Raw genomic sequence first — 226,681 nt, 5'->3', positions numbered from 1 at the left:
CGACAGGTCATCGACATCGAAAAAGCTGATGCCTTTCAGCGATGCGACTTGCGGCACGCGCCCCAGGAGCGTGCCCGTTTCGTCCTGATAGAGGCGGTAGCTATCCGCACCGGTCTTGCGGAGCGCGTCGAAAATCGAACCCTTCGGATAGCCGAAGCCGTCCAGGGTCTCCCATTCGGCCAATTCAGCGCGAGTCGGCGAATGGTCCAGCCCAGTCGATGACGCACCATGCAGGAAAAACCGATTCGGCCAAGTCGGGCCCGGCATCGACGAGTGCCAGCCATCGCAGAGTACGAACTCCGTCGCCAATCGATAGAGCGACGGCGCCTGTTTCTCGATGTCGACGCCGAGCATGATCTTGCCGACGTCGGCCGGCCGCGGCGGGGAGCCTTCTGTCTGCGTCGTCGCGTAGTTTGCGACAAAGCCGGAGTTGTTGATCGCGGGGTACGCCTGGCCCCTTTGAAATCGCGCGCCGGCGCCGCATAGTTGTTCGACGACATCGGTAAATTCATGCCCGGGATCGGTGGGCATCTGGTCGGGCGCACCTCCGCCGAACGCGTACGTAGTGTTCGCGTACGGGTTGGAATGATTGGACGTCGCCGCGACGATGCCGGGTATGCCCGACAACGCAAACATGTGGTCGAAAGATCGGTTTTCGAGCATCAGCACGAATACGTGCTTGATACGCTCCGGGAGCGGCGGCGAGGTTTCGGCCGTTGCTTCGTCGGTCATGTTCCCCCCTTATCGTCCGATGGCAACCGGCCTGATTCTAGCTACCTTTTCGCGCAAGCCAAAGCCAATCGCGGGTCGCTACGCCGAACGGACAAGGCCTACGCAAAGTCGGTCGTCGCGCGACTCGGCGCCGCCGAACAAATGCTACGATCGACGGCATGCATATTTGATCCAGGCGAACGATGGCGACGTTGTACGAAACGTTGGGTGTGCGCGAAGACGCCACTGATGACGAAATCAAACGCGCATATAGAAGGGCGGCGATGAAAGCGCATCCCGACCGCAATGTCGGGCGCGAAGCGTCGGCACACGGTCGATTTCAGGAAATCAAGGAAGCTTACGCAATCCTGTCGGACCCGGTGCAGCGCCGCGTCTACGACGCGGTCTATGCCGAGGAGGTGAGCCGTCTCGCTCGCCGCCGCGAAGAAGAAGAGCGTTTGAAGGCCAAGCGTGAGGCGGCGCGCCAGGCCGAGTACGCGCGGTTCGTCACCCTCGCGATGCGCTTCGCCGAACGCGGCTACAGCCGCGACGTCCTGTTCGGCGTGCTATTGGGGCGCGATTGCGAGGTCGAGCTCGCCGGACGCATCGCTGATAGCGTCGCCGCACTGCATGCCTCGCGCCAACCGGCCCAACCCCGGGATGTGAACGGGGACGATCGAGCGCCCCGAGACGAGGAAGCTGTGGCGCAGGCGGCGGCACCCGAGAATCCGGACCCGCAATCGGACCCGCAAGCTAAACCGGAAGCGAAACCGCAAGCGAAACCGGACACGTCCTCGCCGCGGGACCGGGAGCCAACGCCGAGTGAGGACGCCGATACACGGGGTGAACGCGCGCATGCCAACTTATTCAGTACGCTATGGCATGGCGTTTTCGGGCTGCGTCAGTAAGAAGCACGATTGGCGATCGCTCAACGGGAAGACAGCGATTCGGCAATCGGGTTGCGCTCGCGCCACCGCCTACGGCTCGTTGCGCAGGTACCCCTCCTTCGAAGGATCGCGCATGCGTAGCGCGACGATGCCCGCGAATGCGCACATCGCTGTCACGTACCAGTAGAACATCGACTCGCTACCCGCCTGCTTCAGCCACAGTGCAACGTACTCGGCCGAACCGCCGAATATCGCGTTGGCAACCGCATACGAGAGGCCGACTCCGATTGCGCGAACCTCGGGTGGGAACATTTCCGCTTTGATCAGGCCGCTAATCGACGTATAGAAGCTGACGATCGCGAGCGCGATCACGACCAGGACAAATGCCGCATAAGGGTTCGTTACGCCCTCGAGCGCATGAAGTAAAGGCACCGTACCGATAACCGCGAAAGAAGCAAAGAACAGCATCGATCGGCGCCGGCCGATGCGATCGGACAGCGCACCGAAAAGCGGCTGCATCAGCATATAGACAAAGAGCGCGCCGGTCATCACCGTACTCGCGGTCTTTGCATGCATGCCCGCTGTATTCACGAGGTACTTCTGCATGTAGGTCGTGAACGTATAGAACACGAGCGATCCGCCTGCCGTGAAACCCACGACAGTAAGAAACGCACCGCGATGCTGCCACAATCCGCGGATCGTGCCGGCCTCCCGGCGCGAGCGGGTTTCCGTGGTGGCGGTTTCGTCGAGGGACTTGCGCAAATAGAGCGCGACAAGCGCTGCAACGGCCCCCATGACGAACGGAATTCGCCACCCCCAGGCCTTCAAGTCCTCGGTGCTCAGGGTTTGCTGCAAATAACGAGCGCGAGCACGGCGCAAAGTTGCCCCCCGATGAGCGTCACATATTGGAACGAAGCAAAGAAACCGCGCCGCCCTTGCATCGCGACTTCGCTCATGTAAGTCGCGCTAGTCCCGTACTCGCCGCCGACGGACAGCCCCTGGAACAGCCTTGCGACCAGCAGCAGCGCGGGCGCGAGCACACCAATTTGAGCGTAGGTGGGCAGGACGGCGATCACGAGCGAGCCGCCGCACATCATGAACACGGACACCATCATCGCCGTGCGTCGGCCGTGCCTGTCCGCCAGCCGCCCGAAGAACCAGCCCCCGATCGGACGCATGAGGAAGCCGGCCGCGAACACCCCGGCAGTGTTGAGCAGCTGCGTCGTAGTATTGCCGCCCGGGAAAAAAGCGGGGGCAAAATACAACGCGCAGAACGAATAGATGTAGAAGTCGAACCACTCGACCAAGTTGCCCGATGATGCCGCCACAATGGCAAAGATGCGTCGCCGCGTATCGTGTTCGGCGATGAGAAGCTGAGTCGACTGGTCCGTCATAGGTCTAGCTTTGCCTTTTTTTGAAAAATGGAGAATTCCGCGCCCTGCTCCCACGCCGCGAAGAAAGAGTGCCCCTCGCGAGTTTGATGTCGCGATAATGTAATTATCTTGAAAGACTTATGCAATGTCGGGGCAATCCCTCATTGCGCGGCAGGGTGCTTCGGCTGCATCGCAACTGCGAGCCGGACCGGCTAGAGCTAGATTCGGTGCGTCGAATGGGCACCGGGCGAGATATTGGAAGGGGCTGCGAGCAATAGCCGGCTCGAGGCATGCTCGATGCCCGTCGGCAGCGCCCGCAAATTTTGGATGCTTACCCTTCGAAGTCCAGATTGCCGAGCAGAATGGCGGGCTCCGCTTGCGAGCGTGACGCGAAATCGATGTCACGTGCGGCCTCCCATGCCGACAGCTTGCGCGGCAAGGCTTCGAGGTAATGCGCGAAGCGTGCGCGGCCATGGGGACCGACAAGCGTTTTGATCTCGTCCGGGTCCCACGTGAACCGGATGTTGAGCGGATGTTCATAGCCGCGTATGTGCTCGTGCGGCGCACTGCGCAACACGATGGCGGTGGGATGTTCAGCATCGCCACACGGAACCACCTCCGCGTGTGCTCTTCCTTCGAAGATCTGAGCCAGCGTCTGTGCGATACGCGGCGCGAATTCGATATCGAATCGGCGGGCCAGGTCGGCATCCATCAAATGTCTCCAGACGAACGGCAATCGTAGCACGCGGGTCCATCGCGTCGCAGGAGCGGTCAAGCGAGGCGACCGGGACAAGGGCACGGCGCCTTTGCGGCACACAGGATGCTGGAAGCCAGTCACCGATTGGCATCCGTCTGCCCATGATGACGCGCTCGATACCCGCCCAACGTATCGGAGGTCCACGCATGAACACGCCTTCCTCGCCACGACGCTTCGCAACGTGGCTGACTGTCCTGTTTGCCGGGATATCCGGTCTCTACCTCGTTGTCGGCGGCATCTGGCTGCTCGCGGTCGGCGGATCGCCTTACTACCTGATCGCCGGCATCGTCATGCTCGTGGTCGCGGCTCTCGTGTACCTTCGTCACGAATTGGCGTTGGGTCTCTATGCGCTGCTGCTCATCGGTACGCTGATCTGGGGGATCGCGGAAATCGGATTCGACTTCTGGGCGCTCGTGCCACGCATCGACGTTCTCGTGATTTTCGGCATCTGGTTATTGCTGCCGTTCGTCTATCGCTTTTCCACGACTCCGTCGGCGCGCCCTGGCGCGATTGCATTGGCGATCTGCCTTGTGTTGACTGGCGCCGCGCTCGCGTACGCATCGTTCAACGATCCGCAGGTGATAAACGGCACGCTCGCGGCGAATGCGCCAGCCACGGGCGGCGGACAAGCTCCGGCGCATCCCGACGACTGGCGGGCCTACGGCCGCACACAGGCCGGCACCCGCTATTCCCCGCTCGCGCAAATCAATCAGCAAAACGTGAAAGACTTGCAACCCGCGTGGACATTCGAAACCGGCGACAAAAAAGGGCCTCACGATCCCGTCGAAATCACTGACGAAGTCACACCGCTCAAGGTCGGCGACATGCTTTATCTCTGCTCGCCCCACCAGATACTTTTTGCGCTCGACGCTGCAACGGGTAAAGAAAAATGGAAGTTCGATCCCGGTCTCAAGCCCGACCCGAGCTTTCAGCACGTGACGTGCCGCGGCGTGTCCTATCACGAAACGACCGCCGCCACGCCAGCCGCGAATGGCACGGGACAACCGGCGTCGGCTCCGTGCGCGCGCCGCGTCATCCTGCCCGTCAACGATGGTCATCTGTTCGAGCTCGACGCCGAAACCGGTCAGCGTTGCGCCGGCTTCGCCGATAACGGCGACCTCGATCTTCAGCATCTGCAACCCGTCACGACACCGGGGCAGTTCGAGCCGACGTCTCCCCCCATCGTGACAAACAAGATCATCGTCGTCGCCGGCTCGGTGACGGACAACTATTCGACGCGTGAGCCGTCGGGCGTCATACGCGGCTTCGACGTCGACACCGGCAAGCTCGTCTGGGCGTTCGATCCTGGCTCGGATACGCCGAACGCGATTCCCGACGATCAGCACACCTTCGTGCACAATTCGCCGAACGCATGGGCCCCGGCCGCTTACGATCCGAAACTCGATCTCGTCTATCTGCCGATGGGCGTCACGACGCCCGACATCTGGGGAGGCGATCGCACGCCCGAAGACGAGCGCTATGCGAGCGGGCTGCTGGCCCTCAATGCATCGACGGGCAAGCTCGCCTGGTTCTACCAGACGGTCCATCACGACCTGTGGGACATGGATCTGCCTGCTCAGCCGACGCTCGCCGACATCACCGATAGCAACGGCAAAGTGATTCCGGTCGTCTATGCGCCCGCTAAGACGGGCAATATCTTCGTCCTCGATCGTCGCACCGGCGCGCTCGTCGTCCCCGCTCCGGAACGGCCGGTTCCGCAGGGCGCGGCGAAAGGTGATCATCTCTCGCCGACGCAGCCCTACTCCGAACTGACGTTTCGTCCCACCAAGAAGCTGACGGGAGCCGACATGTGGGGCGCGACCATGTACGATCAGCTCGCGTGTCGCGTCATTTTTCACCGCTTGCGGTATCAGGGCACGTTCACGCCACCGTCGGAACAGGGCACGCTCGTCTTCCCCGGCAATCTCGGCATGTTCGAATGGGGCGGACTCGCCGTCGATACGGATCGGCAGATCGCGATTGCCAATCCCATCGCGCTGCCGTTCGTTTCGCGCTTGATACCGCGCGGCCCTGGCAACCCGATCGAGCCTCCCGCAGCCGGGAAAAGCGGTACCGGCACCGAGGTCGGCATTCAGCCGCAGTACGGCACGCCGTTTGGCGTGACGCTCAATCCTTTCATGTCCCCGATCAATCTGCCGTGTAAAGAACCGGCATGGGGTTACGTGGCGGCGATCGACCTTAAGACGAACAAAATCGTCTGGAAAAAGAGGATCGGAACGGTACGCGACACCGCGCCCGTGCCGCTGCCGTTCAAGATGGGGATGCCGATGCTCGGCGGCCCGGTCACGACCGCCGGGCATGTCTTCTTCATCGGCGCCACGGCGGACAACTACATCCGTGCCTACAGCACCGATACGGGAGAGGAACTCTGGCGCGCGCGGCTTCCCGCGGGAGGCCAGGCCACGCCGATGACCTACGAGGTCAACGGCCGCCAGTTCGTCGTCATCGCGGCAGGCGGCCATGGCTCGTTCGGTACGAAGCTCGGCGATTACGTGGTCGCCTATGCGCTGCCCGCTCACCAATAAATAGCGGGCACAGCTGATGCCCGCGACGTATTTTGCAGAGGATTCGGGATCTGCGCCAGCGTTTGCGCGACCAGGCACGCGCGATGTTTCAGTACTGATACAAGCGCAACGCTCTCGTTTTCGTCGGCTTTGGGGCAGGACTTGGCTGATATGGCAGCGCCGGTCGCCGCCGAGCCGGCGAGGGAAACCGTAATGACACGCAATCGCCCGGAATCATCTGAGCTGACGGTGGCCGACAAGCATATCGAACGATGCCTCGAATTGATACGCGCCCAGGAAGGCCGTGTACAGCGTGCGAAGAACTACGGCATGGATGACGGCACATCGGAACGACTATTGACTCTCCTTCGGGAGACCGCCGACGTGATGGCGTTTCATCGCGCGGTGATCGATTGGGAAGCCGCCGATGGTACGCGCTGGATGGGGCGGCCTGAACACGAGGCGTTCGATGGTGGAATGTTGCAGCCGCATCCGCCCCTATCGATGCGATCGTCCGCTGAACCGGTCATCGTTTTACTCGTCGATGACGATCCGAACGTGCTGGGCGCGCTCGAAGCGATCGTCGCCGAGGGCGGATACGAGGTTCTCACCGCGGAGAATGGCAAGGATGCCCTCGAAAAAGCGCGGGGCCAGCCTCCTGACGTCGTCGTTTCGGACGTCATGATGCCGGTCATGGATGGTCCTGCGCTCGTCGACGCGATGGCAGCCGATGGCCGACTGTCCGATATCCCCGTCGTGCTGAATTCCGCGCGGGCGCCTCCACCGCCGGTGCACGTCGATGCCTTCCTGAAAAAGCCGTACGCACCCGGGCAGTTGCTCGACCTGATACGGCATCTCGTCGAGGAACATCATCGCCGCGTCGCCGGAGCGATGGGCAGGCGATGAGAAGACGAACGGCATACCGGACATTCGCTTACAAATGTCACTTTTTCGAGGGGGCTTCGGCCAACGATGGCGGTTATATTCAACCTCAGAGAACCAACTCGAAGAGGAGGACGCCATCATGAGTGCCTTGATGAGCGCGCGTAAACCGACGTCGATGCGGACCTGGTCGATCGTTGTAGTCGCCACTATCTTGCTGACCGTCGCGTGCGGCACTGGAGCTGCGGCGTTCGCCGGGCTGCTGCCTTCGTCTAAAGGCGTCGCCGTGGCTGTCACCGCCATACCGTTGATCGACGTTCAATTCGAGACCGCCGCGAGGGCGGACCATCATCGCGCTGTCAATCTCGAAGGTCGCGCGCTGCTTCACGCGTGATGTCACCGGTATCGGCGTTCGCGCACGTCAGGTGTCGCGCCGTGAAGTCAAAGCACCGGCTCGGCCCGTCTCGCTCGATACCTCGCGCCCGGATGCGGCTCCGATAACCGCGCGCTGCCTCCGTGCAACTTCTCCCGCAATGTGCCCGGCGCATAGTCAGTCTTGTAGACGCCGCGCCGCTGTAGTTCCGGCACGACGAGCTCGACAAAGTCGCGGAACGTCTCGTGCGTCAGCGCATAAGCCAGGTTGAAGCCATCCACGTCGGTTTCCTCGACCCAAGACTGCAGCTCGTCCGCCACCTGTACCGGATCGCCGACCGTGAGCGGCCCCAGCCCGCCTATGCCGCCCCACTTCGCGATCTCTCGCACGGTCCACACACGTGTCGGGTCCGCGCTCGACAATGCTTCGACGGCCGACTGCACCGCGTTGCTCTCGATGTACCGGAGCGGTTCGTCGAGGTCGTACTTCGAGAGGTCGATGCCGGTCCAGCCGGACATCAGCGCGAGCGCACCCTCGTCGCTCGCATAGCGCCGATAGTCGGCATGCTTCGCGTGGGCCTCGGCCTCGGTTGCGCCGGTGACCACGGTGTGCAGGTTGAAGATCAACACGTCGTGCGGGTCACGGCCGAAGCGCTTCACGCGCGCGCGGATGTCCGCGACGAACGCCTTCAGGATGACGCGCGACGGCGCCGCGATAAAGATGCATTCCGCGTGCTGCGCGGCGAAATCCTTGCCGCGCTTCGATGCACCCGCCTGGTAGAGCACCGGCGTGCGCTGCGGCGACGGCTCGCTGAGATGAATGCCGGGCACGTCAAAATGGCGGCCGTGATGGCCGATCGGATGCACTTTCGACGGCTCGGTGAACACGCGCCGCGCCGCATCGCGCACAACCGCGTCGTCTTCCCACGATGCTTCCCACAGCTTGTAGCAGACCTCGAGGTATTCGTCGGCGAGCGCATATCGTTCGTCGTGGTTCGCCTGCGCGGGCAGCCCGACGTTACGCGCGGCACTGTCGAGATACGACGTGACGATGTTCCACCCGATCCGGCCGTTGGTCAGGTGATCGAGCGTCGACATCCGGCGCGCGAACGGATAGGGATGCTCGTACGATAGCGAGCACGTCACGCCGAAGCCGAGATGCTCGGTGACGTGCGCCATTGCCGAGACGAGCAGGATGGGATCGTTGACGGGCACCTGTGCGGCCTGGCGGATCGCTGCTTCACCGCTGCCCTGATACACGTCATAGATGCCGAGTACATCGGCAATGAAGAGCCCATCGAACTTGCCGCGCTCGAGCAGCTTGGCGAGATCGGTCCAATAGCCGAGTTCGCGGTAGCGCCATGAGCTATCGCGCGGATGGGCCCACAAGCCGGGCGACTGGTGCCCGACGCAGTTCATGTCGAACGCGTTGAGGCGGATCTGTCTCGTCATGACGCGCGCCTCAATTCCAGGGATGGCGCGCGGGTTTCACGCCGTTCAAGTAGTAGTTGCCGACGAGGTGGTATTTCCAGCGCACGGGATCGTGCAGTGTATGCGTGCGTGCGTTGCGCCAGTGGCGGTCGAGATTGTGCTCGGAAAGCGTCGCCTGCGTGCCAGCAAGCTCGAACAGTTTCTCGCCCGCGAGCAGCGCGATTTCGGTGGTCAGCACTTTCGCCTCACCGACCGCGACCGACGCGCGCGCGACGTCGTCCTCACTCGTCTCGGGCTTGGCCGCAATCTCGTCGAGCACGCGTGCGGCGCGCTCGAGCAGCGCATCCGCCGCGTGCAATTGGATATGCAGGCGACCGATCTCTCGCACGGTGAGCGGATCGTCGGCGGCGCGCTCGACATTGCTGTCTATCCACGGACGCGTGCGCTCACGGACGAAACGCAGTGTGTCCGCGAGCGCCGCGTGCGCGATGCCCGCATCGATCGCCGCCTGGATGATCTGCGAGATCGGGCCGTTCAGCGTCGGTAGATCCGATACGCGATGGGCGGGAAATACGTGCGACCCAGGCACGCGCACATTCTCGAGCACGACGGTGCCGCTTGCGGTCGTGCGCTGACCGAAGCCCGACCAGTCGTCGATCACCGAGAGCCCCGGCGTGCCCTTCGGGATATAAGCAAGCCAGCCCTTGCTGGCTTCGTCGAGGCCGAGCACCGGGACGTAGTGCGCGAACAGCGCTCCCGTCGAATAGAACTTGGTCCCTTCGACCCGATAGCCGTCGCCATCGCGCGTCACGCGTGTCTTCAGGTCGAGGACATGCTTCGTGCCTTTCTCGGAGAAGCCGTTGCCGAAGCGCTTACCCGCGAGCACCTCGGCGAAAAAAAATCGCTTCTGGTCGGGTGTCCCCGTCAGCGCGATTACATCGACGAGGCCAAAGTGATTCTGCGGCAGCTGTCCGAGCGATGGATCCGCCGCGGCAACGATCTTTACGACCTCGGTCAACGTGACGAACGACACGCCCGCGCCGCCATATGCTTTCGGCACGGTGATCGCCCAGAGGCCCGACTGCGAGAACCACTCGACCTCGTCGCGCGGCAACCGCCGCTCGCGATCGCGCCGCCCGGCCTCTTCGGCGAGGCGCTTCGCAAGGTCGTGCGCGACGGCGATCGCCTCTTCGTCGCTTGCAATGATATGCGCGGCATTCGCCGCCGTCGCATCGTCATGTTGGGAAACGAGTTCGTCGATTACTGCCATGCAAGACTCCACCTGGTAATTGTTTGCACAAACTATCAGCGGCGCTTGGCGAGGCCAAACGAGGCTTTCGAAGATCCTTATTCGTTCGGACAACAAATCGATTTCAGCGCCGCGCTAATTTGCTAATTGCGTCGCACGCAATATCGATAGCGAAAATCCATTGTTTCGCCCGGCATGCATTGTTGAGTAAAGTCGAAGCGGAATGACCCTTCTTTCACAACCGCAGCATCTTTACGTTCATCCCATCATGGTCCACCGAATGCTCGCCTCGGTCCCGCGCATGCGCGGACACATTTTTTCGCCACTCGTCGCAGTCGCAGCGCTGGCAATCGCACTAGCCGGTTTTGCTACGGCCGGTCACGCGCAAGGTCCTGACGACGCGCACGGCAACGACAGCAACATCCCCTCGCTCAAAGGCAAGCGAATCGGCATTACCGCCGCCGGCACGGACCATTACTGGGACCTCAAGGCATATCAAGGCGCGATCGATGAAGTGAAGCGACTCGGGGGCACACCGATCGCGCTAGATGCGGGTCGCAACGACAATCGCCAGATCGCGCAGATCCAGACGCTGATCGCACAGAAGCCGGATGCGATCGTCGAGCAGCTCGGCACGGCATCGGTGCTAGAACCGTGGTTGCAGAAAATCCGCCAGGCAGGCATCCCGCTCTTCACGATCGATACCGCGTCACCGTCGAGCCTCAATGACACGACATCCGACAACTTCTTCATTGGCGAGCAGCTCGCGCTGAAGCTCGTCAACGATATCCACGGCGAAGGCAACATCCTGGTCTTCAACGGCTTTTACGGCGTGCCTGTCTGCGCGATCCGTTACGATCAGTTGAAGGCCGTGCTCAAGTACTATCCGAAGGTCCACATCATCGAGCCTGAGTTGCGCGACGTGATCCCGAATACGGTCCAAAGCGCCTATGCACAGGTGAGTCAGCTCCTGGCCAAGTATCCGAAGGGACAGGTCGCCGCGATTTGGGCGGCGTGGGACGTGCCGCAGGTCGGCGCCACGCAGGCCGTGGACGCCGCGCATCGCAGCGAGATCAAGACCTATGCCGTGGACGGGAGCCCCGACGTCGTGACACTTGTCAAAGACCCGAACTCAAGCGCGGCCGCCGTCGTCGCGCAGCAACCCGCGCTGATCGGCAAGACCGCCGTCGACAACGTCGCGCGCTATCTCGCCGGCAAGCGCGACCTGCCGCCGTACACCTACGTCCCGTCGATTCTCGTCACGAAGGATAACGCGGCGTCGCTGCAGCAAACGCTCGGACAAATCGCGTCGCAATGAGTGCCGTTGCCAAACCGGCAGCGCTCGCGCTCTCCGGCATCGTCAAGCATTTCGATGGCGTGCCGGCACTGCGCGGAGCGTCGCTCGAAATCGCACCCGGCACGGTCCATGGTCTCATCGGCCAAAACGGCGCGGGCAAGTCGACGATGATCAAGATCCTCGCGGGCATTCACGCCGCCGATGCCGGCACGGTCAAGGTACATGGCATGCCTCAGCCCGGTGGCATTGCCCCGGCCGAGATAGCGTTCATTCATCAAGAGCGCCTGCTGTCACCGACATCCACGGTGGCCGAAGCTCTCGCCCTCGGCAATGAACCGGCGCTCGGACCGCGTGTCGCCGGTTCTCTGCGGCTGATCGACGCGCGCCGCCTGAAGCAGCAGGCACGCGATGCGCTGATCGAGCACTTCGGGATCGAGCTTGCGCCGAACCGGTTGATCGGCGAACTCAGCGTGGCCGAACAACAGATCGTGCAGATCACGCGTGCACTGGTGCGCGCGCCACGCATCCTCGTGTTCGACGAGCCGACGGCCGCGCTCGTCGCACGCGAAGTGGATCGGCTGCTCGCCACGATCGACTCGCTACGCGCTCGAGGCCTGACGGTCGTCTATGTGTCGCACTACCTGAACGAGATCGCGCAGATTTGCGACAAAGTGAGCGTGCTGCGCGATGGTCTCGATGTTGCACACCTCGATGCGCGCGCGACACCGATCGAGGCACTCGTCGAGGCGATGATCGGCGCGCCCGTCGTCATGCAGGCACGCGGATCGACGCGCACGCCCGGCGACATCGCGCTCAGCGTGCGCGATCTCACCGCGCCGGGCCGTTTCGAAAACGTCTCATTCGACGCGCGGCGCGGCGAAGTAGTCGGCATCACCGGCTTGCTCGGCTCCGGCGGCAAGGCCGTGCTGCGCGCGCTATTCGGGCTGGAGCGCGGCGCCGCGGGCTCGATCGGCGTCGCCGGCCGCCCGGTGCGATTGCGCCGGCCGCTCGATGCCGTGCGCAACGGCGTTGCATTCGTGCCGGAGGACCGGCGCACGCATGGCGTTGCGACGGCGCTCTCGGTGCGCGAGAACACGTCGCTTGCAAGCCTGCGGCGCGTGAGCCGCTTCGGTGTGATGGCGCGGCGGCGCGAGACAGGTCTCGTGCAGCGGCTCATAGCGGCGCTTAGGATCCGCACGCCGAGCGCCGAAACGCCGGTGCGGCATCTATCGGGCGGCAATCAGCAGAAGGTCGCGCTTGCGAAGTGGCTGAGCCGTTCGTCGTCGATCTACCTGCTCGATGAGCCGACCGTTGGCGTCGACGTCGGCGCCAAAGGAGAAATCTACAGGCTGCTCGACGAGTTGGTGCAAAACGGCGCCTGCGTGCTCCTGTTTTCGAGCGATCTCATCGAATTGCTCGGCGTCACGGATCGCGTGCTGGTGATGAAGCGCGGGCGCATCGTACGCGAGCTGGTGTCGCGCGAGACGAACACGCAAACCGTGCTCGCGTGGGCGACCGGTGCCCGTGAGGCTGTCGAGGAACGCGAAAGGGAGGTGGCGTAATGCTTCGCAGCGGTGCCGCCCTCGCGTTCGCCATGGTGTTGGCCGTCTTCGCGCTGACTTCGCCACTCTTCCTGACGATTGCCAACCTCGCGAACGTACTGCAGCAGTCGATCGTGATCGGCCTGCTCGGCTTCGGCCTGACTATCGTGCTGATTGCGGGCGGCCCTGATCCGATTCGCGGCGGGCTCGATCTCTCGGTTGCCGCGAACCTCGGCTTCTGCGCAGCCGTCTATGCCGTGACACAGCGCAACGGGTGCGGCACGGCCCTGTCGGTCGCATTTACGCTCGCAGCGGGCGCAGCCGTCGGCGCGCTCAACGCGGTCGCGGTCATCGCGCTGCGCATCGTACCGCTGCTCGCGACGCTGACGACGATGAACATCGCCGCCGGCTTCGAACTCGTGCTGACGCAAAACACGTCGGTATCGGCGAGCGGCACGCTGACGAACTGGCTACTCGACGATGGCTCTTTCGGCGTCCCGCATCTCGCATATGCGCTGCTGCTGGCCGCGGCTCTCTTTACCGTGCTCGCACACTACACGCCGTTCGGCCTGCGGCTCGCGGCGGTGGGTGCGCACCGCGATGCCGCGCACGCGGCCGGCTTGCGCACGAGGCGCTACCTGGCCGCGAGCTATCTGCTGAGCGGCATCGCAGCCGCGCTCGCCGCGCTCGCGTCGACGGCGCTGCTGAGCGGCAGTGCGCCCGGCGCCGGCGACAATCTGCTCGCGGTAGTCGCGGCGGCACTGCTCGGCATCGTATTCTCGCGGCGGCTCGTGCCGACGATCCCGGGCACGCTGTGCGCGGTGCTGTTCGTAGGTGCGATCGTCAATGGCTTTCAGCTCGACAACGTGTCGAGCTATTACGTCAACGGCGTCGAGGGCGCGTTGATCCTGTTCGTGGTCGCGACGACCGCGATCGTGCGACGCAGGCGTGCCGGGAGCAACGTCTATGACTGACTCTGACAAACCCCACTTCGTCCGACGCCTCATGGCGCGTCTCTCGAAGTTGCGGCGCTTCGGCCTCGTCGCCGCGCTGCTCGCCGTCATCGCATTCTTCGCGGCATTTGCGCCGGGTTTCGCTCGGCCCGGCAACATCGAGGACGTCCTGCTCAACGATTTCGCACTGCTTACGATCGCTGCACTCGGCATGACGCTGGCCGTGTCGCTTGGCGCGGTTGATCTGTCGCTGGGTACATCTATCGATGTCGCGAGCCTCGTGTTCGTGCTGCTCTGCGCACATCGCGCGAATCTGGCCCTCGCGGCGCTCGGCGGCCTCGCTGCGGCATTCGTCACGGGCGCGCTGAACGCGGTGCTGGTGGCGCGAATCGGCATCGCGCCGTTTCTCGCGACCCTCGGCACGCTGTTCATCGGGCAGACCGTGCAGCAGCTCGCGACCGACGGCGGCCAGCCGGTCTATCTGCTCAACGTGGCAGTGCCGCCGCTTTTCGGCGCGCTCGCTCACGGAGAAATCGCGCATATTCCCGTGCCGTTGTGGATCGTTGCGGGGCTCGCGCTCGCCTCGCACGTTGTCCTCTCGCATTCGGTTTTTGGCCGCCAGATTGTGGCGCTCGGTTCTCAACCGGGCGTCGCTCGCTACTCGGGCCTGCCCGTGCCGGCGATTATCAGCGTAACGTTCGTCGCCAGTGCGCTGCTCTATGGCGTGGTGGGGCTGCTGCTCTCGTCGACGGTGAAAGCCTACGTGCCGCAGGCCGGCAACGGCTATCTCATGAATGCGATTGGCGCGACTTTCATCGGCACGACACTGTCGGCGTCGGGCCGGCCGAATGTCGCGGGCACGCTGCTCGGCGTGCTGCTCTTGAGCCTGGTCGCGAACGGGCTGCTTCTGATCGGCTGGAACTTCTACTGGCAGCAGGTTGCGACGGGCGTCGTGATTTTTCTCGTGCTCGGAATCAGTTTCGCGCGGCGCGAGGCGCGACATGCGTAAGACTCGCCGCGGCAGCACACCCGGTAACCGCTAGCCGCTCGGCGACTGTTGACGCTCGTCAACGGCGTTGGATCGAGCACCGTAAAGTGCCTTCGCTATTTCCGCGACAAGTTGCTTCTGTTGATACGGCTTTCTTAGTCGTGGAATATCCATGCTCATCCCCTGCGGCAGATCGGCGTATCCGGTGGCGATGAGGATCGGGAGGCCGGGTCTCAGCTCTCGCGCGGCGCGCGCCAACTGCGCACCCGTCATTTTGGGCATCGCATAGTCGGTGATCATAAGATCCACGTTGCGCCCTTGCTCGAGCACACTGAGCGCATCCGCACCCGAATTGACTTCAATGACTTCATGCCCCATGTCCTCGAGAAGATATGCGGTGCTCGTCGAGATCAGGGCATCGTCGTCGACGAGCAGAATCGTCGCTCGCGCGGTAGCGGCCGGTTCAATTCCGGGTGATTCCGCTTCCGCAGTCGCCGGCACTGACAGCGCTTGCGAAGTCACGGGCAGCCATAACTCGGCCTGCGTGCCGCGGCCAGCCGCGCTACTGAGCCGCAGCGCGCCGTTCAATTGGAGAGCCAACCCATGAATCATGGAGAGTCCAAGGCCCGTTCCTTTGCCGACCTCCTTCGTCGTAAAAAAAGGCTCCGTCGCGCGCGACAGCGTCTTCGGATCCATTCCGTGTCCTGTATCGCTAACGGTGAGGCGCACATAGTCGCCGCCTTCGAGGTCGGCGCATTTTGACGAGTGAACGGCGTCGACGGCTATCGAGACCGCTCCGCCATCGGGCATGGCGTCGCGCGCATTGACCACGAGATTGAGAACCGCGAGCTCGATCTGGTTGCCATCCGCGAGCGTGAGCGGCACATCTTCAGGCAATGCGAACTTCAGTTCGACGCTCGCCCCCACGGAGCGCTCCAGCAGATCCATCATTCCGCGAACGAGATAGGACAAGTGAGTCGGCTCGATTCTGAGGTCTTGCTGTCGCGTGAACGCAAGTAGACGCTGAGTCAACGACGCGCCGCGCTGGGCACCCCGAAGCGCGCCATCGATCAGTCGCACGATCCTTTCGTTGGAGGCTTGCTTGCGCAACAGCTCGAGGTTGCCCATGACGGCCATGAGCAGGTTGTTGAAGTCATGTGCTACACCGCCCGTCAACTGCCCGATCATTTCCATTTTTTGGACCTGGCGCAGCGCCTCTTCCGTGCGCTCGCGTTGCCGCATCTCCTCGAGCACCGCTTCATGTGCGCGTTCGAGCTGAGCGGTACGCTCGGCCACCTTTGCCTCGAGCGTCTCGTTGAGGCGCCGCAGTCGCGCCTGGCTTTCCTGCAACTCCTCCATGCGGGAACGGGCTTCATATTGCCGGTAACGGCCGCGTCGCGCGTTTTGTATCACGCTGACGAACGTCATCGGATGAAAAGGGCGTTCCAAAAAGATGACGTTACCGAGCGCTTCGCATAGGCGTCGTGCGTCGGCGATTCGATCTGAAAGGCCGCCGCGCTGCGTGAGCACGATGAACGGAAAATCCGACCAGGGCGGCTGCCTCGCCACCCAGGCCGACACCGCGCCCAAGTCCGCATCGCGCAGCGCTTCCTCGGTCATGACAGCGCAGCCGATCTCGTCGCCCAGCAGCTTTGAAACGTGCGTGAGATCGCCGCAGATGATCGACTCGGTCCCCCACTGCCGCAACAGCGCAGCCGCGATCACGGCGTCTCGCCCCTGTGGCGCCAGGATCAAAGCTCTTCCATCAATTTCAGTCGGCGTTGTCATTGCCGGTGACGACAGACTTGAGCAGCGGTCCGGTCGTTCCGACAAAAGTCGGCACGCCTTGCAGTACCCCCTGGAAGCCGTCGAGGGGCGCCCCCACCGTCAGCCCCGCCTGGCCGATGCGGAACTCACGGATCGTTTCTTCATGGCGCCCCATGCGCTTCTTGATGACCGACACGGCACGCCGGACTCGGCCGAGCGCCTCGAAGTAACGGAGAAGAATGACCGTGTCCGCAAGGTAGGTGACTTCCACGGGAGCCCGCATGTCGCCGACCAAGCCGTGCTGAGCGACTGTCAAAAAAGTCGTCGCGCCTTGTCGATTCAAATATTGCAGCAACTCGTGGATGTGAAGCACGAGCGCGTTCTCCTCCGGCATGGCCGCCTGATAACCATTGAGACTGTCAATCACCACCGTTTTCACTTGCGCGTCGTCCACGACGGCGCGGACCCGCTGGGCAAACTCGCCGGGAGACAACTCGGCCGCATCGATTTGTTCGAGGTAAAGTTTGCCCGCCTCGGACGCGGCCTCGAATCCGAACCCCATTTTTTGGGTGCGATCGAGCAACAAGCCGAGTTCTTCGTCGAAGACGAACAACGCCGCTTTCTCGCCACGCTTGAGTGCCGCGGATGCGAACTGCAGCGCAAAGGTGGATTTGCCAGCCCCGGCCGGCCCGAGGATCAACGTGCTTGAGCCCTGCTCGACGCCGCCGCCGAGTAGCGCATCGAGCTCTGGGACGCCACTGCTGACATCGGCGCGCGCAACCCGCCTGCGGTGCTCCGCGGCGACGAGACGCGGAAATACCGAAACGCCACCCGCTCGGATCGCGAAATCGTGGTATCCGCCGCGAAAAGCCCGACCGCGATATTTCGAAACCTTGAGCCGACGCCGCTGTGCCCCGTAGTCGGGTGAAAGCTCTTCCAATTTGATCACTCCATGAGCGATGCTATGAACCGTTTTATCGGCTGCTTCCGAGCTCAGGTCGTCAATCAGGAGGACCGTTGCACCGTATCGGGAAAAGTAGTGCTTCAACGCCAGGACTTGCCGACGGTAGCGAAGGGAGTTCTGGGCAAGCAGGCGAATCTCCGACAGGCTGTCGAGGACAACCCGCTTCGGCCGGGCACGTTCGAAGGCGCCGAGAATGAGCTTGGTGGTCTCCCCCAGTTCGAGGTCGGACGAATACAGCAGAGTCTGGTGTTGATCGGCATCGAGCAGGCTCTCTGGAGGGACGACTTCGAACACCACGATGTTCTCGCCGAGAAGCCACCCGTGCGAGGCGGCACCATTGCGCAACTCTTTTTCCGTTTCGGACAACGTGATGTAAAGGCCTGGCTCGCCCGCCTGCGCACCGGTGATCAGGAAACGAAGCGCGATCGTCGTTTTCCCCGTCCCGGGAGTGCCCTCCAGCAGAAACAGGTTTCCTTCGGTGAGCCCTCCCATCAACACATCGTCGAGCCCGGGCACACCGGTTCGCGCAGTCCGCGTGCTTGCCGCGTCAGTGCTCATCGATCACTCCCAGCAGTCTTAAGGGTCCTGGGGGAAAGACAATGTTTTGGCATGGTGGCAAACACGTCCGCTAACGAGGTCTGCAGGGTAAAGCGTCCGTGATCGAGCAATTTTTGGACCCGCGGGGTTCGCGCGTCGCCGCCCATGAGAAGCGGTTCGGACGCGTGCAACGAGGCTAGCAGGCGAGAACAACCCATTCCCAAATGACAAAGGGCGCCGAAGCGCCCTTTCACGATAGCGGCAGGCTTTTCATCGCCCTTTTGCCGACTAGAACTTATGGAGGACTCCGACACGGAACATCAACTGTCGGTTGGTCGACGATGCGTCGGCGATGGAGAAATCGAAGATATCGGCTCGCTTGGCGTCCCCTGCCGCCTGCTGTAATGCGCCCATCGCATACAACGTGGTGCGCTTCGACAGCGAATAGCTGCCCATGAGCGAGAACTGATGGTACTTGGGCTTGCTGCCGTTGTAATCCACCTTGCCGTCGGTATAAGCGTATGCGGCGGCGACCGTCGCGCTCGGCGTGAGGCTATACGAGCCCCACACCTCGTAGTTGCTGAACCTGACGTCGCTGGTCGTACCGTTCGCATTCTCGAACTTCGTGTTGGTATAGTCGACGCCCGCCGTTGCCGCGCCGAAGGCGTAGTCTGCGCCGATCCCGATGATGCGCTCATTATGCGGGTTGCCAACGTAGCTGAACGGCCCGCTCGCGCCGATTGCGGCGCCGGTCGTGTTCCCGATGAAATCGCCGTCAGTGAAGAGGCTCGCCGGGTTTTTCGCATAGAAATAGGCCGCCCCCGCGTTGAATCCACCGTGCGCATAAGCGGCGCCCAGGCTCCACATGCCCGTGGTGCCCGCGCCCGGCGCGGTCGAATTCGTGAACGAGTACATCCCGCCGAACGTGAAGCCCGCGATCGACGGGCTCGCGTACTTGATGGCGTTGTCGACGCGGAACGAGTTGTCGGTGTTATCGATGTCGCCGCCGCGCACGAACGGCCCGCCGAATTGGCCGACGGCCGTGACCGGCTGAACATAGTCGACGACGGAGTCATACTGCCGCCCGAGGGTCACCGTGCCGAGCCCCTGCTTGGAAAGCCCGACGTACGCCTGCCGTCCGAACTCCCTGCCGCCCTGACGCATCTGGCCATTCTCCAGGCTGAACCCCGCTTCGAGCTTGAAGATTGCGCTCAGGCCATTGCCAAGATCCTCGCTTCCCTTGAGACCCCAGCGGCTGCCGTACATGCCGTCGTAGGTTCCGTCGCGCATCCGCCAAAGCGAGTGGCCGCCGCTGTTGTTGACGTAATCGATACCCTCGTCGATTACTCCGTACAGCGCCACAGACGACTGTGCGGCGGCGATGCCGGGCAGCATCATCCCAAAACCCGCGCACACGCCCATTAGGACTACTAATTTATTTCCACGATATGATTTCATCCAAATCTCCAAACTCACAATCAGTCTTTTCGTTGAACTTCCCGCAGCACTACAAAAATCGGTCTTGCCTCGATCGAGGCGGACATCGTCGCTGTCGAACGGCCAAGCGAAGGAAGCACGTCGCTCAATGCCGTTGTCATGCCTATGCAAAAAGGCGGACGTCGTGCGCGTCCCATTCGACGAGCGCTTGCGTGCCGATCGACAACCCGCTGTCGTGACGATGGGCGGCCGGCATACGAATCGAAATCTCCTGTTGCCAGGGCGTCGCCACGGCGTAATGCATCGCATCGCCGAGATAGGTGATGTCGCGCACCGTCACCGGTAGCCCTTCCCTACCGTGCACGCTTTGCAACGCGCGAATGCGCATCTGCTCCGGGCGAATCATGAGCGCGCCGTCGTGCCCCGCCGCGAGCACCGGTGAAAGATGGCCGGTCGTCACCACATGACCGTTCGGGAATACGCCCTTCGTGCCGCCTTCGCTGTCCGCAGTCACGCGGACCGGCAAGAAATTCGAATTGCCAATGAAGCTCGCGACGAAGCGCGATGCGGGGTTGGCATAGAGCTCTTCCCCGGTGCCGACCTGTTCGATTCGCCCTTTGTTGAATACGGCGATGCGATCCGATAGGCGCAGCGCTTCTTCCTGGTCGTGCGTCACATACAGAATCGTCACGCCCGTCTCATGATGGATACGGCGCAGTTCGAGCTGAATTTCCTCGCGCAGCTTTTTGTCGAGTGCGGAAAGCGGTTCGTCCATCAAAAGCACGGGCGGGTCGTAGGCCAATGCCCGCGCAATCGCGACGCGTTGCTGCTGACCGCCCGACAACTGCGCCGGCATGCGATCGCGGCAGTCCGACAGATGCACGAGCTTCAGCATCTGCTCGACCTTCGCCTTGACTTCGCCGTCGGGACGCCGACGCACGCGCAACGGAAACGCGACGTTCTCTCCGACGCTCAGGTGCGGGAACAGTGTATAGCGCTGAAATACCATGCCGATGTTGCGCTTGTTCGGGGTGACCGACAGCAACGGCTTGCCGTCGAGCAATACGCGCCCTTCGCTCGGCTCCTGAAAGCCCGCAACGATGTAGAGCGTCGAACTCTTGCCCGAGCCGGACGGCCCGAGGAAAGTCATGAATTCCCCCCTGCGCACGTCCAGCGAGACTTGGTCGATGGCTACGACGTCGTCGTACGTTTTGCGCAGGCGCTGAATTTGAAGGAATGCGGCAGTCATGGCTCATCCACCTCTTTATCGGGCACGGCGCAGTACCGCGCCCGCCAACATCAATACCGTCGTCAAGCCGACGAGCAGAGAAGACGCCGCCGCGATGACCGGCGTCAGGTCCTGCCGCAGCGTGGTCCAGATTCGCACGGGCAACGTCTGCAACGTCGGGCTCGCCATGAAGATTGAAATCACCACCTCGTCCCATGACGCGAGAAACGAGAAGATGGCAGCGGCGAACAGCCCGAGCTTGATGGCGGGCAGGGTCACGCGCAGCTTCACCTGAAGCGGCGAAGCCCCACAGATTAGCGCCGCGTCCTCGAGCGCCGTGTCGAAGCTCACGAGCGAGTTGCTGATGGAAATGATTGAGAACGGCAACGCGATGATGAGATGACCGATCACGAAGCCCGTCATCGTGCCGTTCAAGCCGATGCGCAGCGTAAAGGCGTACAACGCAACAGCCAGCACGACGACGGGCAGTACCATCGGCGTAAGAAAGAACGCCTGCACCGCGCCGCGCCCGCGGAACTTGCCGCGCACGAGTGCGAGCGATGCGAGGAAACCGATCACGACCGACAACGCCGTGACGATCACGGCGAGCTTCGCGCTCGTCAACAGCGAGTCTATCCATCCGGTGTCGGTGAAAAGCTGCCGATACCATTCCAACGTCCAGCCGGGCGGCGGAAAGATCAGCCATTGCGAATCGCCGAAGGACAACGCGACGATAAATACGATCGGCATCAGCAAGAACACGGCGACGGCCGCACCGACGGCCATCAGCACCCAGCGCAGCGCGCCCAGGCGGTCGAAATCGAGTAGCATTCAGCCTCCCGCGAACGATAGTGAGCGTGGGGGTCGTTTCACCTCAGCCTCCCGTCGGGGCGCGCGCACCACCGGTGAAGCGCAGTTGCAGCGCATACAGCCCAAGCGTCACAGCGAGCAGCACGAGCGCGGCTGCGCCCGCGAGCCCCCAGTTCAACAGTTCCTGCACGAGCTGCGCGATCAGCTCGGCGAGCATCATGTACGAGGGCCCGCCGAGCAGCGCCGGCGTGACGAAGTAGCCGAGCGCCATGACGAACACCATCAACGCGCCCGACGCGACGCCCGGAAGCGCGAGCGGCACCAGCACACGCCAGAACGCTTGCCAGCGGCTCGCGCCGCAGATCGCCGCCGCCCGCAGCGTCGACGGGTCGATGCTACGCAGCGTCGCATGCAGCGGCATCACTAGAAACGGCAGCATGATGTATGTCATGCCGATCGTGACACCGACGAGATTGTTGACGAGCGCGAGCGGCTCGCTGATCAGGCCGAGTGCCATCAACAGCCGGTTAATAGGCCCGGTCGCTTGCAGCAGCACCATCCACGCAAACGTGCGTGCCAGCAAATTGGTCCACATGGACAGCAGCAAGATCGCGAAAAGGACGGAGCTCACCCTTCGCGGCGCGATCGCGAGCAACCAGGCAGTCGGGAAACCGATCGCGACCGTCACCACTGTCACGACGGTCGCCACGAGAAAGGTATTGCCGAACACGCGCAGATACGTCGTCGAACCCAGCAGCTGCGCGTAGTTCTGAAGCCCGGGCGTCGGTTCGAGCACGCTGCGCAACAGCAGGGAAAGCACCGGCAGCAAGAAGAAGATCGCGAGCAGCAGCAGCGCCGGCGCGAGCAGACGCAGGCTGCGCCAATCGCGTCGCCGCCCCGCGGTCGGCGCCGCCGGATGCGCAACGGAACTCAGAACGTCAGGCATGGTGACTCCCCATCCGAACATTGCGGCGCCTGTCTGAGACGCCGGCAACATCTCACTTCGATTGCCATGCGTACCAGCGCTTCGCAATCTCGTCGCGGTGCTCCGCCCAGTACTTCATGTCGAGATTGATCTGCGAGGTCTTGTACTGGTCGGGCAACGTCTTGGCGACCGCGGCGGGCATCAGCTCAGGCGCCTTCACATTGACTGGCGCGTAGCCCGTATCCTCGGCGAACTTCGCCTGTGCTTGCGCGCTCGTCGCGGCGGCCAGGTACTTCATGGCCTCGTCGCGATGCTTCGCACCCTTCGGAATCACGAGCATGTCCGCGGCCGTCAGATTTTGATTCCAGGAGATGCCGACCGGAACGCCAGTTTGCTCGAGCGCATGCAAACGCCCATTCCAGAACATGCCGATCGGTGCCTCGCCCGATGCGAGCAGCTGCTGCGATTGGGCGCCGCCGCTCCACCAGACGATGTCGCTCTTGATCGTGTCGAGCTTTTTGAACGCACGGTCGAGATCGAGCGGATAGAGCTTGTTCGGCGGCACGCCGTCGGCGAGCAGCGCGAGCTCGAGCACGCCGGGCGCGGACCACTTGTATAGCGTGCGCTTTCCAGGGAAGCGCTTTGTATCGAACAGGTCCGCCCACGTCGACGGTTGCGCGCCCGTGAACTTCGACTTGTTGTAGCCGAGCACGAACGAGTAATAGAAGCTTCCCACCGCACCCGGCGACGTAAAGCGGGGATCGAGGTCATCCTTCTTGACGACCGAGAAGTCGATCGGCTCGATCAGCCCGGCCTTCTGCGCGGCAAAAGCGAAGTCCCCTTCCACGTCGACGACATCCCATGTCACGTTGCCGCTATCGACCATCGCCTTCAGCTTGCCGTAATCGGTCGGGCCATCCATCAGCACGTGAATGCCTGTTGCCTTCGTGAATGGCTGCGCCCAATCCTTGTCCTGCGACGATTGCGTGGTGCCGCCCCAGCTCGTGAAGACGATCGGCTCGGCCGCGCGAACGCTTGCCGTTGCGAAGGCCGCCGCGCACGTTGCAATCAGCACTGCCGTGCGAAAGACGCTCTTGCTGTTCATGTCCGTTTCCTATCCTCAGTAGTAGTCGATGGTCGAGCGACGATCCCGGCGAATCGCCGAACATTCATTGCAGCGGCGAGAATTGCGCCGGCTTCATGATCTTGCTTTCCATTTCCTCCATCAGCGCCTGAATCTTCGGCGCGAAGGCCCGCCATGCGGGGTCTTCGGCAAGCGCCGCGCGCCGACGTTCGCGTTCATCCAAACTCGGATAGGCCCAGATGTGGACGATCTGATTGAGCGGGCCGATCTCGGAATGGAAATAGCCGATCAATTGCCCGAGATACCGCTTCTGCAGCTCAATGCCTTCTTCCTCCACCAGCTTCAGATAGGTCGGCACCGCGCCCGTCTTGATGCGATATGTACGGATTTCGTAGAACATCAGCGTGCTCCCCTCTCAACGCATCACGAACGGATCGGCGATCGGCTGGTCCGACGTGCGAATCCAGACCGACTTCGTGCGTGTGTACTCGAGCACGGCTTCGAACCCGCCCTCGCGGCCCAGACCGCTCAGGCCGTACCCACCGAACGGCACGATCGGCGACACCGCGCGATACGTATTGACCCAGACGATGCCCGCTCGCAATGCACGGGTCAGCCGATGCGCACGTGTCAGATCCCGCGTGAACACGCCCGACGCAAGCCCGTAGCGTGTGTCGTTCGCGAGCGCGATCGCCTCCGCCTCGGTATCGAACGTCACGACGCTCAGCACGGGACCGAACAGCTCTTCGATCACGCTGGGCACCTGCGCATGCGGACAATCGACGATGGTCGGCAAAAAATAATGGCCCGCCGTGAAAGCCTCGGGACGCGATCCCCCTACGACGACGCGGCCCCCCGCTTCGACGCTCGCGTGCAGTACGCGTTGAATGTGTTCGAGTTGGCGGAGAGTCGCGAGTGGCCCCATTTCCGTTGCGGCATCTTGCGGATCGCCGATGCGGATGGCGCGAGCCCGCGCAATCAAGCGCTCGAGGAGCGCGTCGTGGATGCCGCGCTGCACGATGAGGCGCGAGCCGGCCACGCAGCTCTGGCCCGTCGCGGCAAAGATGCCTGCAACCACGGCGTTGCACGCGCTATCGAGATCGGCATCGTCGAAGACGAGAACGGGCGACTTGCCGCCCAGCTCGAGCGACGTCGCCGCCAGGTTGTCGGCTGAGTTGCGCACCACGTGGCGCGCGGTTTCGGGTCCTCCCGTGAACGCGATGCGCGAGACGAGCGGATGGCTCGTGAGCGTGCGTCCGCAGTCGTTGCCGAAGCCTGTCACGATATTGACGACGCCCTTCGGAAAGCCGGCTTCATGAACGAGGCGGGCGAATTCGAGCAGTGGCGCGGGGCCGTCTTCGGAAGCCTTCAGCACGACGGTGCAACCCGCGGCAACCGCGGGGCCGAGCTTCACGGCCGAGAGAAACAGCTGCGAATTCCAAGGGACGATCGCAGCGACGACGCCGACCGGCTCGCGCCGCAACGTGACTTCCATATCGGGTTTGTCGACGGGCAGCCATGCCCCCTGGATCTTGTCGGCCACGCCCGCGTAATAGCGGTAATACTCGGCGACATAGCCGATCTGGCTGCGCGTCTCGCGGATGATCTTGCCCGTGTCGCGTGTTTCGAGCTCGGCGAGCCGCGGCGCATCCCGTTCGATCAATTCGGCGAGCCGGTACAAAAGCTTGCCCCTTGCGCTCGCGGTTAGATTGGCCCACGCGGAATCGTTCAATGCGCGGTGTGCCGCGCGCACTGCACGGTCGACATCCTGCGCGCTCGCCTTCGGCATCTGTGCCCAAACGCCGCCGGACGACGGATCGATGCTATCGAAATGCTCGTCAGCATCTTCGAACATACCATCGATGTACTGCTGAAACCGTTGAGACATTTCCAGCCGCTCCCTTCATGAAATTGGCCGAAGGCAAGACGTCAGCGTGCCCCAAATGCCGGCATCACTTCGGAGATGAACAGCTCGACCGATTTGCGCTTGCGCTCGAAGCTCATATGGCTGTCGAGCCAGAAGCTATATTGGTCGTAGCCCAGTTCCTCGTAGCACTTCAGCCGCGCGATGACTTCCTTCGGCTCGCCGATGACAAGGTTCTTGCGGATCGCGTCAGGCGAATACTGCGGGAACATGTCGACGTCCGCATCGGTGAGCGGCTCCATGAAGCCTTGCGCGATCGGGCGTTCGTTCTTGAACCATTTGCTGAAGTACCGGTAAAAGCGCGCGAGGTCTTCCACGGCCGCATCGACTTCGGCCGCATTGGCGCCGACGAACGTGTGCATCAGCATCATCACTTGCGGGCGCGGCACATCGGGATTCGCGGCACATGCCGCATTGAAGCGCTCCATGAGGCTCGCGACTTCGGCATCGCCCGCGGCCAACGATGTGACCTGTACGTTGCAGCCGTTCGCCACGGCGAACGCATGCGAGTTCGGATCGCGCGCGGCGAGCCACATCGGCGGATGCGGCTGCTGGATCGGGCGCGGGACCGGTGTCGCCGCGGGCCACGACCAGAATTCGCCTTGATGTGCGTAATCACCCTCGAACAGCTTGCGCAAAGCCGGCACGAGCTCGCGCATGCGCGCACCCGCGCTCATCGCATCGAGTCCCGGCAAGAGGCGCTCGTACTCGAACGAATAGGCGCCGCGCGCGATGCCGAGATCGAGCCTGCCGTTGCTCGCGACGTCGACCATGCCAGCTTCGCCGGCAAGCGCAATCGGATGCCAGAACGGCGCGATGACAGTACCCGTGCCCAGACGAATGCGCTCGGTTTTCGCGGCGAGATACGACAAATTGACGAACGGATTCGGCGCGATCGTGAATTCCATCGCATGATGCTCGCCGATCCACGCCGTCTCGAACCCTCCGCGCTCCGCGATCTGCACGAGCTCGGTCATCTGATCGAACAGTTCGCGATGCGACGTCTTCGTGTCGTACCGCTCCATGTGTAGAAACAACGAGAACTTCATGATCTTGAATCTCCAGTGGGCACCTGCGGAGCATCGTTTCGCAGCGCGCCTCGATCGATGAACGCGTTCAGTGCGCCGGCGCGAGGGGTTGGACCATGCCGGCCTCGGTATCGCCGACATAGATGCCGAACGCATCTTCGCTACGCTCTCGCACATACCGTTCGAGCATCGAGCGCACTGCGGCGTCGTGCAATGCATCCCAAGGAATCTGATGCAACGGGACGATGCGAAGCGCACCGCCCGACTGCGGTCCGATATCGTTCTTCACGCGACCGCGGTAATAGATGTTCACGCCGGGCGTCGGCCCCTTGCCCGATTCGAATACGGCGAAAAGAAAGTCCAGATGCACCTGGAGGCCGAGCTTCGCCAACGCGCCATGCAGGCTCGCAGCATCGCTTTCCGGTTCGAGCTTGGCGCCGGTCGGCAGTTGCAAGCCCTCGGGCGTATCGAGCATGACGAGCCCATGGCGATGCTCGAGAATCGCGCCGACTCGCGCGCGCGGTCCCGCCGCGGCCAGCGCGTCGAGCGACAGGCTGAAGTTCACGTAAGCACCGCGGCAGTAGCCGAGCGGTGACGAGGGCGTATGGATGAAGTCGAGGACGCGACCGATCAAAATGATGTGGTCGCCCGCATCGACGACTTCGTGCGTTGCGCAATCGAAGCTGGCCGCCGCCCCATCCATGACCGGCGCGCCGGTGGTGCGCGCATGCCAGGCCACTTGCGAGAACTTGTCGGCCGCCTTGGAGGCGAATACGCCCGACACGGCCTTCTGGTCCTCGGCCAGCACGCTCACAGCAAAATGACGCGTCTGCGAGAACACGGGAAAGCTCGACGCGGTCTTCGCAATGCAGACGAGAATCAGCGGCGGGTCGAGCGAAACCGACGTGAACGAGTTGGCCGTAAAGCCGCGCGGGGACCCGTCTGGCTGGATCGTCGTCACGACGGTGACGCCCGTCACGAACGCGCCGAGCGCACGGCGAAATTCAGCGATATCGATGGCCGGTTCATTGGTTGGCTCACTCATTGCGTCCTCCCGACTTCGATCCGCTGCTTGCCCACCGCTTCCTGTCGAGCGCCCCGCTCCGAGCAGAAAAGCGAGCAGCCGTTCGTTCACTTGCGCCGGATCGGTCACGCTCATCATATGGCGCTCGTTAGCGATGATTTCCGCGCGGCCGTACGGCGCGGCCGCCGCCATGGCGCGCGACATGGCCGGATTCGAATTCGCGTCGCATTCGCCCGTAAGAAAAAGCGCGGGCATGGTCAAACTCGCCAGCCGGCCGACATGCGCGTCGTCCGATCGCGCAAAGAGGCGATACGTGCGCGCATATCCGTCAGGATCGACGTTCGAGAGCAGCGCACGCACCGCTTGCGCCGCCTTCGTCAGATGCGCCGGAACCGGATCGCCGAACCACCTTGCGAGCGTGGCATCGATACCCGCTTCGTCGGGCGTATGGCCAAGCATGGCCGCGCGGCCCATGACCGCTTCGCGCTGACTGGGCGTGCGGTCGTACACCGCGTTCAACGCCGCGACGCTGAGCGTGCGGTTTGGATGTGTCAGTGCAAATTCGAGTGCGACGAGCGCGCCCATCGAATGACCAACGACATGCGCGCGCTCGATCAGCAATGCGTCGAGCAGACGCTCGAGTTGTTCGGCGTATTCGCCAAGCGTAGGCTCGGGCGCGGGCAAAGCGCTGCCGCCATGTCCGAGCATGTCGTAGGCGATGACGCGGTAGTGCGTCGTCAATGCATCGATCTGCGGAGACCAGACGCTTTGGTTCATGCCTACGCCATGGATCAGCACGACTGACTCGCACGCGCCACTCGCACGCGGCGGAAAAACGCTGTAGCTCGTGCCCGCGACGACGCCGCACATCACGGCAGGGTCGAGCGTGCGGTCAGCCTTCATTGGCCTCGAGCTCCTTCAGGTCCTGATAGCGGTCGCCGATGCGGTGGTGCGGCCGTCCGCCGATCGATGCGCCCAATGCGATCACGACCTCGTCTGGAGCGGGTGCATCGCCGATCGAGAACTGCACAGTCAGGTAATGCGAACGCATCCCTTCGTCGTGCTTGTGCATCAGCGGAATGGAAATCGGGCAGTTCGGGCCGCCGCGCAGATTCGTGAAGCTCAGGTAGCTCTTCGCGCCGACGGCCTGGCGAAACTTGTTGCCGAAGCGCAGCGTGTGGATCAGCGCCGACGCATGCTCGACCTCACCCGAAGTGCCGACGATCGCTGCCTTGCCGTACCCCTCGACAGCCTCGCCGCCGCCGGCGAGACGGAGCACTTCGGCGGTCAGAATCTCGCCGAGCTGTGGCGCGAGCGCATGGATTTCAGGCTTCAGGTCTTCGACGAAACCGCGCCCCGCCCACGGATTGCGGATCACCGCGGCGGCGCCAAACAACTTCAATGGCTGCGCCGCCTCCTTGCCGCCTTCGATGAACGTTGTCTCGGCGTAGGTGACCAGCTTGCGCATCTGCAATTTCATACCCGTTCTCCTTGCGAAGGGCTCGCGCCCGTTGGTGTCGCTCGAGGAGATTATGGTATGCCATCAATTTGGCCACACCAAGCTTTTCAATATTATGGAATACCATGATATGACAGACGAAACGTCAACACGTCATGGGGACAGGACATCGGAGCTCAGCCAGCCCCGCAAACAAAGGCCGTCGGGTTGAACTGCACCGCAAAGTTTGACGCCGAGCCACCCTTTGTGCGGACGGCTTGCGAGACTTGTTTCAGGCGCGGCGGCTCGCCGGCTCTTGCTGTTGCCGTTCCTGCTCCGCGAGCGAATCCAACGCGAGCTCGGACGCGCGCCGGATATGCGCCGCCGACGCCGCAGATGCCGCCTCTCCGTCGTGCCGCTCGATTGCGTCGAGCAGTGCGTTCATCTCCCGGTTCGACTCCGCGCCGCGGCCGGGCATCGCGATCGTCATCGCGCGGAGCCGGTTGATCCGCGCGTTCAGCGACTTGACGACGGTGAGCGAGACCTGTTTGCCCGCCCCTTCGAACATCGCGTCGTAGAAGTGCTCGGTGTATTCGAGTACGCGCGAGAGGTCTTCCTTCTCGAACGCGTCCTCGATCGTCTTGCGGATCTTGCGCAACCGCTTGACGAGCTGGGGTGTTGCCAGCTCGGCGCACGCACGCGCCGCGTTGGCCTCGAGCAAGCCGCGCAATTCATAGATTTCGCCGATCAACGCAGGATCGAGCCGCGCGACGATCGGCCCGTGCCCCGCCGCGACTTCTACGAGTCCCTCCGTCTCCAGATGCCTCAGCACTTCGCGCACGACGGTGCGGCTCACGCCGAGCTCATCGCACAGCGTTCTCTCGACAAGCCGGTCGCCTGGACGGAAATACCCTTGGACGATCGCGCCCCGCAGCTTGTCCAGCGTGAGCTCGCGAAGCGTCTTGGCGGTGCGCTCGATTTTGAGGTCTGACATAGGGAGCAAAAATAAAAGGGACGAAAGCCCACGCGTCGCATCGGCCGACCGAAGCCCACGCGTTGGAATGCCATATTATCGTCCATCTTCGATTGCCTCTCTTGTCGAGCTACCCGCGGGCCGCTCCCGCGTCGTTCAGTTCCTCCCAAACCGTGCGCCAGCGCAATCAGCAACAGAACCAGAAGAACCAGCGCCACGGTCTTCCGCAAGGGGACTGTCGTTCATTTCCTGTCGAAGATCTCGGCCTCGCTCGATTCGAGGTCATGCTCGATCTTCTCGAGAACCTGCGGCGCACGCTTGTTCAGCATCGCGAGCCAGCCCATGCCGAACGCCATGTAGGCAGCGAACAGATACGGCAGGATGTTGTACGGCCAAGCCGGCACCGGATACACACTGCCGAAGAAGCCGCCGATCATCGCAACCGCGCCGAGGATGCCCACCACGCGATTGGCGAGCTTGAGCTGTCCTTGCTTTTTCAAATAGATCGGCGCGGAAACCGAGATCAGGAAGTAAGCCACGATGAAGCCGAAGGTCGCGAAGGTGCTCGTATAGCCGAACGTGTTCAACGCACCGGTGCCGAGCAACGCGAGATTCACGGCCAGCGAGAGGAGCGCGGCAAAGGCCACCGCATAGTGCGGCGTCTGATGCTTCGTATGGACCATGCCCATCGAGCGATGAACGAATTGATAGCGGCCCATCGAAAACAGCAGACGACTCGCGGCGTTGATCGAGGCCAGCACGCAGGCGAACGCGCTCACCGATGCAATCAGATAGAACAGCGGGGCCAGCGCCGGCGCGCCGAGCCCGTTCAGCAGCGTCTGCAGCGGGGCGGTGTCGTTGCCAAGCTTGTTCACGTCTCCGCCATACGCGACGACCATCGAGTAGGCAACGAACATAAAGAAGCCGCCGGCCACCACCATGCTCCAGATGATCGCGCGAGGAATCGCCTTCAACGGGTCCTTCGTTTCCTTGCCGAGGGACGCGGCGCTCTCGAATCCGACGAATGAGAAGATGCCGAGCACCATCGCCTCCGCCATGCCTTTGGGCGTCGTGCCTTGCAGCGATAACTGCGCATGATCGACGACGCGTTCGGGATGCTGGTAGAACACCACAAACAGCACGCCGCCGACGATCGCGATCGAGGCGGCTTCGATCGCTAGACTCAAGCGCGACGACAGCTTGATGTCGCGCGACGAGAGGAACCAGGCCAACGCCGCGCTGACCAGATAGATGAGCCAGATCGGTACGGCGATGCCGAACGGCGCGAACGCATTTTGGACGAAGATGGCCTCGCCGGCGAGCACGCCCATCGCAGTGCCGGTGTACGCCGCAATGAGCCCCCATCCGGCGATGCCGCCCGCAATCGGTCCGAGCGCACGCGAGATGAATATGAAGAACGACCCGGCCGCCGCGAAGCGGCTCGCCAGCACAGCGATGTTGAGACTCACGAACATAAGCCCGAGCGTCGACAGCCCGTAGACAAGCCAACTGCCCGCGCCGGCGAGCGCCGCGACCGCCACGACGTTGATCGACGGCGTCAGGGTGGGAGAGATATTGGCCAGTGACTGGCCGATGGTCTCCATGAAGCCCAGGCTCGACGATCGAAGATTGACGGACTGCGAAGGAACCGCCGTAGATTGCTGCGATACGCTCATGCTGACTCTCCATAGATCAAAGTGCCTGACGCGTCGCGCCAGGTCTCGGGGTGCTCAAACGTTCGCCAGTCCCGGAATCCACGAGGTGCCGGCGAGCGGCACGCGCGCCATCGCGGCGGCCTCCACCGTCAACGCCACGAGATCTTCCGGTTCGAGGTGATGCACGTTCTGCTTGCCGCAGGCGCGTGCGATCGTCGTCAATTCCATGTTCAGCGTCTTCAAGTAATTGCGTACCCGGCGCGCGCCTTCTTCCGGCTGAAGTCGCTGCTCGAGCACGGCGTCCTGCGTCGTCACGCCGACCGGGCACTTGCCCGTGTGGCAGTGGTGGCAAAAGCCGGGCGCCGTATTGAGCGCTGAATAGTCCGCGGCGGCTGGGTGCAGCGCGCCGTCCTTGAAGTAGCTGTCGCTGTTGCAGCCGAGCGCCATCAGCACGCCCTGCCCGATCGCCACGGCATCGGCGCCGAGCGCGAGCGCCTTCGCCACGTCCGCCCCCGTGCGGATGCCGCCGGATACGATCAACTGCACCTGCCCCTTCATGTTCAGATCCTCGAGCGCGTCGACGGCCTGCCGCACCGCGGCCAGCGTCGGGATGCCGACGTTCTCGATGAAGCACGTTTGCGTCGCCGCGGTGCCTCCTTGCATCCCATCGATCACCACGACGTCCGCCCCCGCATGCACCGCGAGCTTTACGTCGTTGAACGTGCGCGTCGCGCCGACCTTCACGTAGATCGGCTTTTCCCAATCGGTGATTTCGCGCAATTCCTGAATCTTGATGGCGAGGTCGTCGGGACCCGTCCAGTCCGGATGACGGCTCGCCGAACGCTGATCCACGCCCGCGGGCAGCGTGCGCATCGCGGCGACCCGCGGGTTCACCTTCTGCCCGAGCAGCATCCCCCCGCCGCCCGGCTTCGCGCCTTGGCCGATCACGACTTCGATCGCATCGGCACGACGCACGTCGTCCGGATTGAAGCCATAGCGCGAAGGTAGACACTGGTAGACGAGCGTTTTCGACGAGCGGCGCTCTTCTTGCGTCATGCCACCGTCACCGGTCGTCGTCGAGGTGCCGGCCGCCGTCGCCGCGCGGCCCAGCGCTTCCTTCACATTCGCCGAGAGTGCGCCGAAGCTCATGCCGGCGATCGTGATCGGAATATCGAGCGCGACGGGTTTGCTTGCAAAACGTGTACCAAGCAGTGTCTGGGTCGTGCATTTCTCGCGATAGCCTTCGAGCGGGTAACGCGAGAGGGACGCGCCCAGGAACAGCAGATCGTCGAAGTGGGGCACACGCCGCTTCGCGCCGAGGCCGCGGATTTCATAAAGGCCGCGTTGCGCGGCCGCGTGGATGTAGTCGATCGTCTTGCGGTCGTAGCCTTGCGACTCTTCCTGCTGCAAGCGGGCGAAGTGAACGGGTTTTTCCATGAGGACTTTCTCGATGATTTAGTATTCCTGGTCGGCTTCAGCGTTCCAGTGATAGAGCGTGCGGGCCGAAGCGATGCGCCTGAATGCGCGCGGATCGTGCTGGAGGCGGGCCGCATCGAGCAGCGCGGCGACGGCCGTCAGATCCGCATCGGTCATCGGCTCGAACCGGGCGTCCGCCCCGAGCGATTTCACTTCCCCTTTCACGTAGAGCACCGCTTCGTAAAGCGAGTCGCCGAGCGCGTCGCCCGCGTCTCCGCAGATCACCATGCGTCCCGCTTGCGCCATGAAGGCCGAAAAGCTGCCAACCGATCCGCCGATAACGATGTCGCCCCCCTTCAGCGAAATCCCGCAACGCAGACCCGCATCGCCATCGATGACGAGCAATCCGCCATGCGCCGAAGCACCCGCGCCGTTCGACGCAAAGCCCTTCACGTGCACCTTGCCGCTCATCATGTTTTCGGCGACCCCGGTGCCCGCACTACCCTCGATGACGATCGTCGCGTGCTTGTTCATGCCGCCCGCGTAGTAGCCGGCATGACCCTCGATCGTGATGCTCACGTCGGCATCGACGCCGACCGCGATGTTGTGCGCGCCGTTGGGCGAGCTCACTTTGATGCGCCGGCCGGCCAGCGCGGCCGCATCGCCGTGCAGGTACTGGTTCAATTCCCTGACCGGCGAGCGCTCAAGGTCGAATGTCACGCTTTCCATACGTACATCTCCTCGGGGGCGGGTTCGAAGACCTTCGCGTTCTTGATGTCGGGCAAATGAGCAAGCGAACGGAACTCCGACGCGATCGCTACATACTCGTCGCTCTCCGCGACCACGGCGGGCTTGCATGCGAACGGGTCACGGATCAGCGCCAGTTCCGTCGTCGTGCCCATCAGGAAGGTGTAGAAACCGTCGAGCTCCTCGAAGCCTTTTTGCAGTGCGTCCGGCAACGCGTCGCCTTCGCGCAGGCGCCATTCGAGAAAGCGGCACGCTGCTTCCGTGTCGTTGTCGGTATCGAAGTGGATGCCCTCCGGTTCAAGCTTGCGCCGGACACCATGCGCGTTCGAGAGCGATCCGTTGTGCACGAGGCAAAAGTCCTCACCCGCCGTGAACGGATGCGCGCGATCCGGCGTGACTGCCGATTCGGTCGCCATCCGCGTGTGCCCGACCAGATGCGAGCCCTTCATGTCCGCGAAGCCATAGCGTTGCGCGACTTGCGCGGGCGAGCCGATGTCCTTGTAGAGGTCGATCGAGCGGCCCGTCGAGAGCAGATACAACTGCGGATAGTGCTCGCGCAGCCAGCGCTTGACGTTATCGACATTGCCTTGCAGCGTCAGTACGGCATGGTTGCCTTTCGCTTCGATGCGCGCCGTGACGTCCATCGCGGCGTTCAGCGCGTCGACCAGCGGCTGCCAGGCAAAGCGCTCACCCTCTTCCGTGAAGCCCGAGTAGAGGCTCAGCTTGCGCTGGTGCGCATCGACAGCCTTGCCGAAAACGGCCAGCCCCGCCGAATCCGGGCCGCGCTCCGTCATGCCGATCAGCATCGGCACCATCAGTTCGCCGAGCCGTTCACGTAGTGCCGGCGTCTTGACCAGCAAACCTACGATTCCACACATAGTGCGTCTCCTTAGAAAAATTCGAGGTAGCTCTTCAGCTCCCAATCCGATACGTGGCGCATGTACTCGAGCCACTCCATGCGCTTCAGCTTGAGGAATTCGCCGGCGACGGGGCCGAGCGCGTCACAGATCACGGGGTCGGCTTCGAGCGCGTCGAGCGCCTGCTCGAGGTTCTGCGGCAGCACGCCGATCGCGTGCTCGCGCAATTGCCGCGGCGTCCAGTCGTAGAGGTTCTCGTTGGCGGGCGCGCCCGGCGACAGCTCACGCTCGATGCCGTCGAGCCCGGCCGCGATCACGGCGGCAGTCGCCAGATACGGATTGCACGAGCCGTCCGGCAGGCGCAGCTCGATGCGCTCGCCCGGCATGCGCACCATCGTCGAGCGATTGTTGTCGCCGTAGCTGATGTAGGCGGGCGCCCACGTCGCACCCGTCAGCGAGCGGCCCACCACGAGCCGCTTGTACGAATTGACAGTCGGATTGCAGAGCGCGGCCAGCGCCGGCGCGTGGGCGAGCAGGCCGGCCGTGAACTGATAGCCGAGCGTCGAGAGGCCCATGCCGAGCGGATCGCTTTTGTCCGCGAACAGATTGCGCTCGCCGTCGCCGATCGACATATGCATGTGCATGCCGTTGCCCGGGCGGTTCGCGAACGGCTTCGCCATGAACGAGCAGATCATGCCGAGCTCGTTCGCGATCTCGGACGCGGCCATCTTGAAGAACACGTAGTGATCGCACGACGTCAGGCAATCCGTGTACGTGTAGTTGATCTCGAACTGGCCGTTGGCGTCTTCGTGGTCGATCTGATAGACGTCGATGCCGACCGCGCGCATCGATTCGGTGAGCTTTTCCAGGAACTCGCGGGTACGCGAGAGGCCTTTATAGTCGTAGCACGGCTTCGCGAGGGTATCGCTCGGATCGCATGGCTCCAGCACGCCCGAGGCGGAGCGGCGCAGCAGCGAAAACTCCGGCTCGAGCCCTGTGTAGAGGGTCCAGCCGCGCTCGGTCATGCGCGCGATCTGCTTTTTCAACGTCACCCGCGAATCGAACGCCCATGGCTTGCCGTCGACATGGCCATCGCACGCGATACGAGCGATACCGGGCTGCCAGGGCACAGGCGTGAGCGTCGACAAATCGCCGACGGCCATGAAGTCGGGACCGTTCGGCTCGATCCCGACTCCCCAGATCGCAAAGCCGGCGAAACCCGCTCCCGCGGTCAGTACGCTCTTCAGATGCGCTACCGGTACGGACTTCGCCTTCGCCACACCGTGAATATCGACGAACTGCGCCAGCACGTATTTCACGCCCTGCTGCGCGAGCCAAGCCTGCGCGCTTTCAGCCGTGTCGAAGCGCGGCACGCTCCCGAGCTCGTTCGCCCCGGCCGGCAGCTTGCTCGCATCGTTCAGGTTCATTGTCACTCCTTGCCATATTTATTAATATGCAACGAAGTTTCCTGTCAGGAAACCCGCCGCGCGCAATCGTGCTCGCTCCCGAGGCGCGTAAACCCGGGCTATCTGTCAACCTTGCTACCCTTTACCGAGGCTACCCATGCAAACCGCGGACGACAGCAAATCACCGCTCGAACGTTATCTCGGCAGCACCATCCGCGAACTGCGCCAGTCCCACGGACTGACCATCGCACAGGTCGCCGAACAGGCCGGCATCAGCCGCGGGATGCTCTCGAAGATCGAGAACGCGCAAACCTCGGCCGGCCTCGACGTACTCCATCGCATCGCCATGGCCCTCGGCGTATCGATGTCGGCGCTCTTTCGCAACTTCGACGTTCCGCAAGGCGGCGCGCAACTGGTCAAGAAAGGCGGCGGCATGGAGGTGGTCCGCAAGGGCACACAACGCGGCCACACCTACCACCTACTCGCCTACGACCAAGGCCCGCGCAAGCTCTTCGAACCGTTTCTCATCACGATGGACGACGAGTCGGAGCGCTTTCCCGTCTTCGAGCACCCAGGAACGGAGTTCATCCACATGCTCAAGGGCGTAATCGAGTACCGCCACGGGCAGCAGACCTACATCCTGCATCCCGGGGACACGCTCACGTTCCGCGGCGACATTCCGCATGGCCCCGAACGCTTGATCAAGACGCCGATCCAGTTCCTGTCGATCTTTGTCTATTCGCAGCCCGCCACCGAATGAGCTGCGCGCCCCAGTCAACTATCCAGCCCTGATGCAACGTCCATGCCACGTTTATCAATAAGAATCAAAAGTTCCTGACAATAAACACCGGCGGCGCTCCACGGCCCTTCTCGTCTTCCTGCCCAACTTGTTGCTGCTTGCCCGCGGTGCGACCGAATCGTGAATGCGGTGCAAACGCGCACTGAAACAGCAACGCGGGTTACGACGGTGTATCAGCCCAACTTATGAAGCCGACGACGCGCACAGCGCGCGCCCGGTCATCCGACGCAATACCGGCCGCAGGTGCGGCTAGCGCAATGCGTCGGCGGGGAGCTGCGGCAACGCACGCGCCAGCGCCGGCCGAATCGAGCGATCGATGACCGTTCGCGTCAACGTGACGATTTCGCTCGCGAAATCGTCCCACTCGCCCTGCCGGTGCAGCAGGAAGAAGTCGCGCTGCCCGAGCCGCCCCGATGGCAGCGGCAGAACGGCGATCTCCTCCAGATAGTGCCGCGCCTGCCACAGACACAACGGCGTGGAGATCGCAAAACCGAGCCGAGCCGCCACCAGGCTCAGCAGCGGATCCGTCGCGTCGAATTCGTAGCGGCGCGGGCTGTCGATGCCGAGATGCCGCGCGAATCGCTCGACTTGCTGGCCGATCACCGAGCGCGCCGTGTAGCGGATCAGCGGCAGTTCCTTGTTGAGCGTGCGCCAGTCGACCTGCGGACGGCCAGCGACATGGCTTCGCGCGACGACGGCAACGAACGCTTCGGAAAAGAGCGGCACTTCGACAATGCGCGCGTCGTTCAGCGTCGTCTGCGTGCAGACGGCTAGATCGACCTCGCGGTCGTGCAACTGCTTCGACAGCCCCGGTGTGAGCCCCGACCACAACGCGATCTGCCGCGCCGAATTCGATACCGCGCGAATCAGTTCCGGCCCGACCGTCGCCGCGAACGAATCGACGCAACCAAGCCGCACCGGCAGCGTGCCCGCGTGCGACGCGTCCCCGATCCGCGTGCTAACCATCTGCGCATGCTCGAGCAGCGAACCTGCGAGCTCGAGCAACGCGCGCCCCGCGGTGTTCGGCCGCGGCGGGCGGCTCTCCCGATCGAACAGCGTCATGCCCCGATCGCGCTCGAGCGCCGATACGGCTTGACTGATCGCGCTCTGGCTCACGCCCAGCTGCTTCGCCGCGCCCGTCATCGAGCCCGTTTCGCACACGGCGACGAAGGCCTGCAGCGCGCGCAGATCGATCGGCGTTTGAGAACGTCTCATCGTGACTCCTGTGTCCGCGGCATTCGTCGAATGGCGCGCGACGATGCCGAATGCTGCGTGGTCAAAATCCGCCCGTACTCACAATGAGCAATTTCGGGGGCACGCCATAAGTTTGCCTAATTCAAAATTGCCGCGCATTTCCGCGGCGAGGGCGGCGGGCAGAGGGAGGTATCGAGAGCGTGCAGGGGAAACGCTCAATGCGCGGAAACGGAACCGGGCGAGATGTCGCTCAGCGATGAGGCCGAGGTCGGCGCGCAAGTCGCCGAGCGTTTTCCCGCCTATGAGACGGCGACACTCACGTCGTCGTGGACGGGCGTCTTCGACGCGCGAGGCGGTGAGGAACGATCGTTTTCAGCTTTTCTATTGCGTATTGTTCGATCGTCAGATCGTTATATCTTCGTATCGCGCCCCCACCGCCGCTGCACCGAGATACGCATCGAGCAGCACGTCGGCCTGACGCAGCTCCTCCGGCGTGCCGTGCGCGACGACTCGGCCGCTTTCGAGCACGTACGCTGCCTTCGCATGGCGCAGCGCGACCGCGGCGTTCTGCTCGGCCAGCAGAAAGCTCACACCTTCTTCCCGGTTGAGCTTGCCGACGATCTCGAAGATCTCCTCGGCCACTTGTGGCGCCAGTCCCATCGACGGTTCGTCGAGCAGCACGAGCGACGGCCTGGACATCAACGCGCGCCCGATCGCGATCATCTGCTGTTCGCCGCCGGAGGTGTACCCGGCCGCCTTCCGCCGACAAAGCTTGAGCCGCGGGAAGACCGTATAGATGCGTTCGAGCGCTTCAGCGATCCCCCGCGCGGACGGCCGGCGCACGAACGCGCCGATGCGCAGATTATCCTCGACGCTCAGGTGCGCGAAGCAGCGCCGCCCCTCCAGAACCTGCACGAGCCCTTCCTCGGCAAGCCGCCACGGATCGGCGTCGGTCATATCTATGCCGCGGTAGCGGATGATTCCGCGCACGAGCGCGCCGCGCTCGACGTGCAGCAGGCTCGAGATCGCCTTCAACGTCGTGGTTTTGCCCGCGCCGTTCCCCCCGAGCAGCGCGACGATGCCACCATCAGGCACCGTCAGCGACACACCGCCCAGCGCGCTAGCCTGCTGGTTGTAGACCACTGCGATATCGTCAACCTGCAAGATCGGCGCGTGTCCCATGCTCAGCTCTCCTTGCTGCAGTCGCGCGGCGTAATGCCTTTTTCCTTCGCGTAGCCGAGTGCCGACTTCTCGATGATCGGCCGCAGCAGCGCACGGTCGGCCTGCACCCAGCCACTGATGACCTTCCAGTGCGCACCGTCCCACTGCTGGAACCGCACGGCACCGCCGCCTTCGTGATCCGCGCACGACAGCTTCAGTTGCTGAACCAGCCCATATGCGCCGAGCTGCTTCAGCCGCGCATCGTCGAGATTCAGGTGCTCGAAACCCCATCGCACCTGCTCGCCCGTGAGCGGCTTATCGCCAAAGTGCGCCTGGGCGACGCGTAGCGCCTCGACGTTCAGAATGCCGTTGACCACGCCGAGGTTGTAGTAGACCGTGCCGAAGCGCGCGGGATCTTTCAGGTTACCGTTACCGGTCTTGATCACATACTGGTCAATCGACTGCAGCACGGGAAAGTCGGTACCGGACGGATGGGTCGTAATCGAAATGAAGCCCTTTGCCGCGTCGCCTGCCGGCCGCACGTCCTCCTCGGAATTGCTCCAGATGTTGCCGATGATGTGATCGGCCGGGTAGCCCACCTTCTGCGCGGACTTCAGTGCGACCGGGTTCATCACGCCCCAGCCGCGCAGAATGACCCAGTCAGGGTGGACTCTGCGGATCGTCAGCCACTGCGAGCCTTGCTCGTTGCCCGGGTGCGGGACCTCGAGCTGTGTGAGCTCGAAACCGTACTTCTTCGCAAGGATGTCGAGCACTGGGATCGTCTCGCGACCATAGGGCGAACCGTGGTACAGCACGACAATCTTCTTGCCCTTGAGCGCCGCGGGGCCACCCGACTGTTGCGCGATATAGTTGACGATCGCGGATACCTCGCTGTAGGGATTCAGCTGCAGCGGGAACACGTATGGGAACACGGCGCCGTCCGTCGAATCCGTCCGCCCGTGGTTGATGGTGATGAGCGGAATTCTGTCGGCAGTCGAGCGATCGATCGTCGCGTACGCGATGCCGACGGACAGCGGATTGGTCGCCGCGGCCGGCGCGCCGTTCAGCCCATGCTTGAGCCGCTCGTAGCACTCGACTCCCTTTTCCACGACATATTCTGTTTCGCATTCGCTCCAAGTGAGCTTGACGCCATTCACACCGCCGTCTCTCGAATTGACCAGTTGCAGGTAGTCGATGAAGCCCCCGAAAAAGCCGCTTCCACCCGCAGCGTATGGGCCGACCCGGTAACTCTGCAGCGGGAAATACTGCTCGCCCGCAGCCTGCGCGGCGCCGACGCTACCCGCGATCAGCGAGAGGGCCGCGCCCCCTGCCGCGACCAGCCGCGCAATAGCTTGCAGTCGGCGGCGATACAGTGCTGTAGATTTCATGTATTTAGAACTCCTAATTGATTGTCTTAGAAAAACTGATGCAGCACGTTGGGAGATCAGGCATCTGCTTGCCGGCCGCGCAATCGCCGGTGCGCATATCCCGCGAGTCGAGCCAGCCCTTCTGGTTCCCTGATCAGAAATACGATGACGAGTACACCGTAGATGATCTTCTGCAGGTTCTGGAGTTGGCCGGCCTCGATACCGACATGCGCGAACCATCCTGCGGCATTGGACAGCAGGATCGGCAGCAATACGATGAATGCGGCGCCGAAGAAATTGCCGCGAATGCTGCCCATTCCGCCAATGATCACGATGAACAGCACCTGGAACGACAGGTTGAGGTCGAAGCCGTGGGGCTCGACGGTCCCGAGATAGGCAAACGCCCACAGCGCGCCCGCGATGCCGAGCACGCCCGAACTGAACGCGAAGGCGAGCAGCTTGTCCTGGCCGACCCGAAATCCCATCACGCGGGCGGCCGTCTCCATGTCGCGGATCGCCATCCAGCGTCGCCCGAGCTCGCTGCGTACGAGCCTCGCGGCCACCGCGAACGTTGCGGCCACGACAGCGAGCACCAGCAGATAGTGAGTGCCCGGCGTGTCGATCCGGTGCCCCAAGACCGTCACGGCCGGCGCGCTCAGCACGCCCGATGCATCGTCGTTCGAAAACCAGCTCACGCGTGTGAAGAGCCATTCGATGAAAAACTGCGCGGCGAGCGTCGACACAATCAGGTAAAAGCCCCTGATTCGCAGGCTCGGCACCCCGAACACCGTGCCTACCGCGGCGGCAGCGAGCGCACTGAAAGCGAGATCGATCGCGAACGGCAGCGCCGGTACGCGCACCGCGAAGTTGTATGCCGTATACGCGCCGACAGACATGAACGCGGCGGAGCCGAGCGATAGCTGCCCCGCGTAGCCGGTCGCGAGATTGAGCCCGAGCGCGGCGAGCGACAGGATCAGGAATGGCACGAGGATCGCGCTTAGCCAGTAGTCGCTGCCAACGCGAGCAAGCGCAATGAGCACGGCGACCGCCAGGATCACAAGCGCGCGGCGCGGCCAAGACCTGCGCGCGAACTCGGGGCGCGTGGACAGTGGTTCAATCTGAATCGACGACATCGGCTCCTCACACACGTTCGACCGGGGTTTCGCCGAACAGGCCCGCCGGCCGGATCAGCAGGAAAAGCATCGCGAGCACGTACGGAAACCAATTCTCGATTCCCCCACCGATCGCCGTGCCGACGTAAACTTCGGCGAGTTTTTCGCTCGCCCCCACCAGCAGGCCCGCCAGGATGGCGCCGCCGATCGACGAGAAGCCGCCGATGATGAGCACCGGCAGCGCCTTCAATACGACGAGGGACAGCGAGAATTGGACGCCGAGCCGCGCGCCCCACAGCAGTCCGGCAACGAGGCTCGTGAAGCCGGCGAGCGCCCACACCGCTGCCCAGATGCGCGGCAGCCGGATACCGACAGCGAGCGCTGCTACGGGATCATCAGCGACCGCCCGCAGCGACAGCCCGAAGCGCGTGAAACGCGTCAACAGCGAGAGTCCAGCGACGAGCACCGCCGCGGTGCCGGCGGCGAAAAGGTCGAACTGGCTGACCATCACGCCGCCGATGGCGAGCGGCCGGTCATCGATACCGAGATCGAGACCATGAACCTGCGCGCCCCACAGCAGTTGGGCCCCGCCTTCGATAATCAGGCTCAGCCCGAGCGTCGCCATGAACAGCACGATCGGTGGCCGGTTGACGAGCGGCTTCAGGACCCATTGGCCGATTGCGAGCGCGATCGATGACAATGCAATGAGCGTGAGAGCGAATGCAAGCCACGGTGCCACGTGCCGCTCGATAAGGCTCACGAACGTGAGCGCGCCGAACAGCACGAGCGCGCCCTGAGAAAAATTGAATACGCCCGACGCCTTGTAAATCAGCACGAAGCCGATTGCGACAAGCGAGTACATGACGCCGGCAAGCAGTCCGCCCACGAGCACTTCGGTGAAGAACGTCATGATGCGGTCCCTCAATGTCGCGTGCCGAGGTAAGCGGCCAGCACGTCTGGGTTCGCGCGCACCTGCGCCGGCGCCCCATCGGCGATCTTGCGTCCGTAGTCGAGCACGATGACGTGATCGGACAGGCTCATCACGACGCCGATGTCGTGCTCGATCAGCACCACGGTTAAGCCGAAACGCGCATTGGCGTCGCGGATGTAACCAGCCATTGCGCGCTTTTCTTCCGCGTTCATGCCGGCCATTGGCTCGTCGAGCAGCAGCAGCCGGGGTGCGCCGGCCAGCGCGCGTGCGAGCTCGACGCGCTTGCGGATGCCATACGGCAGCGTGCCGACCTCGGTCTCGCGATAGCGCTGCAGATCGAGCGCATCGAGCACCGCTTCCGCATATCCGCGTTGCTCGGCATCATCGCGGCGGGCGGCGGGCATGCCGAGCGTCTGCGCGAGCCATCCGCCCCGCCTGTGAAGGCTGCGCCCGGTCAACACGTTGTCGAAGACGCTCATCCGCGCGAACAGCGCGATGTTCTGGAACGTGCGGCCGATTCCCGCGCGCGCGGCGACGTACGGGGTGATACGCGGGTACTCGCGGCCGTCGAAATGCAGCGTCCCGCGTTGCGGCCGATAAATGCCGCTGATCACGTTCAGCAATGAGCTCTTGCCCGCGCCGTTCGGACCGATCAGCGCACTGATGCGGCCCGCGACGACGTCAAAGCTGATGTCGGTCACGGCCGGTACGCCGTTGAACGACAGCGAGATACGATCGAGCGACAGCAACGGCCGCGCGTTCGTCGGGGTTGAAAGCTTCATCGGAGATCCGTTAGGTGAAGGAATGGCTGGAATGGCGAAACGCGCCGCGGCAGCGTGATGCCGCCGACGGCCGCGGGGTTCCGCCTTAAGCCGCGGCCTTCTCGCGCTGCCGTGCTTCCAACTCGCGCACGAGCGGCAGCACCTTGTTGCCGAAATACTCGACTTCCTCGACGAAGTGCAGGAAGCCCGCGAGGACGAGATCCACGCCGATGGACTTCAACTCGACGATCCTTTCCGCGATCTGCTCGGGCGTGCCGATAAGATTCGTACGGAAGCCGTCGTTGTACTGGACCAAGTCCTCGAACGTCGATTTCGCCCAGTTGCCCTCCCCTTCCGGCGATGCCTTGCCCGCCTGCTTGACCGCATCGCCGAATGCGTTGACCGCTTCGACGTGTGCGTTTTCGATGATGTCATCGAGCACAGCCTTCGCTTCTTCTTCGGTATCGCGCGCGATGATGAACGCGTTCACGCCGATCCGCACCTGATGATTGTTTTTCGCCGCCTTAGCCTTGATGTCGTCGATCTGCGCCTTCAGGTTCTCCGGCGTGTTGCCGTTCGTGAAGTACCAGTCCGAGACACTCGCCGCGTTGTCGCGTGCCGCGCGGGAGCTTCCTCCCTGAAAGATCTCGGGATGCGGCTTCTGTACCGGCTTCGGGCTCAGCGTGTAGTTTGTGAAGCGATAGAAGTCGCCCCTGAATGTGAAGTTGTCCTGCGTCCAGATGCCTTTGAGCGCCTGAATGAACTCCTTCGAGCGGCGATAGCGCTCGTCATGCTCGAGCCAAGGCTCCCCGATCGCGGTGAACTCGTCCTTGAACCAGCCGCTGACGACATTGATCGCGATGCGCCCATTAGAAATATGGTCGATCGTGGCCAGCTGCTTCGCCACGACGGCCGGGTTCCACGGGCCTGGAAGAATGGCCGCGAGCACCTTCAATTTCGTCGTGGCATGCAGCAGCGCCTGGCTGAAAGAAACCGACTCGTGCTGGTATTCAGCGCCGTAGCCCGCCGTGAACCGGATCTGGCTCAATGCATACTCGAATCCCGCACGCTCCGCCGTTTGCGCGAGCTTCTGGTTGTACTCGAGGCTCCAATCCGTGCGCTGCTCGATCGTGCTGACGACGAGGCCGCCACTCACGTTCGGCACCCAGTAGGCGAATTTGACCGCATCGCCCGACGATGTGTTGTTGCTCATGGAAATGTCCCGCTGATCTAGAGTCAAGAGAAACGCACTTACGCGGCGAGTGACGTCGCCTCGCGGGATGTATCCGCGGATCGAGCCGCGAGCGCAATCGGCAATGCTCGCGTCACCGCAAGGTCGATGCGTTCGAGCAATGCATCGCTTCCGATGTCGTAGCCGCTGAAGTCCTGCTCGGATGCATAGACGCCGATAGGCAGGGTGCGCGCCTGGAAGAAGCTGAAAAGCGGACGCAGTTGATGATCGATGACAAGCGCATGCCGGTCGCTGCCGCCCGTCGCCGCCAGCAGGACGGGCACGTCGATCAGCGCTTCATGATGGACGAAATCGAAGAGATGCTTGAAAAGACCCGTGTACGAGGCGCGGAAAACAGGACTCGCCACGACGAGCAGATCCGCGGATTCAATCAGGCGTATTTTCGCTTCGATGTCCGCCGGGAGCTGTGTGCGGTACACCGCCCCTGCAAGCTGAGGAGCAATCTCGCCAAGCTCGATCAGATGAGTCTCGATCGGTAGCGCCTTGCCGAGTGTACGCAACAGTGCCTTCGTCAGCACCAAGGTGCGCGAGGGGCGTTGCAGCCCGCCCGAAATGGCAACGACGTTCAATTTACTGCTCATAATTGGGGCTCCTAAATTGTGAATTAGTTGATTTCGAGGAAACGAGCAATGTCAGGAATAGAAGGACGGCGTGGGGAACCGCTCGTTGAGCGCCCAGTCGCCGAGCTCGCGCACCTTGTAGTCGAGCGGGTCATGAAGCGTATGGACGCGCACGTTGCGCCAGTACCGATCGAACCTCAGCCGGGCTGTGGTCGCACGCGGGCCCGTGACTTCGAACATCCGATTCGCAACGTCGAGCCCCGCCCGCGCCGCCGACACCTTCGCGGCCGCCACGGCGATAGCAACCTTGCCGCGTTCGCTTTCCGTCAGCGCGGTGCCGCGTTGCCATGCTTCGTCAAAGAGATCGGCAGCCCGATCGGCCAGTAGCCGCGCACCTTCGAGCGCAAGCCAGAAATCGCCATAATGCGCAAGCACGTATGGATCCTCGCGAACACTGAGTGCCGGCGATGCGACCCAAGCTCGCCCGCTCTTCAGCGTGAATTCGTGAGCCTCATGCAAGGCACCCACGCCCAGCCCCAGATAGATATTCGCGAGAATCAGTTGGGCGAGCAGCGGCCGCAGACAGGCAAACGGTGTCGATAACGGCCCTGGGTCGAGCAGCAGTTCGCCTCGCTCGATTTCGACATTATCAAAAACGACCGTTCCGCTGTCTGTTTGACGCTGGCCCATGTTGTCCCAGTCGTCGATGACCGAGATGCCTTTTCTCGCAGTCGGCACGACGGCAATCAGCAGGCGTCCGTTCGAATCGAATGCCGACGCGAGCAATCTGTCCGAATCGGCCGCCCCCGAGCAAAACGTCTTACGTCCTGTAAAGACATAGCCGCCGCCCGAGGCCGGCTCGCCGGGGGTTGCCGTCGTGCCCCTGTCGAGTGGATTGAGCGCATTACCCCAGAACCAGCGGTGCTCGACGGTTTGCTCGAGCCACGGGCGCCACTGCGCAGGTTGTCCGAACAGGCGCGCGGTGGCGAGCAACAGGTGATGAAAGGCGAACAGATGTGCGATCGAGCTGTCGACGCGCGCGAAGCGGCGAACGACGTCGAGTGTCGAGCGCCAGTTGGCGTTGAACCCTCCGAGGTCGGAGGAAACCGTGAGGCTCAGGAGCCCGCTGCTGCGTAGAAGATTTCGCTCATTGATGGCCGTCCCCCCAGCCTCATCACGAGCCGCCGCCGTTTCAGCGAGCGAGTTCGAAACGGCCTCCACGACATCGCTCCACGGTGGCGTCATTGTGTTCGTGGAATCGATAGAAAGAAGTGTCATTGACGCATGCGGAAAATGGTTGATGGGCTGCTCCCGGCGGAACCTACTACGACTTGCCGTTGCCGATCTGCCAGACGTATGGCGGCTCCGTGCGATTGATTTCCCACGCGCCGATGATGCGCTCCTTGTAGATGATCGGATTGTGCGATGCCACTGTCCGGGCGTTTCGCCAATGCCGGTCGAGCAGCCTGGACTCGCTTGTCCCGGAGGCGCCGAGCGCATTGAACAGTTCGGTTGTCGCTTGAAGGACGAGTGACGCTACGGCAATCTGACCTCTCGCGGAGTCGAGCTCCGCCGCGATATTCGCATCGCGCTCCTCCCGCTCGTCGCCACCGAAACGCGCTTCGTAGGCCCGCTGTGAGGCCTGCGCCGCTCTGACCGCCGTCGCGTCAGCGGCAAAAACCTTCGCCGCGACCTGTCCGACGACCTGTTGAACCTGCACGTCCTGGCTAATCGACGACGCGTTTCCGTGGCTGTAGACGCGTCGGCGCTCGCGCACTTCACGCGAAATGTCGCGTAACGCTGCGCGCCCCGCTCCCGCGATAGTCGCAAGCAGGACCAGTTGATAGAACGCCGTCTGATATTTGAAGCGCGTCGAAAAGTCGATGATGTTCTCTTCGTCGACTTGCGCGGCTTCGAATACCGTCGTTCCACTGCCTGTCGTACGTTGCCCGAATCCGTCCCAGTCGTCGGTCGTCCTCACGCCCGGCTGATGCGTGCTCACGGCGGCAATCACGTCGGTCCCATCCGGGTCGCGGCGCGCATAGACGTCGATCCAGTCCGCAAAGATGCTGCCCGTCGTGTAATACTTCGTTCCATTGACGACCCAGCCGTTTCCGTTGCGCGAAACACGGGTGATAACATCGCCGATTGCCACATCACCCACCTCCGTCCACGCATTGCCGAACGTCTCACCAGCAACGAAACGCCGGAACCATGTGTCGCGGTTCGCGCTTACCGGCGCATTGAGACGATCCTCGACGAAAGCGAAATGACCGCGCAGTGCCTGCGGCAATGCCGTGTCCGCTTCGCCGAGCTCGATAAGCAATTGCACGAGTTGCGGTAGCGACAAGCCCGCACCACCATACTCGACGGGGACTCGTACCGCGCCGAAGCCGGCCTGCTTGAGCCAGGCGATCTGCTCATGGGGAAGCGTGCGTTCCCGTTCGCGCTCTATTGCGCCTTCGGCAATACGGTCGAAGATCGGGCGAAAACGCGAAGCGACCTGCTCGTAATCGGCACCTCGCGAGAGAATGGGCGCATCGTTGGAGTGGGAAAAAGTCATGGAATGCATCGGCGTGAGTTCAAAGTGAGAGCCCGTCAAAACGACTCTTCGCACAAACTATCAGCGATCCGCGGCGCGACCAAACGAGGCTTTGGAAGAAGGTTATTCCTTCGGACAACGAATCGATTTCAGCGTGAAAATGATTTAGTAATCGCGGGGCACGCTGTATCGGATCGATTCAAACCCGCCCTTCGATATCGCATGTTCGGGTAGCGAGGAGCGACTCGTCATCAACGCGCAGAACTGCCAGAATCGCGGCGTCTCGCGTCTCGTGATGCTGAGCTTCGCTTCTGCTAAGCATCGATTCTGCTTATATTCTCGCGCCCCGGATTTCCTCGCCTCACACTTCGCCCATGCCTTGATCGAAAAGGGAATGGACCGTGAATACTTATGACGTTGTTGTGATTGGCGCCGGTGTCGTTGGCAGCTCGGTGGCTTTCCAACTGTCCAAATTGGGCGCGAAGAATGTCCTGGTCCTGGATCGCGGAACCATCGGTGCGGGAACGACCTCGCAATCGTCGGGCATTCTGCGGACCCACTACTCGGTCAAGGAGAACGTCGAGCTAGCCCGCAAATCGTGGGAGGTGTTCAACGATTTCGCGGCGTACCTCGGTGACGACGAAGCCTCATGCGGCCTCGTAAAGTGCGGCTATATGATCGTGGCGAGCGAGGGGGACAAGCTCGAACCGCTGCGCGCGTCGCTCGCCCAGCAGAAGGATCAAGGCATTCCGCTCGAGTTGCTCGATGCCAAGCAGGCAAACGAACTGCTGCCGATTGCACGGTTCGACGATGCGGCGCTCATCGGCTATGAACCGGAAGCCGGCTTCGCCGATGCGTATCTCGTGGCCACGAGCTTCGCACGCGCCGCGCGCCGCGGCGGCGTGACGGTTCGGGAAAACGTCACGGTCAACAAGATCCTGTTCGATAACAAGAAGGTTGTCGGCGTATCGACCAACATCGGCGATTTCGCCACTTCGACGGTCATCAGCACGCAGAACATTTGGACGCCCGAGCTGGCAGGCTGGACGGGGCGCGATCTCCCGCTCATGCCCGAGCGCCACGCCGTGCTCGCGCTCGAATGCGAAGCCGCCAAGTACACCTATTCGATGCCCGTCTTCAAGGACCTTGCATCGACCGGCATGCTCTATTACCGCAGTTACGGCGGCAACCAAATGCTCGTCAGCGAAGGCGTCGTCGGTGAGCGGCTCAACACGGCCGAAACCGAGCAAGGCGATATTCCGATGGATTACGTCGTCGACGTAGGCGCGCAAGTGGCGGAACGCTTCCCCGAATACGAGGCGGCCGGTATCGCGTCGTCCTGGACAGGCGTGTATGACGTCACGCCCGACTGGAATCCCGTGCTCGGCACGCTTCCCGGCATCGAAGGCCTCGTCGTGGGCTATGGATTTTCCGGTCACGGTTTCAAGCTCTCGCCAACGGTTGGCCGGGTTCTCGCGCAAGAAGCGCTCGGCCTGCCCACTGACGTTTCGCTGAAGCCGTACTCGATCGAACGCTTTACGACGGGCGAATTGTTGACGGGTAAGTACGGCCTGGGCGCCGTGTCTTGAGAGGCGAACGATGTCTGCGATCGAGATCCGTCCGCTCTACGCAGTGCCTGCCGAACCATGGCGAAACGGCGGCGGAATCACGAGAACCCTCGCGGCAAAAGATGGCGAGTGGCGAATCAGTCTCGCCGAGGTCGAGCGCGATGGCCCTTACTCCCGCTTCGACGGCATCACGCGCGTTTCTTTCGTCGTGCGCGGCAGCGGCGTGACGCTGCGTCATGAAGCGTCGGCCGTCGTGCTGAAGCCGTTCGAGGCCGCCGAGTATGACGGCGGAACGACATGGCATGCAAGCCTCGCGAATGGACCGGTCACAGTATTGAACGTCATGAGTGCGTCTGGCCGGTATCGCGCGAAAGTTCTTGCGATCGGCGAGGCGACGATCGTTCCGCCCGGTTGTGCCGCCGTCGTAATTGCGCTCGACAGCGCGTGCAGCTATAGCGATGAGCCGACCTCGACGGCCGGCACCGTCGAGCCGGGGCACGCGATGGTCGTGAATCTAGTCGATGGGCCTCTGCGCCTTACGCCTGCCGTGTGCGCGTCAGTGCCAGCTCATGAGATCAGGCCGCCTGTGCTCGTCGTCATCGAGCGGGCCGTCATTCGCTGAACGATTGAAATAGTGGGGATTGCAAAAATGAAGGTGATTACGGCAGTCAAGCGCGTTGTCGATTACAACGTCAAGGTTCGCATCAAGTCAGATCAAAGCGGCGTCGATATCGGCAACGTAAAAATGTCGATGAACCCTTTCGATGAGATCGCCACCGAAGCGGCGACCCGCCTCAAGGAAGCGGGCAAGGCGACGGAGGTCGTCGCCGTCTCGTGCGGCATCGCGCAAAGCCAGGAAACGCTGCGCACGGCGCTGGCGATCGGCGCCGACCGGGGCATCCTGGTCGAGACCGATGTGGAGCTGCAGCCGCTCTCCGTGGCGAAACTGCTCAAGGCGGTCATCGATCGCGAGCGTCCTCAGCTCGTCATTCTCGGCAAGCAGGCAATCGATGACGACGCGGGACAAACGGGCCAACTGCTCGCCGCCCTGCTCGACTGGCCGCAAGCCACGTTCGCCAGCAACGTCGAAATCGGCGACGGCACGGCAACGGTCACGCGCGAAGTGGACGGCGGACTCGAGGTCGTCTCTCTGCGTCTTCCCGCCATCGTCACGACCGATCTTCGCTTGAACGAGCCGCGCTACGTCACGCTGCCGAACATCATGAAGGCGAAGAAGAAGCCGATCGAAACGATCAAGCCCGCGGATCTCGGCGTCGATCCGGCACCACGTCTGAAGACGCTCAAGGTCGTCGAGCCGCCGGTTCGCAAGACGGGTGCCATCGTTGCGAACGTAGCCGCGCTCGTCGAGAAATTGAAAACCGAAGCAAAGGTGATCTGAATGCCTACCCTCGTCATTGCGGAACACGATAACGTCCAACTGAAGATCTCGACGCTGCATGCGATTTCGGCCGCTCGAACGCTGACGAACGGCATTCATGTGCTGGTTGCGGGCAGCGGCGCGCGCACCGTAGCCGAGGCGGCGACAAAGACCGAGGGCGTGGACAAGGTCATCCTCGTCGATGCTCCGCATCTTGCCGACGGCCTCGCCGAAAACCTCGCCGCACAGGTGATCGCCCTTGCGAAGGACTACACGCATATCTTCTTTCCCGCCACGGCCTCGGGCAAGAACACGGCACCGCGTGTTGCCGCGAAGCTCGACGCGTCGCAGATTTCGGACGTCATCGCGATCGACTCGGCCGATACGTTGCAGCGCCCGATCTACGCCGGCAACGTCATTGCGACCGTGCAGTCGCCGGACCCCATCAAGGTCGCGACGATTCGCACCACCGCTTTTGAAGCAGCGGCCAAGGAAGGCGGCAATGCTGAACTCGAGGAAGTCGCCGCCGTGGCCGACACGGGCTTGTCGACGTTCGTGCGCCGCGAGATTGCCGCGAACGACCGACCGGATCTGACGGCGGCGCGCGTCGTCGTTTCGGGCGGCCGTGGCCTTGGCAGTGCGGAGAGCTTCGCTCTGCTCGATCCGCTCGCGGAGAAGCTCGGCGCGGCGATCGGGGCCTCGCGCGCCGCCGTGGACTCGGGCTATGCGCCCAACGATCTGCAGGTCGGCCAAACCGGCAAGATCGTGGCGCCCGAACTCTACGTGGCGGTGGGCATCTCAGGCGCCATCCAGCATCTGGCGGGCATGAAGGACTCGAAGGTCATCGTCGCGATCAACAAGGATGCGGAAGCGCCCATCTTCGGCGTCGCCGATTATGGTCTCGTGGCCGACCTCTTCGAAGTCGTACCCGAACTGACGAAATCGCTCTGATCGGGCAGGCGCAATCGCATCACCGCGGCAGTGCGCGCACTGCCTGCAACGCCGCGGATACCATACGTTCGACCACGGGCTGGGCACGCTGAGCAAGGTCCGGCCGGTAATCGAACGGCGCGGTTTCGTCCATGTAGATCGACTGACACATTCGAGCTGCACCGCATTCACACCGGGCTCGGGCAGCCCACTCTCCATTCGCCTCACGACTTCGCACCCCATTTTTCGCGACCATGCAGAGCCGCGGCTATATGTTGGCGCACGCTCACTGTCTCTTACCATCTCGGTAAGAGCCCGTTATCCTGATGACTTTGCGCCCGCTCCGGGGGAGATGCTGCCTCTTCGCGCTGCGCGGATCGAACGCCCCTTGAACAGAGCAAGCCCGGTGTCGCAAAGACGGCGGTGACCAAGAAGGTGTCATGTCAGAGTTTCGCGAGGAATCAATTTCAGAGCCCGGCACCAGCCGGGAGCAGATGGATCGGGCCCCCCAGGAGCCCGTGCGAACCGGGCCACTCTCCGAGGCCAAGCTTCTCGGGCGGCGAACGCCACCCGCCGCCGCGACGACACACCGGCCCGCCGCGCAAGCTCTCGGCGGCTATCAATCGCTCGCCGGGCTGCTTAGCGGTTACGCGTTGCTCATCGTCGGCAACGGGCTTTTCCAGACACTCATTCCGTTGCGGATGCTGCATGCTGACGTACCAACGTTCGTCGTCGGGCTGGTGCAGTCGTGCTACTACGGAGGATTCGTGGTCGGTGCGGTATGCAACCGCCGGCTCATCGACAGGATCGGCCAGCACCGGACGTTCGTTGCTTTTTCAGCGGCCGTGGCCATCCTTGCCCTCGCGTTCAACGTCTTCGAGTCGCCCTTGGCATGGGCCCTGATCCGGTCGCTGACCGGTTTTGCGTTCATGGGACTGTATACGTCGATCGAGAGCTGGCTCAGCGGAACATCCCGGAACGAGAACCGGGGACAAATCTTTGGCTTATACGCGGGCCTCAACTATCTGGCTGTCGGAACAGGGCAATTCCTGCTGCACCTCGGCGACGGTCCCGACGGCCGCCTGTTCTCGCTCGTTGCCGCCCTGTTCGCCGCCGCGGTCATGCCCGTTTCGCTGTTCGAAGGGTGGCCAGTCCGCGTGGCCGACGAAAGCCTCGATCGCTTGCCCGCCCATAGCTGGCGCAATAGTCTTCGCTCGATGGCGCACGCGACGCCGCTTGCGATACCGGGCTGCATACTGGCCGGCTTTCTTTACAGCACGTTCTATTCGATGACGCCCGTGTTCCTCGCGCGCACGGGGTTCTCGACTTCCGAGCTATCGACGTTCATGGGCGTGGCGCTAATCGGTGCACTCATTCCGCAGTGGCCGATGGGACGGCTGTCCGACCGCATCGACAGGCGGCGGCTCGTCTATACGACGGCGCAGATATCCGCGGGTCTTAGCCTCGTGCTCGTTGTTCTTCATGTGCCCGCGATCGTCTGGGTTGCCATGCTCGCGTTTGTCGCGGTGACGTTCACGCAATATGGTTTGATCGTCTCGCACGTCAACGACCGCACCGAACCACACCTGCGCGTGGCGGTCTCCGCCACGCTTCTGTTGCTGTTTTCGGTCGGCGGCCTGATCGGCCCCGCTATCGCTTCCCTGCTGATGACTGTCATCGGCCCGAGCGGGCTCTTTGTCTTCAACGCCCTCTCGAGCCTGTTGATGATGCTGAGCGCGAAGCGGGCCCTGCGGGCGATCCGCTAGGTGAGTTACTCACGAGGGTAGCGCCTGCCGATGGGACCTCTGCTCGATCTGCACATCGGTACCGCGGAGTGGGCTAGGCGCGCTTGCGCCATGATTGCCGATGGTCGGGACGCGCCAGCCCAAGGTGCTCGCGCAGCGTCGCACCTTCGTATTCGCTGCGGAAAATGCCGCGTTTCCGCAAGATCGGCACGACGCCGTCCACGAAATCGCGCAGGCCGCTCGGCAGAGCGTCCGGCATCAGATTGAAGCCGTCGGCCGCGCCGCCATTGAACCATCGCTCGATGTCGTCGGCGATCTGCTCGGTCGAACCGACGAGCACACGATGGCCGGTTCCGCCCGCAAGCGAGCGAATCAATTCGCGCACTGTATAGCCATGGCGGCGCCCCTGGGCGATGGTCGCGTGAAAAAACGTATGGTTCCCATTGCCGCCCGCGGGCAGTGCGAGATCGTCGGGCAACGGCTGGTCGAGCTTCAGCCGCTCCACGTCGATACCGAGTGTGCCGGCCAGGCGGTTGAGGCTGTAGCGCCATGGAATCTGGTCAATCAATTCATCACGGCGGCGCATAGCTTCGGCTTCAGTCGAGCCAATAATCGTCGTCAGACCGGCCAGCACTTTCACGCCCTTCCGACCGTATGCAGCAGCGCGTGCATTGAGATCTCGCCGGTACGCCGCTGATTCCTCGAAGGACTGCGAAGCCGAAAACACGGCTTCCGCATGCCGTGCGGCCAGATCGCGTCCATCCGGTGAGCCGCCCGCCTGCACCACGACAGGATGCCCTTGGGGCGAGCGCGGCAGATTGAGCGGTCCTTGAACATCGAAGTACCGCCCCCGATATGCAACCGGGTGCACTTTGGACACGTCGATGAAACGGCCCCCCGCCTTGTCACCCACGAACGCATCATCCTCCCAGCTGTCCCAAAGCGCCTTCACGAGCTCAGTGAATTCGGCGGCACGCTCGTAACGCTCCGCATGATCGGGTACGGCATCGCGGCCGAAGTTGCGCGCGGACGCCAAGTCCGCCGTCGTTACGACGTTCCATCCCGCTCGCCCATTGCTCACGTGATCGAGCGTCGCGAATCGCCGTGCGATGTTGTATGGCTCGTTGTAGCTGGTCGATGCTGTCCCGATCACGCCAATGCGCGTTGTCGCGGCCGCAACGCTGGCGAGCAGCACTGTCGGCTCGAGCGCGGTGATCGGGCGGAAATCGATCTGGTCGACAATCGCCGCGTTGTCCGCAAGAAAGACCGCATCGAATTTGCCCTCCTCGGCGATCTGCGCGACGCGCACGTAGTGATTCACGTCAACGAATGCGCGCGGGTCCGCATCGTCGAGCCGCCACGCCGAAGGGACAAAGCCCGAGTGAAGGATGTTGACATTGAGATGCAGGCGACGCGGCACTGCCTCTGTCGTAACACGGCTCATCGTCTAGCAAACCCCGGTTGAACGTAACGCGGATATTGTCGAATGCCAGTCCACCCGCCGCCACGAAGAAATCGGCACATCGATATGTCGTTGCGCGCTATGCATCGTGTGATGCCTCGCCGCGCGTAACGTACTTCTTTAAAAAACCCGGCCTTCCGTCAGATGCGTCGTCACGCCGTTCAGCTCGTACTCGCCGATCACGCGCGCTTTATGCGTCAGCGGATTGTGGCTAAAGATCGTACGCAGGTTGCGCCAGTGACGGTCGAAGTTGTGCGCGCGCGAGGTTGCCGATGCACCGCCTGCTTCGAACATGCGCTCGGCCGCATACAGCGCGAGTTTGCTGACGACCAGCTGCGTGCGTGCCGTCGCGAGCGCGCCTTCGAGCACGAGCGCTTCCGCACCCGGATCGCCGTTGCGGATCGCCTGCGAAGAGCGCTCCAGCACGCGGGCGTTGTCGCGCACGAGTGCGTCGATTGTATGGCTGTGAGCCGTCAGCTCGCCGATGACCTGCTGGATGAACGCGTCTTCGCGCGCGGACGGCGCAGGGCTGTGCAGCACGGGGCGGCCATGCCGCAGTACGTAGGTTTTGGCATCCGTCACCACATTGCGCACGATCCCCGCGCCCACCGCCACGAGGTGCAACTGTCGCAGCGCGCTGCAGTGGCGACCAACCAGTGACGTCTGCACGCGAGGCGTCACCTCTTCCTCGCGAACGAGCAGGTTGTCGAATTCAAGGCTGCCGCTTGCCGTCATCCTCTGGCCCATTCCGTCCCAGTCGTCAAGCACGCGAAAGCCTTCACGTTTGACGGGGACGATGGCGATCACGGCGTTGCCGTTCTCATCGTGCAGGTTCAGGCGTGCGAAGTCGGAAAACGCCGTGCCCGTTGCATAGTATTTGCGGCCGCTCAGCCGAAAATGCTGGCCGTCGCGACGCAGTTGCGTCGTGATTTCACCGGGGCGCGACGTCCCGAGTTCTGTCGATGCGCCGCCGAAAATTGCGCCGTCCGCGATCCTCTTGATCTGCGCCTCGTTGAACGGTGTGCGCGGCGAAAGAAGCAACGTCTCAGTCTGGTCGAAATGAATGCGCAAAGCGTGCGCAAGGTTGCTCTCGTGCGCGGCGAGCATGGCAATCACATGGAACTCGTCTTCGAGCGAGCCGCCGAGGCCTCCCCATTCCACAGGAAGGCGCAAACGCCCGAGGCCCGATTGGCGGAAAAGCGCGAAGGCATCGAACGGCAGTTCGCGCCGTGCCTCGCGCGCCGCGGCGCCTTCGCCGATGGTTGTTGCGAGCGCCGGCAGTCCGGCGAGCGCTGCCCGGAGCGGCGCATGCACGGCGGAATTCGAGAGGTCTTGAGCGAGCATTCGTTGTTCCTCGTTTTGTGACATGCAGGCCGGCACGCGCACCGGACAGCAAAGGTTCGACGGCAGACAAGCCTTCGAGTATAGGGACGCGCCTTCGCTCAAGTAACAACGGATTTTGGCTTACGTTATTCGCGTGGAAGAATTGGCGCGAGCACGTTCAATACGTGCAGCAGTCAGCGAGCCCGATAACACTAAGACGGCTATCGATTGATGGATTCGTTCTTTGACCACAGCAAACACGCTTCACGATAATCGGCATCACATCAAAATGATGAGGAACGTCTTCATGCACAGCCCCACCGCTTTCACTCGCCTCGCCACGATTGCAGTCAGTGCGATCCTTTTTTTGTCCTCGAACGCAACAAATGCCGCCGACGACCCGGGAGCGACAACGCATCAAACGCTGCGCATTGGCTTCGTTCCCGGCCCGTATGCCGACGAATTTCGTCAGGGTATCGAGCCGCAACTTCTACGCAAGGGCTATAAAGTGCAGTACGTTGAATTCAGCACCGGCCTGGAAGCGAATCACGCCGTCTATAGTGGCGAAATCACCGCTGACGTGATGCAGCACAGCGTGTACCTCAAGTCGTACAACGATCGCAACGGCACCGATCTCGTCCCTGTCGTGCAGGTGCCGACACCGCCGATGGGCCTTTACTCGACGAAGCATCGTTCGCTCGCCGAGGTAAAGCGCGGCGCGACGATCGCTGTGCCGAACGATCCCGTCAACATGGAGCGTGCGCTAAAGATCCTGCAGAACATCGGCTGGATTCGCATCCGGCCGAATCCCAATCCTGTCGATGTGACCGAGCACGATGTCATCGCGAATCCGGCCGGCATCCGCATCGTGCCGCTCGAATCCGCGCAGGCGCCGCGCGCGCTCGAGGACGTCGACTATGCGGCGATCCAGGGCAACTTCGCGATTGCGAGCGGTCATCGCCTCGTCGACGCACTTGCGCTGGAGCAGATGACATCGCCGTATGTGAATCAGGTCGTCGTCAAGGCGGCCAACCGCAATTCGCGCGCGACGGCCGATATCGTGGCCGCTTACCAGTCGGATGAATTCCGCCATGCGATTCTCGACAATCACGCTTTTGACGGCTTTCGCCTGCCCGACTATTTTCATCGGTAAGCGATGCCGCCGGCATTCGGAACACGTTGAGCCCAACGACGGAGCGCTTTCGTTCGCAAGCAGCAGTTTGCGTCAGTCTCCGTACCTGCGCTCGCGCGTGTCGTCCGCCGCCGGGCCGACAAACCGTTTATAGGCGCCGATCCAGTCGCTCGCGATTGCGCTCTGCGCATCGGCCAGCGGCAGACGCCCTTTGCATACCAGACTTTTGAGCTTGTTTTCGAGGCGGTCCTTCGCGTACGAGCCCCATCCTCCGACGACGTGATGCGGTTGGGGCCAAAGGTTGCGCGGATCCGTCGGCGAGCCGCCGAGTTCGAGGCTCACGAGATGATCTTCCTCGTAGTCACGCAGCCGTCGGTCGCTATAGCCGTATGCCGCGATCTGCTCTCGCTTAAGGCGCTGCGTGTAACCTTCCTCTGGCCGAATGGTGCGCGTATAGCCCTTCACGCAGATCGTAGAATGTATCGTCGCCTGTGTCACATCGGGATTCAGTGCGCCCGGCGTCAATCGCGGCTGAGGTACCGCCTGCGCCAGGGGGAACAACACGGCGTAAGCCCCCTCGGCATCATCCACACCGCCAGCGTTACGGGTGGCGTGTGCGTTCGCACACAGCAAGCTCGCGGTTGCGAGAACAGCAATCGAGATCGTCTTCATTTTGGTTAATGCGTTTCCTGCTCAGTTCGAACGCCATCCATATGGCATTCGGACGACGGGCATACATGTCCAGTTGCTCCATGTCGTCGGTGCGGATGCTACCGTAAAGCCTTGCAAGCGGCTATGCGCTTGGATACGGCAGCTCAGATCACCTTGCCCGGATTGAGAATGCCCTTGGGATCGAGCGCCGCCTTGATCGCGCGCATGGTCGCAAGCTCTTCGGGCGAACGCGAGAACGGCAAGTAGGCGCGCTTGAGCAATCCGATGCCATGCTCGGCCGAAACCGATCCGCCATACGGCGCGAGCATCTCGTAGACAAAGGCGTAGACGTCGTCGTGCGCGACGCCCGGTATGGAATGCCCGTCCACGGTGACATGCAGATTCGAGTCGCCAATATGCCCGAAGAAGTAGCTGCGGTTCGAAGGCCAGCGCTTATCCAGTGCCGCGCGGCACACATCGACGAACTCGCCGATGACACCGATGGGTACGCTCACGTCGAAGTTCACCGGGTCCATGCGCGCGGGAAACTCGGCGGTGCATTCGCGCACGGCCCAGAGTGCGCGTGCATCGGCGACCGACTGCGCCAGCACTGCGTCGCGCACGAGACCGGCATCGAGCGCCTCTGCCAGCACGGCAAAAAACGCTTCACCCTCGTCTGACGCATCGAGTCCGGCGTGCTCGATCAGGGCATAGAGCGGATGCGCCGCCGCGAACGGCGAGCGCGCGTGCGCCGTCAGCGCGACGCCGAAATCGAAGAAGTCCGGCCACATGATCTCGAACGCGCCGATGTCGTTGCCGAAGCGCGCCGACAAGGACCGCAACAACTTCACCACCGCATCGTAACCATCGACCGCGACGAGCGCCGTATGGCGCCGCCCGCGCGGCGGATTGAGACGCAGCACGGCCCGCGTGATGATGCCGAGCGTCCCTTCAGAGCCGATGAAAAGGTGCTTCAGGTCGCAACCGGTGTTGTTCTTCGTCATCTTGGTCATCGAGCTCAGCACCGCGCCGCTCGCGAGCACCACTTCGAGACCGAGCACCTGATCGCGCGCCGTCCCCGACTGGATGACGCGATTGCCGCCGGCATTCGTCGCGAGATTGCCGCCGATCTGACACGAGCCGCGCGCGCCGAGATCGAGCCCAAGCTCGAAACCCGCCGCGCTCGCGGCGTCCTGAGCGGCCTGTAGCGTCGTACCCGCGCGCACGGTCATCGTGGCCGAGGCCGGATCGATTTCGTCGATGCCCGCGAAGCGCGAAAGCGACAGCGCAATATCATCGGCACGAGCGATCGCGCCGCCCGCGAGCCCGGTCATGCCGCCTTGCGGCACCACGGGTTGGCCTGCTTCGTTGCAGATGGCAAGCGCGCGCGCAACGGCGTCAGTCGAGCGAGGCAGCAGGAGCGCGGCGGGACGCATGGGCGCATGGCCGGTCCAGTCGGTCATCGCCTGCTCCGGTATCGCGTGACCGGTGCGCACGCCGTCATTGCCCAGTGCGCCGCGCAGCGCGGCGATGACGCGCTCGAGCGACTTCGACGGTGCGCCGCTCATGCTCCCGTGCCCTGTTCTGCCGCGCGCTTCTTGCGGTAGCCCATGGAGTCGTTGATGCGCCCGAGAATATAGTCGCCTGCGGCGACCGGCGCATAGCGCGACTCGGAGGCAGGCGTGCGGAGATCGACCGGATCGACGATGGCGTCGTAAGTCGGGTCATAGAACGTCGCGATCGAATACCGTTCGCGGCCCGATGCGTTGATGACGCGATGCAACGTCGATCTGAAGCGATCGTTCGTCCAACGCGCGAGCAAGTCGCCTACGTTTACAACGAAGCTACCCGGCATGGGCGGCGCATCGATCCATGTATCGCTGGCTATTTCGCGCACCTGCAGGCCGCCCACGTCGTCCTGCCACAAGAGCGTAATACAGCCGTAGTCCGTGTGCGGCGCGACGCCGAACTGGTCGGCATCGGACTGGGGAGGTTGCGGCGGATAGTAGACCATCTGCGTGCGCTGCATCCGCTTGCCATAACGTGCCGCGAAAAACTGTTCGTCGATGCCGAGGCTCGCCGCCACGGCGCGCAGCAGATGCGCGCCGCATGCGCCGATCGCTTCGTAATAGCCGTAGAGCACCGGGCGCAACGCGGGCATGAAGTCCGGCCAATTGTTCGGTCCACGCAGCGCCTGGCCCGCCAGCACGTCGGGATCGTCTTCCGGCAATTCCAGGCCGATGCTGAAGAATTCCTTGTAATCGGGCTTCTTCGCCTGATACATGGTCGCATCGCCGAGCGAGTTGAAGCCGCGATGACGTTGATTTACCGCTGCGCGCCGCTTCGTTTCCACCGGAAACGCGAAGAACGTGCGCGCCGCCTCGGCCGCCGCGTCGATGACGGTTTGCGGCACGCCGTGGTTCACAATGTAGAAAAAGCCGATCGTGGTGCACGCCTGATGGATTTCACGCCCCGCGCGGGCAAGCGCGGCGGCATCGCCCTCGATCACGCCGGCGAAGTCGATCACGGGAATTCGGGCAGCGGGCATCGGCGGTTCCTCGCGGGTGGCGCGTGCTGGACGCACGCTTCTTACGTTGTATATACCGCCAAAACAGCACATGCAAGCTGCAATGCAAGGCGTTTTCGTCGGCCTTTTCGTTGATCGGCGGATGAGCCCGCATCAGTGAAACCGAGCATCGTTTTTTTGTTCCCGTACGCAAATTTTCGCGGTATATACTGAGCCAACGCTCGACCACCGCGCCCTCTCGCGCGCCACCTCGGAGACGTCTCATGAAGATGCTTGCAGGCTGGAAACGATATGTACTGATGGTCGCGCTGTGTGCCGCGAGTGCCTGCGCCTACGCTGAGGATCAGCTCACGAAGGTAAAGAAGGCAGGCGAACTCGTCGTCGGCACGGAAATGCAGTTCGCGCCGTTCGACTTTTTGGAGAACGGCCAGCAAGCGGGCTTCAACAAGGATCTGTTCGCGGAGATCGGCAAGGAACTCGGTGTAAAGGTGCGCTTCATCGACCTGCCCTGGCCGAGCGTTCTGCCCGGCCTTGAAGCGGGAAAGTTCGACATGGTTGGCGGCCCGCTTACCGTGACGAAGGCGCGCATGGAGCGCTATGCGTACACACTGCCCATCGCCGATGCCACCGATGCCTTCCTCAAGCGCGCCAACGATTCGACCATCAAGCAATCGTCTGATGTCTCGGGCAAGGTGGTGGGCGGCGGCAAGGGTTCGGCGCAGCTCGATCAGCTGAAGGCCTACGTCGCCACCCTGCCGAAGCCGCCGGAAGTGCGTGAGTACATCGACAACAATCAGGCATATGCGGATCTCGCGGCCGGCCGTATCGTGGCTGTGGCGAACTCGATGACCAACATCGCCTACGTGGCCAAGCAGCGGCCCGAAACGTTCGCAGTGGTGCAGCCGCCCTTCGGTGCGAAGGTGTATTTCGCCTACTGCCTGCGCAAGGATGCGGACAGCAAGCCGCTCCTCGATGCTTTCAACGCCGCCCTCGTGAAGCTGAACAAGGACGGCCGTCTCGCCACGCTGCAGAAGAAGTGGTTCGGCGTAGCGATGGACGTACCTTCCACGATGCCGGTCCCGAACTACTGAAGCACGTTCCCGGATTTTTTCAGGGAAGCCGATGCCATGTTCAGCCTGAGTGTGTTCGTTCAAGGCATGCCACTCTTGTTGCACGCGGCGCTCGCCACGGTTGGCATTTCGCTCGCGGGCCTGCTGATCGGTTTCTTCGTCGCCGTTGCGGTGTGTAGCGCGCGGCTATCTTCCAGCAAGACATGGCAGATGGCGGGCGGCGCTTACGTGTTCTTCTTTCGTGGCGTGCCGATGCTCGTGCAACTGCTGCTCGTGTATTACCTGCTTCCGTTCGTGGGCATCAATGTGCCGCCGCTCGTCGCAGCTATCAGCACGGTGGCGCTCTGCTCGGCTTCCTATGTTGCTGAAATCCTGCGCGGCGGTTTCCTGAGTATTCCGCCGGGACAGCTCGAAGCCGCTCAGATGCTGGGGCTTTCGCCGTTCGACATGTTGCGCCGTATTCAGGTGCCGCAGGCGTTCCGGCTCACGCTCCCCTCGCTCGTCAACGAGATGGTGCTGCTCATCAAGGCGTCGTCGCTGATTTCCGTCGTAGGCGTGGCCGAAATCACGCGCACCGCGCAGAACATCGCAGCGAGCAGCTATCGTCCGCTCGAAGCGTATGCGGCGGCGGGCCTCATCTACTTCGTGATCTGCGGCGCGCTTTCCTTCGCCGCGCACGCCGCCGAATTACGCTTGCAGCACGCCTGAGACGGTCGCCATGCAGCAATTCGATCCCACCATCCTCACGCACAATCTGCCCGCCATCGGCGCGGGATTCGCGACGACGCTCGGCACATGGGTCGCCGGTGTCGCGCTCGGCATCGTCATCGGTTTCTTGATCGCGCTGGCGCACCTCTTTTGCGGACGATGGGTTCGCGGTGCGCTGCGCCTCTATATCGAGCTCTTTCGCGGCACGCCGTTTCTCGTGCAGCTCTTTCTGCTCTATTACGGCGGGCCCTCGTTCGGCCTTACGCTCGAGCCGCTCACCGCGGGCGTTCTCGGCCTCGGGCTTTATGGCAGCGCGTATTTCGCCGAGGCCTTCCGCTCGGGCTTCGGGGCGGTGCCGCGTGGCCATCTGGAAGCGGCGTCGTGTCTCGGCCTCACGCGCTGGCAGACCGTCCGGCGCATCCAGATTCCGCAGATGCTGGTGCTGATCGTGCCCGCGTTGATCAACCTCATCATCGTGCTCAGCAAGGAAACGGCGGTGCTCTCCATCGTCACAGTGCCGGAGCTGACGTTCGTGCTGACGGGCATCGGCTCGGCGACGTTCGCGTTCGTCGAGACCTTGCTTGCGCTGTGCGTCTGCTATCTCGTGCTCGTCGAGCTCGCATCGCGCGCCGGGATGTGGGTCGAAGCACGCGTGACCCGCTATCTTGCCTGAACGTATCGGACTCGCCTGCCATGATCGATTCCCCGCTTTCTCCGTCCGAAGTCAACGAGGGGCCGATCTTCGTGAATGCGTCCGTCGCGCCGCTCGTGGAAGTGCGCGGCTTGCATAAGCGATTCAACGAAACGGAAGTACTGCGCGGCATTGATCTCGACATCGGCAAGTCGGAAGTGGTCTGCGTGATCGGCCCTTCGGGCTCGGGCAAGAGCACGCTGCTGCGCTGTCTCGCCGGACTCGAAACCTATGATGAAGGCGAAGTGCGCATAGAAGGCGAACTGCTCGGGTACCGCGAGCGACAGGGGCGGCGCGTACGCGCATCGAGCGCCGAGATCAATCGCGTTCGGCGCAATGTCGGCATGGTGTTTCAGCAGTTCAACCTGTGGCCTCACATGAGCGCTCTGGACAATGTGATGGAGGCGCTGCTGCGCGTGCGGCGTTTTTCGAGCCACGAGGCGCGTGCGCGGGCCGGCGTGATGCTGGAGACGGTCGGCCTGTCGCAAAAGGGCGATGCTTATCCGGCGAAGCTGTCCGGCGGCCAACAGCAGCGCGTGGCGATCGCGCGCGCGCTCGCCATGGAGCCGCACATTATGCTCTTCGATGAACCGACTTCGGCGCTCGATCCCGAGCTCGTCGGTGAAGTTTTACAGGTGATGAAGCAGCTCGCGCGCGATGGCATGACAATGGCCGTCGTCACGCACGAAATGGGTTTTGCGGCGCAGGTGGCGGACAAGGTCGTATTCATCGATCAAGGGCGCATCGCGGTGCAAGGCAAGCCGCGCGAAGTCTTCCATGATGCGAAGCATCCGCGCCTGCGCCAGTTTCTGCAGAACTACTTCGATCGCAATGCGTTCTGGTCGCGGGGCGCGCAAGACGAGCCCGCTTGATGATGTCTGCCACGCTACCCCGAAGAGCGAGGAGACCAGGCATGCCGGCACCGACGTCGGCGAAGCCCACCCCCACTGCGGACAACGCGGGCGAGTCGGACATGCCGATTGCGCGCTACGCGCAGGTCAAAAGCTTCATTCGCGGAAAGATCGAATCGGGTGCCTGGCAGCCCGGCGACCGCATTCCCTCCGAGCTGAACCTCGTGGAATCGCTCGGCGTCTCGCGCATGACGATCAACCGCGCGCTGCGCGAGCTGACCGGGGAAGGATGGATCACGCGGCATTCGGGCGTGGGCACTTTCGTTGCCGAAGCAAAGCCGCAGTCGACGCTGCTGATGATCGCGCATATCGGCGAGGAAATTCGCGCGCGGGGGCATGAATACGACTACCAGACCGTGCTCGCGCAACGCGAGAGCGCACCGCTCGCCGTCTCCAACGCACTCGGCTTGCCGCCCAGCTCATCCGTGTTTCATCTGATCGGCGTTCATCGCGAGAATGGCGTGCCGGTGCGGCTCGAGGATCGCTATGTGAACCCAGCCGCCGTGCCGGATTTTCTGGAGCAAGACTTCAATGCGGTGCAGCCATCGGAGTACCTCGCCGCGACCCTGCCCGCGCACGAGATCGAGCACGTCGTCGATGCGTGCCTGCCGACGCGCGCCGAAGCGACGCTGCTCGAAATCGGCCCCGATGAGCCGTGCCTCGCGCTCGTGAGACGTACGTGGATGAACGGCGCGGCAGTGACGTTCGCGCGTTTCGTGCATCCGGGTTCGAGATATCGGCTCGGGTGCCGGTTTCGGCCGGGAGATGCGCGGTTTCAGGGATGATGACGCGTCTCTACGCGCCGATCATCGGAGGCAGGGCACAAGTATGGTCCTCGACCGCTCTCACTCCCGGAATACCTTCGGCCGCAACACGCATCGCTTCCACTTGGTCGTGAGACCAGACATAGTAGCCCCACAGGTGCACGACACCATTTTGGACCGTGACGTTATGCCCCGGGAGGGCCCATTGACGGCCGGCAGTCTCGCCCATCAGCATGGCCCGAATCTCGCGATCACTCGCGGCTTGCTCCGGGCTGGGCTCCAGCGGTGAGATTGCCAGCGCCTGAACGAGATTGGCGCGACTGACGATGCCGACGACCTTATCTTCACGCATTACCGGCACTCGCCGGATGCGGTGCGTTTCCAGCAGATTCGCGACTTGATCGAGCGGCGTCGTCTCGTCGACCGTGATCACATGCTCGGTCATGACATCCCGCACCAGACGCGCATGCGCCTTGACGTAGTCCGCGGCGTCACGGCCGCTCAACAGTATTTCGGACCACCAGGGGCGACGGGGCATTTCAGTGTCGATTTCGACCCGATGCAGTAAATCGCCATCGCTGATCATGCCGGCCAGATGTCCCTCAGAATCGATGACCGGCGCGCCGCTGATGCCGTGTTCCAGGAGTAGAGCCGCTGCATCACGCACGGTCATGTCTGGCTTGACCGACACGATATAGGGAGTCATGACATCGATCGCTTGCATGGCCGTCTCCTTTCACCTTGAGCGCGTTGCATGGACTATGTCTGTCACGCTACGCTGCATTGCCTCGACTGCATTGACCGAGGTCAATCGTTATTCATCCAGACAATTTCATATGCTCGATATTGAACAATGTCAGGCACGACTGTCTCCCTCTGCTCGAGTCCATCGCTTCGCAGCAGCATATGCGCTTCCGACACGTTCGAGCGAGCCCGATATACCTGCCAGTTGCACGAGTTCCCTTCGCACCCACGGGTGAACGCAGGCAATGCCCAGAACGACGAACGATCCTGGCAGCGTCAATAGAACGATGAACAGCGCTCTCTTGAACATGGTGTCACCTCATTGGGGAAAGGCTTTCCATGCCTGAATGATTGCAAGCGTCCGCATGGCAGCGGTTGATGCCCATCAACAAAGAATCTCGCCAGAGAATCTTCATGGAGCGATCCGCACGCGCGTAGGCTGTACGGCGCGTCCGAAATGGCGCATCTCGAAGAGCGCTCACTTGATTGGCGTCAAACTGCAAACAGATGCCGCTCCTACACTGCAATCAAGCGCAGCGCTCCGGTTGCGCCGTTCTCAACGTCTGCACAGGTAGGATCGATCATGTACCAACGCATCCTCGCGCCGATCGATGGCAGCGAAACCGCGCAGCGTGCCCTCGGCTTCGCACTCTCGCTCGCACGCGAAATCGGGGCCGAACTGATACCGCTGTTCGTCATCGACGTGCCGATCGCGGCTTATGAAGCCCCGGGCTTCGATCCATCGATCGTGCGCGACGCGCTTCAACAACAAGGCGAACAACTGAAAGCCGAGTCGCAAGCGCTGATGCAGCGCGAGAAGGTCAGGGGTATCGCGCGCGTCGTCGAAGTCGATGCGCCGGGGGGCAACGTCGCCGAGCGCATTCTCGAAGAGGCGCGCACGACCGGCTGCGACCTTATCGTCATGGGCACGCATGGGCGTCGCGGCGTCAAGCGATTCCTGCTCGGCAGCGTTGCCGAACGGCTCGTGCGGATGTCGTGCTGCCCCGTGTTGCTGATTCCCGGTGGTGTTGAGGTGGCCACGCCGAAGCACGAAGTGATAGCCGCTTAAGCAGTAGCGCGTGGTTCGATTTCAGTTAGTCGAGGCGAAGATGAGCGGAAAATTCAAAGACGCGGTAAGCGCGGTGTCCGGCCAAATGCGCGCAATGCGCCAAACACAGCCGGATTTGATGACCGCGTTTAGCCAATTGTCAGCAGCCGGTACCAGGGACGGCGCTCTGGATAGAAAAGTGCGAGAACTGGTGGCGCTCGGAATCGCCGTTGCGTGTCGCTGCGACGATTGCATCGGCTTTCACACCCGCGCGCTGGCAAAGCTAGGCGCTACCAGAGCCGAAATCGAAGACGTACTCGGCACCGCGGTATACATGGGAGGTGGGCCGTCGATGATGTATGCGACGCATGCCCTCGAAGCGTTCGAGGAATTTTCAGCCTGAAGGGCGACAAGCAACTCGCAGTCTCGTCAGACCACGAGTTTGCCACTTGTTCATAAACCGACCTCGCACGGCATCACACCATACGACTCCCGATACATGTGAATCACGTCAGCGGGATGGCAAAGCGCCGTCCCGGGCCTCAGCACCGCGGCGCAACCCGCGGCTATCGCGTAGCGCAACGCCTCTTCCGCATTCGCGTCATGGTCGAGCGCCCAAACCATTGCGGCAAGGAAGCTGTCGCCCGCGCCGACGGCGCTGACGACGTTCACGGGTATGGCTGGCAGGCTGACAATTCGATCCTCCGTGGCGAGGATGGCGCCACGCCCGCCAAGCGTAAGCGCCACGTTGCGCGCGCGGCCGCGCCCCACGAGATGCCGCGCCGCGTCGCGCCACTCCGAGGCGTCCGCGAGCGGCGCACCGGTAAGCTCGCGCAGCTCATCGAGGCTCGGCTTGACCATAAACACCCCGACCTCGAGTGCCGCCGCGAGCGCATCGCCCGACGCATCCAGGACCATTCGGACACAGTTGGTTTGCGCCCACCGCGCAATTCGTGCATAGAAGTCGTGCGGCATGCCCTGAGCCAGGCTACCGCTTGCGACGACGTACCGGGGCTGCGGGTCGAGCACGTCGAGGTAACGGAGGCAGCGTCGCCATTCCGCCTCCGTCACGGTCGGGCCCGGCATGATGAACCGAAACTCGCGGCGACTCGACGTCTCGAGCACCGTGACGTTCTCTCTTGTATCGTTGCCGATAAAAATGCACTTGTAGGGCACGCGCTCAGCGTCGAGCAGCGCATCCAGGGCCAAGCCGGTGTGTCCACCTGCAAGATGAATGGCCAGGCACTCGCTCCCAAGGCGTCGCAAGACGCGCGCAACGTTGATCCCGCCTCCGCCTGCATCCTTTCGGGGCTCACCGCACCGCAGCTTCACCGTGTCGACGAGACGCTCGACTGAAAACGAAAGGTCGATGCTGGGATTGGGCGTGATAGTGACGATCTCGGCCATGAATGGCCTCCTCTCGGTGCGCTCATCCGCGCTTCGTTGCTGACGTTGCCAGGCATCGGCGGATGGCGATGCCCCGTGCGCGAGCAATCGCCCGCGAAAAGATCGCGACGGTTTCTCGCATATAGCAGTTAGTCTCCTTCGCGGCAGCGCTTTGGGCCTTGACGTCGATCAACTGGTTACAGGCGATCGTATCCGTTGATCCAGCTCAACATGACGCACGTGGCGCGTACGACCATGCAAGCGTGGAAATGGTCGCATCGAGGAGGCCCGCCATGGAGATTACGTTTAGAGATTTCATGACCGTCCTGCACGGGATGGGATTCGGCGCGCTATTCATGCTCGCTTTCTCGGGAGCCCTTGCCGAGCTCTATCGAATGTCGACGCCCGGCGTCCCCGTCGCGGCAACAGCGAGAGAACACAAGCTGCTCGTCGCCTATCTGTCCGCAATGGTGATCCTCGCGTGGGCCACCGTGCTGTCGGGTGCGTACATCGTCTACCCGTGGTACCGCGCCGCGCCGCCCAACGGCCTCTTTCATTTGTCCGACTATCCGCGGCAGCTTTTGACGGCGAGCCCCAAAACATCAGGGTGGCACAGCATCGGCATGGAATGGAAAGAGCATGTTGCCTGGCTCGCGCCGATAGCGATGACGATGGTGGCGTACGTATTCGCGAAGTACGGACCCACGCTGACACGGCAGCGTCAGATTCGCAGCGCCGTCCTTGCCTTTACGGTCGTCGCGTTCGCCGCTACTGCGGTCGCCGGTGCATTCGGCGCCTTCTTGAACAAGTATGCCCCGGTTCGCGGCGGCGTAGAGATCCACCTCATGCGAGGAGAGTAGAAATGAGCTCTCAGATCAGGTCATCGTCGCAGGGTAGCGCTGCGCAGCAGGAACAGGAAACCAGCGTATCTACGAGCGAAGTGACCGGCAAGCCGCACGCGACGCCGGCCAAGAAACCCGATACGCTCCCGAGTGGCCCGGCAGCGGCCGCGATCCTCGCGGCCGGTATCGGCTGCTTCGCGGTGGGCATGTTTGCGCTTGCAGGCGATGCTCTCCCTGCAGTCGCACGACTGTTGACCTTTTGCACCCCCACAGGGCCGCTCTCCGGTGTCACCACAAGCGCAATCGTCGTGTGGCTACTGTCTTGGTTCGCCCTCGCACGCAAATGGCATGCGAAAACGGTCGCGCTCGGAGGCGTAACGACGATCGCCTTCATTCTGCTGACGCTCAGCGTCTTGCTGACATTCCCGCCCTTCATGGATCTACTCCAGGGCAAATAAGCAGCACAGCGCATGGTTCCGGGCGCGCGGCGGCGACCCTTTCTTTGCAATCGATGACGGGAGATCAAAATGACGCAGATGCAATCCTTGGCCTATCAGACTCTAGCCGGCCTTGCTCCCAAACCGGTGCGCGGCGACGTGCCCCAGGTCATCAAGCTGCCTCGACCGGATTTGCTGGCGGGCGTACCGTTGATGGCGGCCCTTTCACTTCGCGCGAGCACGCGGGAATTCGCGGCGACGCCGATCCCCATCGACACGCTCGGAGCATTGCTTTGGGCGGCCGACGGCGTCAACCGTTCGATTTCGGGCGGGCGTACCGCACCTTCGCCGTACGGCTTTCAGGAAGTCGACATCTATGCCGCGCTGCCCAACGGCGTCTACCGCTACGATCCACCAACGAATCGGCTGATACTCAAGCACGCTATCGACGCGCGCAACATGGCCGGGTATCAGGACTTCGTCGGCACCGCCCCCCTCGATCTCGTCTACGTCGTTCGTACATCGAAGCTGCTGACTGTCCCTGCTTCGCAGCGTGACACGTTCTCCGCGGTGACGGCGGGGGCAATTTCGCAAAACGTATCGCTCTTTTGCGCATCGGCAGGGCTCGCGACGGTAGTGCGCGGTTGGATCAATCATCACCTGCTCGGCGATGCACTGAGCCTCAACGAAGACGAACTGCCGATTCTTGCTCAGACGGTCGGATTCCGGATTGCGGATTGAGAGCGAAAACATGACCCCGAACGGTCGTAAAGTCATCATCATCGGGGCTGGCATCGCCGGCTTGTGCGCGGGCGTGCTCGCCCGAAAATGCGGCTACGAAGTCGATATCGTCGAGCAACACGAGCGGCCGGGCGGACTTGCAACGAGCTGGCGGCGCGGCGATTACACGTTTGAAGGATGCCTGCATTGGCTGCTCGGCTCCAATTCGGACGATCCCATGTACGAGCAATGGCATGAGGTTTTCGATATCGATCGCGTCGGGTTCTTCTACCCGGAAAAGTGGATGACGATCGTGAACGAACGCGGAGATCATCTCGACATTTATTCGGATGTCGACCAGATGGAAGGAGAACTCCTCCGGCAATCGCCACAGGACGAACTCGAAATCCGCCGGCTCGCCGCCGCCGCGCGGGGCTTGCGTCACTGTCCGTTGCCGCAGCCCGGGAACTCCTGGATTCGCGATTGTGCGACTCGCCTCCGCTTGCTTCCCTATTTCCCGCTTTTGCGGAAGTGGGGCCGCGTGAGTGCCGGTGAATACGGCACACGCTACCACTCCCCGCTCTTGCGCGCCTTCTTCGGCGACGGTGAAATGTCACACCTGTCGGCCCTCGCGCTGGTTTTTTCGATGGCCTGGGTCAGCAATCGCAACGCAGGCTATCCGATCGGCGGATCAAAAGCCGTGATCGGACGCATTGCCGACCGCTTTGTTTCGATGGGCGGGCGACTGCAGCTGGGTGAGAAAGTGTGCAAGATCCTTGTCGAACACAATGCCGCGGTCGGCATCCAGTTGGAGGACGGCGAGCGCATGCTGGCCGACTGGGTGATCTCTGCGGCGGATGGGCACGCTACGATTTTCGATCTTCTCGACGGAAAATACGTCGACGAGGCGACGAGGCACCTCTATCGCACACTCGAGCCGTTTCCGTCATGGATCCAAGTCTCGCTCGGCGTCGCGCTCGACCTCTCCCAATACTGCGGGTACATCACCCGGGTGCTCGATCATCCGTTGACGGTCGATCCCGGCACCCGTCTACGCCAGGTTTCGTTCCGCGTTTTCCACTTCGATCCTCATTTCTCACCTCCCGGAAAAACGGCTCTCACCTGCACGCTGCCGACGCGCAACGTCGAATTCTGGGCCGCGCTTCAGGCGCAAGATCCAGCAAGGTATAAAGCGGAGAAAAACCGCATCGCGGACGCAGTGATCGCGATCATCGAAAGGAGCACCGAACCGCTTCGCCATGCAGTTGAAGTCGTCGATGTTTCGACGCCCGCCACCGTGATTCGCCACACGGGCAACTGGAAAGGAAGTATGGAGGGATGGCTGCCGACGCCCGAGACCGGTTTTCGGCCATTGGCATCGACACTGGCGGGATTGCACGGGTTCGTCATGGCGGGCCAATGGGTGATGCCGGGCGGCGGGCTGCCCTCCGGCTTGATCACGGCACGGCAGGCGGTTCGGCATCTATGCCGGCATGACGGCGTGAGATTCGCCGTTCAGGAGCCCACTGCGCTCCCCATGCAAACGGCATGAAGGCATGACGCACCGAACTGAACTGTTTTGTTTTGCTTTGCTTTACTAGCTAGCCGGCACTGCTGACCTCAACTACCTTTCCCGCGACCGGCTCCTCCATCAACTGGAGCAGCGCTTCGTGGTCGAGCACCTCCTTCTCGAGCAATCTCTTCGCGATCCGCTCGAGCGGCGCACGCCTCTCGTGGAATTTTGCCGCCAAGCCGACGGTAACAAAGGCAGTCGCGAGTCGAGGCTACATCCGACGACGACGGAGACATTGACGCGCATCAACCGAGATTGACAGCGTCGAAGCATGCGCAAACGGTCACGGCTTGACCCGGGAAATGACCGTCGACACTTCGGGTCGATCCGGATGGTTACCGTACAAACGAATCGGCGCCGCTGGTCGGGCGCCCTCGGACTTCACTCCGGGCCTACTATCGCCGCGAGGGGCAATGAAACCGATAACCTAAAGCCGTGGCCAGGCGAGGTCCGGATCGATAGCTCGCCGTTGAGCCCTGCCGCGCGTTCACGCATGCCCAGCAGGCCGAACGAATTGGACGACGGGCGCTCATCGCCCGGACAGCCATGACCATTGTCCGAGATGGTCACGACACAGTTCCCTCCCTTGCACTCGATTTCGAGTGTCACCTCGGTCGCGCCGGCATGCCGAACGACGTTCATCATCGATTCCTGAACGATCCGGAATATCGCAGTCGCGCTCCTGCGGTTGAACTCGATATCGTCGGCTGCGATACGTCGGATGACGCGCACGCGATGCCGTGCCGAGAACTCGTCTGTGAACCATTCGATTGCCGGAAGCAGACCCAGCTCGTCGAGAATGGCAGGGCGCAAATCGGCTGCGATGCGCCTGACGGATACGATAAGCCGATCGAGCAAATCGTGGATATTGCCAAGGTCGGCTCCGCTCATCGCGGTCCTCGCGCCTTCGGCACGGTTTTCAATCTTGCCGACCTCGATCTTGAGCGCGGCCAGTTGTTGGCCGAGGTCGTCATGCAGCTCGCGAGCGACGCGTGCCTTTTCTTCTTCCCGTACATGCTGAATGTTCGCGGAAAGGCGCTGCAGTTCCCCGCGCGACTCCTTGAGCGCCACGGCCTCACGATGACGCTCGATCGCATAGCGAATCGCGCGGCTCAACTCGGAAGGGCGAATATCCCGCTTCTGCAGATAGTCTTGCGCGCCGTGGTGGATCGCTTGCAGGCCCACCGACGAGTCATCGAGACCGGTGAGCACGAGCACCGGCAACTCCGGTGCCTGCCGATGAAACGCTTTGAATGTGTCGAGGCCCTGCGCATCGGGTAAGCCCAAGTCGAGGAGCACGACGTCGAATGGCACCGCCCGGACCCGCGCAAGCGCCTCCGACAACGATTGAGCGTGAACGAGCCGGTGCTGAAAATCCGGCACGTCCGCGAGCACCTCGCCGATCACCAGCGCATCGGTCGGATTGTCCTCGACCAGCAGGGTCCGAAGCTGCTGCACGGTGTCCATGATTACACGCGAGGCAACGTCACGACGCCAAACCAGAAGTCGTTGATACTGCGCACGACCTCGACGAAACTGCTGAAGTCAACGGGCTTCGTGATGTAGCAGTTGGCGTGCAGAACATATGATTTCGCCACATCCTCCTCCGATTTGGACGTACTCAGCACGACCACGGGAATGCTCCTGAGCTCGGGATCCTCCTTCAGTTCCTCGAGTACTTCGCGCCCGCTCTTTCTTGGCAGATTGAGATCGAGCATGACGAGGCCCGGCCGTGGCGCATCGCGATGCTTGCCTTCCCGCCGCAGGTATTCCATCGCTGCCACACCATCTTCAACGACGTGCAACGGATTGCGCACCTTATAGTACTCGAGGGCCTCACGTGTCATCATGACGTCCGTGGGACTGTCCTCGACCAGGAGGATAGGGATCAGACTGTCCGTGACTTCGGAAGGCATGGGTTTCTCCCGCAGGTTGTATCGAGCTCAAATGTTCCGGCCCGCCTTGGCACTCAGCGTAAAAAAGAACGTGGTACCACTGCCAGGCGCTGACTCGACCCAGATGCGGCCACCATGCTGCTCGACGATTCGCTTGCACAACGCTAGTCCTAATCCCGTGCCCGGATATTGGGCCCGCGAATGCAGGCGCTGGAAAATGAGAAATATCCGCTCGAAGTATTGAGGATCGATTCCGATCCCGTTGTCTCTCACCGTGATCACCCAATCGTCGCCTTGACGCTGCGCGCCGATGTCGATTTGCACTGGGCGGTCCTCATATCGAAATTTGAGCGCATTTCCCACCAGATTCTGAAAGAGCAGCGTGAGCTGTGTGGGGATGGCCATTACGGTAGGAAGCTCCCCCCGATTGATTGTGGCGCCCGACTCCTGGAGAACGACGCTCAAGCTCTTGAGCGCCTGATCCAGGGCCTCCCCGCAGTCAGTCAACTGGTGCGCGGTGTCGGTTCGGCCTACGCGCGAATAGGCGAGCAGGTCGTCGATGAGCTTCTGCATGCGCGCCGCGCCATCCACCGCGTGCGCAATGAATTCGTCGGCACGCGCATCAAGTTGCCCTTGATATCGGCGTTGCAGAAGTTGCAAAGGCCCCGCGACGGCGCGCAGCGGTTCCTGGAGATCGTGCGAGGCCACGTACGCAAACTGTTCGAGGTCGTGATTGGAGCGGGCCAGCTCCTCGGTCCGTCTCAGCAGTTCATGCTCCGCGCTCTTTCGCTGCGTGATGTCCACGATGGCAGCAAGGACGAACACCTCCTCCGAAGTCCGCACGGGATTGAGCCCGATTTCGACCGGAAATTCCGAACCATCCTTGCGACGTCCGTAAAGATCGCGGCCCGAGCCCATCGGCCGAGGCTGCAACTCGTCGAAATACGCTTCGCGATAGCTGTGATGCCCGCCGCGCAAGCGCTCCGGTACCAGTGTTTCGATAGACTTCCCGAAGAGCTCCTCGCGGGAATAGGCGAACAGCTTTTCCGTCTGCGAATTGACCAGCACGATCCGCCCCTCGCGGTCCACCATCACCATTGCGTTGGGTGCCGCTTCCACCACCTGTTGGAAGAGTTGCTGGGGCAGGCCGCCCAGCGGCTTGCGGGGCTCCAATTCAGTCTCCGGCGATTTGTATTCGGCTCGACCGTCGTAACGCACAGTCCGCAATTCTCAGCTGAGCACGATTGACGCTGTCACGCGATTTTATAACCGCGCTAAACGCAGCGGTGTGCTGACTCGTACAGAACCCGCCATCCACGTAGGAAGGCGACGGCTTAAGTATGACGAACAGCCCTAGACGCGTCCGCTGATGCCCCCGCCCGCTTTCAGCAGACACGACGCGCCCCAAACGTTGATTGACGCCGGTCAATCCGATCGAGATGGCCGCCCCTAAACTGAATCGTGCGACATGCCAATGCCGATTGGGCGAAGCGAAGCGGCGACAGTTACTCCGAATGACGCGCATCCGCTGGCCGACCAGGCCTCGAGTCAATACGCGCGCTGAATCGGCGGGATCGCAGCTCGTGCGTGCAGGAGGGCAACATCATGCGAATTACCATCCATCTCGGGATGTTCGATCGTATCGACCCGACGAGCTATGCCATCATCTGGCTCGATGACGATTCACTCAGGTGGTCGCGAGAATCCCACATGGGTTTGCAACTGCCTGGATGGGGAAACCTGCGGCTTAACGCCGAAAGCACCGTGCTCTGTGGAGTACACGATGGCTGGCCGCGGTGCGTGTTGCAAGGTCTTCGGTTGCGCCGGCACGGTGGACCCTTCGAGGGTGAAACAGGATGCGCCCTTTGGTACGAGCGTAACGGATTGGCCGCCAAGACGGGTTCCTGGCACGTGCAATGTATCGACGACACCTCGACTCGGGCCGAATCGAGCGTTTTCGCTGACGAGGACGGCATCTGACGAACGGCGTTCGTCAACTCGCGGCGCGTGTCAACTCGCGGCGAACGGCCGACGGCTGATCACCCTCAATGGGCGGCAGCCCAGTCGCTTCGCCTTCCGGTTGGCGTTACATGCTTTCCTCGTCGTTGTCAGCCCGCACGACCAGGACAGGACGAGTCGCAAAGGTCAGAAATCGCGCTGCGACACTGCCATGCATCAACCGATTGACGCCGCGCCGGCCGTGCGTCCCCATGACGACGAGATCAGCCGCGCAACGCGATGCACAGCGCTCCAGACAACTCGCTATGTCATCGCCTGTCCCGTTGGTCTCGACGAGTTCTTCCTCGCTTGCGATTCCGGCCGATCGAAGGACGTCGCGCGCTTCCGCAAGGATAATGTGCCCCGCCTTGTTGCCCTTCAAGGTCTGCGCATAAGCCTCGCCGGATGCAAGAAGCGACTTCAGGTCGACGACGTGGACCGCGAGCACCGACGCTTGCGCAAGCGCGGCGATTCGCGTCGCTTCCAGCGTGGCCCGTTTCGATGACGCGCTGCCGTCCACGGCAAGCATGATTCTTCGATAAGCCATGATGTTCCTCGCCACGAAGGGTACCGGACGGTTCGCCACCAATTCGCAACGGCGCCGCCTCAAATGTCAGCATCGCGCAATGCTTCGCGCTTCGCATTGACGCCGATCATGTCGAGGCCGATTCGCTCGCCGGCGGGACAGCGTCGATCGATCCGCATGGCCGATTGGCGGTGGCCGACATCGAGCCGCTTGACGTGTGTCAAAGCAACACACTTTTGCTTCAAATACTGTGAAGTTGAAGCACCTCGAACGAGGATGCCATGGAGCTGATTCACCGGTTCCAATTCTCGGAGTCATCCATGCAAGCGATCATGCCCCGCAATGCCACTCAGGTCATTCTCAACGAACACGGGCAACTATCGGCCGTCATCGGCGGGATGCTGCGCTTCGTCGAGCGAGTCGAGGGCGGAGAACAGGTCCCAGGCATCATGGTGCTACGCGCGATGCTTTACTACATTCGCGAGTACCCCGAGCAAGTCCATCATCCGAAGGAGGACTGCTATCTTTTTCCACCGCTGTCCGGTCGCTCGTCCGAACTCGATGCCGTCATCGGGAAGCTCCGATCTCAACATGCCGAGGACGAGAGGCTCGTGCGCGCGCTCGAGGACGCGTTGACGCGCTACGAGCTCAAAGGCGAGCCGGCATTCGCCGAATTGCGCGATCTCGTTCGAGCGTTCGCCGAATTCTACTTCGAGCATATGCGTCTCGAGGAAGAAGTCGTTCTACCAGCCGCGCGCCGGCTACTGACGAACGCGGAGTGGGAAAGGATCGACACCGGCTTCGGCACGAATCGCGACCCGTTCGAAGGAACCGAGCTCGAGGACGACCTCGAGCGGCTGTTCGAGATGATCGTCAAAATCCTTCCCTGATGCGATGTCTCGGTGCATATCGCCCGCGCCTTCTTCCTCTTTCGCGCGGAATCAATGGCGTCAGGCGATGCAACGAGACTGTGGAACCTATGCGATGACCCGCATGCGCCTTACCTCTGACAGATAGATCAAAGTGAGCGACACCCAGACGATTCCGTAAAGGAACATGAAGCAAGTCGACCGCACGCGAAACACATCGAGCAACGCGCCGAAGAAGATCGGCAACAGGAATCCGCCAAGGCCTCCAGCAAGTCCCACGACGCCGGTCACGACCCCCATGTTCTCCGGAAACTCATCCGCGACGTACTTGAATGTCGATGCCATACCGAACGCGAACACGATGCCCAGCATGAACGATATGGCGACGAATCCGCCGACCGGCATGGCAATGCGCAGTGTGGCCGCACCGTCGATCGTATGAATGACAAGGTCGGTGGCCGGATAGGAGAGCACGAACAGACACACCCAAGCGATCCAGAGCCCCCACCATGTCACCGCATGCGCACCGAACCGATCGGCCAGCGCACCGCCGAGCGCGCGCAGCACCGAGCCGGGCAATGAGAATCCGGCTGCAAACGCCGACGCGGCGACAAGTGTCATGCCGTATTCGCTTTTCAGGTACTGAGGGATCCACAACGACAGCGCGGTGAACCCGCCGAAAGTGATCGAGTAATACTGGCACAGGCGCCACACGCGCGGGTCGCGAATCACGCGGAACGAATCGAGCCACGATCCCTTGGCCTTGCCGGCGCCCGGATCGGGCGCCGAGGCCAGCCAAAAGATCACGGCCGTAGCGACGAGCGCGACAGCATACGCTTTCGGCACGAAGCGCCAGCCATACGCCGCCTGCAGCGACGGCGTAACGAAGAGGTTGATCGCCGCGCCGACAGTGCCCGCGCCGAACACGCCCATTGCAAAGCCGCGGCGCTCTGGCGGAAAGAACCGTGCGACGTAGGGCGTGCCGACCGCGAATGATGCGCCGACGCAGCCGAGGAAGAGGCCGATCAGCAGGAATTGCCAGAACTGCGTTGCATAGCTCACCGCGAACACCGGCACTGCGCAGACCAACAGCAGCGTCGTCATCACGATTCGGCCGCCGAAGCGATCCGTCCAGGCGCCAAGCGGGAGCCGCATCAAAGCGCCCGTAAGCACAGGGGTCGATGTCAACAGACCGAATTCCGTGCCGTTCAGATGCAGGTCCTCGCGAAGCTGCACGCCGAGAACACCGAACATCATCCAGACTATGAAGCACATCATGAAGGCAAGCGTGCTCGCGAACAGCACACTCCATGCGCGCGTCGTCACAGCATGTCCATTTACGCCCACCACCGCATCGCTCTGAAAAGCCATCCCCGTTCTCCCAATCATTGCACCAGTGGGTTGGTCGCGCCGCCCAACTCGACGCCGTCAAGGCGCGCGCCGCCGGCGAGGACAGACAGGTATTGCCGCATCGCGTTGCGCCTTACTTGCTCCGACAGGAAGGCGGCAATTGCGCTGGCAATTTCGGCAAACGAGATCGTGTCACCTTCCACCCGGCGATCCACGCGCACGATATGAAAACCGAATCGCGTGTTGACGAGACGGCGCAGCACGCCAACGTCCCGCGTGTCAAACACGGCCGACTCGAACTCGGGCACGGCGTCACCGCGCATCAATTGCCCCAGGCTGCCCCCCACGCCGGCGGATGGGCAATTCGACATCTCCCGCGCCACGGCCTCGAACGTCGTCGGCGAGGCAAGCACAGCCGCGAGGGCGGCTTCGGCACGTCGCCGCAACGGGGCAAGCGGCACGCCGTTCGTCACGGCGAACAGGATGTGACTCGCATAGACGATCTCGTTTCGGCGAAATCGCGCCGCATGACGCTCGTAGTAGCGCTCACACTCCTCGGGGTCTGCGTCCGGCACATGCGTCAATTCGAGTGCGAGCAGAGCATCGATCGTATCGTCGCCGATGGGCGCATCTTCGCCGATGATCCCCAGTGCGACGGCGCGCTGCCTGAGCAGCTCGCGCACGGCCAGTGCCCGTCGGGCCGCGTCGAGCGGATCGGGCGCATGAGCGTGATAAGCGCTTTCAGCCGCGATCGTATCGGCGTCGAATTCGACACCGTTGATGCGCATGCATCCCGCAGCCAGCCTCGATTGGGTTCCAAGCTCGTCGGTCATCGTCATCCTCTCAACGCTTACGCACTATCTGGTACGGGCGAATGACGTAGGCAAGCGACGCTATGCCGCTCCAGATGTGCACCATCCGCGTAAAAGGCGACACGAGAAAAATCGTGAAGCCGAGCAGGATATGCAGCCGGTACGTCAGCGGCACGCCCGCGAGCAAGCTCGCGACATCCGGTCGAAACGTGACGATGCCCTTCACGTAGTCTGTCAGCTGCTCAAACAGGGCGCCGTCCATATGGCGCGTCGACAGGACGACCGTTCCGAGCCCGAGCGCGAGCTGGGCCCACAGCATCAGCACAATCGCGATGTCGGAATTCCGGCTGTTGCGCCTGATGCGCGGATCGCCGAGCCGCCGCACGATCAGAATCGTCAGGCCGACGATCGCCACGGCGCCCGCCGCGCCACCCGCGACCATCGCGACCAACTGGTGCCCCGACGACGAAAGGAACGGCGACACGAGCCAGTTCGGCGCGAGAAACCCCGCGAAATGTCCGAGCACAACGACGAGCACGCCCCAATGGAACAGATTGCTGCCGACCCGCAGCGCACGACGCCGCAACAGCTGCGACGAATCGCTCTTCCATGTGTACTGCTCTCGATCGAAGCGGATCAGGCTGCCAATGATCAGGACGGCGAGACAAACGTACGGATAGATGCCGAAAAGAAACTGATGCAAGTAGTCGTTCATGACTTTCCCTCTATGGGCTGACCGTGCCTACGGCTGCCGGCCGGGCCGTTTGTCGTAGAACCGTATCGTTTCTTCGGCGGGCGCCGTTGCGCCCACGAAGCGCACCGGTTCATCTCCATAGGCGGCGTCAAGCGCGCGATAGTCGGCCGCGCTGGGTCGCTCGGCCTCAGCGTCGTCGTCCGGAAATGTCGGCGCCTCGATAGCCTCGGCACCCATCAGCGGCAATAGCGCGCCGACGAGGAAGCTGTAATGACTGCCACGCCTGGCGAGCTGCTCCGCGATCGCGCGAAGAATCTCGCCTGTCTCGCCGAGCAACGCACGCGCGTCGGGCCCAGGTAGCCGGGACAAGTACTCCAGGAACACCGGCAGGTAATCGGGCAACTCGCCGGGCTTCAGAAAGAGGCCGTGCTGTTCATACATCCGCAGCAGGTCCACCATCGTCTGGCCGCGGTCGCGCGATTCGCCATGGATGTGCTCGAACAGGTGCAGCGACGTGGACCGGCCGCGATCGAACAGTGCGACGTAATTCTCCTGAAGGGTCAGCAGGTCCCGCTCGCGCAAATACTCGAAGAAGCGCTCGAGCCCGGCCTGCTTAGTCTGCAGGGAACGCGCCACATCGCGCATTTGAACTTCGATTGAATCGAGCGCATCGAGCAGCGCTTCGTCCGGGTAATCGAGCAGCGCGGAAAATGCCGCATAGGTCGCGTCGGGTGCCGTACTCATCTCAGGACTCCTGCCGAATCGTAATCGTCTTCGCGCCTTTCCTCGGGCTGAACAGGCTGGCCTCGGAGCGCCCGTCCGAGCAGCCATTGCCGAACGAGAAGCCGCACGACGAGCGCAGCTCGAACGCGTCCTCCGCGTACTCGCGATGAGTCGTCGGAATCACGAACCGGTCTTCGTAGTTGGCGATTGCCAGATAGCGGTACATCTGCTCGGCCTGCCCTCGCGACAAGCCCACCTGCTCGAGTACACCGGGCGCATCGACGCCGTCGACATGTCGAGCGCGCATGAAGGCACGCATAGCGAGCAGCCGCTCAAGCGCGAGTTTCACCGGTGCCTCATCGCCCGCGGTCAGCAGGTTCGCCAAGTAGCGCAGCGGGATTCGCAACGATTCGACATCGGGCAGATAGCCGTTCATTCCGAGCGTGCCACTCGTCGCCGCCGCGTTGATCGGCGACAGTGGCGGCACGTACCAGACCATCGGCAGCGTCCTGTATTCCGGATGCAGCGGAAATGCGATCCGCCACTCGATCGCCATCTTGTACGCGGGAGAACGTCGGGCCGCGTCGAGCCAAGCGGCCGGCACGCCATCGCGTTCCGCCTGACGGACCACTTCAGGGTCGTTCGGATCGAGGAACAGCGAGAGCTGGGCATCGTACAGATCGGTTTCCTGCTCGACACTGGCCGTCTCGGCAATCCGGTCGGCGTCGTATAGCAGCACGCCCAGGTAGCGAATCCGCCCAACGCAGGTCTCCGAACAGACGGTCGGCTGGCCAGCCTCGATGCGCGGATAACAGAAAATGCACTTCTCGGCCTTGCCGCTTTGCCAGTTGTAATAGATCTTCTTGTAGGGACAGCCCGATACGCACATCCGCCAACCGCGACATTTGTCCTGGTCGATCAGCACGATGCCGTCTTCCTCGCGCTTGTAGATCGAGCCGGATGGACACGCGGCGACGCACGCCGGATTCAGGCAGTGCTCGCATAGCCGCGGCAAATACATCATGAAGGTGTTCTCGAACTGCCCGTAGATTTCCTTCTGCACCGCTTCGAAGTTGTAGTCCTTGGCGCGCTTTTCAAACTCGCCGCCGAGGATCTCCTCCCAGTTCGGCCCCCATTCGATCTTCTCGAGCCGCTCGCCACTCACGAGCGAACGTGGCCGCGCCACTGGCATCGCGCGCGCGTCGCCTGCCTGCTGCAGATGTGCGTAGTCGAACGTAAACGGTTCGTAGTAGTCGTCGATCTCCGGCAAATGGGGATTCGCGAAGATCTTCGCGAGCACTCGCCATTTGCCACCGACTCGCGGCTCGATCGTGCCGTTGGCGCGGCGCGTCCAGCCACCGTGCCAGCGATCCTGGTTCTCCCACTCCTTGGGATAGCCGATGCCCGGCTTCGTCTCGACGTTGTTGAACCACGCGTACTCCATGCCTTCGCGGCTCGTCCAGACGTTCTTGCAAGTCACGGAGCATGTATGACAGCCAATGCACTTGTCGAGATTCAGCACCATCGCGATCTGCGCGCGCACCTTCATGACTTCTCTCCTTGATCGGCTTCCCCATCGAGCCAATCGACCCGGTTCATCTTGCGGACGATCAGGAACTCATCGCGATTCGAGCCGACCGTTCCGTAGTAGTTGAAGCCGTACGAGAGCTGTGCATAGCCGCCGATCATATGCGTCGGCTTGAGCGCGACGCGCGTCACCGAGTTGTGGATGCCGCCACGCGTGCCGGTGATTTCCGAGCCGGGCGTGTTCACGATCTTCTCCTGGGCGTGATACATCATCGCCATGCCGGATGGCACCCGCTGACTGACGACAGCCCGCGCGCACAGCGCGCCGTTCGAGTTGTAGCATTCGATCCAGTCGTTATCGACGGCGCCGATCGCCTTCGCATCGTCTTCGGAAATCCAGACGATCGGTCCGCCGCGCGATAGCGTCAGCATCAGCAAGTTATCGGTGTACGTACTGTGAATCCCCCACTTCTGATGCGGTGTGAGGAAGTTCAAGACCCGCTCCGGATTGCCGTTCGACCGCGTGCCGAGCATCTGAGCGTAGCTGCCGGTGTCGACGGGCGGCTTGTAGACACAAAGCGACTCACCAAATGCGCGCATCCACGGATGGTCCTGATAGAGTTGCTGGCGCCCGCTCAGTGTGCGCCACGGCACCAGTTCGTGGACATTGACGTATCCCGCGTTATACGAGACCTGCTCGGACTCGATCCCGCTCCAGGTCGGCGATGAGATGATCTTGCGAGGCTGCGCTTGAAGGTCGCGAAAGCGGATCTTCTCGTCGGCGCGCGCCTCGGCTAGATGGGTGTGGTCGATGCCGGTGATGTCCGACAACGCGCGCCACGCCTTCACCGCAACTTCGCCGTTGGTTTCGGGCGCAAGCGACAGGATTACCTCGGCCGCGTCGAGCGCCGTATCGATGCGCGGACGGCCTTGCGTTGCCCCCTCCTCCGCCACCCGATAGTTGAGCTCGGCGAGAAGCTCGACTTCTTCCTTCGTGTCCCAGCCGATCCCCTTTCCGCCGTTGCCAAGCCGATCCATCAGCGGACCGAGCGATGTGAAACGCCGGTACGCGTTCGGGTAGTCACGCTCGACAACCGTCACTGACGGCATCGTTCGGCCCGGAATCGCTTCACACTCACCGCGCTTCCAATCCCGTACATCGAATGGCTGCGCGAGCTCGCCCGGTGTGTCGTGCGCGATCGGCGCCAGCACGACGTCGCGCTCGACGCCGAGATGCCCCTCGCTCAATTCGGAAAAGCGTTTAGCGATCCCCTTGAAGATCTCCCAGTCGCTTTTCGACTGCCACGCCGGATCGACCGCGGCCGATAGCGGGTGAACGAACGGATGCATGTCGGACGTGTTCATGTCGTCCTTCTCGTACCATGTCGCCGTCGGCAGCACGATGTCCGAGTACATGCACGTCGTTGACATGCGGAAGTCCAGCGTGACGAGCAGGTCGAGCTTGCCGCGCGGCGCGTCATCGCGCCAAATCACCTCTTCCGGACGCGACGCGCCCGTCTTGCCGAGATCATCGCCCTGCACGCCATGCGTCGTGCCGAGCAGGTGTTTGAGGAAGTATTCGTGGCCCTTGCCGGACGAGCCGAGCAGGTTCGAGCGCCAGACGAACAGGTTGCGCGGAAAGTTGTCCGGCGCATCAGGGTCCTCGCAAGCCATCTTCAACTCGCCGGACACGAGCCGCTTCGCGACCTCGGGCGCCGCGTGTGTCGGATCAGTCAGGCTCGCACCGATTCTCAGGGGATTCCCACCCAGTTGTGGCGCGGACGGCAGCCACCCCATGCGCTCAGCGCGGATGTTGTAGTCGATAGGCCGGCCGTGGTAGCGCGTCTTGTCGGCAAGCGGCGACAGCAAAGAGCCAGGATTCATCGGGTCGTAGCGCCACTGATCGGTGTGCGCATAGAAGAACGACGTCGCGTTCATCTGCCGTGGCGGCCGGTTCCAGTCCAGCGCGAACGCGAGCGCGGTCCAACCCGTTTGCGGACGCAGCTTCTCCTGGCCCACATAGTGTGACCAGCCGCCGCCCGGCTTACCCACGCAGCCGCACATGATCAGCATGTTGATGATCGCGCGGTAGGCCATGTCCATATGGAACCAGTGGTTGATGCCCGCGCCGATGATCACCATCGATTTGCCGCGTGTCTTTTCGGCGTTCTCCGCGAACTGCCGTGCCACCGCGATGACGTCGGCGCGCTTCACGCCGGTGATCGCTTCCTGCCACGCCGGCGTGTAGGGCTGATCGTCGTCGTAGCTCGCCGCAATGTCCCGACCGCCAAGGCCTTGGTCGAGCCCATAGTTGGCGACGAACAGGTCGTACACGGTCGCGACGAGCATCTCACCGTCACGTGTGGCGACGCGACGAACCCCTACCTTACGCGACAGCTCCGATCGATGCGATGTGTGATTGAAGTGTGCGTGCGGCTGATTGCCGAAGTACGGAAACAGCACGTCGACCACCGCTTCGTGAGCGTCCTTGCAGGAGAGCCGAGGCGCGAGCGCGGCGCCGCCTGAGGTCCTGGACCGGAGATTCCACTTGCCGTTGTCCGCGTCGTTTTGCTGTCCCCAACGAAACCCGACCGAGCCGAGCGGCACCACGTAGTCGCCCGTCGCATCGTCGATCATCACCGTCTTCCAGTCGGGATGCGCCGTTTCGCCGAGCGCGTCGTCGAAATCCGAGGCGCGCACGAGGCGGTCAGGGACGTAGCCGTCACCGTGCGGCAGGAGCCGCACGATGCACGGCATGTCCGTGTAACGCTTGCAATAGTCGATGAAATAGTCGCTCTTTCCGGCCAAATGGAATTCCTTCAGGATCACATGGCCCATTGCGAGCGCGAGCGCCGCGTCCGTTCCCTGTTTCGGATGCAGCCATAGATCGCCGAACTTCGCGCCTTCGGCATAATCGGGGAATACCGAAACGACCTTCGTGCCGCGATATCGCGCCTCGACGAGGAAGTGCGCGTCTGGCGTGCGCGTCTGCGGGACATTGGAGCCCCACATGATGATGAACGTCGAGTTATACCAGTCGGCGGATTCCGGTACGTCCGTCTGTTCGCCCCACGTCTGTGGAGACGCGGGTGGCAGATCGCAATACCAATCGTAAAAGCTTAGGCACACACCGCCGATCAACGAAAGATAGCGCGAGCCCGCCGCATACGACACCATCGACATCGCAGGAATCGGCGAAAAGCCCACGACTCGGTCCGGGCCATAGTGCGCGACCGTGTACACGTTGGCCGCCGCGACGATCTCGTTCACCTCGTCCCAGGTCGAACGTACGAAGCCGCCCAGGCCGCGCCGGCTCTGGTATTCGCGGCGCGCATCGGCATCCTCGACGATCGAGCGCCACGCGTCGACGGGCGCGAGCGTCCGGCGGTGCTCGCGCCACTGCCGTACCAGTGCGCTGCGCACGAGCGGATACTTGAGGCGATTCGCGCTGTACAGATACCAGGAATAAGATGCGCCCCGCGAGCAGCCACGCGGCTCGTGGTTCGGCATATCCGGACGCGTGCGTGGATAATCGGTCTGCTGTGTCTCCCAGGTAACGATGCCGCCCTTCACATAGACCTTCCACGAGCATGAGCCGGTGCAGTTCACGCCATGCGTTGAACGGACGACCTTGTCATGCTGCCAGCGCTTGCGATAGCCGTCCTCCCATTTCCGGTCCTCGTCGGTTACGGCACCGTGACCGTCCGAGAACTGCGGTCTCGATGTCGTGAAATAGCGCAGGCGGTCCAGGAAATGGCTCATGCACGATCTCCGTCAGATTTCATCACCCCTCTCCGCTACAAAGGATCGAGTGCGCCATTTTCCGTTCGATCCAGACCAATCCCTCGCGCAAGCCATCCAGCACCGCTTCCCGCTCCGTCTCGAAGACCCGGTGATGCTTGAATTGGTGCGCGAATTTCCGCGTTTCATCGTTGTGCTCAACCTCGATCGCGCATGTGAAACCACCGGGTACCTGATCGACCCTGGCGGAAACCGCCCAATCGCTGTCGCTGACCTTTCCCGACATCGTCATGATGAATGCCTCGTTGGTGCCCGTAGTCTTGTGGTGTCAAGCGAATTCCCCTGAGCCGCGAGAAGTGCTCGGCAGTTCACGCACCGCCGAGCCCGAAGACATGGCGCTCTCCGCTCAGTTGATCTGCAGGCGCTTTTGGGGTGCATCCTTCTTCTTTGTCAGCGTCAGGGACAACACGCCGTCCTGATACTGAGCAGACGATGCGCCTTCATCGATGTCCGTGCCAAGCGAGAATGAGCGGCTGATGAGACCGGAATAGCGTTCGCGGCGGATCACTTGCTCACCATCTCTCGACTCTTTTTGACGATCCGCTTTCGCGCTGATCGAAACGACGTTGCCGTCGATCTTGACGTCGATGTCCTTCTTGTCGACGCCCGGCAGTTCGGCTTTCACCGTATAGGCACCGTCGCTCTCGGCAACATCGATCTTGATATCGGAAAGCGGCAGGTCACCATCGAACGTCAAATTCCGCATCGGGCGGAAGAAGCCCTGGAACAGATCGGAGAACGGTTCCATCGAAAATGGGTCATAACGTGTCAAATTGCTCATTGCATTCACTCCTCGAGCTGATATGAGTTGAGTGGTTCGCTCATGCTCCCAACAAGACGACGCTCACGCATCGGACTATTCCGTCGCTCCAGTTGCAACCCCGGTTCAGACTCGCGGTCGGTCGGCACGAGACGGAGTAAGACCACTCTAGACAGCGCCGAGACGGCCCGGTTGATGCGCATCAACTCATCGCCGAATCGATATACGCCGGGCGTCTCGGATGCGCGTTACTTCCGTCGCTGAGCGTCGCCCCGTCGCCAAGGCGAGGTCGGACGTGACGACAACGGCGGCTGCGTGCCTGTGCGCGCCCCGCTTGACGCGCGTCAACGCGAAATGCAGCCGCAGCCGTAGACTGAAGCGAATGCAAATGGCGCACTCAGGTACTTGCGATGAACGGCTTGCACAAAGGATGGATGATCGGAATGGCCGGCCTACTGGCTGGCTTGCACTGTTGGACGGCATTGGCAAAGCCGGAGCCCACCGACCTGATCGATGAGCAGCACTGCATGTTCTGCCATACGATCGACGCGCCGTTTCTCGCACCGTCGTTCCGACAGATTGCCGATCGCTATCGTGATCAACCGAACGCGAGCGTGATGCTCGAGAACAAGCTACGCAAGGGCGGGAGGGCTCATTGGGGCGACACCCAGATGCCATTACCCGCGGAACGTGGCGGCCCGATCTCTCGGCAGGACGCGCACAAGCTCGTGCAATGGGTACTGAGCCAGTAAGAGCGCCAGAGCGCAGGACCGCCTCGCTCCGGCCGGATTCGACGAGCTAGCAAGCGACAGCGCATCACGGTGATGCTGATGCAGATGTTATGAATTGCATTGGAGATGCTTCCGCACGCCTGGCGCGTGAAATCGGACTGACTGCGGATCGGGATGCTACAGGGTACACAGGGTACCCGTTGCGAGCTCCAAAATGTCGGACGTGATCTCGTCCTGCCGCGCGCGACGGTAGCTTCCAGAAAGCTCATCGATCTTCGTGGCGATATTCGATCGAGCTGCCGTCATCGCCTTCACACGAGCTTCGTTTTCCGCGGCAAACGAAAGCATCGCCGCTTCGCATAGCTCGACGAATACATACCACTGGGCAAGCCCTGTCAACAAACGCATCGCTGGCAGAGTGTGAAGCGGTGGCAGCGCGCGAGGCGCCGTTTTGAAGCGTCCATAATCGAACGGCAGGAGTCTGTGCTCGACGATCTCGAGACGCGACGCGAAACCCGGCGCTGCATGAACCAGCGATACGTACTTCACCTCACTACTGGACCCCGCCTCGAGGCACTCATATAGCGCGTCGGTGATGTGCCTGGCGAGACGCGGCACGTCGTCCGCTCGTGAGGCCATGGCCGTGGACCACGCAACGGGCAAGCCGTACTGCTCGCCGAGCATTGCGCCGCGCGTGCCCGCAATCAGGAATTCGCACGGTGGTACGGGGGCGATTGCGCAACGGGCGGCGCGCTCGACGATCAGCTCGTTGAATGCGCCGACGAATCCTTGCTCAGCACTAAGTACGATGACGATGTGCCGCCCCCCTGCGGACACGGGCACATCGCGCTCGCCGCTGCGCTCATGGCCACCGATCGCCAGCGCATCGCCGATCGCGGCGCCGACGGTCGCCGCGGCCTCTCGTATTCCGGCCAGTTGGGCCTGCGCCTCGTTCGCGCGAGCGGCGGCAACACCGCGCATTGCAGTGACGACCGCCTCCAACTGGCGCGCGGTTGCAACGCGAGCGGCGATCTCTGTGGGTTTCTCGCTCATTTTCCGGCCACACTCGGCGGCAAATCGGTTGACGGCGCGATTTGCTCGAACGTCCGCGGATCGACGACGGAATCCGTGGTGTCGACGCTCGCGACCTGCTTGACGAGTTCAGTCACCGAGTCGGCCAGCCGGGCAAGCGGCGCGGCGTCGGCGCTCTCCATGGAGAGCGCCGCGCCGTCAGGCAGCAACGCGACTTGCGCGGTGAGCCACGCGCGCAACTGCTCCCGTACGCGTTGGGCGACTTCGGCTGAAACTTCATCGAACGCGCCATGGATCAGAGCTGCAAGCAATACGACTTGGTCCATCGTTCGCAGCCCCTGAAACCGCGGCTGCGTGATCAATGCTCGAATACGTTCGCCTCTCGCGATTCTCGCCTTTACGCGCGCATCGGTCAGACCGCCGAAGCGAGTAAACATCTCCAGTTCGAGAAACTGCGCGTACTCGAGCCGCAAGCGCCCCGACACCTCATGGAGTGCGCGAGGCTGAGCCTTGCCGCCCACACGGCTCACGCTGAGACCGACGTCGACCGCCGGGCGCTGATTCGCCGCGAACAAGGCAGCGTCGAGAACGATCTGGCCATCGGCTATCGATATCAAGTTGGTCGGAATATATCCGGATAAATTGCCCGCATCGGTCTCGGCGATCGGAAGCGCGGTAAGCGAGCCGCCGCCTAGCTTCGCCGATAGCTTCGCGGCGCGTTCGAGCAGACGTGCGTGAACATGAAAAATGTCGCCGGGGTACGCCTCTCGACCCGGTGGCTCGCGCGTGAGCAACGCGAGCTCTCGGTGCGTCGCTGCATGCTTGGTTAGATCGTCGATCACGATGAGGGCATGCTGTCCTCGGTCGCGGAAATATTCCGCGATCGTCATGCCGGCGAATGGTGCGATCCATTGCATGCCCGGTGCTGAAGCGGCCGATGCCACGACGAAGACGCATCGCTCGGGCGCTCCGTGCTCGCGCACCGCCTCGATCACGCGCTCGACGGCAGTTGCACGTTGTCCCACCGCGACGTAGACGCAAACGACGTCCGAGGTCTTTTGATTGATGATCGTATCCACGGCGAGCGAGGTCTTTCCAGTCGCGCGATCGCCGATGATGAGTTCGCGCTGTCCGCGCCCGATCGCAAAAAGCGCGTCGACCACCAATACGCCGGTTTCAAGCGATTCGGCGACCAGATCTCGGTCAACGATCGCCGGTGCCGGACGCTCGATCGGCGATATTTCCACCGGACTTACCGCTTCGGCGCGATCGAGCGGACGGCCCAATGCGTCGACGACGCGCCCGAGCAACTGCGGCCCGACCGGAACCTGAAGCGTTTTACCGGTCCTCGTCACGAGCGAACCCGCGTCGATTGCACCATCCTCATCGAGCAGTACAACGCTGATCGTCTTTTCATCGAGCGTATGCGCGAAGCCGACCGCGCCGCTCCGAAAGCGCAGCACTTCGTCGAGCATCGCATCGGGCAAGCCCGAGACGTACGCAATGCCATCGGCGAAACGTTCGACGCGGCCAACCGTCTGCACTGCCGGCGCCAACGCTATGCGCGCGAGCCTTTCCCGCTGGCGAGACAGCCAGACGGCATCGTCCATTTCAGGCGTCTGCTCCATCGTCGTTCGTCAGTGTTGCCTCGATCTGCTCGATGTCATGGCGAAAACTGTTTCGTACATGCAAACAAGAACCATCCAGTTCCACGCCAGCAATCAAGGAAGGGTCGATATGAACGTCAAGCGTCACCGGCCGGGCCAGGCATGCCGCGAGCGTGGCACGGCACGCCTGCTCCTCGCGCTCGCTTAGCGCGCGCGCCACGGTGAGTCTTAGCGCCGCGGCGCCGGCACCCAGTTCCGCGCGTGCTTCGTCGGGCAGGTGCCCGATACCATCGATCAATCCGTCGATGAAACCATCGACGCGCGCACTTTCCGGCAGCCGATCAAGCAGCTTTTCCGCGATATCGACTGCCAGCCGCGTCGCGCGTATGCCAACGCTGCGTGCGCGCGTCGCGCGGCTCGCCTCGATCTCTGCTGTCGCCGTTTGGCGCAGCGCGTCGACTTCTTCCCGAGCACTCGCCAATAGCGCGGCCCGTTCCGCTTCAACATCAACCTGAACCCGCCGCAACGCCTCGTTCCGGCCACTAGCCAGCCGCTCAGCCTCTTGCATTGCGGCCTTACGCTCGGCTTCGGCGGCAACGCGTATAGCCTGCGCATCCTGGAGGAGCTTGCGCGCAGCATCCTGACGCTTGGTGACGATCTCAGCAATCGGCCGGAACAAAAACCGCGCGAGCAGCCAGACGAGCAGGAGCGCATTGAACGTTTGCAGCGCGAGCGTGGACCAGTCGATGCGCATCGCCCACTCACTTCACGAACGGGTTGGCAAAAAGCAGCAGCAAGGCGACGACCAGGCAGTAGATGGCCATTGTTTCGATCATCGCGAGGCCGACAAACAACGTACGTGACAGCGTGCCGGCCGAGTCCGGCTGGCGGGCAATTGCATCCATTGCCGCGGCAACCGCGCGACCTTCCGCGAGCGCCGGTCCGATCGCACCGAATGAGACGGCGAGCGCGGCCGCCGCGATGCTGATGATCTCGATCAGATTACTCATGTCGTTTTCCGCGTGTCGTCGTGAGGATTGACCTGAATGGTGTCGGTGGTATCGCGGGTCTCGTCGATGGCGGCACCGATGAAGACCATCGCAAGCACGGTAAAGATGTAGGCCTGCACCGCCCCGGTCAACAATTCGAGCGCCATGAGCGGAATCGGCACGATAAGACCGGCAAGCGACAGCACGATGCCGATCACGAATACGCCGCTCATCACGTTGCCGAACAGACGCACGACAAGCGAGAATGTGCGCGTGATCTGCTCGATGACGTTCAACGGGATCATGATCCAGGAGGGCTTCGCAAACGTCCCGAGGTAACCGCCTATGCCACGTGTCCTGATGCCGTGGTACACGGTGGCACCTAGAACCACGAGCGCAAGCGCCGCGTCGGTCTCCAAGCGCGCCGTTGGTGGTTCGACGCCGGGCAGAAGGGAGGACCAGTTCGCAACGAGAATGAAAACGAATAGCGTTCCGATGAGCGCGCGGTATGGCGCCGGATTAGTCTGCATCGTGTCCCGAATCTGCTCGTCGATCGTGCCGACGAAGAGCTCGAGCACACATTGCAACTTTGACGGCTCTTCGATGCTAAGTCGTCGGCGAACCCGCCAGGCGACGCACACGAGCAACGCCATGATCGTCCATGTCACGACGACCGGGACCGAGATGGGTAACGCCCAAATGTGCCAGAGCGGCGTCGTTTCGAGCGGTGAGCGGCTCATGTTCGCGGATCCGAAAAACGCAGCGTCGCGCGTAGCACCGCCCGGCGCGCAAGCAAGATACCGGTCAGGCCCGCGAGGAGCGGAAACGCGCCAAATCGCGCGAGCGCGAAGAGCGCAGCCGAGGTCGCAGCAACGCGCGCAACTTGAAGCGCAAGCGCCCATCGCATGCAGCCTCGGCCAAACAGCGAGCCGTTAAAGCGCAGCAATAAGAAGTGGCCGCCACCTACGAGCAGCCCGGCGAATAGCGAGGATGCGGCATGTAGCCAGCCGACGCCCGAGATGCTAGTCATGATCGTTCTGCTGTTGGCGATGCATCCATTTCCAGGCAAACCAGAATCCGAGTGCCGCGCCTATCATCAAAAGCGGCGCGGAAAAGAGAATGCGGTTGCCCGATACGTGATCGAGCCAACGCCCGAGCGCGAGCCCTGCAAGCGTCGGCACAACGATCGTCCAGCCCAGGATTCCGATCTGCGCAAGACGGCTACCGATCGAGGGCTCGGGATCTCGCTCTCCCCGTTCGTGACGCTTGGATGCTCGACGCGCGGCCGCTTCGAGATCGTCGATGGCGCGCTTCGCTCGTGAGCGCTGATCGTCGGTCATGGCGGCAGCTCCGAACGTTCCTGAGGACCTTGGCTCTGGCCTGCCTTGGCCGGCCTCAAATACCGCATGAGTTGCCGTATCGCGTGCGCATGTAATCGGGTTTGCTCGACTCGCGCACGGCGCTCCGCATCGGCTTGCGCCGCGCGGGCGCGCCGCACATCCGCTTCGAGTCGTTCGAGCGATTCACCCTCAATGGCCTGGCGACACGCAATCGTGATATGGCTGCCGCGCGACACACGCAATACGCCTCCGTCCACGGCGCAAAAATGGATCGATCCGTCCGAAGTGCGCCAACGCACGACGCAGGCACCAAGCAGCGTGACAAAATCCGCATGGCCGGGTCGAATCCCGAACGACCCGCTATCATCCTCGGCACGCAGAGAGACAATATCGAGGTCCTTGACGACGACGCAAGAAGGCGTCGTCAGTGTCAGATGGAGGTCGGAGCGCATCATTCGCCTCCTTATGCGCCGGCGGCTCGACGGGCCGCTGCATGCGCGTCTCGCGTCGCTTCTTCTTTCGCCCGCGCTTCGCTCAGCGCGCCCACCATGTAAAGCGAGCTTTCCTGCCAATCGTCGCACTCGCCGTTCAGGATCGCCTTGCATCCTGCGATCGTTTCGTCAATCGAGACGGAACAGCCGGCTTGCCCCGTGAACGCCTCCGTGACGGCGAAAGGCTGCGTGAGGAAACGCTGCAGGCGGCGCGCGCGTTCGACCGTGCGCCGATCGTCGGCACCGAGTTCCTCGATCCCGAGCAATGCGATGACGTCCTGCAGTTCCCGGTAGTGCGCCACAGCGCGCCGCACCTCGTTTGCCACCGCCACATGTTCGGCGCCGACGACCAGGGGATCAAGCAGGATCGACGACGAAGCGATAGGGTCGATTGCAGGATAGATGCCCTCGGCGGCCATCGCGCGCGACAAAACGATCATACTGTCGACGTGCGCAGCGATCGTCGTAACAGCCGGATCCGTGAAATCGTCCGCGGGGACATAGACAGCTTCGATTGCCGTCACGGCGACATCGCCGACGGAGACGATCCGCTCCTGCAAGGCCGCTACCTCGCTCGCGAGTGTCGGCTGATAACCGACGCGAGAAGGAAGCCGTCCGAGCAGCCCCGAGACCTCGGCACCGGCCTGCACGAATCGAAATACGTTGTCCATCAAGAGAAGCACATTCTGCTCGCGTTCGTCGCGGAAGTACTCGGCGATCGTCAACGCAGTCAAAGGCACGCGCCATCGGGCGCCGGGCGGCTCGTTCATTTGCCCATAGACGAGCACCGCGCGGCCGAGCACCCCGGAGCTGCGCATGTCGAGCAGCATTTCATGCCCTTCGCGCGAACGTTCGCCCACGCCGGCAAACACCGAAATACCCTGATAACGTTCGACCATGGCATGGATGAGTTCCATCACGAGGACCGTCTTGCCCACGCCGGCGCCTCCGAACATCGCCGCCTTGCTGCCCTGAGCCAGCGGGGCGAGCAGATCGATGACCTTGATGCCCGTCGAAAAAATGGTGCTGGCCCGTCCCCGTGCGGCGATAGGCGGTGCCGGACGATGAATCGGCCTCTTGTCGACATCATCGCTCAGCGACGGACCGCCGTCGCGCGTCGTGCCCGTCACGTCGATCAAACGCCCGAGGACCGGCTCGCCCACGGGTACCCGGATCGGTCCGCCGAGTGCACGAGCCTGCGCGCCTCGGCACAAGCCAGCCGTGGAACGGATGGCAAGCGCACGAGCTGCAGTGTCGCTCAAGTGAGCCTGCACTTCGGCGAGCACGGGCGTGTCGCTGTCAGGACCAATGATCAGTGCGTCGTCGATCGCAGGAAGCGGATGGCCGGCGAAGTCAATATCGATCACTGCGCCCCGCACAGCGATGACGCGGCCCCCACCCGCATTCGAGCGCACCGCACTAACGGCCGTCGTACCAACTTGCAACACGAATGGTTCCCCCTGATCGGAAACGATTGCTTCGCGCGAAATCCGGACGCGGATTCATGCCTCGCCTAGCGAGATCTTCGCAAGTGAACCAGGCGGCGGCTTGATCGACGTCAAGCGCTCGAGCTTTCATCGGATGTCTGTCTCCCGCTTTGAAAAAATGCCATCCTCCTTGTCCGCTCGAAGCGACCAAAGTCAACGAAGGGCATCGCGATTGACGCAAATCAGACGACTTGTCTCACTGGCTAGGTAAATTGACTCCGAGCGCCCCGCTCACATATGGCTGCCTGGCAGAAAGAAACGATCGGTTCGCTCACGCTGGGGAACCTACTGTCATCGAAGCCCATTTCCAGCTAAGGAGCCCGATGGACACTCGACTGAAGCCCGCACTGGCTCGCGGCGGCGACACAACGAGGGAACCCAAGCCCGGACGCGTGTCGGATAGCCCGTTTCGTGAACTCGATCATGCGAAGCAGGCGTTCATTGCACGCGTCACTGCCGGGTTTTCGCCGGCGGCACTCACCCTTGCTTTTGCCGATTGGTTCATCCATATGATTGCCGCCCCCGGCAAGCGACTGGAGCTTGCCTCGCTGGCCGCGAGCAACGCCGCGCGACTGATCGTAGAGGCGACGGAAGCACCGGCGTGCGAACCTCCGCCTTCGCATGCGCCGACGCTACAAAGCGATGACCGCTTCTTTGCCCCTGCATGGCAAATTGAGCCCTTTCGCTTCTGGAAACAGGCGTTCTTGCTGACTGAGCAATGGTGGAGCGCAGCAACCCATGAGGTTCCCGGCACGACCCGCCATCATGAAGATGTCGTTTCCTTCGTCGCGAGACAATGGCTCGACATCCTCGCGCCAGCAAACTTCATATTGTCCAACCCCGAAGTGTTGCTCCATACGCTCGCCACGTGCGGCGCCAATCTGGTGCAAGGCGCTTGCAACGCGATCGAGGATGCCGAGCGTATCGCGGCACGAAACCCACCGGTAGGCGCCGAAACATTCAGGGCCGGCCTCGACGTCGCGACCACGCCTGGCAGCGTGGTCTTTCGCAACCATCTGATCGAGCTGATCCAGTATCAGCCGACGACGGCTACGGTGGCGGCCGAGCCGATCCTGATCGTGCCGGCCTGGATCATGAAGTACTACATCCTCGACCTATCGCCGCACAACTCGCTGATCCGCTATCTCGTCGATGCCGGACATACGGTTTTCTGCATTTCCTGGCGCAATGTCGAAGAGAAAGACCGCAATCTCGGGCTCGACGACTACCGCGAAAGTGGCGTCATGGCAGCACTCGATAGCGTCTCGAGCATCATGCCGGATCGGAAGATCCACGCAACCGGCTACTGTCTCGGCGGAACGATCTTGGCCATCGCAGCGGCCGCGATGGCAAACGACCATGACGATCGGCTCGCGTCGGTGACGCTCTTGGCAGCACAAACCGATTTCACGGAACCAGGCGAGCTTCAACTGTTCATCGATGACAGCCAGGTCTATTTTCTCGAAAGCATGATGTGGGACCGTGGCTATCTTGGCGCCAATCAGATGGCGAGCTCGTTTCGACTTCTGCAATCGAGCGACTTGATTTGGTCGCGCGTTGTCCATGACTACCTGCTGGGCACACGCTCGCCGATGACCGACCTGATGGCGTGGAACACCGATACGACGCGTATGCCATACCGGATGCATTCCGAGTACCTGCGCAAGCTCTTTCTCGACAATGATCTTGCGAGCGCTCGCTATGAAGTCGACGGCCGGCCGATTGCACTAAGCAACCTTCGAATGCCGCTCTTCGTCGTGGGGACGGAGCGTGACCACATCGCGCCGTGGCGCTCGGTCTACAAGATCCATTACCTGTCCGATACCGATGTGACGTTCGTGCTCGCAAGCGGCGGACATAACGCCGGCATCGTCAGCGAACCCGGGCACGCGCACCGCGAGTTCCGCATGAAGCGCACGCCCGCCACCGATATGAATGTCGGGCCGCAGGAATGGGTCGCCGCGGCCGAGCGTTTCGACGGCTCCTGGTGGCCCGCATGGCACGAATGGCTCGCCGCGCATTCGTCCGACGTACACGTCGCGCCGCCGCCCACGGGCTCGCCCGGCTTGCCCCCGCTTGGCGACGCGCCGGGCACCTACATCTTTCAAAAATGAAGCGACAGCCGTGGACGATCATCTCATCCATAACCGGCCGTTCGACGATCTGACGATCGGCGAATCGGCGACGCTCACGCGCACCGCCGCGCGCGATGACATTGCCCTCTTTACGACTATATCGGGCGATCTCGATCCGGCACATCTCGACGCTGCTCACGCCGCCGATAATTCTTCGGGCCACGTCGTCGTGTATGGGACTTGGACGGTGGCGCTCGTGTCCGCGGTCCTCGCCTCAAAGCTGCCGGGCCCCGGCACCCTCTATTTGGACCAGGCGTTCGAATTCCAGCATCCGATCGCGCCAGGCGATACGATCACCGCCACCGTAACCGTCAAGGAGAAGCTTCCGCAAACGCATGCCGTGCTGCTCGACATACGATGCGCGAATCAAAGGGACGATGTCGTGATGACCGGAACAGCAACGGTGATCGCGCCGACACGTCCGATAGTCTGGCCACGCGTCCCTCACTCCGAAGCGGTGACTCGCCGTCATGGCCGCTATGAAGCATTCATTCGCGAGGCGCGCATTCAACCGGCTCTGCGTACAGCGATCGTTCATCCATGCTCGCCCGAGGCGATCCAAGCGGCGGTCGAAGCACGCGACGAAAATTTGCTCGCCCCTGTCTTGGTCGGCCCCGAGGCGAAGATCCGCGCAGCGGCGGAGGCGGCTCACGTCAGTCTCGACGGAATCCCGATCGAACCCGCGGAGCATAGTCATGCAGCCGCCGCGCGGGCAGTGGAGCTCGGCGCCTCAGGTCGGGTCGAGGCGCTGATGAAAGGGAGTCTGCACACGGACGAGCTGCTCCACGCCGTGCTCGCACCGGCATCGGGATTGCGCACCGGGCGGCGCGTGAGCCACGTCTATGCCATGGATATCCCGGGATATCCGAAGCCTCTCGTCATTACCGATGCCGCAATCAACATCGCGCCGACCCTCGACGATAAGCGCGACATCTGCCAGAACGCCATCGACTTGCTGAAGTTGATGGGCATCCCCGAACCGCGCGTCGCCGTCTTGGCCGCCGTCGAAACAGTGAGTGCGAAAATGCCCGCGACGCTCGATGCGGCCGCGCTCACGGTGATGGCGGCACGCGGGCAAATCACCGGCGGGCTCGTCGACGGTCCGCTCGCCTTCGACAATGCAATCAGCGTCGCCGCGGCCCAGATCAAAGGGATCGTCTCGCCCGTTGCCGGACGGGCCGACATTCTGCTCGTGCCGGACCTGGAAGCCGGCAATATGCTTTGCAAGCAGTTGATGTACTTCGCCGGCGCCGACGCGGCAGGGCTCGTATTGGGCGCACGCTTGCCGATCATTCTGACGAGCCGCGCCGACTCATTGCGAGTGCGCCTCGCTTCCGCCGCACTCGCAAAGCTCCTCGCCGAACGCACACGCCAAGCCGCAGCGCCGTCTCAGCGGCCAGCCGTAGCTGGCTGAATCATCTGTTCATTCGATATCGAGATCGTCTATGACGGCGCGCACGCCAGGTGCCGACCAAGCGGCACCGCGGACGGCCGAGCGCTCGGCATATGAGCCTACTTTTCCAGTCAGCGTAACCGAGCCGTCGCGCACATTGATCTGGATGTGCTTCGCTTCACGCTCTGCATGACGTTGCAATGCCCGGCCGATTTTCTCCGCGATGTTGTTGACCGACTCCCCACTGCTCACATCGATGAGGTTCGACACGCCGGTCACCCCGCGCATATGACTGACCGTGCGCGTCGCGAGGTGGGACAGATGAGCATTCGGCACGGCACCGCTCAGCGTAACCCACCCCTTTTCGACCTGTACCTTCACAGCCTCTTCCGAAAGGCCGACCGTCCAGTGCAGCATCGAACGCACCGCATTGGCCGTGTCTTCGTCGCTCCGTACGTCGGCACGCGGCAGTCTCACTTCCATCTCGACGACGACAGCCTTGACGCCCGCCACGCGTTGGGCCGCCTTCTCCGCGGCGAGCTTTTCAGCGTAGTTCGTCGGGTGGCCCGACAAGGTCACGACGCGACCGCTCACCTCGACGCCGATATCGGCCGAGTTGACCGCAGGATCGTATTCAAGCTCTTCTTCGATTTCCTGCTTCAATTGCTTGTCCGTCTTCATTGCATTCTCCTGGCTCATCGAGACATCGTCACCCTGACGAGTCCGTGGTTCATACTGCCGCCGCCATGAGGACCCTCATCTGACCTGCGTCAAGCGCAAGCGCACTCGCCTCGGCTTACGCTCGGCCATTTACCGCACGAGCCAAAAAGCGGCTTGATCCGGTGGCGTCGGTGCGGATCGCTCACGTACTCGCACTCGAATAGTCGGAGCAATCGTGGGGTCACGCTCATACACAGACGATTCGCCATTGGCACCATAGCGCCAATAGGCGACAATCAAACAGAAGCTTCGGCCCACGGTGGCGACCGTCGGTCATGAATTTGTCGGTTTCTTATCGCACCGGGAAAGCGCATCAGAGATTTTTCCATCCCAAACAGCACGATCGGCGTCTTGCGGGTGTTTCGATTGCGGTCACCCTTCGCGTCCGTGCACGAGGATGGGGGAAGGAATCCTCCATGACAAGAGTACTTTTGGCTGACGACCACACGCTTGTTCGCGAGGGGCTCCGGTATATCCTTCAGAGCACGAGCGCCTTCGAGGTCGCGGGGGAAGCGCACGACGGGCCCAGTACGATCGCACTCGTGCGCGGCACGCCTGCCGACGTACTCGTCATGGACCTGACAATGCCGGGCGCGCGCACAGGAATCGAGCTCGTTACGCAGATCAAGGAGGAAATCCCGGCGCTGCGAATTCTGGTCCTCACGATGCATGCGGAGCGGCAATATGCAGTGCGTGCCTTCAAGGCTGGTGCATCGGGCTATTTGACGAAGGAGAGCGCGACCAACGAGCTGGTCGCCGCCGTAACGAAAGTCGCCTCGGGGGGCGCCTACGTGAGCGTTTCGATGGCGGAGCGCTTCGCTCAGAGTCTGAACGAGCCGGTCGACGCGCTACCTCATCAGCGGCTCTCGGACCGAGAGTTCGAAGTCTTCCGGTGCCTCGCCGCGGGGCAGTCGATCGGCGAAATCGCCAGTCGCCTCGGCGTAAGCACAAAGACAGTCAGCACTTACAAAACTCGTATTCTCGAGAAGATGGGGATGCATAACGAAGCGACGCTCGTTCGCTATGCGGTTGAGCACAATCTCTTCGACGACGACGAAACGCTTTGACGTTCAGAGGCGCGCTCCCCGACATTCCTGCGCGCCATCCCTTCACAAATGCAACGGCGACTGGATCGCTCCAGACCACTCTCGATGCTGACCGTATCGGATGATACTGGACAGCTGCGACCACTCCCTGCTGAGCGCCTCGATTACATCATCGAGGGATAGGACACCGACGATATCCTCGTTGTCATTCGTGACGGCCAATCTTCGTACGCCGTGGCTGGACATCATCTGCATCGCGTCGCCAACGTCCGCGTCCTCACGAACGGTCACGACGTGCTCCGACATGATATCGGTAACGAGCATCTCTCTGGGCGAAGCGCCGGATGCCGTGGCCTTGATCACGATGTCTCTATCGGTCACGATGCCGACGATGCGATTACTCACGCCGTCTTCGGTCACAACCAGCGCACCGACATGCTGATCGCCCATCTGGGACGCAGCCTGCTGCAGCGTGCACGATGCCGCGACGTGAACCGTACCGCGGGTAAAAATCTCATTCACATTCACTTCTGTCTCCTGTTCCATTTCGTTGAGTACGGTCCACCGCATCCGCGAAAGAGGCTCATCCCCAGTAGAAATTGATGTCGGCGCCACCATGGGCCGGCACCGTAACCCAATGCGTCATGTTGACCGTATCCGATGTCGCGGTAACGCGGTATCGTCCCGGCGGCAGGCTAACGAACAACAAAGGCCCTTCGGATTTCATTGCGGCCACTTGCTGTCCCGATGGAGAGAAGATGACCACATCGACGTCGGCGAGGTAGACGCCGCTCTTTTGCGCGAATACCAGGTGCAAATTGAATTTTGGCGCCATCGCACGCATCGCCGAGACCTCCTCCTCGCCCACGCCACCGCTCACATAGGTGATGCCATGTTCGGTGACGGGCCGAATCGTCGCCATCTCTTGCGCGAGTGCAACGGCGCTGGCTATCGTGAGACCGGCTACCAATGCAACAGGCAGTCGAGCCAATCGCGATTTTTGAGTACGAACTTTCAACATCATGGTTCCTCGGGTTGAATACTGAAACGTCGTTGCGGCTGGAGCGCTGATACGTCGCCCTCTTTCTTATTGGATTCCGCAGTCTCTAGATTATGGAAAGCCGCAGGGACGTGGTTGATGCCGGTCAAGCGATGCTCTCGGGCGGGGGCGTTCGCCCGGCATCACGGCCTGCCGCGTAGCTCATCGCATGTGCATTCCGCCATTGATCGCGAGGTCCGCACCGGTAATAAACGCTGCATCGTCCGAGCAGAGAAACGCGACGAGCGCTGCCACTTCGTCTGGGCGACCGAGGCGACCGACAGGAATTTGCGGCAGTATTCTTTTATCCATGACTTCCGCCGGCACCGAAGCGATCATCGCCGTATCGAGGTATCCCGGCGAGACAGTATTCACCGTCACGCCATGCCTGGCGACTTCGAGCGCGAGCGCCTTCGTGAAGCCATGGACGCCGGCTTTGGCCGCCGAGTAATTCGTCTGCCCGAATGCCCCTCGCGATCCGTTCACCGAACCGATGTTGACGATTCGGCCGAACCCGCGCTCGATCATTCCACCAATAAACGGCTTGGTCATGTTGAACAGCGCATCGAGATCGGTGCGAAGCACGGCGTCCCAATCGGTCTTGGTCATCTTCGCGAAGGTGGCATCGCGCGTAATGCCTGCGTTATTGATGAGGATATCGACCGTGCCATGGTGATCGAGCACGCGCTTGGCGCAATGCGCGCAGGAGTCGTATTCCGACACGTCCGCCTCATAGGCGTGGTACTGACGGCCAGCATCGCGCTCGCGCATCAACCATGTCGTCACATGGTCGTTGCGCGGCGTGTGCGTGATCGCGACCGTCATTCCCATCGCGTGAAGACGGCGGCAGATCGCCGCGCCGAGTCCTCCCATGCCTCCTGTCACGAAGGCAACGCGTTTGCCTGACATTTTGTGCTCCAGTTCGAAGAATTGCGCGGCTTGTATTCGTCACTTTCCAGGCAAGCGCCGCGTGTGCCATGCAGCCACGTGACGTAGTCGACTCTAGGTGGCTGCATTCGCCGGCGCTTGACATCAATCAACCGCGCGGAAACTAACGCGAAGCACCGCAAAACGCTCATGCATCGCTTGATCGCAATCAACCCTTGCGCTGCATGCGCTCGTAGACTGCAAAGCAGGGCCGAATTCCGCGTCCCTTTCTCCGGGAGCTATCGCAATGAGTTACAAGAGCATCCTCGTGCATCTAGACTTGAGTGAATCCGCGCGGCCGCGCCTCGAGTTCGCGCTGCATCTTGCCAAGCGGTTCGACGCACACCTGACTGGCCTCCTGACAGTCTTCAGACCGGAGCCCGGATCGTTTTACGTTATGGCAGGCACGGCCGATTACTTCGCCGAGGTCGAAGCGATGCGCACCGAACGCCAAGCGGCGCTCGAACGGTTCTTCAAAGCGGCAATCGCACGCGAGAAAGTTGTCGGCGAATGGAAGTTTTCGGAGGGATACGCCAATCGTCTCGTTCCGGCAGCAGCTCGGCTCGCGGATCTGACAATCGTCGGCCAGCGCAATCCGGAAGACGCCGAATCGTTTGTCGCCGAACAGTTCATCGAAAATCTCCTGCTCTCCGCAGGCCGCCCCGTATTGGTCCTACCGTATTCGGTCGAATCCGCGAGCGTCGGCGAGAATGTCCTGCTCGCATGGGACGGAAGTCGCGAAGCGACGCGCGCGCTGCAAGACGCTCTTCCCTTCCTGACTCGCGCGAAGCAAGTCGTGGTACTGACGGTCAATGCGCTGAAGGCCGAGGCACCGACAAGCCGAATTCCCGGATCGGATATCGCCAACGTCATTGCGCGGCACGGCGTCAACGTGGTCACAGAGCAGATGGAGGGCGTGAGAGACGTCCCGATAGGCGAACTGCTGCTTTCGCGTGCCGCTGACTTTGGCACGGATCTCATCGTAATGGGTGGCTATGGCCACTCGCGCTGGCGCGAAGTCGTGTTGGGGGGCGCAACGCGCGCCATTCTAAAAGCGATGACCGTACCTGTGCTGATGTCGCACTGATCGGCTCAGACGGACAACGAGCCGTGCTGTCGTTCTAGTCCCGCCAAGCATCGACGACAGGAAACGCCACACCTGGCAACGTGCCAACCCGAAAAGGAATCACCATGACTTACAAGACATTGCTCGTGCATATCGACGACAGCCGAAAAAGCCATGAGCGCGTAAGCTTCGCACTCGACCTTGCTCTCAAGTACGACGCCTGTTTGATCGGCCTGTACGTGATTTGCCAGGATCTGTTTCGTCCGCTGCTGAAACGCGACGACAGTCTCATTCCAGCGGCACTCGAAGCGCAGCACGCTGAGCGAGCGAATCGCGCGCATGATCGTTTCATCACCGCGGCCGAGCAGGCGGGATGCTCGTTCTAATGGCGTGCACCGCCGGGGCCGGCGCTCGACGAGGCAGTCCTCCATGCGCGCCACGCCGACCTCGTCATACTCGGGCAAGAAGATCCGGAAGATCAGGATTCGTATGTTGCTCGCGACTTCGTCGAAGACGTGGTGATGAACGTGGGACGGCCGGTGATCGTTTTGCCGTACGCAGGGCACGTTGCGACGTTTGGCGAGAACGTCGTCGTGGCATGGGACGGCAGCCGCGAAGCCGCTCGGGCGCTCGCCGATTCGATGCCGATCCTGAAACGCGCGCGCTTCGTGACCATTTGCACCGTCGAGAAACACCCGGACCGGGAAGCGCCCGCGGGCTTCGATGTTGCCGGCTATCTGGAGCGGCATGGGGTGCGCGCCGCGTTCAAATCGATACCCCGCATTTCCGGAGTAGGCACAGGGGAAACGCTTCTCAATCAGATCAGCGATACGCACGCCGATCTGCTTGTCATGGGGGCATATGGCCACGCGCGTGCACGCGAAAGAGTCCTGGGCGGCGTCACGCATGCCCTGCTCCGAACGATGACAGTACCCGTATTGATGTCGCATTGACCACCGTTCGCGCGAAACTGAATTCGTCGGTTTCGCGCAACCACCACGGCTGGTTTCTTTCTGCGCCCGCTTAAAGACGGGCGGTGGCTTCGTTGCGCGCCTACTTGGCGACGGGCGGTCGTTTTTTGCCATGCCGGCCCGCAGAAACACAAGAGGGATGCGGCATGCAGTCGCACTGCACGCCGCTTATCAACCCGCCAAGCGATCGCTTGCCCGCGACGATCTGTCTCTTGCCAACAGCGCTTCAGCGACTAGTTGCCGATGAAGCTTGTATGACCATTTACCCCTACGTAGGAGATCTCCTACACGCCTTCCGCTGTTCCTACCGCAGCTTCGTACAGCGCCGATATCGATTCATTGCAAACTGGGGAATACTTCAGTGGTGGTCGGGTGAATGGTTCGCCTCGCGAACGGTCCGACTACAGCTCGACCTGGGGGCTGCGATGTACAACGAGATGCAGTACGCGCGAGACGGTTGTGGTGGCGCCGCCGCATTGGACAACGCGCGCCCGCTTGGCGAGCCTGGCTTGCAGAAGTCGCCGAGCTGCTCGGCGTGCACCTTGCGCTCCATTTGCATGCCTGTCGAGCTTTCCCTGCGCGAGCTCTATCAGTTGGATTCGCTGATCCAGGCGAAGCGGAAAGTCAAGACCGGCGAGGCACTCTATCGCGCCGACGACAAGTTTCAGAGCATCTATGCAGTGCGCACCGGCTCATTCAAGACCGTGATCAGAATGGCAGACGGGCGCGAACAGGTCACCGGGTTTCAGTTGCTCGGGGAAACGCTCGGATTCGATGGTGTCTGCACTGGTCAACACAGCTGCGACGCAATCGCGTTGGAAGATAGCTACGTCTGCATTATTCCCTTCTGCTTACTGGAGGAAATGTGCCGCACCAAAGAATCGATGCAGCGCCACGTGCATAGAATGATGAGCAGCGAGATCGTCCGCGAATCGCAGATCATGATGCTCCTTGGGACAATGAGCGCCGAGCAGCGCGTCGCGGCTTTTTTGTTGAACTTATCGCAGCGCTTGAAAATGCGAGGTTATTCGAGCGCTGAATTCAACTTACGAATGACGCGTGAAGAGATGGGTAGCTATCTGGGGATGAAGCTCGAGACCGTCAGCCGCATGCTCTCGAAATTCAGAAGGGACGGCATCGTGCACGCCTGCGAGAAGCAAATCCGCATCCTCGATTTCGAACGGCTCTCACGCATTTGAATCGCACACCGCGGCGCCGGCCGGCTCATGCCGGTGCCGCGCCGCGACGCGTCATCCATCGAACCTTCACGAGACTTCGATGATCACTTTCAATGCGCGAGTCTCGGCGGCATGGCCAAACGTATCATAGGCCGCTGCGATCTCGCTGAGCGGGAACCGATGTGTGATCAATCGCTTCGGATCGAGCTTGCCAGAGCGGACCGTTTTCAGCAGCATCGGAGTGCTGGCGGTGTCGACGAGGCGAGTCGTAATGGCGATATTGCGATCCCACAACTTCTCCAGGTGCAGATCGGCCTTCACGCCGTGCACGCCTATATTGGCGATGACGCCACCGGGTGCAACGAGCGATTCGCATAACTCGAACGTCGCCGGAATGCCGACGGCCTCGATCGCACAATCCACACCGACGGAATCGGTGAGCCTCATCACTTCGGCGACCGCGTCCGTACGGCCGCCGTCGATGCATGCTGTCGCACCGAAGCGATGTGCCACCTCTAGCCTGTTCGGGTCCTGATCGATCATGATGATCTGCCCCGGCGAATAAAACTGCGCGGTGAGCAGCGATGCAAGCCCGATCGGCCCGGCGCCGACGATCGCGACCGTGCAGCCCGGCTGTACCTTGCCGTTCAGTACACCGCATTCGAACCCGGTGGGCAGGATGTCGGACAACATGACGAGCGCTTCTTCGTCCAGCCCTTGCGGAATTCGGTAGAGGCTCGTCTCGGCGTGCGGAATCCGCACATATTCTGCCTGTGTGCCGTCGATGCGATTGCCCAGAATCCACCCGCCCGTCGCGCAATGCGAATACATGCCGCAGCGGCAGTAATCGCATCGTCCGCAGGCGGAAATGCATGAGATCAAGACGTGATCGCCTTCGGATAGCGACGATATTGCGCTCCCAACGCGTTGCACGATGCCTACCCCTTCGTGACCGAGAATGCGGCCCGGCTCACAACTGGGCACATCGCCCTTCAGAATGTGCAAGTCGGTTCCGCAAATCGTGGTGCGCGTCACCCTGACGATGGCGTCGGTCGGTTCGGCAAGCTCCGGTATCGGCCGTTCATCGAGCGACTTACGGCCCGGGCCGTGGTAAACGAGTGCTTTCATGGTGATTCTCCTGAAGGGAAAATGAGCTTCTCGTTCACTTTAGACGTGCGCTGCGCATGTCGATTGACACGTATCAACCGTGCACCGTTGCGCGCATCCATTTAGACTCCGGCCGGAAGGCGCTCCCCACGACGAAGCACCGATGCCGTTTCTCGAGCGATGACGGATTCTTCGTCGGTGGCCAATACGAGCACCGTCACAGGGTTCCCCTCATTGCTGATGATGCGTGCGTTATCCTCGTTGAGCCGCGCATTGAGATCGACGCCGAGCCACCGGAGGTGCTCGCATATCGATGCCCGAACATCGGGTTGGTGTTCACCTATCCCCGCCGTAAATACCAATCCATCGAGCCCGCCAAGGGTTGCGGTCAACCGGGCGATCTCTCCGGCAATACGGAGCGAGAACAGATCGATTGCTTCGCGAGCGTGCGGGAGACCGCAGGCGTTCAATTCGCGCATGTCAGCACTTATACCGGATAGGCCGAGTAAGCCGGATTGACGATATAAGGTGTCCTCGATTTCGCGGGGGCTAAGTCCTCTGCGCTCGAAAAGATGCAGTACGACGCCCGGATCGAGCGCGCCGCAACGGGTCCCCATCGGAACGCCATCGAGTGTCGAGAAGCCCATGCTCGTGTCTCGACTCACGCATGCATCGAGTGCGCACAGGCTGGCTCCTCCGCCCAAATGCGCAACGACGACCTTCCCCGCCGCCAGCTTCGGGAACTCTCGGGCAAGCCGCGTCGCTATGTACTGATAGGAAAGCCCGTGAAAGCCATATCGTTTGATTCCTTCGTCGAAGTAGTGCCGGGGAATCGCGAAGCGACGGACGATGTCGGCCTGCGTGCGATGAAACGCGGTATCGAACGATGCGACTTGCAGCAAGTGCGGGCGCAACTCGCGTATCGCGCGGATCAGCCGCACGCTCTCCGGTTGATGCAGAGGGGCCAGCGGAGTAAGGGCCTCGATGGCGGCGAGCGTCTCACCGTCTATCGCGACGGGGCCTGAGAAACGATCACCGCCGTGCACGACGCGATGCCCGACCGACGCGAAATCATTGAACGCGAAATGCGTGGAGAGCCAATCGAGGGTCTCGTCGATCGCATCATGAAGATCCTCCGTGAGCGCGGCGCTCAACTCGATCGTCGCCGACTGCCCAGCGTTCGAGATCTCGAGCGCCAGCGGTACGCGGCCGAAGTCGATGCTGCCCGCACCGAAACGCACGGGCCCGCCATCGGTCACTCGAAACAAGCCGAGCTTGATCGTCGAAGAGCCGGGATTAAACGTCAACAACAGAGGGGCGCTCACGAATGCTTCTCCTACTAACGCAGCTTCGTCAACGAAGTCGCACTCCGACTTGTCGATAATGCCACCCTAGGCTATTCGTACGCGCCAGCGGTTGATACCCATCAATGGTGAATGAAATGTGCGGCTCGGTTGCGGCAATTTCTCCCCGCGTTGTGCAGCAAGATCGCCGACGTGCGTCCGCCATCGGTTGCGGCGAGCCCGCTAGGCGGCCTCGCCGATGAGCGGCCTGGTATGCCGCCGCAAAAACGGCACCAGCCGTTGAGCTCTATTTGGCCGCACCGACAATGAGATTCGCCCGCATGTCGTCGTGATAATGGCCGGGCTCGTTGCAAAACAAGACATACCGGCCTTCGGCCAGCGTGAACCGCGCGGTGACGGTTTGGCGTGGGCGAAGGTCCTCCACGCCCTGCAGCCCGTTCACCTTGTCCTCTTTGACCTGCTGAGTCTTCCCATCGTACGGCAGTGCGCTATCGGGCCCCGACCATGGCGCGAAGAGAAACTCGTGCTCCATATTGCGGGATTCGTTCTTGATCGTGAATTCGACGGGCCCTGACGGAACCTTCCACGGACTCAACGTCAACGACATGCGTCCATTGCTGCCATCTGAGAGCCTGACAACGACCTTGGCAGGCTCGCTCGCCACCGCAAGCGATGAGGCGAGCAGAAACCCTGTCAGGGCGAGTAGATGAAACGACCACTTCGGTAACATAATTGCGCCTCCCTTAATGGAACTATCGACGGCGGTGATGCTGCAGCGCGACCCGCCCTCCAGTCCAGTCTAGTTAGTGGTGCGCGTACAGCGCGTGCGTTGATGGAACCCACGGCTTGACCGCGGCGTGTTGCCCGGTCTCCGCTACGCCTCCATAGCCGGAAGTGGCTTTCGCGGGATTGCTCATCGAATCATGGGTCTCGTCCGACGGCTCGGCACTGTTAGGTTGGACCTGAGATTCGAATGGCATGCCCGCCGTGGGATTCGCCGGCGGTTTTGCGCACGCAGGTATGGAAGCAGCAGCGGCAATGAGTGCGCTGCCGATAACGAACATCGATTTCATCACAACCCTCCACTGGGACGTGCTCGCCCTCGGCTCGCCGTCCCAGGTGCTTTGCGCGTGGGGCCCGCTTTCCGAGGGCTTAGGTCAACCGTAGGCGCCGTACCTTAAGGTTTCCTTATGCGCCGCCTGACCGACGCGCGGAATGTGGTCGATCCACGCCTTGAAGACTGAGAGAACGCTGAAGTTGTTCATCGGCGTGCCGATGACGATCACATCGGCCGCTCGACTTCTTGAATAAGCGCTTCGGAAGGCTTCAGCGCGCCCTTCGGGGGGGCCGCCAACGTAGCCGGAGTTGACAGTGCCATCGCGTAGTCGGGCGTAGCGTGCGGCATAGGGGCAGTTGCCAAAGTCTCGCCGGCTGATGCTTGCGCCGGGCGCGACCTCGAGGAGCTTTTTGACGACCGCTGCCGAAAGCTGGCGGCTGTGCGATCCGGATCGTAGACTGAAATCAATATGGAGAATGTTCGTGCGATCGATCCCAATTGTTCTATCCGGCGGCCGTCACTTGCAGACCGCGCTGCACCGCCGGTCGCGCGAGGCCGCGTTCGAGCCACGCCTTCACGCGAAGAAAGCGGTCGAAGCCCACCAGCTCGCGCGCTTCGTAAAAGCCGATCAGGTTGCGCACCCAACCAAGCAACGAAATATCCGCGACGCTGTAGTCGGCGCCCATCACCCAGTCGCGACCCGCGAGGCGGTCATTGAGGACATCGAGCAGCCGCGCTGACTCCGTTGCATAGCGGTTCAGCGGGCGCTTGTCTTCGTAGGCTTTGCCGCCGAATTTGTTGAAGAAACCGACCTGGCCGAACATCGGCCCGACGCCGCCCATCTGCCACATCAACCACTGGAGTGTTTCGTAGCGCGTGTTGGGCTCGGTCGAGAGGAATTGCCCGGTCTTGTCAGCGAGATAAACCAGAATCGCTCCCGATTCGAACAACGCCAGCGGCCGGCCGCTCGGCCCGTCGGGATCGTATATCGCCGGGATCTTGCCATTGGGGTTGAGCGCGACGAAGGCCGGATCGCGGTGCTCGTTTGCCATGATGTCGATACGGTGCGGCTCATAGGCGAGGCCTGTCTCTTCCAGCATGATGCCGACCTTCACGCCGTTGGGCGTCGGCAAAGAAAAGAGCTGGAGCCGATCGGGGTATCGCGCCGGCCAGCGCGTGAAAATTGGATGATTGACTATCACTTGGTTCTTCCTGGATTTGCCGGTTCAAACGCCCGAGGCAGCGAACGCATTGGATACACGCTCTGCGATCTGCCTGACCCGCTCGTAGATATCTGCGGCGACTGACTCGATTGCGGGAAAAGCGATGCGGCTCATGGCGCGACTCGTTCATCAGTTCGTTGGGAGCCTCCACTTTAGGGTTACCTGATACTGATTTCGAGACTACTTTTGCTCAACAAAATGCCTGAAAGGATCAAACGGCAAAGCGGTCCATTGCCCGCGAATGTGGGATCGCCCAGCCAAGAATATGGCTGGACGAGACGATTGAGCAGCATATTGAGCCGTCGAAGCATTCACGAGCGGATGCGCCTTCCCTACACTAAGCCCGAGCCGTAACGGATGACTTGCTGCGGAAACGCACGAGATGATCCGTCACATTCTTCCACTCGATGAGGAGTCTGGAATGCGCACCATCAACACGAACGTCGCGATCATAGGCGCGGGTACTGCGGGGCTGGCCGCCTATCGCGCGGCTCGCGCAGAGGGCGCCACCGCCGTAATCATCGAAGGCGGCCAGTACGGCACGACGTGTGCACGCGTAGGCTGCATGCCGTCGAAGCTTCTGATCGCGGCGGCCGAGGCCGCGCACGCAGCAAACCATGCGGCACCTTTCGGCATCAGCGTGGGTAGCGTGCAAGTCGATGGCGAAGCGGTGATGGCGCGTGTCCGACGCGAACGCGACCGTTTTGTCGGCTTCGTGATCGATGGCCTGGAAGCGCTACCGCCAGAGGACCGACTGTTGGGACACGCGCGTTTCGTCGATGACGGCCTGCTGCAGGTGGGTGACAACACCCGGGTGCATGCCGCGAGTGTAGTGATTGCAACTGGCTCGAAGCCCATCGTACCGGAGGTGCTGAACGGGCTTGGCGATCGTGTGGTGGTGAACGATGACGTGTTCGAATGGACGACCCTACCACGCAGTGTCGCAGTGATGGGCCCTGGCGTGATCGGCCTCGAGCTCGGGCAGGCGCTCGCGCGGCTCGGTGTACGCGTAAGCGTATACGGCGGGCGCGGCAGCATCGGACCATTGACCGACCCGAAGCTCGTGGACGCCGCCCGCACGATCTTCGGCGAAGCATTCCATTTCGAACCGCGCGGCACGATGCTGAGTGCAACGCGCGTCGACGACGGCGTGAGGCTGCGCTATCGCCGCGCAGATGGAACGACTACTGAGGATACGTACGAATACGTGCTCGCGGCGACCGGCAGGCACCCCGATGTCGGGAATCTCGGACTCGAGAACACAACGATCGAACTCGGTGAGCACGGCGTACCTCGGTTCGATCCGCATTCGCTGCAAGTAGACCGACACCCGGTGTTTATCGCGGGTGATTCGAACGGCATCCTGCCGCTGCTACACGAAGCGGCCGACGAAGGCCGCGCGGCCGGCCGCAACGCGGCGCAATATCCCGACGTGGCAAAAATCGAAAGGCGGGCGCCGCTCGCGATCGTGTTCTCCGATCCTCAGATTGCGCTCGTGGGCGCACGCCATCGCGAGTTGCCCGCGGACAGTTTCGTGACCGGCGAAGTGAGCTTCGAGGACCAGGGCCGCAGTCGTGTGATGCTCAAAAACCAGGGGCGTGCGCACATCTACGTGGATCGCGCAACGCGCCGATTAGTGGGCGCGGAGATGCTGGGCCCCTCGGCGGAGCATATCGGCCACCTGCTCGCATGGAGCTTGCAGATGCGGCTGACCGTCGATGCAATGCTGGCCATGCCGTTCTATCACCCCGTGGTTGAAGAGGGGCTGCGGACGGCGCTCCGGGATGCCGCAGCAAAACTCGCGGCGCCGCGGTAAGGCCCCGCGCCATGGCCTTTGGCATGCATTTCCGCCCGCAGCTATAGGCCGGAGATAACGCCTGCGATCGCCGAAGCTACACGCTGCCTGCCTTTTGGTCGCTGCCCGGCATCAAGCGACGTCACATGTTCGGATAGTTCGGACCGCCGCCGCCCTCCGGCGTGACCCAGACGATGTTCTGCGTCGGGTCCTTGATATCGCAAGTCTTGCAGTGCACGCAGTTCTGCGCGTTGATCTGCAGGCGGTCGCCGCCGTCATCTTTCTTCACGAATTCGTACACTCCGGCCGGACAGAAGCGCGCTTCCGGGCCCGCGTAGGTTCGCAGGTTCACGTCGACGGGCACCCTCACGTCCTGGAGCGTCAGGTGGGCCGGCTGATTTTCCTCATGATTCGTATTGGAGAGGAATACGGAAGAAAGACGATCGAACGTGAGCTTGCCATCGGGCTTCGGATACTCGATCGGCTTGCTGTTCGACGCGGGCTCGAGCATCTCGTGATCACGATGCTGATGGTGCAGCGTCCAGGGTACCTTGCCGCCAAGCAGCTTCTGTTCGATGCCGACCATCAGCGTGCCGAGATACAGGCCCTTGCTCATCCATTGCTTAAAATTGCGTGCCTTATAGAGTTCATCGTGCAGCCAGGACTGCTCGAACGCTTCGGGATACGCCGTGAGTTCATCATGCTGTCGGCCGCCTTGCGCGGCTTCAAATGCGGCAACGGCGGCCAGCATGCCGGTCTTGATGGCCGCATGCGACCCCTTGATGCGCGAAGCATTGAGGAAACCGGCGTCGTCGCCGACGAGTGCGCCACCCGGAAACACGAGCTTCGGCAGCGACATGAGACCGCCCGCCGTAATCGCACGCGCCCCATACGAAATGCGCTTGCCGCCTTCGAGCACCTTGCGGATCTCCGGATGCGTCTTGTAGCGCTGGAACTCCTCGAACGGCGAGAGGTACGGGTTCGAATAGCCGAGGCCGACGACGAAGCCCACGACCACCTGGTTGTTGTCCGCGTGATAAAGAAACGAGCCGCCGTACGTCTGGGTATCGAGCGGCCAGCCTGCCGTATGGATCACGAGCCCGGGCTGGTGCTTCGCCGGATCGATCTCCCACAGTTCCTTGATGCCGATGCCGTAGACCTGCGGATCGGCATCTCCGTCAAGCTTGAATTTGTCGTTCAGTTGCCGGCCGAGGTGTCCGCGCGCGCCTTCGCAAAAGAGCGTGTACTTCGCGTGCAGCTCCATGCCGAGCTGGAAGTTCTCGGTCGGCTCGCCGTCTTTGCCGATGCCCATATTGCCGGTGGCGACGCCTTTTACCGAGCCGTCTTCGTTGTAGAGCACCTCGGCGGCCGCAAAGCCCGGGAAGATCTCCACGCCGAGCGCCTCGGCCTGCTGCCCCAGCCAGCGCGTGACGTTGCCGAGGCTGATCACGTAGTTGCCGTGATTCTTGAAGTTGTCGGGCAGCGCCCAGTTCGGCGTCTTGAAGGCGCCTTTCTCGGAGAGGAAGAGGAAACGGTCTTCCGTTACGGGCACGGTCAGCGGCGCGCCTTTGTCCTTCCAGTCGGGAATGAGCTCGGTAATGGCGCGCGGGTCCATGACCGCGCCCGACAAAATATGCGCACCGATTTCGGACCCCTTTTCGAGCACGCATACGCCGAGCTCGGCGCCTTTTTCCTGCGCGAGCTGCTTGAGCCGGATCGCGGCCGACAGGCCCGCGGGGCCGCCGCCGACGATCACGACGTCATACTCCATCGACTCGCGCGGGCCGTACCCTTGTTGATTTACTTCCGCCATCCCCACTCACTCCTTAGTCTCTTGACGTCGTCGCCATGCTCGTTGGACCGTCGCCCGTCGAGGGCGCCGTCAAGAGCGGATTTGCCATTTGGCATTTCCTTAAGTCGACGACGAGGAGAAGTATATAAAAATGAATGACGTATAACAATATGAACGCCGCTGTTCAGCGTCTAAAGAGAGACCCGTCTTGCGTCCAGCACCAACCGACCGTTTGCTGCGTCGACGCAGCCACTATTGCTGAACTAGATCGTAAGCAGCCAGTGCAGCTATCTCCGTTACGCCGCCATCCACGGGCAAGCACGTGCCGGTAATGAATCGCGATTCATCGCTGGCGAGAAACAGCGCGGCGGCCGCAACGTCCCACGCATCTCCTTCCAATGGAAGCGGTGCGATCTTGCGCCGGCGCTCGCGCGCTTTTTCGTTGAGCATGCTTTCCACCATGGGCGTGAAGATGTGCCCCGGCGCGATGGCATTCGCGCGAACGAAATTGCGGCCGTACATCACCGCAAGCTCGCGCGTAAAAGCGACCATACCGGCCTTCGACGAGCCATACGCGGCGGAGCCATGACTGCGGATGCCGGCAACGGAGCTAATGTTGACGATGGCTCCGCCTCCGCGCGCCACGATCTTAGGCACTGCGCTGCGGCTCATCAGGAACGCGCTTTTCAAATTCACATCGATCACGCGATCCCACGACGCTTCGTCGATATCGTCCAACAGCCCCGGCGCACCCGATATCCCGACGTTGTTCACGAGAATGTCGAGGCCGCCATATCGCTCAATGGTTTCATCGACGATGCGCGTACATACGGCGCCATCGGTGATGTCGCCAGTCGAAATGAAGGCTTGGCCACCTGCCTCCGTAATCAACGTCAGCGTCTCGGCGGCCCGTGCGTGTTGCTGATCGACGAGGCAGACTGACGCGCCCTCCGCCGCAAAGAGGCAGGCAATTGCCTTGCCCGTGCCGAACCCGTGGCCGAGCGACCCGGCCCCGGTCACGATCGCGACCTTGCCGCTTAGGCGTCCATGAAAGACTTTTGGAGAAGGCATGCTGTAGTCGATTGGCGTAAATCGATCGTCACGCGGAACCCTGACGCAGGCAAGCGTTCGCTCTCGCGCGCCAACACCGCGGCCAGTGACGCTTTCCGACGGACCAGCTTAGCCCTCGCTCGCACAAATTGCAACAGGTGGTTGCATTATCGCCGACAGCGCATTCCGTCGCGACATGGGGAAAACCACGCCTCATCGCTCGTTGCGTAACTTGAATGCCGTGCATATAGTTGATCGTCAACCTGAGCTGACCGGCGACGACCATGCCCGAACTGATCCGCGATTCCGCTGAAGCTCAACGCGTACCCCTATTAAAAAAGGAGCAGTCCATGGAGCAAACCGAAACCCTCGCAGGGCAAAGCGAGACGCCGACGCAGGCATCAAGTCCCGCCCCGCTGCCGGTTCCCCATGTGTACCGCGGCCGCACGGTGATCGGAAACGCGGTCAGGCATGTGTCGCGCGATCTGGGTCAGGGTTTTTGCACGCCTAAAGTCGAGCTGGACGATCTGGTCTGGCCGCGCGCCGAGGCCGGTCCGGCATTCGACGTCCCCATTGCGCAGATCATCGACTTCCTCGTCGAGCTCGGCCCACGTCTTCATCTCGACGTCAATCCGCTCATGCAGGCCGCGCTCGAATCGATGATTCAGGTAAGCCCGCTGGGGCGCCGGATTCTAGAGAACTGCTACCGGGATATTCCCAATCTTTTCGCTCGTGGGGTCATCGAAGACGAGCTGCGTGTGAGTCTCGGCGATGCGAGCCTCGTCGACGGCTGGGTTGCGCGAACGCTGCGCGGCCGGCCGAGCCGTCTGCGGGCATTTCCACCGCGTCTGGTGCATATCCTGGCGGGCAACTCGCCGATGGTCGCCGCCATGAGCGTCATGCGAGCCGCGCTGACGAAGGGCGTGCATTTGCTCAAGCTGCCGTCCAACGATCTCTTCACGGCCACTGCCATCTTGCGCACGATGGCGGAGATCGACCCGCACCATCCGGTCACGCAATCCTTTTCGGCTGCTTATTGGAGAGGCGGCGACGAGAACATCGAGTCCATCCTGTATCGCCCGCAGTACTTCGACAAGATCGTCGTGTGGGGCGGCGAAAGCGCGGTGCGCCATGCAATGCGGTACGCGGGCCCCGGCCTGGAGCTGGTCGCGTTCGATCCCAAGGTCTCCATCTCGCTGATCGGCCGTGAAGCCTTCAGCTCGGAGGAAGTTCTGCGCGAAGTTGCGCGCGCCGGCGCCGCCGATGTGCTTTCGTTCAACCAGGATGCGTGCAACGCAAGCCGGTATCAGTTCATCGAAGGGAACGAAGACGACGCCGACCGCTATTGCGAGCGACTTGCGCTCGCCCTCGGCGAAGACTACCGCTATGGCGACGGGCAGGGCCCGCTCGTGCCGAGCGACATCCGCGAAGCCGTGGACGTGCTGCGCGAGATGGAGCCGCTCTACCGCGTGTTCGGCGGCTACGACGGCAAGGGGCTCGTCATTCGCTCGGATGAAATGGTCGACTTTCATCCCATTTGCAAGACCGTGAACGTCGTTCCGGTAGCCAGCCTCCGAGACGGGGCCCGCTACGCGACCGTCGCCACACAGACGGTCGGCATCTATCCGCCTCACCGCGTGATCGAGGTGCGCGATGCGCTCGCATGTGCGGGCGTGCAGCGCATCGTGGCATTGGGCGAATCGATTTCGGATGGAGTCGGCGGCTATCCGCATGATGGCATGTTCCCGATCCATCGATTCATGAAATGGGTCTCGGAGGAATCGGGCCCGAACCAGGACGAGACGCGATGACGCAAGCCCTTTCTGCCCTATTGCAACTCACCGAGGTTTCGGATCCCTTCCGCAACGCCCCTGAGAACCTCGCTGCCGCGCAACTGCAGGCCGTGCGCGAGCGGTTCACGCAACGCCGGCAACAGATTCGCATTCTCGACAAACGGGCCAACGAAGCGGGCGTCACCGAATTGAGGACGCTGAGCGACGCGGTGCCGTTGCTATTCGCCGACGCAGTCTTCAAGAGCTATCCCGATTCGTTCATCGAGCAAGGCAAATGGCGCCATCTCACGGCATGGCTTCAAACCCTCGCGACGCACAAGATCGACGGACTCGACTACGAGAAGATCGCCGATCTCGACGATTGGATCAACGAATTGCGCCGCAACGGCCACTACGTGATGAGCTCGAGCGGCACGTCGGGCAAGCAGTCATTCATCTACCAGAGCGAAGCGGATCGTGAGCTTGGATGGCGTCTGCTTGCGCAGGGCATTCGCTGGGCGGCAACCGGCATGCGCGACCCGTCACGCCGCTACCCGGTGTTCCTCTTGACTCCCTCTTCCGGCTCCTACACCGGCACCGAGCGCATGGCGAAGTTCGGCGAGTCGATCGCGCAGCCCGGCGACATTCACTACATGTCGGACGTACCGCAAAGCGCTGCCCACACTACGCGCATGGCACGCATGCGACGGGCGATCTCGGACGGCACCGCGCTGCCCAGTGAAATCGAAGCGTTCCAAAAGGAGAACCGTGAACGCAGTGAACGCGTGCAAGCGGATTTCCGGCGCTTCATCGATCAGCTACTCGAGCGGCGTCGTGAACCTATGTTCATCATGGGCATGATGGGCATGCTTTACCAAATCGTCGCCACGGCACGCGAACGGGGCATTCCGGACGGTGATTTTCACCCCGATACGATCATCAGCATCGGCGGCGGCAAGAAGGGGGCGAACTTACCCGAGGATTTCCAGCAACAGTGCGAACGCTTCTTCAACTTCAATACGACGAACTTCAACGACGGCTACGGCATGGGCGAAGTGTCGGGATTTTGCCCATGGTTTCACGAAGCGAAGGCATGGGCGGTGCCGCCGTGGCTCGTTCCGCTCGTGCTCGACTCGACCGGCGAACGACTGCTGAATCCGCCTGACGGGAAAGGCATCGTCGAAGGTCGGCTAGCGATGATCGATCTGATTGCCGACGGCCGCTGGGCTGGCGTGATCAGTGGGGACAAGGTCATCGTGGAGTTCGGTCACGGCATAGACGGTGTGCGCACGCCCATCATCCGCGACGTGGTGCGCTACAAGGACCTGCCGGGCGGCGACGACAAGCTGTCATGCGCCGGAACGATCGACGCCTATGTCCGCGGAGAAATCGCAGACATGACCGAAGCCCGCAGCGCTAACTAAATCAATCGTCCTCCATATTGGAAGAGCCATGACAACGATCAACGAGCAATCGACAAACCCAGCCGTGTGGTTCATTACCGGCGTCTCTTCCGGCTTCGGCCGTTCCCTGGCGCAAGCGGTCCTCGCCCGCGGCGACCAGGTCGTCGGCACGCTGCGCAAGGACGCGCAGATCGCGGAGTTCGAAGATCTCGCGTCCGGTCGCGCCCACGGCGTGCTGCTGGACGTAACCGACGCCGCATCGGTGCCTCGGGCCGTCGAGCAGGCTTTGAGCCGAGCCGGCACGATCGATGTGCTCGTCAACAATGCCGGTTACGGTCTATTCGGCGCCCTTGAAGAGGTCTCCGACGCGGAAGCACGTCAGCTATTCGATACGAATGTGTTCGGCACAGTCAACGTCATTCGCGCCGTGCTGCCGCATTTTCGTGAGCGAAAGCGCGGCCATATCGTGAACTTTTCGTCGGTGGCGGGCATGATCGGCATCACCGGCTGCAGCTTCTATTGCGCGTCGAAGCACGCCGTCGAAGGGCTTTCGGAATCGCTCGCACGAGAACTGAAACCGTTCGGTATCCATGTGACCATCGTCGAGCCGGGTGGCTTCCGCACGAATTTCGCGGGGGGCTCGATGAAGTGGAGCCAGGTCGAATCACCCGACTACGCAGAGACCGTGGGCAACATGCGCCGGTTCATGAGCAGCTACCACGGCACGCAGACAGGCGATCCCGCGAAAGCCGCCGACGCCATTGTGCGTGCGGTGTCCGCCGACACACCGCCGCTTCGTCTGCCGCTCGGGCCGGACGCCGTCGACGTCGTCCGCAAGAAGCTAGCGGCCGTGCACGAGAACCTCGAAGCGTGGCTCGACGTATCGAGCTCCACCGACTTCGATCACTAACACTCACGCTAACGCAACTCGTTGCTCTGGAGACGACATGTCTGCTCTGGACCCGTTCTACGCAATGCTTCGCCGTGACGGCGATCCTTTCCGTCATCACCCGGGGAATCTTCGTGAGCTTCAACTCGCGGCAATGAAAGAGCGCTTCGCCGAGCGCCGCGAGCACATCAGGCTCTTGCGTCGCAGAGCGGACGATGTCGGCGTGCACGACGTCAACCGTGACGCGGACATGGTGCCTCTGCTGTTCGCGCATCAGATCTACAAGAGTTACCCTGAGTCATTGATCGACAATGGTCGCTGGCAGCACCTGGCGGCATGGCTGCAAACGCTCTCCAGCAAACCGGTCGGTGAGGTCGACCTGAACGGCGTGCACAACGTCGACGCATGGATGGACCGTTTGCGCGAAGCGGGACACTACGTGTTCAGCTCGAGCGGCACGTCCGGAAAATGCAGCTTCATCAGCCAGACGCGAAGCGATCTCGAGAACGTCACCGAGTCCTGCGTGAAGCTCGGCGTCTACGGCAACGCATTGATCCAACGAGACTTCGGCAAGCGCCCGGTATTTCTGATGATGCCGCCGGCCGGCGCCCATCGCCATATCGAGCCCATACTGAATGCGGCGAAACGGCTCGGTGCTGAAAGCACCCTGATGTTCGACGAACCGGCGCTTGCTTCCGCAACGATTTCGATGGGCCGCATGCGCCGCGCAATCGCAGATGGGTCCGCCAAGCCGAGCGAAGTCGCGGCATTCCAGGAGCACGCGGTGGCGCGCCAGCGCCACACCGGCGCAATGATCGACCGGTTTCTCGACAAGCTCGCCGCGCGGCGCGATGTTCCCGTCCTCGTGCAGGGCAATTGGTCGCTGCACTGGACGCTCGTTGACCGCGCGCGCCAACGCGGCATAGCCGACGGTATCTGCCACCCCGATACGGTCATCACGACCGGTGGTGGGTTGAAGGGCACCTCGGCGCCCGCTGATTATCGGGAGCAGATCATCCGCTTCTATGGAATTCGTGAGGAAAACATCCAGAACAGCTATGGCATGTCCGAGATGATCGGGGCAGGCCCATGGTCGGACACTGCGCAAGGCTATGCGATCTGCCCTTGGATCGTGCCGTTCGTCCTCGACAAGACCGGAGAGCAACTGCTGAATCCTTCGGACGGCAAGGGCGTCGTCGAGGGACGCTTCGCGTTCTTCGATCTGTTGGCCGAAGGGTACTGGGGCGGATTCATCACCGGCGACAAAGTCACGATCGATTTTTCACCGGCGGGAGACACCGACGGGCTGCAAGGGCCGCTGGTTCGACAGGTCGGCCGTTATGCCGACCTCGAAGAGGGCGAAGACAAGCTCTCATGTGCCGGTACGATGGAGTCGTATGTCCGCGGAATGATCAACGTCTGAAGCGCACCTCGCGTGCCGCTGCTGCAAGTGGCGCGGGCACGAGTGCGCCGTTGCTGGCGCCCGCTTGTCGCTCGTGAGTATACTGGTGCCCTAATTCCGTTATTCAACGCTCACCGATGTCCAAACCAATGGCAGTTCAGGCTCCCGCCGGAGCCTCGAGGCTCGCTGCGGCGGGCAAACCACGAACGGCCGGCCGACCGGCGCACGACGACGCGGTCGAACTGCGAGAGCACGTGCTCGACGCAGCCAAAGCCGTTTTCATGAGGGAAGGCTTCGGCGCCGCGCGCGTTGAGGAAATCGCATCGCTGGCTGGCGTCAGCAAGACGACCGTTTATCGGCAGTTCGGCACGAAAGAAGAACTCTTTCGCTCCATTGTCTGGCGGGGGATGGCCGATCTGCGCGGCAAGATCGCTCTCGAACTCGAACCCGCCGGCGATTTTTCGGCAAACTTGGCATCCCTTATCGATGCGCTGGTCGAACACATGGCGATACCGGACAGCGTACATACATCCCGGCTGGTCATCGGCGAAGCCGTTCGCTTTCCGGACATCGCCAAGCAGTTCCTGCAGTTCGTGAACACGATGCTCGAGCCGCTAACGAGCGTGCTGGAGGCTGCAGCCGCCAGGGGAATGATCGACATCGACAACCCGGCGAACGCGGCGAGCGATCTGCTGACGCTCGTGACCGGTGCCCCCGAAGTGCACCTGGCGATACAGAGCACCCGTGCCGAGCGCAAACGTCGGGCCGAGCGGATTCACCGGCTTTTGTTGAACGCGTGGAAGTATCGTGCCACGCAGCAGTCCAAGGCTCGGGCCAAGCCGGCGCCATAACGTCCACTGCCGCTCCGCTCGCCTCGTCGACCGACTAGCCTTCAACCTCGCCCATTACCTGAAATTGTCCCGATGCCTGGGCGATGCACTTGGCGTTCGCCCAGATCCGGCAGTCCGAAAAGATCACACGTTTTCCCGAACGGAGGACGTCGACATGGGCCTCTATCCAGTCACCCGGCTCCGCGTTCCCCATAAAGTTGACCGTCAAGCCCGTCGTCAACACCTTGACCGCCGGCTGGCGTGAATACTTGCTCGCCCAAGTAATGGCCGTGTCCGCCAGCATGCAAATCGCTCCGCCGTGCATCATCTGGCCGAGGTTACGATGCGCTTCCCGCACGTGCATGCCGACGACGTACCCGCGCTCGGTCTTCCGAAAGTACGTAGGGCCGAACATCCGGTGATACGGCCCAAACGCCGGCATCAAGCTAAAGCCGTGCGGAATCGCCCTTTCGTCGTCCTGCTCGACACCAGCCGCCGCCAGTGCATGTGTCTGCTCCAATGCAATTCTCCTTTTCGGCGCCACAAGTCACACAGCGCCAAAACTCCTTTTTCGTCGATAGAACATAGCGTATCATTATTCGCACAAGAGTCAACTATATGAACCGATAGAAATGGATGCCAGCCCGCTTTTTGCCCCCCTCACGGTTCGAGGCGTCACGCTCGCCAACCGTATCGTCATGTCGCCCATGACCCGCGGCTTCTCGCCCAACGGACTGCCCGGCGATGACGTGGCCGCTTACTACAAGCGGCGGGCGCAGGGCGAGACCGGGCTCATCATCACGGAAGGTGTCGGCATCGATCATCCGGCTGCGCTTGGAGAAGCCGGTCTCGGCGAGAATTCGATTCCGGTGTTGGCCTGCGAGGCGTCGGTTGCGGCCTGGCGACGCGTGACAGACGCGGTACATGCGAGCGGCGGCGTCATCTTTCCGCAGTTGTGGCATATGGGGCCGATGAAAGAGGCGAATACGGGCCCCGTTCCCGAGGCGCAACCGCTGCGTCCCTCCGGCGTATGGGGGCCGGCCGGACGCGCGACATCGCTGGACGCAGGCTATATGGAGCGTGTCATGCCGCCAACGCGCCCGATGACCGACGCCGAAATCGCCGACGTCATTGCCGCTTATGGGCGAAGCGCGCGCTATGCGCGGGCCGCCGGATTCGACGGCATCGCTATTCATGGAGGCCACGGCTATCTGATCGATGCCTTCTTGTGGGCCGAAACCAATCAGCGTGCGGACGAGTGGGGTAAAGACCTCAGGGCGCGCAGCCGCTTCGCCGCCGAAGTCGTCCGTGAAATCCGGGCGAGCATCGGCGACACCATGCCGGTCACCTTCCGCTTTTCGCAGTGGAAACAGCAGGACTTCCGCGCGCGTCTCGCCAACGATCCGCACGAGCTCGAGCAGATCCTCACACCGCTCGCGGACGCGGGTGTCGATATCTTCGAGGCGAGCACGCGTTATTTCAATCGCGCGGAATTCCCGGGCTCGGAGATGAACCTCGCCGGCTGGGTAAAAAAGGTCACGGGTAAGTTTTCGATGGCCGTAGGCGGAATCGGCATCAACAAGGGGTACTACGATTCGATGGCCGGCGCGGATACGGTTGCGCAAGCCGATCTGACGCCTCTCGTCGAGCGCTTCGCGCGCAATGAATTCGATCTCGTCGGCGTGGGGCGCTCGCTCCTGCACGATCCGAACTGGGCGCGGCGCGCGCGCCTTGGCGAGCCTTTTCTCGGATTCAGCACGGATTCGCTTGCTCGACTCACCTGATGAGGTTTCGTTTCGCGATCGACGCGCTCGTAGCCGGCGTCAACCGCGGCCGGCTACGCACGTTTTCTTACATGCGCCCCGTCACCGGAATCAGCGCACCGGTCACTCCCGATGCGGCGCCAGACGCGAGAAAGAGAATCACATTGGCGATTTCTTCGGGCCGCACCCAGCGCGAAAAATCGGCGTCGGGCATGTCCTTGCGGTTTTGCGGCGTATCGATGATGCCCGGCAGAATCGCGTTGACTGTAATGGAACGGCCCTTCAGCTCTTCGGCCAGTGCCTCCGTCAAACGCATGACGCCTGATTTCGAGGCCGCATAAGCGCCCATGCCTGCGCCTGCTTTGAGCGCGGCACCGGCGCCGATATTGATGATGCGCCCACCCTCCGCGCTACCGGCGAAATAGTCGAGCGCGGCTTTCGATGCCGTCGCCGCCGTGCGCACGTTCATCTGGTACATCAAATCCCATGTGTCGAGGCTGCCGTCCGCCAGCGTTTCCCAGCGAAAGCCCCCCGCCACATTGACGATGGCATCCAGCTTGCCGATCTGATCGACCGCCGCCGATATAGCGGATCGCGCCGCCTCGAGATCGGTCAGCTCGACACCGCCACGCCACCACGCGGCTTGCAGCTGCGCCGCGCTCGCGTTTTCTGGCGCAGGAGCTTTGTCGATCAGCGCGACCTTCCAGCCATTGTCGGCAAACACGCGACCCACTGCGCGTCCCAATGTGCCGAATCCACCGGTCACCACCACTACCCGTTGCATGTGCAATCACTCCCTTGCCCTGCGCCGCCGCCCTGCCTGCGTAGAGCGCAAAAAATGTCAACGTCCCTTGAACACCGGCTCTCGTTTCTCGCGAAATGCGTTGACCGCCTCTTGATGGTCTTCGGTCAAATTAGAGAGCGCCTCGTAGGCAATCGAAGCATCGAGAATGGAATGTGCCAGTTGCTTCAGTCCGATGTTGATCGACGCCTTTGTCCATTGAATAGCACGCGCGGCACCGTTCGCCAGACGGTTGGCCATCGCATCGACGACCGCATCGAGCTCATCGGCCGGGACTGCATGATTGATCAGCCCCAGTCGCGCCGCTTCGCCTGCGCTGAGCAAATCGCCGGTCAAGAGGTACTCCTTGGCCTTCGCGTAACCCACGAGCTGCGGCCAGATCACTGCGCCGCCATCGCCCGCCACGAAGCCGACCTTCACATGCGGATCGCCGATCTTCGCGTGATCGGCGGCATAGCTCAGATCCGAAAACAGCGCGATCGTCGCACCGAGGCCGATCGCATGTCCGTTGATCTTCGCGATGACCGGCTTGGGGCAATCGAGCATCGAGAAGACGATTTTCTTCGCACGCTGCATTCCTTCGAGAAACAGCGCCGGATTGTCAATGACATGCTGCATATGCTCGATATCGCCGCCCGCGCTGAAGGCGCGCCCGGCACCCGTCAACACGACGACACGAGTCTCTGCATCCTCGGCCACATCGAGGAACAGCCGCGACATCTCGATGTCCATCTGCTCGTCGAACGCGTTCAGCGTTTCTGGGCGGTTGAGCGTGACGGTCAGGATGCCGCCGTCGCGTTTTAGCAATAACGCCTTATAGTCGAAAGTATCCATATCGGTTACACGTGCAGCGGAACGAATCGGCGACCGTTGTCGTACATGATCTTGCGCGTGTCTTCTTCGGATAGCGAGCCACATGCCTCCGACGCGAAGTCCTTCGGTTCCGGCACCCCTTCCGCGTGCGGATAGTCCGAGCCCATCAACAGAAAGTCCGACGAACCGGTTTGAGCGATGATCTGGGCGATGTCGTCCTCCGGATAGGCGACCACGAAAACATTCTCCTTGAAGATCTGGCTGGGGCGCATCTTCAGCTGTCCGCACGGCCAGTAGCCATTCTTCGCCATCCCCCGGCACTTGTCCATTTTCACGAGCATCGAAGGGACCCATTCGGCGCCGTTTTCGGCACTGCACAGCTTAACGCGGGGGAAACGCTCGAAGAAGTTGTAGAAGATGAACGACGACAGCGTTTCGATCACCGGACGCTCGCCGTAACCGTGCATCCAGACGAATGCCGTCTGACGCTGGCGCGACTGCTGCACCGGCTCGCCCCAAACCGCCATATGGTCCTTCATGTAGATCGCTTCCGACACATGGAACGTGACACGCACGCCCGCTTCGTTGAGGATCGACCAGAACGGATCGAAGTACGGATCCGCAGGCGCACGGCCATTGAAAGGGCCCATCGGCATCAGGACCACGCGCACCCCGTTCGCAACGAGCCATTTGGCTTCCGCAACGGCCGCGTCGAGATCGTCGAGCGTGACGACCGGCGTCGTGTAGATGCGGTCCTTGTAGTTGAAGCCCCAGTCTTCCAGCATCCAGCGGTTGTACGCATGGAGGACTGCATTCGCAGCAACGGGCTCATTCAAGTACGAAATGCAGGCGACCATCTCGCCGATGTACATCGTGCAAGCCTCGACGCCGAATTCGTCCATCTTCGCAAGGCGCGCGTCGCGATTGAACATGTCCGGCGTCGGGGGAACGCGCATATCGACGTTGTCCTTGCCGTCCTTCATCGCGCGCAGCCATTCGTGCAGCTTGCCGGGCGGCGGCACATGCCCCTCTGCCGACGTGTAGCCCTCGCTGATTTCCACCTTGCGCTCGCCGACATACATGCAGCGGTTGCCGTCTGCCGTGGTGCGGCTGGTAAAGGACCAGTCTTTCTTGAACTGCTCGGGCAAGTAGCGGCTGAACGCGTCCTCCACTTCGTAGAAGTGCGTGTCGGCATCGTAGATCTTCCCTTGATACGGTTGCATGAAGCGTCTCCTGGTTGTGGGGGAGCGCTGCCAAACGTGCGCCCTTGAGAGAAGTATCGGCGCAAGGTCTCGACCGAAAAACTCTCATATCGAAGTCAAAAGTGGCGATATCGATTCGATATCGATCCGCGCATCGTGCCGACCTTCGCGCGCCAGTACGGGTCGCAACGGTAGATAATGCGAACGCTGTTCGTATATAAGCATAGTTGCAGCGATACAAGCAACCGGAGACGTGTATGCAAGCCGAAGCACTGGCACAAGCACATAAAACGCAACGGCTGGCCGGGCCGCCACGCGGTTTCATGATAGCGATACTGCTGGCCGCGGTGGCAGCGTCGTCGGGCATCACCGTCATCTACACCGTGTTGGTGACGCTTTACAAGGCTTTCCCCGCGTCCGATTCCGTGAGCTGGACCGTCACGGCATACTGGCTCGGCTCAGCCGTCTTTGCCGCGGTGAGCGGCCGCTTGGGCGACCTGCTCGGCTATCGTCGCATCCTGCTCCTGGTCATGATGATTGCGTCAGTGGGCGCCGTCGTCGCCGCGTGCGCAACCGATGTCGCCATGCTGATCGCGGGCTGCGCGATGCAATCGGTCGCGGCAGGGATCACGCCGCTTTCCATCGGGCTCGTGCGCGAGAACCTGCCGCCCGGCAGGGTGCCGGCCGCCGTGGGCGTGATCAGTGCGGCAGGAATGGTATCGGCGGGACTGATCTACATCTGCGCCGGCGTCGTCGTGGATCGCTATTCGTGGCAAGGCGGCTTCTGGTTCAAGGTAGCGCTTTGCCTGGTGGCGGTGGGTGCCGTGCGCCTGTGGACTCCGCCTTCGCCGAAGCGCCCCAGCGCGCGGATCGATTACTTGCGCGGCCTCGCTTTTGCGCCCGCGCTCTGCGCCATCCTGTTCGCGGTGCAGCAGAGCCGTGTATGGGGGCTGGGCGATGCGCGTCTATGGGGCTTGATCGGTGTGGGGATCGTCGTGCTCGTCATGTGGGCACGGCACCAGCACGAGGCGGCGCATCCGCTTATCAATGTGCGCCTGCTCAAGGCGCGTCAGATCGTATTGGCCAATGCATGCATGGCATTCGTCGCCGCGGGGGGCATGCAATTGGGGCAGGTGTTCTCGCTGCTCGCTCAGCAACCGGCGGGAACGCACGCCGGATTCGGACTGAGCGCAACGGCCGCCGGCTTGCTGATGTTCAGCGTCAACATTGTCGCGCTGGTCGCGAGTCCGTGGAGCGGCCGCGTAGCCGCCCGGTACAAGGCCCGCAGCGCCGCCTTGATCGGCATGGCCATCCTGGTCGTTGCCTGGGCCTCGCTGATCGTGCTTCATCGAAGTCTGCCCCTCTTCGTTCCGGGCGCGGCGCTGTGCTCGTTCGGTCTCGCTTTCGCAAACACGGCGCTGTATAACCAGATCGTCGAGGCGGCGCCTGCCCATCAGACCGGCGAGGCAACGGGCATGCTCTACGTGTTCTTCTCGTGCTTCTTCGCCGTGGGCGCTCAAGCTGTCTTTTCGCTGCTGCGTAGCGCGTCGGCGAAATACGACGGTGGATGGTTTGCCGCCGATAGTGGCTATGTTTCAGTGTTTGCCTATATTGCGTGCAGCTCGATTGCCGGACTGCTGATCGCTTATACGCTGCCGAAACGCCGCGCCCAGTAATCGGCATTGCGACCGATCCGTTGCGCGCGGGCGTAGCGCATTTTCAACTGGGACGCGGGCCTCCCATACAGCAACCGCGCCTGCTTTACTCCGCAGTGGATCTTCGCACCTGATCACTCCTCGTCGGCTTCGCCCTGCGCGGATGCCCGCTTGGCCACCCGGATCATTTGTTCCTCGAGTTGCGGGCGTTCGCGATCGAAGCGCTCGAGCGGCGCACCGATGGCCATCGCAGCGATCACATTCCCGTTCGGCCCGAAAACCGGCGACGACACGCCTGCCGAATCCGGCAGCAACTCGCCTCGGCTCACCGACAGGCCGGTTTCGCGGATGCGATCGAGCTCGTCGCGCAACGCCTTCTTCGTCGCGACCGTTTGCGGTGTGCGGCGCTCGAGCTTGACCGTCCTCATGTAGTCCGAGACGAAAGCTTCCGGCGCATGGGCCAGCAGCACGCGCCCCGCGGCCGTGCAATAGAGCGGACGGCGCAAGCCCACGTGCATCGAATAACGAACGGACTGCTCGCTTTCGATCACGTCGACGTAGGTGATCTCTTTATGCTCGACGTCGAGGACACCGATATACACCGTTTCATTGGTGCTCTTCGAGAGATCCACCAGGTACGGGCGCAGCAGCTTCGAGAAGTTCCATGCCGCCATGACGCCCGCCGAGAGCCGGAAGATGGATGGCCCGAGGCGATAGCGGCCTGAGTCATGTATCAAATACCCCTCCGCCACGAGTGGCCTCAGCAGGTTGAGCAGACTGCTCTTCGGCGACTCGAGGGCGACATTCAGTTCTGCCAGCGACATGCCGTCGGGAGACTTCGCCAGCACATCGAAAATTCCGAGGAGCCGCGTCAGCGAGCGCGGCCCGCTGACATCCCGGTCCGCCGGCGCTGAGATCTCTTTCAACATGATTTTCCCCATGAATTGATGGTATCGATTATACGGGAACTATTCACATAGTTTTACAACGATCATAAGCTGGCACATCGCCGCGCCCTCCGGATTCGGGAATACGCTAGGGGCGCGCTCGATCCAAGTTGCGCTATAGTCGAACGACGTTCAATTTATGGAATGCGGGAGCGTACCCTCCGCAACGGTCCGCGCGCTGCGCTGACGCATCCCATAGCGTCATCAACCCTTCCACCTGGGACCATTCATGCATACGAAAAAGCTGGCGGAAAAGGTCGTCATCGTGACCGGAGGCGGGCAAGGCGTCGGCCTCGGCGTGGCCAAAGCACTGGCAGACGAAGGCGCGAATCTCGTTTTGACCGGCCGCACGGAGGCCAAGCTCACTCGGGCGGCTGACGAACTGCGCGACCTCGGTGCGCAAGTGCTCGTCGTACCAGGCGATACACGCAATCGTGCGGACGCCGTTCGCACAGTCGAGCTTACCGTCGAGCGGTTCGAGCGTGTCGACGCGCTCGTCAACAATGCGCAAAGCAGCAGCCCCGGTGTACCGCTCGAATCCGTCACCGACGAAGACTGGCGCACCACGCTCGAATCCGGCCTCTACGGCACGCTGTATTTCATGCAAGCCGTATTGCCCCAGATGAAGTTGCAAGGCCGCGGCGCCATTATCAACTTCGCTTCGCGTACCGGTATCGAAGGTTTGAAGGGCTTTGGCGCCTACGCCGCGGCAAAGGAGGGCATTCGAGGCCTTTCGCGTGTCGCCGCTCGCGAATGGGGCGCTCATGGCATTACCGTCAACGTCATTTGCCCGGCAGCCCTCACGCCTGCCGCCGATGCCTACCTGGAAGCCAATCCGCAAGAGCGGACCCGCTATCTGTCCGAAATTGCGCTGGGCCGGTTTGGCGATCCGCAGCGCGATATTGGTCGAGCTGTTGCATTCTTGTGTAGTGACGACGCTAATTTCATCACGGGGCAGACTATCAGCGTCGACGGCGGGCAGTCAATGCTTTAGCGCCAGTTATTTGAACGCGGTGCGAAATATGAAACGACTAGTTGCATTTCTAAGAATCGAGCGCCGCAAAGCATTAAATCGAACTAATAGTTGCATTAATGCGAGTCGGAGCCGACGTGTCGGGTTGTGCGAGTCGCGCGACGCCCTATTGAGGCTGGCGCCCCGGACTCCAGTCAGATCGGCTCGAACTCCGGCAAATGCCAGTCCATCCAATCGAAGCTTGTATTGTTCGCGGCCCACGCCCAGTTCGCAGGAGGTAGTTTCGCGGGGGCGCGGGAACCCTGTCCTTCATGCACGTTTTGCCAATGTGAATTGGCGGCGGCGACTTCGTGATTGTCACTCACGCTGATATTCTCCGGTTCCTGATTGTCCATTCGCATTCCTTACTGAGAGTCACGGCACATAAATGGGCGGATCCGCAAGGAATCCCCCGCGTTGGACTTCCGTCAACTACAGAACCTTTTTCTCGCGCAGGCTATCGATGTCAGATTCGGACATACCTAACAGGTCGCGCAGCACGTCGTTCGTATGCTGTCCCAGCATCGGCGGCGGCGCATAGGAATCGATCGGCGTGCCCGACATCTTGACCGGATTGGCAACCATGCGAACGGGCTCGTCAGTGAGCGGATGCGCAACTTCGACGCACATGGCGCGCGCCTGCACATGCGGATCGGCAAACACCTGTTGCAGGTCGTTGATCGGGCCAGCCGGGACGCCCGCGGCGTCGAGCGCCCGGAGCAGTTCATCGCTCCGCCATTTGGCGATCAGCGGCTCGAACACCTCGCCGAGCGCGCGACGATTCTTGACGCGTAGCGCTATCTCACTGAATCGCGGATCGCTTGCAAGCTCGGGATGCCCGAGGACGTTGCACATCCGAGCGTATTGCTCATTGTTGCCGGCAACGATCATGATGTCGCGATCGGCACAGCGGAACATGCGAGACGGCATGCCACCGTTGCCTTCCGTGCCGCGCCGGATTGGAATTTCGCCCGACACGAGATACTGACTCGCATAGTGCGAGGTGGCGGCGATCATCGAATCGAGCAACGCCAAGTCGATGTACTGCCCCTCTCCACTACCGCCTTGCGCCGCGTCGCGATGATAGAGCGCAGCGATGATGGCCGACGCCGCATACTGACCGCACAAGATGTCTGCAAGGCTAGGCCCCGTTTTCATGGGGCCGCCCCCCGGCACGTCGTCGCTGTTGCCGGTGATGCTCATCAGGCCGCCCATCGCCTGAAAAATCGAGTCGTAGCCCGGCCGGGGGCTGTAGGGTCCGGTCTGCCCGAATCCCGTAATCGAGCAGTAAATCAGGCGCGGATTGACAAGCTTGAGGCTCTCGTAATCGAGACTGTAGCGCTTCAAATCACCGACCTTATAGTTCTCGAGCAGCACATCGCAGTGCGCGACAAGCGAGCGGATCAGGGCTTGACCATCGGACGTGGAGATATCGCACGTGATCGATTTCTTGCCGCGGTTCGCGCTGATGAAAAACGTCGACTCACGCGTGACGCTTCCCTCTCGATCCATGAGAAACGGGGGACCGAATTGTCGGGAATCGTCCCCTTTGCCCGGCCGCTCGACCTTGATGACCTCTGCGCCGAGATCAGCGAGCATCTGCGCGCCCCAAGGCCCCGCGAGAATACGGCTCAAGTCGAGTACGCGAACCCCCGCCAACGCGCCTTTTGTCATATCGAATCGCCCCTTGAATTCAAATCGGCCGCGCCGGCCGCCGTGCTTTAGCGCCCAACGAACTTCGCCGTACGCTTTTCGATGAAAGACTGAACGCCTTCCTTCGCATCTTCCGTGTTGTAGAGAAACTGCTGGGTCGACTGAATCTTTGCATAGGCCTCCTGCCAGCCCTGTCCCAGCGAAATGCGTGCGTTGTTCATCGTAGCCTGCACGGCGAGAGGCGCCTGCGCCGCGATTCGCTCCGCGATAGCGAGCGCTCGCTCGAACTCTTGACCGGCAGGCACGACGTCTTGCACGAAGTTCATGTGTCGCGCTTCTTCCGCCGTAAATTCGTCTCCGGTAAGCAGCACCTTCATTGCGTTGCCCCACCCGGCGCGCTGGACCATGCGGAATGTCGCACCACAACCTGCCATGATCCCCCGCTTCACTTCAAGCTGGGAGAAACGGCAGTTGTCCGCCGCCACGGCCACCTCCGAAGCGAGCATCAATTCGACGGCGACGGTAAAGCAGATTCCTTTGAGTGCGATAACGACTGGCTTGGTGCGCAGCGGCGCACGCAGGTTGAACGGATCGACCTCGCCCTCCGGAAGCAAGGGTTTCCCCTCGCGGCGCAACGGGGCAATCTTGGGCATATCCAGTCCTGCCGTGAAATGATCGCCCTCTGCGTAGACCAGGCCGCAGAAAAGATCGGGACTCTTCTCGAGCTGCGTGTACGCCTTTGCCAGCTCACTGAACATCTTCGGGGTGAAACCGTTGCGTTTTTCCGGCCGGTCGATTCCAATCAGGAGCAGGTTCCCGCGCTGTTCAACGCGAATCTGTCCGTCTTCGTGACGAGTCGTCATGCACTGTCTCCTCGCGGTGTTTTCCGTTAGCAATCCGACTTCAGGCTGGATTTGACAAAGCCGGACCTCGCATTCAGAATGATAAACGTCGTTCAGTTAATTGGCAACTTGCACCGTGGCGTTCGCAGCGTGAACGGCACACCGCAGCGGCATCGGTTGCGTGCGATGCCGCCCCGGATGCCGGCTCGAGTGCTCACCCTGATCCGCGAGGAAAGACCATGGCGTATGAGACGATCATCGTCGAAATTCACGGCAAGACCGGCTTGATCAAGCTGAATCGTCCGCAAGCCTACAACGCGTTGAACAATCAGCTGATGGACGAGCTGACGGCCGCACTCGACCGCCTCGAATCCGATCCTGCCATCGGCGCGATCGTGCTGACCGGCAGCGAAAAAGCGTTTGCCGCCGGCGCCGACATCAAGATGATGAACGAATGGACGTACATGGACGTCTTCAAGAATCAGTTCATCACCTCGAACTGGGAACGCACGTCGCGTTGCCGCAAGCCGGTCATCGCGGCTGTCGCGGGTCTTGCGCTCGGCGGGGGCTGCGAACTCGCCATGATGTGCGACTTCATTCTCGCGGCCGATAACGCCCGCTTCGCCCTGCCGGAAATCACGCTCGCGACCATTCCGGGCGCGGGCGGGACGCAGCGTCTCACGCGTGCGCTCGGCAAGTCGAAAGCGATGGAGATGATTCTCACCGGCCGCAGGATGGATGCTGTCGAAGCGGAACGCTGCGGGCTCGTGAGCCGCGTCGTGCCCGTCGATACACTCGTCGAAGAAGCGCTCAAATCGGCCGATGAGATCGCGCGATTCTCGCAACCGGTCGTCGCCATGGCGAAAGAGTGTGTGAACCGCGCGTACGAGTCGAGCCTCGCCGAGGGCATTCTGTTCGAGCGGCGCATGGCGTACTCGACGTTCGCGACCGAGGACCGCAAGGAAGGCATGGCGGCCTTTGCCGAAAAACGCAAACCGCAGTTTCGCGATTGCTGAAGGTTCTTCTGGCACCCCCACTGTTTACCCGGATAAAAAGCGCGATGAAACCTCATGTCAATCGCATTACCGAATTGCTCGGCATTCGATATCCCATCATTCAAGGCGGCATGCGTTGGGTGGCGCGGGCCGAACTGGCGGCCGCGGTTGGCAATGCAGGCGGTCTGGGTTTCATCTCCGCCCACACTCATGCGAACGCCGATGCGCTGGCACGTGAAATCGACAAGGTGCGCTCACTCACGGGCAAGCCCTTCGGCGTCAATCTGACCGTGCTCGGCGCCAACGCCGGCCTCGACTACGACGGCTATGTTCGTACGATCGTGTCCCAGGGTGTTCAGGTCGTGGAGACCGCCGGCAGCAACCCCGCGAAATATATCGCCGAGTTCAAGGCCCACGATATCAAGGTCGTCCACAAGTGCGTCACCGTGCGCCACGCGGTAAAGGCCGAATCGCTGGGCGCGGATGCCGTCAGCATCGACGGCTTCGAATGCGCCGGCCACCCGGGCGAAGACGATATCCCGGGTTTGATCCTGATCCCGGCCGCGGCCGACAAGCTAAAAGTGCCCATCCTTGCTTCCGGCGGATTCGCCGACGGGCGAGGACTCATGGCGGCCCTCGCGCTCGGCGCCGAAGGCATCAACATGGGCACGCGCTTTATGCTCACCCAGGAATCCCCGGTTCATCCCGCGATCAAGCAGCGTCTTCTTGAAGCAACCGAGCGCGATACGGTTCTGGTTGGCCGGTCGATCGGCGATTCGAGCCGTGTCGTCAAAAACAGCGTCAGCCTCGCCGCACTCGAACTGGAACGCGGTGGCAATGCCACGCCCGCGGACCTCTACGCGCTGACTGGAGCACGCCGCTGGATGGACGCGTTCGCCAGCGGAGCAACCGAAGGCGGCGCCTTCCCTGCGGGTATCGTGACCGGCCTCATTCACGATCTGCCGAGCTGCGCGGAATTGATCGGCCGCATCGTGAACGAAGCCGTCGCCATCGCGCACCGGCCACTCGGCTTCAGCGCTTCTCTCTCGTGAAACTGACAGGTCTTCGCGTCGTCGACTTGTCGCAGTTCATGCCAGGTCCGTTCCTCGCCGCCCATCTCGCGGAACACGGGGCGCAAGTGATCAAGATCGAGCCGCTCACGGGCGACCCGACGCGCGGCGCCCCAGGCTCGCATGGCGCGTTCTTCGCGGCGATCAACCGGGGCAAGCACAGCATTGCACTGGACCTGAAGCATCCGGAAGGGCGCGGAATCGCGTTGAAGCTGATGAACGAGGCCGACGTCGTCATCGAATCGTCGAGGCCGGGCGTGGCTGCCCGCCTCGGAATCGATTATGAGACGGTGAGCCGGACCAACCCGCGGCTCGTCTATTGCGCGCTGACGGCATTCGGACAAACGGGACCGCTTGCCTCGCTGCCTGCGCACGATCCGGTGGTTCAATCGCTGGCAGGAACGCTGCCACGCGATAGCCGAGGAACGCCCATTACCAGCGGGCCGTCGCTCGCCGCCCTGGCCGGTTCGTTGACGGCGCTATCAGCCGTATTGATGGCGCTGCTGCGGGCGCGTGAAACGGGATGCGGTGACTATATCGACGTCTCGCTTTTCGATGCAGCGCTCACTGCCCAGCCCTATCTTAGCGGTCGCTTGCTCAACGCATCGGGCGGTCAATCGCAGGAGGAGAGCGCGGGCGACAGCGGTCTCGCGTTGCTCGGCGCGTACGAGACCGCCGATTCGAAATGGCTCTGCCTCGGCGGTCGGGAACGGGCTTTCGCCACGAACCTGCTCACGCCGCTTGGCCGTGCGGATCTCATTGACGACGCCGTCGGCCCGGCCGGTGAAGGTCAATTGCGCGTGCGCGCGTTCCTGACCGAAACGTTTTTGACGCGCACGCTCGACGAATGGCTCACCTGGTTCGATGGCCGTCACATCAGCGTCGCGCCGGTACTCTCGCTCGCCGAAGCGCTCGCTCATCCCCACGCCCACGAACGCCAGATGATTCAGACCGATCCATCAGGACGCGCTCATGTGGCGAACCCGATTCATTTCCGCAGGGAGCCCGGGTCGACGCCGCTCTGCGTTCCGCGACTGGGCGAGCATACGGAAGTCGTGCTGCGGAGCATCGGCTACAGCGAAGAACGAATTGCAGCGCTCTTCTCATCAGGAGTCGTGCATGGACAACTCAACAAAGCCGACCTCGTTGCGGCACGCGCCACTTGAGCCCGCCCACATCATGCCCTTAATGCTGGAAGCGCATGCCATCGACTTCGCATCGGTCGTTCGTCCGGGCGATACCGTCGCATGGGGTCAATCGAACGCCGAGCCGCTTCCGCTTACGCGAAAGCTGCTCGAGCAGCGCCATGACATCGGGCCGTTCCGAGTCTTCCTCGGCGCCGCCACTCACGATACCTGCCGCCCCGAACACGCCGACTGCATTGATTTCGTTTCTTACTGCGGCACCGGCGCGAACCGCGCGCTAGCCAAGGCGGGCGCGCTCGATATCCTCCCGTGCCATTACTCGCAGTTTCCGCAGATGATGGAGTCGGGCCAGTTTCCCATCGACGTCCTGCTGCTTCAACTCGCCCCGCCCGATGGGCAAGGCCGCTATAGCCTGTCGATCGCGCACGAGTATCTGATTCCGGCGATCGAGCACGCGCGCGTCATCGTTGCGGAAGTCAACGAGCAAGCGCCATGGACCTATGGCGAGCGATATCTTCGCGACGAAGATATCGACTTCATCCTCCCCACGTCGCGAGCCCTGACCGACAGTCCGCCCAGCGCAGCTGGCGAAACTGATTTAGCCATCGCGCGTCACGTGGCCAGCCTCATTGAAGACGGCGCCACCCTCCAGCTCGGCCTCGGCGCCATTCCAGAGGCGATTCTGGCTTGCCTCACCGATCGCCGGGACCTGGGCATTCATTCGGGGACGATCGGCGATAAAGTCGCCGATCTCATGGAAAGCGGCGTCATCAACAATGCACGCAAAACCGTCGATACGGGCAAAACGGTTGCCGGCGTCATGATGGGCAGCCGTCGCATTCACGACTTCGCGCACCGCAACGACGCCATCCAATTTCGTTCGACGCGCTACACGCACGACGCGAACGTCCTCGCGAGCATCGATCGCTTTGTCGCCATCAATTCGGCCGTGGAGGTCGACGTTAGCGGGCAGATCAATGCGGAAATCGCGGGCGGCATGTATGTAGGCGCGGTGGGTGGTGCACTGGACTTTCTTCGCGGCGCTCGGCGCTCTCACGGTGGCCTTCCTATCATCGCGCTGCCGTCGACAGCGGGTAAAGGCGCAAGTCGAATCGTCTCCTCGCTGAGCGGACCCGTCAGCACGCCGCGCAGCGACGCCGGCATCATCGTGACCGAATACGGCGTTGCCGATCTGCGCGGACTGACGCTGCGGCAACGGCGCGAACGCATGCTCGCCATCGCACACCCCGATTACCGCCGCGCTCTCGAAGAAGACACGGGCGCCGCCACGCAACGTATGAAAGGCCTCAGCCACTCTGCAGGGAATATCCAATGAAACGCGCAGCAATTGTCTCCCCGGTACGAACGCCTGTGGGCACCTTTGGCGGTAGCCTGCGGGGCGTGTCCGTCGAAGCGCTCGGCGCGCTCGTTGCGAATGAAACGATACGCCGCTCAGGCGTCGATCCCGCCCGCATTGACGACGTCGTCTTCGCGCAATCGTACGCGAATAGCGAAACGCCTTGCGTGGGCCGCTGGATTGCACTGCAGGCCGGGCTGCCTGTCGAAGTGCCGGGCATGCAGCTGGACCGCCGCTGCGGCGGCGGCCTGCAGGCGCTCGTCACAGCCGCGATGATGGTACAGACCGGCGCCGCCGACGTGGTGCTCGCGGGCGGCGTGGAAAGCATGAGCAACATCGAGTACTACAGCACGGACATGCGCTGGGGCGCCCGCTCCGGCTCCGTTCAGTTCCATGATCGGCTCGCGCGCGGCCGTGAGCGCTCGCAACCGGAATCGCGCTTCGGCTATATCTCCGGCATGATCGAGACAGCGGAAAACCTCGCGACCGACTATGACATCAGCCGCGAGGCCGCCGACGAGTATGCGTTGCGCAGCCATCAACGCGCGGCGGCGGCGTGGGAATCGGGCAAGATGGCGGAAGAGGTGGTTTCAGTCAGCATTCCTCAGAAAAAGGGCGAGCCGCTTCTTTTCGCGAAGGATGAAGGATTCCGTGCTGATGCCAGCATGGAAAGCTTAGGCAAGCTCCGCGCACTGACATCCGGCGGCACGGTCACAGCGGGCAACTCGAGCCAGCAAAACGACGCAGCCGCCGCATGCCTTGTAGTCGCCGAAGACCGCCTTGAAGCGCTGGGCCTCGAGCCGATGGCCTGGCTCACCGGCTGGGCCGCGGCTGGGTGCGAGCCGTCACGTATGGGCATCGGCCCCGTGCCCGCGGTTCGCAAGCTCATGGCGCACACGGGCCTCACACTCGATCGGATGGATCTCGTCGAGGTGAACGAAGCGTTTGCCTGTCAGGTATTGGCCGTTCTCAAAGCCTGGAACTGGAACGATATGGACCGACTCAACGTCAACGGCTCCGGCATATCGCTCGGCCACCCCATCGGTGCGACGGGCGTGCGGATCATGACGACGCTCCTGCACGAACTTGCGCGCCGAAAGGGACGCTACGCGCTCGAGACAATGTGCATCGGCGGCGGTCAGGGTATCGCCGCCATCTTCGAGCGCGCCTGATCTCCGGCGACGAGGCGCACGGCTTTGCACCGTGCGCTTGCCCGAGTACTCAGACAGTCATGCAGTCAGACAATCAGGCCTCGACCTCGATCATCACGAAATCGGCCTTGGTCGCGCCGCACTCGGGACACGCCCAGTCGTCGGGAACGTCTTCCCAGCGGGTGCCCGGCGCAATACCCTCTGCCGGAAGTCCCGCTTCCTCATCGTAGTAAAACCCGCAAAAAATGCATTGCCATTTCTTCATGATCGTCGATGATTCGTTGATGGTTGGGTTGAATCAGGGCGCAACGTCCCAGGCGAGCGGCAGATAAAGCATCCCATTGACAGAGCCCGAGCCGCAGCGCGGCTTGTCGCCCTCACGAATGCGGAACTCGGGAATGCGCTTGAGCCACTCCTGCAGAAAGACCTTGATCTCCGTGCGCGCGAGGAAAGAACCTGGGCAGCGATGCGGCCCATTGCCGAACGCCGCATGGATCACGGGCTTACGCGTGAGGTCGACTGCAAGCGGATTGCTGAACTTCCGGTCGTCGAGTCCGAAAAGAGCGTTCGGCAATTGGATCTGGTCACCCTTTTTAAACTGGATGCCCTTGTAGACCATGTCCTCTGTGATCAGCCGCGCGGTATTCGCTACGCCAAAGCGCCGGATCAACTCGTCGACGGACGAAATCATCAGATCGGGACGGTCGATGAGTTGACGCCGGTGAACCGGATTTTCGGCAAGGAAGCGCGCGATGAAACCCATCATCGAGGCGACCGTGTCGAGGCCGCCGAACAGCACGACGATAAACATTCCGAACATGCGCTCGGGGCTGATCGGATTGCCGTCGATCTGCGCGTTGGCGATGAGGCTCACGAGGTCGCCGCCCGCCTCGGACTTGCGTTTCTCCACCCATGTAGAGATATAACCGATGAGCCGGTGCTGCGATTCGTTGCGCTCTTCGAGGTTGCCGCGCACCGCCCATTCGGCCCATTCGAGCAACTGTTCGCGATCGGTCGTCGGAAGATCCGCGAGACGCAGGAAAATCACGATCGGTAGAATCTTGGCGAACTCCGAAACGAACTCGCATTCGCCTCGCGGAGCGAGCTTTTCGATGAGCTCCGTTGCGAGAGCGCGCACGTCGTTTTCGAGCGAGGCGATCGCCTGCGGCAGGAAAGCGGGCGTGATCAGGTTGCGGTACGCGGTGTGCTCAGGCGGGTCGAGTTCCAGCGGCACGAGCTGCGTTTCGTTGATTGGCGGAATATTGACACTGCGATGCGAGAAGCGGGTGTGATCCTTCTGCATGGCCTCGATGTCCTCGCCTCGCGTGGCGATCCAGTGTCCGCCGTAGTATGGCGACCAGACGATGTCGGGCCCCGCATGCAGCGTCTTCCAGGCCAGATGGACGTCTTCTTGCGCGCCGGGCGGATTCATGTAGTCGAAATCCACCACGAGTTCCCGCGGAACATGGTCCGGCACGGTCCAGTCTTTCGTATCGTTCACCTAGCGTCTCCTGTTGTTCCGCCGTCTTCGGTCGGATGAATTGTCAAAACTCGGCCAGCACTTCGAGACCGGATTTAAAGCGCCCATTTCCAGCGAGCGCACTTCGTTCATATTATGCAACGTCGTTCAGTTTTGCTATTATACCGAGGCGAGTTTTTCTACATCAATGCCTGCATCGAACGGAGACAAGCGTGAGCGATTTCGTGAAGGACAAGGTGGTAGTGGTAACGGGCGCGGGAGCCGGTATCGGGCGCGATTTCGCGCTGCAATTCGCGGCGAACGGCGCCAAGGTCGTTGTCAACGATCTCGGCCGCCATGCCGAGACCGGCGAATTCGCCGCCGCGAAAGTCGTCGCGGAGATCAAGGAAGCCGGTGGGCAGGCCGTCGCCTCGACGGATAGCGTCGCCGAATGGGATAGCGCACAGAAGATCGTGCAGGCCGCGCTGGATACCTTTGGCCGCGTCGACTGCGTCGTGAACAACGCCGGCATCGTGCGCGACCGCATGTTCTTCAACATGAGTCTCGAAGAGTGGAAAGCGGTGGTCGATGTTCATCTGAACGGCTCTTTCTTCGTTGCCCGCGCGGCCGCTCCCCATTTCAAGGCACAAAATCGCGGCAGCTTCGTTCATATGACCTCCACGTCGGGGCTGATCGGCAACATCGGGCAGGCCAACTACTCGGCAGCCAAGATGGGTATCGTCGGCCTGTCGAAGTCGATTGCCCTCGACATGGCGAAATTCAACGTACGCTCGAACTGCATCGCACCTTGGGCATGGACCGCGATGACGGCGTCGATCCCTTCCGAGACCCCCGAGCAAAAGGCACGCGTCGAGATTCTCAAGCGGATGGAGTCGCGCAAGGTTGCGCCGCTCGCTGTCTATCTCGCCTCGGATCAGGCCGCCAAAGTGTCGGGCCAGATTTTCGGCGTGCGCGCCAACGAGATCTACTTCTTCAATCAGATCCGCATGATCCGCTCGCTGCACCGCGACGGCGGCTGGACGCCCGAAGCGATTGCCGAGCAGGTCATGCCGGCGTTCGAATCGAGCTTCTTCCCGAACGTGCCGTCCATGACACTCACGCCTTGGGATCCCGTCTAAACAAATCCGGACTACGCCCGCGCCACACGGCATTCGCTTTTGGCGCGGGAGTGATGCAAGCGATAACTTATAACCCCCGCTCTGTTCACCACGCAAGCCGCTTCAGCCCGTTACCGCTCTACGGCGCCGCGCACGCTATCGGACAGACCGACGATGCGTCTCGCCTTGAGCAACACCGGCAAATCCACCATCCGCCCGTCCACGGATACCGCACCACCCTCTGCGCGCTCATACGCCTCGACTATTCGACGCGCCATGGCAATTTCATCCGCGCTCGGGCTGAACGCAGCATTGACCGCTCCGACTTGCCGCGGATGAATGCAGAGCTTGCCGCCGAAGCCCAACGATCGCGCTTTCGATGCGTCCTCGGCGAGTTGCCGCGCATCGTCAAGCGCAACGGTTACGCCATCCACCGGCGACTGAATACCGGCGACACGCGAAGCCAGCACGATGCGCGAGCGCGCGTGCAGCAACGCATCCCATGAGCCGTCACAATCGAGATCCAGCTCGAAGTCGACAGAGCCGAAGATAAGTCGCTCGACGCCCGGCATCCGCGCCACGTCCAACGCATTCCACACGCCCTCGGCGGATTCGATGATCGGCAAAATCGGTTTCGTCGTTGCCGCCGCAACAGCGGTCAATGCAGCGGCATTGTCGGACTTCGGCAATACAACGCCATCGATGCCGTCCAACGCCATAAGCTCGAGGTCGCGCTCAAACCAGTCCGTACCTGCGGCATTGACGCGTAGCAGTACGCGCACCGGCGATGCCGCAAAGGTCCCCGCGGCTCGAGCGACATGCGCACGCGCCGACGCTTTGTCTGCCTGCGCAACGGCATCCTCCAGGTCAACGATCACCGCGTCGGCGGCTGCATCGAGCGCCTTGCCGAATCGCTCAGGCTTGCTTGCCGGCACAAATAAAAAGGAACGCATAAAACTCCAATGTCAGCACGACTACGCGAGAATGGCCGATGCTTCCATGCGCAACGATCCGTCACTGCCGGCGATCCACAAGCTCACCGTGCTTGGGTCCGACTCCTCTCGCTTGCCGCAAACGTAGAACGGAGCGGTGTCCACCACTGGCTTGACCGCGCGGAACGAAAACGATCGCACGCGTGCATTGGGTAATTCCGATCTTACGGAGTCCAACAGAAGCGTCGCCAGAAGGGGGCCATGCACGACGAGCCCCTCATAGCCTTCCTCGTTGGTTGCATAGGGGCGATCGTAGTGAATTCGATGGCCGTTCAAGGTAAGCGCCGAATAGCGGAACAACAGCACGGGATCGGGAGCGATCCCGCGTGCCCATTGCGCACCGGCAGGCGCGGCTTGGGGCGCCGGCGGCCGATCGCCGCCAGCCGGATGATCGCGATAGACGATATCCTGGCGTTCGACGATCGCGACACCGGCAGCATCGCCGATTTCGTGCTTGACCTTGACGAACACGAGATCGCCGGTCCGCCCGTGCTTATGCGCCACGCTTTCGATCAAGGAAAGACGCGTAATCTCACTACGCGCTTTTAGTGGACGAAGAAACTCGAGTTGGCTGCCTGCCCACATACGACGAGGCAAATCGACCGGGGGCAAGAAGCCTCCACGCTTCGGATGGCCGTCCGGACCCACCATCGACTGGCGATGAACGGGCAGAAAATAGAGCCAATGCCACAAGGGAGGCAATTCATCGCCCAGGGCAGGAGGCGGGTCGTCGCGGTCAAGCGTGGCGGCGAGCGCTGCCATCGGCGTGAGGGTGATCTCGTCTCGCGCTGTCTCCGTGCGACCGGTCCATTCCTGCAAATATGCGATGTCCATGACCCTTGCTCCCATCACTCGAGATCCAGTGCCTTGCGAATCGCCAGCGCAATCGGCAGCAGCGGATCCTCTTCCGGCGTGGTCGGGTTGAAGAGCTTGTTATGGCAAATCGCGACGGCAAGCCCGGTATCCGGATCCGCCCAGCCGATCGAATTGCCCTGCCCCGGATGGCACAATGCGCGCGGCGAATGCACGGCCGTCACTGGCGGATGGTTGCCGCCAAACCAGAAGCCGCCGATCGTGATCGGAATCGGAAAGCCGAACATCACCGGGTCGGGCTCTTCACTGTTGGGTCGAGGCGTATTCAGCGTGGCGACGAGTTCCTTCGATAGTATCCTTACGCCGTCCAGTTCGCCGCCGCATGCAAGCATCGCCCAGAAGCGCGCCTCGCTTCGTGCATTGAAGATCCCGCCAACGCCAGCCACCTCCGCGCGACGCACGTCCGGGCGCTCGAAGACTCGAGGGGTCAACGCAACCTCGTTCGGCATCGAACGCAAGAACAGCGGCGGCAGGTATTCCGGTGGAACCGGCACCATCGCATCGGTGAGGCGCGCGATGCGCGATTCGACTTCATCAGGAATGCCGATCCAGAGATCCTCGATGCCGAGCGGCTTCGCGATCTCCTCCCGAACGAAGCGGCCCAGCGAGCGCTTATTGGGATCGGCACGTCGAACGAGTTCGCCGACGATCCAGCCGAAAGTCATGGAAAGGTAAAGTGTCTTTGTACCTGGCTCGGCAAGCGGCTCGAGGTTCGCGATGGCACGTGTCATCCAGTGCCAATCGCACATCAGCTCAGGCGTCACGCCATCGGGCATCTGCGGCACGCACGCTCGGTGAGTCAGCACGTCGCGCACCGTGGTTTTCTCCTTGCCGTGCGCGCCGTATTCGGGCCAGTAGCGCGTCACTGGCGCGCTGTATTCGATGAGCCCACGATCCGCCAGGATGTGCAGCGCTGTGGCCGCAACGGCTTTCGTCACCGAGTAGACGTTAAAAAGCGTGTCGCCATCGACAAGGCGGCCGGTGACCGGATCGGCCACGCCGCTCCATGCGTCGATCACGAGCTTGCCGTTCAGATAGGCCGCCACCTGCACGCCGATTTCGCCGCCTTCCCGCGTGGCCCGGTCCAGCGCCTCTTGTACGATCGCATTTTGCTCGGTGGAAGCTCGGACTGCCAGGTTCATATCTGTGTCTCCAAAACGGTTCACCGCGCGTCCTCCAGGATTAGATCGGCGGCGCGCCAAGCCATTGCCATCATGGGGCCATTGGTGTTGCCGGAAATCATCGTCGGCGTGACGGAAAGATCCATCACGCGCAGTCCTTCGACGCCCCGCACCCGCAGCCGCGAGTCCAGCACCGCCAGCCGGTCCGAGCCCATCTTGCAGGTGCCGCAAGCGTGAAAACCGGATTGACCTTCGCGCCGAAAGAGATCGAGTATTTCGTCATCGGTCTGGACCGCGGCGCCCGGGCGCGTCTCGCCGGCCACCAGGCTCGCGAGCGGCTCTGCCGACAGCAGACCGCGCATGAGCCTGAACGAATTGACGGACAGTTGCCGGTCGTACGGATCCGCAAGGTAGTTTGCGACGACCTCGGGCGGCACCTGCCGGTCCGCCGATCGGATCTTCACGTACCCCTCGCTACGCGGACGCAGCGGATAACTGAAGAACTGCATGCCCGGGAACGCTTCAAAAGCGTAGCCCGCCGCGCCGAAATCCATCGAGAAAGGCGCCATCATCAGTTGAACATCGGGGCGGGTCGCATCCGGCGCCGTCTTGATGAATCCGCCTACCGGATACGAGCCGAGCGACATCACGCCGCGGCGGAACAGCGCATACTGCATCGCATTGCGCCATAGACGCAGGCCGCCGAACTGCCGGTTCTGCGAATCGCGCCAATGCTTCAGACGCGCCTGAAGCATGTACAGATAGTGCTCGCGCAGGTTCAACCCGACGCCAGGGCTCGCCGCGACGACTGGAACGCCAAGCGACTGCAGATGGTCGGCGTCGCCGATACCCGACAGTTGCAAAAGGCGCGGCGACTCGATTGCGCCGGCCGAGAGCACGACCTCGCGGCGCGCCCGGTGAGCGACTTGCTGTCCGGCGCGATTGCATTGCACGCCGACTGCACGGTTACCCGCGAACGTGATGCGCGTGACTTCGGCCCCCGTGACCACCGTCAGATTCTTGCGCGCCCGCGCGGGCTTCAGAAAGGCTTCGGCCGAGCTTTGCCGCTTGCCGTTGCGGATCGTGTAGATCAGGTAAGCCACGCCCTCGTGATCGAGCCGGTTGATATCCTCGACCCGTCGTACGCCGAGCGACCGGCACGCCTCGAGAACGGCGTCGCCGATACGGTTGCGCTGTGCGTGCGGCGACACCTTGAGCGGGCCGCCCGCGCCCCGCAAGTCATCGGCGCCGAGCGCATGATCTTCGATCCGGCGGAAGCATGGCGCCAGGTTCTGCCAGCCCCAGCCTTCGATGCCGAGTGCGGCCCATCCGTCGTAGTCCTCGGGATGTCCGCGCATATACACCATGCCGTTGATGCTGCTCGAGCCGCCGAGCATCTTGCCGCGCAGCCAGATTTCGTTGCGGTGTCCGTTGCCATGATCGGGCTGCACCGGAATGAACCAGGCGTGGGCCGGGTCGCCCAGCAACTTTCCGAAGCCTTTGGGCATCCTGATCAGCGGATGGCGGTCCTCGGGCCCTGCTTCGACGAGCAGCACCGTATGGCGCCCACTCTCCGAAAGACGATTGGCGAGCACGCAACCGGCCGCGCCCGCGCCCACGACGATATAGTCGAATTCGGTCATCGATGCGGTCTCCACCGTCCTTTGTTGGCCGACCTCGCTCGAAGTCGGCACCGTTCTCATCAGCCGAAGACGACGGGAATCGCGTGCGGAACACGCATCATGATGCCGTTGATCCGCGGCGCCGGCGCGTGCGGATCGAGACGAAGATTGGGCAAGCGGTCGAGAATGGCATTGAGCGCACGCGTCATCTCCACCCGCGCGAGATGCTGGCCAATGCACACGTGCGGCCCATAGGCAAACGCAAAATGGCGATGGGCGGGCTTGCGGTAGATATCGAACTTGTCCGGATCGGGAAAGCGGCCAGGGTCGCGGTTGGCGCTGCCCGCCACGACGTCGAGAAATGCGCCCGCCGGAATATCGACTCCGCCCAGCGTGACGTCACGCGTCGCCATGCGCGACTGCATCAGCACCGGGCCGTCCCAGCGCAGCGCTTCTTCGATCGCCGGTGCGACGAGCGAGCGATCCTGGCGGACCGCTTCGAGCTGCGCGGGCTCGCGCAGCAGGGCAAGGAGCAGCACACTGGTCGCGCGGTAGGTGGTATCGCCGCCCGCATTCACCAGTTGGCGAAGGAATGAAATGACGACTTCATCGGGCAGCCGCTCGCCTTCCGCTTCCGCGGTTGCCAGCGAACTCACGAGATCGTCGCCCGGATTGCTGCGGCGCTCCTCGACGAGTCGCGCGAAATAGGCGCCCAGCTTAGTCGACGCCTCCACGCCGTGCTCGACGTCGATCGACACGAGCGTCTGTGCGATTGCCAGCTTGTGAAATACCTTTACGTCTTCCAGCGGCAACGCCAGCTGCCGGTAGATGATGTTGAACGGATAGTGCAGGGTGAACTCGTTAACAAGATCCGCCTGTCCTCGATCGACGAACTTCGACATCAGCTCGCTCACGACCGGATCGACCAGCGTATCGCCCCACGCCGCGACGGTATGCGGCAAAAAAGCCTTCTGGAAAATGCGGCGGTAACGCGGGTGCTCAGGCGCGTCCATCGTCGAGATGCTGCGTCCGAAGCTGATGCCGAGATTGCGCTCGTAAGATTTGTTCGAGAACGTGGCCGGGTCGCCTAGTACCTTCGCGACTTCGTCGTATCCGAATACGGAATAGTGCGCGACATCGGACATCGTCAGGTCCGCCGCCCCGCCCATCAGCACACGATAATCGCCTTGCTGCACCGTGGCCTTCTCGCGCAGCTCGGCAATGCGCGGATACGGGTCCGCATCGGCGCCATACGCGAGCGAATCTTCGAAAAACGGGTTGAACGTGGGATCGTCGAAGTCCTCGAGTCGCAGCGCGAGAGCCATAGTTCGTGTCTCCATCAGTCGTTCGTTAGCAAGCACCCCGGCTTCGCTCGGAAGTGCCAATAACTGAACTATGTTCGAATTTGCACGATTGTGCAAGAAAGTTTTATCATGCGCTGGAACGTAACCACTTTCCTGTTCGCGCCCCCTATGAAAAGGAAACCATGCCGCCCACGAACACGCGCGCCGCTCGTCGTCCGGCGATCGCCATCGAGGAGCCGAGCGCTTCGACACGGAGCATGACGCCCGAGCGCATTCTCGACACAGCCGAGAGGCTGTTCGCGATGCACGGCTACTTCGGCACGTCGATTCGCGACATCATGCAGACCTGCGGCATGGAGTTCAGCCTCGCGCGCTACCACTTCGGCAGCAAGGACGCTCTGTTCCAGCGGGCGATCGGCCGCCGCGCGGCCGTCATCAGCCAGCAGGTGATCGAATCGCTCGACGCCGCGCTCGCTGCGTCGCATGGCGAGCGGCCCCATGTCGAGGCCATTGTGATCGCGCTTTGCGCGCCGGCCTTTGCGCATCTGAAAAGCGGCGACCCCGGGTGGCGAAATTACCTGCGTCTGCTGACCCAGATTGGCTGCCTTCTGGAGCGCCCCGACCTCACTGCACCGTTCTATGACCAGTACGGGCCAGCCGCCGCGCGCTACCGTGACGCCTTCGCCAAGGCCCTTCCCGGCGCGACGCGGGAAACCGTCGAACTGGTGCAGCATTTCGTCGAATCCGTGTTTCATCTGGTACTCAACGAGCTGTACGCGCAAGAAGCACGTTCCGGAACGCGCGCACTCGCGGCGTCGCATATCGAGCGCATGCGCACCTACTTGATCCGCTTCGCGGTTGGCGGCATTGAGGGGATGGTCGGCTCCGGATCAACCCGACCGGGTTCGTGAGCATTGACAGTGGAGCCGATGGTCGTTCAAAATATAGAACATCATTCATAACAACTGAGAACCATGGTGTGTCGTGCCCATGGTCGTGCGAGACGGAGTTCCGCTTCATGACAGATGAAGACGCAGAAAACACCGCGCTGATCATCGGCGCGGGGCACGCGGCCGGCGAATGCGCGACCGCAATCCGCGAGCAAGGATGGGCGGGCCGCATCGTCATGGTGGGAGAAGAACCGCATTTGCCGTATCAGCGCCCCCCTTTGTCCAAGGCATTCTTGTCGGGCGAATCGACCGTCGAGCAGCTTTATTTGAAACCGCGGGCGACATACGACAAGGCGCGCGTCGAGTTCATCCCGAGCACGCGCGCACAGTGCATCGACCGTATCGCGAAGCGCGTGACGCTCTCCAACGGCAGCGAAATCGGCTATACGAAGCTCGTGCTTGCGACAGGCGGCCGGGCACGGCGGCTTACCTTGCCGGGTATTGAAGCCATCGAGAAGCTGCAAAACTTTCACTACCTTCGTACGCTCGATCACGTCTCGCGCATTCGGACTCAGTTCCATGCAGGCTCGCGCCTGGTGATCATCGGCGGAGGATACGTGGGGCTGGAAGTGGCGGCTGTCGCGGTGAAGCGCGGCCTTCAGGTCACCGTGCTCGAAGCATTGCCGCGCGTGCTCGCGCGCGTGACGGCGCCCGAGCTTTCCGCTTTCTACGAGAAGGTGCACCGCGAGGCGGGTGTCGACATCCGCACGAATGCGATCGTGAGCGGATTCGAAGTCGACGCGTCCGGCGACGCGGTGGCCGCGGTGCGCTGCGCGGACGGCGCGCGCGTCGCCGCGGATCTGGTGATCGTCGGCGTGGGACTGGAACCCGCCACCGAGCTCGCGCAGCAAGCGGGTCTCGCCGTCGACAACGGCATTGTGGTCGACGAATACACGCGTACTTCCGATCCGGATATTTTCGCCGTCGGAGACTGCACGAATCACCCCAACCCGTCGCTCGGCCGCCGTTTGCGTCTTGAATCGGTGCCCAATGCGCTGGAGCAGGCACGCACCGCGGCTGCGTCGTTGTGCGGCAAGGAGCGTGTTTACAACACCGTGCCGTGGTTCTGGTCCGATCAATACGATCTTAAGCTCAAGATGGTGGGCTTATCCCAGGGCTATGACGACTTCGTCTTGCGCGGCAGTCCCGAAACCCGCTCGTTCTCGGCGTTTTATCTCAAGGACGGCGTGATGCTGGCCGCCGATACCGTGAGCCGCGCGCCGGAATTCATGCTGGCCAAGCGGTTCGTCGCCGAGAAAATTCCGGTCCGCGCGGCCGATCTCGCCGACGAATCGATTCCGTTGAAGAGTCTGCTGCCCCAGTCCAACTAACTTCCAAAGAGTCAAAAGCCATGCCGCTCATTCGATTCATACAGCCGGACGGGAACGAAGCCAGCGTGACCGCCAACATCGGCGATTCGGTCATGCAGACCGCCGTGAACAACCAGATCCCCGGCATTCTCGGCGATTGCGGCGGCAGTTGCAGTTGCGCGACCTGTCACGCCTATGTCGACGAGGCGTGGGCCGGGAATATGCCGGCGGCCGAATCCTATGAGCTCGACATGCTCACCTGCGCGATGGACGTGCGTGAAAATAGCCGCCTGACGTGCCAGGTCTTCGTGACGCCGGAACTGGATGGGCTAGTGGTGCGTCTTCCCGGTTCGACCGCATAGCGGCGGGCGCGCGCTCCGTTTGGAAGGCTTCAGCGCGGCTGGGCTGTCACCGCCGTGCCGATCGCAGGCGGATCGGACAGCGTCGTTGACGAGCGAAAAAACCCGCTTACGGCGTGCTCGTCAATGCATCGATCGCGCGCTGCTCACTCGCGCTCCAGAATGTCGTCCACGTCGGGAAGCGGTGCGGAAGACGCGGCTGGTAGCGCTCGCCCTCATACTTGCCCGGCCAGTTTTGGAAGCGCGGCGCGCCGGGACGAGCCAGCCAGTCCGTCGAATACCAGTGCTGCTCATCGCGTCGCTCGAAGTACCACTGTCCATCGCGGCGCACATAATGGTCGAAGTAACAGATCGCCATCACCACCCAGGCGCCGTTGTCCTCATGCTCCGCGCGGCAATAGACGCTGCCGGTGGCGCGATCGGCATCGATGAACTCGATCGCCTGACCGCAGATCTGATGGATGCTTCGATAAAAGCTGCGCAGGATGTGTTCGGAACTGTAGAAGGTCTTCAGCGCCGCGCGTCCGACGCCCCACCGGCCGCAATCGACGTCCTCGGTAAACAACTGCACGAGGCTGTCGACGTCCCGCGAATCGACGGCGAGCGCGTATCGCATCGGCAGTTGTTGAATCGCGAGCTGGGCCTCGATGCGCTCGATCCGAGCAATCAGTCCGGGATCGGTCGTCATGCGTGCCCCTCCGTGTTGCTAACGGCGGCCGCGGCTGAACGCGCACGGATTTCGTCCGCATAGTAGGGCTGGTGCGACAGCAGCCCGCCATCGACGTTGAACACCTGGCCCGTGACGAATGCCGCCTCGTCCGACGCGAGATAGACCACCGCATGGGCGATGTCTTCGGGCTGTCCCAGGCGCGGCGTGAGATGGTGGCTCAACATCATCTCGCCGGTTTCCCCCGCAAAGTACGCGCGGGTGACCGGCGTCACGATCAGGCCCGGCGCGATCGCGTTGCAGCGTATGCCCTCCTTGCCGTGTTGCGTGGCGATGTAGCGCGTCAGCGCCTCGATGCCGGCCTTGCAGACGCCGTAGGCGCTGTATCCGAGCGCGCCAGCTTGGGCCGCGCCTGACGACGTGTTGATGATCGATCCGCCGCCGCGAGCGCGCATGAGCGGCAACGCACGGCGCGCCGCGAGCATCGTGCCGCGCAGGTTGATCCGCATCGTGTCGTCCCACACCCCGACGTCCACAGCTTCGACCGCCGCATCGACGGTAGTGGAGAGCGACGTAGCGGCGGCATTGTTGTGCAGGATGTCGAGCCCGCCCCAGGTCCTCAGCGTGAGATCGAACAGTGCCTCGATCGAGTTTTCGTCGCCGATGTCGACTTGCGCGGCCACCGCTTCCCCCCCCGCGTCCCTGATGCGGCCGGCCTGTGCCTGCGCGCCTTCCAGATTGAGATCGGCGACCACCAGCAGTGCGCCCTCGTCCGCAAGCATCGCGGCACATGCGGCGCCGATGCCGGACGCGGCCCCGGTCACGATCGCTATTTTGTCCTTGACACGCTCCACGTCCGTTTCGCTCCGTATCAGATTGTTATCGAGTCCGGCTGCTTGCCGCCAACCGGCCCAGATGGAAGTCGATGTCACCGAACATCTTTTCCATCATCGTCATCTTGCGGAAATAGTGGCCAACGGGATATTCCTCGGTGAGCCCCATGCCGCCGTGCAACTGGATTCCTTGCGCGCAGACGAAACGGTTCGCGCGTCCGGCAACCGCCTTGGCCGCGGAGACGACACGGCCGCGTTCATCCGCCGGCCGGTCGAGATGAGCAATGCCGCAATAGAGCATCGAGCGCGCTTCCTGGGTCGCAACGAACATCTCCGCCATGCGGTGCTGCAATGCCTGAAACTTGCCGATCGGTTGTCCGAACTGCGAACGCCCCTTGATGTAGTCGGACGTGATGGCCATCACGGCTTCCATCATGCCGAGGCTCTCGGCAACGCTCGCGAGGATGGCTAACTGCGTCGCCTGCTTGAGCACATCGAGCGCGCGCTCGGGGCCGACGATCAGCGCATCGTCGGCCAGTTCGACATTGCGCAGGTCGATATCGGCCGCGCGCGATCCGTCGAGCAGACGGTACGGCCGGCACGTCACCCCCGCGGCGCGACGCTCGATGAGGAAGACCCCCGCGCCTTGTGGCATGCCTTCGATTTGCGCGGTAACGAGCAGATAGTCGGCCGAGGCGCCGGCGACAACCAGCGTCTTCGCCCCGTTGATCAGATAACCGGAGCCCGTCTTGCGTGCGTGCGTCTGCGCATGGGCGCCCAGCTTGTAACGGCTGCCCGCTTCACTATCCGCGAGAGAAAGCAGCAATTTTCCTTCGATCACCGCGGGTAGCAGCGCCTCCCGTTTTTCCTTCGCATCGCCGCGCTCGAGAATCGTGGCGCATAGCAGCGCCGTTTGCACGACCGGCTCGAGCACCATGGCGCGCCCGAATGCCTCCATCAGGATGGCGACTTCCACAAATGAGCAGCCGAGGCCGCCGACGTCTTCGGGCAATGTCAGCCCGAGCCAGCCGAGCTCGGCGTAGTCGCGCCAGCGCTCGCGGCTAAAACCCTCTTCGCCCGCGGCGATCCGCCGCCGCGCTTCGAATCCATACTCTTGCTGGAGGTAGCGATCGACGCCATCCTTCAGCATCGATTGTTCTTCGGAGAAATTGAAGTCCATGGCTAGAGTCCGAATGCCAGCTTCGCAATGATGTTCTTCTGCACTTCGCGCGTACCGCCATAGACGGTGGACGCGCGCGCGATGAGGTAACCCGACGCTCGGCCGCCCACGTAGTCGGGCCAGTTGGGATCGACAGGCAAGCCCCCGCCGTCGTCACCATGATCGTCGAAGCGCATGGCGCGCGGCCCTAGCGCGTCGATTTGCAGTTGCGTCACGCGCTGTTGCATTTCCGATCCGCAGATCTTCAGCGCCGACACGACGGCATCAAGATTGCGCTCGCTCTTTTCCTCGGCGAGGATACGTAGCACGGACCATTCGAGCGCCAGCAGGTCGGCCTCGACCTCTGCGATCTTGCGCGCGAATTCGGGCGTAGCGATGAGCGGGACACCGTCCACCGTTTCCTGGGCCGCGATATCCTTCGCGCGCTGCAGCTCGCGCTTGTTGAAGTACAGGAATGCGCTGGTCGTGCGCTCCTTTTCGAGCAGGTACTTCGCGTAGGTCCAGCCCATGCCGGCCTCGCCGACGAGATGCGACTTCGGCACACGCACGTTTTCGAGGAACACCTCGTTCAAGCCCCGGCCGCCCTCGATCGAGACGATCGGGCGCACGGTGATGCCCGGCGTGTCCATCTTGACGAGCAGGAACGAAATGCCCCGCTGCGGCTTGACTGTCGTATCGGTCTTGACGAGAAAGAAGCCCCAATCGGCGATCGTGGCGTCGCTGGTCCAGATCTTCTGACCGTTGACGACGTACTCATCACCGTCGAGAACGGCCGTGGTCCGCAAGCCGGCCAGATCGGAGCCTGCGTTAGGCTCGGAAAAGCCCTGGCACCAGAACTCGTCGCCGCGCAAAATCGGCTGCAGAAAACGCTGCTTCTGCCAATCCGAGCCAAACGCGATGATGACGGGCGCGACCATCTGCGTGGACTGCCAGCCGTAATCCATGGCGTCGGCGTTATACAGCTCTTCCATGAAAATGTGCTTGCGAAGCGCGCTCCAGCCGGTGCCGCCATGCTCGAGCGGCCAATGCGGCGCGCCCCAGCCGCGTTCGTACAGAATGCGTTGCCACCTGCGGATATCGTCGCGCGCCGGGGGATGCACGCCGACACGCCACCGGCGGGAAATGTCGGCAGGCGCATGTTCCTTGAAGAACTGTCTGACTTCCTGACGAAACGCTTCATCTTCCTGACTATATTCGAAATGCACGGCTTGGCTCCTGAAGCTTTTTCGCGCGGGTGCACCCGCCTGTCATCGACCCTTGAAAGCCGGTGCGCGCTTTTCTCTCGCAGCCAGCCTGCCTTCCGCCGCGTCCTCCGAATTCACGGCGAGCGCGACCGCGTTGAGCTCTTGGGCGAGAAAATCTTCCATACTGCCGGTGTTCAAGCGAAACAGCTGCTTCGTCAAGCCAAGCGAAAAGGTCGGCCCCGCGGCAAGCTTGCCGGCCAGATTTCGCGCAGCCACATCGAGGTTTTCGTCTTCGACAAGCTGACTTGCGAGGCCCATATCGAGCGCTTCCTTGCCAGTCAGCTTGCGATTCAGATACATGATTTCCTTGGCGCGAAATTCGCCGCAATGACGCGCGAGCAGATGCACCATGCCCCCTTCGGGCAACGTGGCACGCATCAGGAATGCGGGAATGAACTGCGCCGTATCCGAAACGATCAGCTGGTCCGCGCACAGCGCGAAGCTCCATGCGATTCCGACGGCAACGCCCCGCACTGCCGCAACCATCGGCTTGTCGAGGTTATAGAGCCGAAGCGCGATCTTCTGATATACAGCCATCGAAGCGCGCGCATGCGTCACGCTCATCTGCGGCGGCGCGGCCCCGCTGCCTTTAATATCGGCGCCAGCGCAAAAAGCGCGGCCCGCACCGGTGAGGATCACCGCGCGAATCTCGGGATCACGGTCGATGCGATCAAGGTGGCCGAGAATCAGCCCGAGCATCTCCGGCGTCAGTGCATTGAGCTTCTCGGGCCGGTTCAGGCACAGCGTCGCAACCGCGCCGTTCAATGTGAGTTCAACGTCCATGATGTTCCGATCTACATTTGGGTTTGATTCGTCGCATCGACGGACGGGTCAGCTTCCGCGAGCATGCAGGCGGATCATGCCATCGCCGAAGGGCTCGTCGCGGCGCTTGAGCGCTTCCTTGAGGCCCATCGCTTCCATGTCCGCCTTGAACTGCGCGCGGCGCGGCCCTTGACTCTGGTGCGCCCGCGCGTCGTTCTCCACGGCAAGCCGCTGAAGCGTGCGCGAACCGGCCAGCTCGAGCCCGAGGTTGACGATGCGCTTGTTCGCCGCCAGCAAGTCGGCATCGACAAACGACAGACGGCGCGCCAGCTCGCCCACTTCCGCTTCCAGCTGCTCCGCCGGCACGGCGTCCATGACGAGGCCGATCTTCGCCGCATCGCGGCCGGTCAGTGAGTCACCGGACAGCAGGAGACGCTTCGCCCATTGCGGACCGACGTGATAGAACCACATCTGCGCGGGCGGGGACCCGTTGGCGCGCGTGGCGGGAAATCCAATTCTCGCGTCGTCGGCGGCGATCACCATATCGCACGCCAGCGCGAGATCCGTGCCGCCGGCAAGACAGTTGCCATGGACCTGCGCGATGATCGGCTTGTGAATTTCGGCCATCAGATTGACCGTTTCGGCTTGGCGCTCCATTGACCAGCAGTCGTCGTCGAAGCTGCGACTCGTGCCGCGATAGTCACCGGGGTCGACGGCTTCGGCGGCCCGATCCGAATACGTCGTCACGAGATCGTAGCCCGCGCAGAAGTCTCGACCCGCTCCCGACAGCACGATCACGTTGACCGACTTCAGATCGTCGGCTTCGAGCAATGCCGCCTTGAGTTCCTGCAGAAGCGGATTGTTGATGGCGTTGCGCTTGTCGGGGCGATTCAGCGTGATGCGCGCGATACGCTCCGCCACTTCGAACTGCACACACTCCGCACTCTTGAGCCATTTGGCCATGATCGATTCTCTCTCAATAACGCCAGGGCAATTGCATTGCCGCTTCACTGGGCAAACTGCTTGCGCAGCATCACCTTGCTGATCTTGCCGGTCGGCAGCCTCGGCAGTTCTTCGACAAAAGCGATGGTTTTCGGGCATTTGTAGCTGGCAATGCGCTCGCGGCAGAACTCGATCAGCTCGCCTTCAGTCGCATGCTCGCCGCGGCGCAGCACCACGACCGCCTTGACGCACTCGCCCCACTTTTCGTGCGGCACGCCGATCACGGCCACGTCGACGACCGCCGGGTGCTGTCCCAGCGCATCCTCGACTTCACGGCTGTAAATATTCTCGCCACCGGAAATGATCATGTCCTTCTTGCGGTCGACGAGAAAGATATAACCGTCTTTGTCCTGGTAGCCCATATCGCCCGAGCGGTACCAGCCGTCGCGCAGCGCTTCCACCGTGGCGACGCTGTTGTTCCAGTAGCCGCTCAGCTGCGTCTGCGAGCGCAGCCAGACTTCGCCGGTCTGGCCTTGCGGCAAATCGTTACCGTTGTCGTCGACGATGCGCAGTTCGATGCCGGGACAAGGCCGACCCACCGAAGCGAGGCGGCGCACCTCGTCCGTAGAACCATGCGGCTTGACTTCGTGCGCGGGCAGCCAGCACGCGTTGCTTTCGGTCATGCCGTACTGCACCGAAAACACGGGGCCGAGCACCTCGATCCCGCGTGCAAGCAGCGGCGGCGGCACGGGCGCCGCCGCCGTCACGATGTTCTCGACGCTCGATACGTCGTAGCTCGACAGCTCAGGCACGTCGAGCACCGCCTGCAGCATGGCGGCCACCATGAACGTGAACGTGATGCGCTCTTGCGCGATCGTCTCGAGCATCTGCTTCGGCTCGAAGCCTCGATGAACGACCGTGGTGCCGCCCATCCACGCCACCGCGTTGACGAATCCGATGCCCCCAACATGGAATGCGGGCGTCGTTTGCAGCACGCGGGATTTGCCCGAGAACTCCGTGACAAGCGCGCAGCTTTCCGCGGTGACGCACATGGCGTGGTGCGTACGAACGACGCCCTTGGGACGCCCAGTGGTCCCGCTCGTGTACATGAGATATGCGTAGTCTTCCGGATTCGAGCGGATCGGCGGCCCGTCCGCCGGGCCGTCTTGCATGATCGCCTCGAACGCAACGGCCCAATCCGGGGGCGTATCGCCGATGCAGATGAACTGGTCAATATCGGGAAGCTGCGAACGCAGCCCATCCACGACATCGGCATACTGTGCCTCGAAGACGATCGCTTTAGGCGCCGCATCCTTCAGGATGTAAAGAATCTCCGCCGGCGCGAGCCGAAAATTGACGGTCGCAAGAATAAAGCCGGCCCACTCGCACGCGCGATAAGCCTCGTAATACTCCGCGCAGTTCATCGCGAGGATCGCGACCCGGTCCTGGCGCCGCAGACCACGCCCGTAGAGCGCCCCCGAAAAACGGCGCGCGCGTTCCGCCAGCTGACCGTGAGTCAAACGGCGCTCGCCGTATACCAGCGCCGTATGGTCGGTATGCAAGCGAGCGTTTCGCTCGATCATCTCGCCAAGGGTTCTCATCTCAGCCTCCGCCGGGCCGCCCCAAGGAGGCTGAGCGCCCCCCTGGGGGGCAGCGAACAAAGTGAGCGTGGGGGTCGTTTCATCTCAGCCTCCGCCGGGCCGCCCCAAGGAGGCTGAGCGCCCCCTCGGGGGGCAGCGAACAAAGTGAGCGTGGGGGTCGTTTCATCTCAATCCCGTCGTTGTGTTTTTCACACCGCGCATTGGACCGCCTCAGCCTGCGAGCGCCTGCGGGTCCGCCAGCGCGGTTCCAATGAACGCGGTGAAACGCGCCGCGTCCGCGCCGTTGATGACCCGATGGTCATAGCTGAGTGAAAGAGGAAGCATCTTGCGCCAGCTGACGCCGCCGTCTTCCGCCGGCGCGGCCGCGAGCCGCGTCTTGGTCACACCGAGAATCGCCACTTCCGGCGCATTGACGATAGGCGTAAAGCCGGTACCGCCGAAGCCCCCCAGCGAACTGATCGAAAAGCAGCCGCCCGACATTTCCGCCATCGATAGTCCCTTTTCGCGCGCTTTCAGCGAAATCGCCGCGAGTTCGGCCGCGAGGTCTTCGACACTCTTTTTGTCGCAATCGCGCAGGACCGGCACGAGCAATCCAAAGCGGGTATCCACCGCGACTCCGATGTGGAAGTACTTCTTGAGCACGAGGTTTTTGCCGTTGCCGTCGAGCGACGCGTTGAATTGCGGAAACTCCCGCAACGCGCGCACGACGGCCTTGATGAGGAAAACGAGCGGCGTGAGCTTTACGGCCGCGTTCGCCTCATTGCGCGCTTTTCGATAGCTTTCGAGCGTCGTGATATCCGCGTCGTCGTGGTGGGTGACATGCGGAATCGTCAGCCAGTTGCGCGACAGGAAAGCCCCGGTCAGCTTTTGAATGCGCGACACCGGCTTGACCTCGATCTCGCCATATTCGGCGAAATCGACCTGCGGCCAAGGCGGCAAATTCGCGCCGATTGCGGGGGGCGCGGGCTCGCCGGGTCCGGCATTCGCATCGGCCTGCTGCCGGTTGGCAATGGGTTCGACATTCATTGCGGATGCCTCTTCGAACAACGGTTGACTAGGATGACGGCCCGTGGCCGGTCAGACGATTTCCGCCAGCAGCGTGCCGACGGGATACACCTCGCCAACTTGAGCAACGATCCGCAGCGTGCCCGACGCCGGCGATTCCACTTCCTGAATCGATTTATCGCTTTCGAGCGCGTAGAGAATCTGCCCTTCACTGACGGTTGCGCCGTCTTCCGCCAGCCATTCGGCCAGCGTTCCTTCGTTCATCGAAAAGCCCAGTTTCGGAAGCAGAACTTGTGTGGTCATGACCTTGCCCTATTGACAATGAAAACGTTGGCTGCACGCCGCGCTCATTTCAGCGTGGCTCGCACGGCCGCCTCGATGTCCGCCACGCCCGGAACGAAGGCGTCTTCGAGCGGCTTGGAGAACGGCACCGGGCAGAACTGTGCGCCCACGCGCTGCACGGGCGCCTTCAGCTCGCGGAAAAGGGCTTCGTAAACGCGCGACGCGATTTCCGCGCCCACACCGAACGGCTTGACTGCCTCGTGCACGACAACGGCGCGCCCTGTCTTCGCGACCGAGGTCAGGATTGTTTCGGTGTCCAAAGGCGCGATGGTGCGCAAATCGATGACTTCGCAGGCGATGCCGTCCTGGGCAAGCGCCTCGGCGGCCGCCATAACTTCCTGCACGCGACGGCTGTAGCTGATCACCGTCACGTCGGTGCCCGCGCGCACGACGTTGGCCTTGCCGAGCGGAATCGCGACGCCGCGCTCCGGCGCGTTGCCTGGGTTCCAGTAGGTCGGCATGTTCTCGATGAAGAGACACGGATCGTCGTCCCGGATGCACGACAGCATCAGGCCATAGGCGTCGGCCGGGTTCGACGGCGCAACGACCTTGATGCCGGCGATATGCGCGAACCAGGCCTCGAGGTAATCCGCGTGCTGCCCCCCAGTGCCGAATCCCGCGCCCGTCATCGTGCGAATGACGATGGGTACGTTTGTCTGGCCGCCCGACATGAAGCGGAGTTTCGCGGCGTGATTCACGATCATGTCCATTGCAACGGTCGTGAAGTTCATCAACATGATTTCGGCCACGGGACGCAGGCCGACCATCGACGCGCCGATCGCTGCACCGATAATCGCCTGCTCCGAGATCGGTGTCGAACGCACGCGCGACGTCCCATACTTCGTCGACAGTCCCTTCGTCACGCCGACAATGCCGCCTTCCTGACCGTCGGCGATGTCTTCACCCAGCACGATGACGTCGGCGTCCGCGGCCATGGCGTCGTCGAGCGCGTAATTGACGGCCTGGATCGTGTTGATGTTGGTGGGCATCTGGGTCATGCGAGCACCTCGTCCTTAAAGATGTCGCGCCGAAGCTCCGCAACATCGGGATATTCGCTCGACAGCGTGAATTCGACTGCGGCGTCGATCTGCGCTTCGTGATCCGCTTCGATCGCCGCCAGTTGCGCTTCGGTTGCATGTTTTGCGTCGATGAGCCACTGTCGGAACAGCGGCACCGGATCCTTGGCAATCCAGGCCGCCTTCTCGTGCTTGTCCATATATGCGTCGGCATCGCCGAACACGTGGCCGTGAAAGCGGAACGTGTTCGCTTCGATGAGCGTCGGGCCGCCTCCGTTGCGCGCGCGCTCGACGGCATCGCGCGCCGCCTTGTGCATCGCGATCGGATCGTTGCCGTTCACAGTCATGCCCGGCATCTGGTACGCGACGGCGCGCTGGGCGATATTGGAGACGGCGGTGCCATAGGCGTATTTGGTGTGCTCGGCATAGCCGTTGTTCTGGCATACGAAAATCACCGGCAGTTTCCAGATCGAGGCCATGTTCAGCGATTCATGGAAGGCGCCGATATTCGACGCGCCATCGCCGAAATAGGCCACGGCCACGCGCGGCTCGCCTCGAATTTGCGCCGCGAGCGCAAGACCGTTCGCGATCGGCATCGAACTGCCCACGATGCCCGTGGTGACCATGACGCCGGAGGCGGGATGAGTCACGTGCATCGGGCCGCCTTTGCCCTTGCAGGTGCCCGTCACGCGCCCTCCGAGCTCGGCCCAGAGTTGCTTGAGCGGCACGCCCTTGGCGATCATGTCGTGAACACCGCGGTAAATCGTGCAAATGTAGTCGTCGTCGGTGAGACACACCGACATGGCCGAAGGGATCACTTCCTGGCCCCGCGGCGAGTAATACGGCATCACGAGCTTGCCGGACTTGATGACGGCACGAAAGCGCTCATCGTTCTGCTTGATGAGTGCCATCCGCCGGTACATGTCGATCAGGACTTCCCTGCTGGGCGGCTCATAGGCGTTCATTCGTCACTCTCCTCTGTCACCAGATCTTGTGCGCGCCGCTCGCATGGAGCGCCGCGATGTAACCGAACACGAACGACGCGCCGATGCTGCTGCCGGCACCGGGGTAGCAACGTCCGACCACGGACGCTGTGCAGTTACCGGTGGCGTACAACCCCGGAATGTGCGAACCGTCCTCTTTGAGCACGCGGGCGAATTCGTCGGTCACCAGACCGCCTGCCGTCCCGACGTCGCCGGGGTACATGCGTACGGCGTAGAAGGGGCCCTCCTCGATCGGCCCGAGGTTAGGGTTCGGCTTGATCGTCGGATCGCCGTGACAGCGGTCGAAGGCTCGCGAGCCGCGGCCGTAGTCTTCATCGACGCCGGTCTTGCAAAAACCGTTGAAGCGATCGACCGTTTGAAGCAGACCGGCACGGTCGATATCGCATTTCGCCGCGAGTTCGTCGAGGGTATCGGCCTTGATCATGTAGCCGCTGTCGAGCCATTGCTGCGGGACCTGGCCCGGCATCGCCGTGCCCCACGGGTAGTACTTGCGCTGGCGGCTGTCCATGACGACCCATGCCGGCACCGCCTTGCCGGTCTCCTTGTGGCGCTGGTACATGCGTTGGCCGATTTCCATATAGGCGCCCGCCTCGTCGCAGAAGCGCTTGCCGTCTTGATCGACCATGATCGAAAACGGCAGGGAGAGATCGAGGTGATGCATGAACGGCAGCGGAGAGCCATCGGGCGCGCGTGCGCCTTCCGGCAGCTCCTCGTTGGGTCCGAGCGACGTCACGACCCACCACGCTTCCTCCATGCAATCCACCGCCCCGCCGAGGGCGATGGCGGCTTCGAGGATTTCGCCGGTGTCGCCCGGATTCGCATTCGTCCAGTCCGCCGACGACGGCTGCGGCTGATATTTGCGCCGCATTTCCGCGTTGCGCGAAAAGCCGCCCGTGTTGAGGAGCACGCCCTCACGCGCGCGCACCCGCAATTCGCGGCCGCTGCGGACGGCAATGACGCCCGTCACTCGCCCGTCCTCGACGATGAGCTCGCGCACGGGCGTATCTGTCCAAATCGGCACGTTCGCGCGCAGCGCCATCTGCAGCATGCGCCCTTGAATCGCGGCGCCGTTCGAGACGAGCTCCTTGCCGGTGAGCTTCTGATAGAGCATGCGCCCGCCCAGTTGCATGGCCTTGCGCTTGCCCCCCCACGTGCGCTTCATGAGAAAGAGCTGCGGGTACTCGTTCGAGTTGGCCGGCATCGCCGGGCCTTTGTAGCGCGACAGGCGCGGCCCCCACTCGCCCAGCTCTTTCAGGTCGAAGAGCTTCGCCAGCAAAGAACGGCCACGCGGTTCGCCGCCCGGCAGCGTGTCGTAGTAGTCCGACCAGCCATCGGCGTATTCGAACTGCATGCCGTGCTGTTCGAGAAACTCGGCCATGATTGGGCCGGTGCGCAAATATGCTTCACGCCGCGCTTCGGAGGTGCCCGGACCTCGATACGTCACCGCGGCATCGAAGTACTGGCGCGCGCGCTCATACGAATCGCTCACGCCGTGCCGCTTCATCACGTGATTGTTCGGCAGCCACCAGACACCCCCCGAATAACCGGTCGAGCCGCCCACCTTTGCCTGCTTCTCGATGATGAGCGCTTCCTTGCCGGCCGACCTGCAGGCGAGCGCCGCACACATCGAACCGCCACCGCTGCCGACCACCACGAAATCGTAGGTTGCGTCCCAGGTTGCCGACATCACTCCTCCTGCGCGATGAATTCGCGCAGCGCGCGATGGAAGTTCGACACCGACGTTTCCTGCAACGGATTCGTGCGCGATCCCTTGAAGCCGCGCGACTTCATACCCTGCTGCACGTTCGTCATGTTCTGGAAGTCCTGCCACAGAATCAGACCGAAGTTTTCGAGCGCGTTTTGCTTCCAGTCGTCCACGCCGTAGTAGAACTCACGCGTGAGCGGGGGCTCCGCGCCCGGCGCGAAACGCTGCAGCGACCATATGTCGTAGATGCAGGAATCAGGATTGTCGCCATCCGGCCGCGCGCGATAGAAGAGCGCGCCGTCCGGGTACGGCAGAAACACGAGGTTCGGGAAGACGTGCCAGTCCGCGCCCGCGCGGCCCAGTTGCTCGAAGGAGATTTCGGGCCAGCCAGCGCCCTCGGCAACGGCCGCTTCGCGCTGGAATTCCATCGCTTTCGCGAGCACTTCGAACTGGTTGCCCGACGGCGACATCTCGTGCATCAAGCGCTTCGCCGCTTCGCAGTCGCGCGCGGTGTTGATGGCCTTCAGCGTCTCTTCCATGACACGGAAGAAGTTCACGAGCCCCTGGCGCACATCTTCCGGCATGGGCTTACCGGTTCGGGGCGACGGCGCGCCGATCATGCGCGTAGCCGTCGAATAGCCGAACATCCCATGGCGGCCATAGGCGAAGCTTCGCGTCACGTCGTCGCCCGCCACGTCGAGCAGTTGCGGATGCGTTGCCGCGACGTGATAGCCCTCGTTGAACGCTTCGAGCGCGACCTTCCAGTTGCAAGGCAGGCGAATCGACTTGTACCAGCGGTAACGCATCTTCTCGAACTCGAAGCAGTTCGTGATTTCGGGCACCGGGTCGAGAAATTTCGCGAGCGGCTCGGCGCCGGGGTCCATGTTGATGAACACGAAGCCACCCCATGTGTCCACCAGGACGGGCGTGAGCCGCAAGTCGCCATCGGTCATCTCGGGGCAACCGGCCCAGTCGTCGCGGTCGAGCACGCGCGCCACGCTGCCGTCGAGATTCCACTGCCAGCCGTGATAGGCGCAGTGGAACTTTGCCGCCTTGCCGCAACCGTTCGTCAAACGGCGCCCACGATGTTGGCAGACGTTGAAATGAGCCTTGATTTCGTCCGCCGCCGTGCGCACCACGATGATCGACTCGCCGGCCACATCGAAGGTGACGTAGTCCCCGGTGTTCGGAATTTCCTCGAGACGGCAGGCGACTTGCCAAACGCGCGGCCACAGGCGCGCGTTCTCCCGCTCGAGGAATGACTTCGACAGGTAACTGTCCTTCGGGACAAAATCGACGCGGACCGTGTGCTCCCCCGGGTTGGGACCTCTGTTACCCATTGATATCTCCTTCGTGATATGGCCGGCGTACGCGCCAGTTCCGACTTGTTATGTGCTGACCGAGATCGGAGCCAATATGCAACTATCGGTCCAATTTGCATGAACGGCGTTCAGATGCTAGGCTTCCCCTCGGAGCGATGTCAATCCGTGCGAACGTCAATCGAGCGCCGCGGTCAGCGCCGGCACGGCTTCGAAAAGGTCGGCCGCCAGTCCGTAGTCGGCTACCTGAAAGATCGGCGCCTCGCTGTCCTTGTTGATCGCGACAATGACCTTCGAATCCTTCATGCCGGCGAGGTGCTGAATGGCCCCGGAGATGCCCACGGCGATATACAACTGCGGCGCGACGATCTTGCCGGTTTGACCCACCTGATAATCGTTCGGCACGAAGCCGGCGTCCACGGCCGCGCGTGACGCGCCGACCGCAGCGCCGAGCTTGTCCGCGAGCGCGTCCAGCAGCTTGAAGTTTTCGCCGTTGCCCATGCCCCGGCCGCCCGAGACCACGATGCTGGCCGCCGACAGCTCGGGACGGGTCGACTTCGTCAGTTCGTGGCCGATAAAACGGGCCCTGTCGAACGCCGGCGCGGGTGCAACCGCCCGTGACGGCGCGGCCGCGGCGCCCGTGGCCGCCGCCTCGAAAGCCGTCGGGCGAATCGTGACGACCTTGATTACGTCGGCGGATTGAACCGTCGCGAGTGCGTTGCCGGCGTAGATGGGCCGCACGAAGACATCGGGCGCCTTGATGGCGACCACATCGGAGATCTGCGCGCTATCGAGCAGCGCCGCCACACGCGGCATGAAGTTCTTGCCCACCGCAGTGGACGCGGCGATGACGTGCGTATAGCCGTTGGCCAGCGAAACGACGAGCGAGGCCAGGTTCTCAGGCAGTGCGTGCGCATAGTGGGGCGCATCCGCGACGAGCACTTCCGCGACGCCGGCGATATTCGCGGCTTGCGCCACCACGGCCGATGCGCCGTGGCCGGCGATCAGCACGTGAATGTCGCCGCTCACTGCGCCCGCGGCCGTAATGGCGCTCAACGTGGAGCGGTTGAGGCTTGCGTGGTCATGTTCCGCGATAACGAGAATAGTCATGATCAGATCACCTTCGCTTCGTTTCGAAGCTTTTCAATCAGTGCGGCAACGTCCGGAACCATCATGCCGCCCTTGCGCGCCGGCGGTTCGGTCACTTCCAAAACCTTCAGACGAGGCGCGACGTCGACAGCCAGTGCTTCGGGGCTCAGCGTCTCCATCGGTTTTTTCTTTGCTTTCATGATGTTGGGCAGCGTCACATAGCGCGGGCTATTCAGGCGCAAATCCGTCGTGACAACGGCCGGCAGATCGAGCGCGACGCGCTCTAACCCGCCGTCGATTTCACGCGTGACGGCCAGTTGCTGACCGTCCACTTCCACCTTGAACGCAAAGGTTGCTTGCGGCCAGCCGAGCAGCGCGGCGAGTTTTTGGCCGGTCTGGCCGGCGTCGTTGTCGATGGCCTGCTTGCCGAGCAGCACCAGTTGCGGGTTTTCGCGCGCGGCCACGGCGGCCAGCAGCTTGGCGACGGCGAGCGGCTGTAGTTCTGCCTCGCTTTGCACCAGCACGGCGCGATCCGCCCCCATGGCGAGTGCCGTGCGCAAGACTTCCTGCGATTGCGCCGTTCCCGCGGAGACCACGACGACCTCGCTCGCAATCCCCGCTTCCTTGAGGCGCACCGCCTCTTCCACGGCAATCTCGTCGAACGGATTCATGGCCATTTTGACGTTGGCCAGATCGACGCCCGAACCATCGGACTTCACCCGAGGCTTCACGTTGTAGTCAATGACGCGCTTCACCGCGACCAGTATCTTCAATTTGACGCTCCGAACGATTTACTGAACAATGTTCGGTATTCTGAACTTATCTTTTTACCGCTGTCAACGAGAAGAAAGAGAAAGGTGTCGCGCGCCAGAGGATTCGACGCCCTCGGTCAACACCAAGGAGGCAACAGGTGAAGCTTTATCGATGCGAGCGTTTTGAAGGCATTGCGGGTCTCGCGTTATGCGAGGAGCCCGATCCCCCGCCGCCCCGTGATCATCAGGTGCTGATTCAGGTGAATGCCAGTTCGCTGAATTTTCGCGAGCTGCTGCTGATGAACGGCGCGTTCCGCGACTGGATGGCGCCGAACTTCATCCCGGCATCAGATGGCGCGGGCGTCGTGATTGCCATTGGCGAACACGTGCGGCGCTTCCGGCCAGGGGACCGCGTCATGGCCAACTTTGCCGAGAACTGGCACGGCGGCGCGCGTCCGCGGCACGCAGACACATTGGGCCGCGGCGCTATCGTCGAAGGCATGCTTCGAGAGAAGGTCGTGCTGAGCGAGGAAGAACTGGTCGCCGTGCCGGATCACCTCTCCGACGAGGAGGCCGCTACGCTGCCTTGCGCGGCGCTCACCGCGTGGAACGCGCTCTGCCAGCACGCGCCGTTGCTGCCCGGCCAGAGCGTGCTCGTACAAGGCACGGGCGGCGTATCGATCTTTGCGTTGAAACTCGCGCGTCTGTTCGGTGCGCGCGTGATCGCCACATCGTCGAGCGATGCCAAGTTGAAGCGCCTCGTCGAACTGGGCGCCGACGCCACGATCAACTATCGCAAGACGCCGCGATGGGATGAGGCCGTGCTCGCGCTCACCGCAGGCCAGGGCGTCGACCTCGTCGTGGAGGTGGGCGGCGCCGCGACGTTCGCGCAATCCGTCGCGGCAACGCGGGACAGCGGGCGAATCAGCGTCGTGGGCATGCTGAGCGGCGCTCCCTCGCCCGGCGACGGATTCTTCATGCGGGGGTTGTCCATTGCAACGATTCGCGTGGGCTCGCGCCAGGACTTCGAGACCATGAACCGCGCCATCGGCCTGCACAAACTCAGGCCAGTCATCGACTCCGTCTACGGCTTTGCCGACGTGCCAGCCGCGCTGCGCCACCTCGAAAGTCAGCAGCATTTCGGCAAGATCGTCATTCGCCACCGATAGGCGGTTTTTCACAATTCGCAGAGGCAGTCATGAAGATGTTTTCACTCGAAGGACAAGTCGCCCTCGTCACCGGTGCATCACGCGGTCTTGGGTTTGCGATGTCGAGCGCGCTGTCATCCGCAGGGGCAACGGTCGTCCTCTGTGCACGCTCACGCGCCAATCTCGAAGCCGCCGAGGCGTCGATCCGCGAGGCGGGCGGCAACGTCGACATCGAGCCCTTCGACCTGACCGATCAAGCCGCGATCGGCAACGGCGTGCGCAACGTTCTCGCGCGTCACGGGCGCATCGATGTGTTGCTCAACAACGCAGGCATTTGCGAATGGAGCGATTTCCAGCAATCCACGCTCGAAATGTGGCAACGCACCATGCAGATCAACGTCACGGCAGCCTACCTGCTCGCGCAGGCCGTGTCGGGGCCGATGATCGAACGCGGGCGAGGTCGCATCATCAATGTGGGCTCGTACGTCTCGGTGCTTGGGCGCGAGAAATTGCAGGCCTATGTTGCCAGCAAACATGCGCTGGCGGGTCTCACCAAATCGCTCGGCGCGGAGCTCGGACGCCACGGAATCCTCTGCAATGGCATCTGCCCCGGCTACTTCATGACCGATATGGCTGAACCCGTCACCTCGAATGCGCAGATGAAAGAAATCGTCCGCTCGCATGTTTCCGTCGGACGCTGGGGACGCCCCGACGAACTCGGGGGCGCGGCGGTATTCCTCGCCTCCGAAGCGAGCTCCTATATGAACGGCCACATGCTGATGATCGACGGCGGGGTCTCGGAGATCCTCAGCTTTTCGATGTCGGTCGTATAGCTGTGACGCGCTGCCTCGACAGCAAAGTGCTTTGCTTAGCGCATTAGCACATTAGCGCGGGCCGATTACACACCCTTCGATTTCTCGGCGGCGAGCGCCATGCTGTTTCCGACTGCGGCCCGTTCGGGCCTGGCCGAGGCCGTGCGCAGCAAGAAGTGCGACAGCGACGGGATCAGGACCAGCGCGCCGATCATGTTTCCGACGAACATGAAGGTCAGCAAGATTCCCATGTCAGCCTGGAACTTGATGGGCGACCACGCCCAGGTAACGACACCCGCGGCCAGCGTGACGCCCACCAGCGCCACGACCTTGCCTGTGAACTGCACGGCTCGACGGTATGCCTCGCGCAGCGGCAACCCGGCGCGCTGATAGTTGAGCTGCACGGACAACAGATAGAGTGCGTAGTCGACGCCGATCCCAACCCCCAGGGCGATCACGGGCAATGTCGCGACCTTGACGCCAATGCCCAGCATGACCATCAGTGCTTCGCACATGACCGATGTAATGACGAGCGGCACCAGTGCCACCACGGCGGCACGCCAGCTACGGAACGTGATCAAGCAAAGCAGGATGACAGCCGCATAGACCAGCAGCAACATGCGTTGATTCGCTTCCTTGACGACGATGTTCGTCGCCGCATCGATGCCTGCGGAGCCCGCGGCCAGCAGGAACTGATGAGTCGGGTTCTTGTGCGAATCCGCGAAACGCTGTGCCGCGTCGAGCACCCGGTTGAGCGTCGCCGCCTTGTGGTCAGTCAGGTATGCGATGACGGGCATCGTGTTACAAGCCGGGCTGATGAGATCGGGGCGATCGAGCAGCACCTGGAAGAGAGAGCGATTGAGGATCGCGGGCGTCCGGTTGATCGTGTACCACTTCGGATAGCCCTCGTAAGCGCCGGACGTGATCAGCCGAGTGAGCGATGCGGCCGAACTCGTGGTTTGCACGCCGCGCACATCTTGCAGTGCCATCTCGAGACGATCGACATCGGCCAGCATCTGATAGTGATCCGCATCGCAATTGGTCAACGACGATTTGCCGATCACGACGAACATATCGCTCGACAGGCCGTAGTGGCCATTGATGAACGCATTATCACGGTTGTAAAGCGAATCGGCCCGCAATTCCGGCGCCCCCGCATCCAGATCGCCGATTTGCAAGCGCTCACTGACGGCGAAACCTGCTCCCGCCAACAGCAGTGCCACCACAATCGCCCCCAAAGCCCAACGCCGTTCGGTGAAGCGATCCAGCACACTCCATAGTCTCGCGATACGCGAGCGGCCGCCTTGCTCGTCGGCCTCTTCGATCAGCGTGCGCTGCGCGGCCGCCGGGCTGACGCCAAAATACGAGAGCAATACCGGCAACAACAGAAGATTCGTGAAGACGAGCACACCTACGCCGATACTGGCGGTCAAGGCCAAGTCCTTGATGACCGGGATATCGATGATGGTCAGCACGGCAAAGCCCACCATATCGGCCATGAGTGCCGTCAGGCCGGCGAGGAAAAGCCGCCGGAAGGTGTATCGTGCTGCTACGTACTTATGGGTGCCACGCCCGACATCCTGCAAGATGCCATTCATTTTCTGGGCGCCGTGCGACACACCGATGGCAAACACCAGGAATGGCACCAGGACCGAGTACGGATCGATGACAAGCCCCAGCGCCGTGACAATGCCAAGCTGCCAGAGCACGGCGACGAGCGAGCATGCGACCACCAGAAACGTGCTGCGCGGGCAACGCGTATAGAAGAAGATCACGCAAAGCGCGATAGCCGCCGCGACGCCAAAGTAGGTCATCACTTGCTTCAGGCCATCGATCAGGTCGCCGATCAATTTGGCAAAGCCGACTATGTGGATGCGGACGTTGCCGTTTTGCTGGGCGCGCACCATGTCGTCGAGCAGGTGCGAGAGATGTGCATAGTTGATGGGCTGGCCCGCCGCGTCCCGCTCGAGCAGCGGCACCACGATCATGCTGGACTTGAGGTCATTGGCGACGAGCGAGCCGGTGATGCCGGCACGCGCGACGTTGCTTCGCAGCGCGTCGATCGACGCGGCAGAGCCGTTGTACGTCGACGGCATGACCGGGCCACCTGCATAGCCTTTTTCAGTCACGATATTCCAGCGCACCGCCGGCATCCAGATCGATTTCACCCACGGCCGGTCAACCCCGGGCATTAGGAAAACTGTATCGTTGATTTTCCTCAATGCCTCGAGATAGGCGGGATCGTAAATGTCTCCGTGCGTGTTCTCGACCACGATGCGCAGGCTATTGCCTAGCCCTTTCAAATCGCCCTTGTTTGCCACGTAGTTCCGGATATACGGGCTGGACTGCGGGATCATTTTTTCGAAGCTGGCGTTGATCTGCAGGCCGGTCGCCACCTTGAACCCAAAAAACACCGACAGCACAGCACACAACAGGATCAGCGCGAACCGATGATTGAACACCAGCCGCTCCAGCGCATTGCCGGAGTTGGCGTCGAACGCGGCGAGGTCCCGGACTACGGGCATGGAATTGATCTGCTCACTGCTGTTGCCGGCCATCTTGCGCTCCCCTCTCCCGCGGTTCACTTGAGTACAGCAATGTTTTTCACCCCGCCTGAACCGACGGCGACCAGGCCGCCACGCTCGAGGCTCGTACCGTCCCACAGTGACCACGGCGGACCCGGCACGTCTGCCGCGCTGAAGTTCGCGCCGCCGTCCGTGCTGACCAAGATACGGCCGTCCTGGCCGAGCAGCGCAAGCCGACCATCCGCGAGCCGCACGCCGCCGAGCAGACTCGATTCGTCAGGAATCCCAACTTTCGTCCAGGTCTGCCCGCCGTCGACGCTGCGCAGCGCATTGCCGCGCAAACCGTAGAGAATCATGTCCTCAGGTGTACCGAAGATGCCGAAAAAGCTGCCCTTGTAAGGCACGGTGAGCTTCACGAACTGCTGCGCGGCCGCATCGAAGCGCATGACGAGACCCTGCTCGCCGACGATATACAACGTGCTGCCGATCCTGCGTATCGCGTGCAGGTTCAGGGCATCCTGTTCGTTTTCGGTGCGGTCGAACCAGGGCGTCCAGCTCGCGCCGCCATCGTCAGTTCTGAAAATAACGTTGAACGAGCCGATGATGTAGCCGGTGCGCTCGTTGTCGAACCAAACCGACAGGAAGGGGCGTCCGGGGCCGTCATTGACAAAGCGTTTGGCTTCTTCGAGTGCGGCAGCGATCTTGGGGTTCGAGGGGTCCTGCTTTTCGTAGTAGGCCAACATCAGAGCAGCCGCCGATCTGCCGTCGAGTTGTTTGACCCAGGATGCCCCGCCGTCCGCGGTATGCAATACGATGCCGTCCTGACCCGTCGCCCAGCCTGAGCTTGGCGAAGCGAAGTACACGGCCACCAGGTCGGAACTCACCGGTGCGGGGGCTTGGCGCCAGCTCGCGCCATTGTCATCGGACAAGACGATCAGTCCACGCAAGCCGACAGCAACCAGCCGGCTCCCGGCATGCGCAACCGCAAGCAAAGGCGCCGTTCCGGCACGCGGGTTGGCCGCAGCCGGCGTGTCGATCGGATCGGCGAATGCCGCCAGCGACGGCTCGGCGACAGCCAGCGCGAGCGCGAGCAGTGCCGCGTTCAAACAGATACGGCGCATCATGTCTCCTGTCGATCAAAGTTAGCTTTAGCGCTGACTCTGGTCCCATGCAAAGCTGGCGCCCATCTCGGCACAGGCGGTGAGCAGCGGGAAAAAACCGTTGCATACCGCCCGTCGTGGGTTCTGCTGTCGACGACTCGCTCAGCTGAACGGGAGTGAGTCGAGCCGATCCGAATCAACGAATGCCGGTGGATTGCATCCGTTCAGGAGTGAACAAGCCGCTCGAAAAATCGACATTGAAGAAGATACCGGCGGTGTCCGAGGGATGACTGCCCAGCAGATAGACGCCGCTGTTAAAGTCGAAGAACCAGTTGCCGAGCGAATACGGGACCTTCATGTCATAAGCCGGCACCGTGTCCTCGAATCCGCCTCGATACAGCTTGCCTGCCTGGTCGTACGCGTCCATCATGCCGCCACCCAGATCCTCGTCCGTATAGAGGATCTTCTTGCTATAGAGATGCCGCGCGCCGGGTTTGAGCGTCAATTCGATCACGCGGACTCGATGCAGCTCCCAACGGATCTGATTGGCGTTCGGGAAATGCGGCGTCAGCATTTCCTTGTCCGGGACCGTGTATTCCCACTTGTACCCGTTATACGGAATATACATTTCCCGCGTACCCAGCAATTTGGCCTTCCAGCGATCCAGCTTGCCGTACATCAACTGGATGTCGTCCATGGTGATCACGCCCGAGTAGCCGGGATTGGGAGTGTCATAGGCGAGGTCGGGGGCAACGCGGGTGCGCCGCTGCCCCGGCGCATATTCCCACCCCGGCCAGTCGCGCGAACTCGACATGTAGTTCCAAAAGAGCGTCGTATCGCCCTTCAGGCGCGCGGGTGCGGCGTAGTCATTCTCGACCTGGTACCAGACACCGTCCGTTTTCTTGAACCCATCCCGACCCAACGCCGGATCGTAGTACGGAAAATAAAGGCTGCTCTTGAACGAGCCCGTCAGCACAGGATTGCCTGAACTGTCCATCAGCCAAGTGTTGACGAAGTTCTTATGCTTCGTGCCGACGAACCGCATGATGTAGTTGTAGAGCGCTTCCTCGCCCGTCTTTGGGATCGGGAATGGAACGCAGCCAAAGGCGTCCTCGATCTCCTGTCCACCATCCACCAGCTTCGCCTTGACTGCATTGATCTTGCAATTCTCACCGAACCAGGCGGGAAACGACACACTACGGTGCGTCGGATAGACAAGCATCTTGTAATCGGGATAGCGCTTGAAGAGTTCCTTGGAGGACTCGCTCAGCTTGTCCGCGTACTGCTGCCAGTTCTGAGCGGTGATCGTCAAAATCGGCTTTTCGCCGGCAAATGGATCGGCCCATTTGCCGCTATTCGGTTTGAAGTCCGCCGGAGGCTGGGAGATGCCGCCCGTATACGCCGGAATCTGGCCGTCCGCGCTGCCCGCCGCCTCTGCGCCGAAAACCGTGAGTTCAGTGCCGAGTTTCGCCGCTTCTTCCGCCGATACCGCCGCGTAGACATGGCAACCATAGGTGACGGCGATCGACGCAGCCGCCAGTAACTTTGCGATCTTCATGTGCGAATTTCCTGTGAAGTCCCGGGTGATCAGCATTTGTTCAGAGCGTGGTCTGGTAAGTGATGCCGAACCAGCCTTTATCCGAATAGGGCGCACCGTTGACATTGGTCGCCGTGCGCTTCCAGTTCGTGTAACCGGTGTAGGTCAAATTCACGATGTGCTTGTTGTAGATGGTGAATTGCAGACCCACCTGGTAGATGTTGCTGCCCTGGTTGCCGCCATCGACAGTCGGCGTATTGCCATGAATGTTCCATTGTACGAAGAGCGGCAGGTCGAGATCCACACCGGGGAACACCTGATTCCAGTGGGGTGTGAACGAAACACCGAACGTATAGAAATTCCTCGTCGCGCAACCGAGTGCTACCGCGTCGGACGCTGACGTGCACGCCGCGGAGTAACCCGGCGCGTTGAAGTTCTGCGCACCGGAGGTTACCTTGATCAGGTGCGCCGCAGCAATTTCCATCGCAAGCGGCGCCTCGTTCCAAAGGAAGGACTTGCCCAGGTAGGTCGTCGTATTGAGCAGCGCGTGCAGGGTATCGCCACGCGCCCCTTCGAGCGAGCCCGGCGAGGCACTGCCGGCCGACGACAAAGGCGTATTGCGGCGATACGAGACTTCGGCGCCGACCGCCGTGCCCGCAATCTGACTGTTGACGCCGATGCCGAGCAGTTGGACCTTGTTCGCGTAGATATCCTCGGTGGTGAAATTGGCCAGATTGAATTGATCGAACCACGGCGTCTTGTAAGTGAACCGTCGGTAGGTCAATTCAACGGTGCTCGAAAATTTTTCGAGGCGGTATTTGGCCTCCACACCGATGTCGCCTATGTCGCCTTGCGGTCCTTTGCGGTTGAAGATGGGAAAGGTCCCCGCGTACGCCGAGATCGGCGGACCATAGTTGATCGAATCCGACCCACCGAAATAGGTGCCGCCTTCAGGATACCGGTCCGGCAGCCATTCGAATGAGTAGTAGCCGCTCAACTGCAACTTGTTCGTCACCTGAGCGGAGGCGGCCACTTGCCCCGTGGGCAGTGATAATTCCTTCAGCGATGCCCCAGGGCTTTGCGTCGCCGCGATCAGGTTTTGCGGCGCCTGCGACACGGCGACCGAGTTCACACCGCCGACACTGCCGATGAGCGACTGCCCCCAGATTTGCGCGAGACGGCCTACCTTGATGTCGATCGGCACGTGACCCGCGTTGACGGTGGTGAAGACGAACGCGTCGCGCACTTCCGCAGACGGCCCGATGTAGTACTTCTTGATGTAGCCGGTGTAGTTGTTCCCCGGATAATTCGCGACATTCTGCAGACCCGGCGCGCTCTTGTCCTTGCCCGAATAAGCGGCGTCATACCAGCCCGCGATGCTGAAGCGGAAGCCGGTCGTGTCCTTGTACTTGAAGTCGAATTCGCTCGTGATGTCGAGCCGCGCGAGCATGGTCTGGTAACGCTTGAAGGTGTTGTCGCCTTCGTCGTAACTCGGGTTGTTCGCGATCGTCGGATTGAGCCCCTGTAGCCGCACACCATAGTTGGCGCGCAGCGTGGTGTCCAAGTCCATCTGGATGTCCGGATTCGGCGTGGTGATCGTAAACGCATGCGCCGTGCTTGCGAAGCCCCCGCACAGGCCAGCCAGCAGCATCGCTTCAAGGCTGCGCCTAAGCGCAACGCCGCCTTTCACAGTCGATTTCATCTTGTCTCCTCTGATTCGGAATCCACTCGGACGCGTCACTCTCTTTCCCGCGCATCTGACCGAAGCGTTTCAATCGGTGCGTCTTTTAGAATGTTGTTCAGCATCGTAAATGCGCCGTCGAGGGGGTGTCAATAGTGTTTTCCAGTAGAGAACCCTCGTCGCGCGGGCAGCAAGCGAGCTTCGCAGCGCAGGCCTTTGCGACTGTGGCTTGGTCAGTGGAAGCGCTGCGATACCGGGAGTGCGCGTGCTGCGCACTAAGCGGGGCCCCCAAACAGGGCACCGAAAGAAAGCGGTGAGCGAGAGCGGCACGGCGCGGCTCGAGCGCGCCTTAAGCGCGCCTCGCCCGGCGCGCGAAACGGCTCGCCGCGCTAACGCTATTTCACCTCCCAGACCAGCGGCAGGTGATAGAGCGTGCCGTTCACGCCGCCGTGAACCCCTGCCTTCTCGCCTGGCTTGATCTGGAAATCAGGAATGCGCTTGAGCCATTCCTGCAGGAAGACCTTCAGTTCCACTCGGGCCAGGAACGAACCCGGGCAGCGATGCGGACCGTTGCCGAAGGTCGAATGAATCGGCGTGGGACGAGAGAAGTCCACGGTGAGCGGGTCGTCGAACTTCCTTTCGTCGAGGCCATGCAGCGTGGTCGGCATGACGATCATGTCGCCCTCTTTGAGCTGCACGCCCTTATATTCGAAATCGTGAGTGATGCGCCGTCCTTGGTTCACCACCGGGAAACGCCGCAGAAGCTCGTCGACGGCTTTTTGCGTCAGTGCGGGATTGTCGACGAGCTGCTTGCGGTGCGCGGGGCTACCGGCGAGGAAGCGTGCGATGAAGCCCATTGCGGAGGCGACCGTGTCCAGCCCGCCGATCAGCACGAGCCCGCACAGGCCTCTCACTTCTTCGTCGGTCAACGGGCGCCCGTCGATCTTCGAGTGGACGATCTTGCTGATAAGGTCGTCGCCCGGATTCGCGCGCCGTTCGGCGATCTTCACCCCCAAATACTGGAAGATCGCACCAAGCGCGGCGAGCTTCTCGTTGGCATCGGACGGCCGCACCATCTTGTCCGCCAGGCTCAACAGGTATTCACGATCTTCAGGCGGCAGCGCCACCATGTTCATGAAGATGCCGATCGGCAAATGCTGCGCAAAGCCCGAAACGAACTCGACCTCGCCCTTCGGGTAGAAATCCTCGATCAGTTCGATCGCCATTTCCCGCGCCTTCTCTTCGAGCTTGCTGATCGCTTGAGGCATGAAGGCGGGTGCAATCAGCGAGCGATAGGCCGTGTGCTGCGGCGGATCGAAGAAGATGGGCGCCAGCGGCTGATGCTCCACGAGCGGCACGGTCAGCTGCTTCGATGAGAAGTTCTCGTAGTCTTTCAGGATGTGATAGATATCGTCGCCGCGCGTCGCGATCCAGTGACCGCCGTTGCGCGGCGTCCAGAAGATGTCGGGGATGCCCTCCGCGTGCAGCTTCTTCAGCGAGAGGTGATAGTCGTCCGCGGCGCCCGGCGGATCGTAGATATCCACATCGACCACCCGTTCGGGTGACACGTGTGCGGGGATCGGTGCCCGTTCTGACGTGCTGGCGTGACTGGCTGCTGACATAGGGTGTCTCCTTTTTTGGATCGATCAGACCATTCGTGAACCGCGCTTAGAGGAAGGCGCCGTATAACTCGACGTGATGTTCCGTGTTACCCCACGTCATGTCGATGCAGGTGAGACGCTTCACGTACCAGCCGACCGCGAGTTCGTCTGTCATGCCCATCCCCCCATGAAGCTGGACTGCCTGCTGTGCAACGTATCGGGCGCTCTTGCCGATCAGCGCCTTTGCAGCGGTCACCGCACGGTGCGCCGCCTGCTCATCGTCATCGCCTAGCTTCGCTGCCGCAAAATAGACGATCGATTTGGCCTGCTCGACTGCGCTCAGCATGTCCGCGGCACGATGCTGCAACGCCTGGAATTTGCCGATCGGCGAACCGAACTGCTTGCGCGTGCGCAGATAGTCGAACGTGAGATCGGTCAGCCGCGACATCGCCCCCACCGCTTCTGCGCAGAGCGCGAAAATGCCCTGATCGACGGTCCATTCGAGCAAGGGGTAGCCGTGATCGACGGCGCCGATTACCGCCTGTGCGTCGACGCGTACACCGTCGAAACCGATCTCGGCCACACGCTGCCCGTCGAGCGCCGGAAAACCCTTTACGCTCACACCGGGCGTGCGCGCATCGACCGCGAAGAGCGTGATGCCATGCTTGTCCGTCTGCTCGCCCGAGGTGCGCGCGGATACCAGCAAGATGTCTGCGCTGTCGCCGTGCAGCACGACGCCCTTTCGCCCAGTCAGGGCGAACCCGCCACTCGTTGGCTGGGCCGTGGTCGCGACGCTCCACAAATCGAAACGCGCGCCAGGCTCGAGCGTCGCCAACGCCGTCTTCAGGCTGCCGTCCGCGAGCCCCTCGAGCATCTGCGCTTTGCGCGCCTCGTGCCCGGCACGCCCGATCAGCTTCGCCCCGATCACCGCCGACGACAGAAACGGTTCCAGCACCAGTCCGCGCCCAAACGCTTCCGCCACGAGCATCGTCTCGACCGGCCCGGCCCCGAGGCCGCCGTGCTCCGGCGGTATGTTCAGCGCCAGTACGCCCATCTCGGCCAGCGTGGACCAGTGCGCGTCCGACCAGCCCCGCGGAGTAGCCGCCAGACGGCGCCTCGCCTCGAAGTCGTACTCCTTCTCGACGAAACGGCCGACCACATCGGCCAGCATCTGTTCTTCTTCAACCAGCGTGAAGTCCATGGCGTGCCCTCAGATGCCCAGCGCCTGCTTGGCGATGATGTTTTTCTGCACTTCCGTCGAACCGCCGTAGATCGAGATCTTGCGCCAGTCCAGATAGTGCGCGGCGAGCGAGTTGAGCAGTTCGCCGTTGGCCGTCTCGCCCTGCCAGTCCGCCTCCAGCGCTTCGCTGACGAAAGGCACCGCGTAAGGGCCCGCGCACTCCATGATCAGCTCGGTCAGTTGCTGCTGAATCTCTGAGCCGCGAATCTTCAGCACGGACGCTTCCGGTCCGATGGAGCGCCCTGCCGTCTCGGCCGAGACGACACGCAAGAGCGACCATTCATGTGCAATGAGGTCGATTTCCACGCTGGCGATCCGGTCGCGAAAGCGGATGTCCTCGATCAGCGGCTTGCCATGCTTGCGTTCGACGCTCGCAATTTCCTTGAGACGGCGCATGAAGCGCTTGCAGTTACCAAGGCCGGCAATATTGGTCCGCTCATGACCAAGCAGATACTTCGCGATCGACCAGCCGCGATGCTCTTCGCCGACCAAATTGCTCACCGGAACCACCACGTTGTCAAAGAACACTTCATTGACGTCGTGGCCGCCATCCAGCGTGCGGATGGGCCTCACGGTGATGCCAGGCGTCGCCATGTCGATGAGGAGGAACGAGATGCCTTCCTGCGGGCGTCCGCTGGCATCCGTGCGCACGAGGCAGAAGATCCAGTTCGCCCATTGCGCAAACGACGTCCAGATCTTCTGGCCGTTGACGAGGTAGCAGGCCTGACCGTCCCGCTCGATGCGTTCCGCACGGGTCTTGAGCGACGCCAGATCCGAACCCGCCCCTGGCTCGGAATAGCCCTGGCACCACCAGTCTTCCATCGAGATGATGCGCGGCAGAAAGCGCTCGCGCTGCGCGTCGGTACCGAACTTCTGGATGACCGGTCCAACCATCGAAAGCCCGAACGGCATCTGGCGCGGCGCGCCAGCGGTAAAGCATTCCTCGTCGAAGATGTTGCGCTCCGCGGCGTTCCAGGCGGCGCCGCCATATTCCGCGGGCCATGCCGGCGCACCCCATCCTCGCGCAGTGAGAATACGTTGCCAGCGAACGTAATCTTCTCGCGGCACGTGGCGGAAATTCAGCACGCGGTCGCGGATATCGTTGGGCAAATGCGTCGCCACGAATTCGCGCACCGTCGCGCGGAATTCCTTTTCGGCGGGGCTCTCTGTCAGATCCATCGTCAGACTCCAGTCGCTGCTTTCAGGCGATTTCCACGATTCCGTTATTGAGCACCACGGCATCGCGGGCGTCGACGCGCGCGCGCAGGTGCAAACGCGTGTCGCTCTCGCGCCAGAACTGGAAGCGCACTTCCTCGCCCGGGTAGACCGGCGACGTCAGACGCAGCGCCAGTCGCTTCAGCCGCGTCGCATCATTGGCCGCGAACGTGCGGATCGCGGCGTAACCCGCCATGCCGTAGGTCGCGAGGCCGTGAAGAATGGGGCGGCTAAATCCGGCCTTCGACGCCACCTCAGGATCGGCGTGCAGCGGGTTCGCGTCGCCCGAGAGACGATAGATCAATGCGGCATGAGCGCCGGTCGAGAAGACGTAGTCCGCGTCCGGAGCGCGCTCCGGCACGGCCGGCAGCGGTTCGGGCGGCGGATCGCTCACCCCGGACTCAACGCTGAAGCCACCGTCGCCACGTAGGAAGGACACCTGCCGGACCTCGGCGAGCCGATCGCCATTCGAGGCATCGATGATGTCCCGCAACAACTCGACGATTGCGCCTTTGCCTGCGCCCTTGTCCGTGATCCGGCTCACGCGCGTCTTGCTGACGATGGTCGCGGCGACAGGCATGGGGCGCAGAAAGCGCACGTCCTGCTCGCCGTGCACGAGCTTCACGTAGTCGATGCCCGTGCGGGGATCGCGCATCCACGACTTCGGCCACGCGAACGCCGCAGCGCAGGTCGGCATCGCCTGCAGGTCTTTTTCATAGACGTAGCGCAGTTGCGCGGCGTCGAGCGGATCCGAGCCCAGGCCGAGGCCGAGCGAATACAACATCACGTCGCGCTCGGTGTAGGTCTGCGTGACGTCTTCGATTGGCCAGTTCTTGACGACTTCGTAGTTCAACATGAGGGTGTGTCCTCTCAGTGCTCAAAAGGAAACGCCGGGCCGGCCGAAGTTTCCCAACCCGGGGCCTGCAGTGAAGCTCCAGGTCTGGGCGGTCAATAGTCCGTGAAGTTGGGTTTGCGCTTCTCCAGGAAGCTCGCCATGCCTTCCTTGTAGTCGTCGCACTGGTTTGCGATCGGCATGTCCAACCCGGCGTACATCACCGCCTCGTGCGGCGTCTGGAACGGCACTTCCCAGACCTGCTCCTTCATGATGCGCATCGAGCGCGGCGAGCAGTACTCGGCCATTTCGCGCGCATATTCGTAGGTCTCCTCGGCCAGCCTCTCTGCCGGAATCGCACGATTCACGAGGCCCATGCGCTCCGCTTCGCGGCCCTTGATCTTGCGTCCGGAGAGCAGCAGGTCGAGCGCATGCGCCTGGCCCACGTGACGCGCGAGGATCCACGCCATGCCGTATTCGGCAGTCAGACCGCGGCGCGCAAACGCCGTTGTAATGGTGGCGTCCTCGGAGGCAAAGCGGATGTCGCAAAAGAGCGCGTGAATCAGGCCGATGCCGACGGTCGCGCCGTTGAGCATCGCAATCACGGGCTTCGGAATCGACGGATAGTAGGAGCAGCGCGTTTGCCAGTCCGCGCGCTTGCGCATATCGAAAGGACGCGGGAGCTTCGTCATGAGCGCGGCAGGATCGCCGCCGAAGCTGTGAATATCGCCGCCCGCGCAAAACGCCTTGCCCGCGCCGGTAAAAACGATGACGCGCACGCCACGGTCCGCGCCTGCTGCCTGCATCGCCTCGTACACCTCCGTCGCCACCTGGTCGTTCCAGGTGTTCATGTGTTCGGGGCGGTTCAGGGTGATGGTCGCGATACGGTCCTTGACGTCGTACAGAATGGTCTCGAAGCGCATGAGATCCCCTCGATGCTTAGAATGAACGCGGCAGGTCGAGCACGTGCTCGGCCACGTAGGACAGGATCAGATTCGTCGAGATAGGCGCGACCTGATAGAGGCGCGTTTCGCGGAACTTGCGCTCGACATCGTACTCGCACGCGAAACCGAAGCCGCCATGCGTCTGCAGACACGCGTTCGCCGCCTTCCATGAAGCCGTGGCCGCGAGATGCTTGGCCATGTTCGCTTCGGCGCCGCAGGGCTGATGATTGTCGAACAGCTCGCAGGCCTTGTAGCGCATGAGGTCCGCCGCGCGCACGTCGATGTACGCTTCGGCAATCGGAAACTGGATGCCCTGATTCATGCCGATGGGCCGGTCGAATACCACTCGCTCGTTCGCGTACTTCGACGCGCGATCGACGAACCAGTAGCCGTCGCCGATGCACTCCGCCGCAATCAGCGCGCGCTCGGCGTTGAGGCCATCGAGGATGTACTTGAAACCCTTGCCTTCCTCGCCGATCAGATTCTCTTCGGGAATCTCCAGGTTGTCGAAGAACAGCTCGTTGGTCTCGTGGTTGACCATATTGGGAATGGGCCGCACGGTCAGGCCGTTGCCAATAGCCTGATGCAGATCCACGAGAAAGCACGACAGCCCCTCCGACTTCTTCTTCACGTCCGACAAAGGCGTGGTGCGCGCCAGCAGAATCATCATGTCCGAGTGCTGCACGCGGGAAATCCATACCTTCTGGCCGTTCACCACATAGCGGCCGTCCTTCTTCACGGCCGTGGTTTTCAGCTTGGTGGTGTCCGTGCCCGTCGTCGGTTCGGTCACGGCCATCGACTGCAAGCGCAATTCGCCGCTCGCGATCTTCGGCAGGTATTTGCGCTTTTGCGCCTCCGAGCCGTTGCGCAACAGCGTGTTCATGTTGTACATCTGGCCGTGGCAAAACCCGGAGTTTCCGCCGTTGCGGTTGATCTCCTCCATGATCACGGACGCCTCGGTCAGCCCGAGACCCGAACCGCCGTATTCCTGCGGAATCAATGCCGCCATCCAGCCGGCCTTCGTCAATGCATCGACAAATGCCTCCGGATAGACACGCTCGTGATCGATACGGCGCCAGTACTCGTCGGGATATTCCTTCGACAGATCGCGCAAGGCGTCGCGCAGTTCCCGATACGGGTCAAGGGTGGAATTTCGGCTCATGAATGGTTTCCGTTTGCTTGGCTGAACGCGCGCGGCTCAGGCTGCTGAATCGATCAGCCCGCCTGCATCGGCGAGCTGGGCCAGATGATGCTCGGTCGAACCGAACTGGATATCGATCGCGCTCAGGCGCCGAAGGTAATGACCGACCTTGCATTCCTCGGTCATGCCGATGCCGCCGTGCAGTTGCACGCCCTGCTGGCCGATGAAGCGGCCCGAGCGTCCGATCTGGACTTTGGCCGCGGAGATGCTGCGATCACGCTCTTCGGTGTCCGGCTCTTCGCTCATCATGGTCGCGAAAAGCGCCATGCTGCGCGCCTGTTCGAGCATGACCAGCATGTCGACCGCGCGATGCTGCAGTGTCTGGAACGAGCCGATGGGCACGCCGAACTGCTTTCGGACCTTAAGGTACTCCACGGTTTCCTCGTGGGCGGCGGCCATCGCTCCTACGGCTTCCGCGCTCACGGCCGCGATCGCCTGCGCCACCACCGTTTCGATCAGCGGCAACGCGCTGCCCGCAACGCCGAGAACGTCGCTCTGCGCGACGCGGACAGCGGACAACTCGATGTCCGCCGCTCGCAGACGATCTTGCGTCGGATAGGCATGTCGCGTCACGCCGGCCGCATTCGCTTCGACCAAAAAGAGCCCAATCCCATCACGCTCGCGTCTTCCGCCCGACACTCGCGCGGACAGGACGAGCTTATCCGCACTGCCGCCGTGAAGCACCACGCGCTTTGCCCCGTCGAGGACCCATCCGTCTCCTTCGCGTCGCGCGGTTGTCGCAACATCTGCAAGGTCGTAGCGCGACTGCGCCTCACCATGCGCGAACGCCATCAGCAGCTCGCCTTGCGCAATTCGCGGCAAAATCGCGGCGCGCTGCGCCTCGTTTCCGCCAAGCCGCACGAGGCCACCGCCCAGCACGACCGTCGACAGATAGGGTTCGACTACGAGCCCGCGCCCCAGCGCCTCCATGACGATCATCGTTTCGACGGAGGCGCAGCCGCTGCCCCCGTACTGCTCGTCGAACGTCAGGCCCAGAAGCCCCATTTCGGCGTAGCGCGTCCATTGCGCGCGGCTGAAGCCGTCCGGCTCCGCGAGGTATTTCGCACGCTGCTCGAAGCCGTACTCGTCTTTCACGAGCCGCTCGACGCTGTCCTTGAGCATGCGTTGCTCATCGGTGAAATCGAAGTCCATAACCCATACTTCTCCGCAGTTCGACGTCGCTCAGAGCCCCAGTACCGACTTGGCGAGAATGTTCTTCTGAATTTCGTTGGAGCCGCCGACGATCGATACGTGGCGCGCGAAATAGTGGTTCGGCGCAATCGTCAGTGCCCAGTCAGGTTCGCGGACCGCATCGCCGAGACCCCGCAAGAAGTCGATATCGAGCGGCAGCGCATCGGGGCCCGCCACCTCGAGCAGCAGCTCAGCCGAGCGTTGTTGGAGCTCCGAGCCCTTGATCTTCAGGATCGAAGTCTTTGGGTCCGGCACGTGGCTGTCTTGCGCACTCGTCTCGGCGATCACGCGCATCTGCGTCATCTCCAGCGCCTTCAATTCAACCTCGACATCGGCAACGCGTTCGCGAAAGCGCGGATCGTCCCACAGCACGCCGTCACCGCAGGGAACGCGCTTGGCGAGATCTTTCGCATGGCGAACACGCATCTTCGACACACCCACACGAGCGATGCCGCTGCGCTCGTTGCCGAGCAGATACTTGGCGTAGTCCCAGCCCTTGTTCTCTTCACCGATGCGGTTGGCAACCGGCACCCGCACGTTGTCGAAAAACACCTCGTTGGTCTCATGGTGGCCGTCGATCGTGATAATGGGCCGCACCGTCAGGCCCGGCGTTTTCATATCGATGAGCAAGTACGTGATGCCCTGTTGCTTTTTGCCGCTCGAGTCCGTTCGCACCAGGCAGAACATCCAGTCGGCGTGATGCGCCGTCGACGTCCAGAGCTTCTGCCCGTTGATGACATAGTGATCGTCGTCGCGCGCGGCCTGCGTTCGCAGCGCGGCCAGATCGGAACCGGCACCCGGTTCGGAGAAGCCCTGGCAGAACCAGTACTCCAGGCTGGCGATGCGGGGAAGGAAATGACGCTTCTGCTCTTCGCTGCCGAACGCGATCAGCACCGGACCGATCATGTTGACGTTGAACGACAGTGTCTCCGGCGCGGGGGCCATATGCAGCTCTTCCTTGAAGATGTATTGCTGCACGGCGCTCCAGCCGGTACCGCCCCACGCCTTGTCCCACGCTGGCGTAGCCCAGCCGCGCTCGTAGAGGATGCGTTGCCAGCGGCGCAGATCGGCCGCCGAATAGCGCTGCCCCATCACGGCCTTGCGTCGAATGTCGGCGGGCAGCGCCTCCTTGAAAAAGGCTCTCACCTCATTGCGGAATGCCAGTTCTTCGTCGGTATATCGCAGGTCCATGAGTGTCTCGTTCCTCTTTTATGGGTCGACTGCCGCGTGCGGCTCAGGCCAGCGTTCCCGCTTCTTTCAGCTCGCCGATGCGCTCCGGCGCGAGCCATGCGGCGAGCGCGGCATCGATCGTCGCCGCGTCCGGCGCTTCGGGCGCGGTCGGCTTCTCGGGTACCGTGACCGAGAAACGTGGCGCCGGAGCGGGCTGAACGATGCCGTCGATGTCGATAAACGTCCCGCGCGCTTTGAGGTGCGGGTGCTCGGGTGCCTCGCTCCACGACAGCACGGGCGCGAAGCACGCGTCCGTGTGCTCGAGCAGCGTTGTCCATTGCTCGCGTGTGCGGCTTTTGAACTTCAGCGCGAACAACGCGCGAGCCGCAGGCCAGTTGCGCTCGTCGAGCTGCGCGCCGAGCGTTTGTGGATCGATGTCGAGCAGGCGGAGCAGTTCGAGGTAGAACTTCTCTTCGATTGGGCCCACCGAAATCCAGTTGCCGTCCGCGCATTCATAGACGTCGTAGAAGTGCGAGCCGGAGTCCGTGATATTCGTCCCGCGTCCGTCGCGCCAGATGCCGGCCGCCTGCATCCCAAAGAAGGTCGTGGCAAGGTTGGCCGTGCCGTCGACGATGGCGGCGTCCACGACCTGGCCTTTGCCACCGTTGCGCGCATGCAGGATGGCGGAAAGCAGCCCCATTACGAGGTACAGCGAACCGCCCGCATAGTCGCCGATCAGATTCAGCGGTATCGACGCAGGCTGATCGCGGCGGCCGATTGCATTGAGCACGCCGGTGATCGCGATGTAATTCAGGTCGTGTCCTGCGTAATCGGAAAGCGGACCGTCCTGCCCCCACCCCGTGATACGTCCGTAGACGAGCTGCGGATTGCGCTCGAGGGCAGCCTGCGGGCCGATACCAAGGCGCTCGGTTACGCCAGGGCGGAAACCCTCGATCAAGGCGTCGGCGCGCTCTACGAGCGACAGCATGAGCTCGACCGCCTTCGCGTCTTTCAGATCCAGTGCGATCGTCTTTCGGTTGCGCAGCAACAGGTTGTAGCGCAACGGCCGCTCGATGCCGAGCTTGACCGGCTGGCGCCGCTCGATGCGCAGCACCGTCGCGCCCAAATCGGCGAGCAACATCGCCGCCATCGGTCCTGGTCCGATACCGGCCAGCTCGATGATTCGGATTCCTTCAAGCGGTCCCATCGGTCAACCCTTGCGAGCATGGGCGCGCATGGCATCCCATTGTTCGTCGGTCCAGTCCTGCATGGCGCGGAATGTCGGGCCGCCAACGCCCTGCATCCAGCGGCCGCCGTCGATCACGATCATGTCGCCAGTGATATAGCCCGAACCCTCCGATGCCAGGTACGCATAGAGGTCGGCAAGTTCGCTGTGATCGCCGAAGCGCCGCAGCGGCACCGATCGTTCCTGCGGTTCGACCTGCGAGCCGGGCGGATACAGTTGCTCCCAGGCTCCCGGCGTCGGAAAGAGGCCAGGGGCCACCGCGTTCAGCCGAATGCCCTTCGGCCCCCACTCGACGGCGAGGCTGCGCGTCATTGCGAGCACACCGGCCTTGGCCGCCGCGGAGGGCACCGTAAAAGCCGAGCCGGTCATCGTGGGCGTCGACACGGTGCTGATCACGTTGCCCTTGTGGCCCGCGTCGATCCAGCGCCTGCCCGCGGCGATCGTGCAATAAAAGCTGCCATGCAGCACGATGTCGAGGACCGCATCCACAGCACGCGACGAGAGGCTTTCCGTGCGCGCGATGAAGTTCGCCGCCGCGTTGTTCAGCAACACGTCGAGCGGGCCGTCCTGCCAGATGATGTCCATCATCGACTCGACCGACTCCGCGCTGCGCACGTCTGCCGATACGGTCGTGATGCGCGCGCCAGGCATTGATGCGCGGAATTCATCGGCCGTCGCATCGAGCACCTCCTTGCGGCGACCGCAGATGACGAGATCGGCGCCCAGTTCGACATAGCGCCGGCCGATGCTCTTGCCGAGACCGGTGCCGCCGCCGGTGATCAGAATTCTTTTGTGCTTCAGCAGGTCAGGCGTAAACATAGGCGTTGAATGTCCAGTAGAAACAGCAACGGAGAACGGCAGCTTCAAGCGCCGGTAAATACCGGCTTGCGCTTTTCCATGAAGGCGTTCACGGCTTCCGTGTGATCGTTGGTCTGACGCGTCAGCGGATTGAGGTCGGTCTCGAGGCGGCACGCGTCTTCGATCGAATTGCCCGCGTTGACGAGACTCGCCTTCAGGAGCGCCAGCGTCACGGGTGGATAGCTCGCAAAGCGAGACGCGGCCGCGATCGCCGCATCGAGCGCGCTCCCGCTCGCGGCAACCTCGCTGACCAGGCCGATACGGCGCGCCTCGGCTGCCTCGATCACGTCGCCTTTCAGCATCAGTTCCCGTGCCTTCCCCCCGCCGACCTTCTGCGGCAACGTCCAGAGAATCCCCGTATCGGGCAGCAATCCGACCTTGCCGAACGCGCACGAATATTTCGCCGTCTCGGCACTGACCACGAGATCGCAAGCCGCGGCGAGCGAGAGGCCTGCGCCATAACACGCTCCCTCTACCGCTGCGACGACCGGCTTCGTGCCCGTGTAAATCAGCTTGAAAAGACGTACGCCCACCGCGATGCGTTCGCGCAGCGCCAGCAGTGATGGCGTGGCCTCCTGCATTTCCGACAAGTCGCCGCCCGCGCAAAAATGACCGCCGGCGCCCGTCAGCACGATTGCCCGGGTGTCCGGGTCGTCATGCATGAGCCGCTGGAACACCTCGGTCAACGCGAGACGCATCTTCATCGAGAATGCATTGCGTCGCTCGAGATAGTTCATCGTGACAACGGTCACCTCGCCTTCGCGACGCACGTGAACGATTGGGTCGCTGCCCGCTGCCATTTGCTCTTGTTCGATACTCATCGCATCACTCCCCCGCCGTCACTCGCCAGTGAAAACCGGCGCGGTGTGTTCAAAAAACGCCTTGCAGGCAGCCTGATGATCCTTCGACCGTCGCAGGATGGGCTGATAGTCGATCTCGGCTCGCAGCGCGCCATCCATCGTCGTCGCGGCATTCGTGAGCGCTTCCTTGAGAAGTGCCACGCCGAGCGGCGGCAGATCGGCCAGGCCACGCGCAACATCGATTGCTTTTGCGCGTGCGGCGCCGGGCTCGACCACTTCGTTCGCGAGGCGAATGGCGCCAGCCTTGTTACCGTCGATCTCCGTGGCGAGCGACAGCATCTCCCTGGCACGGGCCATCCCGATGCGCTTGGGAAGCGTCCATAAAATGCCGGTATCCGGAATCAGACCGACGCGCAGAAAAGCCGCGCAGAAACGCGCATTCGATGCCGCAACGACATAGTCGGTCGCGACCGCGAGCGAGAGTCCTGCGCCGAAGGCGACGCCTTCGACGGCTGCCACAACGGGCTTGGGGCCGGCCAGCATTTCGCGCACCACGACGCACGATTCGGCCAGGATCTCGCGGCTTTGTAAAATCGTGCGCTTCGTCATTTCAGAGATGTCGGCGCCCGCGCAAAAGTGTTCACCCGCGCCGGCCAGGACGATCGCACGCGACTCGGCGTCATTGACCATGAGGCGATGCATCGCGTCGCGCAGCATCTGGCGCATCTGCCGGCCCATGGCGTTGCGACGCCGAGGATTATTCAAGGTCACGATCGCGACGTGCCCCTCGCGCGTCACCTCGATCAGCGGCGCGACGTCGGTGCCTGCCGTTTGCTTTTCGCTCATGATGGCTTCCTTCAGTCGGCCACGAAGACAGGCTTGCGCTTTTCCATGAAGGCGCTCACGGCTTCCTGATGTTCGCGGCTGCGGCGCAGGATGGGCTGCAGATTGACTTCGGTTTCGATCGCGTCTTCAAGCGTGCGAATGCCCGTGGCGAGCGCGCTCTTCAGGTGCGCCGTGGCCACCGAGGGTAGTTCCGCGTACCGTTGAGCCACTTCCATGGCGGCATTCAGCGCCTCGCCGGGCTCGACAACCTGATTGGCAAAGCCGGTCTCGCCCGCTTCGATGCCGTCGAACTCTCGCGCGCTCAGCATCAGCTCGCGCGCGAGGCCGCCGCCTACACGTTGCGAGAGCGACCAGAAGAGCCCCGTGTCGGGCAGCAGTCCCACCTTGACGAACGCACTCGCATATCGCGCGGCCGAAGACGTGACGACGTAGTCGCACGCGGCAGCCAGTGAAAGACCCGCGCCAAACGCAAACCCTTCCACTGCGCCGACAACGGCTTTCGGACCTTCGATCATCAGCTTGAAAATATCGAGCGGCAATTGATTGCGCTGACGATATTCCAGTACCTTGCGCGTCTGCATCTCGGAAATGTCGCCGCCCGCGCAAAACGTATTACCCGCGCCGGTCAGGACAATCGCGCGGCAACTGTCCTCGCGATGCATCAGGCGATCAAGTTCCGCGTACAACGCCTCGCGCATTTTCAGCGAGAACGCATTACGCCGTTGAACATAATTCAATGTGACGACCGCGATTGCGCCGTCTTGCCGGACCTCTACGATGTCTGCCATCAGAGCGTTTCCTGCGTTCCGAGAATGACGGTGGCCTGGCTCGACAGCACGCCACCGTTGCCGTGCGCGATCGCGAGCTTCGCGCCGGCAATCTGGCGGTCGCCCGCGCGGCCCGTCAATTGCCGCATCGATTCTTCGATCAGAAACAGTCCATACATGCCGGGATGAACGCAGGACAAACCGCCGCCGTTGGTATTCACGGCGAGACGACCACCCGGCGCAATGGCGCCGTCCGACACGAAGCGGCCGCCTTCCCCTTTCGGGCAGAAGCCGAGATCCTCGAGGAAAAGAACGGTGTTGATCGTGAATGCGTCGTAGAGCATGGCGACGTCGATATCGCTTGCCTTGACGCCCGCCATTTCATACGCGCGCCGGCCTGATTCGGCCGCGGCGGTCACAGTCAGATCCGGCATGCTCGCGATTTCGCGGTGCGAAGTGGCCGAAGCCGCGCCGAGCAGATACACCGGCTTGTCGGTCAAATCGCGCGCCCGGTCGGCCCGCACCATGACGACGGCCGCCGCGCCGTCGGTCACGAGGCAGCAGTCGCGCACCGAGAGCGGGTCCGATACCAGACGCGCGCCCAGCACATCGTCGATCGACAGCGGCGCGCGCACGTACGCCTCCGGATTCAACTGCGCCCACTTGCGCGCGGCCAACGCGACCTCGGCGAGATGCTCGCGCTGGGTGCCGTATTGGTGCATATGACGCGCTGCCGCAAGCGCATAGGACGATACGGGGTTCATCGGCTTGTACGGGCTCTCCCAGGGCGAAGGCCGCGACGACTGCACGAGCTTGCCGGCCGCGCTGCGCTGGTTGCTCCCGTAGGCGATCAACGCAACGTCGATCTGTCCCGTCAGCAACGCCATGGCCGCCGTGTGGGCGTAGATCTCGAACGCCGAGCCGCCGCTGCGGTTGTTGTCGGTGAACTTCGGGTTAATCCCGAGGTATTCGGCAAACGTAAGCCCGGAGAGCATATCGTCCGGCGTGCAGACAAAGAGTCCGTCCACGTCGCCGGGCGTGAGGCCCACCTTGGCCAGTGCGTCGACGGACGCGCGCGCCGCAAGGTCCATCGACGACAGGCCGGGTGCTTCCCCAATCCCATATGTGGCGCCTGCCACCAGTGCGGTACGCCCGCGCAAGTTAAAGTCCATTCGATCTACCTTTTATCGGTGCGACCGGGTCTTGACGGTCGGTTGCGGGGTTAGCGGGCATCAGGCCGGCTCGAATACAAGCAATGCCGCGTCCCCCCGGTACACCACCTTCGCCTGCACCGGCATGCCGATGCGTACGGCCTCCGGCTCGATGCCCTCCACGCAGCTGAGCATGCGCACACCCTCTTCCAGATCGATCACTGCAACGTTGTAACTCGGCGTGGGCGCTTTCTGGCGCACGACCGTGGTGGAATAAACCGTCCCCTTGCCGGAAGCCTCGACCCACTCCAGGTCGCGCGCCCCGGTAACGGGCTCGGCCACGCGCGGGTAGAAGACGTAGCGGCCGCTGCCGCGGCTGCGCTGGATCATCAAGCGGCCCTCGGCCAGAAACTTCTGATAGTCGACTTCAGGACAAAGAGAGTCCATTCCCCGCTCCTCCAAATCGTTTTGCCACAGGCTCACGCCGAACATAGCCGCTATATCGGGTGAACGTAAAGCGTATACACGAACGACGTTCCAAATACTAAACGCACTGGAAGCGCCCTGTCAACGGCGGGAAAGCGCTGTCATGCCCCGCCGCGCAAGGCTGACACTACCTCGCGGGAAATGCCGAACCTACCCCGGACAAACCCGTGGCGGCTTGTTTCCGGGCTTGACGTCTCCCGGACGATTCGTTTACGTTATCGAACATTGTTCATGTTTTCGAAGACTGATGCCGAGCGATGTTCAGGAGTGGCCAGCGGGGGAAGGTTTCCCCACTCCGGACGCGAATCCCGGCCTGGAACACCGCTAGCAAGAGAGCCCGAAGTGACATACGAACTAACAGACGACCAGGTTCAGATTCGCGATCTCATCCGGCGCGTCGCGAGGGAGCGCGTGGCGCCGCGGGCCGACGAGATCGACCGCACGGCCGAGTATCCGCATGACATGTACGCACTACTTAAGGAACTGGGTCTCTTCACGCTGCCGTTTCCCGACGCGTACGGCGGCGCTGGGAGCGTCATGTCGGCCTGTATCGCTGTCGAGGAGTTCGGACGCGTTTGCTACAACACCGGCTATCTTCTAGTCGTGCAGTGGACGCCGTTCGGCGCCATTCTCGAAGGCGGCACGGAAGCACAGAAGGCGCGCCTGCTACCGGGCCTGGCCTCGGGCGAGCTGCGCGGCGCGCTTTCGATCACCGAAGCACAAAGCGGCTCGGACGTTTCCGGCATCCGCACCACAGCGCGGCGCACAGAGGGCGGCTATGTGCTGAATGGATCGAAGATCTGGTGCACGAATTCGCATATCGCCGACTTCATCCTCGTCGCGGCGAGGACGCTCGATGAGCAAGGCCAGCCGCTGGGGATCAACCTCTTCATCGTCGAGCGGAGCACGCCCGGCCTCACGATCGGCAATGAGGAAGACAAGATGGGTGCCCGCGGCGTAGCGTCGTGCCCGCTCTACTTCGACGACGCCTTCATCCGTTCCGAAGACCGTCTCGGCCCGGAAGGCGGGCAAGGATTCAAGGTGGCCATGGAGGCGCTCAACACGAGCCGCCCCATTGTGGCCGCGCGCGCGGTCGGCATCGCGCAGGGCGCGATCGATCACACCGTCAAATTCATTCAGGACCGCGTGGCGTTCGGTCAGACCATCAGCAACTTCCAGGGCGTGCGCTGGATGATCGCCGACATGGTGACGCAAACCGAAGCCGCGCGCCAGCTGGTCTACCGCACCGCGTCGCTCGTCGACGCCGGGGTGCGTGGCCGGGAACTGGCCCCGATGGCCGCGATGGCGAAGATGTTCGCTTCAGACGTCGCCATGAAAGTCGCGACCGACGCCGTGCAGCTCTTCGGCGCGGCGGGCATCTCGAACGAATATCCGATCAACCGCTATTTCCGTGACGCAAAGGTGGTGCAAATCATCGAAGGCACCAACCAGATCCAGCGAAACATCATCGCGGACAACGTGCTTGGCCGCGTCAACAAGAACTGACAAGACAGTTCGGCACATCGGCAAGCGACAATAAAGAGGACAGGCAAATGGAAGAAATCGAAACGGTTGGCTTGGGGATTCACTGGGAGGACCTGCCCATTGGACGCAAGTTCAAGACCGTGGGCCGCACGGTCACCGAGACGGATGTCGTCAACTTCGTTTCCGTGACCGGCATGCTGGAGGTGCTGTTCACTAACACTGAATTTCTCCGGGAGCAATCGGCCATCAAGGGGCGCGTCGCGCCGGGCGCGCTGGTGTTTACGCTCATGGAAGGGCTGCTCACGCAGGCCACCATGCAGGGCGTCGGCTTTGCGTTCCTGAACATGGAACTCGACATCAAAGGTCCGACCTATGTCGGCGACACGATTCATGTGGAATGCGAAGTGACCGAATGCCGGCCAAGCAAGGGACGACCCGGGCTTGGACTCGTGCGCACGCGCAATCGTGTGATCAAGCAGGACGGCACGGAAGTGATGGTCTATACGCCGCTCAGACTCGTGAAGGGCAAGGAATACAAGGCCTGAGCATGCAGAATCCCCAACAACCGCTGCAACGGGCGACCGGACCGTTGGCCGGCGTCCGCGTGATCGATCTGACCATCAATGTGCTCGGCCCCGTCGCGACGCAGCTTTTGGGCGACATGGGTGCGGATGTCATCAAGGTCGAACCGCCCGAAGGCGACCAGAACCGCAAGAACGGTCCCGGCCGTAACCCGGACATGGCCGTCTTCTATACGATCATGAACCGCAACAAGCGGAGCGTGATCCTGAACCTCAAGCAGGCCGAATGCCGCGAGGCGTTGCTCAAGCTCGTCGAGACGGCCGATGTCATCGTGCACAGCATGCGCCCGAGCGCGGCCGAGCGGCTCGGTATCGACTATGACAGCGTGAAAGCGCGCAACCCCCGCATCGTGTACGCATCGGGCGCGGGCTATCGCATCGATGGTCCCTACAAGGACCGCCCCGCTTTCGACGACGTGATCCAGGGCGAAAGCGGCATCGCCGCGATGAACCGCGATGCGGACGGATCGCCACGCTACTTCCCGACGGTAATCGTCGACAAGTTCTGCGGCTATGTGCTGGCGTCGTCGATCGGCATGGCGCTTTATCACCGCGAGCGCACTGGATTGGGTCAGCTCGTTCACGTGCCGATGTTCGAGACGATGCTGCAGTTCAATCTGTTCGAGCATCTGTGGGAAGGCGCGCTCGGGTCGAACGATGGGACCGGTCTCGGCTATCCGCGCATGTTCTCGCCGCATCGCCGGCCCTATGCGACCAAGAACGGTCACATCTGCCTGCTCGCGGTGAACAACGAACAATGGCGCCGCGTGCTGCGCGCGATCGATGCGGCTCACCTTCTCGACGATCCGCGTTTCTGCCACATGGCGGAACGCATGCGCAACATCAACGAGCTTTACCGCATCGTCGGCGACGCCATCCTCACCAAGACCACCGAGGAATGGAACGCCATTTTCGCCTCGGCCGACGTGCCTCATGGTCCCGTGCGCGACCTGAAAGACCTGATGCTGGACGCGTACCTGAAGGAGACCGGCTTCTTCCAGCGATTCGAGCACCCGACGGAAGGCGAGATGGTGATGACCTCGATTCCGGTTCACTTTTCCGAGTCTCCGGGCAATGTGCGCTATCTGCCGCCGAATCTCGGCGAGCACAGCGTCGAGGTTCTGATCGAAGCGGGCTACGGCGCGGAAGAGGCGCGCGCGCTCGTTGCGCGGGCCACAGGGAAAGGCGAGGCGGTTTCGGAAGCGCTCAGCAAGGACTAATCGGCGCGCGAGCGCCTGGCACATCACGGAGGGAATCAATGAAGGGGCTCAAGGATAAGGTCGTCGTCGTCACAGGCGCCGCCGGCGGGATCGGAACGGCAATCAGCAAGCGGTTCGGCGAAGAAGGGTCCACCGTCGCCCTGTTCGACCTCAACCAAGAAGGCGCCGAACGTGTCGCGGCCGAAATCGAGGCGGCAGGCGGAAATGCGCGCGCGTATCGCGTCGACATCACGGATCACGAAGGCGTCCATGCTGCCGTCGCCAAGGTCGAGGAAGAGCTCGGACCGATCGAAGTGCTCGTGAACAACGCCGGCTGGGACATGGGCGCCTTCTTTCTGCAGACCGAAAAGCCGTTCTGGGACAAGGTCGTCGCCATCAATCTGTATGGACCGCTCAACATGCACCACGCCGTGCTGAAGCGCATGGCCGAACGCGGCCGGGGCCGCGTCGTCAACATTTCCTCGGACGCGGGACGCGTAGGTTCATCGATGGAAGCGGTGTACTCGTTCTGCAAAGGCGGCTTGATCGCATTCACGAAGACGATGGCGCGCGAAATGGCGCGCCAGCAGATCCCCGTCAATGTCATATGCCCCGGCCCCACCGCGACGCCGCTTCTCGACAACCTCGCGCAAGGCGAAAAAGGCGAGCGCATCAAGGCCGCCCTCGTCAAGGCCGTGCCATTCGGGCGGATGGGCGAGCCTGGGGACATCTGCGGCATGGTCGCCTTCCTCGCAAGCGACGATGCAGCCTTCATCAGCGGCCAGGTCATCAGCGTGTCCGGCGGCCTGACCATGGCCGGCTAAACGGCCAGCCAGCGACATCCAACAATCACATCGGAATACGACATGGAATTCAAGGACATTGTTTATCAGGAGGCCGATGGGATCGCCACGATCACCATCAATCGCCCGAAGGTCTACAACGCATTCGACGCCAACACCTGTGAAGAGCTCATCAAGGCTTTCGGGCTTGCGGGGTGGAACAAAGATATCGGCGTCGTGGTGCTCACGGGCGCCGGCGACAAGGCGTTCTGCACGGGCGGCGACCAGTCCGGCGACGGCTACAACGGGCGCGGCACCGTCGGCCTGCCGATCGAGGAACTGCAAAGCATCATTCGCGACATTCCGAAGCCCGTGATCGCGCGCGTGAACGGCTATGCGATCGGCGGCGGAAACGTGCTCGTGACGATCTGCGATCTCGCCATCGCGTCCGAGACAGCGATCTTCGGCCAGGTCGGCCCGAAGGTGGGCTCGGTCGATCCCGGCTTCGGCACGGCGTACCTCGCGCGCATCATCGGCGAGAAGCGCGCGCGCGAAATCTGGTACCTGTGCCGCAAATACAGCGCGAAACAGGCGCTCGACTGGGGTCTCATCAATGCGGTCGTGCCGCCCGAGCAACTCGATGCGGAAACGAAGAAGTGGTGCGATGAAATTCTGCAGATGAGCCCGACCGCCATCGCACTCGCGAAGCGCTCGTTCAATATCGACACGGAGAACATCCGCGGCATCGGCGCGTTTGCGATGCAGGCGCTCGCGCTTTACTATGAGACGGATGAATCGAAGGAAGGCGGCAACGCATTCCGTGAGAAGCGCAAGCCGGAGTTTCGCAAGTATGTGAAGTAAGCAGGTGCGCGCGCTTTCGGGGCAATCTGCGGGATGACGAGCCGCCCCGAGGTTGTGCGCATTGTTTTCACCCTTGTCGTCGCCCTACGTCACTAGCGCATTTAACCGGTTCATTGCGAGCGCGGCATCGTCGATGATCTCGTCGAAAATCGCCTCGACTCGTTTGATTGCATCGGCAAAGATCGCCGCATGGCCATAGTCGATCATGCCCTTGCGCGTATCGCCGGTCACGTAGGCCTCGTGCGCAAGTGCGCCCATGACGTGAGGACGGAACTGCTCGAACTCAGTCACCTGCGCACGATCCAGTTCCATGACCGCCTCTGCGCTCTCGTTGCGCAGCACGCGGTGGTGATCGCGAATCGCAGACTTGACGACGACGCTTTCGCTGCCGTCGCCCGCCACCACCTTCGCCTTCACGTCGCGATGAATCCACAGTTCATCGGCAACCATCATGCGCGTGCCCATGATCACGGCGTCCGCACCCATCGCCAGGACGCCCGCAAGTTGCCGCCCGGTGCCGATGCCGCCGCCGATCACAACGGGCAAGCCGATTTCCCGGGGCGCCTGCGCCGCCTGCACAATGCTGCCGATCTGGTAGATGCCGGGATGGCCGCCGCATTCATTGCCGACGACGATCACGCCATCGACACCCATCCGCACCGCCGTATGCGCATAGCGCACAGCGGGCACCTTGTGCAAAACCTTGATGCCCGCTTCCTTCAGCAGCGGCACGACCGCTTCGGGGCTTGCGCCGGCCGTCTCGACACAAGCAACCTTCTCGTCGATCAGGATGCGGATCTGCTCCTTGACTCGCTCCACACCGCCCGCTTGCCGCGATAGGTAGAGATTGACGCCGAAGTTCTCCCCACCGGTGAGTTCGCGGCAGGTCCGCAACTCGTTGCGGAATTCGTCGGCGTCGGGAAAACCGGCCCCCACAATGAATCCCATGCCGCCCGCATTGACGACGGCCGCGACGTACCGTGCGTCTGACACGCGCGGCCCGAGACCGCCGCAAAGGATCGGGTGACGGATGCCGAGCAGATCGGTGATCCGCGTCTTCAACAATTGTGGGCGCACCGTGCGTTTCCTTCGTGCAATTCAGTTGAATGAGACGGTGTGGCCGCCGCCCACTGCGCTGGTTTGTCCATTGCTGTAGCGCTTTGGCATGCGAGTCCCAGTCGGCTATTGCCCCGCTTGCCACGCCATGCCGCCGTTCTGCTTTCTTTCCGCCAACGCATCCTTCTCGATGCGCAACGCCTCGTGCAGCGACGTCAGCGCGCCTTGATCGATCACGCGCTTGACGGTAGCGACGAGATCCGGACGGCGGCTCGCGATCGTCCTCGCGAGGGCCCCAACACGCTCCATCAGCTGATCGTGCGCGACGACCTCGTTGACGAGGCCGATGCGCAATGCCGTGGCCGCGTCGAGCGGATCGCTCGTGAAGCTGATCTGCTTGGCCCACCTCGGCCCGACGATATACGGGAGCCTCGCGGTCATGCCGCCGCCGGCAAGCGCGCCGATTTTCGTATGCGTATCGGCGAAGCGCGCTCGCTCGGAAGCGATGATGAAATCGCATCCCATCGCAAGCTCGAGTCCCCCAGTGACGGCAGCGCCATTGACTGCCGCGATGGCGGGCTTCGAAAGGCGCGGCCACATGTCGATCATTTCCGCTACGCGCGCCCGCGGCGCATCGGGCGCGGAAAAATCATTCAAGTCGAGTCCCGCGCAAAATGCCGGATCGGCGCCCGTCACGATCAGCACCCGCAGGCTCTCGTCGGCTTCGAAGTCGCGCAACGCATCGACGAGCGCGTCGGTCAGCGCAAGGTTCAGTGCGTTTCGCGCATCGGGCCGGTTCAGGGTAAGCGTGAGAACGGCGCCCTCACGTTGCAGGCCGAGCCAATCCGTTTGTTTTACGGTCATGACGACACCTCATGCATGTTCAAGCTGCCGCAGCCAACGCCTCGTCCTGAATGCGGCATGCGTAGCGATTCAGGTGATGTTCCATGTTGCCGAACAACACATCGAGCACCAGATGCCGGCGATAATGATGGCCGACCTTGTATTCGTTGGTGATGCCGTAGCCGCCGTGCAGTTGAATACCCTGCTGCGTGACGAACTTCGCGCTGCGCGTGGCCTGCGCCTTGCAGCCCGAAATCTCCACGCTGCGGTGTGCGCCGTCTTCGCTGAGCGCGAGCAACGCGCGGTGCAAGGTCGCCCGCGCCTGCATCGCATCGATCGCCATGTCGGCCATGCGGTGCTGCAGCGCCTGGAAACTTCCGATGGCGACGCCGAATTGCTTTCGCGTCTTGAGGTATTCCGCGGCGAGCTCGATCACGTCTTCGATGTCGCCGACGAGCTCGGCGCAGATTGCGACGATCGCTTCGTCCATGGCAGCCTGCAGCCCATCGAACGCATTCCCTGCTTCGCCAAGCACGTCCGCTTCGGCAACGATGACTCCATCGAGTTGTACGTCGGCGGACGGCGTGCCGTCGAGCAACGCGCAGGTCTTGAGCGATACGCCCGCCTGCTTCGGATCGACACGGAACACGCCGATACCGCCTTTCTCGTCGGCCGCGCCCGCTGTGCGCGCGACGACGAGCAACACGTCCGCAACGGGCGCACCCACGACGAGCGTCTTATATCCATCCAGACGCCACGTGTTGTCCACGGTTCGCTTCGCCGTGGTGCTCACGTAGTGCACCTGTCCGCGCGCCTCTCGCTCGCTGTGGGCGACGGCATAGATGATTTCGCCTGTCACGATCTCGCCGAGCCATGTCTCGCGCTGCCCTTCGCGGCCATTGCGGGCAACGAGCGACGCCGGAAACACGCCGCACATCACATAAGGCTCCAGCACGAGTGCGCGGCCGAACTGCTCCGCCACGATCGCGCTTTCGACGGGCGAAAAACCCATGCCGCCCATGTTTTCCGGAACGGCAATACCGAGCCAGCCCATCTCGCCGAACGCGCGCCATGTCTCGCGCGAAAAGCCGCCCCCTTGCGACGCCAGTTTGCTGCGATGCTCGAACGTATAGCTCTTTTGCAATAAGCGCTGCGCGCTTTCCTGCAACATGCGCTGTTCGTCGCTCAACTCAAAGTCCATGCTGCATCCTCTCTAGTAAACGCCGGGCCGCCCCAAGTTTTCTGCCCCGTCGGCACGGCGTCACAGGCCAAACATCGCCTTGGCGATGATGTTCCGCTGGATTTCGGCCGTCCCCCCATAGATCGTGCAGGCGCGGCGATAGAAGACCTCCGCCGCCAGCCCCGGCGCGTACTCAGGTCCAGGGAACGAAGCGCCGCGCAGTTCACGCTCTTCGTTCGGATCGGCATAGAACACGGCGCCATAGTCTCCGATCACCTCGAGCAGCATCTCCGTGAGCTTCTGATGGAGTTCCGATCCGCGCACTTTGAGCATCGACCCGATCGCCATGCCGCCGCTGCGCTCGTCGATTCCCTGGTGCAGAATCTTTTGCACGGCCATGTCGATTGCGCGGACCTCCAGTTCATGCTGCGCAAGCCGCGCGGCAAACGTCGGATCCGCGATGAGCGGCTTGCCGGCCGCGCGTTCACGCGACGCGTAGTGCCGGATCTTGCGCAGATAGCGCTTGAGCGCGGGCGCTTCGGCGCCGAGGAACGCGCGCTCGTTGAAAAGCAGAAACTTCGTGTATCCCCAGCCCTTGTTCACCTCGCCGATGAGGTTCTCTGCCGGCACGCGCACGTTGTCGTAAAAGACTTCGGCGAGATGGTGGCAGCCATCCAGTGTGCCGATGGGCCGCACGGTGACGCCCGGCGAGGACATGTCGAGCAACAAGAAGGAGATGCCCTTTTGCGGCTTCGCCTCAGTATCGGTGCGGACCAGCACGAAGTTCCATTGGCCGTAGCTGCCGAAGCTCGTCCAGATCTTCTGTCCATTGACGATGTAGTGGTCTCCCTCGCGCGCCGCCGTCGTCCGCAGCGATGCGAGATCGGAACCCGATCCCGGTTCCGAAAAGCCCTGTACCCAGAACACTTCGCCGCGCTGAATAGGCGGCAGAAAGCGCCGCTTCTGCTCTTCGTTGCCGAACTCGCAGATCACCGGCCCGACGAGCGAGACGCCGGCCTGATTCTGCGCGGGCGCGCCTGCCAGATAGCACTCCTCTTCAAAGATGTAGCGCTGCATGGCGGTCCAGCCCGTGCCGCCGTCGGCAATGGGCCAATGCGGCACCGACCACCCGCGCGTCTCGTGCAGGATGCGGGTCCAGCGCTGCGAATCGTCGTCGCCGGCGAGGAAACCTTGCTGCCCGCGAAACGCCAGGTCCGCCGGCAAATGTTCCTTGAGGAACGCCCGCACTTCTTCACGGAATTCGATGTCCGCCGGGTCTACGCGAAAATCCATTGTTTTTAGCGTCCAGTGTTTCGGTACGTTGAACTCACTCCGTCTAAGCTGCGCCCGAAGTGGGATTGCCGACCAGCGTGCGCGGCGTGGGCGGCACGCGATACAGCTCCTCCACGACGCTGCGCCGCCGGTCGAGCACGTTGCGCTGGCTGATCGCGCTCTTCGCGCTCAGCTCGCCGTTGTCGATCGTGGGCTGCTCGGTTTCAAGCACGATGCGCACAATGCGCGCCGAGCTGCCGCCCGGACGCGCGGAAAGCTTGTCGACGCCCTGCTGGAAGAACGCACGCACACCCCGGCTATTGACGACTTGCTCGGCGCCCGCCGCCGGGTCATGAAGGTCGTCGCAAAGGGCGCGACACGCCTGGATGTCGGGGAAGACGAGCGCGGTCAGACAGTCCCGGTCGTGCCCCGCAATGACGATGTCTCGCGCGTAGGCGCCGAATACGTCGAGCGCATGCAGGCGCAATTCCGCTACATTGACCCACGTTCCCGTGGACAGCTTGAAGTTCTCGGCAATGCGTCCGTCGAAGCGCAGTCCGAGTTCGAGGCGCTGCGGGTCGATGAATTTGCCCGCGTCGCCGGAGCAGAAATAGCCTTCTTCGTCGAAGGACGCCGCGGTGCGCTCGGGATCTTTCCAGTAGCCTGGCGTGACGCAATCCCCGAAATAGCGGATCTCCCACTTCGCGCCGACCGGCACCACCTTCACCTTCGTGCCGGGCACGGGCAATCCCGCGATCGCCTCGCGGCGCGGGTCCCAGGCCGCCGACATCGGCGTTGGCCCCGCCTCCGTACAGCCGAGCCCCGACATGATCAACACGCGCTGCCCGATGGTACGCACCGCGAGCTCGTCGAACTCCGCCCAGATGTATCCGGGCAGGCTCGCGCCACCGTAGTAGATCAACGCAAGCTTGCTGAAAAACTTCTCGCGCAACACCTTGTCCGCTTTGAGATGCGGAATGAGCGAGGTCAGCCCCTGAGGCGTGTTGAGGTAGATAACCGGCGCGATTTCACGCAACGCCTGCACGGTCGGGCCAATCGCCTCCGGCGCCGGCTTGCCCGGGTCCATGTAGTAGGTCCCGCCGCCATAGAGCACCATGCCGAAGTTGTGCGTGCCGCCGAACGTGTGATGCCAAGGCAGCCAGTCCACCAGATCCGGCGGCCCATCCTGAAGGAACGCGAACACCTGCGCGACCTGCTGTCGATTGCTGCACAGCATCCGCTGCGAATAGATGACGCCCTTTGGCGCGCCTGTCGTCCCCGAGGTAAACATGATTTTGCCGATTGTGTCGGGACCGACCGCGCTGAACGCCGTGTCGACCTCGACCGTGACCGGCGTTGTCAACCAGTCCGAGACGCGCGACGCATCGCGTCCCTCGGGCAGCGAGCCGGCGACGACACACTCGACGTCTCCGAACACCTCACGCAATGCGCGACCGTACTGCACACCGCACTCGGCGAATACAAGACCCGGCTTGCACACGGCAGCAAGATGCCTGAGCTTCACGAAATCTTCAGAGAGCAGCGAATAGGCGGGCGTCACCGGGACATAGGGAACGCCGACGTGTAGCGCCGCAAGCGCAAACAATGCGTGCTCGAAGCTTCGATCCGAAAGAATCATCAGCGGACGTGAGGCGGACAGCCCTCGATCTAGCAGCGCCTGACCGAGCGCGCGCGCGCCGTCCAATGCCTGCCTGTAGGTGAGGTATTCCCAAGACTTGCCGTCGCGCGTGCGCCTCGCGAGCAGTCCGCGATCGGGCGCAACGTTCGCCCAATGTTCGAGCCGCTCCGTCAAACGCGTCGGATACGGTTGGAGCGGTTCCTTGAGTTCATACACCACGCTTCCGTCCGGACGCCGTTCGACGAGCGCTTCCATGCTGCCGAGGCGAATCGGGCGGAACGGTACATCCATCAGCGCATCGTGCGAAGCGGAACCAGCATCCATCTGGATCATCCTGTTGTTATCCGGTTAGACAGGGCCTGCGAGCCATTGCAACGCTACCGCGCATCCATCGGTCTCCACGGCCCAGTCCGCAACGAAACCAATAATTGAACGTTGATCACTTATACGAATTTAGCATAGCGCGAAATCGAACGCCCGTCTATCAGGCGTCACCCACATTGGACTGTCGACAAATCACACGCGGAGCGAGCCTGCCGTGCGCAACGTGTGCGTCGTCGTGACGATCCGGCGCCGGCGCGAGAACGTGGACAGCAAGAAAAAAATGGACTATTTTATGAACGTCGTTCGTATTTATAAACTCTGCTCAGATGAGTAGCCATCTGCCGAGTCCTAGGAGCCGTCATGCAAGATGAAGTTGTAGTCACCGCTGCCGTTCGCACGGCCATTGGAGATTTTGGGGGGGCGCTCGCGAGCGTTCCGCCCACGCAGTTGGGCGCCACTGTCGTGCGTGCGTTGCTCGACCGCACCAGTCTGCAGGGCAGCGAAGTCGGTCATGTTGTGTTCGGCAATGTGATCCATACCGAGCCTCGTGACATGTATCTGTCGCGCGTTGCAGCGCTCGAAGGCGGCGTCAGCGCCGACGCGCCGGCGCTGACGCTCAATCGTCTGTGCGGCTCGGGCCTACAGGCGATCATCTCCGCTGCGCAAGCCATCGCGCTCGGCGACACGGAAGTCGCCATCGGCGGCGGCGCGGAAAACATGTCGCGTGCAGCATACGTCGCGACTAGCGCACGATGGGGTTCGCGCATGGGCGATATTCGCCTGATCGATATGATGGTCGGTGCGCTCACTGATCCGTTCAGTGATTGCCACATGGGCGTGACCGCCGAGAACGTCGCAAAAAAGTGGGGCATTTCACGCGACGATCAGGACAGACTCGCTGTGGAATCGCATCGGCGCGCCGCGGATGCAATCCGTGACGGCCGTTTTCAGGAACAGATCGTGCCGGTCACGCTGCGTACGAAAAAAGGCGAGAGCGTCTTCGACACGGATGAGCACGTGCGGGCCGGCACGACGATCGAGGATCTGGCCAAGCTGCGTCCGGCATTCCAGAAAGATGGCACGGTGACGGCCGGCAATGCTTCCGGTCTCAATGACGGTGCCGCGGCAGTCCTCCTGATGACACGACGCAGTGCGGAGCAACGCGGCATTCGCCCGCTTGCGCGCCTAGTCTCTTATGCTCAAGCTGGCGTCGACCCGCAATACATGGGAATCGGCCCAGTGCCCGCAGCGCGCAAAGCCCTGCTGCGCGCAGGCCTGAGCGTGGCGGACATCGACGTCATCGAGGCGAATGAAGCATTCGCTGCCCAGGCTTGCGCGGTAGCGAAAGAACTCGAATTCGACAGCGCCAAGGTCAACCCGAACGGCTCGGGGATTTCGCTCGGGCATCCGATCGGCGCAACAGGCGCGGCGATCACAGTGAAAGCCATCCACGAATTGCAACGATGCGGTGGGCGCTATGCATTGGTGACAATGTGCATCGGCGGAGGCCAAGGCATCGCGGCTGTCTTCGAGCGCATTTAGCTCTTGCCGGCGGGAATTTGTCCGCCCCTTGCAGTGCGGCGCGGCAGCGGTATTCAATCGCCGGCGCCGCGTGAGCCTGCTTGCTCAACCCTCATCGGCGAGCGCAGCGAGCCGGCCCTGAATGAGTGCACGGGCCTGCGCAACCATTCGGTTCACGAGTTCCGCGCAGGTCGGGATATCGTCGATCAGGCCGATCGCAAGACCGGCCGGGAACGTACCGTCATCCGTGTCGCCCGTCTCATACATCCGCTTGCCGCGCTCTCCGCTCACGAGCGGCTTCAGATCGGCGAACGTCGCACCTTCCTTCTGTTCCAGTTCCAACACCTGCTCCGCGACCGAATTCCTGAAAATGCGCGACGTGTTCTTCAGTGTGCGAAAGATCAGCGCGGTATTGAGCTCGTCATGCTCCACGAGCTTACGCTTGACATTCTCGTGTATCGGCGCTTCTTGCGTGGCCATGAATCGCGTACCCATGTTGACGCCATCGGCGCCGAGCGCGAGCGCCGCGACCATGCCGCGCGCATCGGCAATACCGCCCGAAGCAAGCATTGGAATGCGCAGTTTCGCAGCGGCAGCTGGCAACAAGATGAGATTGGGCACGTCGTCTTCGCCCGGATGGCCGGCGCATTCGAAGCCGTCCACGCTTACGGCATCGCAGCCCAATGACTCCGCTTTGAGTGCGTGCCGCACCGATGTGCATTTGTGGATGACCTTGACTCCCCTGGCCTTGAACGTCGGCATATAGGGTTCCGGATTGCGCCCCGCCGTCTCGACGATATTGACGCCGCTCTCGACGATGGCTTGCACGTACTCGTCATAGGGCACCGGCTTGATCGTCGGCAGAATGGTCAGGTTCACGGCGAAGGGTTGATCCGTCATCGACCGCACCCGTTCGATCTCGATGCGCAGCGCCTCCGGCGTGGGCTGCGTGAGCGCTGTGATGGTGCCGAGCGCCCCCGCGTTCGAAACTGCAGCAGCCAGTTCCGCGCGTCCCACCCACATCATGCCGCCTTGCACAATGGGATATCGAATTCCAAGCAACTCTGTAATGCGTGTTTTCATCTGCGCTCCTCTGATGTATGCCGACCTCGCTCTGCGCCGCCGTCGGGCAACAGCAAATCATCGTTTGTATTTACGAACACCGTGCAATTATATACACTTAGTTCGAGTTGCCGACGTCGGTTTGCAGCACACGCACGCCGGCACGCGGCACGCACCAGGCATGAACGATCAGGAGTGTGGATGAACAAGCGGGACAACGATTTAGCCCCGGAGGAAGCGTCGGCCCGTCCAACCCGGATGGATGCGGAAGAAGCCGTGCGAACGCTGATCCGGTGGGCCGGCGACGACCCCGACAGAGAAGGCCTGATACAAACGCCCGCGCGCGTCGTCCGTGCGTATCGCGAGTTCTTCTCGGGGTACCAGTCGGACCCAATGCAGATTCTCGCCACGACCTTTTCAGAGGTGGACGGCTACGACGAGATGGTGGTGCTCAAGGACATCCGCTTCGAAAGCTACTGCGAACACCACATGGTGCCCATCATCGGGCGCGCACATGTTGCCTATTTGCCCGAACATCGCGTAGTCGGCATTTCAAAACTCGCCCGCCTCGTCGATGTCTATGCGAAACGGTTGCAGATCCAGGAGAAGATGACGGTTCAAATTGCTGACGCGTTGAATACCGTTCTGCAGCCCAAGGGCGTCGCCGTGATCCTCGAAGCCGCGCATCAGTGCATGAGCACGCGAGGCGTGCATAAGCCCGGCGCATCGCTCGTGACGAGCCGAATGCTGGGCGCGTTTCGCGATGATCCGTCCACGCGGCGAGAGTTTCTTGCTATCGTCGGCAACGGCACCATCATGCCTTTGCCAAATAGCTGAAGGCCGGCGTCGGCTCCGCCGACATCGGCCTTCATGGCATGGCAACACCAGTACCCGTTCGAACGCCGCGCTACGAATGCGCAAGGCCCGAAACTTGGCTGCGCTCACGCGTCGTCAGAGGCCGCTCATAAGAGACGTCCTCGCGATTGCGCGCACTGATACCGTTGCTCATCAGAACTTCACGCCAGGCAGCAGGCACGTCACTGGGCGTCAGGTCGTTGATCGCTTCCGAAATGCACACGCGAGCCGCGATAGCCCATACCCCCTCGCGTTTTTCGAAGCGGTCGATATAACGCCCGACCGCCAGCGTATTCGGTTTGACGCGATTGTCGCCGAAGAAGAGCCAATAGGTTTCCGCGTGGGCCGTGTCGCCGTGCAACTCGACGCTATGATTGAACACCATGTGATGGTGAGACAGTTGATGCTCGGCGTGGTACGCGAACGCCCAATCGACGAATTCCTCGGCGTTCCCCACGAACGCGCCGTGATCGTCGATCGCGTCGGGATGGTATGCCGACAACGTCAACTCGCGGTCCATGCGATCGATCCCGCGGCAATACCGATGCACGCATTCGAGTATGGCCTGTTTGTCCAGCAGCGCTTGAATGCGTGGGTTCAACGCTTCGCTCATGGCTTCCGCCGTTAGATAGTCATGGCGAAAAAGAAGATCACCGCGCCGATCACCGCGCCGACGAAACAGTACCCCTCGCCTGCCGACAGATCGGTTTCCTGCGCGCGTGCATGGCTCGCAATCGCACATCCGACGATACCGGCGAGCGCCGCGGCGCCCAGGACGGCAATCGTCATCACAATGTCGAAGATCGCAGAGCGACCCAGTTCTTCGATGCGGACGTCACTGAGCAACTGCCACACCGCAACCGCGGAGATCGACAGCAGAACGAGCGGTAGCCATACCCGCCGGGCTTCGCGGGCGCTCTCTTGCGTCAGCGCTTTCATCGCGGCTCTCCTTCGTGCTGCGTCAGCTCGAAGATATTGAGTGCCATGGCCCCCAGCACGCGGGCCACCCATTTCGATCGCTTTACGCGAGCCGGCCGGCCCGTTGAGGGGGGACCCTTGTCGACGGGCTGGCGACCATAGTGAAACGTGTAGTCCGCGAGAGGACCGCGCAAATCGCTGTCGAGAAAGAACATCGCATGTCTCCAATCAGGCCTTTGCCTTGCGGGCGCCTGTGTGGCGCCTCTTGATGGACATCCTAGGCGACGCAAAACCGTTATGCAACTACTCGTTCAATTAATCGCGTCGGTGTTTTCACTACCCGCAAGTGCGCGGTTTGAGGCGCGCGAACGCTCGCGTGACGCGCGCATGCGTCAGGCGTGCACGGACGTGCAACCGGCGAGCAGTCAGGCGAGAAGCCGTCCACAACCGGAAGCCGCAGTGCTGATGCGGCTCCGGTATGCGAAGGCGGAAGGCGTGGAGGCGATCAGGAAACCTGGAAGCCGCCGTCGACAGCCAGCAACTGGCCGGTGACATAGTCAGACGCGGGCGAAGCAAAGAAGAGCACCGCTTTCGCGATATCGGAAGCGACGCCAATGCGCCCGAGCGGCATGCGGCCGGGCTGAGTAATCGGCCCGCTCGCCTGGTGCACCTTGGTCGACGCGGCTGCGCCTTCTGTTGCCACGCCGCCGGGCAGGACCGCATTCACGCGAATCCCGTCCGCGGCGAATTCGAGCGCGGCAACCTTGGTCAGGTTGTTGACACCTGCCTTCGATGCGCCGTAGTCGCCGTTGTCAAAAATCACCGGCTGCAGCGAAGCCACCGAGGAAATGTTGACGATCGAGCCCCCGGACTTCGCCGCACGCATGCGCTTAATCCCTTCACGCATGCAAAGGAAAGTGCCACGCAGATTGACGCCGAGAACCTTGTCCCACTTCTCGGCTGACGTCTCGACGAAATGCGTCTTCGGGTAGATGCCAGCGTTGTTGACGAGGACGTCGAGACGCCCGAGCTTGGCCTGCACGGTTTCGAACATCGCGAGAACCGAACCTTCATCGCCGATATCGACCTGAACGGCAATCGCCTTACCCGATGCGCTTTCGATTTGGTTGACGGTCTGCCGCGCCGCTTCCTCGTTCAGATCGGCAGCCACCACCGCCGCGCCCGCCGACGCGAGCAGCAGCGCCGTCTCACGGCCGATGCCTGAGCCTGCCCCCGTTACGACGGCCACCTTCTGATCGAGACTGAATAGATTCGCCAGATTCAACGTGCTCACTGCTCCTCCTTTGGCTCGCCGCGCGAGCGGGTTTATTTTATGAACGCCATTCGTAAAAATAAACGCCCCGCCCTGGAGTGTCAAGGACGAGGCGAACAACGGAAGGAGCAGCGCGAAGGGGCCGGATGCGCAACGCCGCAGCGCGTGCTATGCCGCATCCGGCGATGCGATTTCCCGCATGATCTCGAGCATCGATCGGTGATAGGGCTTATGAGGGCGATCTGCCCAAACCAACGACACTTCGGTTTCGCAAGATCCAGGCACATCCTCGATGTCGACGAACGAGACGCCCTCAACGGGCAAGTGGCGGCCCGAATCGAGCATGAGCCCAATGCCTAGCTCATTCGCGACGAGATTGAGCATCGTGTAAGGGTGCCGGGCTTGCTGAGTGAGCCGAGGAGAGAGATTGGCCTCGCGGCGCGCCGCTTCGAACGCTGCAAACACGGGCTGGGACATCTGCTGCGGGAACATGATAAGGGGATATTGCGCAAGATCGACGATACCGATCGAGCGTTGTGTCGCTACCGGCCATGCCGCAGGCACTGCCGCCACCACACGCAAACGCTCGATCACGACGCTTTCCAGTCCCGAGACATCCGCCAAACTCGTGACCACCACGCCCAAATCGATACTGCCATTCTTGACGCTCGCGACCGTCAAGGCGCTGCCGCGCTCGATCAACCGGACGTCCACGCCAGGCCATTGCTTGCGCAAGGCTTGAATGGCGAGCGGCATGATGCGCATTGCACACATGGGCACGAACGCGATGCTTAAGCTCGCCAGCTCGTCGGCCGCTTGCCTGACACGCCGCTCGGCCAATTCCGCTTGTGCAATGAGCGGCTTCGCTTCTGTCAGCAGCGCGGCGCCAGCAGGCGTGAGCGACACGCCGCGTGGCGTGCGTTCGAGGAGCTTGATGCCAAGCTGCTCCTCGAGGCGCATGATCGATTGGCTGAGCGGCGGCTGCGCCATGCCGAGCCGCGCGGCCGCGCGCCCAAAGTGCTGGGTCTCGGCGACTGCAACAAAGTGTCTCAGGTGACGCAATTCCATGGCGTGATATGACTTCGATATCGAGTGCCGCCAGCATATCGCCATCCCCTGCTGTGGCTCACCAAGGGCGAACCCTGATCACAATTTGAGTGAACGCGCCGAAGCGCACGTTGGGGTGAAGCCATGCCCAGCCCGTCCGCAAGTCTGCCCGCAAGTCTGCCCGCAGGTCTGTCCGCGGGTCTGTCCGCGCTTGACTGCGTACAGCATTCGCAATAGATTTAGTTGAATAACGTTCCGAATTCCGAATGCAAGACTGACCTGATATCGGTACATGCCCGCGCCACGGGGAGCGTGGCTGACCACACGGCTTTGCCGGATCAGCAAGCCATTGAGGGATTTCACGCGGTAGCGGTAGACGAACATCATGCCAACGATGCTAACCCGGGAATGCCGCCTTTCGGCGGCGCTCCTTTCCTCCTCGGACTGAAGTCCGAGGTTTCTCGGAGCCAAATCTGATGAAAACCCTCGAAGAAAAGCACGCCTATGGCCTGAAGGTATTCGGCGAAATCATGGGCGAAGAAAAGGCAGCCGGCTTGCGCGCCGCAAGCGAGTCCAGCGGTTTTGGTGCTGACATTTCACGACTTGCCATCAACTATGCGTTCGCGGATGTATGGGGCGACGACAAGCTCGAGCGCAAGCAGCGCAGTCTCGTCACGCTCGGCATCCTCATCGCCAGCCGCCAGACGCTCGAGCTCAAGAACCACGTCCGCATCGCGGTGCGCAACGGATTGAGCGCACGCGAGCTGGAAGGCGTGCTGATTCAGGCGCTCCCCTATGTCGGATTCCCGGCAATCGCCTCGGCCACCACGGCCGTTCTCGAGACGCTGAGGGAGCTCGGTATCGACACCACCACCCGAACTTCGGAAGAACGCGGCCTGCTGTAAAGCGGCATTCGCTCGCACATCTCCCGAGGAGAACACCGTGGAAACCACTATCGTGGATATCGTGCCGACGATGCGCGAGCTCAACGTATCGAACGATTTGCTCGGCAATCAGGCCGCGCTGCAAGCGCGATGGGACGAAGACGGTTATTTGTTTTTTCGCGACGTACTGGACCACGGGCCGCTGGAACGGATGCGCGGCCTGCTCGTCGATCACCTGGACCGTCATGGATTTGCGCGCCGGCAAGATCGTGACGTGCGATGGACCGGTAAGGAACGCGAAAACTTCAGCTTCTTTCCCGTCAAGGAAATGAACGAGCAGCGCGCTGCGCGCATCGTGATGGAAGATCCCGCTGTTCGCGCGTTCTTTCGACGCCTCTTCGGCGTACCGCTCTATTGGGTGCCGTTTACGGAATATCGCACTTCGCCTCCCGCCATCGACAAAAGCCGCACGCGCTTTGACTTCATTCACGCAGACGCAATCTACAGTGACCGGCTTGACTTCATCATCTGCTGGATTCCGCTCAGTGATATCGACGCGCAGGTGGGCGGGCTGGCCGTCGCCGAGGGCTTGCACAACCTTCCCTCTCTGCACACGAAGGACGGCGACAAGATCAACCCGATCCAGCTATCGCAAGTGCCGCGAGACGCATGGCGACGCACGAACTACCGCTTGGGCGACGTCCTCCTGATGAGCCGATATACGCCGCACTCGGGTCTGAGCAATCACTCGGATCGCTTCCGGCTTTCGCTCGATACGCGCATTCTGCCGCACGGCGGCACGTTCCCGTTTGCGCCGCGCTTGCCCTACGTCGGCACCCTGACGTCGATCACGCCGAACGGGATCGTCTTGCGCGATGGACAAGGCGAGCACGTCTTGCGGTTGGATGAAATGAGTTATCTGCGCGGCTTACAGGGGAACCGAGTGCGCGGCGAACAGATCCTCGAAATCTATCAGCCGGGCTGCGAGGTCATCGTTGCGTATGACGGCGACGTCGTTCAGACGATGCGGCCGCAGCATTGACTCTTTCGCCGGCGCATGTGAATAGGAATAGCTGACCCATGCTGGCTCCAGCAATGAAAGGCTGCAATGAAGGCAAGCGCCCCTCGTGGTTCGACTGGGCGTTAAACCAACCGCGCCGCTCACACTTCACCGAAGCAAGCGGCGCCGCCGTGCACTATGTCTCCTGGAACGCGGGTGATACAAGCAAGCCCCCGCTGCTGTTCGCGCACGGCTTTCTGGGCCATACGCACTGGTGGGACTTCATTGCACCGTTCTTCACGGAACGATTTCGCGTCTTCGCTCTGGATTTCAGCGGCATGGGCGACAGCGGCTACAGGCAGGAATATGGCGCTGGCATTTTCGTGCGCGACCTCGCTACTGTCGTGGACGCAATCGGCTCGGGACCTTGCGTCGCGGTCGGTCACAGCTTCGGTGGATCGCGTCTGCTCCACGCTTGCGCGACTGCGCCCGATCGCTTTTCGCATGCTATCGTGCTCGATTCGTTTTTCATGTTGCGCGGCGATACGCTGCCCGCCGCGGAAAGGCGGCCGCCACCGCGACCTTATCGTGACTGGCGCACAGCGGTCAGTCGGTTCCGCCTCGTACCCGAACAGGATTGCGAGCCGTGGCTCCTCGACCATCTCTCGCAGACATCGCTTCGTCAAACAACCGACGGCTGGGTATGGCGCTTCGACCCAAAGCTCCGGGCCCTGCAGCCAGTTGAAGGCGAGGAAGAATTGCTGCATGACATCGCGGTTCCGCTCAGCTACGTCCATGCGGAGTGCAGCAGTGTGGTCAGCGCAGATCGCGCACGCCGCATCGTTGCCGCGATACCCGGCGCGAAAGGGCCCATCACGATGCCGCACGCAGGCCATCACATGATGCTTGACCAGCCGCTCGCGCTAGTCAGTCTTCTAAGAGCATTGCTGGCGTGAATCGCGATATGCGTGCCATCCTAATCGTGCCGGCGGGAACACGCGCATAAGGACTGACCGAGCATTCGACGCACTGGAGTTTATCGAGCGACGTCGCTTTGAGATTTAAAGAAGCGATCTCGTTGCCTCGACACCTCATCGGACACAATCAGACGGTCGTAGATGGCGCGCGCGGCGGCGAGGCCTGCCTCGAAGTCAGCCGACTCGGCGGCAGCAGCGATCGCATTGAGACACTCGTTCGCCATTGCCTCGCTGGACGCGAGGCGTGCGCGTGCCTCGGCGACAATTGCAATGGGATCGCGATCCGGCAACGGCAGTCTGCGAATCAGCGGCAACGATCGGGTTCCGATTTTCTCTCGAGCCAGTTCGATCGCAAGTCGCAACACCTGCTGATCGTCGCCCTCTTCGATCTGGTCAAACAACGCGGTGCCGGAGAACGTTTTTGCGGGCACGATTTGCGCACCCAGAATAACTTCGATCGACTTTTCGAGGCCGAGCACCCGTGGCAGACGCTGAGTGCCGGACAAAGGGATCACCCCGAGCTTGCGTTCGGGCAGACCGATCCGCGCGCTGTCCGCCACGAGCCGATAGTGGCACACGAGCGCGGTTTCGAGACCTCCGCCAATGGCAAACCCATGGATTGCGGCAACAACCGGCTTATCACTCGCCTCGATCACCGGGTGGACATGCAACGAGAGCGCCGGCTCTGCCGTTGCGGCTTGCGTGCCGAATTCGCGAATGTCCCCACCTGCGGAAAAGCCGGGCCCACTGCCGTTGAGCACGATCGCGGCAACCCTCGAGTCGCGCCGCGCCTCTTCGAACGCAGCGATGAGGCCACGGCGGACATCGAGGCCCAGACCGTTGACCGGCGGATGACTCATCGTGACGACGGCCACCGCATCTTCTAGACGATAGTCAACATCTCCAAAACGCCGCGGTTGCGATTTCGTCATTGATCGTCCGCTATCTGTTTAACAATAGTGACGAAGCTCGCCTAACGGTTGTCCCCGCAGCCAATCTCGCCGATTGTCACCAACGTCATTCAATAAATAGAACGACGATCGTAAAAATGTACTTCGGCAGCGAGTAAGCGTCAACCATCGAATCCGAATGGTGCATCGGCGTTGGCATGCCGCCTCGTCCCGCCCGAGACCTCGATTGCGCGCGAAGGACAAACGCGGCCTGAGCCTCAACCTCGCTCAAGGCCCCAGGCTTGACTGATCCGAGCCGTCACGCGCTGCCCGATCGCCACATGGCAGTTGTGATAAGTTAACAGCTGCTGATGGTCTGGTAACGCGATCAGCACCTCGTAACGCTCGCCGCGGAACACACAGTCCCGCACTTCGCCTACCACCCCGCTCTCATCCAACTGAACGTGTTGCGGGCGAACGAGTACCGGCACGCGTTGCCCCTCTGCGCAGCCGAGTGCGTTCATCAACAGCTGCCCATCGATAGGCCCGAGCGGTTGTCCGACTACCTCGAGCACGCTCCCGTTCCCGATGAACCGCGCGAGCCACTCGGTACGCGGACGTTGATAGAGTTCCTCAGGCGTCGCCCATTGGACCAGACGCCCCCGGTGCATCACTGCAACGCGATCCGCGAGCGCCATCGCTTCAGCCTGGTCATGGGTGACATAGACGAAAGTGGCACCGGTGCGCCGGTGGAACTCCCGAAAAGCCTGCTCCATCGACGCGCGCAGATGACGATCAAGGTTGGCAAGCGGCTCGTCGAGCAGCACGACTCTCGCTTCGCTCGCGAGACAGCGCGCCAACGCCACGCGCTGGCGCTGGCCGCCCGAGAGGGCTTGCGGTGCGGCATCGGCGTATTCGGCGAGGTGCACCGATTCGAGCGCCTCGCGCACGCGCCGCTCATATTCCGCTGCGCGCACGCCGCGTAGTTTCAACGCGTAACCGACGTTTTGCGCGACGCTCATATGCGGCCAGAGCGCGTAGGACTGAAAGACCATCCCCATCCGCCGATGCTCCGGCGGAACGTGTGTGTCGGGGCTCGATAACACCTGATTGCCGAGTACGATCTGCCCGGCATCGACGTTTTCGAAACCGGCGAGCATGCGTAGCGTCGTCGTCTTGCCGCAGCCGCTCGGGCCGAGCAACGCAACGAAGGCGCCAGCCGGTATCGCCAAGTCCAACCCATCCACCGCCAATGCATCGGGATATCGCTTGCCCACGCCCCGTAATATCAGGTCCGCCACGGAATCACCCCTTTTGGCAGACGGTGCGAAAAGAGGCCGAGTAGTCCCATCAGCGTCCCGACCAACAAGACGATTGCTACGGCCACCGCGGCCGCAAGTGCGTTCTCGCCGCTTTCGTTCAGATTGAAAATCAGCACACCCAGCGTTTCGTTGCCGGCGCTCCATAGCAATGCCGAGACCGTCAATTCGCTGAACGCCATGAGAAACACCAGAACGGCTCCGGCAAGCGCCGACGGCGCCACGAGCGGCAACACAATATCGCCGAGACTTCGCCGGTGATTGGCGCCGGCAAGCCGCGCCGCCTCCTCGAGCGACAGGTCGAGCTGGGCGATGCTGGTTTGCACCGGCTTGAGCGCGACAACCATGAAGCGCGCCAAATAGGCGAGGAGAATGATGATCAGGCTGCCGTAAAGACTCATTTCGATGAACGGCAATGGACGGGCGAACAGCAAGATGCAGGCAATCGCCAGCACGACGCCCGGCACCGCGTAGGGGATCTCGATGGCTGCAGCGAGCCACGCGCCTAACCGCCCGGGACGGCGCACCAATCGCCATGCCACGGGCACGATCAACAAAGGCAACAGGACCGCGGCCGTAACGGCAAGCGTCGTACTGTTGCGCAGCGCACGCAAAGTCACGCCCTGCCGGCCAAGCATTTCGCCATAGGCCTGCAAGGTCAACGTATGAGCGTTGAGCGCGACACCCATTGCAGGCACCAGCGAGCTCGCGACCAGCGCCAACAGCGGGGCAAACAAGATCGCCGCAAGTATCAACGCCATCACCGCTTCGACGAGCCCGCGCGCCCGGCCCAGATGCAGCATGACGCGAGCGCTCTGGCCGGAAAGCCGATGCGCGGGGCGCGCCAGTAGTCGAGACTGCAACCCGATGCCAGCCAGGGCGACCGCGCCGATCAACATCGATAGCACCGCGACCTGGGGCAGCGTCGCGTTGCCGAAGCTCACCATCTTCTGATAGATCAGCGTAGGCAGCACGTAATAGCTGGCTGGGATGCCTAGCAGTGCAGGAATGCCGAAGTTGCCGAGCGCGGACACGAACACCAGCGCAGCAGCGGCAAGAAGACCAGGGCGCACCAGCGGGACGACGATGTCGCGCCACACGCTCACCCGGCTGGCGCCCGCCAGCAGCGCCGCCTCGATAAGGTCCCCGGGCAACGCCACCAGGCTCGCCCGCAACGACAGAAATACCATTGGCGCGTACTGGATTCCCAACAACAGCGCGATACCGCCGGGCGAATAGAGCGGCTGGGGACTGCCGAGAGGCGGTGCGAGACCCAGCGTCTTCAATAATGGACTGGACGGGCCCGTCAATTGAAGCCATGCGAGCGCCGTCACTTGCGGAGGAATCATCATCGGCAGGACGAAGCAAAAGGCAAAGACGCCCTTTGCGCGCAAGTCGGTCAGCGTCAGCGCGAACGCAATGAAACCGCCCAGCAGGAGTCCGACGATCGTACCCAAAGCGCACGTATAGACGCTGTGGCTCAGCGCCTGCCAGGTGGAGGGCTCGGTCAGCACATCCAACCCTGACGGATGGGTCGACCATTGCCGCGGGCTCAACGCTTCCCATACTAAACGCGCGGTTGGCGCGACGGTGAGCGCCGCCACGGCCAACACCGGTAGCAGGAACGCTCGATCACCCATTTGCGTGGAGCCCGCCGCGCGGGCCGCACGTGAGCGCGTCATTTAGCCGTCCCAAACAGGGCGTTGAAACGCGCCTTGTTGGTTTCGGCAGCCGCAAGCGCCCGGGCAGGATCGACCGGCAACGGTTTAATCTGGTCGCGACTCGGGAAACCGGGTGGAACCGGCAGCGAAGCGAGCGCGGGAATATAGCCCTGAGAAAGCACGAGCTTCTGACCGTCCTTGGACAGCAGGAAATCGACGAATGCCCGCGCCGCCTGAACATGTCGCGCCTGTTTGAGGATCGCGACCGGCTCGGTGACCACACTCACACCCTCTTTCGGGAATACGAACTCGATCGGGGCACCTTTTGCCTTTTCACGAATCGCCATGAAGTCAACCAGCATGCCGCAGATCTTCGCGCCGCTCGCAATCGCGCTGAGTACACCGCCATTACCGCCTTGCGCGCTCGCCCCGTTAGCTTTGAGCTTCTCGTAATACGCCCAGCCAAGCTGCGGATTTGCGCTCAGCGCAGCGAGATGAATCATCGCCGCGCCCGAATACAGGGGGCTGGGCAGCGTGACCTGGTTCTTCACCTCAGGCCGCGTCAAGTCGTTCCAGCTGGAAGGTTTGAATGGGCTGCCCGTGTTGTACGCGATGCCGGTCGTAATCAACTTCGTCCCGTAGTAGTAGCCCTCTTTGTCGTACAAAGTCGGGGCGTATTGTCCGCGCTCGTCGCTCAGATACGGTTGAAGCAGGCCCTTCTGCTTGAGGGCTTGCATGGTGAGGCTATCGGCGATCAACAGGACATCGGGTTTCGTCACGCCCGCGGCAATCTCAGCCTCGAGGCGTGTCATCAACTGAGACGTGCCGTCTCGCACCCATTCCACCCGTACTTCCGGATGGACTTTTCTAAAGGCGTCCACCGTTGTTTGCGCATCGGCGGTCGGTTGGCTGGTATAGAGCACGAGCGCATCGTCGGCTGCCTGCGCATAGCCTGCGCCGAACGGGGACACGAGCCATCCAAGCATGATGGCTGTAAAAAAACTTCTCGTATGTGCGCTCAAGGTTGCAGTCGGACGTGTCATTAGTCGCAAACAGGGCATGGCTGGCAAAATCCAGCAAGCTGCACGATTTGTGTGACGGGCCGATGAACTGCGTGTGAGCTACGACGCCAAAGTGGCCGCGACCGCGGCATGAACGCTGCCGTCGGAGATTGACGTCGCCAGACGTTCGACCACTTCCAAGCTCCCGCCGAATTGCGCTTCGTTCGAGAAATCGTGCGCGCCGGGCATTGCCAGCGTAGCCGGCGCAGTCCTATTGCGCCCGGTTAGCATCAGTCAGTCGTCAGGCAGGCGCTCGCGAGCGCCAGGCGCGCAACTTCCGCAAAATAACGGGCGCCCAGCGGGAGTATGTCGTCGTTGAAGTCGTATGCCGCGTTGTGCAACGGCACGCCACCCTTTTCGCGGACATCGCCGTTACCGATAAAAATGAAGTTGCCCGGAACGGCCTGAAGGAATGCGCCGAAGTCCTCCGAGATCATCATCGGCTGAACGTTAGCATCGACACCTTGTGCACCGGCGACTTTCGTCGCCGCGGCCACGGCGAGATCGACGTATTCGGGTGAATTCACTGTCGGCGCGAATTCGTGCGTGTATTCGAAGTCGCATTCGACTCCATGCATCCGGCAGATGCCCTCACTGACCTCGCGCATGCGCGTGGCGAGCAGCTTCTGCACTTCCGGCGAATAGCTGCGCGTGTCGCCCTTGATGGTCACATTCGATGGAATCACGTTACGCAGACCGTCTGTGATGATCTCCGTGCACGAGATCACCGCCGGCAGGCTCGGATCAAGGTTACGCGAAATGATCGTCTGCAGACCGAGCACGATCTGCGAGGCGATCACGATCGGATCGACTCCCATATGCGGACGCGCCGCGTGCGTGCCTCTCGCCTTGATATGGATGACGAAGTTGTCTTCGCTCGCCATGATGCCGCCCGGCCGCGTCGAAAACGATCCTGCGGGCATGCCCGGCATGTTGTGTGCGCCGAAGATCGCATCGACGGGGAAACGCTCGAACAGGCCGTCTGCCATCATGGCCTTCGCGCCGCGTCCGTGCTCCTCCGCCGGCTGGAAGATAAACCGCACGGTACCGTTAAAGTCGCGCGCTTCCGAGAGCAAGCGCGCCGCTCCAAGCACCATCGCCATATGCCCGTCGTGCCCGCACGCGTGCATCTTTCCAGCCGTGCATGACGCATAGGCACGCCCGGGCGCATCCTCCGAAATGTTCAGCGCATCCATATCCGCTCGAAGGCCGATGGCGCGCGTCCCATCACCGACCTTGAGATTCGCCACGACACCTGTCCCGCCAATGCCCCGATGGACCTCCAAGCCAAAGCTCTCGAGAACCGTGGCGACGTAGTCGGATGTCGCGACTTCTTCGAACCCGGTCTCGGGGTTGCGGTGAAAGTGATGCCGCCAATGCTTCAACTTCGATTGCAGTGTGCTTTCCATGCTCGCGATATCCCTCAAAATCGACATAAAAGTCGCGCCTGCAACGGCTCGCCGCAGCTTCAGGAAAAACGGCGATCCCCCGCCGCACCGCCCCGTGGATGGCGGGAGGGTCCTGCAGGCAGTGCCTGCGGACGAATTCCTCCAGCCGCTGCAGCGTTCCATTGACGCGATGCCAAGGCGAAAATAATATTTCAAAACATGCTCAATTCGGATGCGTTCCGCCCCGCAGCTTTGCAATAAAATTTCAGCGCTTGCCCCCCATGACCATGCTAGACAACTACGATCTCAAGTTGCTGAGCGAGATCCAGCGCAACGCCGATACGCCCCAAAGCGAACTGGCGAGCCGCATCAATCTTTCGCCGGCGGCCGTCAACCGCCGGCTCCGCCGATTGGCTGACGAGGGAGTCATTGACCGCTACACGGCTATTCTGGCCCCGGAGAAGGTCGGCTATCCTCTAACGATCGTGAGCATGATCGAAGTCGAAAGCGAGCAAATCGACCTGCTCGACGCGATGAAACGCACTTTCGAGGCATGCCCGCAAATCCAGCAGTGCTACTACGTGGCTGGCGAGTGGGACTTCGTGCTGATTTTCTCCGTCCGCCATATGGAGGAATACAACGACCTCACGCGGCAGCTCTTCTTCGCCAACAACAACGTCAAGCGATTCAAGACGCTCGTCACGATGAGCCGCGTCAAGGCCGGACTTGACATACCGGTCGCGCCGTCAGCGTGAAGTCTCAGCAAGAAATGCGACGAACCAGCGACGATCGTGAGCCTCCGGCAAGCGCACACGATCCCCCCGTTCAACGATTCCGATGCTCGGGATCGAGCCTTACCTCACGACGCTCTGGTCGTGCCACTCGCCACCGCCATATCGGCGCACGGTGATGGCACCATTGCGAATATCGCCGTTCTCGTCGAATTGAATGACTCCAGTGACGCCCTCCATCCGGAGTTCACGAAGCTTGGGCAGATACACCTTTGGGTCAGTCGACTGAGCCAACTGCATTGCATTCGCGAGCGCCATCGTGGCATCGTAGGAATATGGCGCGTACAGCTGAACCGGCACCCCGAAACGCTGCTGGTAGCGCTTGAAAAACGCCTCCCCCTGCGGCATGCGTGCGCGCGGCACACCTGCCAGAGTGCAATACATGTCGTCATTCATCGACGCGCCTGCAAGCGCGATAAACTGCGGTGTGCAGGCCTCATCCCCGGCAATCAGCTTCGCGTTGATTCCCAGCTTGCGCGCCTGTTGAGCGAACGCAGCGGCCTGCGTGTCTCCCCCTGAGAACATGATGGCCGACGGCGCATGGTTCTTGATGGTGGTGAGCACGGCCATCCAGTTGGTGGTCTTGTCCGTCCCATATTCGCGATCCACGACCGTGCCGCCTGCCGCTTTGACGGCCTTTTCTACTTCATCGGCCAAGCCTTGGCCATAAGCAGTCCGATCGTCGACGATCGCTACCTTTGTCGCCTTCAGATCTTTCACAACGTAAGTGCCGATCACGTTGCCTTGCCGAACATCATTCGCCACCATCCGAAACACGTTCCGATAGCCCTGCTGAGTCAGCTTCGGATTTGTCGCGGACTCGGAAATCATTGGAATACCGGCATCGGCATAGATTTTTGAAGCGGGAATCGACGTCCCCGAGTTCGCGTGACCTATCACGCCCGCCACACGATCGTCCACCAACTTCTGGCCCACGACCATGGCTGTTTTTGGATCGGCCGCATCGTCCTGCGAATCGAGCACGAACGTGACGGCCTGTCCACCGATTCTCAACCGTTTCGCGTTCAGATCCTCGATCGCGAGGCGTACGCCATTCTCATCATCCTTTCCGATGTGTGAGAGTTCACCGGTCAGTGGCGAGACCTGCCCAATTTTCACGGTGACGTCGGCCTGAGCCGATATCGTCTGGAGGGCCAGTGCGACGCCAAGCATCGCGGGGAAAACTTTTGAGATGTTCATGATCGGAACTCGCATGGTGAAGTACTCGCGTGGCAAATGAGCGGCCGTTGCTTCCGCTGCAGTCCGGCACGTGCGCGCCGGCTGGATCAATGCTACGGAATGGCCTCGATCGCCAATATTGGCTATCGGAGCCGAAAGGGAATTTGCACGCATTCGAGGCGGCCGAAACGAGGAATCCTTGCGTGTGAGCGAGATAGGAATACCGTCATCGCCATCGCGGCGATGGCTCAGAGTTGCCTGGCGGGGGCGTCGGCGCGCCACATCGTTTGGCGAGCGAGCACCGATTCGGCCGTCTCGCCGACCAGTTCCTCATAGGCCGCAGGCGCGGTGGCCCCCTCCGTATTAATCACGAGTACGCGAGAACGGTGATCGAGCCCGGCCTGGCTGGCCAATTCCGGCTGCCGCAGCAAGACGGCAAGTCCAGCCAGCCCCGCGACGCCCGACTCGCCGCCCACGACCGGTATATCGCCTTCGCTGCCCGATGCCAGTACACGCATCGCGTCGATCGCATCGATGTCGCGGATCGTCATGAACTCGTCGACAGCGGGTTGCAGAAACTTCCATGCGAGCGGCGACGTCTCGCCGCAGGCGAGACCCGCCATAACGGAATCCACCGAACCTGTTGCCCGGGAGGGCTGCCCGGCCAAGGCACTCTGATATAGGCAATCCGCCTGCTGCGGCTCGACCACGATGAACCGGGGACGATGTGCTCCATGGAACTCCCACATGTAGCTGATCAGTCCCGCGGCCAACCCGCCCACGCCACCCTGAAGGAAAACGTGCGTGAATGCAGGCGCATCGGGTCGACCGTTGCTCTGCGAGACGACCTCCGCGGCCACCGTGCCATAGCCTTGCATCACATCGCGTGGAATGTCCTCATAGCCGTCGTACGACGTATCCGAAACGACGTGCCAGCCGTTGACCGACGCGAGTCGCGCGGCCTCTTCGACTGACTCGTCATAGTTGCCGGCGATTCGGACGATCTCTGCACCGTACGCCGCAATCGCCGCTTCCCGCTCGACGCTCACGTTTGCATGCAGCACGATGACGCATCGGCAACCAATCGTCTGCGCAGCGGCCGCCAGTGCTTTACCGTGGTTACCGTCCGTCGCGCTGATAACCGTGAAGTGCGTCAGCAAATCCCGATAGCGCCCTTGGAACAACGCACGCGGATCCAGACCATGATCAGGCCACAACCGGATAATCAGACGTACCAACGCGATTGGTGCGCCCAACGCCTTGAAGCTGCCGAGAACGGAACGCATAGACTCGTCCTTGAGGCTCAGGCCGCCGATGCCAAGCTCGGCTGCCAGCCCGGGAAGCTCGCGCAGTGGCGTCGCGGGCGGCGATATCTTGTCCCAGCAAGACAGCCATGAGCGGCTCTGCTCCGCTTTCTCGATGCTCAGGATGCGCTTGAGTTCCTCGGGATACGGGGTGCGCGTGGCGCGGGGATTGGCGATCAGCATGGTCGTGGGATTCCAACGGAGATGTACGTGAGATAAGAGCCGGACAGGGATACCACCATCCGCCCACCGCACGGTGGTTGAGGACCACGCCAAGCGGCCAGTTCTCGCGGGGGTACGGCAGCGATGCAGATCGCGGTGCCGAGGCGAGCATCCCTGCTCCATGAAGGAAGCGTTCGGGCGAGTGCCCGAGCTCATCGAGGAGAATGTTATTTCAGACGGCCCGGTATCTGCGCGCAATCTCGGGGTTCGATATGCAATGTTCTTGCATTCTCATATCGGCCAGCTGAACGGGTTCTCCGCAAGCCGATGCATAGCGGCACGCGGAGGCCGATTCAGTCCGATGTCTTTTCGCGCACCGCGTTACGCAGATGGAGCTTCATGAAATCCGCTGCGGCCTCGCGCTGATCCTCGAGAAGAAGATCGATCAGCGTGAGATGTTCGCGGCAGCGCCGTTCTGCCTGATCGCGGTCTACGGCCTTTCGATACTCCATCAGCCGGCGTAAGCGATCGAGACGACGCAAGCCGTCGAGAATAAAGACATTGCCCGAGCAGGCGGCGATCGTTTCATGCAGCCGGCTATTCGCGTCGAAGAGCGCCGCCGGCGACGCCGTTCGCACACCGCCGTTCGCGAGCCCCTCCTGCTCGATACGGCAGCGCATCAGCGCGTCGCGATCCAGCCGGAATGTCGGCTCGAGTATCCCGGCCGCCTCAATCAGCAGCCGATACCGGTAACCCTGTCGATAGGTCTCCGCAGACGTCAGCACGGACTGGAACATCCAGCCATGCCCCGGCCGTCTTTCGATCCATCCTTCCTGCGCCATCCGCCGCAGCACCGCATGGAGTTGCGCACGCGTGATGCCGTACCGCCGCATCAGTTCGTTTTCCGTTATGCGGTCTTCCAGGCGCCCCGCGAGACGATCTTCGGCAATCGCAAGATAGGTCTGCTCGTCGGCATCGACGGTTTCGATCTCGATGACGCCCGCGCCGCTTGCGGGCGCAATGCCCTCCGCTACCGCATAACCGCCGTCCGGATGTGCGGCGACGACTGATTGGGCAGCGAGCCGTTTGAGCGCCTCGCGCACCGGTGAGCGCGATACGTTGAACTGCTCCGCGAGCGCGCGCTCCGGCAACCGCGTACCAGGAGCCATACCAGACTGGGTGATGTGCTGGTGGATGTTCGTCGCGAGCACGTCGGCTAAAGCGCGGGGCATGGCAGTCGAAATGGTGGAATCCTGGTCATGCTATCACATTTCGTTTAACGGTTTTTTGATAGTACACAGAACCTTATCGCATGCCGCCCGACCATCCATCGGCAACCACCCGAAGGCGCGCTCGCCCACCATCCTCTAGCGGATGGTTCCGCTTCTAGCGATCTGCCTGACACGTGCGCCGGCACTGTGGTTTACCCTGTGTGGTACCAAAAACGAACAAAAAACCTTTACATCGTATCTTGTAAACATAAAATACAAGCCAGTTTCGATCGTGCGAGAGTCATATGTATCGCAGCAACCTTCCTGCAGCAGGCTTTGCAGCGGCCGGCGGCCGGGTGCCGCCGGCATGCGCGGATGCGTCCCCATCCGGCGCTCCGGGCAGTTCCGCCGTGCCGGCGCCGTGCAACAACCCTAGCCCGCCAGCGTTCGCACTCCCGCGCGGAAGCTGCGACTGTCACATTCACGTGTTCGATGCCGAGCGGTATCCGTTCGCGGCAAAACGCTCGTACACGCCCGGCCCCGCGCTGATTTCGGATCTGCTTCAGTTTGAAAATCGCCTCGGCATTGAGCGCGTCGTCGTTGTGCAGCCAAGCGTGTACGGTACCGACAACGCCGCTATGCTCGCCGCGCTGAAGGAGTTGGGAACATGGCGCGCGCGCGGCATCGCGGTCATCGATCCGTACTCGATCACCGCGGCGGAACTGAGCGCGTTGCATGACGGTGGCGTACGCGGCGTTCGCCTCAATCTCGAGGTAAAGGGCGTGCGCGACGAGACAGTGGCCCTCTCGCAGCTCAAGCGTGCGGCACGGACTGTCGCCCCACTGGGGTGGTCGATCCAGATTTATGCCGATGTGGATGTCGTTGCCGCGCTCTCGCCCGCGATTGCCGAGCTCTCGGTTCCGGTCGTACTGGACCATTTTGCCGGCGTGCGCATCGCCAGACAGCCCGAGCAGCGGGATGCATTCGAGACGGTTCTGCAGCTAGTAAAGGCCGGCAATGTCTACGTGAAGCTCTCCGCCCCCTATCGTGCATCGCGGCAGGCGCCCGACTACGCCGATATCGCCCCGTTCGCGCAGCGGCTCGTCCAAAGCCGGCCGGACCGCATGCTGTGGGCGTCGGACTGGCCACATACGGGCAGCGCGAGTCATCGCGACGGTGACCTCGCGCGCATCGAGCCATTCCGCAAGGAAGACGCCGGCCGCGCGCTCAATCAGATGCTCGCATGGGCGGAAACCGCCGCTGTACTGCAACAGATTCTGGTCGACAACCCCGCACGACTTTATGGCTTTGCCGCCGAGGCAAGCTGACCCACCCGCTGCCCACCGAGGATTTTTTCATGTTTCGCACCCTTAACCCCGCCACCGAACAAGTTGTCGCAACCTTCGGCTCCGATACACCCGAGCGCATCGAGCAGGCGCTCGCGAACGCGCAGATTGCCCAGCGCGCATGGGCGAAACAGCCGCTGAATGTTCGCACCGCCGCCGTCGCGCGCATCGGTGAAGTCCTGCAACGTCGCAAGGCGGCGCTCGCGGCGCTGATCACGCTGGAAATGGGCAAGCCCATCGCCGAAGCGGAAGCGGAAGTCGAGAAGTCCGCATGGACCTGCCGCTTCTATGCGGAGAACGCGGGCCGCTATCTCGGCGACGAAGCCGTGTCGAGCAACGCAACCGAAAGCTACATCGCGTATGACCCGCTCGGTGTCGTGCTGGCTATCATGCCGTGGAACTACCCGCTGTGGCAGTTCATCCGCTTCGCTGCGCCCGCACTCTGCGCAGGCAACGGCGCGATTCTCAAGCATGCGGGTAACGTGCCGCAATGCGCGCTCGTCATTAACAATCTTTTCGCCGAAGCGGAAGTGCCCGATGGACTCATCGCATCGCTGCTCATCGAACCGGAAAACGTCGCGGCACTCATCGACGACCCACGCATTGCGGCCGTGACGCTGACCGGCTCGACCGCCGTCGGCAAGCTGGTCGCCTCGCAGGCGGGCCGTGCGATGAAGAAGCAGGTGCTCGAACTGGGCGGTTCGGACCCATTCATCGTACTGGCCGACGCGGACGTGGAAGCCGCCGCGAAGGCCGCCGTCAAGGCACGCTTTTCGAACACCGGCCAGAGCTGCATTTCGGCGAAGCGCTTCATCGTCGACGAGACGGTCGCGGATCGCTTCGTCGAGCTGTTCTGCCAAGGCGTCGCGCAGCTCAAAGTCGGCGACCCTACACGGCGTGACACGACGATCGGCCCGATGGCGCGCGCGAATCTACGCGACGAACTGCATCGTCAAGTCGAGCGCACGGTCGAAGCCGGCGCTGTCCTCAAGGCTGGTGGCCATGCCATCCCCGGTCCGGGCTTCTTCTACGCGCCGACCGTGCTGGACCATGTCGCGCCCGATATGGCGGCGGCGGTCGAGGAAACGTTCGGCCCGGTCGCGGCCATTCTGCGCGTCAGCAGCACTGAAAAAGCCGTCGCGCTCGCGAACGCGACGGAGTTCGGCCTGGGCGCAGCGCTGTGGACTGCCGACCTGCAAAAGGCGAGGACGCTCGTGCGCCAAATCGAAGCTGGAGCCGTATTCGTCAACGGCCTCGTCGCGTCGGACGCCCGTTTGCCTTTTGGCGGCATCAAGCAATCGGGCTATGGCCGAGAACTCGGCGCCGCCGGCATCCGCGAATTCACCAACGTCAAAACAGTCTGGATTGGCCCCGCCGCCTGACTCCGCACCCTCGACCTTCGCCAAAGGAACCCGCCATGACCATCAAGACCCCCTCGGGAGCCGCCCTCCTGAAACCCGACCAACTGACGACCTACGATCGCGGCGGCGGCGCCAGCACCACACCGCTCGTCGGCAAGTCGGTCGGCTCGGACAGCTTCATCACCGGTTATACGTCGTTCGCACCCGGCGTGAAGATTCCGTTCCACAGCCATAACTGCCAGGAAAGCGTGGTGCTCGTCCAAGGGCATGCGATTCTCGATATCGACGGCCTCGAATATGAACTCAAGCCGCTCGACACGACGTTCATTCCACCGAACGTGCCGCATCGATTCCGCAATATTTCGGAGACCGAACCGATGAAGATCCTGTGGATCTATGCGCGTCAGGACGCGACGCGCACGCTCGCAGACACCGGTGAGACCCGCCCCGTCTCCGCGGAGCATCAAAGCCCTTCTTCGAATTAACCCGATCAATCATCATGCGTATCCTCGTTTGTCCGGGCGACGGCATTGGCCCAGAAATCACCGCCGCATCCATCCACGTTCTCGGCAAAGCCGACCAGCTCTTTGACCTCGGCTTGGAATATCACTACGAAGACATCGGCTTCGCAAGCCTCGAGAAGTACGGCACGACGCTGCGCCCGGAAGTGCTGAAAAAGGCGCCCACCTTCGACGGCCTCATTCTCGGCACCATTTCGCATGCGGACTACCCGCCCCCCGACAAAGGCGGCCGCAACGTGTCCGCGGCGTTTCGCTGCGAGCTCGATTTGTATGCGAACGTGCGCCCGTCCCGTACACGTCCGTTCCTGACATCGAACATGCGCGAAGGCAAGAGCATGGACCTCGTCATCATGCGCGAGGCGACGGAAGGCTTCTACCCGGACCGAAACATGGCGCTGGGCTGGGGCGAAATGATGCCGTCGAAGGACATGGCGCTTTCAGTGCGCAAGATCACGCGACATTGCAGCGAGCGCATCGCGCGCCGTGCTTTCGAACTCGCGATGAAGCGCAGGAAGAAGGTGACCGCGATTCACAAGGCGAACAGCTTCCACATGACGGACGGCCTGTTCCTCGAGTGCGTGCGCAATGTGGCCAAGGATTTTCCGGAAGTCGAACTGAACGACCTCCTCGTCGACGCGTCGACCGCGCACCTCGTTCGCAACCCCGAAACGTTCGACGTGCTCGTCGCGACCAATTTCTACGGCGACATCATCAGCGATCTGGCCGCGGAACTTTCGGGCAGTCTGGGTCTCGGCGGTTCGGTGATGGCAGGCGACGCCCTGTGCTGCGCACAGGCGCAACACGGTTCGGCGCCCGATATCCAGAATCAGGACAAGGCAAACCCAACGTCGATGATTCTTTCGGTGAGCATGTTGGTGCGCTGGATTGGCGAACATCGCCACAAATCGAACTTCGTCCGCGCAGCGGATGCAATCGACGCGGCGATCGACGCAGTGCTGGCAAATCCCGAAACCCGTACGGCCGATCTGGGTGGAACCATGGGCTGCACGGCTTTCGCCGAGCATGTCGCCGCGTCGGTCCAAAAGGCCTGAGTTGCGATCCGTCCGACGGAGCAGTCCCCTCTGTCGGAACACTACAACCATCAAGGAGACGTTCGATGATGGCAGCGTGGAATTCGCGCGCGTTGGGCAAGTAAGCCAGCCGGTCAAGACGACTACGGCTTCCTTGTCGAGAGCCACCACCGAAGGATTCAATATGCATTCCGAATCAATGGCAATGGACGTGCCGCCCGAAAACCGTCCCGCCGACATGGCGATCCGGCAGTGCGTGCTGCGAAAGAATGCTTGGCGACTGCTACCGCTGCTGACGCTCGCCTTCATCTTCAACTACATCGACCGCACGAGCGTCGGCTTTGCGGCGCTGACGATGAACAAGGATATCGGTCTCACGCCGATGCAATTCGGCTGGGGCGCGGGCGTCCTGTTCGCCGGCTACTGTCTCTGCGAGATTCCAAGCAACCTCGCGCTGTACAGGTATGGTGCGCGCCGCTGGCTCACGCGCATCATGATCACTTGGGGACTTGCCTCGGCGGCGACCGCGTTCGTTCAGGGACCGACAAGCTTCTTCGTGTTGCGCTTGCTGCTCGGCGTTGCGGAAGCCGGCTTTTTTCCCGGGGTGACGTTCTTCCTGGCGTGCTGGTTTCCCGCCCAATATCGCGTCCGCGTCCTCGCTTTCTTCATGCTCGGTGTACCGGTGTCGTCGATTATCGGCGGCCCGATGTCCGCGCTGCTGCTGGAAATGAACGGTATCGCGGGACTGCATGGCTGGCAGTGGATGTTCCTGATCCAGGGGCTTCCGGCCGTGCTGATCGGCTTCGCGGTCTACGCGCTGCTGCGCGATGACCCGAACGACGCTCACTGGCTCACGCACGACGAGCGCACGGAACTCGTCCGGATGCTCGCGGAAGAACCGCGGCGCCAGCCCAGAACCGCATTGTTTGCCGCGCTCAAGGACGGCCGCGTGCTGCTTCTGGCGGCGACCCAGTTCGGCTTCGTTCTCGGCTCGTATGGCGTCGGTATCTGGCTGCCGCTGATTCTCAGAGGTCACGGGTTCAGCGTCGTCAACGTCGGGCTTTTTTCGACCGTGCCTTATATTGCCGCCGTGATCGGCATGCTGATTTGGGCGCGCGCCGTCGATCGCAGCGGCCGACGCGTCTTCCACCTCGTCGCTTCATGCGCGGTAGGCGCCGCGGGTCTGGCGCTGTCGGCATGCGCCAATGGCATCGTGGTCGAAATGATCGGATTGAGTTTGGCCGTGGTGGCGGTCAGTTCCGCCCGCGCGATTTTCTGGACGATCCCGACTCGCTTTCTGACCGGTGTCGCGGCAGCCGGCGGCCTGGCCTTCATCAACTCGCTCGGGACGCTCGGCGGATTTGCCGGCCCCTATCTGGTAGGCTTTCTGAAGCAGACGACCGGCACGTTTTCCGCCGGCATCTGGGCGATGGCGGCCATTCTCGGCGTTTCCGCGGCGCTGGCCGCCACCCTCCCGGTACTTGCGCGCCAAGAGTAAACCCATCAAATTCCCGCGAGGGTCGACGCCACGGCGTTTCGCCGGGCGTCGATCAAACATTTTCCGACCAGGAGTACCACATGATCTTTGAAATGGCGCACATCGAAGTCCTGCCCGGCCATGCGGCAGGTTTCGAGGCCGGTGTCGCGCAAGCACTTCCCCTCTTCGCCCGCGCCCAGGGTTGCGGCGGCGCTGAGCTTCATCGCGTGATAGAAACCGAGAACCGATATGTCCTTCTCGTTCGCTGGGAAACCGTCGACGACCACATGATCGGATTTCGCCAATCCCAGGATTTTCAGACGTGGCGTCAACTCGTCGGCTCTCATTTTGCTCGACCGCCCGAGGTCTTTCATACGGAGGCGACCGAAGCCGGCCTTTGACATATCCGCGCGTTGGACGGCATTCTGAGCGACAATGTATGCCATTGCAAAACAGTACAATTTATCGATCGCTGCCGGGCTACCGACGGCGAAGGGCCGAATGCGCGACGCGTACGGTCTTGGCCACCTATGCTCTGCTGGAGGAACTGTGGGAGTTGCTGAATCCGAAATCCGCGAGGAGATCTGCGCGGTCGGCGCGAGTCTTTACTCCCGCCGATACACAGTGGGGAGCGCCGGCAATATCAGCGCGCGCCTTGATGATGGTTGGCTGATCACACCAACCGACGCATGCCTTGGCCGACTCGATCCCAACGATATCGCCAAAGTAGGCTGTGATGGGCAGCACCTATCAGGCGGGCGTCCCTCCAAAACGCTCGCGCTTCACCGCAGGATCTACGAGAATTCACCGGAAACGCGCGGAGTCGTACACACGCATTCGACGAATCTGGTCGCGCTCACGTTGGCTGGCGTCTGGAGCACCGACGACGTCATCCCGCCAATCACGCCGTACTACGTGATGAAGGTCGGCCACGTGCCGCTCATCCCGTATCATCGGCCAGGCGCACCGGAGGTTGCCGACCAGGTCGCCGTACTCGCGCCGAAAGTGCGCGCGGTGTTGCTCGAGCGACTGGGTCCGGTCGTTTGGGAAAAAACCGTCGCGGCCGCATCGTTCGCTTTGGAAGAGCTCGAGGAAACGGCGTTGCTGTGGATGTCGCTCGCGCGCTCTGCCACGCCGATGTCAACGGACGCCATCGACGAGCTGCGCAATACATTTGGCGCCCGTTGGTAGCGCGCAACGACGCTCAACACGTCCCGCATCTAGCCATGAAAGTCCCAGCGGCGAACAGCATTAAAGACGACGACCCGACCGGTACCTACCATCACCCGACGGACGTGACCGCGGGTCAGTGGACCGTGAGTCCGTCCGAGCGGCCGCATCTGTACCGAATCCGGCATCGCCGTGCCAATGGCGAGCAGCACATCGATACGGTGGTCGACTACGACAACCTCAAGGCCAAGCTGCTGAAGTGGGATCGTGAAGGATTCGTCCGCCGCGAGCATGCGGGACCTGACGAGAAGCCCATCCATCGATCGACGTTCATGCGGGACCTGCTCGAGAGTGCTGGACAAACGCCCGGCGAGCGCGACGGTTCGCTCGCCGGCACACGTGTCGGTAATGTAGCGATGCCGCACGGAAATGGTGGGCCATTCGTGCCGGCCGTGAATCGCGCCTACCTCTTCGCCCCGCGGTTTGACAACGTTCTGCGGGACATCGTTGAAAATCG

At 62.2% G+C, this 226,681-nt stretch carries 213 protein-coding genes and 5 pseudogenes (2 of these 218 only partly in view); 74 read left to right on the top strand and 144 right to left on the bottom strand.

Annotation, left to right across the window (positions count from 1 at the left end; all coding sequences use genetic code 11):
• Positions 1–732 carry the 5' portion of an alkaline phosphatase family protein gene (locus tag C9I57_RS21185; protein ID WP_107152578.1) on the bottom strand. It extends 528 nt beyond the left edge of the window, so 732 of the gene's 1,260 nt are visible here — the first part of the coding sequence; it begins with the start codon at positions 730–732; its stop codon lies beyond the left edge, outside the window.
• A gap of 182 nt (positions 733–914) precedes the next feature.
• Between C9I57_RS21185 and C9I57_RS21180 the strand changes: the two genes are divergently transcribed.
• Positions 915–1,619, top strand: coding sequence for a J domain-containing protein (locus C9I57_RS21180; RefSeq protein ID WP_107152577.1), 705 nt, complete (start codon positions 915–917; stop codon positions 1,617–1,619).
• A gap of 69 nt (positions 1,620–1,688) precedes the next feature.
• Here C9I57_RS21180 and C9I57_RS21175 read toward each other — a convergent pair.
• Positions 1,689–2,992 (bottom strand): annotated as a pseudogene (locus C9I57_RS21175) (MFS family transporter).
• Between the two features lie 310 nt (positions 2,993–3,302).
• Complete coding sequence (locus tag C9I57_RS21170; protein ID WP_107152576.1) at positions 3,303–3,683, bottom strand: DUF5594 family protein; 381 nt, start codon at positions 3,681–3,683, stop codon at positions 3,303–3,305.
• 191 nt (positions 3,684–3,874) lie between these two features.
• On the opposite strand from C9I57_RS21170, the gene C9I57_RS21165 reads away from it, so the two are divergent.
• From C9I57_RS21165 to C9I57_RS21155, 3 genes are all read left to right on the top strand, one after another.
• Positions 3,875–6,274, top strand: a complete 2,400-nt coding sequence (locus C9I57_RS21165) for a glucose/quinate/shikimate family membrane-bound PQQ-dependent dehydrogenase (RefSeq protein ID WP_107152575.1) — start codon at positions 3,875–3,877, stop codon at positions 6,272–6,274.
• Positions 6,275–6,466: 192 nt separating this feature from the next.
• Positions 6,467–7,159, top strand: a complete 693-nt coding sequence (locus C9I57_RS33330) for a response regulator (RefSeq protein WP_258187756.1) — start codon at positions 6,467–6,469, stop codon at positions 7,157–7,159.
• A gap of 118 nt (positions 7,160–7,277) precedes the next feature.
• Positions 7,278–7,529 carry a hypothetical protein gene (locus C9I57_RS21155; protein ID WP_258187755.1) on the top strand — a complete coding sequence of 84 codons (252 nt, stop codon included), beginning with the start codon at positions 7,278–7,280 and terminating at the stop codon, positions 7,527–7,529.
• A 47-nt stretch (positions 7,530–7,576) separates the two neighbouring features.
• On the opposite strand, the gene C9I57_RS21150 is transcribed toward C9I57_RS21155, so the two are convergent.
• Entirely contained in the window at positions 7,577–8,959 is a 1,383-nt protein-coding gene (locus C9I57_RS21150) for an LLM class flavin-dependent oxidoreductase (protein ID WP_107152574.1), read from the bottom strand.
• Positions 8,960–8,969: 10 nt separating this feature from the next.
• Positions 8,970–10,208, bottom strand: a complete 1,239-nt coding sequence (locus C9I57_RS21145) for an SfnB family sulfur acquisition oxidoreductase (protein ID WP_107152573.1) — start codon at positions 10,206–10,208, stop codon at positions 8,970–8,972.
• A gap of 280 nt (positions 10,209–10,488) precedes the next feature.
• Between C9I57_RS21145 and C9I57_RS21140 the strand changes: the two genes are divergently transcribed.
• The 4 genes and pseudogenes from C9I57_RS21140 (at position 10,489) to C9I57_RS21125 (ending at position 14,987) form a co-directional block, all read left to right on the top strand.
• Entirely contained in the window at positions 10,489–11,505 is a 1,017-nt protein-coding gene (locus C9I57_RS21140; RefSeq protein ID WP_107152612.1) for a sugar ABC transporter substrate-binding protein, read from the top strand.
• Positions 11,502–13,046, top strand: coding sequence for a sugar ABC transporter ATP-binding protein (locus tag C9I57_RS21135; protein ID WP_107152572.1), 1,545 nt, complete (start codon positions 11,502–11,504; stop codon positions 13,044–13,046). Before C9I57_RS21140 ends, C9I57_RS21135 begins: the two co-directional genes overlap by 4 nt.
• A 2-nt stretch (positions 13,047–13,048) precedes the next feature.
• A pseudogene (locus tag C9I57_RS21130) lies at positions 13,049–13,999 on the top strand (ABC transporter permease); the annotation flags it as partial.
• A gap of 31 nt (positions 14,000–14,030) precedes the next feature.
• A complete protein-coding gene (locus C9I57_RS21125; RefSeq protein WP_440130234.1) occupies positions 14,031–14,987 on the top strand; it encodes an ABC transporter permease in 957 nt (318 codons plus the stop codon).
• Positions 14,988–15,017: 30 nt separating this feature from the next.
• Here C9I57_RS21125 and C9I57_RS21120 read toward each other — a convergent pair whose 3' ends face one another.
• From C9I57_RS21120 to glnT, 19 genes and pseudogenes are all read right to left on the bottom strand, one after another.
• Positions 15,018–16,721 (bottom strand): ATP-binding protein, encoded by a 1,704-nt coding sequence (locus tag C9I57_RS21120; protein ID WP_258187754.1) that lies wholly within the window; start codon positions 16,719–16,721, stop codon positions 15,018–15,020.
• A 16-nt stretch (positions 16,722–16,737) separates the two neighbouring features.
• Positions 16,738–18,255: an ATPase domain-containing protein gene (locus tag C9I57_RS21115; protein ID WP_107152568.1), complete on the bottom strand. Its 1,518-nt coding sequence runs from the start codon at positions 18,253–18,255 to the stop codon at positions 16,738–16,740.
• Between the two features lie 267 nt (positions 18,256–18,522).
• Positions 18,523–19,692 (bottom strand): porin, encoded by a 1,170-nt coding sequence (locus C9I57_RS21110; protein WP_181321899.1) that lies wholly within the window; start codon positions 19,690–19,692, stop codon positions 18,523–18,525.
• A gap of 142 nt (positions 19,693–19,834) precedes the next feature.
• Positions 19,835–20,920, bottom strand: coding sequence for an ABC transporter ATP-binding protein (locus C9I57_RS21105; protein WP_107152567.1), 1,086 nt, complete (start codon positions 20,918–20,920; stop codon positions 19,835–19,837).
• A gap of 15 nt (positions 20,921–20,935) precedes the next feature.
• Positions 20,936–21,730 (bottom strand): ABC transporter permease, encoded by a 795-nt coding sequence (locus C9I57_RS21100; RefSeq protein ID WP_107152566.1) that lies wholly within the window; start codon positions 21,728–21,730, stop codon positions 20,936–20,938.
• A 43-nt stretch (positions 21,731–21,773) separates the two neighbouring features.
• Positions 21,774–22,655, bottom strand: coding sequence for an ABC transporter permease (locus C9I57_RS21095; RefSeq protein WP_107152610.1), 882 nt, complete (start codon positions 22,653–22,655; stop codon positions 21,774–21,776).
• A gap of 52 nt (positions 22,656–22,707) precedes the next feature.
• The gene (locus C9I57_RS21090; protein WP_107152565.1) at positions 22,708–23,739 is read right to left on the bottom strand and encodes an ABC transporter substrate-binding protein; all 1,032 of its coding nucleotides are present in this window, start codon (positions 23,737–23,739) and stop codon (positions 22,708–22,710) included.
• 64 nt (positions 23,740–23,803) lie between these two features.
• On the bottom strand, positions 23,804–24,118 hold the full coding sequence (locus C9I57_RS21085; protein WP_107152564.1) for an NIPSNAP family protein: 315 nt from the start codon (positions 24,116–24,118) through the stop codon (positions 23,804–23,806).
• 15 nt (positions 24,119–24,133) lie between these two features.
• A complete protein-coding gene (locus C9I57_RS21080; protein ID WP_107152563.1) occupies positions 24,134–25,606 on the bottom strand; it encodes an aldehyde dehydrogenase in 1,473 nt (490 codons plus the stop codon).
• Between the two features lie 41 nt (positions 25,607–25,647).
• Entirely contained in the window at positions 25,648–26,691 is a 1,044-nt protein-coding gene (locus C9I57_RS21075) for an LLM class flavin-dependent oxidoreductase (protein WP_107152562.1), read from the bottom strand.
• A 67-nt stretch (positions 26,692–26,758) separates the two neighbouring features.
• Positions 26,759–27,715: a flavin reductase family protein gene (locus C9I57_RS33050; RefSeq protein WP_219909902.1), complete on the bottom strand. Its 957-nt coding sequence runs from the start codon at positions 27,713–27,715 to the stop codon at positions 26,759–26,761.
• Between the two features lie 18 nt (positions 27,716–27,733).
• Positions 27,734–28,597, bottom strand: a pseudogene (locus C9I57_RS33045) (alpha/beta fold hydrolase); the annotation flags it as partial.
• Positions 28,587–29,174 carry an amino acid synthesis family protein gene (locus C9I57_RS21065; protein ID WP_107152560.1) on the bottom strand — a complete coding sequence of 196 codons (588 nt, stop codon included), beginning with the start codon at positions 29,172–29,174 and terminating at the stop codon, positions 28,587–28,589. The pseudogene C9I57_RS33045 and the gene C9I57_RS21065, both read right to left, overlap by 11 nt.
• Before the next feature lie 250 nt (positions 29,175–29,424).
• On the bottom strand, positions 29,425–30,126 hold the full coding sequence (locus C9I57_RS21060) for a GntR family transcriptional regulator (RefSeq protein ID WP_107152559.1): 702 nt from the start codon (positions 30,124–30,126) through the stop codon (positions 29,425–29,427).
• Positions 30,127–30,347: 221 nt separating this feature from the next.
• Positions 30,348–31,781: an APC family permease gene (locus C9I57_RS21055; protein WP_107152558.1), complete on the bottom strand. Its 1,434-nt coding sequence runs from the start codon at positions 31,779–31,781 to the stop codon at positions 30,348–30,350.
• A gap of 54 nt (positions 31,782–31,835) precedes the next feature.
• Positions 31,836–33,197 carry an FMN-binding glutamate synthase family protein gene (locus C9I57_RS21050; RefSeq protein WP_107152557.1) on the bottom strand — a complete coding sequence of 454 codons (1,362 nt, stop codon included), beginning with the start codon at positions 33,195–33,197 and terminating at the stop codon, positions 31,836–31,838.
• 18 nt (positions 33,198–33,215) lie between these two features.
• Positions 33,216–33,905, bottom strand: a complete 690-nt coding sequence (locus tag C9I57_RS21045) for a protein glxC (RefSeq protein ID WP_107152556.1) — start codon at positions 33,903–33,905, stop codon at positions 33,216–33,218.
• The gene (locus C9I57_RS21040; protein WP_102606861.1) at positions 33,893–34,801 is read right to left on the bottom strand and encodes a class II glutamine amidotransferase; all 909 of its coding nucleotides are present in this window, start codon (positions 34,799–34,801) and stop codon (positions 33,893–33,895) included. Before C9I57_RS21040 ends, C9I57_RS21045 begins: the two co-directional genes overlap by 13 nt.
• An 11-nt stretch (positions 34,802–34,812) precedes the next feature.
• Positions 34,813–36,207 (bottom strand): type III glutamate--ammonia ligase, encoded by a 1,395-nt coding sequence (gene glnT / locus C9I57_RS21035; protein ID WP_181321898.1) that lies wholly within the window; start codon positions 36,205–36,207, stop codon positions 34,813–34,815.
• A gap of 136 nt (positions 36,208–36,343) precedes the next feature.
• Between glnT and C9I57_RS21030 the strand changes: the two genes are divergently transcribed.
• On the top strand, positions 36,344–36,946 hold the full coding sequence (locus tag C9I57_RS21030; RefSeq protein WP_107152555.1) for a helix-turn-helix domain-containing protein: 603 nt from the start codon (positions 36,344–36,346) through the stop codon (positions 36,944–36,946).
• 288 nt (positions 36,947–37,234) lie between these two features.
• Here the strand turns inward: C9I57_RS21030 and C9I57_RS21025 are convergent, their stop codons facing one another.
• The 10 genes from C9I57_RS21025 to C9I57_RS20975 all read right to left on the bottom strand — a co-directional run bounded on the left by C9I57_RS21025 (position 37,235) and on the right by C9I57_RS20975 (position 47,886).
• Positions 37,235–38,200: a LysR family transcriptional regulator gene (locus tag C9I57_RS21025; protein WP_107152554.1), complete on the bottom strand. Its 966-nt coding sequence runs from the start codon at positions 38,198–38,200 to the stop codon at positions 37,235–37,237.
• A 381-nt stretch (positions 38,201–38,581) separates the two neighbouring features.
• On the bottom strand, positions 38,582–39,361 hold the full coding sequence (locus tag C9I57_RS21015; protein ID WP_107152553.1) for an ABC transporter ATP-binding protein: 780 nt from the start codon (positions 39,359–39,361) through the stop codon (positions 38,582–38,584).
• A gap of 2 nt (positions 39,362–39,363) precedes the next feature.
• Complete coding sequence (locus tag C9I57_RS21010; RefSeq protein WP_107152552.1) at positions 39,364–40,728, bottom strand: ABC transporter substrate-binding protein; 1,365 nt, start codon at positions 40,726–40,728, stop codon at positions 39,364–39,366.
• Between the two features lie 56 nt (positions 40,729–40,784).
• Complete coding sequence (locus tag C9I57_RS21005) at positions 40,785–41,840, bottom strand: branched-chain amino acid ABC transporter permease (RefSeq protein ID WP_107152551.1); 1,056 nt, start codon at positions 41,838–41,840, stop codon at positions 40,785–40,787.
• A 7-nt stretch (positions 41,841–41,847) separates the two neighbouring features.
• A complete protein-coding gene (locus C9I57_RS21000; protein WP_107152550.1) occupies positions 41,848–42,729 on the bottom strand; it encodes a branched-chain amino acid ABC transporter permease in 882 nt (293 codons plus the stop codon).
• An 11-nt stretch (positions 42,730–42,740) separates the two neighbouring features.
• The gene (locus tag C9I57_RS20995) at positions 42,741–43,532 is read right to left on the bottom strand and encodes an ABC transporter ATP-binding protein (RefSeq protein ID WP_107152549.1); all 792 of its coding nucleotides are present in this window, start codon (positions 43,530–43,532) and stop codon (positions 42,741–42,743) included.
• Between the two features lie 85 nt (positions 43,533–43,617).
• Positions 43,618–44,724, bottom strand: coding sequence for a dimethylsulfone monooxygenase SfnG (gene sfnG / locus C9I57_RS20990; RefSeq protein WP_107152548.1), 1,107 nt, complete (start codon positions 44,722–44,724; stop codon positions 43,618–43,620).
• A gap of 38 nt (positions 44,725–44,762) precedes the next feature.
• The gene (msuE, locus tag C9I57_RS20985) at positions 44,763–45,344 is read right to left on the bottom strand and encodes an FMN reductase (protein WP_107152547.1); all 582 of its coding nucleotides are present in this window, start codon (positions 45,342–45,344) and stop codon (positions 44,763–44,765) included.
• 51 nt (positions 45,345–45,395) lie between these two features.
• A complete protein-coding gene (locus C9I57_RS20980) occupies positions 45,396–46,601 on the bottom strand; it encodes an acyl-CoA dehydrogenase family protein (RefSeq protein ID WP_440130230.1) in 1,206 nt (401 codons plus the stop codon).
• A 46-nt stretch (positions 46,602–46,647) separates the two neighbouring features.
• Complete coding sequence (locus C9I57_RS20975; protein WP_107152608.1) at positions 46,648–47,886, bottom strand: acyl-CoA dehydrogenase family protein; 1,239 nt, start codon at positions 47,884–47,886, stop codon at positions 46,648–46,650.
• 380 nt (positions 47,887–48,266) lie between these two features.
• Here C9I57_RS20975 and C9I57_RS20970 point away from each other — a divergent pair, with 380 nt between their 5' ends.
• Genes C9I57_RS20970 through C9I57_RS20955 form a run of 4 tightly spaced genes read left to right on the top strand, consistent with a single transcriptional unit; the run spans position 48,267 to position 51,762 of the window.
• On the top strand, positions 48,267–49,454 hold the full coding sequence (locus C9I57_RS20970) for an NAD(P)/FAD-dependent oxidoreductase (RefSeq protein ID WP_107152545.1): 1,188 nt from the start codon (positions 48,267–48,269) through the stop codon (positions 49,452–49,454).
• A 10-nt stretch (positions 49,455–49,464) separates the two neighbouring features.
• A complete protein-coding gene (locus C9I57_RS20965; RefSeq protein ID WP_107152544.1) occupies positions 49,465–50,055 on the top strand; it encodes a HutD/Ves family protein in 591 nt (196 codons plus the stop codon).
• A 27-nt stretch (positions 50,056–50,082) separates the two neighbouring features.
• A complete protein-coding gene (locus tag C9I57_RS20960; protein WP_107152543.1) occupies positions 50,083–50,832 on the top strand; it encodes an electron transfer flavoprotein subunit beta/FixA family protein in 750 nt (249 codons plus the stop codon).
• Positions 50,833–51,762, top strand: a complete 930-nt coding sequence (locus C9I57_RS20955; RefSeq protein WP_107152542.1) for an electron transfer flavoprotein subunit alpha/FixB family protein — start codon at positions 50,833–50,835, stop codon at positions 51,760–51,762.
• Positions 51,763–51,781: 19 nt separating this feature from the next.
• Here C9I57_RS20955 and C9I57_RS33320 read toward each other — a convergent pair whose 3' ends face one another.
• The gene (locus tag C9I57_RS33320) at positions 51,782–51,913 is read right to left on the bottom strand and encodes a hypothetical protein (RefSeq protein WP_258187753.1); all 132 of its coding nucleotides are present in this window, start codon (positions 51,911–51,913) and stop codon (positions 51,782–51,784) included.
• Positions 51,914–52,181: 268 nt separating this feature from the next.
• Between C9I57_RS33320 and C9I57_RS20945 the strand changes: the two genes are divergently transcribed.
• Positions 52,182–53,507, top strand: coding sequence for an MFS transporter (locus C9I57_RS20945; RefSeq protein ID WP_107152541.1), 1,326 nt, complete (start codon positions 52,182–52,184; stop codon positions 53,505–53,507).
• 73 nt (positions 53,508–53,580) lie between these two features.
• Here C9I57_RS20945 and C9I57_RS20940 read toward each other — a convergent pair whose 3' ends face one another.
• Together C9I57_RS20940 and C9I57_RS20935 are read right to left on the bottom strand one after the other, a co-directional pair.
• A complete protein-coding gene (locus tag C9I57_RS20940) occupies positions 53,581–54,930 on the bottom strand; it encodes an LLM class flavin-dependent oxidoreductase (protein WP_107152540.1) in 1,350 nt (449 codons plus the stop codon).
• Between the two features lie 138 nt (positions 54,931–55,068).
• On the bottom strand, positions 55,069–56,292 hold the full coding sequence (locus tag C9I57_RS20935) for an acyl-CoA dehydrogenase family protein (RefSeq protein ID WP_107152539.1): 1,224 nt from the start codon (positions 56,290–56,292) through the stop codon (positions 55,069–55,071).
• 286 nt (positions 56,293–56,578) lie between these two features.
• Here C9I57_RS20935 and C9I57_RS20930 point away from each other — a divergent pair, with 286 nt between their 5' ends.
• Positions 56,579–57,424, top strand: coding sequence for a MetQ/NlpA family ABC transporter substrate-binding protein (locus tag C9I57_RS20930; RefSeq protein ID WP_258187752.1), 846 nt, complete (start codon positions 56,579–56,581; stop codon positions 57,422–57,424).
• A gap of 72 nt (positions 57,425–57,496) precedes the next feature.
• Here C9I57_RS20930 and C9I57_RS20925 read toward each other — a convergent pair whose 3' ends face one another.
• The 3 genes from C9I57_RS20925 to C9I57_RS20915 form a co-directional block, all read right to left on the bottom strand.
• On the bottom strand, positions 57,497–58,075 hold the full coding sequence (locus tag C9I57_RS20925) for a hypothetical protein (protein ID WP_258187751.1): 579 nt from the start codon (positions 58,073–58,075) through the stop codon (positions 57,497–57,499).
• A 143-nt stretch (positions 58,076–58,218) separates the two neighbouring features.
• Entirely contained in the window at positions 58,219–59,622 is a 1,404-nt protein-coding gene (locus tag C9I57_RS20920; protein ID WP_107152538.1) for an FAD-binding oxidoreductase, read from the bottom strand.
• Positions 59,619–60,602 (bottom strand): isopenicillin N synthase family dioxygenase, encoded by a 984-nt coding sequence (locus C9I57_RS20915; protein ID WP_107152537.1) that lies wholly within the window; start codon positions 60,600–60,602, stop codon positions 59,619–59,621. Before C9I57_RS20915 ends, C9I57_RS20920 begins: the two co-directional genes overlap by 4 nt.
• Positions 60,603–60,844: 242 nt before the next feature.
• On the opposite strand from C9I57_RS20915, the gene C9I57_RS20910 reads away from it, so the two are divergent.
• The 5 genes from C9I57_RS20910 to hutC are packed head-to-tail and all read left to right on the top strand — an operon-like array spanning position 60,845 to position 64,746.
• Complete coding sequence (locus tag C9I57_RS20910) at positions 60,845–61,672, top strand: transporter substrate-binding domain-containing protein (protein ID WP_107152536.1); 828 nt, start codon at positions 60,845–60,847, stop codon at positions 61,670–61,672.
• A 36-nt stretch (positions 61,673–61,708) separates the two neighbouring features.
• Complete coding sequence (locus C9I57_RS20905) at positions 61,709–62,359, top strand: amino acid ABC transporter permease (protein WP_107152535.1); 651 nt, start codon at positions 61,709–61,711, stop codon at positions 62,357–62,359.
• A 10-nt stretch (positions 62,360–62,369) separates the two neighbouring features.
• The gene (locus C9I57_RS20900) at positions 62,370–63,032 is read left to right on the top strand and encodes an amino acid ABC transporter permease (protein WP_107152534.1); all 663 of its coding nucleotides are present in this window, start codon (positions 62,370–62,372) and stop codon (positions 63,030–63,032) included.
• 20 nt (positions 63,033–63,052) lie between these two features.
• Complete coding sequence (locus C9I57_RS20895) at positions 63,053–63,922, top strand: amino acid ABC transporter ATP-binding protein (RefSeq protein ID WP_107152533.1); 870 nt, start codon at positions 63,053–63,055, stop codon at positions 63,920–63,922.
• Positions 63,923–63,924: 2 nt separating this feature from the next.
• Complete coding sequence (hutC, locus tag C9I57_RS20890) at positions 63,925–64,746, top strand: histidine utilization repressor (protein ID WP_107152605.1); 822 nt, start codon at positions 63,925–63,927, stop codon at positions 64,744–64,746.
• A gap of 10 nt (positions 64,747–64,756) precedes the next feature.
• Here hutC and C9I57_RS20885 read toward each other — a convergent pair whose 3' ends face one another.
• Positions 64,757–65,449, bottom strand: coding sequence for a CBS domain-containing protein (locus tag C9I57_RS20885; protein ID WP_107152532.1), 693 nt, complete (start codon positions 65,447–65,449; stop codon positions 64,757–64,759).
• 603 nt (positions 65,450–66,052) lie between these two features.
• Here C9I57_RS20885 and C9I57_RS20880 point away from each other — a divergent pair.
• Positions 66,053–66,538: a universal stress protein gene (locus C9I57_RS20880; RefSeq protein WP_107152531.1), complete on the top strand. Its 486-nt coding sequence runs from the start codon at positions 66,053–66,055 to the stop codon at positions 66,536–66,538.
• 40 nt (positions 66,539–66,578) lie between these two features.
• Positions 66,579–66,920: a carboxymuconolactone decarboxylase family protein gene (locus tag C9I57_RS20875; RefSeq protein ID WP_107152530.1), complete on the top strand. Its 342-nt coding sequence runs from the start codon at positions 66,579–66,581 to the stop codon at positions 66,918–66,920.
• Between the two features lie 50 nt (positions 66,921–66,970).
• Here the strand turns inward: C9I57_RS20875 and C9I57_RS20870 are convergent, their stop codons facing one another.
• The gene (locus C9I57_RS20870; RefSeq protein ID WP_107152529.1) at positions 66,971–67,924 is read right to left on the bottom strand and encodes a 1-phosphofructokinase family hexose kinase; all 954 of its coding nucleotides are present in this window, start codon (positions 67,922–67,924) and stop codon (positions 66,971–66,973) included.
• A 272-nt stretch (positions 67,925–68,196) separates the two neighbouring features.
• On the opposite strand from C9I57_RS20870, the gene C9I57_RS20865 reads away from it, so the two are divergent.
• The 4 genes from C9I57_RS20865 (at position 68,197) to C9I57_RS20850 (ending at position 71,454) form a co-directional block, all read left to right on the top strand.
• Entirely contained in the window at positions 68,197–68,763 is a 567-nt protein-coding gene (locus tag C9I57_RS20865) for a hypothetical protein (protein ID WP_107152528.1), read from the top strand.
• Positions 68,764–68,765: 2 nt separating this feature from the next.
• The gene (locus tag C9I57_RS20860) at positions 68,766–69,203 is read left to right on the top strand and encodes a hypothetical protein (RefSeq protein WP_107152527.1); all 438 of its coding nucleotides are present in this window, start codon (positions 68,766–68,768) and stop codon (positions 69,201–69,203) included.
• 69 nt (positions 69,204–69,272) lie between these two features.
• Entirely contained in the window at positions 69,273–69,923 is a 651-nt protein-coding gene (locus C9I57_RS20855) for a SagB/ThcOx family dehydrogenase (RefSeq protein WP_107152526.1), read from the top strand.
• A 10-nt stretch (positions 69,924–69,933) separates the two neighbouring features.
• Entirely contained in the window at positions 69,934–71,454 is a 1,521-nt protein-coding gene (locus C9I57_RS20850) for a phytoene desaturase family protein (protein ID WP_107152525.1), read from the top strand.
• Positions 71,455–71,856: 402 nt separating this feature from the next.
• Here C9I57_RS20850 and C9I57_RS20845 read toward each other — a convergent pair whose 3' ends face one another.
• The 3 genes and pseudogenes from C9I57_RS20845 to C9I57_RS20835 form a co-directional block, all read right to left on the bottom strand.
• The gene (locus C9I57_RS20845) at positions 71,857–72,945 is read right to left on the bottom strand and encodes a response regulator (protein ID WP_440130233.1); all 1,089 of its coding nucleotides are present in this window, start codon (positions 72,943–72,945) and stop codon (positions 71,857–71,859) included.
• Positions 72,945–73,391, bottom strand: coding sequence for a response regulator (locus C9I57_RS20840; protein ID WP_107152523.1), 447 nt, complete (start codon positions 73,389–73,391; stop codon positions 72,945–72,947). Before C9I57_RS20840 ends, C9I57_RS20845 begins: the two co-directional genes overlap by 1 nt.
• 27 nt (positions 73,392–73,418) lie before the next feature.
• Positions 73,419–74,510: pseudogene (locus C9I57_RS20835) on the bottom strand (sensor histidine kinase); the annotation flags it as partial.
• A 465-nt stretch (positions 74,511–74,975) separates the two neighbouring features.
• Here C9I57_RS20835 and C9I57_RS20830 point away from each other — a divergent pair.
• Positions 74,976–75,350: a DUF3564 family protein gene (locus C9I57_RS20830; protein ID WP_107152604.1), complete on the top strand. Its 375-nt coding sequence runs from the start codon at positions 74,976–74,978 to the stop codon at positions 75,348–75,350.
• A 106-nt stretch (positions 75,351–75,456) separates the two neighbouring features.
• Here C9I57_RS20830 and C9I57_RS20825 read toward each other — a convergent pair whose 3' ends face one another.
• Both C9I57_RS20825 and C9I57_RS32815 read right to left on the bottom strand, forming a co-directional pair.
• Positions 75,457–75,915, bottom strand: coding sequence for a universal stress protein (locus tag C9I57_RS20825; RefSeq protein WP_107152521.1), 459 nt, complete (start codon positions 75,913–75,915; stop codon positions 75,457–75,459).
• 59 nt (positions 75,916–75,974) lie between these two features.
• Positions 75,975–76,118: a hypothetical protein gene (locus C9I57_RS32815; RefSeq protein WP_181321897.1), complete on the bottom strand. Its 144-nt coding sequence runs from the start codon at positions 76,116–76,118 to the stop codon at positions 75,975–75,977.
• A gap of 96 nt (positions 76,119–76,214) precedes the next feature.
• On the opposite strand from C9I57_RS32815, the gene C9I57_RS20820 reads away from it, so the two are divergent.
• On the top strand, positions 76,215–76,784 hold the full coding sequence (locus C9I57_RS20820) for a hemerythrin domain-containing protein (protein WP_107152603.1): 570 nt from the start codon (positions 76,215–76,217) through the stop codon (positions 76,782–76,784).
• Between the two features lie 87 nt (positions 76,785–76,871).
• On the opposite strand, the gene C9I57_RS20815 is transcribed toward C9I57_RS20820, so the two are convergent.
• The 8 genes from C9I57_RS20815 to C9I57_RS20780 all read right to left on the bottom strand — a co-directional run bounded on the left by C9I57_RS20815 (position 76,872) and on the right by C9I57_RS20780 (position 86,451).
• Positions 76,872–78,134 carry an MFS transporter gene (locus tag C9I57_RS20815; protein ID WP_107152520.1) on the bottom strand — a complete coding sequence of 421 codons (1,263 nt, stop codon included), beginning with the start codon at positions 78,132–78,134 and terminating at the stop codon, positions 76,872–76,874.
• A 14-nt stretch (positions 78,135–78,148) separates the two neighbouring features.
• Positions 78,149–78,946 (bottom strand): peptidylprolyl isomerase, encoded by a 798-nt coding sequence (locus C9I57_RS20810; RefSeq protein ID WP_107152602.1) that lies wholly within the window; start codon positions 78,944–78,946, stop codon positions 78,149–78,151.
• Between the two features lie 10 nt (positions 78,947–78,956).
• Positions 78,957–79,640 (bottom strand): respiratory nitrate reductase subunit gamma, encoded by a 684-nt coding sequence (gene narI, locus C9I57_RS20805; protein ID WP_107152519.1) that lies wholly within the window; start codon positions 79,638–79,640, stop codon positions 78,957–78,959.
• A gap of 27 nt (positions 79,641–79,667) precedes the next feature.
• Positions 79,668–80,363: a nitrate reductase molybdenum cofactor assembly chaperone gene (gene narJ, locus C9I57_RS20800; protein WP_107152518.1), complete on the bottom strand. Its 696-nt coding sequence runs from the start codon at positions 80,361–80,363 to the stop codon at positions 79,668–79,670.
• A gap of 1 nt (position 80,364) precedes the next feature.
• A complete protein-coding gene (gene narH, locus C9I57_RS20795; RefSeq protein WP_107152517.1) occupies positions 80,365–81,891 on the bottom strand; it encodes a nitrate reductase subunit beta in 1,527 nt (508 codons plus the stop codon).
• The gene (locus C9I57_RS20790; protein ID WP_107152516.1) at positions 81,888–85,631 is read right to left on the bottom strand and encodes a nitrate reductase subunit alpha; all 3,744 of its coding nucleotides are present in this window, start codon (positions 85,629–85,631) and stop codon (positions 81,888–81,890) included. The genes narH and C9I57_RS20790 overlap by 4 nt, the downstream gene beginning before the upstream one ends.
• A 22-nt stretch (positions 85,632–85,653) precedes the next feature.
• Positions 85,654–85,902: a UDP-glucose 4-epimerase gene (locus tag C9I57_RS20785; protein WP_107152515.1), complete on the bottom strand. Its 249-nt coding sequence runs from the start codon at positions 85,900–85,902 to the stop codon at positions 85,654–85,656.
• A 114-nt stretch (positions 85,903–86,016) separates the two neighbouring features.
• Complete coding sequence (locus C9I57_RS20780) at positions 86,017–86,451, bottom strand: Hsp20/alpha crystallin family protein (protein ID WP_107152514.1); 435 nt, start codon at positions 86,449–86,451, stop codon at positions 86,017–86,019.
• A 422-nt stretch (positions 86,452–86,873) separates the two neighbouring features.
• Here C9I57_RS20780 and C9I57_RS20775 point away from each other — a divergent pair, with 422 nt between their 5' ends.
• Positions 86,874–87,182 carry a c-type cytochrome gene (locus tag C9I57_RS20775; RefSeq protein ID WP_308836364.1) on the top strand — a complete coding sequence of 103 codons (309 nt, stop codon included), beginning with the start codon at positions 86,874–86,876 and terminating at the stop codon, positions 87,180–87,182.
• A gap of 156 nt (positions 87,183–87,338) precedes the next feature.
• Here C9I57_RS20775 and C9I57_RS20770 read toward each other — a convergent pair whose 3' ends face one another.
• From C9I57_RS20770 to atpD, 9 genes are read right to left on the bottom strand one after another with little or no spacing between them, the layout of a single operon-like run.
• The gene (locus C9I57_RS20770) at positions 87,339–88,214 is read right to left on the bottom strand and encodes a F0F1 ATP synthase subunit gamma (protein WP_107152512.1); all 876 of its coding nucleotides are present in this window, start codon (positions 88,212–88,214) and stop codon (positions 87,339–87,341) included.
• Complete coding sequence (locus tag C9I57_RS20765; protein WP_107152511.1) at positions 88,211–89,821, bottom strand: F0F1 ATP synthase subunit alpha; 1,611 nt, start codon at positions 89,819–89,821, stop codon at positions 88,211–88,213. Before C9I57_RS20765 ends, C9I57_RS20770 begins: the two co-directional genes overlap by 4 nt.
• Positions 89,805–90,554 (bottom strand): F0F1 ATP synthase subunit delta, encoded by a 750-nt coding sequence (locus tag C9I57_RS20760; protein ID WP_107152510.1) that lies wholly within the window; start codon positions 90,552–90,554, stop codon positions 89,805–89,807. Before C9I57_RS20760 ends, C9I57_RS20765 begins: the two co-directional genes overlap by 17 nt.
• A 7-nt stretch (positions 90,555–90,561) precedes the next feature.
• Complete coding sequence (locus C9I57_RS20755) at positions 90,562–90,810, bottom strand: F0F1 ATP synthase subunit C (protein WP_107152509.1); 249 nt, start codon at positions 90,808–90,810, stop codon at positions 90,562–90,564.
• Complete coding sequence (locus tag C9I57_RS20750; protein ID WP_107152508.1) at positions 90,807–91,529, bottom strand: F0F1 ATP synthase subunit A; 723 nt, start codon at positions 91,527–91,529, stop codon at positions 90,807–90,809. Before C9I57_RS20750 ends, C9I57_RS20755 begins: the two co-directional genes overlap by 4 nt.
• A complete protein-coding gene (locus C9I57_RS20745) occupies positions 91,526–91,819 on the bottom strand; it encodes a hypothetical protein (protein ID WP_107152507.1) in 294 nt (97 codons plus the stop codon). The genes C9I57_RS20750 and C9I57_RS20745 overlap by 4 nt, the downstream gene beginning before the upstream one ends.
• On the bottom strand, positions 91,812–92,225 hold the full coding sequence (locus tag C9I57_RS20740; protein ID WP_440130232.1) for an AtpZ/AtpI family protein: 414 nt from the start codon (positions 92,223–92,225) through the stop codon (positions 91,812–91,814). The genes C9I57_RS20745 and C9I57_RS20740 overlap by 8 nt, the downstream gene beginning before the upstream one ends.
• Complete coding sequence (locus tag C9I57_RS20735; RefSeq protein WP_107152601.1) at positions 92,126–92,581, bottom strand: F0F1 ATP synthase subunit epsilon; 456 nt, start codon at positions 92,579–92,581, stop codon at positions 92,126–92,128. Before C9I57_RS20735 ends, C9I57_RS20740 begins: the two co-directional genes overlap by 100 nt.
• 11 nt (positions 92,582–92,592) lie before the next feature.
• Entirely contained in the window at positions 92,593–94,068 is a 1,476-nt protein-coding gene (atpD, locus tag C9I57_RS20730; protein WP_219909898.1) for a F0F1 ATP synthase subunit beta, read from the bottom strand.
• 362 nt (positions 94,069–94,430) lie between these two features.
• On the opposite strand from atpD, the gene C9I57_RS20725 reads away from it, so the two are divergent.
• Together C9I57_RS20725 and C9I57_RS20720 are read left to right on the top strand one after the other, a co-directional pair.
• Positions 94,431–96,221: a PHA/PHB synthase family protein gene (locus C9I57_RS20725; RefSeq protein WP_107152504.1), complete on the top strand. Its 1,791-nt coding sequence runs from the start codon at positions 94,431–94,433 to the stop codon at positions 96,219–96,221.
• A 10-nt stretch (positions 96,222–96,231) separates the two neighbouring features.
• Positions 96,232–97,656, top strand: coding sequence for a bifunctional enoyl-CoA hydratase/phosphate acetyltransferase (locus C9I57_RS20720; RefSeq protein ID WP_107152503.1), 1,425 nt, complete (start codon positions 96,232–96,234; stop codon positions 97,654–97,656).
• Between the two features lie 9 nt (positions 97,657–97,665).
• Here the strand turns inward: C9I57_RS20720 and C9I57_RS20715 are convergent, their stop codons facing one another.
• On the bottom strand, positions 97,666–98,316 hold the full coding sequence (locus C9I57_RS20715) for a BON domain-containing protein (protein WP_102606914.1): 651 nt from the start codon (positions 98,314–98,316) through the stop codon (positions 97,666–97,668).
• A 455-nt stretch (positions 98,317–98,771) separates the two neighbouring features.
• Between C9I57_RS20715 and C9I57_RS20710 the strand changes: the two genes are divergently transcribed.
• Positions 98,772–99,422 carry a response regulator gene (locus C9I57_RS20710; RefSeq protein ID WP_107152502.1) on the top strand — a complete coding sequence of 217 codons (651 nt, stop codon included), beginning with the start codon at positions 98,772–98,774 and terminating at the stop codon, positions 99,420–99,422.
• Between the two features lie 42 nt (positions 99,423–99,464).
• Here the strand turns inward: C9I57_RS20710 and C9I57_RS20705 are convergent, their stop codons facing one another.
• From C9I57_RS20705 to C9I57_RS20695, 3 genes are all read right to left on the bottom strand, one after another.
• A complete protein-coding gene (locus tag C9I57_RS20705; RefSeq protein ID WP_258187750.1) occupies positions 99,465–100,019 on the bottom strand; it encodes a CBS domain-containing protein in 555 nt (184 codons plus the stop codon).
• Entirely contained in the window at positions 99,985–100,425 is a 441-nt protein-coding gene (locus tag C9I57_RS20700) for a carboxypeptidase regulatory-like domain-containing protein (protein WP_146166240.1), read from the bottom strand. Before C9I57_RS20700 ends, C9I57_RS20705 begins: the two co-directional genes overlap by 35 nt.
• Positions 100,426–100,602: 177 nt before the next feature.
• Entirely contained in the window at positions 100,603–101,349 is a 747-nt protein-coding gene (locus C9I57_RS20695; protein ID WP_107152500.1) for a beta-ketoacyl-ACP reductase, read from the bottom strand.
• A 265-nt stretch (positions 101,350–101,614) separates the two neighbouring features.
• Between C9I57_RS20695 and C9I57_RS20690 the strand changes: the two genes are divergently transcribed.
• From C9I57_RS20690 to C9I57_RS20680, 3 genes and pseudogenes are all read left to right on the top strand, one after another.
• Entirely contained in the window at positions 101,615–102,454 is an 840-nt protein-coding gene (locus C9I57_RS20690) for a universal stress protein (protein WP_107152499.1), read from the top strand.
• A 104-nt stretch (positions 102,455–102,558) separates the two neighbouring features.
• Positions 102,559–103,386 (top strand): annotated as a pseudogene (locus C9I57_RS20685) (universal stress protein).
• A 443-nt stretch (positions 103,387–103,829) separates the two neighbouring features.
• Positions 103,830–104,603 (top strand): helix-turn-helix domain-containing protein, encoded by a 774-nt coding sequence (locus C9I57_RS20680; protein WP_107152498.1) that lies wholly within the window; start codon positions 103,830–103,832, stop codon positions 104,601–104,603.
• A gap of 66 nt (positions 104,604–104,669) precedes the next feature.
• On the opposite strand, the gene C9I57_RS20675 is transcribed toward C9I57_RS20680, so the two are convergent.
• The 6 genes from C9I57_RS20675 to C9I57_RS20650 form a co-directional block, all read right to left on the bottom strand.
• Entirely contained in the window at positions 104,670–105,710 is a 1,041-nt protein-coding gene (locus C9I57_RS20675) for a zinc-dependent alcohol dehydrogenase family protein (protein ID WP_107152497.1), read from the bottom strand.
• Positions 105,711–105,811: 101 nt separating this feature from the next.
• Positions 105,812–107,014 carry an acetate/propionate family kinase gene (locus tag C9I57_RS20670; RefSeq protein ID WP_107152496.1) on the bottom strand — a complete coding sequence of 401 codons (1,203 nt, stop codon included), beginning with the start codon at positions 107,012–107,014 and terminating at the stop codon, positions 105,812–105,814.
• Positions 107,015–107,279: 265 nt separating this feature from the next.
• Positions 107,280–107,723, bottom strand: coding sequence for a hypothetical protein (locus C9I57_RS20665; protein ID WP_107152495.1), 444 nt, complete (start codon positions 107,721–107,723; stop codon positions 107,280–107,282).
• 73 nt (positions 107,724–107,796) lie between these two features.
• Positions 107,797–108,066, bottom strand: coding sequence for a hypothetical protein (locus C9I57_RS32465; RefSeq protein ID WP_146166239.1), 270 nt, complete (start codon positions 108,064–108,066; stop codon positions 107,797–107,799).
• Positions 108,067–108,150: 84 nt separating this feature from the next.
• Positions 108,151–108,519: an NAD(P)H-dependent oxidoreductase gene (locus tag C9I57_RS20655; RefSeq protein WP_258187760.1), complete on the bottom strand. Its 369-nt coding sequence runs from the start codon at positions 108,517–108,519 to the stop codon at positions 108,151–108,153.
• A gap of 34 nt (positions 108,520–108,553) precedes the next feature.
• Positions 108,554–109,252, bottom strand: a complete 699-nt coding sequence (locus tag C9I57_RS20650) for a glutathione S-transferase N-terminal domain-containing protein (protein WP_107152492.1) — start codon at positions 109,250–109,252, stop codon at positions 108,554–108,556.
• A gap of 442 nt (positions 109,253–109,694) precedes the next feature.
• Here C9I57_RS20650 and C9I57_RS20645 point away from each other — a divergent pair, with 442 nt between their 5' ends.
• Complete coding sequence (locus C9I57_RS20645; protein WP_107152491.1) at positions 109,695–111,089, top strand: dihydrolipoyl dehydrogenase; 1,395 nt, start codon at positions 109,695–109,697, stop codon at positions 111,087–111,089.
• 121 nt (positions 111,090–111,210) lie between these two features.
• On the opposite strand, the gene C9I57_RS20640 is transcribed toward C9I57_RS20645, so the two are convergent.
• Together C9I57_RS20640 and C9I57_RS20635 are read right to left on the bottom strand one after the other, a co-directional pair.
• Positions 111,211–112,881 (bottom strand): electron transfer flavoprotein-ubiquinone oxidoreductase, encoded by a 1,671-nt coding sequence (locus tag C9I57_RS20640; protein ID WP_107152490.1) that lies wholly within the window; start codon positions 112,879–112,881, stop codon positions 111,211–111,213.
• Between the two features lie 231 nt (positions 112,882–113,112).
• Positions 113,113–113,931 (bottom strand): SDR family NAD(P)-dependent oxidoreductase, encoded by an 819-nt coding sequence (locus C9I57_RS20635; RefSeq protein WP_107152489.1) that lies wholly within the window; start codon positions 113,929–113,931, stop codon positions 113,113–113,115.
• Positions 113,932–114,260: 329 nt separating this feature from the next.
• Here C9I57_RS20635 and C9I57_RS20630 point away from each other — a divergent pair, with 329 nt between their 5' ends.
• From C9I57_RS20630 to C9I57_RS20610, 5 genes are all read left to right on the top strand, one after another.
• Positions 114,261–115,721 carry an acyl-CoA reductase gene (locus C9I57_RS20630; protein WP_181321896.1) on the top strand — a complete coding sequence of 487 codons (1,461 nt, stop codon included), beginning with the start codon at positions 114,261–114,263 and terminating at the stop codon, positions 115,719–115,721.
• The gene (locus tag C9I57_RS20625) at positions 115,718–117,106 is read left to right on the top strand and encodes a hypothetical protein (protein ID WP_107152488.1); all 1,389 of its coding nucleotides are present in this window, start codon (positions 115,718–115,720) and stop codon (positions 117,104–117,106) included. Before C9I57_RS20630 ends, C9I57_RS20625 begins: the two co-directional genes overlap by 4 nt.
• A gap of 28 nt (positions 117,107–117,134) precedes the next feature.
• Positions 117,135–117,995: an oxidoreductase gene (locus C9I57_RS20620; protein WP_181321895.1), complete on the top strand. Its 861-nt coding sequence runs from the start codon at positions 117,135–117,137 to the stop codon at positions 117,993–117,995.
• 37 nt (positions 117,996–118,032) lie between these two features.
• A complete protein-coding gene (locus C9I57_RS20615; protein WP_107152487.1) occupies positions 118,033–119,397 on the top strand; it encodes a hypothetical protein in 1,365 nt (454 codons plus the stop codon).
• Positions 119,398–119,525: 128 nt separating this feature from the next.
• Positions 119,526–120,227, top strand: a complete 702-nt coding sequence (locus C9I57_RS20610; protein ID WP_258187748.1) for a TetR/AcrR family transcriptional regulator — start codon at positions 119,526–119,528, stop codon at positions 120,225–120,227.
• A gap of 34 nt (positions 120,228–120,261) precedes the next feature.
• Here the strand turns inward: C9I57_RS20610 and C9I57_RS20605 are convergent, their stop codons facing one another.
• Positions 120,262–120,726, bottom strand: a complete 465-nt coding sequence (locus C9I57_RS20605) for a PaaI family thioesterase (RefSeq protein WP_107152485.1) — start codon at positions 120,724–120,726, stop codon at positions 120,262–120,264.
• A 112-nt stretch (positions 120,727–120,838) separates the two neighbouring features.
• On the opposite strand from C9I57_RS20605, the gene C9I57_RS20600 reads away from it, so the two are divergent.
• Positions 120,839–121,990 (top strand): NADH:flavin oxidoreductase, encoded by a 1,152-nt coding sequence (locus C9I57_RS20600; RefSeq protein ID WP_107152484.1) that lies wholly within the window; start codon positions 120,839–120,841, stop codon positions 121,988–121,990.
• Positions 121,991–122,057: 67 nt separating this feature from the next.
• On the opposite strand, the gene C9I57_RS20595 is transcribed toward C9I57_RS20600, so the two are convergent.
• From C9I57_RS20595 to C9I57_RS20585, 3 genes are read right to left on the bottom strand one after another with little or no spacing between them, the layout of a single operon-like run.
• Positions 122,058–122,753: an SDR family NAD(P)-dependent oxidoreductase gene (locus C9I57_RS20595; protein WP_107152483.1), complete on the bottom strand. Its 696-nt coding sequence runs from the start codon at positions 122,751–122,753 to the stop codon at positions 122,058–122,060.
• Positions 122,754–122,810: 57 nt separating this feature from the next.
• Entirely contained in the window at positions 122,811–123,605 is a 795-nt protein-coding gene (locus tag C9I57_RS20590) for an enoyl-CoA hydratase/isomerase family protein (RefSeq protein ID WP_107152482.1), read from the bottom strand.
• A 5-nt stretch (positions 123,606–123,610) separates the two neighbouring features.
• Entirely contained in the window at positions 123,611–124,807 is a 1,197-nt protein-coding gene (locus C9I57_RS20585) for an amidohydrolase family protein (RefSeq protein WP_107152481.1), read from the bottom strand.
• Positions 124,808–125,013: 206 nt separating this feature from the next.
• Between C9I57_RS20585 and C9I57_RS20580 the strand changes: the two genes are divergently transcribed.
• Positions 125,014–126,462 carry an MFS transporter gene (locus C9I57_RS20580; protein ID WP_258187747.1) on the top strand — a complete coding sequence of 483 codons (1,449 nt, stop codon included), beginning with the start codon at positions 125,014–125,016 and terminating at the stop codon, positions 126,460–126,462.
• Between the two features lie 113 nt (positions 126,463–126,575).
• Here C9I57_RS20580 and C9I57_RS20575 read toward each other — a convergent pair whose 3' ends face one another.
• A complete protein-coding gene (locus tag C9I57_RS20575; protein ID WP_107152597.1) occupies positions 126,576–127,370 on the bottom strand; it encodes an IclR family transcriptional regulator in 795 nt (264 codons plus the stop codon).
• Between the two features lie 247 nt (positions 127,371–127,617).
• On the opposite strand from C9I57_RS20575, the gene C9I57_RS20570 reads away from it, so the two are divergent.
• On the top strand, positions 127,618–128,382 hold the full coding sequence (locus C9I57_RS20570; RefSeq protein ID WP_107152479.1) for an SDR family NAD(P)-dependent oxidoreductase: 765 nt from the start codon (positions 127,618–127,620) through the stop codon (positions 128,380–128,382).
• 173 nt (positions 128,383–128,555) lie between these two features.
• Here the strand turns inward: C9I57_RS20570 and C9I57_RS20565 are convergent, their stop codons facing one another.
• The 3 genes from C9I57_RS20565 to C9I57_RS20555 all read right to left on the bottom strand — a co-directional run bounded on the left by C9I57_RS20565 (position 128,556) and on the right by C9I57_RS20555 (position 130,916).
• Positions 128,556–128,756 carry a hypothetical protein gene (locus C9I57_RS20565; protein ID WP_107152478.1) on the bottom strand — a complete coding sequence of 67 codons (201 nt, stop codon included), beginning with the start codon at positions 128,754–128,756 and terminating at the stop codon, positions 128,556–128,558.
• Positions 128,757–128,832: 76 nt separating this feature from the next.
• Positions 128,833–130,074: a CaiB/BaiF CoA transferase family protein gene (locus tag C9I57_RS20560; RefSeq protein WP_107152477.1), complete on the bottom strand. Its 1,242-nt coding sequence runs from the start codon at positions 130,072–130,074 to the stop codon at positions 128,833–128,835.
• Between the two features lie 47 nt (positions 130,075–130,121).
• Positions 130,122–130,916, bottom strand: coding sequence for a crotonase/enoyl-CoA hydratase family protein (locus C9I57_RS20555; RefSeq protein ID WP_107152476.1), 795 nt, complete (start codon positions 130,914–130,916; stop codon positions 130,122–130,124).
• A gap of 218 nt (positions 130,917–131,134) precedes the next feature.
• On the opposite strand from C9I57_RS20555, the gene C9I57_RS20550 reads away from it, so the two are divergent.
• Genes C9I57_RS20550 through C9I57_RS20530 form a run of 5 tightly spaced genes read left to right on the top strand, consistent with a single transcriptional unit; the run spans position 131,135 to position 136,634 of the window.
• A complete protein-coding gene (locus tag C9I57_RS20550) occupies positions 131,135–131,911 on the top strand; it encodes an enoyl-CoA hydratase (RefSeq protein WP_107152475.1) in 777 nt (258 codons plus the stop codon).
• Between the two features lie 32 nt (positions 131,912–131,943).
• Entirely contained in the window at positions 131,944–132,942 is a 999-nt protein-coding gene (locus C9I57_RS20545; RefSeq protein WP_258187759.1) for a nitronate monooxygenase, read from the top strand.
• A complete protein-coding gene (locus C9I57_RS20540; protein WP_107152473.1) occupies positions 132,939–134,126 on the top strand; it encodes a CaiB/BaiF CoA transferase family protein in 1,188 nt (395 codons plus the stop codon). The genes C9I57_RS20545 and C9I57_RS20540 overlap by 4 nt, the downstream gene beginning before the upstream one ends.
• Before the next feature lie 13 nt (positions 134,127–134,139).
• Positions 134,140–135,441, top strand: a complete 1,302-nt coding sequence (locus C9I57_RS20535; protein ID WP_107152472.1) for an acetyl-CoA hydrolase/transferase family protein — start codon at positions 134,140–134,142, stop codon at positions 135,439–135,441.
• The gene (locus tag C9I57_RS20530; protein ID WP_107152471.1) at positions 135,438–136,634 is read left to right on the top strand and encodes an acetyl-CoA C-acetyltransferase; all 1,197 of its coding nucleotides are present in this window, start codon (positions 135,438–135,440) and stop codon (positions 136,632–136,634) included. Before C9I57_RS20535 ends, C9I57_RS20530 begins: the two co-directional genes overlap by 4 nt.
• Positions 136,635–136,707: 73 nt before the next feature.
• Here C9I57_RS20530 and C9I57_RS20525 read toward each other — a convergent pair whose 3' ends face one another.
• Together C9I57_RS20525 and C9I57_RS20520 are read right to left on the bottom strand one after the other, a co-directional pair.
• Positions 136,708–136,878: a rubredoxin gene (locus C9I57_RS20525; RefSeq protein ID WP_107152470.1), complete on the bottom strand. Its 171-nt coding sequence runs from the start codon at positions 136,876–136,878 to the stop codon at positions 136,708–136,710.
• Positions 136,879–136,911: 33 nt separating this feature from the next.
• The gene (locus C9I57_RS20520; protein WP_107152469.1) at positions 136,912–138,114 is read right to left on the bottom strand and encodes a cytochrome P450; all 1,203 of its coding nucleotides are present in this window, start codon (positions 138,112–138,114) and stop codon (positions 136,912–136,914) included.
• 191 nt (positions 138,115–138,305) lie between these two features.
• On the opposite strand from C9I57_RS20520, the gene C9I57_RS20515 reads away from it, so the two are divergent.
• Positions 138,306–139,211: an SDR family NAD(P)-dependent oxidoreductase gene (locus C9I57_RS20515; RefSeq protein WP_107152468.1), complete on the top strand. Its 906-nt coding sequence runs from the start codon at positions 138,306–138,308 to the stop codon at positions 139,209–139,211.
• A 110-nt stretch (positions 139,212–139,321) separates the two neighbouring features.
• Here C9I57_RS20515 and C9I57_RS20510 read toward each other — a convergent pair whose 3' ends face one another.
• Genes C9I57_RS20510 through C9I57_RS20490 form a run of 5 tightly spaced genes read right to left on the bottom strand, consistent with a single transcriptional unit; the run spans position 139,322 to position 145,123 of the window.
• On the bottom strand, positions 139,322–140,143 hold the full coding sequence (locus C9I57_RS20510; RefSeq protein WP_107152467.1) for an HpcH/HpaI aldolase/citrate lyase family protein: 822 nt from the start codon (positions 140,141–140,143) through the stop codon (positions 139,322–139,324).
• Positions 140,144–140,164: 21 nt separating this feature from the next.
• Positions 140,165–141,016, bottom strand: a complete 852-nt coding sequence (locus tag C9I57_RS20505) for an FAS1-like dehydratase domain-containing protein (RefSeq protein WP_107152466.1) — start codon at positions 141,014–141,016, stop codon at positions 140,165–140,167.
• Positions 141,017–141,030: 14 nt separating this feature from the next.
• Positions 141,031–142,197: a serine hydrolase domain-containing protein gene (locus tag C9I57_RS20500; protein WP_107152465.1), complete on the bottom strand. Its 1,167-nt coding sequence runs from the start codon at positions 142,195–142,197 to the stop codon at positions 141,031–141,033.
• Positions 142,198–142,217: 20 nt separating this feature from the next.
• Positions 142,218–143,819, bottom strand: a complete 1,602-nt coding sequence (locus tag C9I57_RS20495; RefSeq protein ID WP_107152596.1) for a GMC family oxidoreductase — start codon at positions 143,817–143,819, stop codon at positions 142,218–142,220.
• A 59-nt stretch (positions 143,820–143,878) separates the two neighbouring features.
• A complete protein-coding gene (locus C9I57_RS20490) occupies positions 143,879–145,123 on the bottom strand; it encodes a cytochrome P450 (RefSeq protein WP_107152464.1) in 1,245 nt (414 codons plus the stop codon).
• Positions 145,124–145,359: 236 nt separating this feature from the next.
• On the opposite strand from C9I57_RS20490, the gene C9I57_RS20485 reads away from it, so the two are divergent.
• From C9I57_RS20485 to C9I57_RS20475, 3 genes are all read left to right on the top strand, one after another.
• Positions 145,360–146,013: a TetR/AcrR family transcriptional regulator gene (locus tag C9I57_RS20485; protein WP_258187745.1), complete on the top strand. Its 654-nt coding sequence runs from the start codon at positions 145,360–145,362 to the stop codon at positions 146,011–146,013.
• 107 nt (positions 146,014–146,120) lie between these two features.
• Positions 146,121–147,383, top strand: coding sequence for an NAD(P)/FAD-dependent oxidoreductase (locus C9I57_RS20480; protein WP_107152462.1), 1,263 nt, complete (start codon positions 146,121–146,123; stop codon positions 147,381–147,383).
• A 20-nt stretch (positions 147,384–147,403) separates the two neighbouring features.
• Positions 147,404–147,724, top strand: a complete 321-nt coding sequence (locus C9I57_RS20475; protein WP_107152461.1) for a 2Fe-2S iron-sulfur cluster-binding protein — start codon at positions 147,404–147,406, stop codon at positions 147,722–147,724.
• A 106-nt stretch (positions 147,725–147,830) separates the two neighbouring features.
• Here the strand turns inward: C9I57_RS20475 and C9I57_RS20470 are convergent, their stop codons facing one another.
• From C9I57_RS20470 to C9I57_RS20400, 15 genes are all read right to left on the bottom strand, one after another.
• On the bottom strand, positions 147,831–148,409 hold the full coding sequence (locus C9I57_RS20470; RefSeq protein WP_107152460.1) for a nuclear transport factor 2 family protein: 579 nt from the start codon (positions 148,407–148,409) through the stop codon (positions 147,831–147,833).
• Positions 148,406–149,320 (bottom strand): SDR family oxidoreductase, encoded by a 915-nt coding sequence (locus C9I57_RS20465; protein ID WP_258187744.1) that lies wholly within the window; start codon positions 149,318–149,320, stop codon positions 148,406–148,408. The genes C9I57_RS20470 and C9I57_RS20465 overlap by 4 nt, the downstream gene beginning before the upstream one ends.
• Positions 149,268–150,401: an acyl-CoA dehydrogenase family protein gene (locus C9I57_RS20460; RefSeq protein WP_107152459.1), complete on the bottom strand. Its 1,134-nt coding sequence runs from the start codon at positions 150,399–150,401 to the stop codon at positions 149,268–149,270. The genes C9I57_RS20465 and C9I57_RS20460 overlap by 53 nt, the downstream gene beginning before the upstream one ends.
• Before the next feature lie 2 nt (positions 150,402–150,403).
• On the bottom strand, positions 150,404–151,606 hold the full coding sequence (locus tag C9I57_RS20455) for an acyl-CoA dehydrogenase family protein (RefSeq protein ID WP_107152458.1): 1,203 nt from the start codon (positions 151,604–151,606) through the stop codon (positions 150,404–150,406).
• Between the two features lie 42 nt (positions 151,607–151,648).
• Positions 151,649–152,428, bottom strand: a complete 780-nt coding sequence (locus C9I57_RS20450; protein WP_107152457.1) for an enoyl-CoA hydratase/isomerase family protein — start codon at positions 152,426–152,428, stop codon at positions 151,649–151,651.
• 48 nt (positions 152,429–152,476) lie between these two features.
• Positions 152,477–153,370 (bottom strand): crotonase/enoyl-CoA hydratase family protein, encoded by an 894-nt coding sequence (locus C9I57_RS20445; RefSeq protein ID WP_102606960.1) that lies wholly within the window; start codon positions 153,368–153,370, stop codon positions 152,477–152,479.
• Positions 153,371–153,414: 44 nt separating this feature from the next.
• Positions 153,415–154,950, bottom strand: coding sequence for a class I adenylate-forming enzyme family protein (locus C9I57_RS20440; protein ID WP_107152456.1), 1,536 nt, complete (start codon positions 154,948–154,950; stop codon positions 153,415–153,417).
• A gap of 210 nt (positions 154,951–155,160) precedes the next feature.
• Positions 155,161–155,976, bottom strand: coding sequence for a 2-oxo acid dehydrogenase subunit E2 (locus C9I57_RS20435; protein WP_107152455.1), 816 nt, complete (start codon positions 155,974–155,976; stop codon positions 155,161–155,163).
• Positions 155,977–156,027: 51 nt separating this feature from the next.
• On the bottom strand, positions 156,028–156,258 hold the full coding sequence (locus tag C9I57_RS20430; RefSeq protein ID WP_102606963.1) for a biotin/lipoyl-containing protein: 231 nt from the start codon (positions 156,256–156,258) through the stop codon (positions 156,028–156,030).
• 44 nt (positions 156,259–156,302) lie between these two features.
• Positions 156,303–157,295: an alpha-ketoacid dehydrogenase subunit beta gene (locus C9I57_RS20425; RefSeq protein WP_107152454.1), complete on the bottom strand. Its 993-nt coding sequence runs from the start codon at positions 157,293–157,295 to the stop codon at positions 156,303–156,305.
• Positions 157,292–158,278: a thiamine pyrophosphate-dependent dehydrogenase E1 component subunit alpha gene (locus C9I57_RS20420; protein WP_107152453.1), complete on the bottom strand. Its 987-nt coding sequence runs from the start codon at positions 158,276–158,278 to the stop codon at positions 157,292–157,294. The genes C9I57_RS20425 and C9I57_RS20420 overlap by 4 nt, the downstream gene beginning before the upstream one ends.
• A 16-nt stretch (positions 158,279–158,294) precedes the next feature.
• Positions 158,295–160,004, bottom strand: coding sequence for an FAD-dependent oxidoreductase (locus C9I57_RS20415; protein ID WP_107152452.1), 1,710 nt, complete (start codon positions 160,002–160,004; stop codon positions 158,295–158,297).
• Positions 160,004–161,362, bottom strand: a complete 1,359-nt coding sequence (locus tag C9I57_RS20410) for an aromatic ring-hydroxylating oxygenase subunit alpha (RefSeq protein ID WP_107152451.1) — start codon at positions 161,360–161,362, stop codon at positions 160,004–160,006. Before C9I57_RS20410 ends, C9I57_RS20415 begins: the two co-directional genes overlap by 1 nt.
• A gap of 156 nt (positions 161,363–161,518) precedes the next feature.
• The gene (locus C9I57_RS20405; protein ID WP_107152450.1) at positions 161,519–162,451 is read right to left on the bottom strand and encodes an electron transfer flavoprotein subunit alpha/FixB family protein; all 933 of its coding nucleotides are present in this window, start codon (positions 162,449–162,451) and stop codon (positions 161,519–161,521) included.
• A 2-nt stretch (positions 162,452–162,453) separates the two neighbouring features.
• Positions 162,454–163,203 (bottom strand): electron transfer flavoprotein subunit beta/FixA family protein, encoded by a 750-nt coding sequence (locus C9I57_RS20400; protein WP_107152449.1) that lies wholly within the window; start codon positions 163,201–163,203, stop codon positions 162,454–162,456.
• A gap of 137 nt (positions 163,204–163,340) precedes the next feature.
• Here C9I57_RS20400 and C9I57_RS20395 point away from each other — a divergent pair, with 137 nt between their 5' ends.
• Entirely contained in the window at positions 163,341–164,351 is a 1,011-nt protein-coding gene (locus tag C9I57_RS20395; protein WP_107152448.1) for a zinc-dependent alcohol dehydrogenase family protein, read from the top strand.
• Positions 164,352–164,380: 29 nt separating this feature from the next.
• Positions 164,381–165,163, top strand: coding sequence for an SDR family oxidoreductase (locus C9I57_RS20390; protein WP_107152447.1), 783 nt, complete (start codon positions 164,381–164,383; stop codon positions 165,161–165,163).
• 65 nt (positions 165,164–165,228) lie between these two features.
• Here the strand turns inward: C9I57_RS20390 and C9I57_RS20385 are convergent, their stop codons facing one another.
• The 19 genes from C9I57_RS20385 to C9I57_RS20295 form a co-directional block, all read right to left on the bottom strand.
• On the bottom strand, positions 165,229–167,700 hold the full coding sequence (locus C9I57_RS20385; protein WP_107152446.1) for an efflux RND transporter permease subunit: 2,472 nt from the start codon (positions 167,698–167,700) through the stop codon (positions 165,229–165,231).
• A gap of 23 nt (positions 167,701–167,723) precedes the next feature.
• Positions 167,724–168,773 carry a WD40/YVTN/BNR-like repeat-containing protein gene (locus C9I57_RS20380; RefSeq protein WP_181321894.1) on the bottom strand — a complete coding sequence of 350 codons (1,050 nt, stop codon included), beginning with the start codon at positions 168,771–168,773 and terminating at the stop codon, positions 167,724–167,726.
• 190 nt (positions 168,774–168,963) lie between these two features.
• Entirely contained in the window at positions 168,964–170,430 is a 1,467-nt protein-coding gene (locus C9I57_RS20375) for a DUF1329 domain-containing protein (RefSeq protein ID WP_258187743.1), read from the bottom strand.
• Positions 170,366–172,006 (bottom strand): DUF1302 domain-containing protein, encoded by a 1,641-nt coding sequence (locus tag C9I57_RS20370; RefSeq protein WP_107152443.1) that lies wholly within the window; start codon positions 172,004–172,006, stop codon positions 170,366–170,368. Before C9I57_RS20370 ends, C9I57_RS20375 begins: the two co-directional genes overlap by 65 nt.
• Positions 172,007–172,380: 374 nt before the next feature.
• Complete coding sequence (locus C9I57_RS20365; protein WP_107152442.1) at positions 172,381–173,607, bottom strand: cytochrome P450; 1,227 nt, start codon at positions 173,605–173,607, stop codon at positions 172,381–172,383.
• A 46-nt stretch (positions 173,608–173,653) separates the two neighbouring features.
• Complete coding sequence (locus tag C9I57_RS20360) at positions 173,654–174,787, bottom strand: acyl-CoA dehydrogenase family protein (protein ID WP_107152441.1); 1,134 nt, start codon at positions 174,785–174,787, stop codon at positions 173,654–173,656.
• 9 nt (positions 174,788–174,796) lie between these two features.
• Positions 174,797–176,005, bottom strand: coding sequence for an acyl-CoA dehydrogenase family protein (locus C9I57_RS20355; protein WP_107152440.1), 1,209 nt, complete (start codon positions 176,003–176,005; stop codon positions 174,797–174,799).
• Positions 176,006–176,027: 22 nt separating this feature from the next.
• Entirely contained in the window at positions 176,028–176,897 is an 870-nt protein-coding gene (locus C9I57_RS20350) for a MaoC/PaaZ C-terminal domain-containing protein (protein ID WP_107152439.1), read from the bottom strand.
• Between the two features lie 92 nt (positions 176,898–176,989).
• Entirely contained in the window at positions 176,990–177,796 is an 807-nt protein-coding gene (locus C9I57_RS20345) for an enoyl-CoA hydratase (protein WP_107152438.1), read from the bottom strand.
• Positions 177,797–177,812: 16 nt separating this feature from the next.
• Entirely contained in the window at positions 177,813–178,979 is a 1,167-nt protein-coding gene (locus tag C9I57_RS20340; RefSeq protein ID WP_107152437.1) for an acyl-CoA dehydrogenase family protein, read from the bottom strand.
• A 36-nt stretch (positions 178,980–179,015) separates the two neighbouring features.
• Positions 179,016–180,170 carry an acyl-CoA dehydrogenase family protein gene (locus C9I57_RS20335; protein WP_107152436.1) on the bottom strand — a complete coding sequence of 385 codons (1,155 nt, stop codon included), beginning with the start codon at positions 180,168–180,170 and terminating at the stop codon, positions 179,016–179,018.
• A gap of 30 nt (positions 180,171–180,200) precedes the next feature.
• Positions 180,201–181,400, bottom strand: coding sequence for an acyl-CoA dehydrogenase family protein (locus C9I57_RS20330; protein ID WP_107152435.1), 1,200 nt, complete (start codon positions 181,398–181,400; stop codon positions 180,201–180,203).
• Positions 181,401–181,443: 43 nt separating this feature from the next.
• Positions 181,444–182,586: a CaiB/BaiF CoA transferase family protein gene (locus C9I57_RS20325; RefSeq protein WP_107152434.1), complete on the bottom strand. Its 1,143-nt coding sequence runs from the start codon at positions 182,584–182,586 to the stop codon at positions 181,444–181,446.
• Positions 182,587–182,589: 3 nt separating this feature from the next.
• Entirely contained in the window at positions 182,590–183,444 is an 855-nt protein-coding gene (locus tag C9I57_RS20320) for an SDR family oxidoreductase (protein WP_107152433.1), read from the bottom strand.
• A gap of 44 nt (positions 183,445–183,488) precedes the next feature.
• On the bottom strand, positions 183,489–184,304 hold the full coding sequence (locus C9I57_RS20315) for an enoyl-CoA hydratase/isomerase family protein (RefSeq protein ID WP_107152432.1): 816 nt from the start codon (positions 184,302–184,304) through the stop codon (positions 183,489–183,491).
• Between the two features lie 18 nt (positions 184,305–184,322).
• Positions 184,323–185,129, bottom strand: coding sequence for an enoyl-CoA hydratase/isomerase family protein (locus tag C9I57_RS20310; protein WP_107152431.1), 807 nt, complete (start codon positions 185,127–185,129; stop codon positions 184,323–184,325).
• Positions 185,130–185,140: 11 nt separating this feature from the next.
• Positions 185,141–185,917, bottom strand: a complete 777-nt coding sequence (locus C9I57_RS20305; protein ID WP_107152430.1) for an enoyl-CoA hydratase/isomerase family protein — start codon at positions 185,915–185,917, stop codon at positions 185,141–185,143.
• Positions 185,917–187,068, bottom strand: coding sequence for a thiolase (locus C9I57_RS20300; RefSeq protein WP_107152429.1), 1,152 nt, complete (start codon positions 187,066–187,068; stop codon positions 185,917–185,919). Before C9I57_RS20300 ends, C9I57_RS20305 begins: the two co-directional genes overlap by 1 nt.
• 60 nt (positions 187,069–187,128) lie before the next feature.
• Complete coding sequence (locus C9I57_RS20295; protein ID WP_107152594.1) at positions 187,129–187,494, bottom strand: Zn-ribbon domain-containing OB-fold protein; 366 nt, start codon at positions 187,492–187,494, stop codon at positions 187,129–187,131.
• Positions 187,495–187,875: 381 nt separating this feature from the next.
• Between C9I57_RS20295 and C9I57_RS20290 the strand changes: the two genes are divergently transcribed.
• Genes C9I57_RS20290 through C9I57_RS20270 form a run of 5 tightly spaced genes read left to right on the top strand, consistent with a single transcriptional unit; the run spans position 187,876 to position 192,441 of the window.
• Positions 187,876–189,039, top strand: a complete 1,164-nt coding sequence (locus C9I57_RS20290; protein ID WP_107152428.1) for an acyl-CoA dehydrogenase family protein — start codon at positions 187,876–187,878, stop codon at positions 189,037–189,039.
• A 47-nt stretch (positions 189,040–189,086) separates the two neighbouring features.
• Positions 189,087–189,563 carry a MaoC family dehydratase gene (locus C9I57_RS20285; RefSeq protein ID WP_102606992.1) on the top strand — a complete coding sequence of 159 codons (477 nt, stop codon included), beginning with the start codon at positions 189,087–189,089 and terminating at the stop codon, positions 189,561–189,563.
• Positions 189,564–189,565: 2 nt separating this feature from the next.
• Positions 189,566–190,819 carry a CaiB/BaiF CoA transferase family protein gene (locus tag C9I57_RS20280; RefSeq protein ID WP_107152427.1) on the top strand — a complete coding sequence of 418 codons (1,254 nt, stop codon included), beginning with the start codon at positions 189,566–189,568 and terminating at the stop codon, positions 190,817–190,819.
• A gap of 38 nt (positions 190,820–190,857) precedes the next feature.
• Positions 190,858–191,622, top strand: coding sequence for a glucose 1-dehydrogenase (locus C9I57_RS20275; RefSeq protein ID WP_107152426.1), 765 nt, complete (start codon positions 190,858–190,860; stop codon positions 191,620–191,622).
• A 42-nt stretch (positions 191,623–191,664) separates the two neighbouring features.
• Positions 191,665–192,441 (top strand): enoyl-CoA hydratase-related protein, encoded by a 777-nt coding sequence (locus C9I57_RS20270; RefSeq protein WP_107152425.1) that lies wholly within the window; start codon positions 191,665–191,667, stop codon positions 192,439–192,441.
• A gap of 84 nt (positions 192,442–192,525) precedes the next feature.
• Here C9I57_RS20270 and C9I57_RS20265 read toward each other — a convergent pair whose 3' ends face one another.
• The 5 genes from C9I57_RS20265 to C9I57_RS20245 all read right to left on the bottom strand — a co-directional run bounded on the left by C9I57_RS20265 (position 192,526) and on the right by C9I57_RS20245 (position 198,755).
• Positions 192,526–193,518 (bottom strand): NAD(P)H-dependent flavin oxidoreductase, encoded by a 993-nt coding sequence (locus C9I57_RS20265; RefSeq protein WP_107152424.1) that lies wholly within the window; start codon positions 193,516–193,518, stop codon positions 192,526–192,528.
• A 105-nt stretch (positions 193,519–193,623) separates the two neighbouring features.
• Complete coding sequence (locus tag C9I57_RS20260) at positions 193,624–194,361, bottom strand: enoyl-CoA hydratase (RefSeq protein ID WP_107152423.1); 738 nt, start codon at positions 194,359–194,361, stop codon at positions 193,624–193,626.
• Positions 194,362–194,380: 19 nt separating this feature from the next.
• Positions 194,381–195,541 carry an acyl-CoA dehydrogenase family protein gene (locus C9I57_RS20255; protein WP_107152422.1) on the bottom strand — a complete coding sequence of 387 codons (1,161 nt, stop codon included), beginning with the start codon at positions 195,539–195,541 and terminating at the stop codon, positions 194,381–194,383.
• Between the two features lie 60 nt (positions 195,542–195,601).
• A complete protein-coding gene (locus C9I57_RS20250) occupies positions 195,602–196,813 on the bottom strand; it encodes an acyl-CoA dehydrogenase family protein (RefSeq protein ID WP_107152421.1) in 1,212 nt (403 codons plus the stop codon).
• A 43-nt stretch (positions 196,814–196,856) separates the two neighbouring features.
• Positions 196,857–198,755, bottom strand: coding sequence for an AMP-binding protein (locus C9I57_RS20245; protein WP_107152420.1), 1,899 nt, complete (start codon positions 198,753–198,755; stop codon positions 196,857–196,859).
• 360 nt (positions 198,756–199,115) lie between these two features.
• On the opposite strand from C9I57_RS20245, the gene bktB reads away from it, so the two are divergent.
• Positions 199,116–200,297 carry a beta-ketothiolase BktB gene (gene bktB, locus C9I57_RS20240; RefSeq protein ID WP_107152419.1) on the top strand — a complete coding sequence of 394 codons (1,182 nt, stop codon included), beginning with the start codon at positions 199,116–199,118 and terminating at the stop codon, positions 200,295–200,297.
• An 84-nt stretch (positions 200,298–200,381) separates the two neighbouring features.
• On the opposite strand, the gene C9I57_RS20235 is transcribed toward bktB, so the two are convergent.
• The gene (locus tag C9I57_RS20235) at positions 200,382–201,359 is read right to left on the bottom strand and encodes an NAD(P)H-dependent flavin oxidoreductase (RefSeq protein WP_107152418.1); all 978 of its coding nucleotides are present in this window, start codon (positions 201,357–201,359) and stop codon (positions 200,382–200,384) included.
• A gap of 180 nt (positions 201,360–201,539) precedes the next feature.
• On the opposite strand from C9I57_RS20235, the gene folE reads away from it, so the two are divergent.
• Entirely contained in the window at positions 201,540–202,175 is a 636-nt protein-coding gene (gene folE, locus C9I57_RS20230; RefSeq protein WP_107152417.1) for a GTP cyclohydrolase I FolE, read from the top strand.
• A 70-nt stretch (positions 202,176–202,245) separates the two neighbouring features.
• On the opposite strand, the gene C9I57_RS20225 is transcribed toward folE, so the two are convergent.
• The 5 genes from C9I57_RS20225 to C9I57_RS20205 form a co-directional block, all read right to left on the bottom strand.
• The gene (locus C9I57_RS20225) at positions 202,246–202,806 is read right to left on the bottom strand and encodes a nuclear transport factor 2 family protein (RefSeq protein ID WP_107152416.1); all 561 of its coding nucleotides are present in this window, start codon (positions 202,804–202,806) and stop codon (positions 202,246–202,248) included.
• 11 nt (positions 202,807–202,817) lie between these two features.
• Positions 202,818–203,132 carry a hypothetical protein gene (locus tag C9I57_RS20220; RefSeq protein WP_107152415.1) on the bottom strand — a complete coding sequence of 105 codons (315 nt, stop codon included), beginning with the start codon at positions 203,130–203,132 and terminating at the stop codon, positions 202,818–202,820.
• Positions 203,129–203,326, bottom strand: a complete 198-nt coding sequence (locus C9I57_RS20215; protein WP_107152414.1) for a hypothetical protein — start codon at positions 203,324–203,326, stop codon at positions 203,129–203,131. Before C9I57_RS20215 ends, C9I57_RS20220 begins: the two co-directional genes overlap by 4 nt.
• A 290-nt stretch (positions 203,327–203,616) precedes the next feature.
• Entirely contained in the window at positions 203,617–204,405 is a 789-nt protein-coding gene (locus C9I57_RS20210; RefSeq protein ID WP_107152413.1) for an SDR family NAD(P)-dependent oxidoreductase, read from the bottom strand.
• A gap of 147 nt (positions 204,406–204,552) precedes the next feature.
• Entirely contained in the window at positions 204,553–205,452 is a 900-nt protein-coding gene (locus C9I57_RS20205) for a LysR family transcriptional regulator (protein ID WP_107152412.1), read from the bottom strand.
• A gap of 455 nt (positions 205,453–205,907) precedes the next feature.
• Here C9I57_RS20205 and C9I57_RS20195 point away from each other — a divergent pair, with 455 nt between their 5' ends.
• From C9I57_RS20195 to C9I57_RS20185, 3 genes are read left to right on the top strand one after another with little or no spacing between them, the layout of a single operon-like run.
• Positions 205,908–206,336, top strand: a complete 429-nt coding sequence (locus C9I57_RS20195) for a carboxymuconolactone decarboxylase family protein (protein ID WP_107152411.1) — start codon at positions 205,908–205,910, stop codon at positions 206,334–206,336.
• Positions 206,337–206,373: 37 nt separating this feature from the next.
• Positions 206,374–207,357, top strand: a complete 984-nt coding sequence (locus C9I57_RS20190) for a phytanoyl-CoA dioxygenase family protein (RefSeq protein WP_107152410.1) — start codon at positions 206,374–206,376, stop codon at positions 207,355–207,357.
• A gap of 38 nt (positions 207,358–207,395) precedes the next feature.
• Positions 207,396–208,271 (top strand): alpha/beta fold hydrolase, encoded by an 876-nt coding sequence (locus C9I57_RS20185; protein ID WP_258187742.1) that lies wholly within the window; start codon positions 207,396–207,398, stop codon positions 208,269–208,271.
• 80 nt (positions 208,272–208,351) lie between these two features.
• On the opposite strand, the gene C9I57_RS20180 is transcribed toward C9I57_RS20185, so the two are convergent.
• The 5 genes from C9I57_RS20180 to C9I57_RS20160 form a co-directional block, all read right to left on the bottom strand.
• The gene (locus tag C9I57_RS20180; RefSeq protein WP_107152408.1) at positions 208,352–209,224 is read right to left on the bottom strand and encodes an enoyl-CoA hydratase/isomerase family protein; all 873 of its coding nucleotides are present in this window, start codon (positions 209,222–209,224) and stop codon (positions 208,352–208,354) included.
• 236 nt (positions 209,225–209,460) lie between these two features.
• The gene (locus tag C9I57_RS20175) at positions 209,461–210,483 is read right to left on the bottom strand and encodes an ABC transporter ATP-binding protein (RefSeq protein ID WP_107152407.1); all 1,023 of its coding nucleotides are present in this window, start codon (positions 210,481–210,483) and stop codon (positions 209,461–209,463) included.
• On the bottom strand, positions 210,471–212,183 hold the full coding sequence (locus C9I57_RS20170; protein WP_107152406.1) for an ABC transporter permease: 1,713 nt from the start codon (positions 212,181–212,183) through the stop codon (positions 210,471–210,473). The genes C9I57_RS20175 and C9I57_RS20170 overlap by 13 nt, the downstream gene beginning before the upstream one ends.
• Positions 212,180–213,184 carry an ABC transporter substrate-binding protein gene (locus C9I57_RS20165; protein WP_258187741.1) on the bottom strand — a complete coding sequence of 335 codons (1,005 nt, stop codon included), beginning with the start codon at positions 213,182–213,184 and terminating at the stop codon, positions 212,180–212,182. The genes C9I57_RS20170 and C9I57_RS20165 overlap by 4 nt, the downstream gene beginning before the upstream one ends.
• A 269-nt stretch (positions 213,185–213,453) precedes the next feature.
• Positions 213,454–214,632, bottom strand: a complete 1,179-nt coding sequence (locus C9I57_RS20160) for a M20 aminoacylase family protein (protein WP_107152404.1) — start codon at positions 214,630–214,632, stop codon at positions 213,454–213,456.
• A 266-nt stretch (positions 214,633–214,898) separates the two neighbouring features.
• Between C9I57_RS20160 and C9I57_RS20150 the strand changes: the two genes are divergently transcribed.
• Positions 214,899–215,366 (top strand): Lrp/AsnC family transcriptional regulator, encoded by a 468-nt coding sequence (locus C9I57_RS20150; RefSeq protein WP_102607107.1) that lies wholly within the window; start codon positions 214,899–214,901, stop codon positions 215,364–215,366.
• A 99-nt stretch (positions 215,367–215,465) separates the two neighbouring features.
• On the opposite strand, the gene C9I57_RS20145 is transcribed toward C9I57_RS20150, so the two are convergent.
• The 3 genes from C9I57_RS20145 to C9I57_RS20135 all read right to left on the bottom strand — a co-directional run bounded on the left by C9I57_RS20145 (position 215,466) and on the right by C9I57_RS20135 (position 219,279).
• The gene (locus C9I57_RS20145; protein WP_258187740.1) at positions 215,466–216,617 is read right to left on the bottom strand and encodes a branched-chain amino acid ABC transporter substrate-binding protein; all 1,152 of its coding nucleotides are present in this window, start codon (positions 216,615–216,617) and stop codon (positions 215,466–215,468) included.
• 212 nt (positions 216,618–216,829) lie between these two features.
• Entirely contained in the window at positions 216,830–218,068 is a 1,239-nt protein-coding gene (locus C9I57_RS20140) for a diaminopropionate ammonia-lyase (protein ID WP_107152403.1), read from the bottom strand.
• Between the two features lie 332 nt (positions 218,069–218,400).
• Complete coding sequence (locus C9I57_RS20135; RefSeq protein ID WP_107152402.1) at positions 218,401–219,279, bottom strand: GntR family transcriptional regulator; 879 nt, start codon at positions 219,277–219,279, stop codon at positions 218,401–218,403.
• A 284-nt stretch (positions 219,280–219,563) separates the two neighbouring features.
• Here C9I57_RS20135 and C9I57_RS20130 point away from each other — a divergent pair, with 284 nt between their 5' ends.
• From C9I57_RS20130 to C9I57_RS20095, 8 genes are all read left to right on the top strand, one after another.
• Complete coding sequence (locus tag C9I57_RS20130; protein ID WP_107152401.1) at positions 219,564–220,586, top strand: amidohydrolase family protein; 1,023 nt, start codon at positions 219,564–219,566, stop codon at positions 220,584–220,586.
• A gap of 29 nt (positions 220,587–220,615) precedes the next feature.
• Positions 220,616–221,986 (top strand): NAD-dependent succinate-semialdehyde dehydrogenase, encoded by a 1,371-nt coding sequence (locus tag C9I57_RS20125; protein WP_107152400.1) that lies wholly within the window; start codon positions 220,616–220,618, stop codon positions 221,984–221,986.
• A 35-nt stretch (positions 221,987–222,021) separates the two neighbouring features.
• Positions 222,022–222,450 carry a cupin domain-containing protein gene (locus tag C9I57_RS20120; RefSeq protein ID WP_107152399.1) on the top strand — a complete coding sequence of 143 codons (429 nt, stop codon included), beginning with the start codon at positions 222,022–222,024 and terminating at the stop codon, positions 222,448–222,450.
• Between the two features lie 14 nt (positions 222,451–222,464).
• Positions 222,465–223,538: an isocitrate/isopropylmalate dehydrogenase family protein gene (locus C9I57_RS20115; RefSeq protein WP_107152398.1), complete on the top strand. Its 1,074-nt coding sequence runs from the start codon at positions 222,465–222,467 to the stop codon at positions 223,536–223,538.
• A gap of 163 nt (positions 223,539–223,701) precedes the next feature.
• Positions 223,702–225,015, top strand: a complete 1,314-nt coding sequence (locus tag C9I57_RS20110) for an MFS transporter (protein ID WP_107152397.1) — start codon at positions 223,702–223,704, stop codon at positions 225,013–225,015.
• Positions 225,016–225,095: 80 nt separating this feature from the next.
• On the top strand, positions 225,096–225,395 hold the full coding sequence (locus C9I57_RS20105) for an antibiotic biosynthesis monooxygenase family protein (RefSeq protein WP_102607021.1): 300 nt from the start codon (positions 225,096–225,098) through the stop codon (positions 225,393–225,395).
• Between the two features lie 100 nt (positions 225,396–225,495).
• A complete protein-coding gene (otnC, locus tag C9I57_RS20100; RefSeq protein WP_181321893.1) occupies positions 225,496–226,185 on the top strand; it encodes a 3-oxo-tetronate 4-phosphate decarboxylase in 690 nt (229 codons plus the stop codon).
• Positions 226,186–226,220: 35 nt separating this feature from the next.
• A protein-coding gene (locus tag C9I57_RS20095) for an AAA family ATPase (RefSeq protein WP_107152395.1) crosses the window boundary here: on the top strand, positions 226,221–226,681 show its beginning. The gene runs 745 nt beyond the window's last position; 461 of the gene's 1,206 nt are visible here — the first part of the coding sequence; its start codon is at positions 226,221–226,223; the stop codon falls past the right edge of the window.

It is taken from the genome of Trinickia symbiotica (assembly GCF_003028655.1).
Taxonomy (GTDB): domain Bacteria; phylum Pseudomonadota; class Gammaproteobacteria; order Burkholderiales; family Burkholderiaceae; genus Trinickia; species Trinickia symbiotica_A.
This window is presented reverse-complemented; position numbering and strand designations above follow the sequence as displayed.

What these genes read in the sequence shown, in the direction of transcription:
- C9I57_RS20550 (WP_107152475.1), top strand. Translation starts at nt 131,135, where the DNA reads ATGGCGTATGAGACGATCATCGTCGAAATTCACGGCAAGACCGGCTTG.
- C9I57_RS20115 (WP_107152398.1), top strand. Translation starts at nt 222,465, where the DNA reads ATGCGTATCCTCGTTTGTCCGGGCGACGGCATTGGCCCAGAAATCACC.
- C9I57_RS21025 (WP_107152554.1), bottom strand. Translation starts at nt 38,200, where the DNA reads ATGAGACGTTCTCAAACGCCGATCGATCTGCGCGCGCTGCAGGCCTTC.
- C9I57_RS21170 (WP_107152576.1), bottom strand. Translation starts at nt 3,683, where the DNA reads ATGGATGCCGACCTGGCCCGCCGATTCGATATCGAATTCGCGCCGCGT.
- C9I57_RS21075 (WP_107152562.1), bottom strand. Translation starts at nt 26,691, where the DNA reads ATGAAGTTCTCGTTGTTTCTACACATGGAGCGGTACGACACGAAGACG.
- C9I57_RS20510 (WP_107152467.1), bottom strand. Translation starts at nt 140,143, where the DNA reads ATGCGTTCCTTTTTATTTGTGCCGGCAAGCAAGCCTGAGCGATTCGGC.
- C9I57_RS21000 (WP_107152550.1), bottom strand. Translation starts at nt 42,729, where the DNA reads ATGACGTTCTTCACCGAAGTGCTCGTGGGCGGACTGCTTGCCGGCGTC.
- C9I57_RS20885 (WP_107152532.1), bottom strand. Translation starts at nt 65,449, where the DNA reads ATGCAAGCGATCGATGTCATGACTCCCTATATCGTGTCGGTCAAGCCA.
- C9I57_RS20270 (WP_107152425.1), top strand. Translation starts at nt 191,665, where the DNA reads ATGGAATTCAAGGACATTGTTTATCAGGAGGCCGATGGGATCGCCACG.
- C9I57_RS20690 (WP_107152499.1), top strand. Translation starts at nt 101,615, where the DNA reads ATGAGTTACAAGAGCATCCTCGTGCATCTAGACTTGAGTGAATCCGCG.
- C9I57_RS20820 (WP_107152603.1), top strand. Translation starts at nt 76,215, where the DNA reads ATGCAAGCGATCATGCCCCGCAATGCCACTCAGGTCATTCTCAACGAA.
- C9I57_RS20435 (WP_107152455.1), bottom strand. Translation starts at nt 155,976, where the DNA reads ATGAATGTCGAACCCATTGCCAACCGGCAGCAGGCCGATGCGAATGCC.
- C9I57_RS20615 (WP_107152487.1), top strand. Translation starts at nt 118,033, where the DNA reads ATGTCTGCTCTGGACCCGTTCTACGCAATGCTTCGCCGTGACGGCGAT.
- C9I57_RS20635 (WP_107152489.1), bottom strand. Translation starts at nt 113,931, where the DNA reads ATGCCTTCTCCAAAAGTCTTTCATGGACGCCTAAGCGGCAAGGTCGCG.
- C9I57_RS21110 (WP_181321899.1), bottom strand. Translation starts at nt 19,692, where the DNA reads ATGAAATCATATCGTGGAAATAAATTAGTAGTCCTAATGGGCGTGTGC.
- C9I57_RS20145 (WP_258187740.1), bottom strand. Translation starts at nt 216,617, where the DNA reads ATGCGAGTTCCGATCATGAACATCTCAAAAGTTTTCCCCGCGATGCTT.
- C9I57_RS20840 (WP_107152523.1), bottom strand. Translation starts at nt 73,391, where the DNA reads ATGCCTTCCGAAGTCACGGACAGTCTGATCCCTATCCTCCTGGTCGAG.
- sfnG (WP_107152548.1), bottom strand. Translation starts at nt 44,724, where the DNA reads ATGAGCAACAACACATCGTCGGGCGATGCGGTCAAATTCGCCTACTGG.
- C9I57_RS20195 (WP_107152411.1), top strand. Translation starts at nt 205,908, where the DNA reads ATGAAAACCCTCGAAGAAAAGCACGCCTATGGCCTGAAGGTATTCGGC.
- C9I57_RS21080 (WP_107152563.1), bottom strand. Translation starts at nt 25,606, where the DNA reads ATGTCTCAACGGTTTCAGCAGTACATCGATGGTATGTTCGAAGATGCT.
- C9I57_RS20275 (WP_107152426.1), top strand. Translation starts at nt 190,858, where the DNA reads ATGAAGGGGCTCAAGGATAAGGTCGTCGTCGTCACAGGCGCCGCCGGC.
- C9I57_RS20460 (WP_107152459.1), bottom strand. Translation starts at nt 150,401, where the DNA reads ATGGACTTCAATTTCTCCGAAGAACAATCGATGCTGAAGGATGGCGTC.
- C9I57_RS21065 (WP_107152560.1), bottom strand. Translation starts at nt 29,174, where the DNA reads ATGAAATTGCAGATGCGCAAGCTGGTCACCTACGCCGAGACAACGTTC.
- C9I57_RS20620 (WP_181321895.1), top strand. Translation starts at nt 117,135, where the DNA reads ATGACAACGATCAACGAGCAATCGACAAACCCAGCCGTGTGGTTCATT.
- C9I57_RS20235 (WP_107152418.1), bottom strand. Translation starts at nt 201,359, where the DNA reads ATGAAAACACGCATTACAGAGTTGCTTGGAATTCGATATCCCATTGTG.
- C9I57_RS21090 (WP_107152565.1), bottom strand. Translation starts at nt 23,739, where the DNA reads ATGAACAGCAAGAGCGTCTTTCGCACGGCAGTGCTGATTGCAACGTGC.
- C9I57_RS20525 (WP_107152470.1), bottom strand. Translation starts at nt 136,878, where the DNA reads ATGAAGAAATGGCAATGCATTTTTTGCGGGTTTTACTACGATGAGGAA.
- C9I57_RS20505 (WP_107152466.1), bottom strand. Translation starts at nt 141,016, where the DNA reads ATGGACATCGCATATTTGCAGGAATGGACCGGTCGCACGGAGACAGCG.
- C9I57_RS20675 (WP_107152497.1), bottom strand. Translation starts at nt 105,710, where the DNA reads ATGAAAGCACTCGTTTACCACGGCCCGGGCCGTAAGTCGCTCGATGAA.
- C9I57_RS20490 (WP_107152464.1), bottom strand. Translation starts at nt 145,123, where the DNA reads ATGGCTCTCGCGCTGCGACTCGAGGACTTCGACGATCCCACGTTCAAC.
- C9I57_RS20135 (WP_107152402.1), bottom strand. Translation starts at nt 219,279, where the DNA reads ATGCCCCGCGCTTTAGCCGACGTGCTCGCGACGAACATCCACCAGCAC.
- C9I57_RS20320 (WP_107152433.1), bottom strand. Translation starts at nt 183,444, where the DNA reads ATGTTTACGCCTGACCTGCTGAAGCACAAAAGAATTCTGATCACCGGC.
- C9I57_RS20790 (WP_107152516.1), bottom strand. Translation starts at nt 85,631, where the DNA reads ATGAGCCATTTCCTGGACCGCCTGCGCTATTTCACGACATCGAGACCG.
- C9I57_RS20335 (WP_107152436.1), bottom strand. Translation starts at nt 180,170, where the DNA reads ATGGACTTCGATTTCACCGATGAGCAACGCATGCTCAAGGACAGCGTC.
- C9I57_RS20775 (WP_308836364.1), top strand. Translation starts at nt 86,874, where the DNA reads ATGGCCGGCCTACTGGCTGGCTTGCACTGTTGGACGGCATTGGCAAAG.
- C9I57_RS20895 (WP_107152533.1), top strand. Translation starts at nt 63,053, where the DNA reads ATGATCGATTCCCCGCTTTCTCCGTCCGAAGTCAACGAGGGGCCGATC.
- C9I57_RS21060 (WP_107152559.1), bottom strand. Translation starts at nt 30,126, where the DNA reads ATGTCAGACCTCAAAATCGAGCGCACCGCCAAGACGCTTCGCGAGCTC.
- C9I57_RS21105 (WP_107152567.1), bottom strand. Translation starts at nt 20,920, where the DNA reads ATGACTGCCGCATTCCTTCAAATTCAGCGCCTGCGCAAAACGTACGAC.
- C9I57_RS20695 (WP_107152500.1), bottom strand. Translation starts at nt 101,349, where the DNA reads ATGTCAGGCAAACGCGTTGCCTTCGTGACAGGAGGCATGGGAGGACTC.
- C9I57_RS21095 (WP_107152610.1), bottom strand. Translation starts at nt 22,655, where the DNA reads ATGCCTGACGTTCTGAGTTCCGTTGCGCATCCGGCGGCGCCGACCGCG.
- C9I57_RS20630 (WP_181321896.1), top strand. Translation starts at nt 114,261, where the DNA reads ATGGAGCAAACCGAAACCCTCGCAGGGCAAAGCGAGACGCCGACGCAG.
- C9I57_RS21085 (WP_107152564.1), bottom strand. Translation starts at nt 24,118, where the DNA reads ATGTTCTACGAAATCCGTACATATCGCATCAAGACGGGCGCGGTGCCG.
- C9I57_RS20420 (WP_107152453.1), bottom strand. Translation starts at nt 158,278, where the DNA reads ATGAACGCCTATGAGCCGCCCAGCAGGGAAGTCCTGATCGACATGTAC.
- C9I57_RS20825 (WP_107152521.1), bottom strand. Translation starts at nt 75,915, where the DNA reads ATGGCTTATCGAAGAATCATGCTTGCCGTGGACGGCAGCGCGTCATCG.
- C9I57_RS33330 (WP_258187756.1), top strand. Translation starts at nt 6,467, where the DNA reads ATGACACGCAATCGCCCGGAATCATCTGAGCTGACGGTGGCCGACAAG.
- C9I57_RS20610 (WP_258187748.1), top strand. Translation starts at nt 119,526, where the DNA reads ATGGCAGTTCAGGCTCCCGCCGGAGCCTCGAGGCTCGCTGCGGCGGGC.
- C9I57_RS20260 (WP_107152423.1), bottom strand. Translation starts at nt 194,361, where the DNA reads ATGACCGTAAAACAAACGGATTGGCTCGGCCTGCAACGTGAGGGCGCC.
- C9I57_RS20450 (WP_107152457.1), bottom strand. Translation starts at nt 152,428, where the DNA reads ATGGACGTTGAACTCACATTGAACGGCGCGGTTGCGACGCTGTGCCTG.
- C9I57_RS20975 (WP_107152608.1), bottom strand. Translation starts at nt 47,886, where the DNA reads ATGACTTTTTCCCACTCCAACGATGCGCCCATTCTCTCGCGAGGTGCC.
- C9I57_RS20305 (WP_107152430.1), bottom strand. Translation starts at nt 185,917, where the DNA reads ATGGCAGACATCGTAGAGGTCCGGCAAGACGGCGCAATCGCGGTCGTC.
- C9I57_RS20575 (WP_107152597.1), bottom strand. Translation starts at nt 127,370, where the DNA reads ATGTTGAAAGAGATCTCAGCGCCGGCGGACCGGGATGTCAGCGGGCCG.
- C9I57_RS20375 (WP_258187743.1), bottom strand. Translation starts at nt 170,430, where the DNA reads ATGTCAACGGTGCGCCCTATTCGGATAAAGGCTGGTTCGGCATCACTT.
- C9I57_RS20710 (WP_107152502.1), top strand. Translation starts at nt 98,772, where the DNA reads ATGACAAGAGTACTTTTGGCTGACGACCACACGCTTGTTCGCGAGGGG.
- C9I57_RS20920 (WP_107152538.1), bottom strand. Translation starts at nt 59,622, where the DNA reads ATGAGCGGCGCACCGTCGAAGTCGCTCGAGCGCGTCATCGCCGCGCTG.
- glnT (WP_181321898.1), bottom strand. Translation starts at nt 36,207, where the DNA reads ATGAACCTGAACGATGCGAGCAAGCTGCCGGCCGGGGCGAACGAGCTC.
- C9I57_RS21050 (WP_107152557.1), bottom strand. Translation starts at nt 33,197, where the DNA reads ATGGAAAAACCCGTTCACTTCGCCCGCTTGCAGCAGGAAGAGTCGCAA.
- C9I57_RS20910 (WP_107152536.1), top strand. Translation starts at nt 60,845, where the DNA reads ATGAAGATGCTTGCAGGCTGGAAACGATATGTACTGATGGTCGCGCTG.
- C9I57_RS20925 (WP_258187751.1), bottom strand. Translation starts at nt 58,075, where the DNA reads ATGAAGACGATCTCGATTGCTGTTCTCGCAACCGCGAGCTTGCTGTGT.
- C9I57_RS20780 (WP_107152514.1), bottom strand. Translation starts at nt 86,451, where the DNA reads ATGAGCAATTTGACACGTTATGACCCATTTTCGATGGAACCGTTCTCC.
- C9I57_RS32465 (WP_146166239.1), bottom strand. Translation starts at nt 108,066, where the DNA reads ATGAAATCGATGTTCGTTATCGGCAGCGCACTCATTGCCGCTGCTGCT.
- C9I57_RS20220 (WP_107152415.1), bottom strand. Translation starts at nt 203,132, where the DNA reads ATGAAAGCGCTGACGCAAGAGAGCGCCCGCGAAGCCCGGCGGGTATGG.
- C9I57_RS20255 (WP_107152422.1), bottom strand. Translation starts at nt 195,541, where the DNA reads ATGGACTTTGAGTTGAGCGACGAACAGCGCATGTTGCAGGAAAGCGCG.
- C9I57_RS20160 (WP_107152404.1), bottom strand. Translation starts at nt 214,632, where the DNA reads ATGGAAAGCACACTGCAATCGAAGTTGAAGCATTGGCGGCATCACTTT.
- C9I57_RS20295 (WP_107152594.1), bottom strand. Translation starts at nt 187,494, where the DNA reads ATGGACTCTCTTTGTCCTGAAGTCGACTATCAGAAGTTTCTGGCCGAG.
- C9I57_RS20570 (WP_107152479.1), top strand. Translation starts at nt 127,618, where the DNA reads ATGCATACGAAAAAGCTGGCGGAAAAGGTCGTCATCGTGACCGGAGGC.
- C9I57_RS20745 (WP_107152507.1), bottom strand. Translation starts at nt 91,819, where the DNA reads ATGACTAGCATCTCGGGCGTCGGCTGGCTACATGCCGCATCCTCGCTA.
- C9I57_RS20995 (WP_107152549.1), bottom strand. Translation starts at nt 43,532, where the DNA reads ATGAAGCTTTCAACCCCGACGAACGCGCGGCCGTTGCTGTCGCTCGAT.
- C9I57_RS21010 (WP_107152552.1), bottom strand. Translation starts at nt 40,728, where the DNA reads ATGAAATCTACAGCACTGTATCGCCGCCGACTGCAAGCTATTGCGCGG.
- C9I57_RS20585 (WP_107152481.1), bottom strand. Translation starts at nt 124,807, where the DNA reads ATGCAACCGTATCAAGGGAAGATCTACGATGCCGACACGCACTTCTAC.
- C9I57_RS20225 (WP_107152416.1), bottom strand. Translation starts at nt 202,806, where the DNA reads ATGAGCGAAGCGTTGAACCCACGCATTCAAGCGCTGCTGGACAAACAG.
- C9I57_RS20440 (WP_107152456.1), bottom strand. Translation starts at nt 154,950, where the DNA reads ATGAGAACCCTTGGCGAGATGATCGAGCGAAACGCTCGCTTGCATACC.
- C9I57_RS21155 (WP_258187755.1), top strand. Translation starts at nt 7,278, where the DNA reads ATGAGTGCCTTGATGAGCGCGCGTAAACCGACGTCGATGCGGACCTGG.
- narJ (WP_107152518.1), bottom strand. Translation starts at nt 80,363, where the DNA reads ATGAGTACGGCACCCGACGCGACCTATGCGGCATTTTCCGCGCTGCTC.
- C9I57_RS20110 (WP_107152397.1), top strand. Translation starts at nt 223,702, where the DNA reads ATGCATTCCGAATCAATGGCAATGGACGTGCCGCCCGAAAACCGTCCC.
- C9I57_RS20595 (WP_107152483.1), bottom strand. Translation starts at nt 122,753, where the DNA reads ATGCAACGGGTAGTGGTGGTGACCGGTGGATTCGGCACATTGGGACGC.
- C9I57_RS21030 (WP_107152555.1), top strand. Translation starts at nt 36,344, where the DNA reads ATGCAAACCGCGGACGACAGCAAATCACCGCTCGAACGTTATCTCGGC.
- C9I57_RS20870 (WP_107152529.1), bottom strand. Translation starts at nt 67,924, where the DNA reads ATGGCCGAGATCGTCACTATCACGCCCAATCCCAGCATCGACCTTTCG.
- C9I57_RS20755 (WP_107152509.1), bottom strand. Translation starts at nt 90,810, where the DNA reads ATGAGTAATCTGATCGAGATCATCAGCATCGCGGCGGCCGCGCTCGCC.
- C9I57_RS20750 (WP_107152508.1), bottom strand. Translation starts at nt 91,529, where the DNA reads ATGAGCCGCTCACCGCTCGAAACGACGCCGCTCTGGCACATTTGGGCG.
- C9I57_RS21040 (WP_102606861.1), bottom strand. Translation starts at nt 34,801, where the DNA reads ATGTGTGGAATCGTAGGTTTGCTGGTCAAGACGCCGGCACTACGTGAA.
- C9I57_RS20705 (WP_258187750.1), bottom strand. Translation starts at nt 100,019, where the DNA reads ATGGTGGCGCCGACATCAATTTCTACTGGGGATGAGCCTCTTTCGCGG.
- C9I57_RS20150 (WP_102607107.1), top strand. Translation starts at nt 214,899, where the DNA reads ATGCTAGACAACTACGATCTCAAGTTGCTGAGCGAGATCCAGCGCAAC.
- C9I57_RS20935 (WP_107152539.1), bottom strand. Translation starts at nt 56,292, where the DNA reads ATGCTCGCTCAAGACCTCTCGAATTCCGCCGTGCATGCGCCGCTCCGG.
- C9I57_RS20955 (WP_107152542.1), top strand. Translation starts at nt 50,833, where the DNA reads ATGCCTACCCTCGTCATTGCGGAACACGATAACGTCCAACTGAAGATC.
- C9I57_RS20640 (WP_107152490.1), bottom strand. Translation starts at nt 112,881, where the DNA reads ATGGCGGAAGTAAATCAACAAGGGTACGGCCCGCGCGAGTCGATGGAG.
- C9I57_RS20215 (WP_107152414.1), bottom strand. Translation starts at nt 203,326, where the DNA reads ATGTTCTTTCTCGACAGCGATTTGCGCGGTCCTCTCGCGGACTACACG.
- C9I57_RS20475 (WP_107152461.1), top strand. Translation starts at nt 147,404, where the DNA reads ATGCCGCTCATTCGATTCATACAGCCGGACGGGAACGAAGCCAGCGTG.
- C9I57_RS20860 (WP_107152527.1), top strand. Translation starts at nt 68,766, where the DNA reads ATGAGCTCTCAGATCAGGTCATCGTCGCAGGGTAGCGCTGCGCAGCAG.
- C9I57_RS20130 (WP_107152401.1), top strand. Translation starts at nt 219,564, where the DNA reads ATGTATCGCAGCAACCTTCCTGCAGCAGGCTTTGCAGCGGCCGGCGGC.
- C9I57_RS20945 (WP_107152541.1), top strand. Translation starts at nt 52,182, where the DNA reads ATGTCAGAGTTTCGCGAGGAATCAATTTCAGAGCCCGGCACCAGCCGG.
- C9I57_RS20560 (WP_107152477.1), bottom strand. Translation starts at nt 130,074, where the DNA reads ATGACAAAAGGCGCGTTGGCGGGGGTTCGCGTACTCGACTTGAGCCGT.
- C9I57_RS20300 (WP_107152429.1), bottom strand. Translation starts at nt 187,068, where the DNA reads ATGGACTTTAACTTGCGCGGGCGTACCGCACTGGTGGCAGGCGCCACA.
- C9I57_RS20250 (WP_107152421.1), bottom strand. Translation starts at nt 196,813, where the DNA reads ATGGATTTTCGCGTAGACCCGGCGGACATCGAATTCCGTGAAGAAGTG.
- C9I57_RS20140 (WP_107152403.1), bottom strand. Translation starts at nt 218,068, where the DNA reads ATGCTGATCGCCAATCCCCGCGCCACGCGCACCCCGTATCCCGAGGAA.
- C9I57_RS20735 (WP_107152601.1), bottom strand. Translation starts at nt 92,581, where the DNA reads ATGCGCTCCGACCTCCATCTGACACTGACGACGCCTTCTTGCGTCGTC.
- C9I57_RS20875 (WP_107152530.1), top strand. Translation starts at nt 66,579, where the DNA reads ATGAGCGGAAAATTCAAAGACGCGGTAAGCGCGGTGTCCGGCCAAATG.
- C9I57_RS20365 (WP_107152442.1), bottom strand. Translation starts at nt 173,607, where the DNA reads ATGTCAGCAGCCAGTCACGCCAGCACGTCAGAACGGGCACCGATCCCC.
- C9I57_RS20445 (WP_102606960.1), bottom strand. Translation starts at nt 153,370, where the DNA reads ATGGCCAAATGGCTCAAGAGTGCGGAGTGTGTGCAGTTCGAAGTGGCG.
- C9I57_RS20105 (WP_102607021.1), top strand. Translation starts at nt 225,096, where the DNA reads ATGATCTTTGAAATGGCGCACATCGAAGTCCTGCCCGGCCATGCGGCA.
- C9I57_RS20905 (WP_107152535.1), top strand. Translation starts at nt 61,709, where the DNA reads ATGTTCAGCCTGAGTGTGTTCGTTCAAGGCATGCCACTCTTGTTGCAC.
- C9I57_RS20590 (WP_107152482.1), bottom strand. Translation starts at nt 123,605, where the DNA reads ATGGATACTTTCGACTATAAGGCGTTATTGCTAAAACGCGACGGCGGC.
- C9I57_RS20815 (WP_107152520.1), bottom strand. Translation starts at nt 78,134, where the DNA reads ATGGCTTTTCAGAGCGATGCGGTGGTGGGCGTAAATGGACATGCTGTG.
- C9I57_RS21145 (WP_107152573.1), bottom strand. Translation starts at nt 10,208, where the DNA reads ATGGCAGTAATCGACGAACTCGTTTCCCAACATGACGATGCGACGGCG.
- hutC (WP_107152605.1), top strand. Translation starts at nt 63,925, where the DNA reads ATGTCTGCCACGCTACCCCGAAGAGCGAGGAGACCAGGCATGCCGGCA.
- C9I57_RS20470 (WP_107152460.1), bottom strand. Translation starts at nt 148,409, where the DNA reads ATGACGACCGATCCCGGACTGATTGCTCGGATCGAGCGCATCGAGGCC.
- C9I57_RS20980 (WP_440130230.1), bottom strand. Translation starts at nt 46,601, where the DNA reads ATGACACTTCTTTCTATCGATTCCACGAACACAATGACGCCACCGTGG.
- C9I57_RS20530 (WP_107152471.1), top strand. Translation starts at nt 135,438, where the DNA reads ATGAAACGCGCAGCAATTGTCTCCCCGGTACGAACGCCTGTGGGCACC.
- C9I57_RS20310 (WP_107152431.1), bottom strand. Translation starts at nt 185,129, where the DNA reads ATGAGCGAAAAGCAAACGGCAGGCACCGACGTCGCGCCGCTGATCGAG.
- C9I57_RS20625 (WP_107152488.1), top strand. Translation starts at nt 115,718, where the DNA reads ATGACGCAAGCCCTTTCTGCCCTATTGCAACTCACCGAGGTTTCGGAT.
- C9I57_RS20185 (WP_258187742.1), top strand. Translation starts at nt 207,396, where the DNA reads ATGCTGGCTCCAGCAATGAAAGGCTGCAATGAAGGCAAGCGCCCCTCG.
- C9I57_RS20315 (WP_107152432.1), bottom strand. Translation starts at nt 184,304, where the DNA reads ATGAGTATCGAACAAGAGCAAATGGCAGCGGGCAGCGACCCAATCGTT.
- C9I57_RS20915 (WP_107152537.1), bottom strand. Translation starts at nt 60,602, where the DNA reads ATGCCCGCTGCCCGAATTCCCGTGATCGACTTCGCCGGCGTGATCGAG.
- C9I57_RS20370 (WP_107152443.1), bottom strand. Translation starts at nt 172,006, where the DNA reads ATGAAATCGACTGTGAAAGGCGGCGTTGCGCTTAGGCGCAGCCTTGAA.
- C9I57_RS21125 (WP_440130234.1), top strand. Translation starts at nt 14,031, where the DNA reads ATGGCGCGTCTCTCGAAGTTGCGGCGCTTCGGCCTCGTCGCCGCGCTG.
- C9I57_RS21115 (WP_107152568.1), bottom strand. Translation starts at nt 18,255, where the DNA reads ATGAGCACTGACGCGGCAAGCACGCGGACTGCGCGAACCGGTGTGCCC.
- C9I57_RS21150 (WP_107152574.1), bottom strand. Translation starts at nt 8,959, where the DNA reads ATGACGAGACAGATCCGCCTCAACGCGTTCGACATGAACTGCGTCGGG.
- C9I57_RS20535 (WP_107152472.1), top strand. Translation starts at nt 134,140, where the DNA reads ATGCCCTTAATGCTGGAAGCGCATGCCATCGACTTCGCATCGGTCGTT.
- C9I57_RS21045 (WP_107152556.1), bottom strand. Translation starts at nt 33,905, where the DNA reads ATGGAAAGCGTGACATTCGACCTTGAGCGCTCGCCGGTCAGGGAATTG.
- C9I57_RS21005 (WP_107152551.1), bottom strand. Translation starts at nt 41,840, where the DNA reads ATGTCGTCGATTCAGATTGAACCACTGTCCACGCGCCCCGAGTTCGCG.
- C9I57_RS20385 (WP_107152446.1), bottom strand. Translation starts at nt 167,700, where the DNA reads ATGGCCGGCAACAGCAGTGAGCAGATCAATTCCATGCCCGTAGTCCGG.
- C9I57_RS20960 (WP_107152543.1), top strand. Translation starts at nt 50,083, where the DNA reads ATGAAGGTGATTACGGCAGTCAAGCGCGTTGTCGATTACAACGTCAAG.
- C9I57_RS20760 (WP_107152510.1), bottom strand. Translation starts at nt 90,554, where the DNA reads ATGCGCATCGACTGGTCCACGCTCGCGCTGCAAACGTTCAATGCGCTC.
- C9I57_RS20665 (WP_107152495.1), bottom strand. Translation starts at nt 107,723, where the DNA reads ATGTTACCGAAGTGGTCGTTTCATCTACTCGCCCTGACAGGGTTTCTG.
- C9I57_RS20480 (WP_107152462.1), top strand. Translation starts at nt 146,121, where the DNA reads ATGACAGATGAAGACGCAGAAAACACCGCGCTGATCATCGGCGCGGGG.
- narI (WP_107152519.1), bottom strand. Translation starts at nt 79,640, where the DNA reads ATGAACGACTACTTGCATCAGTTTCTTTTCGGCATCTATCCGTACGTT.
- C9I57_RS20555 (WP_107152476.1), bottom strand. Translation starts at nt 130,916, where the DNA reads ATGACGACTCGTCACGAAGACGGACAGATTCGCGTTGAACAGCGCGGG.
- C9I57_RS20280 (WP_107152427.1), top strand. Translation starts at nt 189,566, where the DNA reads ATGCAGAATCCCCAACAACCGCTGCAACGGGCGACCGGACCGTTGGCC.
- C9I57_RS20725 (WP_107152504.1), top strand. Translation starts at nt 94,431, where the DNA reads ATGGACACTCGACTGAAGCCCGCACTGGCTCGCGGCGGCGACACAACG.
- C9I57_RS20785 (WP_107152515.1), bottom strand. Translation starts at nt 85,902, where the DNA reads ATGACGATGTCGGGAAAGGTCAGCGACAGCGATTGGGCGGTTTCCGCC.
- C9I57_RS20600 (WP_107152484.1), top strand. Translation starts at nt 120,839, where the DNA reads ATGGATGCCAGCCCGCTTTTTGCCCCCCTCACGGTTCGAGGCGTCACG.
- C9I57_RS21100 (WP_107152566.1), bottom strand. Translation starts at nt 21,730, where the DNA reads ATGCTACTCGATTTCGACCGCCTGGGCGCGCTGCGCTGGGTGCTGATG.
- C9I57_RS20430 (WP_102606963.1), bottom strand. Translation starts at nt 156,258, where the DNA reads ATGACCACACAAGTTCTGCTTCCGAAACTGGGCTTTTCGATGAACGAA.
- C9I57_RS20645 (WP_107152491.1), top strand. Translation starts at nt 109,695, where the DNA reads ATGCGCACCATCAACACGAACGTCGCGATCATAGGCGCGGGTACTGCG.
- C9I57_RS20850 (WP_107152525.1), top strand. Translation starts at nt 69,934, where the DNA reads ATGACCCCGAACGGTCGTAAAGTCATCATCATCGGGGCTGGCATCGCC.
- C9I57_RS33320 (WP_258187753.1), bottom strand. Translation starts at nt 51,913, where the DNA reads ATGTGTCAGTCGATCTACATGGACGAAACCGCGCCGTTCGATTACCGG.
- C9I57_RS20880 (WP_107152531.1), top strand. Translation starts at nt 66,053, where the DNA reads ATGTACCAACGCATCCTCGCGCCGATCGATGGCAGCGAAACCGCGCAG.
- C9I57_RS20180 (WP_107152408.1), bottom strand. Translation starts at nt 209,224, where the DNA reads ATGACGAAATCGCAACCGCGGCGTTTTGGAGATGTTGACTATCGTCTA.
- C9I57_RS20170 (WP_107152406.1), bottom strand. Translation starts at nt 212,183, where the DNA reads ATGACGCGCTCACGTGCGGCCCGCGCGGCGGGCTCCACGCAAATGGGT.
- C9I57_RS20340 (WP_107152437.1), bottom strand. Translation starts at nt 178,979, where the DNA reads ATGAGCCGAAATTCCACCCTTGACCCGTATCGGGAACTGCGCGACGCC.
- C9I57_RS20715 (WP_102606914.1), bottom strand. Translation starts at nt 98,316, where the DNA reads ATGAAGACGGACAAGCAATTGAAGCAGGAAATCGAAGAAGAGCTTGAA.
- C9I57_RS21135 (WP_107152572.1), top strand. Translation starts at nt 11,502, where the DNA reads ATGAGTGCCGTTGCCAAACCGGCAGCGCTCGCGCTCTCCGGCATCGTC.
- C9I57_RS20415 (WP_107152452.1), bottom strand. Translation starts at nt 160,004, where the DNA reads ATGTCGGCAACCTGGGACGCAACCTACGATTTCGTGGTGGTCGGCAGC.
- C9I57_RS21055 (WP_107152558.1), bottom strand. Translation starts at nt 31,781, where the DNA reads ATGAGCGTATCGCAGCAATCTACGGCGGTTCCTTCGCAGTCCGTCAAT.
- C9I57_RS20425 (WP_107152454.1), bottom strand. Translation starts at nt 157,295, where the DNA reads ATGACCCAGATGCCCACCAACATCAACACGATCCAGGCCGTCAATTAC.
- C9I57_RS20770 (WP_107152512.1), bottom strand. Translation starts at nt 88,214, where the DNA reads ATGAGCGAGAAACCCACAGAGATCGCCGCTCGCGTTGCAACCGCGCGC.
- C9I57_RS20285 (WP_102606992.1), top strand. Translation starts at nt 189,087, where the DNA reads ATGGAAGAAATCGAAACGGTTGGCTTGGGGATTCACTGGGAGGACCTG.
- C9I57_RS20865 (WP_107152528.1), top strand. Translation starts at nt 68,197, where the DNA reads ATGGAGATTACGTTTAGAGATTTCATGACCGTCCTGCACGGGATGGGA.
- C9I57_RS20330 (WP_107152435.1), bottom strand. Translation starts at nt 181,400, where the DNA reads ATGGACCTGCGATATACCGACGAAGAACTGGCATTCCGCAATGAGGTG.
- C9I57_RS20345 (WP_107152438.1), bottom strand. Translation starts at nt 177,796, where the DNA reads ATGCGCTTCGAGACCATTCTGTACGACGTCAAGGACCGTATCGCGACC.
- C9I57_RS20900 (WP_107152534.1), top strand. Translation starts at nt 62,370, where the DNA reads ATGCAGCAATTCGATCCCACCATCCTCACGCACAATCTGCCCGCCATC.
- C9I57_RS20940 (WP_107152540.1), bottom strand. Translation starts at nt 54,930, where the DNA reads ATGAGCCGTGTTACGACAGAGGCAGTGCCGCGTCGCCTGCATCTCAAT.
- C9I57_RS20410 (WP_107152451.1), bottom strand. Translation starts at nt 161,362, where the DNA reads ATGGGTAACAGAGGTCCCAACCCGGGGGAGCACACGGTCCGCGTCGAT.
- C9I57_RS20120 (WP_107152399.1), top strand. Translation starts at nt 222,022, where the DNA reads ATGACCATCAAGACCCCCTCGGGAGCCGCCCTCCTGAAACCCGACCAA.
- C9I57_RS20355 (WP_107152440.1), bottom strand. Translation starts at nt 176,005, where the DNA reads ATGGATCTGACAGAGAGCCCCGCCGAAAAGGAATTCCGCGCGACGGTG.
- C9I57_RS20700 (WP_146166240.1), bottom strand. Translation starts at nt 100,425, where the DNA reads ATGATGTTGAAAGTTCGTACTCAAAAATCGCGATTGGCTCGACTGCCT.
- C9I57_RS21165 (WP_107152575.1), top strand. Translation starts at nt 3,875, where the DNA reads ATGAACACGCCTTCCTCGCCACGACGCTTCGCAACGTGGCTGACTGTC.
- otnC (WP_181321893.1), top strand. Translation starts at nt 225,496, where the DNA reads ATGCGCGACGCGTACGGTCTTGGCCACCTATGCTCTGCTGGAGGAACT.
- C9I57_RS21015 (WP_107152553.1), bottom strand. Translation starts at nt 39,361, where the DNA reads ATGGGACACGCGCCGATCTTGCAGGTTGACGATATCGCAGTGGTCTAC.
- C9I57_RS20125 (WP_107152400.1), top strand. Translation starts at nt 220,616, where the DNA reads ATGTTTCGCACCCTTAACCCCGCCACCGAACAAGTTGTCGCAACCTTC.
- C9I57_RS20360 (WP_107152441.1), bottom strand. Translation starts at nt 174,787, where the DNA reads ATGGACTTCACGCTGGTTGAAGAAGAACAGATGCTGGCCGATGTGGTC.
- C9I57_RS20680 (WP_107152498.1), top strand. Translation starts at nt 103,830, where the DNA reads ATGTACAACGAGATGCAGTACGCGCGAGACGGTTGTGGTGGCGCCGCC.
- folE (WP_107152417.1), top strand. Translation starts at nt 201,540, where the DNA reads ATGAACAAGCGGGACAACGATTTAGCCCCGGAGGAAGCGTCGGCCCGT.
- bktB (WP_107152419.1), top strand. Translation starts at nt 199,116, where the DNA reads ATGCAAGATGAAGTTGTAGTCACCGCTGCCGTTCGCACGGCCATTGGA.
- C9I57_RS20325 (WP_107152434.1), bottom strand. Translation starts at nt 182,586, where the DNA reads ATGGGACCGCTTGAAGGAATCCGAATCATCGAGCTGGCCGGTATCGGA.
- C9I57_RS20765 (WP_107152511.1), bottom strand. Translation starts at nt 89,821, where the DNA reads ATGGAGCAGACGCCTGAAATGGACGATGCCGTCTGGCTGTCTCGCCAG.
- narH (WP_107152517.1), bottom strand. Translation starts at nt 81,891, where the DNA reads ATGAAGGTGCGCGCGCAGATCGCGATGGTGCTGAATCTCGACAAGTGC.
- C9I57_RS20500 (WP_107152465.1), bottom strand. Translation starts at nt 142,197, where the DNA reads ATGAACCTGGCAGTCCGAGCTTCCACCGAGCAAAATGCGATCGTACAA.
- C9I57_RS21180 (WP_107152577.1), top strand. Translation starts at nt 915, where the DNA reads ATGGCGACGTTGTACGAAACGTTGGGTGTGCGCGAAGACGCCACTGAT.
- C9I57_RS21140 (WP_107152612.1), top strand. Translation starts at nt 10,489, where the DNA reads ATGCGCGGACACATTTTTTCGCCACTCGTCGCAGTCGCAGCGCTGGCA.
- C9I57_RS20205 (WP_107152412.1), bottom strand. Translation starts at nt 205,452, where the DNA reads ATGGAATTGCGTCACCTGAGACACTTTGTTGCAGTCGCCGAGACCCAG.
- C9I57_RS20350 (WP_107152439.1), bottom strand. Translation starts at nt 176,897, where the DNA reads ATGTTGAACTACGAAGTCGTCAAGAACTGGCCAATCGAAGACGTCACG.
- C9I57_RS20830 (WP_107152604.1), top strand. Translation starts at nt 74,976, where the DNA reads ATGCGAATTACCATCCATCTCGGGATGTTCGATCGTATCGACCCGACG.
- C9I57_RS20405 (WP_107152450.1), bottom strand. Translation starts at nt 162,451, where the DNA reads ATGACTATTCTCGTTATCGCGGAACATGACCACGCAAGCCTCAACCGC.
- C9I57_RS20485 (WP_258187745.1), top strand. Translation starts at nt 145,360, where the DNA reads ATGACGCCCGAGCGCATTCTCGACACAGCCGAGAGGCTGTTCGCGATG.
- C9I57_RS20965 (WP_107152544.1), top strand. Translation starts at nt 49,465, where the DNA reads ATGTCTGCGATCGAGATCCGTCCGCTCTACGCAGTGCCTGCCGAACCA.
- msuE (WP_107152547.1), bottom strand. Translation starts at nt 45,344, where the DNA reads ATGAGCAGTAAATTGAACGTCGTTGCCATTTCGGGCGGGCTGCAACGC.
- C9I57_RS20810 (WP_107152602.1), bottom strand. Translation starts at nt 78,946, where the DNA reads ATGACCGACGAGCTTGGAACCCAATCGAGGCTGGCTGCGGGATGCATG.
- C9I57_RS20245 (WP_107152420.1), bottom strand. Translation starts at nt 198,755, where the DNA reads ATGGATGCTGGTTCCGCTTCGCACGATGCGCTGATGGATGTACCGTTC.
- C9I57_RS33050 (WP_219909902.1), bottom strand. Translation starts at nt 27,715, where the DNA reads ATGAGTGAGCCAACCAATGAACCGGCCATCGATATCGCTGAATTTCGC.
- C9I57_RS20855 (WP_107152526.1), top strand. Translation starts at nt 69,273, where the DNA reads ATGACGCAGATGCAATCCTTGGCCTATCAGACTCTAGCCGGCCTTGCT.
- C9I57_RS20565 (WP_107152478.1), bottom strand. Translation starts at nt 128,756, where the DNA reads ATGGACAATCAGGAACCGGAGAATATCAGCGTGAGTGACAATCACGAA.
- C9I57_RS20495 (WP_107152596.1), bottom strand. Translation starts at nt 143,819, where the DNA reads ATGACCGAATTCGACTATATCGTCGTGGGCGCGGGCGCGGCCGGTTGC.
- C9I57_RS20930 (WP_258187752.1), top strand. Translation starts at nt 56,579, where the DNA reads ATGCACAGCCCCACCGCTTTCACTCGCCTCGCCACGATTGCAGTCAGT.
- C9I57_RS20390 (WP_107152447.1), top strand. Translation starts at nt 164,381, where the DNA reads ATGAAGATGTTTTCACTCGAAGGACAAGTCGCCCTCGTCACCGGTGCA.